198 protein-coding genes, 6 tRNA genes, 3 rRNA genes, 4 pseudogenes and 1 riboswitch (2 of these 212 cut by a window edge) are annotated in these 230686 nt (G+C 75.0%); of the genes and pseudogenes, 139 read left to right on the forward strand and 72 right to left on the reverse strand.

Features of this window, described 5'->3' with window-relative positions; translation table 11 throughout:
- The 5 genes from AS188_RS05640 to AS188_RS05660 all read left to right on the forward strand — a co-directional run.
- Nucleotides 1-2610: the 3' portion of a nitrate reductase subunit alpha gene (locus tag AS188_RS05640; protein ID WP_058858030.1), read on the forward strand. 1122 nt of this gene lie to the left of the window's left edge; the window shows 2610 of its 3732 coding nt (coding positions 1123-3732); the start codon falls outside the window, past its left edge; the stop codon is at nucleotides 2608-2610.
- The gene (gene narH / locus AS188_RS05645; RefSeq protein WP_058858031.1) at nucleotides 2610-4277 is read left to right on the forward strand and encodes a nitrate reductase subunit beta; all 1668 of its coding nucleotides are present in this window, start codon (nucleotides 2610-2612) and stop codon (nucleotides 4275-4277) included. Before AS188_RS05640 ends, narH begins: the two co-directional genes overlap by 1 nt.
- Entirely contained in the window at nucleotides 4274-4969 is a 696-nt protein-coding gene (gene narJ, locus AS188_RS05650; protein WP_058858032.1) for a nitrate reductase molybdenum cofactor assembly chaperone, read from the forward strand. The genes narH and narJ overlap by 4 nt, the downstream gene beginning before the upstream one ends.
- Nucleotides 4966-5805 carry a respiratory nitrate reductase subunit gamma gene (gene narI, locus AS188_RS05655; protein ID WP_058858033.1) on the forward strand — a complete coding sequence of 280 codons (840 nt, stop codon included), beginning with the start codon at nucleotides 4966-4968 and terminating at the stop codon, nucleotides 5803-5805. The genes narJ and narI overlap by 4 nt, the downstream gene beginning before the upstream one ends.
- 68 nt (nucleotides 5806-5873) lie before the next feature.
- Complete coding sequence (locus AS188_RS05660; protein ID WP_058858034.1) at nucleotides 5874-7109, forward strand: MFS transporter; 1236 nt, start codon at nucleotides 5874-5876, stop codon at nucleotides 7107-7109.
- A 156-nt stretch (nucleotides 7110-7265) separates the two neighbouring features.
- Here the strand turns inward: AS188_RS05660 and AS188_RS05665 are convergent, their stop codons facing one another.
- Together AS188_RS05665 and AS188_RS05670 are read right to left on the reverse strand one after the other, a co-directional pair.
- Nucleotides 7266-7751 (reverse strand): pyridoxamine 5'-phosphate oxidase family protein, encoded by a 486-nt coding sequence (locus AS188_RS05665; protein ID WP_058858035.1) that lies wholly within the window; start codon nucleotides 7749-7751, stop codon nucleotides 7266-7268.
- 46 nt (nucleotides 7752-7797) lie between these two features.
- Nucleotides 7798-9000, reverse strand: a complete 1203-nt coding sequence (locus AS188_RS05670) for a globin domain-containing protein (RefSeq protein WP_058858036.1) — start codon at nucleotides 8998-9000, stop codon at nucleotides 7798-7800.
- Between the two features lie 201 nt (nucleotides 9001-9201).
- Between AS188_RS05670 and moaC the strand changes: the two genes are divergently transcribed.
- The 6 genes from moaC (at nucleotide 9202) to AS188_RS05700 (ending at nucleotide 13416) form a co-directional block, all read left to right on the forward strand.
- A complete protein-coding gene (gene moaC / locus AS188_RS05675) occupies nucleotides 9202-9702 on the forward strand; it encodes a cyclic pyranopterin monophosphate synthase MoaC (RefSeq protein WP_058858037.1) in 501 nt (166 codons plus the stop codon).
- 2 nt (nucleotides 9703-9704) lie between these two features.
- Entirely contained in the window at nucleotides 9705-10247 is a 543-nt protein-coding gene (locus AS188_RS05680; RefSeq protein WP_058859755.1) for a MogA/MoaB family molybdenum cofactor biosynthesis protein, read from the forward strand.
- Nucleotides 10244-10696: a molybdenum cofactor biosynthesis protein MoaE gene (locus tag AS188_RS05685; RefSeq protein WP_058858038.1), complete on the forward strand. Its 453-nt coding sequence runs from the start codon at nucleotides 10244-10246 to the stop codon at nucleotides 10694-10696. Before AS188_RS05680 ends, AS188_RS05685 begins: the two co-directional genes overlap by 4 nt.
- A 5-nt stretch (nucleotides 10697-10701) precedes the next feature.
- The gene (moeB, locus tag AS188_RS05690) at nucleotides 10702-11874 is read left to right on the forward strand and encodes a molybdopterin-synthase adenylyltransferase MoeB (RefSeq protein WP_058858039.1); all 1173 of its coding nucleotides are present in this window, start codon (nucleotides 10702-10704) and stop codon (nucleotides 11872-11874) included.
- Between the two features lie 95 nt (nucleotides 11875-11969).
- Entirely contained in the window at nucleotides 11970-12428 is a 459-nt protein-coding gene (locus AS188_RS05695; protein WP_058858040.1) for an SRPBCC family protein, read from the forward strand.
- A gap of 58 nt (nucleotides 12429-12486) precedes the next feature.
- A complete protein-coding gene (locus AS188_RS05700; RefSeq protein ID WP_058858041.1) occupies nucleotides 12487-13416 on the forward strand; it encodes an NADP-dependent oxidoreductase in 930 nt (309 codons plus the stop codon).
- Nucleotides 13417-13441: 25 nt separating this feature from the next.
- On the opposite strand, the gene AS188_RS05705 is transcribed toward AS188_RS05700, so the two are convergent.
- Complete coding sequence (locus tag AS188_RS05705) at nucleotides 13442-14083, reverse strand: hypothetical protein (RefSeq protein WP_236945063.1); 642 nt, start codon at nucleotides 14081-14083, stop codon at nucleotides 13442-13444.
- Nucleotides 14084-14284: 201 nt separating this feature from the next.
- On the opposite strand from AS188_RS05705, the gene AS188_RS05710 reads away from it, so the two are divergent.
- A complete protein-coding gene (locus AS188_RS05710; RefSeq protein WP_083529278.1) occupies nucleotides 14285-15094 on the forward strand; it encodes an SDR family oxidoreductase in 810 nt (269 codons plus the stop codon).
- Nucleotides 15095-15107: 13 nt separating this feature from the next.
- On the opposite strand, the gene AS188_RS05715 is transcribed toward AS188_RS05710, so the two are convergent.
- Nucleotides 15108-15581, reverse strand: coding sequence for an OsmC family protein (locus AS188_RS05715; protein ID WP_058858042.1), 474 nt, complete (start codon nucleotides 15579-15581; stop codon nucleotides 15108-15110).
- 163 nt (nucleotides 15582-15744) lie between these two features.
- Between AS188_RS05715 and AS188_RS05720 the strand changes: the two genes are divergently transcribed.
- Both AS188_RS05720 and AS188_RS05725 read left to right on the forward strand, forming a co-directional pair.
- Nucleotides 15745-17037 (forward strand): glycosyltransferase 87 family protein, encoded by a 1293-nt coding sequence (locus AS188_RS05720; protein ID WP_058858043.1) that lies wholly within the window; start codon nucleotides 15745-15747, stop codon nucleotides 17035-17037.
- Nucleotides 17030-18256, forward strand: a complete 1227-nt coding sequence (locus AS188_RS05725) for an MFS transporter (RefSeq protein WP_058858044.1) — start codon at nucleotides 17030-17032, stop codon at nucleotides 18254-18256. Before AS188_RS05720 ends, AS188_RS05725 begins: the two co-directional genes overlap by 8 nt.
- A gap of 6 nt (nucleotides 18257-18262) precedes the next feature.
- On the opposite strand, the gene AS188_RS05730 is transcribed toward AS188_RS05725, so the two are convergent.
- The 5 genes from AS188_RS05730 to AS188_RS05750 all read right to left on the reverse strand — a co-directional run bounded on the left by AS188_RS05730 (nucleotide 18263) and on the right by AS188_RS05750 (nucleotide 21876).
- A complete protein-coding gene (locus AS188_RS05730; RefSeq protein WP_058858045.1) occupies nucleotides 18263-19015 on the reverse strand; it encodes a PIG-L deacetylase family protein in 753 nt (250 codons plus the stop codon).
- A gap of 7 nt (nucleotides 19016-19022) precedes the next feature.
- Nucleotides 19023-19577 carry a signal peptidase I gene (locus AS188_RS17095; RefSeq protein WP_169797986.1) on the reverse strand — a complete coding sequence of 185 codons (555 nt, stop codon included), beginning with the start codon at nucleotides 19575-19577 and terminating at the stop codon, nucleotides 19023-19025.
- Nucleotides 19574-20593, reverse strand: a complete 1020-nt coding sequence (locus AS188_RS17100) for a hypothetical protein (RefSeq protein WP_058858047.1) — start codon at nucleotides 20591-20593, stop codon at nucleotides 19574-19576. Before AS188_RS17100 ends, AS188_RS17095 begins: the two co-directional genes overlap by 4 nt.
- An 18-nt stretch (nucleotides 20594-20611) precedes the next feature.
- Nucleotides 20612-21196, reverse strand: coding sequence for a hypothetical protein (locus AS188_RS05745; protein ID WP_058858048.1), 585 nt, complete (start codon nucleotides 21194-21196; stop codon nucleotides 20612-20614).
- A 98-nt stretch (nucleotides 21197-21294) separates the two neighbouring features.
- A complete protein-coding gene (locus AS188_RS05750) occupies nucleotides 21295-21876 on the reverse strand; it encodes an alternate-type signal peptide domain-containing protein (RefSeq protein ID WP_058858049.1) in 582 nt (193 codons plus the stop codon).
- Between the two features lie 434 nt (nucleotides 21877-22310).
- Here AS188_RS05750 and fdhD point away from each other — a divergent pair, with 434 nt between their 5' ends.
- From fdhD to AS188_RS05770, 4 genes are read left to right on the forward strand one after another with little or no spacing between them, the layout of a single operon-like run.
- Nucleotides 22311-23153, forward strand: a complete 843-nt coding sequence (gene fdhD, locus AS188_RS05755; RefSeq protein ID WP_058858050.1) for a formate dehydrogenase accessory sulfurtransferase FdhD — start codon at nucleotides 22311-22313, stop codon at nucleotides 23151-23153.
- Between the two features lie 44 nt (nucleotides 23154-23197).
- Nucleotides 23198-23932 carry a glutamine amidotransferase gene (locus AS188_RS05760; RefSeq protein ID WP_058858051.1) on the forward strand — a complete coding sequence of 245 codons (735 nt, stop codon included), beginning with the start codon at nucleotides 23198-23200 and terminating at the stop codon, nucleotides 23930-23932.
- Between the two features lie 45 nt (nucleotides 23933-23977).
- Nucleotides 23978-25072 (forward strand): CPBP family intramembrane glutamic endopeptidase, encoded by a 1095-nt coding sequence (locus AS188_RS05765; protein ID WP_058858052.1) that lies wholly within the window; start codon nucleotides 23978-23980, stop codon nucleotides 25070-25072.
- Nucleotides 25073-25082: 10 nt separating this feature from the next.
- Nucleotides 25083-26396 carry a M18 family aminopeptidase gene (locus AS188_RS05770; RefSeq protein ID WP_058858053.1) on the forward strand — a complete coding sequence of 438 codons (1314 nt, stop codon included), beginning with the start codon at nucleotides 25083-25085 and terminating at the stop codon, nucleotides 26394-26396.
- 67 nt (nucleotides 26397-26463) lie between these two features.
- Here AS188_RS05770 and AS188_RS05775 read toward each other — a convergent pair whose 3' ends face one another.
- Nucleotides 26464-27915 carry a glyceraldehyde-3-phosphate dehydrogenase gene (locus tag AS188_RS05775; RefSeq protein WP_058858054.1) on the reverse strand — a complete coding sequence of 484 codons (1452 nt, stop codon included), beginning with the start codon at nucleotides 27913-27915 and terminating at the stop codon, nucleotides 26464-26466.
- 230 nt (nucleotides 27916-28145) lie between these two features.
- On the opposite strand from AS188_RS05775, the gene AS188_RS05780 reads away from it, so the two are divergent.
- The 6 genes from AS188_RS05780 (at nucleotide 28146) to AS188_RS05805 (ending at nucleotide 33526) form a co-directional block, all read left to right on the forward strand.
- Entirely contained in the window at nucleotides 28146-29114 is a 969-nt protein-coding gene (locus AS188_RS05780; protein ID WP_147050849.1) for an IS481 family transposase, read from the forward strand.
- 96 nt (nucleotides 29115-29210) lie between these two features.
- The gene (locus tag AS188_RS05785; RefSeq protein ID WP_058859757.1) at nucleotides 29211-30140 is read left to right on the forward strand and encodes a carbohydrate kinase family protein; all 930 of its coding nucleotides are present in this window, start codon (nucleotides 29211-29213) and stop codon (nucleotides 30138-30140) included.
- Between the two features lie 51 nt (nucleotides 30141-30191).
- Nucleotides 30192-30710: a YbhB/YbcL family Raf kinase inhibitor-like protein gene (locus AS188_RS05790; RefSeq protein WP_058858056.1), complete on the forward strand. Its 519-nt coding sequence runs from the start codon at nucleotides 30192-30194 to the stop codon at nucleotides 30708-30710.
- 10 nt (nucleotides 30711-30720) lie between these two features.
- Complete coding sequence (locus AS188_RS05795; protein ID WP_236945064.1) at nucleotides 30721-31599, forward strand: HAD family hydrolase; 879 nt, start codon at nucleotides 30721-30723, stop codon at nucleotides 31597-31599.
- A 10-nt stretch (nucleotides 31600-31609) separates the two neighbouring features.
- A complete protein-coding gene (locus AS188_RS05800; protein WP_058858057.1) occupies nucleotides 31610-32434 on the forward strand; it encodes a glycerophosphodiester phosphodiesterase family protein in 825 nt (274 codons plus the stop codon).
- A gap of 39 nt (nucleotides 32435-32473) precedes the next feature.
- Nucleotides 32474-33526, forward strand: a complete 1053-nt coding sequence (locus AS188_RS05805) for an enoyl-CoA hydratase/isomerase family protein (RefSeq protein WP_058858058.1) — start codon at nucleotides 32474-32476, stop codon at nucleotides 33524-33526.
- Between the two features lie 7 nt (nucleotides 33527-33533).
- On the opposite strand, the gene AS188_RS05810 is transcribed toward AS188_RS05805, so the two are convergent.
- Complete coding sequence (locus AS188_RS05810; RefSeq protein ID WP_058858059.1) at nucleotides 33534-34034, reverse strand: hypothetical protein; 501 nt, start codon at nucleotides 34032-34034, stop codon at nucleotides 33534-33536.
- A 175-nt stretch (nucleotides 34035-34209) separates the two neighbouring features.
- Between AS188_RS05810 and AS188_RS05815 the strand changes: the two genes are divergently transcribed.
- Together AS188_RS05815 and AS188_RS05820 are read left to right on the forward strand one after the other, a co-directional pair.
- Nucleotides 34210-35562: a phosphoribosyltransferase gene (locus tag AS188_RS05815; RefSeq protein ID WP_058859759.1), complete on the forward strand. Its 1353-nt coding sequence runs from the start codon at nucleotides 34210-34212 to the stop codon at nucleotides 35560-35562.
- Between the two features lie 32 nt (nucleotides 35563-35594).
- On the forward strand, nucleotides 35595-36881 hold the full coding sequence (locus AS188_RS05820; protein WP_236945065.1) for an erythromycin esterase family protein: 1287 nt from the start codon (nucleotides 35595-35597) through the stop codon (nucleotides 36879-36881).
- A 9-nt stretch (nucleotides 36882-36890) separates the two neighbouring features.
- On the opposite strand, the gene AS188_RS05825 is transcribed toward AS188_RS05820, so the two are convergent.
- On the reverse strand, nucleotides 36891-37415 hold the full coding sequence (locus AS188_RS05825; RefSeq protein ID WP_058858061.1) for a hypothetical protein: 525 nt from the start codon (nucleotides 37413-37415) through the stop codon (nucleotides 36891-36893).
- A 355-nt stretch (nucleotides 37416-37770) separates the two neighbouring features.
- On the opposite strand from AS188_RS05825, the gene AS188_RS05830 reads away from it, so the two are divergent.
- The 4 genes from AS188_RS05830 to AS188_RS05845 all read left to right on the forward strand — a co-directional run bounded on the left by AS188_RS05830 (nucleotide 37771) and on the right by AS188_RS05845 (nucleotide 39853).
- Nucleotides 37771-38394: an Hsp20/alpha crystallin family protein gene (locus AS188_RS05830; protein ID WP_083529280.1), complete on the forward strand. Its 624-nt coding sequence runs from the start codon at nucleotides 37771-37773 to the stop codon at nucleotides 38392-38394.
- A complete protein-coding gene (locus tag AS188_RS05835; RefSeq protein WP_058858062.1) occupies nucleotides 38391-38825 on the forward strand; it encodes a universal stress protein in 435 nt (144 codons plus the stop codon). The genes AS188_RS05830 and AS188_RS05835 overlap by 4 nt, the downstream gene beginning before the upstream one ends.
- Before the next feature lie 85 nt (nucleotides 38826-38910).
- Nucleotides 38911-39348, forward strand: coding sequence for a universal stress protein (locus tag AS188_RS05840; RefSeq protein ID WP_058858063.1), 438 nt, complete (start codon nucleotides 38911-38913; stop codon nucleotides 39346-39348).
- A gap of 79 nt (nucleotides 39349-39427) precedes the next feature.
- Nucleotides 39428-39853: a universal stress protein gene (locus tag AS188_RS05845; RefSeq protein WP_058858064.1), complete on the forward strand. Its 426-nt coding sequence runs from the start codon at nucleotides 39428-39430 to the stop codon at nucleotides 39851-39853.
- Nucleotides 39854-39918: 65 nt separating this feature from the next.
- Here the strand turns inward: AS188_RS05845 and AS188_RS05850 are convergent, their stop codons facing one another.
- The 5 genes from AS188_RS05850 to AS188_RS05870 form a co-directional block, all read right to left on the reverse strand.
- Nucleotides 39919-41808 carry a heavy metal translocating P-type ATPase gene (locus AS188_RS05850; RefSeq protein ID WP_083529281.1) on the reverse strand — a complete coding sequence of 630 codons (1890 nt, stop codon included), beginning with the start codon at nucleotides 41806-41808 and terminating at the stop codon, nucleotides 39919-39921.
- Complete coding sequence (ppsA, locus tag AS188_RS05855; RefSeq protein ID WP_236945066.1) at nucleotides 41805-44183, reverse strand: phosphoenolpyruvate synthase; 2379 nt, start codon at nucleotides 44181-44183, stop codon at nucleotides 41805-41807. The genes AS188_RS05850 and ppsA overlap by 4 nt, the downstream gene beginning before the upstream one ends.
- 40 nt (nucleotides 44184-44223) lie before the next feature.
- The gene (locus AS188_RS05860) at nucleotides 44224-44649 is read right to left on the reverse strand and encodes a four-helix bundle copper-binding protein (RefSeq protein WP_058858066.1); all 426 of its coding nucleotides are present in this window, start codon (nucleotides 44647-44649) and stop codon (nucleotides 44224-44226) included.
- A gap of 36 nt (nucleotides 44650-44685) precedes the next feature.
- Entirely contained in the window at nucleotides 44686-45138 is a 453-nt protein-coding gene (locus tag AS188_RS05865; RefSeq protein WP_058858067.1) for a hypothetical protein, read from the reverse strand.
- A 219-nt stretch (nucleotides 45139-45357) separates the two neighbouring features.
- Nucleotides 45358-46713 (reverse strand): uracil-xanthine permease family protein, encoded by a 1356-nt coding sequence (locus AS188_RS05870; protein WP_058858068.1) that lies wholly within the window; start codon nucleotides 46711-46713, stop codon nucleotides 45358-45360.
- A 167-nt stretch (nucleotides 46714-46880) separates the two neighbouring features.
- Between AS188_RS05870 and AS188_RS05875 the strand changes: the two genes are divergently transcribed.
- Nucleotides 46881-47942: an iron-containing redox enzyme family protein gene (locus AS188_RS05875; RefSeq protein ID WP_058858069.1), complete on the forward strand. Its 1062-nt coding sequence runs from the start codon at nucleotides 46881-46883 to the stop codon at nucleotides 47940-47942.
- On the forward strand, nucleotides 47939-48166 hold the full coding sequence (locus AS188_RS05880; RefSeq protein WP_058858070.1) for a CDGSH iron-sulfur domain-containing protein: 228 nt from the start codon (nucleotides 47939-47941) through the stop codon (nucleotides 48164-48166). Before AS188_RS05875 ends, AS188_RS05880 begins: the two co-directional genes overlap by 4 nt.
- 93 nt (nucleotides 48167-48259) lie before the next feature.
- Here AS188_RS05880 and pgm read toward each other — a convergent pair whose 3' ends face one another.
- A complete protein-coding gene (gene pgm / locus AS188_RS05885; RefSeq protein ID WP_058858071.1) occupies nucleotides 48260-49894 on the reverse strand; it encodes a phosphoglucomutase (alpha-D-glucose-1,6-bisphosphate-dependent) in 1635 nt (544 codons plus the stop codon).
- A gap of 160 nt (nucleotides 49895-50054) precedes the next feature.
- Between pgm and AS188_RS05890 the strand changes: the two genes are divergently transcribed.
- The gene (locus tag AS188_RS05890) at nucleotides 50055-50234 is read left to right on the forward strand and encodes a hypothetical protein (protein ID WP_058858072.1); all 180 of its coding nucleotides are present in this window, start codon (nucleotides 50055-50057) and stop codon (nucleotides 50232-50234) included.
- Between the two features lie 13 nt (nucleotides 50235-50247).
- Here AS188_RS05890 and AS188_RS05895 read toward each other — a convergent pair whose 3' ends face one another.
- A complete protein-coding gene (locus AS188_RS05895) occupies nucleotides 50248-51783 on the reverse strand; it encodes an amidase (RefSeq protein WP_058858073.1) in 1536 nt (511 codons plus the stop codon).
- Between the two features lie 125 nt (nucleotides 51784-51908).
- On the opposite strand from AS188_RS05895, the gene AS188_RS05900 reads away from it, so the two are divergent.
- Nucleotides 51909-52307 carry a hypothetical protein gene (locus AS188_RS05900; RefSeq protein ID WP_058858074.1) on the forward strand — a complete coding sequence of 133 codons (399 nt, stop codon included), beginning with the start codon at nucleotides 51909-51911 and terminating at the stop codon, nucleotides 52305-52307.
- A gap of 40 nt (nucleotides 52308-52347) precedes the next feature.
- Here AS188_RS05900 and gabT read toward each other — a convergent pair whose 3' ends face one another.
- The 4 genes from gabT to AS188_RS05920 all read right to left on the reverse strand — a co-directional run bounded on the left by gabT (nucleotide 52348) and on the right by AS188_RS05920 (nucleotide 58737).
- Nucleotides 52348-53703: a 4-aminobutyrate--2-oxoglutarate transaminase gene (gene gabT / locus AS188_RS05905; protein ID WP_058858075.1), complete on the reverse strand. Its 1356-nt coding sequence runs from the start codon at nucleotides 53701-53703 to the stop codon at nucleotides 52348-52350.
- Between the two features lie 74 nt (nucleotides 53704-53777).
- Complete coding sequence (locus AS188_RS05910) at nucleotides 53778-55307, reverse strand: NAD-dependent succinate-semialdehyde dehydrogenase (protein WP_058858076.1); 1530 nt, start codon at nucleotides 55305-55307, stop codon at nucleotides 53778-53780.
- 219 nt (nucleotides 55308-55526) lie between these two features.
- On the reverse strand, nucleotides 55527-57134 hold the full coding sequence (locus AS188_RS05915; protein ID WP_083529282.1) for a PucR family transcriptional regulator: 1608 nt from the start codon (nucleotides 57132-57134) through the stop codon (nucleotides 55527-55529).
- A 109-nt stretch (nucleotides 57135-57243) separates the two neighbouring features.
- Nucleotides 57244-58737: an APC family permease gene (locus AS188_RS05920; RefSeq protein WP_058858077.1), complete on the reverse strand. Its 1494-nt coding sequence runs from the start codon at nucleotides 58735-58737 to the stop codon at nucleotides 57244-57246.
- A gap of 195 nt (nucleotides 58738-58932) precedes the next feature.
- Between AS188_RS05920 and AS188_RS05925 the strand changes: the two genes are divergently transcribed.
- From AS188_RS05925 to AS188_RS05940, 4 genes are all read left to right on the forward strand, one after another.
- Nucleotides 58933-60312, forward strand: coding sequence for an NAD-dependent succinate-semialdehyde dehydrogenase (locus tag AS188_RS05925; protein WP_058858078.1), 1380 nt, complete (start codon nucleotides 58933-58935; stop codon nucleotides 60310-60312).
- A 106-nt stretch (nucleotides 60313-60418) separates the two neighbouring features.
- Entirely contained in the window at nucleotides 60419-60754 is a 336-nt protein-coding gene (locus tag AS188_RS05930) for a rhodanese-like domain-containing protein (RefSeq protein WP_058858079.1), read from the forward strand.
- Nucleotides 60751-61701, forward strand: a complete 951-nt coding sequence (gene pheA, locus AS188_RS05935) for a prephenate dehydratase (RefSeq protein WP_186815351.1) — start codon at nucleotides 60751-60753, stop codon at nucleotides 61699-61701. Before AS188_RS05930 ends, pheA begins: the two co-directional genes overlap by 4 nt.
- A gap of 147 nt (nucleotides 61702-61848) precedes the next feature.
- The gene (locus tag AS188_RS05940; RefSeq protein ID WP_058858081.1) at nucleotides 61849-62193 is read left to right on the forward strand and encodes a hypothetical protein; all 345 of its coding nucleotides are present in this window, start codon (nucleotides 61849-61851) and stop codon (nucleotides 62191-62193) included.
- Between the two features lie 24 nt (nucleotides 62194-62217).
- On the opposite strand, the gene AS188_RS05945 is transcribed toward AS188_RS05940, so the two are convergent.
- Complete coding sequence (locus tag AS188_RS05945; RefSeq protein WP_058858082.1) at nucleotides 62218-63168, reverse strand: diacylglycerol/lipid kinase family protein; 951 nt, start codon at nucleotides 63166-63168, stop codon at nucleotides 62218-62220.
- Nucleotides 63169-63266: 98 nt separating this feature from the next.
- Here AS188_RS05945 and serS point away from each other — a divergent pair, with 98 nt between their 5' ends.
- The 6 genes and pseudogenes from serS to AS188_RS05975 all read left to right on the forward strand — a co-directional run bounded on the left by serS (nucleotide 63267) and on the right by AS188_RS05975 (nucleotide 69439).
- Complete coding sequence (gene serS, locus AS188_RS05950; protein WP_058858083.1) at nucleotides 63267-64571, forward strand: serine--tRNA ligase; 1305 nt, start codon at nucleotides 63267-63269, stop codon at nucleotides 64569-64571.
- Nucleotides 64572-64645: 74 nt separating this feature from the next.
- A complete protein-coding gene (locus AS188_RS05955) occupies nucleotides 64646-65653 on the forward strand; it encodes an HAD family hydrolase (protein ID WP_058858084.1) in 1008 nt (335 codons plus the stop codon).
- Between the two features lie 125 nt (nucleotides 65654-65778).
- Nucleotides 65779-66420 (forward strand): ABC transporter permease, encoded by a 642-nt coding sequence (locus tag AS188_RS05960; RefSeq protein ID WP_058858085.1) that lies wholly within the window; start codon nucleotides 65779-65781, stop codon nucleotides 66418-66420.
- Nucleotides 66413-67653: pseudogene (locus AS188_RS05965) on the forward strand (ABC transporter ATP-binding protein). The gene AS188_RS05960 and the pseudogene AS188_RS05965 overlap by 8 nt, the downstream one beginning before the upstream one ends.
- A complete protein-coding gene (locus tag AS188_RS05970) occupies nucleotides 67650-68462 on the forward strand; it encodes an ABC transporter permease (protein WP_083529283.1) in 813 nt (270 codons plus the stop codon). The pseudogene AS188_RS05965 and the gene AS188_RS05970 overlap by 4 nt, the downstream one beginning before the upstream one ends.
- Nucleotides 68459-69439, forward strand: a complete 981-nt coding sequence (locus tag AS188_RS05975; RefSeq protein ID WP_058858086.1) for a glycine betaine ABC transporter substrate-binding protein — start codon at nucleotides 68459-68461, stop codon at nucleotides 69437-69439. The genes AS188_RS05970 and AS188_RS05975 overlap by 4 nt, the downstream gene beginning before the upstream one ends.
- Here the strand turns inward: AS188_RS05975 and AS188_RS05980 are convergent.
- The 4 genes from AS188_RS05980 to AS188_RS05995 form a co-directional block, all read right to left on the reverse strand.
- Complete coding sequence (locus AS188_RS05980) at nucleotides 69397-70059, reverse strand: hypothetical protein (RefSeq protein WP_058858087.1); 663 nt, start codon at nucleotides 70057-70059, stop codon at nucleotides 69397-69399. The two genes, AS188_RS05975 and AS188_RS05980, sit on opposite strands and share 43 nt — an antisense overlap.
- Before the next feature lie 50 nt (nucleotides 70060-70109).
- Complete coding sequence (locus tag AS188_RS05985; RefSeq protein WP_143709835.1) at nucleotides 70110-70781, reverse strand: hypothetical protein; 672 nt, start codon at nucleotides 70779-70781, stop codon at nucleotides 70110-70112.
- On the reverse strand, nucleotides 70778-74410 hold the full coding sequence (locus AS188_RS05990; RefSeq protein WP_058858089.1) for a TM0106 family RecB-like putative nuclease: 3633 nt from the start codon (nucleotides 74408-74410) through the stop codon (nucleotides 70778-70780). Before AS188_RS05990 ends, AS188_RS05985 begins: the two co-directional genes overlap by 4 nt.
- 427 nt (nucleotides 74411-74837) lie before the next feature.
- The gene (locus AS188_RS05995; RefSeq protein WP_058858090.1) at nucleotides 74838-75365 is read right to left on the reverse strand and encodes an inorganic diphosphatase; all 528 of its coding nucleotides are present in this window, start codon (nucleotides 75363-75365) and stop codon (nucleotides 74838-74840) included.
- Between the two features lie 167 nt (nucleotides 75366-75532).
- Here AS188_RS05995 and AS188_RS06000 point away from each other — a divergent pair, with 167 nt between their 5' ends.
- From AS188_RS06000 to AS188_RS06100, 21 genes are all read left to right on the forward strand, one after another.
- Complete coding sequence (locus tag AS188_RS06000; protein WP_058858091.1) at nucleotides 75533-76990, forward strand: D-alanyl-D-alanine carboxypeptidase; 1458 nt, start codon at nucleotides 75533-75535, stop codon at nucleotides 76988-76990.
- Between the two features lie 221 nt (nucleotides 76991-77211).
- A complete protein-coding gene (locus AS188_RS06005) occupies nucleotides 77212-78408 on the forward strand; it encodes a zinc-dependent metalloprotease (protein ID WP_083529285.1) in 1197 nt (398 codons plus the stop codon).
- Nucleotides 78409-78555: 147 nt separating this feature from the next.
- The gene (locus AS188_RS06010) at nucleotides 78556-79035 is read left to right on the forward strand and encodes a transcriptional regulator (protein ID WP_058858092.1); all 480 of its coding nucleotides are present in this window, start codon (nucleotides 78556-78558) and stop codon (nucleotides 79033-79035) included.
- Nucleotides 79032-80171: a tRNA lysidine(34) synthetase TilS gene (tilS, locus tag AS188_RS06015; RefSeq protein WP_058858093.1), complete on the forward strand. Its 1140-nt coding sequence runs from the start codon at nucleotides 79032-79034 to the stop codon at nucleotides 80169-80171. Before AS188_RS06010 ends, tilS begins: the two co-directional genes overlap by 4 nt.
- Complete coding sequence (hpt, locus tag AS188_RS06020; RefSeq protein ID WP_058858094.1) at nucleotides 80161-80712, forward strand: hypoxanthine phosphoribosyltransferase; 552 nt, start codon at nucleotides 80161-80163, stop codon at nucleotides 80710-80712. The genes tilS and hpt overlap by 11 nt, the downstream gene beginning before the upstream one ends.
- A 203-nt stretch (nucleotides 80713-80915) precedes the next feature.
- Entirely contained in the window at nucleotides 80916-83036 is a 2121-nt protein-coding gene (gene ftsH / locus AS188_RS06025) for an ATP-dependent zinc metalloprotease FtsH (protein ID WP_058858095.1), read from the forward strand.
- A 114-nt stretch (nucleotides 83037-83150) separates the two neighbouring features.
- Entirely contained in the window at nucleotides 83151-84119 is a 969-nt protein-coding gene (locus AS188_RS06030) for an IS481 family transposase (protein WP_147050849.1), read from the forward strand.
- A 228-nt stretch (nucleotides 84120-84347) separates the two neighbouring features.
- Complete coding sequence (folE, locus tag AS188_RS06035) at nucleotides 84348-84881, forward strand: GTP cyclohydrolase I FolE (RefSeq protein ID WP_230781133.1); 534 nt, start codon at nucleotides 84348-84350, stop codon at nucleotides 84879-84881.
- A complete protein-coding gene (folP, locus tag AS188_RS06040) occupies nucleotides 84878-85792 on the forward strand; it encodes a dihydropteroate synthase (RefSeq protein WP_236945067.1) in 915 nt (304 codons plus the stop codon). The genes folE and folP overlap by 4 nt, the downstream gene beginning before the upstream one ends.
- Nucleotides 85789-86244: a dihydroneopterin aldolase gene (folB, locus tag AS188_RS06045; protein ID WP_083529287.1), complete on the forward strand. Its 456-nt coding sequence runs from the start codon at nucleotides 85789-85791 to the stop codon at nucleotides 86242-86244. The genes folP and folB overlap by 4 nt, the downstream gene beginning before the upstream one ends.
- Before the next feature lies 1 nt (nucleotide 86245).
- Nucleotides 86246-86773: a 2-amino-4-hydroxy-6-hydroxymethyldihydropteridine diphosphokinase gene (gene folK, locus AS188_RS06050; protein ID WP_058858097.1), complete on the forward strand. Its 528-nt coding sequence runs from the start codon at nucleotides 86246-86248 to the stop codon at nucleotides 86771-86773.
- 12 nt (nucleotides 86774-86785) lie between these two features.
- Complete coding sequence (locus AS188_RS06055; RefSeq protein ID WP_230780949.1) at nucleotides 86786-87349, forward strand: DUF3180 family protein; 564 nt, start codon at nucleotides 86786-86788, stop codon at nucleotides 87347-87349.
- Between the two features lie 94 nt (nucleotides 87350-87443).
- On the forward strand, nucleotides 87444-87938 hold the full coding sequence (locus AS188_RS06060; RefSeq protein WP_058859766.1) for a PH domain-containing protein: 495 nt from the start codon (nucleotides 87444-87446) through the stop codon (nucleotides 87936-87938).
- Complete coding sequence (locus AS188_RS06065) at nucleotides 87935-89461, forward strand: PH domain-containing protein (RefSeq protein WP_058858098.1); 1527 nt, start codon at nucleotides 87935-87937, stop codon at nucleotides 89459-89461. The genes AS188_RS06060 and AS188_RS06065 overlap by 4 nt, the downstream gene beginning before the upstream one ends.
- Nucleotides 89458-90411 (forward strand): Rossmann-like and DUF2520 domain-containing protein, encoded by a 954-nt coding sequence (locus tag AS188_RS06070; protein WP_058858099.1) that lies wholly within the window; start codon nucleotides 89458-89460, stop codon nucleotides 90409-90411. The genes AS188_RS06065 and AS188_RS06070 overlap by 4 nt, the downstream gene beginning before the upstream one ends.
- On the forward strand, nucleotides 90408-91262 hold the full coding sequence (panC, locus tag AS188_RS06075; protein ID WP_058858100.1) for a pantoate--beta-alanine ligase: 855 nt from the start codon (nucleotides 90408-90410) through the stop codon (nucleotides 91260-91262). Before AS188_RS06070 ends, panC begins: the two co-directional genes overlap by 4 nt.
- A 56-nt stretch (nucleotides 91263-91318) precedes the next feature.
- Nucleotides 91319-92902 (forward strand): lysine--tRNA ligase, encoded by a 1584-nt coding sequence (gene lysS / locus AS188_RS06080; RefSeq protein ID WP_373865630.1) that lies wholly within the window; start codon nucleotides 91319-91321, stop codon nucleotides 92900-92902.
- 50 nt (nucleotides 92903-92952) lie between these two features.
- Nucleotides 92953-93168 carry a hypothetical protein gene (locus AS188_RS06085; RefSeq protein ID WP_058858101.1) on the forward strand — a complete coding sequence of 72 codons (216 nt, stop codon included), beginning with the start codon at nucleotides 92953-92955 and terminating at the stop codon, nucleotides 93166-93168.
- 268 nt (nucleotides 93169-93436) lie between these two features.
- Nucleotides 93437-93781, forward strand: a complete 345-nt coding sequence (locus AS188_RS06090; RefSeq protein WP_058858102.1) for a histone-like nucleoid-structuring protein Lsr2 — start codon at nucleotides 93437-93439, stop codon at nucleotides 93779-93781.
- Nucleotides 93782-94129: 348 nt separating this feature from the next.
- Nucleotides 94130-96688 carry an ATP-dependent Clp protease ATP-binding subunit gene (locus tag AS188_RS06095; RefSeq protein WP_058858103.1) on the forward strand — a complete coding sequence of 853 codons (2559 nt, stop codon included), beginning with the start codon at nucleotides 94130-94132 and terminating at the stop codon, nucleotides 96686-96688.
- A gap of 166 nt (nucleotides 96689-96854) precedes the next feature.
- Nucleotides 96855-97385, forward strand: coding sequence for an amino-acid N-acetyltransferase (locus AS188_RS06100; protein WP_058858104.1), 531 nt, complete (start codon nucleotides 96855-96857; stop codon nucleotides 97383-97385).
- On the opposite strand, the gene AS188_RS06105 is transcribed toward AS188_RS06100, so the two are convergent.
- On the reverse strand, nucleotides 97369-98349 hold the full coding sequence (locus AS188_RS06105) for an HhH-GPD family protein (RefSeq protein ID WP_058858105.1): 981 nt from the start codon (nucleotides 98347-98349) through the stop codon (nucleotides 97369-97371). The genes AS188_RS06100 and AS188_RS06105 overlap by 17 nt on opposite strands.
- Before the next feature lie 24 nt (nucleotides 98350-98373).
- Here AS188_RS06105 and AS188_RS06110 point away from each other — a divergent pair, with 24 nt between their 5' ends.
- Nucleotides 98374-99093, forward strand: a complete 720-nt coding sequence (locus AS188_RS06110) for a hypothetical protein (protein ID WP_236945068.1) — start codon at nucleotides 98374-98376, stop codon at nucleotides 99091-99093.
- Between the two features lie 10 nt (nucleotides 99094-99103).
- Here the strand turns inward: AS188_RS06110 and disA are convergent, their stop codons facing one another.
- The 3 genes from disA to AS188_RS06125 form a co-directional block, all read right to left on the reverse strand.
- The gene (disA, locus tag AS188_RS06115) at nucleotides 99104-100180 is read right to left on the reverse strand and encodes a DNA integrity scanning diadenylate cyclase DisA (protein ID WP_058858106.1); all 1077 of its coding nucleotides are present in this window, start codon (nucleotides 100178-100180) and stop codon (nucleotides 99104-99106) included.
- Nucleotides 100181-100188: 8 nt separating this feature from the next.
- A complete protein-coding gene (gene radA, locus AS188_RS06120) occupies nucleotides 100189-101616 on the reverse strand; it encodes a DNA repair protein RadA (protein ID WP_058858107.1) in 1428 nt (475 codons plus the stop codon).
- Between the two features lie 65 nt (nucleotides 101617-101681).
- On the reverse strand, nucleotides 101682-102830 hold the full coding sequence (locus AS188_RS06125) for an FUSC family protein (RefSeq protein WP_058858108.1): 1149 nt from the start codon (nucleotides 102828-102830) through the stop codon (nucleotides 101682-101684).
- A 292-nt stretch (nucleotides 102831-103122) separates the two neighbouring features.
- Here AS188_RS06125 and pstS (AS188_RS06130) point away from each other — a divergent pair, with 292 nt between their 5' ends.
- The 4 genes from pstS (AS188_RS06130) (at nucleotide 103123) to pstB (ending at nucleotide 107326) form a co-directional block, all read left to right on the forward strand.
- Nucleotides 103123-104235 carry a phosphate ABC transporter substrate-binding protein PstS gene (gene pstS, locus AS188_RS06130; protein WP_058858109.1) on the forward strand — a complete coding sequence of 371 codons (1113 nt, stop codon included), beginning with the start codon at nucleotides 103123-103125 and terminating at the stop codon, nucleotides 104233-104235.
- A 171-nt stretch (nucleotides 104236-104406) separates the two neighbouring features.
- Nucleotides 104407-105363: a phosphate ABC transporter permease subunit PstC gene (gene pstC / locus AS188_RS06135; protein ID WP_058858110.1), complete on the forward strand. Its 957-nt coding sequence runs from the start codon at nucleotides 104407-104409 to the stop codon at nucleotides 105361-105363.
- Complete coding sequence (gene pstA, locus AS188_RS06140) at nucleotides 105363-106496, forward strand: phosphate ABC transporter permease PstA (RefSeq protein ID WP_058858111.1); 1134 nt, start codon at nucleotides 105363-105365, stop codon at nucleotides 106494-106496. The genes pstC and pstA overlap by 1 nt, the downstream gene beginning before the upstream one ends.
- A gap of 50 nt (nucleotides 106497-106546) precedes the next feature.
- Entirely contained in the window at nucleotides 106547-107326 is a 780-nt protein-coding gene (gene pstB, locus AS188_RS06145; protein ID WP_058858112.1) for a phosphate ABC transporter ATP-binding protein PstB, read from the forward strand.
- 140 nt (nucleotides 107327-107466) lie between these two features.
- Here the strand turns inward: pstB and AS188_RS06150 are convergent, their stop codons facing one another.
- The 4 genes from AS188_RS06150 to glsA all read right to left on the reverse strand — a co-directional run bounded on the left by AS188_RS06150 (nucleotide 107467) and on the right by glsA (nucleotide 111955).
- Nucleotides 107467-108483: an inorganic phosphate transporter gene (locus tag AS188_RS06150; RefSeq protein WP_058858113.1), complete on the reverse strand. Its 1017-nt coding sequence runs from the start codon at nucleotides 108481-108483 to the stop codon at nucleotides 107467-107469.
- 6 nt (nucleotides 108484-108489) lie between these two features.
- The gene (locus AS188_RS06155) at nucleotides 108490-109104 is read right to left on the reverse strand and encodes a DUF47 domain-containing protein (protein ID WP_058858114.1); all 615 of its coding nucleotides are present in this window, start codon (nucleotides 109102-109104) and stop codon (nucleotides 108490-108492) included.
- Between the two features lie 234 nt (nucleotides 109105-109338).
- Nucleotides 109339-109998, reverse strand: coding sequence for a hypothetical protein (locus AS188_RS06160; RefSeq protein WP_058858115.1), 660 nt, complete (start codon nucleotides 109996-109998; stop codon nucleotides 109339-109341).
- 49 nt (nucleotides 109999-110047) lie between these two features.
- Nucleotides 110048-111955: a glutaminase A gene (gene glsA, locus AS188_RS06165; RefSeq protein ID WP_083529289.1), complete on the reverse strand. Its 1908-nt coding sequence runs from the start codon at nucleotides 111953-111955 to the stop codon at nucleotides 110048-110050.
- A gap of 211 nt (nucleotides 111956-112166) precedes the next feature.
- On the opposite strand from glsA, the gene AS188_RS06170 reads away from it, so the two are divergent.
- Nucleotides 112167-112239, forward strand: a tRNA-Lys gene (locus AS188_RS06170).
- A gap of 74 nt (nucleotides 112240-112313) precedes the next feature.
- Here AS188_RS06170 and pstS (AS188_RS06175) read toward each other — a convergent pair.
- The 4 genes and pseudogenes from pstS (AS188_RS06175) to AS188_RS06185 form a co-directional block, all read right to left on the reverse strand.
- On the reverse strand, nucleotides 112314-113456 hold the full coding sequence (pstS, locus tag AS188_RS06175; protein ID WP_083529290.1) for a phosphate ABC transporter substrate-binding protein PstS: 1143 nt from the start codon (nucleotides 113454-113456) through the stop codon (nucleotides 112314-112316).
- 105 nt (nucleotides 113457-113561) lie between these two features.
- Nucleotides 113562-113786, reverse strand: a complete 225-nt coding sequence (locus AS188_RS06180) for a hypothetical protein (RefSeq protein WP_112255276.1) — start codon at nucleotides 113784-113786, stop codon at nucleotides 113562-113564.
- Between the two features lie 109 nt (nucleotides 113787-113895).
- Nucleotides 113896-114327 (reverse strand): annotated as a pseudogene (locus AS188_RS17390) (S8 family serine peptidase); the annotation flags it as partial.
- Between the two features lie 108 nt (nucleotides 114328-114435).
- Nucleotides 114436-115956 carry an MFS transporter gene (locus tag AS188_RS06185; RefSeq protein WP_058858117.1) on the reverse strand — a complete coding sequence of 507 codons (1521 nt, stop codon included), beginning with the start codon at nucleotides 115954-115956 and terminating at the stop codon, nucleotides 114436-114438.
- Between the two features lie 211 nt (nucleotides 115957-116167).
- Between AS188_RS06185 and AS188_RS06190 the strand changes: the two genes are divergently transcribed.
- The 3 genes from AS188_RS06190 (at nucleotide 116168) to AS188_RS06200 (ending at nucleotide 121959) form a co-directional block, all read left to right on the forward strand.
- A complete protein-coding gene (locus AS188_RS06190) occupies nucleotides 116168-117964 on the forward strand; it encodes an AMP-binding protein (RefSeq protein ID WP_058858118.1) in 1797 nt (598 codons plus the stop codon).
- 668 nt (nucleotides 117965-118632) lie between these two features.
- Nucleotides 118633-120822 carry a RecQ family ATP-dependent DNA helicase gene (locus AS188_RS06195; RefSeq protein WP_058858119.1) on the forward strand — a complete coding sequence of 730 codons (2190 nt, stop codon included), beginning with the start codon at nucleotides 118633-118635 and terminating at the stop codon, nucleotides 120820-120822.
- A 42-nt stretch (nucleotides 120823-120864) separates the two neighbouring features.
- Nucleotides 120865-121959 carry a glycosyltransferase family 2 protein gene (locus tag AS188_RS06200; protein WP_058858120.1) on the forward strand — a complete coding sequence of 365 codons (1095 nt, stop codon included), beginning with the start codon at nucleotides 120865-120867 and terminating at the stop codon, nucleotides 121957-121959.
- A 59-nt stretch (nucleotides 121960-122018) separates the two neighbouring features.
- On the opposite strand, the gene AS188_RS06205 is transcribed toward AS188_RS06200, so the two are convergent.
- Entirely contained in the window at nucleotides 122019-123521 is a 1503-nt protein-coding gene (locus tag AS188_RS06205) for a lipopolysaccharide biosynthesis protein (protein WP_058858121.1), read from the reverse strand.
- A 163-nt stretch (nucleotides 123522-123684) separates the two neighbouring features.
- Here AS188_RS06205 and AS188_RS06210 point away from each other — a divergent pair, with 163 nt between their 5' ends.
- From AS188_RS06210 to AS188_RS06235, 6 genes are all read left to right on the forward strand, one after another.
- Complete coding sequence (locus tag AS188_RS06210; protein ID WP_058858122.1) at nucleotides 123685-124803, forward strand: glycosyltransferase; 1119 nt, start codon at nucleotides 123685-123687, stop codon at nucleotides 124801-124803.
- Between the two features lie 44 nt (nucleotides 124804-124847).
- A tRNA-Ser gene (locus AS188_RS06215) sits at nucleotides 124848-124936 on the forward strand.
- A gap of 167 nt (nucleotides 124937-125103) precedes the next feature.
- Complete coding sequence (locus AS188_RS06220) at nucleotides 125104-126006, forward strand: ATP-grasp fold amidoligase family protein (protein ID WP_058858123.1); 903 nt, start codon at nucleotides 125104-125106, stop codon at nucleotides 126004-126006.
- A 163-nt stretch (nucleotides 126007-126169) separates the two neighbouring features.
- Nucleotides 126170-127471: an LGFP repeat-containing protein gene (locus tag AS188_RS06225; protein WP_147050527.1), complete on the forward strand. Its 1302-nt coding sequence runs from the start codon at nucleotides 126170-126172 to the stop codon at nucleotides 127469-127471.
- 137 nt (nucleotides 127472-127608) lie between these two features.
- Nucleotides 127609-128079: a spore germination protein GerW family protein gene (locus AS188_RS06230; RefSeq protein ID WP_143709834.1), complete on the forward strand. Its 471-nt coding sequence runs from the start codon at nucleotides 127609-127611 to the stop codon at nucleotides 128077-128079.
- Nucleotides 128080-128090: 11 nt separating this feature from the next.
- Nucleotides 128091-128507 carry a phage holin family protein gene (locus AS188_RS06235; protein WP_058858125.1) on the forward strand — a complete coding sequence of 139 codons (417 nt, stop codon included), beginning with the start codon at nucleotides 128091-128093 and terminating at the stop codon, nucleotides 128505-128507.
- Nucleotides 128508-128523: 16 nt separating this feature from the next.
- Here the strand turns inward: AS188_RS06235 and AS188_RS06240 are convergent, their stop codons facing one another.
- Complete coding sequence (locus tag AS188_RS06240; protein WP_058858126.1) at nucleotides 128524-130662, reverse strand: prolyl oligopeptidase family serine peptidase; 2139 nt, start codon at nucleotides 130660-130662, stop codon at nucleotides 128524-128526.
- A gap of 64 nt (nucleotides 130663-130726) precedes the next feature.
- On the opposite strand from AS188_RS06240, the gene AS188_RS06245 reads away from it, so the two are divergent.
- From AS188_RS06245 to AS188_RS06250, 3 genes are all read left to right on the forward strand, one after another.
- Nucleotides 130727-132730, forward strand: coding sequence for an FAD/NAD(P)-binding protein (locus AS188_RS06245; RefSeq protein WP_058858127.1), 2004 nt, complete (start codon nucleotides 130727-130729; stop codon nucleotides 132728-132730).
- Between the two features lie 282 nt (nucleotides 132731-133012).
- Nucleotides 133013-133135 (forward strand): hypothetical protein, encoded by a 123-nt coding sequence (locus AS188_RS17625; protein WP_257721094.1) that lies wholly within the window; start codon nucleotides 133013-133015, stop codon nucleotides 133133-133135.
- A 90-nt stretch (nucleotides 133136-133225) separates the two neighbouring features.
- Nucleotides 133226-133651: a PDDEXK family nuclease gene (locus tag AS188_RS06250; RefSeq protein WP_147050855.1), complete on the forward strand. Its 426-nt coding sequence runs from the start codon at nucleotides 133226-133228 to the stop codon at nucleotides 133649-133651.
- A 71-nt stretch (nucleotides 133652-133722) separates the two neighbouring features.
- On the opposite strand, the gene AS188_RS06255 is transcribed toward AS188_RS06250, so the two are convergent.
- Nucleotides 133723-133810: transfer RNA gene (locus AS188_RS06255), tRNA-Ser, on the reverse strand.
- An 89-nt stretch (nucleotides 133811-133899) separates the two neighbouring features.
- On the opposite strand from AS188_RS06255, the gene AS188_RS06260 reads away from it, so the two are divergent.
- From AS188_RS06260 to AS188_RS06275, 4 genes are all read left to right on the forward strand, one after another.
- A complete protein-coding gene (locus AS188_RS06260; protein ID WP_083529293.1) occupies nucleotides 133900-135330 on the forward strand; it encodes a cryptochrome/photolyase family protein in 1431 nt (476 codons plus the stop codon).
- Nucleotides 135331-135438: 108 nt separating this feature from the next.
- Nucleotides 135439-136422, forward strand: coding sequence for an NAD(P)H-quinone oxidoreductase (locus AS188_RS06265; protein ID WP_058858129.1), 984 nt, complete (start codon nucleotides 135439-135441; stop codon nucleotides 136420-136422).
- Nucleotides 136423-136569: 147 nt separating this feature from the next.
- Nucleotides 136570-137052, forward strand: a complete 483-nt coding sequence (locus tag AS188_RS06270; RefSeq protein WP_058858130.1) for a hypothetical protein — start codon at nucleotides 136570-136572, stop codon at nucleotides 137050-137052.
- Between the two features lie 16 nt (nucleotides 137053-137068).
- Nucleotides 137069-137380 carry a hypothetical protein gene (locus AS188_RS06275; protein ID WP_058858131.1) on the forward strand — a complete coding sequence of 104 codons (312 nt, stop codon included), beginning with the start codon at nucleotides 137069-137071 and terminating at the stop codon, nucleotides 137378-137380.
- A gap of 31 nt (nucleotides 137381-137411) precedes the next feature.
- Here AS188_RS06275 and AS188_RS06280 read toward each other — a convergent pair whose 3' ends face one another.
- Nucleotides 137412-138167 carry a glycosyltransferase family 2 protein gene (locus AS188_RS06280; protein ID WP_058858132.1) on the reverse strand — a complete coding sequence of 252 codons (756 nt, stop codon included), beginning with the start codon at nucleotides 138165-138167 and terminating at the stop codon, nucleotides 137412-137414.
- A 257-nt stretch (nucleotides 138168-138424) separates the two neighbouring features.
- On the opposite strand from AS188_RS06280, the pseudogene AS188_RS17820 reads away from it, so the two are divergent.
- A pseudogene (locus AS188_RS17820) lies at nucleotides 138425-138691 on the forward strand (sensor histidine kinase); the annotation flags it as partial.
- Between the two features lie 130 nt (nucleotides 138692-138821).
- Here AS188_RS17820 and AS188_RS06290 read toward each other — a convergent pair.
- Nucleotides 138822-138897, reverse strand: a tRNA-Thr gene (locus AS188_RS06290).
- 226 nt (nucleotides 138898-139123) lie between these two features.
- On the opposite strand from AS188_RS06290, the gene AS188_RS06295 reads away from it, so the two are divergent.
- A complete protein-coding gene (locus tag AS188_RS06295) occupies nucleotides 139124-139909 on the forward strand; it encodes an HAD-IA family hydrolase (protein ID WP_373865627.1) in 786 nt (261 codons plus the stop codon).
- On the opposite strand, the gene AS188_RS06300 is transcribed toward AS188_RS06295, so the two are convergent.
- Genes AS188_RS06300 through tmk form a run of 3 tightly spaced genes read right to left on the reverse strand, consistent with a single transcriptional unit; the run spans nucleotide 139861 to nucleotide 143329 of the window.
- Nucleotides 139861-141465 (reverse strand): alpha/beta hydrolase, encoded by a 1605-nt coding sequence (locus AS188_RS06300; RefSeq protein WP_058858134.1) that lies wholly within the window; start codon nucleotides 141463-141465, stop codon nucleotides 139861-139863. The genes AS188_RS06295 and AS188_RS06300 overlap by 49 nt on opposite strands.
- Nucleotides 141466-141500: 35 nt before the next feature.
- Entirely contained in the window at nucleotides 141501-142640 is a 1140-nt protein-coding gene (locus tag AS188_RS06305; protein WP_058858135.1) for a DNA polymerase III subunit delta', read from the reverse strand.
- A complete protein-coding gene (tmk, locus tag AS188_RS06310; protein ID WP_236945069.1) occupies nucleotides 142637-143329 on the reverse strand; it encodes a dTMP kinase in 693 nt (230 codons plus the stop codon). The genes AS188_RS06305 and tmk overlap by 4 nt, the downstream gene beginning before the upstream one ends.
- Before the next feature lie 90 nt (nucleotides 143330-143419).
- Between tmk and AS188_RS06315 the strand changes: the two genes are divergently transcribed.
- On the forward strand, nucleotides 143420-144601 hold the full coding sequence (locus AS188_RS06315; RefSeq protein WP_058858137.1) for a trans-sulfuration enzyme family protein: 1182 nt from the start codon (nucleotides 143420-143422) through the stop codon (nucleotides 144599-144601).
- Nucleotides 144602-144610: 9 nt separating this feature from the next.
- Entirely contained in the window at nucleotides 144611-144922 is a 312-nt protein-coding gene (locus AS188_RS06320) for a DUF2516 family protein (protein ID WP_083529294.1), read from the forward strand.
- A gap of 30 nt (nucleotides 144923-144952) precedes the next feature.
- Here AS188_RS06320 and AS188_RS06325 read toward each other — a convergent pair whose 3' ends face one another.
- A complete protein-coding gene (locus tag AS188_RS06325) occupies nucleotides 144953-145720 on the reverse strand; it encodes a class I SAM-dependent methyltransferase (protein ID WP_058858138.1) in 768 nt (255 codons plus the stop codon).
- 185 nt (nucleotides 145721-145905) lie between these two features.
- Here AS188_RS06325 and AS188_RS06330 point away from each other — a divergent pair, with 185 nt between their 5' ends.
- On the forward strand, nucleotides 145906-146664 hold the full coding sequence (locus AS188_RS06330) for a phosphoglyceromutase (protein WP_058858139.1): 759 nt from the start codon (nucleotides 145906-145908) through the stop codon (nucleotides 146662-146664).
- A gap of 84 nt (nucleotides 146665-146748) precedes the next feature.
- Here AS188_RS06330 and phoU read toward each other — a convergent pair whose 3' ends face one another.
- Nucleotides 146749-147441, reverse strand: coding sequence for a phosphate signaling complex protein PhoU (gene phoU, locus AS188_RS06335; RefSeq protein WP_058858140.1), 693 nt, complete (start codon nucleotides 147439-147441; stop codon nucleotides 146749-146751).
- 213 nt (nucleotides 147442-147654) lie between these two features.
- Between phoU and AS188_RS06340 the strand changes: the two genes are divergently transcribed.
- Together AS188_RS06340 and AS188_RS06345 are read left to right on the forward strand one after the other, a co-directional pair.
- Complete coding sequence (locus AS188_RS06340; RefSeq protein WP_058858141.1) at nucleotides 147655-148881, forward strand: sensor histidine kinase; 1227 nt, start codon at nucleotides 147655-147657, stop codon at nucleotides 148879-148881.
- Nucleotides 148878-149558: a response regulator transcription factor gene (locus AS188_RS06345; protein WP_058858142.1), complete on the forward strand. Its 681-nt coding sequence runs from the start codon at nucleotides 148878-148880 to the stop codon at nucleotides 149556-149558. The genes AS188_RS06340 and AS188_RS06345 overlap by 4 nt, the downstream gene beginning before the upstream one ends.
- Nucleotides 149559-149651: 93 nt before the next feature.
- Here the strand turns inward: AS188_RS06345 and AS188_RS06350 are convergent, their stop codons facing one another.
- Nucleotides 149652-150200 carry a hypothetical protein gene (locus tag AS188_RS06350; protein ID WP_058858143.1) on the reverse strand — a complete coding sequence of 183 codons (549 nt, stop codon included), beginning with the start codon at nucleotides 150198-150200 and terminating at the stop codon, nucleotides 149652-149654.
- Between the two features lie 155 nt (nucleotides 150201-150355).
- Between AS188_RS06350 and AS188_RS06355 the strand changes: the two genes are divergently transcribed.
- The 6 genes from AS188_RS06355 to glgX are packed head-to-tail and all read left to right on the forward strand — an operon-like array spanning nucleotide 150356 to nucleotide 156798.
- On the forward strand, nucleotides 150356-150838 hold the full coding sequence (locus AS188_RS06355; RefSeq protein WP_058858144.1) for a CarD family transcriptional regulator: 483 nt from the start codon (nucleotides 150356-150358) through the stop codon (nucleotides 150836-150838).
- A gap of 14 nt (nucleotides 150839-150852) precedes the next feature.
- Nucleotides 150853-151629, forward strand: a complete 777-nt coding sequence (gene ispD, locus AS188_RS06360; RefSeq protein ID WP_058858145.1) for a 2-C-methyl-D-erythritol 4-phosphate cytidylyltransferase — start codon at nucleotides 150853-150855, stop codon at nucleotides 151627-151629.
- Entirely contained in the window at nucleotides 151626-152105 is a 480-nt protein-coding gene (gene ispF, locus AS188_RS06365; protein WP_058858146.1) for a 2-C-methyl-D-erythritol 2,4-cyclodiphosphate synthase, read from the forward strand. Before ispD ends, ispF begins: the two co-directional genes overlap by 4 nt.
- Before the next feature lie 49 nt (nucleotides 152106-152154).
- Complete coding sequence (cysS, locus tag AS188_RS06370; protein WP_147050511.1) at nucleotides 152155-153585, forward strand: cysteine--tRNA ligase; 1431 nt, start codon at nucleotides 152155-152157, stop codon at nucleotides 153583-153585.
- A 35-nt stretch (nucleotides 153586-153620) separates the two neighbouring features.
- Nucleotides 153621-154595: a 23S rRNA (guanosine(2251)-2'-O)-methyltransferase RlmB gene (rlmB, locus tag AS188_RS06375; protein WP_058858147.1), complete on the forward strand. Its 975-nt coding sequence runs from the start codon at nucleotides 153621-153623 to the stop codon at nucleotides 154593-154595.
- A complete protein-coding gene (gene glgX, locus AS188_RS06380) occupies nucleotides 154582-156798 on the forward strand; it encodes a glycogen debranching protein GlgX (RefSeq protein ID WP_058858148.1) in 2217 nt (738 codons plus the stop codon). The genes rlmB and glgX overlap by 14 nt, the downstream gene beginning before the upstream one ends.
- A gap of 57 nt (nucleotides 156799-156855) precedes the next feature.
- On the opposite strand, the gene glgP is transcribed toward glgX, so the two are convergent.
- A complete protein-coding gene (glgP, locus tag AS188_RS06385; RefSeq protein WP_058858149.1) occupies nucleotides 156856-159453 on the reverse strand; it encodes an alpha-glucan family phosphorylase in 2598 nt (865 codons plus the stop codon).
- Nucleotides 159454-159536: 83 nt separating this feature from the next.
- Between glgP and AS188_RS06390 the strand changes: the two genes are divergently transcribed.
- The 6 genes from AS188_RS06390 to rrf all read left to right on the forward strand — a co-directional run bounded on the left by AS188_RS06390 (nucleotide 159537) and on the right by rrf (nucleotide 174040).
- A complete protein-coding gene (locus tag AS188_RS06390) occupies nucleotides 159537-161987 on the forward strand; it encodes an alpha-1,4-glucan--maltose-1-phosphate maltosyltransferase (RefSeq protein WP_373865628.1) in 2451 nt (816 codons plus the stop codon).
- 109 nt (nucleotides 161988-162096) lie between these two features.
- Complete coding sequence (gene treS / locus AS188_RS06395; RefSeq protein WP_058858151.1) at nucleotides 162097-163866, forward strand: maltose alpha-D-glucosyltransferase; 1770 nt, start codon at nucleotides 162097-162099, stop codon at nucleotides 163864-163866.
- 40 nt (nucleotides 163867-163906) lie between these two features.
- Nucleotides 163907-167815 carry a 1,4-alpha-glucan branching protein GlgB gene (gene glgB, locus AS188_RS06400; protein WP_058858152.1) on the forward strand — a complete coding sequence of 1303 codons (3909 nt, stop codon included), beginning with the start codon at nucleotides 163907-163909 and terminating at the stop codon, nucleotides 167813-167815.
- A gap of 508 nt (nucleotides 167816-168323) precedes the next feature.
- Nucleotides 168324-169852 (forward strand): 16S ribosomal RNA (locus AS188_RS06405).
- A gap of 748 nt (nucleotides 169853-170600) precedes the next feature.
- Nucleotides 170601-173736, forward strand: a 23S ribosomal RNA gene (locus AS188_RS06410).
- A gap of 187 nt (nucleotides 173737-173923) precedes the next feature.
- Nucleotides 173924-174040 (forward strand): 5S ribosomal RNA (gene rrf, locus AS188_RS06415).
- Together the 16S, 23S and 5S rRNA genes form the textbook arrangement of a ribosomal RNA operon.
- Before the next feature lie 489 nt (nucleotides 174041-174529).
- Here the strand turns inward: rrf and AS188_RS06420 are convergent.
- From AS188_RS06420 to AS188_RS06430, 3 genes are all read right to left on the reverse strand, one after another.
- Nucleotides 174530-176203, reverse strand: a complete 1674-nt coding sequence (locus AS188_RS06420) for an FAD-binding oxidoreductase (RefSeq protein WP_058858153.1) — start codon at nucleotides 176201-176203, stop codon at nucleotides 174530-174532.
- Between the two features lie 189 nt (nucleotides 176204-176392).
- On the reverse strand, nucleotides 176393-177175 hold the full coding sequence (locus tag AS188_RS06425; RefSeq protein WP_058858154.1) for a lysophospholipid acyltransferase family protein: 783 nt from the start codon (nucleotides 177173-177175) through the stop codon (nucleotides 176393-176395).
- Nucleotides 177172-177960, reverse strand: coding sequence for an SDR family NAD(P)-dependent oxidoreductase (locus tag AS188_RS06430; protein ID WP_058858155.1), 789 nt, complete (start codon nucleotides 177958-177960; stop codon nucleotides 177172-177174). Before AS188_RS06430 ends, AS188_RS06425 begins: the two co-directional genes overlap by 4 nt.
- Nucleotides 177961-178077: 117 nt before the next feature.
- On the opposite strand from AS188_RS06430, the gene AS188_RS06435 reads away from it, so the two are divergent.
- Nucleotides 178078-180336 (forward strand): HAD-IB family hydrolase, encoded by a 2259-nt coding sequence (locus tag AS188_RS06435; protein ID WP_058858156.1) that lies wholly within the window; start codon nucleotides 178078-178080, stop codon nucleotides 180334-180336.
- Between the two features lie 74 nt (nucleotides 180337-180410).
- On the forward strand, nucleotides 180411-180953 hold the full coding sequence (locus AS188_RS06440; RefSeq protein WP_236945070.1) for a TetR/AcrR family transcriptional regulator: 543 nt from the start codon (nucleotides 180411-180413) through the stop codon (nucleotides 180951-180953).
- A gap of 13 nt (nucleotides 180954-180966) precedes the next feature.
- On the opposite strand, the gene AS188_RS06445 is transcribed toward AS188_RS06440, so the two are convergent.
- Entirely contained in the window at nucleotides 180967-182235 is a 1269-nt protein-coding gene (locus tag AS188_RS06445; RefSeq protein WP_058858158.1) for a DUF4032 domain-containing protein, read from the reverse strand.
- Between the two features lie 143 nt (nucleotides 182236-182378).
- Here AS188_RS06445 and AS188_RS17660 point away from each other — a divergent pair, with 143 nt between their 5' ends.
- The gene (locus AS188_RS17660; RefSeq protein WP_261340417.1) at nucleotides 182379-183203 is read left to right on the forward strand and encodes a MurR/RpiR family transcriptional regulator; all 825 of its coding nucleotides are present in this window, start codon (nucleotides 182379-182381) and stop codon (nucleotides 183201-183203) included.
- Nucleotides 183204-183215: 12 nt separating this feature from the next.
- On the opposite strand, the gene otsB is transcribed toward AS188_RS17660, so the two are convergent.
- Both otsB and AS188_RS06460 read right to left on the reverse strand, forming a co-directional pair.
- Nucleotides 183216-184040 (reverse strand): trehalose-phosphatase, encoded by an 825-nt coding sequence (gene otsB, locus AS188_RS06455; RefSeq protein ID WP_058858160.1) that lies wholly within the window; start codon nucleotides 184038-184040, stop codon nucleotides 183216-183218.
- Nucleotides 184037-185530: an alpha,alpha-trehalose-phosphate synthase (UDP-forming) gene (locus AS188_RS06460; RefSeq protein ID WP_058858161.1), complete on the reverse strand. Its 1494-nt coding sequence runs from the start codon at nucleotides 185528-185530 to the stop codon at nucleotides 184037-184039. Before AS188_RS06460 ends, otsB begins: the two co-directional genes overlap by 4 nt.
- 185 nt (nucleotides 185531-185715) lie before the next feature.
- Between AS188_RS06460 and AS188_RS06465 the strand changes: the two genes are divergently transcribed.
- From AS188_RS06465 to AS188_RS06485, 5 genes are all read left to right on the forward strand, one after another.
- On the forward strand, nucleotides 185716-186588 hold the full coding sequence (locus tag AS188_RS06465; RefSeq protein WP_058858162.1) for a DsbA family protein: 873 nt from the start codon (nucleotides 185716-185718) through the stop codon (nucleotides 186586-186588).
- 203 nt (nucleotides 186589-186791) lie between these two features.
- Nucleotides 186792-186865, forward strand: a tRNA-Thr gene (locus AS188_RS06470).
- A gap of 470 nt (nucleotides 186866-187335) precedes the next feature.
- Nucleotides 187336-187758: a hypothetical protein gene (locus AS188_RS06475; RefSeq protein ID WP_058858163.1), complete on the forward strand. Its 423-nt coding sequence runs from the start codon at nucleotides 187336-187338 to the stop codon at nucleotides 187756-187758.
- A 368-nt stretch (nucleotides 187759-188126) separates the two neighbouring features.
- Nucleotides 188127-188834: a DUF4352 domain-containing protein gene (locus AS188_RS06480; RefSeq protein WP_058858164.1), complete on the forward strand. Its 708-nt coding sequence runs from the start codon at nucleotides 188127-188129 to the stop codon at nucleotides 188832-188834.
- A gap of 22 nt (nucleotides 188835-188856) precedes the next feature.
- Complete coding sequence (locus AS188_RS06485) at nucleotides 188857-191091, forward strand: L,D-transpeptidase family protein (protein WP_058858165.1); 2235 nt, start codon at nucleotides 188857-188859, stop codon at nucleotides 191089-191091.
- Nucleotides 191092-191187: 96 nt separating this feature from the next.
- On the opposite strand, the gene AS188_RS06490 is transcribed toward AS188_RS06485, so the two are convergent.
- The 4 genes from AS188_RS06490 to AS188_RS06505 form a co-directional block, all read right to left on the reverse strand.
- The gene (locus AS188_RS06490; RefSeq protein ID WP_058858166.1) at nucleotides 191188-191790 is read right to left on the reverse strand and encodes a TIGR03085 family metal-binding protein; all 603 of its coding nucleotides are present in this window, start codon (nucleotides 191788-191790) and stop codon (nucleotides 191188-191190) included.
- 114 nt (nucleotides 191791-191904) lie between these two features.
- The gene (locus AS188_RS06495; RefSeq protein ID WP_058858167.1) at nucleotides 191905-192360 is read right to left on the reverse strand and encodes a DUF3817 domain-containing protein; all 456 of its coding nucleotides are present in this window, start codon (nucleotides 192358-192360) and stop codon (nucleotides 191905-191907) included.
- Nucleotides 192357-194321, reverse strand: coding sequence for an ABC transporter ATP-binding protein (locus tag AS188_RS06500; RefSeq protein WP_058858168.1), 1965 nt, complete (start codon nucleotides 194319-194321; stop codon nucleotides 192357-192359). Before AS188_RS06500 ends, AS188_RS06495 begins: the two co-directional genes overlap by 4 nt.
- Nucleotides 194321-196090: an ABC transporter ATP-binding protein gene (locus AS188_RS06505; protein ID WP_058858169.1), complete on the reverse strand. Its 1770-nt coding sequence runs from the start codon at nucleotides 196088-196090 to the stop codon at nucleotides 194321-194323. Before AS188_RS06505 ends, AS188_RS06500 begins: the two co-directional genes overlap by 1 nt.
- A gap of 244 nt (nucleotides 196091-196334) precedes the next feature.
- Here AS188_RS06505 and AS188_RS06510 point away from each other — a divergent pair, with 244 nt between their 5' ends.
- From AS188_RS06510 to AS188_RS06535, 6 genes are all read left to right on the forward strand, one after another.
- The gene (locus AS188_RS06510; RefSeq protein WP_058858170.1) at nucleotides 196335-197126 is read left to right on the forward strand and encodes a DeoR/GlpR family DNA-binding transcription regulator; all 792 of its coding nucleotides are present in this window, start codon (nucleotides 196335-196337) and stop codon (nucleotides 197124-197126) included.
- Nucleotides 197123-198097 carry a 1-phosphofructokinase family hexose kinase gene (locus AS188_RS06515; RefSeq protein WP_058858171.1) on the forward strand — a complete coding sequence of 325 codons (975 nt, stop codon included), beginning with the start codon at nucleotides 197123-197125 and terminating at the stop codon, nucleotides 198095-198097. The genes AS188_RS06510 and AS188_RS06515 overlap by 4 nt, the downstream gene beginning before the upstream one ends.
- 71 nt (nucleotides 198098-198168) lie before the next feature.
- Nucleotides 198169-200253, forward strand: coding sequence for a PTS fructose transporter subunit IIABC (locus tag AS188_RS06520; RefSeq protein WP_058858172.1), 2085 nt, complete (start codon nucleotides 198169-198171; stop codon nucleotides 200251-200253).
- A gap of 65 nt (nucleotides 200254-200318) precedes the next feature.
- Entirely contained in the window at nucleotides 200319-202019 is a 1701-nt protein-coding gene (ptsP, locus tag AS188_RS06525; protein WP_058858173.1) for a phosphoenolpyruvate--protein phosphotransferase, read from the forward strand.
- 65 nt (nucleotides 202020-202084) lie between these two features.
- Nucleotides 202085-202363, forward strand: coding sequence for an HPr family phosphocarrier protein (locus tag AS188_RS06530; RefSeq protein WP_058858174.1), 279 nt, complete (start codon nucleotides 202085-202087; stop codon nucleotides 202361-202363).
- A 132-nt stretch (nucleotides 202364-202495) separates the two neighbouring features.
- Entirely contained in the window at nucleotides 202496-203683 is a 1188-nt protein-coding gene (locus AS188_RS06535) for an ATP-grasp domain-containing protein (protein ID WP_058858175.1), read from the forward strand.
- 19 nt (nucleotides 203684-203702) lie between these two features.
- Here AS188_RS06535 and murJ read toward each other — a convergent pair whose 3' ends face one another.
- On the reverse strand, nucleotides 203703-205253 hold the full coding sequence (gene murJ / locus AS188_RS06540) for a murein biosynthesis integral membrane protein MurJ (protein WP_058858176.1): 1551 nt from the start codon (nucleotides 205251-205253) through the stop codon (nucleotides 203703-203705).
- Nucleotides 205254-205457: 204 nt separating this feature from the next.
- Here murJ and AS188_RS06545 point away from each other — a divergent pair, with 204 nt between their 5' ends.
- Together AS188_RS06545 and AS188_RS06550 are read left to right on the forward strand one after the other, a co-directional pair.
- On the forward strand, nucleotides 205458-206540 hold the full coding sequence (locus AS188_RS06545) for a lipid II:glycine glycyltransferase FemX (protein WP_058858177.1): 1083 nt from the start codon (nucleotides 205458-205460) through the stop codon (nucleotides 206538-206540).
- A gap of 74 nt (nucleotides 206541-206614) precedes the next feature.
- Nucleotides 206615-208576, forward strand: a complete 1962-nt coding sequence (locus AS188_RS06550; protein WP_058858178.1) for a threonine/serine exporter family protein — start codon at nucleotides 206615-206617, stop codon at nucleotides 208574-208576.
- Nucleotides 208577-208591: 15 nt separating this feature from the next.
- Here the strand turns inward: AS188_RS06550 and AS188_RS06555 are convergent, their stop codons facing one another.
- Both AS188_RS06555 and AS188_RS06560 read right to left on the reverse strand, forming a co-directional pair.
- Nucleotides 208592-209413, reverse strand: a complete 822-nt coding sequence (locus AS188_RS06555; protein ID WP_058858179.1) for a siderophore-interacting protein — start codon at nucleotides 209411-209413, stop codon at nucleotides 208592-208594.
- A gap of 27 nt (nucleotides 209414-209440) precedes the next feature.
- Entirely contained in the window at nucleotides 209441-210118 is a 678-nt protein-coding gene (locus AS188_RS06560; RefSeq protein ID WP_083529295.1) for a uracil-DNA glycosylase, read from the reverse strand.
- Nucleotides 210119-210209: 91 nt separating this feature from the next.
- Between AS188_RS06560 and AS188_RS06565 the strand changes: the two genes are divergently transcribed.
- The 7 genes from AS188_RS06565 (at nucleotide 210210) to AS188_RS06595 (ending at nucleotide 215960) form a co-directional block, all read left to right on the forward strand.
- A complete protein-coding gene (locus AS188_RS06565) occupies nucleotides 210210-210911 on the forward strand; it encodes an SDR family oxidoreductase (RefSeq protein ID WP_058858180.1) in 702 nt (233 codons plus the stop codon).
- Nucleotides 210908-211267 carry a DUF3263 domain-containing protein gene (locus AS188_RS17770; RefSeq protein WP_058858181.1) on the forward strand — a complete coding sequence of 120 codons (360 nt, stop codon included), beginning with the start codon at nucleotides 210908-210910 and terminating at the stop codon, nucleotides 211265-211267. Before AS188_RS06565 ends, AS188_RS17770 begins: the two co-directional genes overlap by 4 nt.
- A complete protein-coding gene (locus AS188_RS06575; protein WP_058858182.1) occupies nucleotides 211264-211494 on the forward strand; it encodes a hypothetical protein in 231 nt (76 codons plus the stop codon). The genes AS188_RS17770 and AS188_RS06575 overlap by 4 nt, the downstream gene beginning before the upstream one ends.
- A gap of 48 nt (nucleotides 211495-211542) precedes the next feature.
- Nucleotides 211543-212187 carry a GNAT family N-acetyltransferase gene (locus AS188_RS06580; RefSeq protein WP_058858183.1) on the forward strand — a complete coding sequence of 215 codons (645 nt, stop codon included), beginning with the start codon at nucleotides 211543-211545 and terminating at the stop codon, nucleotides 212185-212187.
- Between the two features lie 252 nt (nucleotides 212188-212439).
- Nucleotides 212440-214071 (forward strand): chaperonin GroEL, encoded by a 1632-nt coding sequence (gene groL, locus AS188_RS06585; RefSeq protein ID WP_058858184.1) that lies wholly within the window; start codon nucleotides 212440-212442, stop codon nucleotides 214069-214071.
- Between the two features lie 162 nt (nucleotides 214072-214233).
- The gene (locus tag AS188_RS06590) at nucleotides 214234-214941 is read left to right on the forward strand and encodes an MgtC/SapB family protein (protein WP_058858185.1); all 708 of its coding nucleotides are present in this window, start codon (nucleotides 214234-214236) and stop codon (nucleotides 214939-214941) included.
- A 44-nt stretch (nucleotides 214942-214985) separates the two neighbouring features.
- Nucleotides 214986-215960: an RNase H family protein gene (locus tag AS188_RS06595; protein ID WP_058858186.1), complete on the forward strand. Its 975-nt coding sequence runs from the start codon at nucleotides 214986-214988 to the stop codon at nucleotides 215958-215960.
- Between the two features lie 10 nt (nucleotides 215961-215970).
- Here the strand turns inward: AS188_RS06595 and AS188_RS06600 are convergent, their stop codons facing one another.
- The 3 genes from AS188_RS06600 to AS188_RS06610 form a co-directional block, all read right to left on the reverse strand.
- Complete coding sequence (locus tag AS188_RS06600) at nucleotides 215971-217437, reverse strand: sensor histidine kinase (protein WP_180814732.1); 1467 nt, start codon at nucleotides 217435-217437, stop codon at nucleotides 215971-215973.
- Between the two features lie 11 nt (nucleotides 217438-217448).
- Nucleotides 217449-218162 (reverse strand): response regulator transcription factor, encoded by a 714-nt coding sequence (locus AS188_RS06605; protein ID WP_058858187.1) that lies wholly within the window; start codon nucleotides 218160-218162, stop codon nucleotides 217449-217451.
- A gap of 79 nt (nucleotides 218163-218241) precedes the next feature.
- On the reverse strand, nucleotides 218242-218478 hold the full coding sequence (locus AS188_RS06610) for a hypothetical protein (protein ID WP_058858188.1): 237 nt from the start codon (nucleotides 218476-218478) through the stop codon (nucleotides 218242-218244).
- 194 nt (nucleotides 218479-218672) lie between these two features.
- Between AS188_RS06610 and AS188_RS06615 the strand changes: the two genes are divergently transcribed.
- From AS188_RS06615 to AS188_RS06625, 3 genes are all read left to right on the forward strand, one after another.
- Entirely contained in the window at nucleotides 218673-219056 is a 384-nt protein-coding gene (locus AS188_RS06615; protein ID WP_058858189.1) for a cold-shock protein, read from the forward strand.
- Between the two features lie 46 nt (nucleotides 219057-219102).
- A complete protein-coding gene (locus AS188_RS17410; RefSeq protein ID WP_058858190.1) occupies nucleotides 219103-220173 on the forward strand; it encodes a DUF3027 domain-containing protein in 1071 nt (356 codons plus the stop codon).
- Nucleotides 220174-220274: 101 nt separating this feature from the next.
- A complete protein-coding gene (locus AS188_RS06625) occupies nucleotides 220275-221447 on the forward strand; it encodes an MFS transporter (protein ID WP_236945071.1) in 1173 nt (390 codons plus the stop codon).
- On the opposite strand, the gene serC is transcribed toward AS188_RS06625, so the two are convergent.
- Nucleotides 221444-222577 carry a phosphoserine transaminase gene (gene serC / locus AS188_RS06630; RefSeq protein WP_058858191.1) on the reverse strand — a complete coding sequence of 378 codons (1134 nt, stop codon included), beginning with the start codon at nucleotides 222575-222577 and terminating at the stop codon, nucleotides 221444-221446. The two genes, AS188_RS06625 and serC, sit on opposite strands and share 4 nt — an antisense overlap.
- A gap of 237 nt (nucleotides 222578-222814) precedes the next feature.
- On the opposite strand from serC, the gene AS188_RS06635 reads away from it, so the two are divergent.
- The 4 genes from AS188_RS06635 to AS188_RS06650 all read left to right on the forward strand — a co-directional run bounded on the left by AS188_RS06635 (nucleotide 222815) and on the right by AS188_RS06650 (nucleotide 226356).
- On the forward strand, nucleotides 222815-223501 hold the full coding sequence (locus tag AS188_RS06635; RefSeq protein ID WP_058858192.1) for a metal-dependent transcriptional regulator: 687 nt from the start codon (nucleotides 222815-222817) through the stop codon (nucleotides 223499-223501).
- A gap of 414 nt (nucleotides 223502-223915) precedes the next feature.
- A riboswitch (cyclic di-AMP (ydaO/yuaA leader) is annotated at nucleotides 223916-224067 on the forward strand.
- A 7-nt stretch (nucleotides 224068-224074) separates the two neighbouring features.
- On the forward strand, nucleotides 224075-224731 hold the full coding sequence (locus tag AS188_RS06640) for a C40 family peptidase (protein WP_058858193.1): 657 nt from the start codon (nucleotides 224075-224077) through the stop codon (nucleotides 224729-224731).
- Nucleotides 224732-224991: 260 nt separating this feature from the next.
- Nucleotides 224992-225894 carry a C40 family peptidase gene (locus AS188_RS06645; RefSeq protein WP_058858194.1) on the forward strand — a complete coding sequence of 301 codons (903 nt, stop codon included), beginning with the start codon at nucleotides 224992-224994 and terminating at the stop codon, nucleotides 225892-225894.
- 192 nt (nucleotides 225895-226086) lie between these two features.
- Complete coding sequence (locus AS188_RS06650; protein WP_058858195.1) at nucleotides 226087-226356, forward strand: hypothetical protein; 270 nt, start codon at nucleotides 226087-226089, stop codon at nucleotides 226354-226356.
- 28 nt (nucleotides 226357-226384) lie between these two features.
- On the opposite strand, the gene AS188_RS17205 is transcribed toward AS188_RS06650, so the two are convergent.
- Nucleotides 226385-226840, reverse strand: coding sequence for an NUDIX hydrolase (locus tag AS188_RS17205; RefSeq protein ID WP_335339148.1), 456 nt, complete (start codon nucleotides 226838-226840; stop codon nucleotides 226385-226387).
- Between the two features lie 24 nt (nucleotides 226841-226864).
- Nucleotides 226865-227749: pseudogene (locus AS188_RS17210) on the reverse strand (DUF4031 domain-containing protein); the annotation flags it as partial.
- 62 nt (nucleotides 227750-227811) lie between these two features.
- On the opposite strand from AS188_RS17210, the gene AS188_RS06660 reads away from it, so the two are divergent.
- Nucleotides 227812-227887: transfer RNA gene (locus AS188_RS06660), tRNA-Arg, on the forward strand.
- 98 nt (nucleotides 227888-227985) lie between these two features.
- On the opposite strand, the gene AS188_RS06665 is transcribed toward AS188_RS06660, so the two are convergent.
- Nucleotides 227986-228693: a hypothetical protein gene (locus AS188_RS06665; RefSeq protein ID WP_186815341.1), complete on the reverse strand. Its 708-nt coding sequence runs from the start codon at nucleotides 228691-228693 to the stop codon at nucleotides 227986-227988.
- 225 nt (nucleotides 228694-228918) lie between these two features.
- Here AS188_RS06665 and AS188_RS06670 point away from each other — a divergent pair, with 225 nt between their 5' ends.
- Nucleotides 228919-229647 (forward strand): NHL repeat-containing protein, encoded by a 729-nt coding sequence (locus tag AS188_RS06670; protein ID WP_147050438.1) that lies wholly within the window; start codon nucleotides 228919-228921, stop codon nucleotides 229645-229647.
- A gap of 50 nt (nucleotides 229648-229697) precedes the next feature.
- Nucleotides 229698-230686: the 5' portion of a DNA helicase PcrA gene (gene pcrA, locus AS188_RS06675; RefSeq protein ID WP_058858198.1), read on the forward strand. Its footprint extends 1465 nt past the window's final position; 989 of the gene's 2454 nt are visible here — the first part of the coding sequence; its start codon is at nucleotides 229698-229700; its stop codon lies beyond the right edge, outside the window.

Raw genomic sequence — 230686 nt, forward strand, 5'->3', positions numbered from 1 at the left:
GACCTGGCCTCCGCGGACGGGACGGAGCCGCCCGCCGACGCCGCGTTCAAGACCGTGCTCCTCGACCGCGACGCCGGCACCGCCGTGGTGCCCAACGGGTCGATGGGCTTCCGCTACAACGCCCAGGACGAGGGGCAGTGGAACCTCGACCTGCAGGGCGTGCGCCCGGCGCTGTCCCTCGCCGACGCCTCCTCCTACGCAGGAGAGGCGAGCCCCGTGGACCTGCCCGCCTTCACCGACGCCACGGGCGAGGGCTCGGTGCTGCGCCGCGGCGTGCCGGTGGCCCGGGTCGCGGGCCGGACCGTCACCACGGTCTTCGACCTGATGCTCGCCCAGTACGGGGTGGGCCGGGCGGGCCTGCCGGGGACCTGGGCCACCGGGTACGACGACGTCACCGCCCCCTACACGCCGGCGTGGCAGGAGGAGATCACCTCGGTCCCGGCCCAGGCCGTGGCCCGCATCGCCCGGGAGTTCGCCGCCAACGCGGAGAAGTCGCAGGGCCGGTCGATGATCATCCTCGGTGCCGGCATCTGCCAGTGGTACCACGGGGACGTCACCTACCGGGCGATCCTCGCGATGCTGATGCTGTGCGGGTGCCAGGGCCGCAACGGCGGCGGCTGGGCGCACTACGTGGGCCAGGAGAAGGCCCGGCCGATCACCGGGTGGGCGGCGATGGCCGCGGCCACCGACTGGACCCGGCCCCCGCGGTTCATGATCGGCACCGCGTTCTGGTACATGCACACCGACCAGTTCCGCTCCGACGGCTACTCCTCGGACGCGGTACAGTCCCCGCTGGCGCAGGGCCACCTCAAGGGCATGCACACCGCCGACGTGATCGCGAAGTCCACCCGCATGGGGTGGATGCCGTTCTACCCGCAGTTCGACCGCAACTCCCTCGACGTCGCGGACGCCGCCGCCGAGGGGGTCGCCCGCGGCGAGGCCCCCGACGAGGCCGCCTGGGTCGCGCAGCAGCTCAAGCAGGAGCGGCTGCGCTTCGCCGTCGAGGACGTCGACGCCCCGCAGAACTGGCCGCGCACGCTGATCCTGTGGCGCTCGAACCTGCTCGGGTCCTCGGCCAAGGGCGAGGAGTACTTCCTCAAGCACCTGCTGGGCACCCACCACAACGTCATGGGCCAGGACCACGGGCAGGCCCGGCCCCGGGACGTCGCCTGGCACGAGCAGGCGCCCGAGGGCAAGCTCGACCTGCTGGTCTCGGCCGACTTCCGGATGACCAGCTCCACGCTGCTCTCCGACGTCGTGCTCCCCGCCGCGACCTGGTACGAGAAGCACGACCTGTCCTCCACCGACATGCACCCCTACGTGCACGCCTTCACCCCGGCGATCCCCCCGCCGTGGGAGGCGAAGACCGACTACGACCTGTTCCGGCTGCTCGCCGAGGAGTTCTCCCGCCAGGCCCGCACCCACCTGGGGGTGCGCAAGGACCTCGTGGCCACGGCCCTCACCCACGACACCCCGGGGGAGATCGCCCAGCCGGGCGGGCACGCCCCGGACTGGAAGGGCACCGACCTGCCGGCCGTGCCCGGGAAGAACCTGCCCAGCCTCGCGGTGGTCGAGCGCGACTACACGGCGATCGGGGAGAAGTTCGCCGCGGTGGGGCCCCTGGCCGAGCAGCTCGGCTTCACCACCAAGCACATCACCTACGACGTCTCCCACCAGGTGGACCAGCTCGCCCGCCTGCACGGGGTCTTCGACCGCGGGGCCGCCGCCGGCCGCCCCGCGGTGGACACCGACGCCCGCATGGCCGAGGCCATCCTGCTGTTCTCCGGCACGACCAACGGGGAGCTCGCCGTGCAGGGCTTCGAGACCCTCGAGAAGCGCACCGGCGTGGCGCTCGCCGACCTGGCCCGCGGCTCCGAGGAGAAGCGGATCACCTTCGCCGACACCCAGGCCGCCCCGGTGCCGGTGATCACCTCCCCGGAGTGGTCCGGCTCCGAGACCGGCGGGCGCCGCTACGCGCCGTTCACCATCAACATCGAACGGCTCAAGCCCTTCCACACCCTCACGGGGCGGATGCACTTCTTCCTCGACCACGACTGGATCCAGGACATGGGAGAGGCGCTGCCGATCTACCGACCGCCCCTGGACATGCACCGGCTCTTCGGGGAGCCCAAGCTCGGGGAGCGCGGTGACCTCTCGATCGCGGTGCGCTACCTGACCCCGCACAACAAGTGGTCGATCCACTCCGAGTACCAGGACAACCTGTTCATGCTCTCCCTGGCCCGCGGCGGCACGACCGTGTGGATGAGCCCCCAGGACGCGGGGCTCATCGAGGTCTCCGACAACGACTGGGTCGAGTGCGTGAACACCAACGGCGTCTACATCGGCCGGGCGATCGTCTCCCACCGCATGCCGGCCGGCGTCGTCTACGTCCACCACGCCCAGGAGCGGGTGGTCGACGTCCCCAAGTCCGAGGCCACCGGCCGCCGCGGCGGAATCCACAACTCCGTGACCCGCATCCTCGTCAAACCCACCCACATGGTCGGCGGCTACGCGCAGCTGTCCTGGGCCTTCAACTACCTCGGGCCCACCGGCAACCAGCGCGACATCGTCTCCGTGGTCCGCAAGCGCTCCCAGGAGGTCCAGTACTGATGCGAGTCATGGCCCAGGTCGCCATGGTGATGGCGCTCGACAAGTGCATCGGGTGCCACACCTGTTCGGTGACGTGCAAACAGGCGTGGACCAACCGCGCCGGCACCGAGTACGTGTGGTTCAACAACGTGGAGACCCGTCCCGGGCAGGGCTATCCCCGCCGGTACGAGGACCAGGAGAAGTGGAAGGGCGGCTGGGAGCTCAACCGCCGCGGCAACCTCAAGCTGAAGTCCGGTGGGCGGTGGGCGAAGCTGGCAGGATTGTTCGCCAGTCCCGTCCAGCCCGAGCTCAACGACTACTACGAGCCGTGGACCTACGACTACGAGAACCTCATCAACGCCCCCGCGGGCGAGGACTTCCCCGTGGCCCGGCCCAAGTCCCTGATCACCGGCGACGACATGAAGATCACCTGGTCGGCCAACTGGGACGACAACCTCGGCGGCGCCCCCGAGATGGGTCACCTCGACCCGGTGGTCGAGAAGGTCCGGCGGGAGTCCGAGGAGCGGATCCGGTTCGAGTTCGAGCAGACCTTCGCGTTCTACCTCCCGCGCATCTGCGAGCACTGCCTCAACCCCTCCTGCATGGCCTCCTGCCCCTCCGGGGCGATCTACAAGCGGGCCGAGGACGGGATCGTGCTCGTGGACCAGGACCGGTGCCGCGGCTGGCGCCAGTGCGTCACCGGCTGCCCGTACAAGAAGATGTACTACAACCACAAGTCCGGCAAGGCCGAGAAGTGCACCTTCTGCTACCCCCGCATCGAGGTGGGCATCCCCACCGTGTGCGCGGAGACGTGCGTGGGCCGGCTGCGCTACATCGGGATCCTGCTCTACGACGCCGACCGCGTCACCGAGGCCGCCGCGACCCCGGACGAGCGCGACCTCTACGAGGCGCAGCTGGACCTGATGCTCGACCCGCACGACCCGGAGGTGATCGCCGCGGCCCGGGCCGAGGGCATCCCCGAGGACTGGCTCGACGCCGCCCGCCGCTCCCCGGTCCACACCCTGGCCAAGGAGCTGCGGGTCGCCCTGCCCCTGCACCCCGAGTACCGCACGATGCCCATGGTCTGGTACGTCCCGCCGCTGTCCCCGGTCGTGGACCTGCTCAAGGACCAGGGCCACGACGGCGAGGACGCGGGCAACCTCTTCGGCGCCATCGAGTCCCTGCGCATCCCGGTGGAGTACCTCGCCGAGCTGTTCACCGCGGGGGACACGCAGGTCGTCACGGACGTGCTGCGCAAGCTCGCCGCGATGCGCTCCTACATGCGCGACATCGCCCTCGGCGACGAGCCCGACGAGGCGATCGCCACCGCCGTGGGCATGACCGGGGCCGGGATCCGGAAGATGTACCGGCTGATGGCGATCGCCAAGTACGACGAGCGCTACGTCATCCCCTCCGCCCACCTCGAGGAGGCCCACAACCTCGAGGAGATCGGCTGCTCCCTCGACGTCGACGGCGGGCCCGGGATGGGCCAGACCGGTGTGTTCGGGGAGGCCTCCGGCCGGCCCATGCCCGTGGCCGCCGAGAACTTCGCCGCCCTCCAGGCCCGTCAGCGCGGCGAGGACCCCACGGGCAACGAGGCCCTCGCCGGGCGGGTGAACCTGCTCAACTGGGACGGCCGCGGCCGGCCCACGGGCCTGTTCCCGCCCAAGGACGGGGGACAGGCATGAGCCTGCTCGAGAAGCTGCTGGGCCGGGCCGGGAAGGGCACCCTCGACCCGGGCGCCCACCACGACCCCGACCCCCGCCGCAGCGCCGTGCTGCGCCAGGCCGCCGCCGTCCTGCTCGGCTACCCGGACGGGCAGCTCCTCGAGCGGCTGCCCGTGCTGCGCGCGGCGCTGGCCGAGGTCGGCGCGGCCGACGGGGTCGCCGAGCTGCTCGACTGGTTCACCGCCCGCCCGCTCGAGCAGGTCCAGGCGGACTACGTCCAGGAGTTCGACCTCTCCCGGCGCCACAGCCTGCACCTGACCTACTGGACCGACGGGGACACCCGCCGCCGCGGCGAGGCGCTCGCCGCGTTCAAGCAGGTCTACCGCGTCCACGGCGCCGAGCTCGACGCCGCCGAGCTGCCCGACTACCTGCCCCTGGTGCTCGAGTTCACCGCCACCGTCTCGCCCGGGGACGGCTGGGAGCTGCTGCAGCGCTACCGGCCCTCCCTCGAGCTGCTGCGGCTGTCGCTGCGCGACGACGGTCTGCCCCACCACCGCGCCGTCGCCCTCGTGTGCTCGACCCTGCCCGGGGTCTCGCCCGAGGACCGCGAGGCCGTGATGCGCATGGCCGGCTACGGCCCGCCCACCGAGTCCGTGGGCCTCGACCCGTACGATCCCCGGCTGCTGCCGCTGACCGAGAGGAACCAGGGATGATCCCGCTCGCCCCCGCCCCCGAGGCCGTCGAGACCGGAGTGGGGGACGTCCTGCTGTGGGGCGTGCTGCCCTACGTGGTGCTGGCCGTGGTCGTCGGCGGGTCGATCTGGCGCTACAGGTACGACCAGTTCGGCTGGACCACCCGCTCCTCCCAGCTCTACGAGTCCCGCATCCTGCGCATCGCCTCGCCGCTGTTCCACTTCGGGATCCTCGCCGTGCTCGCCGGGCACATCATGGGCCTGCTCATCCCGGCGTCCTGGACGGCGGCGGTGGGCGTGACCGAGGGCATGTACCACTTCCTGGCCCTGAGCATCGGCACGGTCGCCGGGGTCGGGACCCTGCTGGGGATCGTCCTGCTGATCTGGCGCCGGCGCACGACCGGGCCCGTGTTCATGGCGACCACGAAGAACGACAAGTTCATGTACGTCATGCTCGTGGCCGCCCTGCTCACGGGCCTGGCCACCACCGCGATCTCCGTGTTCGACCACTCCGTGCCGGACTACCGCCAGACGGTCTCCCCGTGGTTCCGCTCCATCTGGATTCTCCAGCCGGACGTCGCGGCCATGGCCGGGGCCGGCCCCTCCTTCAAGCTGCACGTGCTGTGGGCGCTGGGGCTGTTCGCCGTGTGGCCCTTCACCCGGCTCGTCCACGCCTTCACGGCCCCGGTGCACTACCTCTTCCGGCCCTACATCGTCTACCGCAGCCGCGACGCCGGCTCCTCCGCCCACCTCGCCCCGGTGCGGCGCGGCTGGGAGCCGGTGGGCACCCGGGACCGCGCCCGCGGGACCACCCGGGCCCCCGAGCGGCGCGGGTCCCGCAGCGCGGGCCGCCGCTGAGCTCACCCCTCCCGAGCCCCGACCGCCCGGGTCCTGCCGCCCGGGCCCCGCCGACCCCGAGGAGCGCCATGTCCTCCGCCCCCGCCCCGACCACCCCGGGCCCGGACCTCGCCTCCGGGCAGCTGCGCAACCTCCTGCTGGCCACGATCGCCTCCGCCGTCGGCTTCTGGGCCTGGACGATCGTCGGCCCGCTGGGCAAGCGCTACGCCGAGCAGATGCAGCTCGACGCCACGCAGACCGCCGTGCTGGTGGCCATGCCGATCTTCGTCGGCTCGATCGCCCGCGTGCCGGTCGGTGCGCTCACCGACCGCTACGGCGGGCGGGTGATGTTCACCGTGGTCCTCGGCACCACGGCCCCGCTCGTGCTGCTGACCGGTCTGGTCGGGCGGATGGGCAGTTTCCCCCTGCTCGTCGCCGTCGCCTTCTTCCTGGGCATCGCCGGCACGGTCTTCGCCGTCGGCGTGCCCTTCTGCTCCGCGTGGTACGAGGCCCACCGCAAGGGCTTCGCCACGGGCGTGTTCGGGGCGGGGATGGTCGGCACGGCGGTCTCGGCGTTCTTCACCCCGCGCCTGGTCGGGGCCGTGGGCGCCCTCGGCGCCCACGTGGTGATCGCGGCGGTCGTGGCCGTCACGGCGGTGGTCTGCTGGCTGGCGCTGCGGGACTCGCCCGTGCACGCGGCCAAGACCCCGGAGCCGGTGCTGCCGAAGATCCGGCACGCGTTCACCCTGAAGGTCACCTGGCAGCTGTGCTTCCTCTACGGGGTGGTCTTCGGCGCGTTCGTGGCCTTCTCCAACTACCTGCCGACCTACCTCAACAACGTCTACGCGTGGGACGCCACCGCCGCCGGCAGCCGCACCGCGGGCTTCGCGCTCGCGGCCGTGGTGGCCCGGCCCGTGGGCGGGATCCTCGCGGACCGGGTGGGGCCGAAGCTGGTGACCCTCTCCTCGCTCGCGGGCACGGCGGTGCTCGCCGTGGTCGTGGCCCTCCAGCCGGGCCAGGAGCGGGTCTACGGCCCGGTCTTCCTGCTGATGGCCCTGTTCCTGGGGCTGGGCACCGGCGGGGTCTTCGGCTGGGTCGGGCGGGCCGCCCCCGCCAAGGACGTCGGGACGATCGGGGGGATCATCGCCGCCGCCGGCGGTCTCGGCGGGTACTTCCCGCCCCTGGTCATGGGGGCGACCTACGACGCCGAGCACAACTCCTACTTCGTGGGCCTGAGCCTGCTGGCCGGTTTCGCGGTCGTCTCGTTCCTGCTGGCCCTCACGGTGCGCAACGGCGGCCGCACGGACGAGCGCACCGTGCCCTGACCGCCCCCCACGAGCTCCCACCGGGAGCGCGAGGTCCCACGCCGCTCACCGCTGCGGCGTGGGACCTCGCGTCGTGCACGGGACCTCGCGACGAGGGCGAGGCAGGGGACGGGAGGAGGGGAGAGGGCGGGCGGGGACGACGACGGCGGGGCGCGCTCACTCCGGGGCGGCGCGGTGCGCGTCGCTGAGCGCCGTGCGCCACACCGAGGGGTCGGCCACGGGGAAGCGCCGGCCCGTCACGAGCCCGGGCACGATCCGCACGAACACGCCCTTGGGCCCGGCCTGCCACGGCAGCAGCGGCAGGTCCGCGGTGGCCTCGAGCTCCTCGGCGCGCCCGATCCGGCCCGCCCGGCCCTTGACGACCACGCTCCACGCGAGCCCGGTCCCGGCGTCGTAGCCGTCGGCCTCGAGCGCGACCGGCACGTCGGCCAGGGCCGCCGAGAGCTTGGTGCCCTCCGCCGTCCGGAACACGACCGTGCCGTGGTCCACGGCGTGGTTGACCGGGAAGATGTCCGGGTGGTCCTCGACCCACACCGCCAGCCGGGACACCCCGGCCGAGCGCAGCAGCTCCCAGCACGTGTTCTCCGCCAGCTGCTCCACCGCGCCCGCGGTCCCGCCGGTCGGCGTCGTCTCGTCGCTCATCGTCGCTCCTCTCCGGGCGCGCCCGGGGGCCGGGCCGCGCGCTGCACTACTCGAAGTCGGCCAGCCACAGGTCGGGGCCGAAGACCTCGTACTGGATGTCCCGGGGCGGGACGCCGCGGGCGATCAGGGAGCTGCGCACGGCCTGCATGAAGGGCAGCGGCCCGCACAGGTAGTACTGGGCGTCGGCGGGCAGCTCCACGGCGCCCACGTCCATGAACCCGGCGTGCTCGCCGGGGCCGGGCACGGCCGCGGGCCGCTCGAACCAGGACTCGAGCCGGGCCTCGGGCAGGCGGGCCAGGTCCGCCTCGATCTGGGCGCGCAGCGGGAAGTCCTCGGGCGCGGAGTCGGCGTGCAGGAACCGCACCGTGCGCTGGGCGCCGTCGCGCACCAGGTGGGAGAGCATCCCGGCCATGGGGGTCACCCCGATGCCGGCGCTGGCCAGCACGAGGGGCCGGTCCGAGTACTCCAGCACCACGTCCCCGCTGGGCACCGAGAGGGTCAGCTCGTCGCCGATCCCGACCTGCTCGTGCAGCAGGGTGGACATCTCCCCGGCCGGGGTGCCGTTGCCGCGGATCCGCTTCACGGCGAAGACCCGGTGGTGGCCGTCGTCGGCGCGGGTGAGGCTGTACTGGCGCGGCTGGTGCACGCCGTCGGGCATGCGCATGCGCAGGGTCACGTACTGGCCCGGCAGGGAGCGCTTGACCTCCCGCTCGTCGGTGCGCTCGACCACGAACGTCACGACGTCGGCGGTCTCGGGGATCTTCTCCACGACCCGCCACGTCCGCCAGATCGTCTCCGGGCTCAGCCGCACGGCGTCGTAGAGCCCGCGCTCCTTGGTGATCAGGGCGTTGGCCATCAGCCAGTACACCTCGTCCCAGGCCGCGGCGACCTCGGGGGTCACCGCCTCGCCCAGGACGTCGCCGATGGCCCACATGAGGTTGTCGTGGACGATCTGGTACTGGTCCGGCCGCAGCCCCAGGGACACGTGCTTGTGGGCGATGCGGGAGAGCAGGTGGTCCGGGACCTGGGTGGGGTTGTTCACCAGATGGCTCGCGTAGGCGGCCACGGAGCCGGCCAGGGCCTGCTGCTGGCGCCCGTCGGCCTGGTTGCCGCGGTTGAACAGCCCGTCCAGCAGCTCGGGGTGCTCCCCGAACATGTGTCCGTAGAAGCGGCGGGCGATCTCCTGGATGTTCTCACCGACGACCGGCAGGGTCGCCTTGACGACGGGGTACGAGGTGTCCGACAGCATCGCGTCTCCTTCCGGATCCCGTCGACGCCGACGGGAGGGTGTTCCGCCAAGCTAGCACCGCCCGCGAGCGCGGGACAGGGCGTGGGCCGGGACGGCGTCATCCGCCGCGCGGGACGGCGTGGCGCACCGCCGCGGGAGCGCGCGGCGATCCGGGTGGGCCAGAATGGGGACGAGCACCCCGCGGAAGGAGAGCGCACGAGCATGACCGAGCACCAGGAGGGCCTCACGCACGTGCGGGCGGACGGCTCCGCCCACATGGTGGACGTCTCCGCCAAGGCCGTCACCACCCGCGAGGCCACGGCCACGGCGGTGCTGAGCACCCGCCCCGACGTCGTCGGGCAGGTCTTCGCCGCCGACCTGCCGAAGGGGGACGCGCTGCCGGTGGCCCGCGTGGCCGGGATCATGGCGGCCAAGCGGACCCCCGACCTGGTGCCGCTGTGCCACCCGCTGCCGATCAGCAAGGTCGTGGTCGACTTCGAGCGGCTGGCCGAGGGGGTGCGGATCACCGCGACCGTGCGCACCCGCGGGGTCACCGGGGTCGAGATGGAGGCGCTGACCGCGGCGTCCGTGGCGGCGCTGACGCTCTATGACATGATCAAGGCCGTGGACAGGCACGCCTCGATCGACGGCGTGCGGGTCCTCGCGAAGTCCGGCGGCAAGTCCGGGGACTGGCGCGCCGAGGACGCCGGGGAGGGGCGGTGACGGTGCGCACCGCCGCCGTCGTGGTCGCCTCGACCCGGGCCGCCGCCGGCGTCTACGAGGACCGCAGCGGGCGGATCGCCGCCGACTGGTTCCGCTCCCACGGCTTCGCGGTCGAGGGCCCGTTCGTCGTGGCCGACGGCGCCGACGTGCGCGCCCGGCTGGAGGAGCTGCTGCTCGAGCGGGACCCGGACCGGCGCCCCAGTGTCGTCGTCACGAGCGGGGGCACGGGGCTCGCGCCCGACGACCTGACCCCCGAGGTCACCCGCCCCCTGCTGGACCGCGAGCTGCCCGGCATCATGGCGGCCCTGTGGGCGGAGGGCCGCCGGACCACGCCCCTGGCCGCGCTCAGCCGCGGGCACGCCGGGGTCAGCGGCTCCACCTTCGTGGTCAACCTCCCCGGCTCCACCGGCGGGGTGTGGGACGGGCTGAAGGTGCTCGAACCGCTGCTCGACCACGTCTGCGACCAGCTCGAGGGCCACCGCGACCGCGGCCACCCGGGCCCCGGCGCCCCGCACCCCGACCCGACGCAGGAGACCGACCGATGAGCACCCCCGGACCCGTCCAGGCCGAGACCGCCGTGGTCGCGGCCTTCGTCACCGACGCACCGCTGGACCACGGCCGGGCCGTCGCCGCCGTGCAGGACGAGCGCACCGGCGCGGTCGTGTCCTTCAGCGGGGTGATCCGCGACCACGACGGCGGGCGCGCCGTGCAGCGCCTCGACTACACGTGCCACCCCAGCGCCGGCGAGGCCATCGCGGCCGTCGCCCGCGCGGTCGCCGCCGACCACCCGGGGGTGCGGATCTGGGCCGCGCACCGGGTGGGGCGGCTGGGCATCGGCGACTCCGCGCTCGAGGCGGCCGTGGCCTCCGCCCACCGCAAGCTCGCGTTCGCCGCGTGCGACGCCCTCGTGGACCGGATCAAGACCGAGGTGCCCATCTGGAAGGAGCAGCTGTTCGCGGACGGCTCCACCGAGTGGGTCGGGCTGGACGGCTGAGGACCGTGGAGCTGCCCCCGCTCGTCGCCCCCGCCGCGGAGCTCACCGAGGAGGAGCTGCGCCGCTACGCCCGCCACCTCACCGTCCCGGAGATCGGGGAGGAGGGCCAGCGGCGGCTGAAGAACGCCCGCGTGCTGTGCGTGGGCGCCGGGGGGCTGGGCTCCCCGGCCCTGCTCTACCTCGCCGCCGCCGGCGTGGGGACCCTGGGGGTCGTCGACGACGACGTCGTGGACGTCTCCAACCTCCAGCGCCAGGTCGTCCACGGCCTGGGCGCCCTCGGTGCGCCCAAGACGTCCTCGGCGGCGGCCCGGGTCGCCGACCTCAACCCGCTGGTGCGCACGGTCGAGCACCGCGAGCGCCTGGACGCGCACAACGCCCCGCGGATCCTCGCCGGCTACGACCTGGTCGTGGACGGCAGCGACAACTTCGCGACCCGCTACCTCGTCTCGGACGCGTGCGAGCTGGCCGGGCTGCCGCACGTGTGGGGCTCGATCCTGCGCTTCGACGGGCAGTACTCGGTGTTCTGGGGCGCGCACGGGCCGACCTACCGCGACCTCTACCCGGTGCCGCCCGCCCCGGGGAGCGTGCCGGACTGCGCCGAGGCGGGGGTGCTCGGCGTGCTGCCGGGGCTGCTCGGCACGGCGATGGCCGTGGAGGCCGTCAAGCTCGTCACCGGCATCGGGGACACGATGCTCGGCCGCGTGGCCACCTACGACGCCCTCTCCGCCCGCTGGTGGGAGATCCCGCTCGCACCCACCCCCGGGCGGGCCCCCGTGACGGAGCTGCGCGACGACGACGGCGCCCCCGCGTGCGCGCTGCCCGGCCCCGGCGCGGAGGAGCCGCTGCCCACGGTGACGGCCCCGCAGCTGGCGGCGCTGCTGGCCGCCCGCGAGCGGGGGGAGGCGGACGTCGACGTGGTCGACGTGCGGGAGCCCTACGAGGCCCGGCTCGCGGCCGTCCCCGGGGCCCGGAGCGTGCCGCTCGCCCGGTTCGAGTCGGGGGAGGCCCTCGCCGAGCTGGACCCCGCCCGCCCCACGGTGCTGCACTGCAAGGCCGGGTCCCGCTCCGCGCGGGCGCTGCGGCTGCTGCGGGCGGCCGGGCACCGGGACGCCGTCCACCTCGAGGGCGGGGTCCTGGCGTGGATCGAGCAGGTCGACCCGTCCCAGCGGCCCTACTGAGCCGGCGGCTACGCCGGCAGCGGACAGCCCTGGCCACGGCCGGCCGGGCTCTGCCTACGGTGGCCCGGTACCGACCCGAACGGAAGGAAACCACCGTGTCCGAGCACAGCATCTCCGCCAGCCGCGTCATCGACGCCCCCGCCGACGCCATCTTCGAGGTCCTCACCCTGCCCTCCCGCCACCAGCAGATCGACGGGTCCGGCACCGTGGTCTCCGGCGACGACCAGCGCATCCAGCAGGTGGGCCAGGTCTTCGTGATGAACATGAACGGCGAGCACATGGGCGGGGACTACGTCATGGAGAACACCGTCTCCGGCTACGACGAGAACAAGCTGCTCGCGTGGCGGCCCAAGCCCCAGGGCGCCGAGCTCGAGGGCTGGGAGTGGATCTGGGAGCTGGAGCCGCAGGGCCCCGGGCAGACCCTCGTGACCGAGACCTACTCGTGGGAGCACGCCACCCCCGAGGCGAAGAAGGCCGTGTCCTTCCCGCTGTTCGAGGACCGTGCCCTCGAGCAGTCCCTCGAGCGCCTGGCCGCCGCGGTCTCCGAGAAGTGACCCGCCGCGGGCGCGGCGGACCCGGAATGCGGGCCCGCCGCGCCCGGTTGCCCAGGACATGAGGATCATCGGAGTCGAGCAGTTCGGAGGGCCCGAGGCCCTCGCCGTGCACGAGGTCCCGGAGCCCCACCCCGGCCCGGGGGAGGTGCGGATCCGGGTGCGCGCCGCCGCCGTGAGCCCCACCGACACCGTGCTGCGCGCCGGGGGCCAGCCCATGGACGGGCGCACCCCGCCGTTCGTGCCGGGCATGGACGCCGCCGGAGTGGTCGACGAGGTCGGGGAGGGCAGCCGCTGGCGCCCCGGGGAGTCGGTCATGGCGATCGCCCTGCCCCGCGGCGAGCACGGCGGTGCCTATGCGGAGTACCTGATCGCCCCGGACGACTCGGTCGCCCGCGTGCCCGAGGGCGCCGACCTCGCCGCCGCCTCGACCCTGCCCATGAACGGGCTCACGGCGCTGCAGGTCCTCGAGGTCCTCGACCTCGAGCCCGGGCAGGTGCTGGCCGTCACCGGTGCCGCCGGCACGCTGGGCAACTACGTCGTGGAGCTCGCCAAGCACGAGGGGCTGACCGTGGTCGCCGACGCCGCCGACAAGGACCTCGAGCTCGTGGAGAGCCTCGGCGCCGACCACGTCGTCGCCCGCGGGGACGACGTCGCCGCCCGCATCCGGGAGTTCTTCCCGGACGGCGTGGACGCGCTGGTCGACGCCGCTGTGCTCGACGAGAAGGCCGCCCCGGCGGTGCGCGACGGCGGCGGCTTCGCGACCGTGCGCTCGTGGGACGGCGACCCGGGCCGCGGCATCACCGTGCACCGGATCGCCGTCCCGCGGGAGTACCGCTCCGGGGACAAGCTCGACCGGCTGCGCCGCCTCGTCGAGGACGGCGTGCTGAGCCTGCGCGTGGCAGGGACCCTGCCCGCCGAGGAGGCCGCCGAGGCCCACCGCCTGCTCGAGGGCGGCGGCGTGCGCGGCCGGCTCGTCCTGACCTTCTGAGCCGCCGCCCCGGCGGGGCGGCGGCTCAGCCGGCGGCGGGGGACTGCCGCTCGGCCGCGACCCGGTCCACGCGGCGGTGGAAGCGCATCCCGGCCAGCCCGCCGAGGACCGCGCCGGCCAGGCTCACCAGCCCGCCGACCACCAGGGCGAGCACGGCCGCACCCGTGCCGGCGTCCGCGGACGGGCGCGGCAGGCCCACGCCGCCGGGCAGCTCGAGGCGGTCGCCCGTGGCCAGGGCGAGGACCGCGACCACGATCAGCGCCAGCACCGCCCACAGCCACACGGCCACGCCCTGCTTGGCGCCGTCGAAGCGGGCCATGCGCCCGGCGACGTAGCCGCCGCAGACGTAGGCGAGGAACAGGACCACGGCCGCGACCACGCCGCCGGCGCCCGTGAGGGTCTCGAGGTCCGCCCCGGCCGCGGCGCCGGCGGCGGCGGTCGCGGCGGAGAGCAGCACCGCCATCCCGGTCGCGGCCAGCCACCCGAAGAACGCGGCGCCGAGCTTCATGCCGCCGAACTGCTGCCGCTCGGCCGCCACGAGGTCGTGGCGCCGGGCCCTCGGGGTGGTGGCCCCCGCCCGCGGCTCGGCGGGGGCCGTCCGCTCCGCTCCGCGCTCCGACCAGGGCCCCTCAGGGGCCGTGGGTCCGGGTTCCTGCTGCCGTGCCATGACGTCCTCCTCGCCGGGGGTCCGCACCCGCTGGTGCTCACGATGGTCCTCCGATCGTCCCCGCCGCGCAACGGTGCGCCCCCGGGACCGTCCGCGCACCGGCCCTGGCCGCCCCGCCCGGACCGACCGTAGGCTGATGGTCCCGGGCCGCCCCGGTGGCCCGGCCGCGCACCGCACGCGAGCGACAGAGAGGGCACCACCATGGACTCCACCTCCGGCTTCACCCCGCGCACCGCCGTCGTCACCGGCTCGGACTCGGGCATCGGCCGCGCGACCGCCGTGGCCCTGGCAGCGGCCGGCCTGGACGTCGGCATCACCTGGCACCAGGACGAGGCCGGCGCCGAGCGCACCGCCGAGGAGGTGCGCTCCTGGGACCGGAAGGCGGTGCTCGCCCGGCTGGACGCCACCGACCTCGAGGGGGCGGCGGCGGTGGTCGACTTCCTCGCCGAGCAGCTCGGCGGGCTCGACGTGTTCGTGAACAACTCGGGGACCGGGGCGAACGTGCCCTTCCTCGAGACCTCCCTGGCCACGTGGCGCAAGGTGGTGGCCACCGACCTCGACGGCGCGTTCGTGTGCCTGCAGGCCGCCGCCCGGCACATGGTCGCCGCCGGGCGGGGCGGGCGGCTGATCGCGGTCACGAGCGTCCACGAGCACCTGCCCCGGGTGGGCTCGAGCGCCTACGACGCCGCCAAGCACGGCCTCGGCGGTCTCGTGAAGACCATCGCCCTGGAGCTGGGCGAGCACGGGATCACGGCCAACGCGGTGGCCCCCGGCGAGATCGCGACGCCCATGACCGGCCAGGAGGACGAGAACCCCCGCCGCACCTCCCGCCCCGGGGTGCCGCTGGGCCGGCCGGGCGACGCCCGGGAGGTCGCCGCGGTGATCGCGTTCCTCGCCTCCCCGGCGGCCTCCTACGTCACCGGGGCGTCCTGGGTGGTCGACGGCGGGATGGAGCAGATGGGGCCGCAGGCCGGCTCGCACCTGCCCGACGACCGGTGGCGCCGGGGCTGAGACCCCCGTCCGCTCACGGCTCCCGGCCCGCGGGGTCCTCCAGGGCGACGGCGACGTCGTGGCCCACGGGCGCGCCGTGCTCGACCGTGCGGGAGACGGTGCAGTGCTTGTCGTGGGCGAGGGCGATCAGCCGCTCGACGAGACCGGCGGCCTTGCGCCCGCCGTCGTCGTCGGGGAAGGCGAGGTCGAAGGACAGGTGCAGCCCGTCCAGACGCCGCGCGCCCTCCTCCACCACCTCGTGCCCGGTCGCCGCGACGCGGAACCGGGTGGGCTGCGCGCTGCGGGAGGTCGCGGTGTCCACGCCCACGGAGGAGCACCCGGCCAGGGCGGCCAGGAGCAGCTCCACGGGGGAGAGCAGGTCCTCGCCCTTCCCGAAGGCGATCTCGGCGCCCGCCGCGTTGCGGGCGGTGTAGCGGCCGGTGCCCGTGCGGGTCAGCTCGACGGCGCGCCGGGCGGGGTCCTGGGTCTGCTGCGCGGTGGGGTCCATGGACCCATGGTGCCAGCCGTGGCGGGCCGCGGCGGCGCGGGCGCTGGCCTAGAGTGGGACCGGTCCGGCCGGCCCTGCCCGCAGTCCCGCCGTGCGCGCGACCCACCCGCCCCGCCGACCCGGAGAGAGCCGTGGACCGCACCGACACCCCGCCCGAGATCCCGTGAGCGTCCCGGCCCCCTCCGCCGCCCGGGAGGTCCCCGCCGCTCGCCCGCTCGCCCCGGCGCTGCTGGCCTGGGTCCTGCTGGCGGGGGCCCTCGTGCGCACCGTGTGGCTGGCCCTCGACGGCAGCATCGACCTGGACGTCTACCGGCTGGGCGGGATGGCGGTCGTGGACCGCCACGGCTTCGCCGACGAGCTCTACGGGCCGGGCCTGGACCCGGGAAGCGACGGCGGGCTGCCGTTCACCTACCCGCCCTTCGCGGCCCTGCTCTTCGTGCCGCTGGCCTACCTGCCCGAGCCGCTCACCGAGCTCGCCCTCGTGCTCGCGAGCACCGGGGTCGCCGTCGTGCTCTCGGCGTCGCTGCTGCGCTACGCCGCCGCCCGGGGCCGGCCCCTGCCGCTGCAGGAGCTGCTGGGCCCGGCCACGGCCGTCGCGGCGGGCACGGCGGTGCTGCTGTGGTCCGGGCCGTGGATGCGCAACGCCGGGCTCGGGCAGATCAACGCGCTGCTGCTGGCGCTGATCGCCTACGACCTGCTGCGCACCCGCGACGACAGCCTCCTGGGCCGGGTGCCGCGCGGGACCTGGATCGGGCTGGCCGCCGGCATCAAGCTGACCCCCCTGGCCTTCGGCCTCGTGTTCCTGGTGCGGGGGCAGCTGCGCCCCCTCGTGGCCATGGGCTCCGCCTTCGCCGCGACGGTGCTGATCGGCTTCCTCGTCCTGCCGCGCGACGCGGTCGTGTTCTGGACGCAGGCCGTGGTCAGCGACGACCGGGTGGGCGGGACCGACTACGTCGACAACACGGCGCTGCAGGGGGTGCTCCTGCACCTGGGCGTGCCCGGCGGGGTCGAGCCGCTGCTGCGCTGGCCTCTGGTCCTGGTCCTGGTCGCCGGGGCGGCGCTGCTGATCCGGGTGCTGGCCGCCCGCGGGATGACGCTGTCGGTGCTGGCCGTGAACGCCCTCGTGATGCTCTACATGTCCCCGGTGACGTGGTCGCACCACCACGTGTGGTGGCCCGTGGTGCTGACCGCCGTGTGGGTCGAGGCGTGGCCGCGGCTGCTGCGCCCGGGGCTGGGGCGGGCCGCCCGCGGGGCCGCGCTCGCCCTGGCCGCCGTGGCCGTGGCCGGGCTCTACGTCGGGCCCATCCGCTGGGAGGCCTGGCTGGCCCCGGCCGGGGTGCCGGGGCCGGCGATCGACGTCGTCGCGGCCCTGCCCTACCTCGCCCTGCTCCTGCTCCTGGCCCTGTGGGCGGTCGCGGGCCTGCGGGCGGGTCCCCGGGAGGGCGCCCGTGGCTGAGGCCGTCCCGCCCGGGGCGTGGCCCGGCTACGACCGGGGCAGCCCCGGCTACCGTCGCGTCCTGCTGGCCCTGCTGTGCGCGGGGGTCGCGACCTTCGCCCAGCTCTACTCCGTCCAGGGCGTGCTGCCCCTGCTGGCCGCGGAGCTCGGCGTGGACGCCGCCCAGGCCTCCCTGGGGGTCTCCGCGGCGACGCTCGGGCTGGCCGCGGCCGTGCTGCCGTGGTCCGTGGTCTCGGACCGGTGGGGGCGGCTGCGGACCATGGTCGTGGCGGTGGCCGCCGCGACCGCCCTGGGGCTCGTCATGCCGCTGGCCCCCGGGTTCGAGGCCCTCGTGGTGCTGCGCTTCGCCGAGGGCGCGGCCCTCGGCGGGATCCCGGCGGTGGCCATGGCCTATCTCGCGGAGGAGGTCGCCGGCCGGCACACCGCGGTCGCCGCGGGCACCTACGTGGCGGGCACCACCATCGGCGGGCTGGCCGGGCGCATCGTCGCCGCCCCCGTGGGCGACGCCCTCGGCTGGCGGGCCGGCACGCTCACGGTGAGCGTGCTCGCCGCGGCGGCCGCGGTCGCGTTCGTGCTCCTGGCCCCGCGCCAGCGCGGCTTCGTGCGCCGCTCCGTGCGCCTGACCGGCGCGGACGGGCTGGCCGGGCGGGTGCGGGCGAACCTGGCCGACCCGGGGCTGGTCGTGCTCTGCGTGCTCGCGTTCCTGCTCATGGGCGGGTTCGTGGCGATCTACAACTACCTGGGCTTCCACCTCGGCGAGGAGCCCTTCGGCGTCTCGCAGACCCTGGTGAGCCTGCTGTTCCTGGCCTACCTCTCCGGAACGTGGTCCTCCGGGGCGGCCGGGCGGGCGGCCGCCGCGCGCGGGCGCCGCACGGTGCTGCTGGGCAGCGGGGCGCTCATGCTCGCGGGCCTGGCGGGCACGCTGGCGCCCTGGCTCCCGGTGGTCGTGGCGGGGCTGCTCGTGTTCACCGCGGGGTTCTTCGCCGCCCACGCGGTCGCCTCCGGGTGGGTGGCCGTGCGGGCGAGCACCGGGCGGGCGCAGGCCTCCTCGCTGTACACGCTCTTCTACTACGCGGGCTCCTCCGTGCTCGGCTGGGCCGTGGGCCTCGCCTACACCGGGGCCGGGTGGGCCGCCGCGGTCGGCGCGGTCGCAGGCCTCGTCGTCGTCGCCGCCGTGCTCGTGGCCCTCGTGCTGCGCGACCCGGCGCCCGGGCGCTGAGCCGGCTCAGCCGTCGCCGCCGCCCCAGCGCAGGGGGAACACCTCGAAGGTCGAGGCGAGCTCCACCCCGGCGCGCGCGCCGGCCGCACGGGCCCCTTCGCGCAGGAACGCGTCCGGGTCGAAGTCCGCCCAGCCCAGCCCCTCGAGGTAGGCGCGGTGGGCGCGCAGCGACTCCACGCCCGCCTCGAAGGTCGCGGTGACGTCCACCGCGTGCCGGGCCCCGGGCGAGGCGGCGGCCCACACGGCGCGCACGTCGGGCCACGGGGCGAGGCCGGCCTCGACCTGCTCCGGGAAGACCCACCGGTTGCCGGCGTCGCGCGCCGCGTCGAGGCTCGCCCGGCCCGCGGCGATGTGGTCGGCCTGGTTGAGGTTCACGGCCCCGTCCCAGGTGTCGCGGAAGTTGTTGGTGATCACCACGTCCGGGCGGTGCCGGCGCACGACCTCCGCGATCCGCCGGCGCAGGGCCACGCCGTACTCGAGCACGCCGTCGGGCAGGTGCAGGAACTCGACCTGCTCCACGCCCACGACCCGGCAGGACTCCCGCTGCTCCGCCTCCCGCAGGGGGCCGGCCCGCTGCGGGTCGATCCCGTCGATCCCGGCCTCCCCGCTGGTCACGAGGCAGTAGACGACCTCCTTGCCCTGGCCGGTCCAGCGGGCCACGGCCGCGGCGGCGCCGAACTCCATGTCGTCGGGGTGGGCGACGACGACCAGGGCGCGGTGCCAGTCCTCGGGCAGGGGTGTGAGCGGGGTCTCGGTCATGGGGCCATCATGGCCGCCCGGCCCGGGCCCGGGCAACGGTGCGCTCCCGCACGGCGGCGCCGAGCTGCCACAGGGCGTAGCCGCCCAGGGCGGCCGCGACGGCGACGGTGCCCGCGCGCTTCTGTCCGGGGTCCAGGGCCGTGGCCAGGTGGCCCGCCCACGGCACGTGGTAGCGCACGAGCCCCCGCAGCTGCACGTGGGTGATCTCGCCCTCGTCGGCGGCGTCGTTGGCGTCGCCGCGGGTCGTGAAGCTGCGCCGGCCCTCGCCGTCCTGGGCGATCGCGACGACCCGGTGGGTGACGAGCGTGGCGTCGTCGGGCCGGGGCATGAACGTCACGACGTCGCCGACCGCCAGGCGCTCGGCGTCCCCGGGGCCCTCGAGGGGCTCGACGACGACCTGGCTGCCGGTCGGCACGGCCGGTTCCATGGACCCGGAGACCACCGTCAGGGGCACCCAGCCGAGCGCGCGGGGCACCGCGACGGTCGCGAGCAGCAGGGCGGCGACCACGGCGAGCAGGCCCAGCAGCACCGTGCGGGCCGCGCCGTGCAGGACGCGGCTCACGCCGTGTCCCCCGGGCACGCGATCTTGTGGCTGTTGCCGGGGGAGTGCAGCGTCCACAGGGCGGGCGGGTCCGCCGCCGGGCCGGCCGCGGTCCGCGGCCGCACCGTGAACTCCCAGGGCGACTGCCTGCCCGGGCCGCGCTCGGCCGCCGGGATGTCGTCCACGGTCAGGAGGGCCTGCCGCACGCTCCCGTCGCCGAGGGTCCGCAGCGTCTCCCAGGTGCCGCCGGCGGCCTGCGGGCGCCGCAGCAGCTCCCACCCCAGGACCTCGTCCGGGCCCTGCCAGGTCCAGGTGACGAGGGCGTCCTTGCCGGCGGCGGTGCACCCGGCCGGGGTCGCGGGCTCCTCGGCCGGCGCCTCGGCGGGCTCCTGGCCGCCCGGCTCCTGGCCGCCCGGCTCCTGCCCGCCGGGGTCCTCCCCGGGCGGTTCCTGCCCGGCCGGGGGCTGCGCGGCGGGCAGGTCCACGGGGACCGCGGTCTCCCACGTGCGCTCGGCGCGCTGGGAGACCCCGTCGAGGGAGAGGGCCTCCAGGCGGGTCAGGACCCGCAGGGACCGCCCGTCCCAGGGCCGCAGCGTCTCCGCCGGGACCTCCGCGAGGGAGACCTCCAGGCACAGGCGGGCCGTCGCGTCCCGCGGCAGCGGGGCCGGCTCCCCGGCCACGGCCGTGACCGGGGAGCCGGCCCCGCGCGCGGTCCACGCCGCCGGTCCGGCGCAGCCGTCCTGCCAGGCGAAGGAGGCCCCGGCGAGCGCGAGGACCGTGCCGTCCGGGGCGAGCACGGAGACGTCCGCGGGGCGGGCGAGGACCCCGAAGCCCGAGGTGTTCGTCAGCACGGCGGCGCGGTCGCCGTCGGCGGCGACCTCGAGGCCGGCGCGGCCCGTGGTCGAGGCGGGCACGGCCACCTGCTCGGCGGTGCGCCACGCGGCCCGGGTCGCGGTGCCGGGGGTGGTGAGGACGACGCCGGCGAGCAGGACGAGGACGCCGAGGAGGTAGAGGACGGTGTGGCGCGGCTGGGTCACGGGGGTCTCCGGTAGGGGTCAGCGCTGGGCGAGGGAGAGCGTCAGCGGGCCGGGGGCGGCGGTGGCGCCCGCGGCGCCGGGGAGGTCGTAGCGGACGGTGACGTCGTAGGCGGCGCCGTCCCGGGCCGGGACCACGGCGCGACCCTCCGCGCCGGTGACCGTGGGGAGCGGGGAGCCGGGGTCCGCGGGGGTGATCTCGACGCGCGGGGCGGTCGCGCCGGCGGGGGCGCCGGCGTCGACCGCGAGGTCGGCGGCCAGCCGGGTGCCCTCGAGGACGGGGACGGCGCGGGTCCGGACGACGACGGTGCTGCCCGGTGCCGTCGGTCCCGGCACGGCGTCCGGGCCGGTGAGGTCCGTGGTCACGGCGACGACCGCGCCGGTGGCGTCGAGGTCCTCGTGGTGCAGGGTCACGGTGGTGTCCTCGAGGACGAGCTCGAGGCCGCCGGTGGTGATCGTGGCGACCTCCAGCGGCGCGGTCGCGGACCAGCGGGCGGCGGTGCCGTGGTCGGTGCCCAGCAGGGCGGCGAGCAGCCCGGCGAGCAGGGCCGCGGCCGCGGCGGTGCGCAGGGGCCGGGCGGGGCGGGTCGTGCGGGGGAGCGTCACGGGGGCCTCCGGGGGAGGGACGGCAGGACGGGGGAGGGGGCGTCCCGGTGCGGCGGTGCCGCACCGGGACGCTGCGGGGGCGGTCGGCCCCCGCGGGATCACTTCTGCTCGAGCTGCAGGGAGATGCCGTCGAAGGTGATCTTCTGGTTCTGGTACTGCGTGCCGGTCACGGAGTCGCCGATCCAGGTGAACGTGCCGGTCACCGTGACCGTCTTGCCGTCGTCGGCGGAGGTGACGTCGTAGGCGCTGTCGTCGTCGGTGTCCGCCAGACCGGTCACCTCGACGTCGTAGTCGAGGAGGCCCTGGCGCTCGGCGTAGTCGAGGTACTGCTTCGTGGCGCCCTCGTAGGCCAGCGACAGGTCGGCGTCGAGGTTCTTGCCGCGGGCGTCGACCACGGCGGTGGTCGTGAACTGCAGCGTGTCGCCGGGCACGATGCGGTCCGTGGCCGGGTCGAACGCCTCGTCACCGAGGGTCCAGGCGGGGCCGGAGACGTTCTCGAGGGAGAGGGAGCCGGTCGAGATGCCCGTGGAGCCCACGGCGGCGGCCTCGTCGGACCACTTGGCGAAGGTCCCGCCGCCGGCGGCGAGCAGGCCCGCGGCGACGACGCCGGCGAGCACGGCCCTGCCGGTGCGGCGGTTGCGGCCGGTGGTGGGGGCGGTGTGCTGGGGTGCGGTGGACATGGGTGTTCCTTTGCGAGAGAGGGTGGGAGGGGAGCGCGCTGGATCGGCGCGCCGGGCGGGCATCCGGTGCCGTGGCCCGCGGGAGCGGCGGGGCCCGCCGGCCCGGGGATCGATCGGGCCGGCGGACCGCCCGCTGCGGCGCTCGCGGGGTCCGCGGGCGCCGTGGGGAGGCGGTGGATCGCCCGGGACGCCACCGGCAACCCACCGGCGCCGTCCCCGACGAGTTCGAGACTAGACAAAAGTCCATGAATTCGAACAGAGCTGATCCGTCCCCAGTTCCCCCGACGTTACTGAGCGGTAATGTCCCCCGCTCGGCGGCGGTCCCCGATGCCGCCACGCAGGACGCGCCCCGCCGTCGTCCGTCGCCGCGCGGGCGACGGGCGGCCTAGGATCACGGGGAGGGCCCCGCCCCGGGGCACGGACGGGAGGAGACCATGACCCGCGCGTCCCGGCGCCACCGTGTGCACCGCTACACCGCCGACGGCGCCGTCTCGGCCCGCGCCGACACCGTGGCCGGCGAGGAGCCCCTCGAGATCCGGCTCGGCGGGCGTCCCTTCACCGTCACGATGCGCACCCCGGGCCACGACTTCGACCTCGTCGGGGGCTTCCTCGTCTCCGAGGGCGTGGTCTCGGCCGCGGAGCAGATCGTGCGCATGGACTACCGCGGCGGGGTCGACGCCGACGGGCGGCGCTCCTACAACGTGGTCGACGTCGTGCTCGCCCCCGGGGTCGTGCCGCCGGACACCTCCATGGAGCGCCACGTCTACACGTCGTCGTCGTGCGGGGTGTGCGGCACGGCCTCGATCGAGGCCGTCACGAAGGTCTCCGCGTTCGGTCCCGCCGGGGACGGGGTCCGCCTGCCGGTCGCCGGCCTGCTCGCCCTGCCGGAGCGCCTGCGCGCCGCCCAGCGGCTGTTCGACACCACCGGCGGCGTCCACGCCGCCGGGCTCTTCCGCTTCCCCGGGGACGACGACGGGCCCGAGCTGCTGTGCGTGCGCGAGGACGTCGGCCGGCACAACGCCGTGGACAAGGTCGTGGGCTGGGCGCTGCGCGAGGGCCTGCTGCCGCTGCGCGGGACCGTCCTGCAGGTCTCCGGCCGGGCCTCGTTCGAGCTCGTGCAGAAGGCGCACCTGGCCGGGATCCCCGCGCTCGCGGCGGTCTCGGCGCCCTCGGCGCTCGCGGTCGAGCTCGCGGAGCGGACCGGGACCACGCTGCTGGGCTTCAGCCGCGGCGCGTCCTTCAACGCCTACGCGGGCCGGGACCGCATCGCGGGCTGAGGGGCCGGCCCGGGCCCGCCCGGCCGCTGAATAGGATGAACGCCATGAAGCCCTTCCTGCTGCTCGCCACCCGGTCCGAGGACGACGTCGCGGACGAGGAGTACGAGACGATCTGCCGCTTCAGCGGCCTGCGGGAGGAGCAGCTGCACCGGGTCCGGCTGGAGGCCGGGCCCATGCCCCCGATCGACCTGCACCGCTACTCGGGGGTCATCATCGGGGGCTCCCCGTTCAACTCCTCGGACCCCCCGGAGCTGAAGTCCGAGGTCCAGCGCCGGGCCGAGGCGGAGATGCGGGACCTGCTCGACGAGGTCGTCGCCCGCGACTTCCCCTTCCTCGGCGCCTGCTACGGGGTGGGCACGCTGGGCACGCACCAGGGCGGGGTCGTCGACCGCACCCGCGGGGAGGAGATCGGCGTGATCGAGGTGAGCCTCACGGAGGAGGGGCGCCGCGACCCCCTGCTGCGGGAGCTGCCCGAGGTCTTCCACGGCTACGTGGGGCACAAGGAGGGCACCCGCCGGCTCGCCCCCTCGGCCGTCCTGCTGGCCACCGGCACCGACTGCCCCGTCCAGATGTTCCGGGTCGGGCGCAACCTCTACGCGACGCAGTTCCACCCGGAGCTGGACGGCCCCGCGCTGGTCAACCGGATCGAGGCGTACAAGGAGCACGGCTACTTCCCCGCCGGCGACGCCGAGCGCGTGAAGGACCGGATCCGCACGGGCCCGGCCGTCACCGAGCCGCGCCGGATCCTGGCCGCCTTCGCCGACCGCTACGCCCGCTGAGGCGCGCCCCGGCCGGGCGCCGGGCGCGGCCGATAGCGTAGGGGCATGACCACCCGCACCGTGCCCTGGGCGCCCGCCGGCGACGACGCCCGCCCGGGCCCGCCCGCCCGCCGACTGCCCTACCACCGGCTGGGCCACGCCGACCCGGCCCACCGCTGGTGGAAGCCCCTCGTGGAGCTGCTGGTCTTCGGCGCCGTCTACGTGCTGCTCAGCGCCGTGCTGGGCATCGTGTGGACCCTGTGGCTGATCGCCACCCGCGGCGAGGGCGCGCTCGACGAGCTGCTGGGGGACCTGGCGAGCCTGGACATCATGGACCCGGCGCTGCTGTTCATGACGCTGTTCTCCGTGGTGCTGATGATCCCGGCGATCGTCGTGGCCCGGCTGGTCACGGGCCCCCGCCCGCTGGGGCTGCTGCTGTCCGTGACGGGGCGGCTGCGCTGGGGCTTCCTGGTCCGCACGACCCTGCTCGCCCTGGCCGTCTACGCGGTGGGCCACGGCCTGCTCCTGGTCCTCGAGCTGGCCACCACGGGCTCGCTGCAGCCGGTCGCGCCGCCGGAGCCGCCCGCGCAGCTGTGGCTGATCGTGCCGATGATCGTGCTGCTCGTGCCCCTGCAGTGCGCGGCCGAGGAGCTCGTCTTCCGCGGCTACCTGCTGCAGACCGTCGGGCGCTGGGTGCGCTCCCCGGCCCTGGCGGTCCTGCTGCCGGTGCCGCTGTTCACCTTCGCCCACCTCTACGACGTCTGGGGGCTGCTCGCGGTCGCGGCCATGGCGGTCGTGGCCGGGTGGCTGAGCTGGCGCACCGGCGGGCTCGAGGCCGCGATCGGGCTGCACGTGGTGAACAACGTGCTCGCGTTCTCCCTCGCGGCCGCCGGCTGGGCCGACCCCATGCCCGAGGAGTCCACGTGGGTCTCCCTGGCCTCCGCGCTGCCGCTCTACCTCGTCTTCGCCTGGCTGGTCGTGCGCGACGCCCGCCGGCGGGGGATCGAGGTCACCCGCACGGTCCCCGCCGTCCCGGCCCCGGCGCCGCTCCCGCCCGCCGGCGGCGGTCCGGGCGGGTCCGGCGGATGGGTGTGCCCCGGCCCGCCGGCGTGCCCCGGGCACTGGGCCGCCCCGGCCCCCGCCCCGGGGCCGCGTCCGTAGACTGGCCGGCATGGCAGCGCACGAGACCTCCCCCGACCCCCGCTCCGTCGTGGCCGACCTCGGCCGCTACGTCACGGACTCCCCGAGCTCCTACCACGCGGCCCGGGCCGCGGCGGCCCGGCTCGAGGCGGCCGGCTTCACCCGCCTGCCGGAGGAGGAGCCGTGGCAGCACGTGCACGGGCGCCGCTACGTGCTGCGCGACGGGGCGCTGATCGCCTGGGTCGCCCCGCACGGGGTGCCCGCCGGCGCCGGCTTCCGGATCCTCGGGGCGCACACCGACTCGCCGGGCTTCAAGCTCAAGCCGCGCCCCGGCACGAGCGCCCACGGGTGGCACCAGGCGGGCGTGGAGGTCTACGGCGGGCCCCTGCTGAACTCCTGGCTCGACCGCGACCTGCGCCTGGCCGGGCGCCTCGTGGTGCGCGGCGAGGACGGGACGCCCACCGAGGTGCTGACCGCGACCGGGCCCGTGGCCCGCATCCCGCAGCTGGCGATCCACCTGGACCGGGAGGCGAACAAGGGGCTGACCCTCGACCGGCAGCAGCACCTCCAGCCCGTGTGGGGCGCGGGCGCGGAGGGCGCCGACGTCCTCGCGCTGCTGGCTGCGCACGCCGAGGGCGGCCCCGTGGACCCGGGGCGCGTCCTGGGCCACGACGTGGTGCTGGCCGACACCCAGGAGCCCGCGCTCCTGGGCGCCTCCGGCGAGCTGTTCGCCTCCGGCCGGCTCGACAACCTCTCCTCCGTCCACGCCGGGCTCACCGCCCTGGTCCGGGAGGCGGAGGCCCTCGAGAGCGGCCGGCGGATCGCGGTGCTCGCCGCGTTCGACCACGAGGAGATCGGCTCCGGCACCCGCTCCGGGGCCGCGGGCCCGTTCCTCGAGGACGTGCTCGTGCGCGTGGCCGAGGCCCTGGGCCGGACGTCGGCCGAGCACCGCCGGGCGCTGGCGGACTCGGTGTGCCTGTCCGCGGACGCCGGCCACCTGGTGCACCCCAACTACGCCGGCCACCACGACCCGGTGAACCGTCCCGAGCCGGGGGCCGGGCCGCTGCTGAAGCTCAACGCCGACCAGCGCTACGCCACGGACGCGGTGGGCGCCGCGATCTGGGCGGCCGCGTGCGAGCGCGCGGGCGTGGCCCACCAGCAGTTCGTCTCCAACAACCGGATCCCGTGCGGGTCCACGATCGGCCCGCTGACCGCCACCCGGCTGGGCATCCGCACGATCGACGCCGGGATCGGGCTGCTGTCGATGCACTCCGCCCGCGAGCTGTGCCACGTGGCCGACGCCGCCGCGCTCGGCGCCGTCGCCGGGGCGTTCTTCACCGGCTGAGGACCCCGCGCGCACGCAGCAGGGGCGCCCCCGCGCGGGGACGCCCCTGCTGCGCTGCGGGCCCGGGTCAGCGCGCGGCGGTCCCGGCGACCACCCGCTCGGCGGGGAACTGCGGCATGGCGATGTCGGCCATGCGCGCCAGCACGCGCACCACCTGGCAGGAGTAGCCGAACTCGTTGTCGTACCAGACGTAGAGCACGAGCGAGCTGCCGTTGACGATGGTCGCCAGCCCGTCCACGACGCCCGCGCGGCGCGAGCCCACGAAGTCGGTGGAGACGACCTCGGGGGAGTCGGTGTAGTCGATCTGCTTGCGCAGGGACGAGTTCAGCGAGATGTCGCGCAGGTACTGGTTGACGGCGTCCTTGGACTCCGGGGCGTTCTCCAGCTGCAGGTTCAGGATCGCCATGGACACGTCCGGGGTGGGGACGCGGATGGCGTTGCCGGTGAGCTTGCCGGCCATCTCGGGCAGGGCCTTGGCCACGGCCTTCGCCGCACCGGTCTCGGTGAGCACCATGTTCAGGGCGGCGGAGCGGCCGCGGCGGTCGCCCTTGTGCCAGTTGTCGATGAGGTTCTGGTCGTTGGTGTAGGAGTGCACCGTCTCGACGTGGCCCTGGGCGATGCCGTACTTGTCGTTGAGCACCTTCACGACCGGGGTGATCGCGTTGGTGGTGCACGAGGCGGCGGAGAGGATCCTGTCCTCGGGCACGATCACGTCGTCGTTGACGCCGCAGACGATGTTCTTCAGCTCGCCCTTGCCCGGGGCGGTGAGCAGGACCTTGGCCACGCCCTTGGACCCCAGGTGCTTGGACAGCCCGGCCTCGTCGCGCCACACGCCGGTGTTGTCCACGACGATCGCGTTGTCGATGCCGTAGGCGGTGTAGTCGATCTCGGAGGGGTCGTTCGCGTAGATGAACTGGATCGCCACCCCGTTGGCGGTGATGACGTTGTTCTCCTCGTCGACGTGGATCGTGCCGTCGAACTTCCCGTGCACGGAGTCGCGGCGCAGCAGGGAGGCGCGCTTGACGAGGTCGTTGCCCGGCTTCTTGCGCACGACGACGGCGCGCAGGTTCAGCCCGGTGCCGTCGTTGCGGTTGACGAGGATGCGGGCCAGCAGGCGGCCGATCCGGCCGAAGCCGTAGAGGACGACGTCCTGCGGCTCGGGGGTGTTCTGGTCCCTGCGCCCGACGACCGGGGCGAGCTCCTCGCGCAGGAACGCCTCGAGGTCCAGGTCGGACTCCTTGGACATGCGGTTGAGCTTGCCCAGGTCCACGGCGCACGTGCCGAGGTCCAGGCGGGAGAGGGTCTCCAGGAGGCGGGTCGTGTCCTCGAGGGGCAGCTCCTCGCCGTCGATGCGGCGGGCGAAGCGGTGCGCCTTGATGATCTGGGTGACGGACTTGTGGACGAGCGAGCGTCCGTAGACCGTCGGGACGACCTTGTTCTCGCGGTGCAGCCGGCCGACCAGGGGAACGACGGCCTCGGCAAGCGCCTCGCGCTCGGCCCAGCTCTCGGGGGTGCTCAAGAATGACCTACTTCCTCGGCCGGGGACCTCGTCGTGTCCGGCCGTGTCGTGCCGCGCGTCGTTGCGCGGTCTCGGGACGCGTGCGCCGCTGCGGGGTCTTCGCGGAGGGCACCGCCGCCCATTCTAGGTGTACCCGGTCAGGACGTTGGTAGCAGGAGGGTGTTGACGTGAGGAGAGCCTCCGGGTGGGGTGTGGCTTGTCTAAGGCCCACATCCACCACGGAGGCTCCCGTGTCCCACCGTAATGCCCGCACCACCGTCCACGGCAGGCTGCTCATCGTCTCCCGGCACCGTTCCGGGATGCCGAAGTCCCACATCGCCAAAGCCATGGGGATCTCGCGCAAGTGTGTGTCTCACTGGATCGCCCGCTACGACACCGAGGGCGAGACCGGTCTGCAGGACCGGTCCTCCCGCCCGCACACCACCCCGACCCGCACCTGCCCGAGCACGGAGCAGCGGGTCCTGGCGCTGCGCGCCAGGACCCGGCGGGGCCAGGACTGGATCGCAGGTGAGCTGGGCATCCCGGCACGCACGGTGGGGCGGATCCTGGCCCGCCACCAGGTCCCGTACCTGCGGGAGCTGGACCCGCTCACCGGTGCGGTGATCCGGTCCTCGAAGACCACCGCGGTGCGCTACGAACGCGAGCACCCCGGGGAGTTGGTGCACATGGACGTGAAGAAGCTCGGGCGGATCCCTGATGGTGGCGGCTGGCGTGCCTTGGGGCGTGCGAACGCGGTCAGAGATCGACGCCATGGGCCCGGCTTCGACTACGTGCACTCGGTGGTCGACGACCACTCGAGGCTGGCGTACTCGGAGATCCACGCCGATGAGAAGGGCGCCACCTGCGCGGAGTTCCTGGCCCGGGCGGCCGTCTACTTCGCCGGCCACGGGATCCCGAGGATCGAGCGGGTGATGACCGACAACGCCTTCGCCTACCGTCATTCCGCGGCCGTGCGGGAGGTGGTCGCGGCCCTGGGTGCCAAGCAGATCTTCATCCGCCCGCACTGCCCGTGGCAGAACGGCAAGGTGGAGCGCCTCAACCGCACCCTGGCCACCGAGTGGGCCTACCGGCAGGTCTTCATCAGCAACGACGAACGCACCGCCGCCCTTGCCCCCTGGATCGAGCACTACAACACTGAAAGACGCCACAGCGCACTCGGCGGACACCCACCGGTCAGCCGCCTGCGACCAACCTCATGACCGGGTACATCTAGGCGCACCGGGGCCCCCGGGGTGGCCTGCGTTACGCTCCCGCGCCGCCGGGTCCGCGCGGGGGCCGGGTGCTACCGTGTGGGCATGCTGACGGTGATCGGAGAGGCCCTCGTCGACGTGGTCTCGAAGCAGGGCCAGGAGCCCCGGGCGCACGCGGGCGGCAGCCCCATGAACGTGGCCGTCGGGCTGGCCCGGCTCGGCCACGAGGTGCAGTTCCTGGGCCGCTACGGCGGCGACGAGCACGGCACCCGCGTCCAGGCGCACCTGCGGGACAACGGGGTGCGCCTGCCCTTCGAGCCCGACACCCGGCCCACCTCCGTGGCCGAGGCCGTGATCGACGACGACGGCGCCGCCACCTACGACTTCCGGCTCGACTGGTCCCTCGAGCTGGACGACGACCGGCTCGAGCGGCTGCTGGCCGGCACCGAGCTGCTGCACGTCGGCTCGATCGGGGCGATGCTCGAGCCCGGCGCCTCGAGGGTCCGCCGGGCCGTGGAGCTCGCCCACGGCCGGGCCGTGGTCTCCTACGACCCGAACTGCCGGCCCTCGATCATCCCCGACTCCTCGGCCGCCCGGGCGCGGGCGGAGGAGCTGGTGGCCCTCGCCGACGTCGTGAAGGCCTCCGACGAGGACCTGCTGTGGCTCTACCCCCACCGCAGCGTCGAGGAGACCGCCGCGGCGTGGCTGCGGGCGGGAGCGCGCCTCGTCGTCGTCACCCGCGGCCCGATGGGGCCCTGGGCCCGGACCCGGGCCACCGGCCCGCGCGGGGTGGAGGTCCCGGCCGCCCGTGCCGAGGTCGTGGACACCGTGGGCGCCGGCGACTCCTTCATGGCCGCGACCCTGGGCTGGCTCGCCGACCACGGCTACACCGGGGCCACCGCCCGCGAGCGGATCGACGACCTCGACGCCGGGCAGGTCGAGGACCTGCTGCGCTTCGCGGCCGCGGCCGCGGCCGTCACCGTCTCGCGCGCCGGCGCGGACCTGCCCCGGCGCGAGGACCTGCCCCGCGGCTGACCCCGCGCCCGACGCACCCGACCGCACGTCCCCGACCGGAAGGAGAGCCCCGTGCTCGACCGCGAACCCTACGCCGACCTGCCCGACCTGCCGAGCTTCACGCTCACCTCGGAGGACCTCACCGACGGCGGGCCGCTCCACCCCGACCAGTGCTCCGGCATCATGGGCGCCGGCGGGCGGGACGTCTCCCCGCAGCTGAGCTGGTCCGGTGCCCCGGAGGGCACGAAGAGCTACGTGGTGACGATGTTCGACCCCGACGCCCCCACGCCCAGCGGCTTCTGGCACTGGTGCCTGTCCAACATCCCCGCCGACGTCACCTCCCTCGAGCGGGGCGCGGCCTCGAACCCGCCGGCGGGGGCGGTCAAGCACCGCAACGACGGCGGCACGGACGAGTACATCGGCGCCGCCCCGCCCCCCGGCCACGGCCCGCACCGCTACGTCGTGTGCGTGACCGCCGTCGGGGAGGAGACCATCGAGGTCGACGAGAGCGCCAGCCCGGCCGCCGTGAACTTCCAGCTGTTCAGCCACGGCATCGCCCGCGCCTGCCTGACGGGCGTGCACGAGAGGTGACGCGCCGACCGTGAGCCCGCCCCTGGAGGTCCCCCCGCCGGGGACCCCGATCCGGCTGATCGCCAGCGACCTCGACGGCACCGTCCTGGGCCGGGACTTCCGCTTCCGCCCCCGCACGGTCGAGGCGCTGCGCGCCGCCCAGGACGGCGGGCTGCACGTGGTCTTCGTGACGGGCCGGCCGATGCGCTGGCTGGACCCCCTGCGCGAGCAGCTCGCGCACGAGGGCGTGGTCATCTGCTCCAACGGCGCGGTCGTCTACGACCTCGCGGCCGACCGCGTCGTGGAGTCGAGCCTGTTCCCCGTGCACGAGGCCTTCGCGGTGATGGACGAGATCGCGGCCCGCCACCCCGGGTCGCTGTTCGCCGCCGAGACCCTCGAGGGCGTCTACACCGACCACGGGTGGGCCCGCACCGACCGGATGGAGAGCGGGGCCCCGCGGACGGGCCCGCTGCGCGAGCAGGTCCCGGCGGAGCCGGGGCTCGTGAAGTTCCTGGCCAAGCGGGACGGGGCGGAGCCCCACGCCTACGTGCGGGCGCTGACCGAGCTGGTGGGCGGGCGGCTGTCCGTGACCTCCTCCGTGGCCGGGAGCCCGCTCGTGGAGATGGGCCAGCGGGGGCTGACCAAGGCCCGCACGCTCACCCAGTACGCGGCCGAGCGCGGGATCGGCCCGCACGAGGTGCTCGCCTTCGGGGACATGCCCAACGACCTCGAGATGCTCACCTGGGCCGGGCACGGCTACGCCATGGCGGACGGCCACCCCGCGGTGGTCCGGGCGGTCGGGCGCACCGCCCCGCCCTTCGCCGAGGACGGCGTGGCCCGGGTGATCGAGGCGCTGCTGCGCGAGCAGGCGGGGGAGCGGCCTGCGGGACAGGTCTCTACGGCTGGGTAACAATGGGGTCGTGGACACCCCAGCACCCCGCCCCGCCGCGCCGGCGGCCCTCGCCCACCGCGGCTTCTCCCCGGAGGGCGCCGAGAACACCCTCGACGCCGTCCGCGCCGCCCGCGACCTGGGCTACGCGTGGATCGAGACCGACGTGAACACGACCGCCGACGGCGTCGTGCTCAGCTTCCACGACGAGACCCTCGACCGCGTCACCGGCACGCCCGGGGCCGTCTCGGCGCTGACCTGGGAGCAGGTCCGCCGCGCACGCGTCGCCGGCGGCCCGGCCATCCCCACCCTCGCGGAGCTGCTGCGCGCCTTCCCCGAGCTGCGGTTCAACATCGACGTCAAGGACGAGGCCTCGGTCGCGGCCCTGCCGCCGCTGCTGCACGAGCTCGGCGCCGCCGGGCGGGTGCGCGTGACCTCGTTCTCCGAGAGCCGCCGGCGGCGCACCCTGCGGGCCCTGCGCGCGCTCACCGGCGGCCCGGTGCCCACCTCCTCCGGCAAGGAGGGGATGCGGCTGCTGCTCGTGAGCTCGTGGCTGGGCGGGCCCGCGTGGCGGATCGCCCGCCGGCTGGCCGCCCGGTGGATCGAGCCCTTCGACACCGTCCAGATCCCCCGCCGCCACCGCGTGCGCGGGGGCCGGGAGATCGAGCTCGTCACCCCCCGCTTCCTCGCCTTCGCCCACCGCCACGGCATCGCGGTGCACGTGTGGACCGTCAACGACCCCGAGGAGATGGCCGAGCTGCTCGAGCTCGGCGTGGACGGGATCGTCACCGACCGCGCCGACCTGCTCGCGGACCTGCTCGCCCGCCGCGGGCAGTGGCCGCCCTCCGGCGTGTGAGCCGTGGCACCCGGGTCCGGGCCGTGGCAGGGTGGGCCCATGACCGACATCACCGCCCTGCCCGCGGACCCGGAGCCGTACGTGCTCGCCGAGGTCCGCGACGGGACCGGCCACCTCGTGCTGAACCGGCCCCGCCAGCTCAACGCGCTCACCGCGCAGATGTACCTCGACCTGCGCGCGGCCCTCGACGCGTGGCGCGACGACGACGCCGTGGACCACGTGCTGGTCACCTCCGCCTCCCCGAAGGCGTGGTGCGCCGGCGGGGACATCCGCCAGGTCCGCGAGGCCGTCACGAGCGGGCGGATCGGGGCGGCCACGCGGGTCTTCGCCGTCGAGTACGCCCTCGACTGCCTCATCGCCGACTACCCCAAGCCCTACGTGGCGCTGATGAACGGCATCTGCATGGGCGGGGGCATGGGCATCTCCGTGCACGGCTCCCACCGGGTGGTCGGCCCCTCGACCGTGCTGGCCATGCCCGAGACGCGGATCGGCTTCTTCACGGACATCGGCGCCTCCTGGTTCCTGCCCCGCGTCTCGCGCCCGGGACGCCGGGACGAGCCCGGCCTCGCCGTCGGCCGCTGGCTGGCCCTGGGCGGGCAGCGGATCACCGGGGCGGACGCCGTGGCCCTCGGCCTCGCCGACGTCCTGGTCGCCGACGAGGACTTCCCCGCGCTCGCGGACGCCGTGGTCGCCGAGGGGCCGGAGGCGGCCCTGGCGCGCTTCGCCCGCGACCCGGGACCCTCCGCGGTCGTGGAGCGGTGGGACGAGATCGAGCAGCGCTACGGCGCCGGCACCCTCGAGGAGATCGTCGCCGCGGCCCCCGAGGACCTCGAGGGCATGAGCCCGTCCTCCCTCGTGCGCACCTTCGAGCTGCTCGAGCGCGGCGCCGCCGAGCACGACGTCCGCTCGTGCCTGGGGCGGGAGCTGCGGCTGGCCGCGGACACGATCGCCCGCCCCGACTTCGCCGAGGGGGTGCGCGCGGTGCTCGTGGACAAGGACAACGCCCCGTCCTGGGAGCACGCCTCGGTCGCCGACGTCGACGTCGCCGCCGTGCGCGCCCTGCTCGACGAGAAGCTGCCGCTGCCCCTCTGAGCCCCGCTCACCCGTCCCGGGCGACCGGGGCGGGGCGCACGACGTGGCGGCGCCAGCCCAGCAGGAGCACGACGGCCAGGGCCGCGGTGACGACCACGAACCCGGCGAGGGTGTCCCGGGCGGCGAGGCTGCGGAGGATGCCGTAGACGAGGGTGAACAGCGCTCCCAGCTCGACGCCCTCCGCGAGGACCCGGTGGCGCCGCTCCACGGCCAGGCCCGCCGCGAGCAGCGCCACGGCCGCGACGGTCGCGGCGATGCCGACGTCCCGGTGGTGGGCCGCGGCCCGGTCCTCCCACGCCCGCCGCTGCTCCTCGTAGGCCTGCCACGCCGGCAGCTCCTCGGCCGTCAGGGCCCGGCGCTCCTGAACGAGGGCCAGACCCCCCGGCGGCTCCGGCTCGGGCGGACCGGGGTGGACCGTGCTGATGCCCGTGCCGACGAACAGCGCCAGCATCAGCCCCAGGCAGAACGTGTAGACCGCACGCACCACCCGGGTCTCCGTCGTCGTCATGGACCCGTTCCCTCCGTCGTCCGCCGCTGCCGCCCCCATCATCGCCCGGGCACCGGCCGGCGTCCACGGCCGTCACCTCCCGGGCGGGTCTTCCGCGCCCCCGCACCCCTGCCTACCCTGGGAGCACCTCGGACGGGCCCGGCAGGGAACGGGCCCGGGAAGGCGGGTGGGGACCATGACGATCTACGAGGACCGGGTCGACGCCGGACGTCAGCTGGCCCGGCGGCTGCTGCCGCTGCGGGGCCAGGACGTGGTCGTGCTGGGGCTGCCGCGCGGGGGCGTGCCCGTGGCCTTCCAGGTGGCCATGGCACTGGACGCGCCCCTGGACGTGATCGTGGTGCGCAAGCTCGGCGTCCCGTCCCAGCCCGAGCTGGCGATGGGGGCCATCGGCGAGGAGGGCGCCCGGGTGCTCGACGAGCGCACCGTGCGCTACTTCGGGCTGGGGGAGGAGCAGGTCGCCGCCGTGGAGGAGCGCGAGCGCGCGGTGCTGGAGGAGCGCACCACCCGCTTCCGCGAGGGCCGCGAGCGCGTGGACCTCACCGGGCGCACGGCCCTGGTCGTCGACGACGGCATCGCCACCGGTGCCACGGCCCGGGTGGCCTGCCGGATCGCCCGCCAGCTCGGGGCCGCCCGCGTGGTGCTGGCCGTGCCGGTCGCCCCGGAGGAGGCGGTGGCGCGGGTGGCCGAGGCGGACGAGGTCGTCTGCCTGGCGACCCCGCACTTCTTCACGGCCGTCGGCTACCACTACCGGGACTTCTCGCCGACGGACGACGACGAGGTCGTGGCCCTGCTCGACGCCGCCGCGCGCCGGCACCTGCCGCAGCTGCCGGGGCCCCCGGGGGACGGTGCGGGCGCCGGCACCGGACCCGTGGACCAGGACGTGCGCATCCCCGCCGGCGGGGCCGAGCTGGAGGGGCACCTCGTGCTGCCCCGCCCCGGGGCCGGGGTCGTGGTCTTCGCCCACGGCTCCGGCAGCAGCCGGCACAGCCCCCGCAACCGCTACGTCGCCGAGGTGCTGCAGGAGGCGGGGCTGGGCACCCTGCTCCTGGACCTGCTCACCCCGCGGGAGGAGGCCGACCGCGCCAACGTCTTCGACATCGGGCTGCTGGCGCAGCGCCTGGGCGCGGCCACCGCGTGGCTGCAGCAGCTGCCCGCCGCGGCCTCCTCGCCCGTGGGCTGGTTCGGGGCCAGCACGGGCGCGGGGGCGGCCCTGTGGGCGGCGGCCGAGCCGGGGGCCCGCGTGCGGGCGGTGGTCTCGCGCGGCGGGCGCCCGGACCTCGCGGGCCCGCGCCTGGGCGAAGTCCGCGCGCCGACGCTGCTCGTCGTCGGCGGGCAGGACCCGGAGGTGCTCGCCCTCAACCGGCGGGCCGCGCAGATGCTGCACTGCCCGCACCGGCTGGTCGTGGTGCCCGGGGCCACCCACCTGTTCGAGGAGCCCGGCACCCTCGCGCAGGCCGCCGAGCTGGCCCGCGACTGGTTCACCGACCACCTCGGCGCCTCCGGCGGCGAGGGCGGGGGCCCGCGGTGAGCCCGCGGCGCAGCCCGTCCCCGGGGACGGACGTGCTCGCGCAGATCCGCTCCCTGGCCGGTCCGCTGGTCGCCCCGGAGGACCTCGACCGGCTCGTGGAGCGCTGCGCCGGGGCGCGCTGGGTGTGCGTGGGGGAGGCCTCCCACGGCACGCACGAGTACTACCGGTGGCGGTCGCTGCTGAGCCGCCGGCTGATCGAGGAGCACGGCGTCGCCTGGATCGGCGTTGAGGGCGACTGGCCGGACTGCTGGCGGCTCGACCGGTGGGTGCGCGGGCTCGGCGACCAGGACCTGGACGCCCGCGGCGTGCTCGCCGGCTTCGAGCGGTGGCCCACCTGGATGTGGGCCAACGAGGAGGTCGCCGAGTTCCTGGACTGGCTGCGGGAGTTCAACGAGCGTCGGCCCGCGCCGCGGCAGGTGGGCTTCTACGGCCTCGACGTGTACTCGCTGTGGGACTCCCTGCGCGAGATCATCGCCTGGCTCGAGCAGCACGCCCCCGAGGCGCTGCCGGCGGCCCTGCAGGCCTGGCAGTGCTTCGTGCCCTTCCACGAGGACCCGCACGAGTACGCGTGGAGCACCCGGATCGTGCCGGAGAGCTGCGAGCCGGACGTCGTGGCGCTGCTGGCCGAGGTGCGCCGGCGGACCCTGGGCCGGACCGCGGAGGACCCCGGGGCCTTCACGGCGGCGCTCAACGCGATGGTCGCCGCCGACGCCGAGCGCTACTACCGCACGATGGTCCTCGGCGACCGCCGGTCCTGGAACGTGCGCGACCAGCACATGGCGGACGTCGCGGACCTGCTGGCCCGCCACCACGGCCCCGGGTCGACGGGGCTGGTGTGGGCGCACAACTCGCACGTGGGCGACGCCCGGGCCACCGACATGTTCGACGCGGGGCTGGTCAACGTGGGCCAGCTGCTGCGGGAGCGCCACGCCCCGGCCGAGGTGGTCCTCGTGGGCGCGGCCGGGTGGACCGGCACCGTGGTCGCGGCCGAGGCGTGGGGCGAGCCCGAGGAGGTCGTGGCCGTGCCGGAGGCCCGTGCCGGCAGCCACGAGGACCTGCTCCACCGGGCCCTCGGGGAGCCGGCCGCGATGGTCTTCGGCCGGGACCGGTCGGGACCGTGGCTGTCGGGGCGGTGGGGCCACCGGGCGGTCGGCGTCGTCTACCACCCGTGGCGCGAGGCCGGCAACTACGTCCCCACGCGCATGGGGGAGCGCTACGACGCGCTGCTGTGGTTCGAGGACACCCGGGCCCTGCGCCCGCTGCACCACGAGCTCCCGCCCGAGGAGCCGGAGCTGGGGACCGAGCCGACCGGCCTGTGACCCCGGGCGTCAGCCCGCCGGCGGCGCCGCCGCGGCCGTCTCCGCGGGCGGGCGCGGGCCCTCGTGGCGGTCCTGGAAGAAGCGGCGCCAGCCCAGGAACAGCACCACGGCCAGCCCCACGGACACGGCGGCGAAGGTCAGCCCCGTCTCGTCCGAGGCGAAGCTGCGCCCGACCGCGTAGACCAGGTTGAACAGCCCGCCGAGCATCACACCGTTGGTCAGCACCTGGTTGCGCCGTTCGAGGACCAGGCTCAGGGCCAGCAGCAGGACCGAGGCGGCCAGGGACACCACGGCGACGTCGCGGTTGTAGTCGTTGCGCTCCTCCTGCCACGAGCGCATCTGCTGCTCGTACTCCCGCTCCCGGGCGAGCTGCTCCTCGGTGGGTTCCTCGCCGGGGGTGAACTGCATCTCGACCGGGTACTCGGGCATCTCCGGTCCCGGGTGGAAGGTCTGGATCCCCAGCCCCACGAACAGGGCGATCAGCGCCCCCAGGAAGAAGGTGTAGACGATCTTCATCACTCGGTTGTCGTCCACGGCGCGCTCCGATCCTCGTGCCCCGGGGCCCGCCGCCGGCCGGCCGCGGCGCTCCGGGTGCCTCCATTGTGGGCCGCCTCCGCCCGCGCGGCCAGCACCGCCGCGGCCGGGACGCCCCGGGACCACGACCCGGTGCGCCCCGGCGGGCCGCGGCCCCGTCCGGCCCCCGGTGCGGGCCCGGACGGGGAGGGGCTCGTCATGTGCGCGCGAGCAGACCCGGACCCTTGGGCCCGGGCCCGCGACGGGCCTACCCTGGCGGTGCCGGGGCAGGGCTCCTGCCGCCGGCCGGCTCCCCGGGGAGCGGACGTGGCTCCCCGCCGGCCGCGACCGGCGCTCGGAGGAAGGAGGTCCGACCATGGCCGGACTGATGCGCAGGGACCCGTTCGAGGTGCTGGAGCCGTTCCGCCGGCTCCTGGAGGGCGGGGATCTGCAGGCGGCGACGCCGCGGGTCGAGGAGTTCCGGGAGGGCAGCACCGTGGTGATCCGCGCGGAGCTGCCCGGCATCGACCCCGAGGCGGACGTCGAACTGACCGTCGTGGACGACACGCTGCGGCTGCGCGCCGAGCGGCGCGAGCGCAGCGAGCACAGGACCAAGGACGGCTACCGCTCGGAGTTCCACTACGGCTCGTTCTCCCGCACGCTCCCGCTTCCCGCGGGGTGCAAGGAGGAGGACATCACCGCGACCTACACCGACGGCGTCCTCGAGGTCCGGGCCCCCGTGCGGGAGCAGGACGAGCGGCCGGCGACCCGGCGGATCCCCGTCCGGCGCACCGGCGGGGCCCTGGGCGCGGGCGGCACGAGCTCCGGCGGTGCGGAGACGGGCGGCACGGGTGCCGCAGGCACCGCGGCCGGCGGCACGGCGACCGGCACGGGCACGACCGGCGCGACGCCCGGCACGACGACGGCGGGCGGCACGGGTCCCGCCACCCCGGCCGGCGGGAGCACGGGCGGACCGGCGCCCGAGGGGAGCATCCCGTGACCGAGCCGGAGCGGCCGGGCGAGCGGGTCGTCGTCGGCCTCGACGGCTCGGAGTCCTCGAAGGAGGCGCTGCGCGAGGGCCTGCGCCTGGCCCAGGCCCTCGACCTGCCGCTGGAGGCGGTCATGTGCTGGGAGGATCCCCTCCTGTTCGAGAGCTACCGCGTGGTCGACCCCGAGGAGTTCCGGGTCGCGAGCGAGCAGCTGCTCGAGCGGACGCTGGCGGAGGTCCTCGGGCCCGAGCGCCCCGCCCGGCTGACGTCCCGGCTCCTGCGGGGCCGGCCCGCCGAGCAGCTGATCGAGTGCAGCGAGGGCGCGCGCATGCTCGTCGTGGGCAGCCGCGGGCGCGGCGGGGTCGCCGGGATGCTCCTGGGCTCCGTCGGCTCCGCGCTCGTGTCCCACGCCCGGTGCCCGGTGCTGGTCGTCCGGCACTGACCCGCCCCGCTCCCGTCCCTGCAGGGACGGGAGCGGGGTCCACGACCCACGGCGCCGTCGGCGGCGCGGACGGAGGAGGACCGCCATGACAGCACCCGGACCCGACGAGCAGGCCCCCGTGCTGGTGGGCATCGACGGCTCCGCCGGCTCCCGGGCGGCGCTGCGCGCCGCCGCGCGCATCGCGCAGGCCCTGGACGCCCCGCTCGAGGTGCTCATGCTCTGGGAGGGGCCGCCGCTCTACGAGGGCTGGGACGTCGTGGACCCCGACCGGCCCCCGGAGGGCAGCGTGCGGCTGCTGCGGGAGTCGCTGGCGGAGGTCTTCGGCGAGCGGCTGCCCGCCACGGTGCGGGCCCGGCTGGTGCACGGGCGCCCCGCCGAGCGGCTCGTCGCCGAGAGCGGGCGCGCCCAGCTGCTCGTCGTGGGCCGCCGCGGCCACAGCGGGCTGCGCAGCGCCGCCCCGGGCTCGGTGTCCACCGCCTGCGTGGGGCACGCCCGCTGCCCCGTGATGGTCGTCAAGCACTGACGTCCCGCGCGGCCGGGGACTACCCTGGGAGCACAGGGCGTGCCGGCCCGCGGGACGCCGCGACGAGGGGGTTTCAGCCATGACGGAACCGTCGGAGGACCGCGTCCTGGTCGGGATCGACGGCTCGGAGGCCTCGCAGGAGGCCCTGCGCCTCGCGGCCCGCCTCGCCCGGGCCCTGGGCGCGCCGCTCGAGGCCATCGCCTGCGCCGGGGACCCCACCGTCCTCGACGCCGACCTGCTCGTGGACGAGGAGGCGCTGCGCGCCAACCACGAGCGGATCCTCGCCCGGACGGTGGCGGCCGTGTTCGGCGACGACGTCCCACCGGGCCTGCGCACGACCGTGCTGGGCGGCCGCCCCGCCGGGCGGCTCATCGCCGAGAGCGAGCACGCCCAGCTGCTCGTGCTCGGACGCCACGGCCGCTCCGGGCTCGGGGCGCGCCTGGGCTCGGTCTCCAACGCGTGCGTGGCCTACGCGCACTGCCCCGTGGTGGTCGTCCGGCACTGACGTCCCGCCCGCGCCACCCGCGCGTTCCGGCGCGCGCCGGGGGGCCGGGACGCGGCGGGCGGCGCTCACGGCTCCCGGCGGGGCCCCCGCAGCGCGCGCAGGGCGTTGAGGATCGCCAGCAGGTCCACGACCTCCTGGCTCAGCGCCCCCAGGATCGCCGGCAGCACGCCCGTGGCCGCGACCAGCATCAGCGCCACCGACAGCGCGATGCCCAGCCAGATGCTCTGGAGGGCGACCTGCACGGTGCGCCGCCCGATGCGCACGGCCGTGGCGGTGCGCGAGAGGTCCTCAGTGAGGACCACCACGTCCGCGGACTCGCTCGCGGCGGTGGCCCCGCGCGCGCCCATCGCCACGCCGACGTCCGCCACGGCGAGCACGGGGGCGTCGTTGACGCCGTCGCCGACCATCAGCACGGGCCGGTCGGGGGCCTCCCGCACGGTGCGGACCTTGTCCTCGGGCAGGCACTCCGGCAGCACCTCGCGCAGCCCCAGGTCCGCGGCGACGTGCTCGACCGTGGCCCGGGCGTCGCCGCTGAGCACGAGCAGCCGCCGCACCCCCAGGGCGGTGAGCTCGGCCATCGTCGCGGCCGCGTCCGCGCGCACCCGGTCGCTCATCACCAGCGTGCCCGCGAACCGGCCGTCCACCGCGGCGTAGACGGCGAGCTCGCCCGGGCCCAGCGGCTGCTCCGGGGTGCCCGGGGCGCTGCGGGCCACGTGCGCGCGCTTGCCGACGACCACCTCGTGCCCGTCCACCCGCGCCGTCACGCCGTGGGTGGCCTCCTCGTGGGCGGTGCGCGCCGCGGGCAGCACGAGCCCCCGGGCGAGAGCGGCCTCCCGCACCGAGGTGGCCAGCACGTGCGAGGAGTACTGCTCGGCGGCGGCCACCAGCCGCAGCAGCCCGTCCTCGTCCCACGGCGGGGCCGGGTGCACGGCCCGCAGCTCGGGGCGGCCGTAGGTGATGGTGCCGGTCTTGTCGAAGGCGGCCGTGCGCACGCGCGCCAGCCGCTCCAGGGTCCCGGCGTCCTTCACGATCAGCCCGTTGCGGGCGGCCCGGCTCATCCCGCCCAGGAACGCCACGGGCGCCGCCAGCAGCAGGGGGCAGGGGGTCGCCACCACGAGCACCTCGGCCACGACCACGGGGTCCCCGTGCCACCACCACGCCAGCCCGGCCACCAGGAACGCGAAGGCCGTGAACGGCACCGCGTAGCGGTCGGCCAGGCGCACCACCGGGGCCCGGGAGGCGGCAGCCTCGCGGACCATCGCCACGATCGTCGCGTACTGGCTCTCCGCGGCGGTGGCGCTCGCGCGCAGCACCACGGCCCGCTGCTCGTTGAGCACCCCGGAGAGCACCTCGTCCCCGGCCCGGCGGGTCACCGGGAGGGACTCCCCGGTGATCGAGGACTCGTCGAAGTCGGCCTCCGCACTCACGAGCCGCCCGTCCACGGGCACGACCTCGGCCGGGCGCACCAGCAGCTCGTCGCCGGGACGGACCTCCTCGACCGCGACGTCCTCGACGGCGCCCCCGGGCCCGAGCCGGTGGGCGAGCACGGGGGCGCGCTCGAGCAGGGCGTTGAGCTCCTTGCGGGCCCGCTCGGCCGCGTAGTCCTCGAGGGCCTGCCCGCCCGTGAGCATGAGCACGACGACGAGGGCGGCCAGGTACTCGCCCACGACCACGGTGGCCGTGATCGCGGTGACGGCCAGCAGGTCCACGCCCCACCGGCCGGCCAGCAGGTCCCGCACCATGCCCCAGGACACGTGCAGCGCGACCCCCACGGCCCAGGCCGAGCCCGCCCACCGGGCGGCGGCCGGCTCGCCCGCGGCGAGCAGCCCGAGCACCGCGAGCCCCACCAGCAGCGTCGCGGCGACCAGCGGGTAGCGCCGCGGGACGCGCAGGAGGCGGCCGACGGGGCCCGGGGGCGCGGCGGTCCCGGGGCGGGTGCCGACGGGGACGCTCATGCGTCCATTGTGCTCCCGGGACCCGCGGCCAGACGCCGTCCGGTCTCGGCGATCCGCCGGGCCGTGCGCAGGAAGCTGTCGGGGTTCAGGGAGATCGAGTCGATCCCCTCGCGGACCAGGAACTCGGCGAAGTCCGGGTGGTCGCTGGGACCCTGCCCACAGATCCCGATCGGGATGCCCGCGGCGTGGGCCTTGCGGATCGCCTCGGCGATCATGCGGGTCACCGCCTCGTCCCGCTCGTCGAACAGGGCCCGCAGGGCCTCGGCGTCGCGGTCCACGCCCAGGACGAGCTGGGTGAGGTCGTTGGAGCCGATCGAGAAGCCGTCGAAGCGGGCGGCGAACTGCTCGGCGAGGACCACGTTGGAGGGGATCTCGCACATCATGTAGACCTTCAGCCCCTCCCGGCCGCGCTCGAGGCCGTGGGCGGCCATCTCCGCGAGCACCCGGTCCGCCTCGGCGGGGGTGCGGCAGAACGGGACCATGACCACCACGTTGCGGAAGCCGATGTGCTCCCGGACCCGCCGCAGCGCCCGGCACTCGAGGGCGAAGCCCTCCCGGTACCGGGGGTCGTAGTAGCGCGAGGCCCCGCGGAAGCCCAGCATCGGGTTCTCCTCGGCCTGCTCGAAGGCCGCCCCGCCCACCAGGTGCGCGTACTCGTTGGACTTGAAGTCGCTCAGCCGCACGACCACCGGCCGGGGGTGGTGCGGGGCGGCGAGCTTCGCCAGGCCCAGCGCCAGGGTCTGCACGAAGTACTCGCCCGGGTCCTCGAAGCCCTCCGTCAGCTCGGCGATCCGCCGGCGGTCGGCCTCGTCGGCGACCCGCTCGGGGCGGACCAGGGCCATGGGGTGGACCTGGACGATGCTGTTGACCACGAACTCCATCCGCGCCAGGCCCACGCCGTCGGCCGGCAGCCGCCACCAGCGCAGGGCGGCGTCGGGGCTGGCGACGTTGACCATGATCGCGGTGCGCGTGCGCGGCAGCGACCCGAGGTCGACCTCCTCGGCGCGGAAGGGCAGCGTCCCGGCGTAGACCCGCCCGCGCTCGCCCTCCGCGCACGAGACGGTCAGCTCCTGCCCGTCGGCCACGACGGCCGTGGCGTCCCCGGTGCCCACGACCGCCGGCAGCCCCAGCTCGCGGCTGACGATCGCCGCGTGGCTGGTGGGCCCGCCGTGGTCGGTGACCACGGCCGCGGCCCGGCGCATCACGGGCACCCAGTCGGGGTCGGTCGTGCCGGTGACGAGCACCGCCCCGGCCGGGAAGTCCTCGACGTCGGCGGGGGAGCGCACCACCCGCGCCGGCCCGGCCGCGATCACGTCGCCGATGGCCGCGCCCGAGGCGAGCACCGGCCCCGAGCCCTCCAGGTGGTGGACGGTGAAGCGGGTCCTGCCGCGGCGGGCCTGGACGGTCTCCGGGCGGGCCTGCAGCAGGAACAGCTCGCCGGTGGACCCGTCCTCGGCCCACTCCAGGTCCATGGGCCGGCCGTAGTGCTCCTCGACCTGCACCGCCCAGCGGGCCAGGCGCAGCACGTCGGCGTCGTCGAGCACGAACGCCCGGCGCTCCCGGTCGGTCGTGGCCACGAGCCGGGTCCGGGGCGCGGCGGCGGGGGCGTCGTCGTCGCGGACCATCTTCTGCAGCTTCGCGCCCCGGGTGCGCTCGACCACCGGCGCGGGGGCGGCCCCCAGCAGGGGCTTGAACACGACGTACTTGTCGGGGTCCACGGAGCCCTGCACCACGGTCTCCCCGAGGCCCCACGCGGCGCTGACCACGACCACGTCGGGGAAGCCCGTCTCGGTGTCGAGGGTGAACATCACCCCAAAGGCGCCGAGGTCCGCCCGGACCATCTCCTGGACCCCCACGGACAGGGCCACCGCCAGGTGGTCGAAGCCCTTGAGCTCGCGGTAGGTGATCGCCCGGTCGGTGAACAGGGACGCGTAGCAGCGCCGGCACGCCTCGAGCAGGGCCTCCTCGCCGACCACGTCCAGGAACGTCTCCTGCTGCCCGGCGAAGCTGGCGTCGGGGAGGTCCTCGGCCGTGGCGTTGCTGCGCACCGCCACGGCCGGGTCGGCCCGCCCGGTGCGGGCGCCCAGCGCCCGGTAGGCGGCGCGGATCCGCTCGGCCGTGTCCTCGGGGAAGGCCCCGCCCAGGAACAGCTCCCGCACGGCGGCCCCGGTCTCGCGCAGGCCGGCCCGCCCGGACCGGTGCGCCGCGAGCAGCTCCCCGAGCCGCGGGCCGATCCCGTTGGCGGCCACGTAGGCGCGGTAGGCGTCCGCGGAGGTCGCGAAGCCGCCGGGCACGCGCACCCCGCGCCCGCCGAGGGCCCGCAGCAGCTCGCCCAGGGAGGCGTTCTTCCCGCCCACCCGGGGGACGTCGGCCATGCCGAGCTCCTCGAGCGGGAGGACGTCGGGGCCGGACACCTCAGCCCCTCCGCGCGAGCAGCGCCGCGCAGGCCCGCTCGCACCGCCGGGCCGCCTCGGCGGCGACCGCGCAGTGCTCGTAGGTCTCGGCGTGGCGGCCGGAGGCCTCCGCGCAGGCCGCGCCCGCGCCCCGGCACGCCTCGAGCAGCGGCAGCAGCACGGCGTGCCCGTCCCCGGGCTGCGGGAAGCCGCGCCGGGCGAGCACCGCGGCCGTCGCGGCGGCCACGGCGGCGCAGTCCTGCTGGGTGCGCGCGCACTCCCGCAGCTGCGCCACGTCCGGCTCGTCGAGGCACGCGTCCGCGGCGACCAGGCCGACCTGCGCGGCCTCCAGGCACGCCTCCATGCACTCCGCCTCGGCCGAGCGCTCCCCGGTCGGCACCTCGGGCGCCGCCGGGTGCGCCGTGAGGGCGCGGTGGATGCTGTTCATGCCGGTGCTCCTCGGCTCGTGCGGGCCCCGCCCGCCTCAGCCCGCGAGCCGGGCCGCCGGTCCGGCGTCCCGGTCCTCGGGGGCGAGGGGCAGGTCGGGTCGGTAGGGGACCGTGCCGCGGGCCCGGCGGGCACCGGACGGGCCGGCCGGCCGTCCCGGCGCGGGGGTGCCCGCTCGCCGGGCGGCGAGACGGGTCACGGTGCCGTGCACCGGCAGCTCCTCCGGCAGCACGAACGCGACGGGCGGGGTCCCGCGCACGGCCTCCTCGTGCTCGGAGGTCCACCGGAGCAGGTCCACGGCGGCCGCGTCCACGTGGTGGGCCGCCGCGAGGTCGACGCTCACGCGGATCCCGGGGACGAGGCCGCGGGCCCGGCGCAGCAGCGGGGCCAGGGCCCGGTGGTTGAGCTCCGTCAGGCAGCCCGTGACGACCAGCCGGACGGTCCGGCCGTCGAGGTCCACCTGGACGAGGACGGAGAGCTTGTGGTGCATGGATCCCCCAAGGACGTGCGTCGCGCGCGGCGGGCAGCCCGGCCCGCCTCCGGCCTCCCACGGTAGGGAAGGAGACGTGCGTCACCAAGGCGCGGGCGCTCCCGGCGCCCACATTTCGTCAACCGACGGGTAACCCCGCCCGCCCCCGGACCCGGAGCCCGGACCCGGACCCGGAGCCCGGCCCGGCGCCGCCGGGGCCCTGCGCCGCCGCGCAGCGGCTCAGCCGAGGGGCGAGGGCAGCCGGGTGGTGTCGGGGGCCAGCGGATCGGTGCCCACGGTGCCGCGGCGGCGGGCCAGGCCCGCCATCACGTGGTAGACCACGAGGGTCGCGGCCGTGCCCAGGGCGATGCCGGCGAACTGCAGCCCGAAGGCCTCCCACGTGTAGTCGGCGATGCCGATGATCATCGCCACGGCGGCGGTGGTGAGGTTCACGGGGTTGGAGAAGTCCACGCGGTTCTGCACCCAGATCCGCACCCCGAGCATGCCGATCATGCCGTAGAGCACCGTGGCCGCCCCGCCCAGCACCCCGGCGGGCACGGTGGCCACCGCGGCCCCGACCACGGGGAAGACGCTGAGCAGGATCGCCACGAGGGCCGCCACCCAGTACGCGGCCGTGGAGTAGACGCGGGTCGCGGCCATCACCCCGATGTTCTCGGCGTAGGTGGTGGTGCCCGAGCCGCCGCCGGAGCCGGCGACGACCGTGGCGAGGCCGTCGGACATGATGGCCCGCCCGATCCAGGGGTCGAGGTCGTCGCCGGTCATCAGCGCCACGGACTTCACGTGCCCGATGTTCTCGGCGACCAGCACGAGCACCACCGGCACGAACAGCCCCAGCAGGGGCAGGTGGAACTCGGGGGCCTGGAACGGGGGCAGCCCGACCAGGCCCTGCTCCTGCCACACGGCCCCGAGCCCGGAGAAGTCGACCTCGCCGCGCAGCACCGCGGTGACGTAGCCGATGAGCACGCCGAGCAGGATGGACAGCCGCCCGGGCAGCCCGCGCAGGAGCACCGAGATCAGGACGATGGACCCGAGCGTGACGAGCGCGGTGACCGGCGCGGCCATGAAGTTGTCCTTGGCCGAGGGCGCGAGGTTGAAGCCGATCAGCGCCACGATGGTGCCGGTGACCAGCGGCGGCATGAGCCGCTGCAGCCAGCCGGTGCCGGCGGCCTGCACGAGCAGCCCGAGCAGGAACAGGGCCGCGCCGGCCATCACCACGCCCCCGAGCGCCCCGCCGGGGCCGAACTGCGCGGTCGAGGCGGTGATGGGGGCGATGAACGCGAAGGAGGACCCGAGGTAGGACGGCACCCGCCCGGCGGTGACCAGCAGGAACAGCATCGTCCCGAGACCGGAGAAGAACAGGGTCGTGGACGGCGGGAAGCCGGTGATCAGCGGGACGAGGAACGTGGCCCCGAACATGGCGACCACGTGCTGGGCGCCGATCGTCGCGGTCCGCGGCCAGGTGAGGCGCTCGCGGGGGCCGACGACCCGGCCGGGGGCGACCGTGCGGCCGTCACCGTGCAGGCGCCAGCGCAGGCCCAGGCGGGCGGCGGGGGGTCCGGGCTCGGGGGAGGTCATGCGGGTCTCCTCGACGGCGGTGGGGAGGCCCGGAGCCGGGCCTCCCCAACTGTACTCGGTCGTGCGCGGAGCCTCGTGTCGGGCGGTGCCCCTACACTCGGGAGAGCGATCGGTCAGCAAGGTTGCTGACGGAAGGGCGCGGGACGCGCCAGGACCAGGAGGACGCGATGCGCCGACCACAGCCGCGGGGACCGCTCGGTGAGCAGCTGCTCACGCTGCTCGCGGACCCACCGGAGGACGCCGGGGCCCGGGGGCGGGCGGAGGAGCTCGCGGCGGCGGCCGCGGCCGCGCTCGCCCGCGCCGGGGACCTCCTGGCGGACGACGACGTCCAGCTGTCCCTGTTCGTGCTGCACGCGCTGCACTACCTCGGGGTCGAGGGCGTCGACGAGCGCTGGGAGCTCGAGCCCGGGATCGTGCGGGCGCGGGAGGTCCTCGGCACCGCGCTCGAGGAGCACCTGCGGGCGCAGGTCCCCGGCCACGACGTGCCGGCCACCCCGCAGGCCGTCGCCGACGCCCTGTTCGCCCTGGCGGCCGACGACGACGGACCGGGCCTCGCCCGTTTCCTCTCCGGGCGCGCCGGTCCCGACCAGGCCCGGGAGTTCCTGCAGCTGAAGTCCCTCTACCAGCTGATGGAGGCGGACCCGCACACCTGGGCGATCCCGCGGCTGCGCGGCCGGGCCAAGGCCGCGCTCGTGGAGATCCAGGCCGACGAGTACGGCGGCGGGGACCCCCGGCGGATGCACTCGGGGATGTTCGCGGCGGGGATGCGCGAGGCCGGCCTCGACGACGCCTACGGGGCCGCGGCGGACCGGGTGCCGGCCGTGTGGCTGGCGGGGATCAACGCGGTCTCCGTGTTCGGGCTGCACCGGCGGCTGCGCGGGGCGATCGTGGGGCACCTGGCCATGTACGAGATCACGTCCTCGGACCCCTCCCGCTTCCTGGCCCGCGGCTTCCGCCGGCTGGGCCTGCCGGCCGCGGCCGCGTACTACGACGAGCACGTCGTCGCGGACGCCGCCCACGAGCAGATCGCGGCCCGGGACATGGCCGGCGGGCTCGTGGTGGCGGACCCGGCGGCGGCCGCGGACGTGTTCTTCGGCGCCCGCAGCGTGCTGCACCTCGACGCCCTCGCGGCCCGGCAGGCCCTCGGGTGCTGGGAGGCGGGGCGCTCGGCGCTGCGCCCGGTGCCCGGCGCGCCGGCCGGGGACCGCGTCGCGGAGCTCGTGCGGTGAGCGGGGCGCCCCGGGAGGATCCGGGCCGGGAGCCCGAGCCGGTGACGATCACGGTGTGCCCCGACGGCCCGCTGCTCGTGCGCGGGTCCTACGAGCTGCTCGACGGCGAGGACCGCCCGCTCGACCCCGGCCGGGCCACGGTGGCGCTGTGCCGGTGCGGGGCCTCGGCGATCAAGCCGTTCTGCGACGGCTCGCACAAGCGCGCCCGGTTCCGCGCCCGCTGAGCGCCCGGCCTCCGGGGGCCCGCGCGCCCCGACGGCCCGGCCGCGGACGGGGGCGGCTGCCGGAGGAGCCGTCCCCGTCCGCGGCCGGGGCGCTCAGGAGATGACCGCGTCGACCAGCGCCTTGGCCTCCTGCTGCACCTGTCGCAGGTGCTCCTCGCCCAGGAAGGACTCGGCGTAGATCTTGTAGACGTCCTCGGTGCCGGAGGGACGGGCCGCGAACCACGCGTTCTTCGTGGTGACCTTCAGCCCGCCGATCGCCGCGCCGTTGCCCGGGGCGTTGGTCAGCTTCGCGGTGATCCGTTCCCCGGCCAGCTCGTCCGTCTCGACCTGGGCGGGGGAGAGCTCCTTGAGCGCGGCCTTCTGCTCGCGCGTGGCGGGGGCGTCGATGCGCCGGTAGACCGGGTCGCCGAACTCGCGGGTGAGCTCCGCGTAGCGCTGGGACGGGGTCGAGCCGGTGCGGGCGGTGATCTCCGAGGCGAGCAGCGCCAGGATGATCCCGTCCTTGTCGGTGGACCACGCCGAGCCGTCGCGGCGCAGGAACGAGGCGCCGGCGGACTCCTCGCCGCCGAAGCCGATCGAGCCGTCGAGCAGCCCGGGCACGAACCACTTGAAGCCCACGGGCACCTCGACGAGGGGCCGGCCCAGGGAGGCGGCGACCCGGTCGATGATCGAGGAGGAGACGAGGGTCTTGCCGACCCCGGCCTCCGGGGACCACTCCGTGCGGTGGCGGAACAGGTAGTCGACGGCCACGGCCAGGTAGTGGTTGGGGTTCATCAGCCCGGCGTCGGGAGTGACGATCCCGTGCCGGTCGGTGTCGGCGTCGTTGCCCGTGGCGATGTCGTAGGCGTCCCGGCTGCCGATCAGCGAGGCCATCGCCGAGGGGGAGGAGCAGTCCATGCGGATCTTCTCGTCCCAGTCGAGGGTCATGAAGGCCCACTGCGGGTCGACCTCGGGGTTGACGACCGTCATGTTCAGCCCGAAGCGCTCGGCGATCGCCTGCCAGTAGGCGACCGAGGCGGAGCCCATGGGGTCCGCGCCGATGTGCAGCCCGGAGTCCCGGACCACGTCGAGGTCCACGACCTCGGGCAGGGTGCGCACGTACTCCTCCAGGAAGTCGTAGCTGCCCGTGCCGGCGGCGCGGCGGGCCTGCTCGAGGGGGACCCGGCGGACCCCGCGCATCCCGTTCCCGAGGAACTCGTTGGCCCGCTGCGCGATCCACTCGGTGGCGTCCGTGTCGGCCGGCCCGCCGTGGGGCGGGTTGTACTTGAAGCCGCCGTCGGAGGGCGGGTTGTGCGAGGGCGTGATCACGATGCCGTCGGCCATGCCCTCGGCGCGGGAGGCGTTGTGCGTGAGGATCGCGTGGGACAGCGCCGGGGTCGGCACGTAGCCGCCCCGGGCGTCCAGCAGCACGGTGACCTCGTTGGCCGCCAGCACCTCGAGGGCCGTGTCCTGCGCCGGGCCGGAGAGCGCATGGGTGTCCCGGCCCATGAACAGCGGGCCCGCGATGCCCTGGCCGGCGCGGTACTCGACGATCGCCTGGGTGATCGCGGCGATGTGCCGGTCGTTGAAGGACGCCTTCAGGGACGAGCCGCGGTGGCCGGAGGTCCCGAACGCCACCCGCTGGGCCGGGTCCGCCGGGTCCGGGACGACGTCCGCGTAGGCGTCGAGCAGGCGGCCGAGGTCGACGAGGTCACTGGGTTGGGCGAGGGTGCCCGCACGGTTGCTCATGGGCCCGACCCTACCGCCGGGTCCGGTGGCGCACCGAGGCTGCCACGCGATCGGGTCGCCAGGTTTCGCGCCCCGGGATCCCGGCGGAGGGGCTGGAGGAACGGCCGCCGGTGGGCCAGGATGAACCCACCACAGCAGCACCGGCACGAGGAGGCACGGGATGAGCGAGTCGACAGGGGAGAGCGCGGGCGGGGACGGCAAGGGCCCCGAGGGGACCCTGCCCGAGGAGGGCCGGGGGATCGGGCTGACGTCCGACGACGAGCCCTCGGGCTTCGAGCCCGAGGAGGACCCGGGCGCCGTGGAGGGCCCGGCCGACGACGGCGGTCCGGGACGCGGCTAGCCGGGCGGCGCGGTCAGCTGGCCGGTGCCCGGCGCCGCGGCGGTCCCGCCGCCGGGGCACCGGGCACCGGGCCGAGGTCCTCGAGCTGGGCGGCGACGCCGAGCAGGTCCGCCTCGGCGCTGGGCCGCCCGACGAGCTGCACGCCCATCGGCACGACCGCGCCGGTGCCCGGAGCGGGGGTCCACAGCGTCGGGACCGTCACCGCGGGCAGCCCCACCACATTGATCAGGGACGTCCAGGGCGTGTACCGGCACTGCCGGCGGTAGTCCTGGTCGGCGCCCGAGGGGTCCGCGAGGTCGTGGCCCTCCCAGTACCAGCCCAGCGGGCGCGGGGTCAGGGCCAGGGCCGGGGTGAGCACCATGTCCCACGCCCCGTAGGCCTGCACCACCTCCTGCTCGATCCGCCGCAGGACCGCCACCGCCCGGGCCAGCGCCACGGCCGAGCGGCCCAGGGCGCGCTCGCGGAAGGCCGCGGCCAGCCCGGTGAGCCGGCCGGCGGCCTCCTCGTCCAGGGGCGCGGTGCCCATCGCCGTCGTCCACACGTCGAAGAACGCGGCGCCGTAGCCGGGGTCGTAGGCCAGCTCGGCCTCCTCGACCTCGTGGCCGGCCGCCCGCAGCCGTGCGATGCCCGCCGCGAGGGCCGCGCGGGCCTCGGGCGCCACGGTGATCTCGTCCACGGCGTCGAAGGGCGAGGCCGTGGACACCCCGATCCGCAGCGGGCGCGTCCCCCAGGGCGGGTCGCCGCGGCGGGTGCGGCGCACGGCGGCCAGGAAGGAGCTCTCGGGAGCGGCGGCCACGGCCCGGCGCACCCGGTTGCCGTGGGCGGGCCCGGGGACCGGGGCGCACAGCACGTCGAGCAGCAGGGCGGCGTCCTCGGCGGTGCGGGCGATCGGGCCGTTGACCACGAGCTGGGCGGCGTCCGACTGCGCGTCCGCGGTGGGCACCCGCCCCCGGTTGGGCTTGAGGCCCACGAGCCCGCACGCCGCCGCCGGGATCCGGATCGAGCCGCCGCCGTCGGAGCCCGGCGCCACGGGCAGCATGCCGGCGGCGACGGCCGCCGCCTGCCCGCCGGAGGAGCCGCCGGCCCCGGTCGAGAGGTCCCAGGGATTGCGCGCGGGCGGGGCCACGAGGTTCTCCGAGTAGCAGTTCAGGCCGAACTCCGGCACCTGCGTCTTGCCGAGCAGCACGGCGCCGGACCCGCGCAGCACCCGTACGAGGTCGTCGTCCTCCGCCGCGACCGGCGCCCCGCCATCCGGCCCGGTCAGGGCCGCGGAGCCGTGGGTCGTGGGCATGCCCGCGACGTCGTGCAGGTCCTTCACCGCGAGCGGGAGTCCGTGCAGGGCCCCGCGCGGGGCGCCGGCCGGCAGCGCGTCCAGCGCCCGGGCCCGGTCGAGGGCGGCGTCCGCGGCGACGTGCACGAACGCCCCGAGCGCCCCGTCGTCCTCCCGCACGCGGGCCAGGAAGTGCTCGGCCGCCTCCACGGCGCTCACCTCCCGCCGTGCCAGGGCGTCGCGCAGCCCGACGGCGGTGAGGTCCTCGATCCCGGTCACGGCGGCTCCTGCTCCCTCGGCGCGGGCCCGGCGCGGTGGCCGTTGCGGCGCCGGCGGGCCCGGCGGCGCCGGACCCAGGCTATAGGCTGGGCCGCGTCCCGCCCGTGCTCCCCAGGAGGTCCGCCGTGCCCGTGCCCCGTCCCGCCCTGCGCCGAGGCGCTGCCGGCCTCGTGCTGGCCGCCCTCCTCACCGGCTGCGGAGGTCCCGGCGAGCAGGAGGGAACGGCCCCGACGTCGGCCGCCGCGCCGTCGTCGGCGTCCCCGTCGGGCCGTCAGGGGGAGCTGACCGAGCAGGAGGCCTGCGCGCGGGTGGCCGACACGGTCCGCGGCGCCCCGCAGGCCCTGCGCGAGGACCCGCTGGAGCTCTTCCAGGAGCTCGCGGCCCTGGCGGAGTCGGCCCCGGCCGAGCTGTCGGGGCAGATCACGGCGGTCCGGGACTCGGTCGACGCCTTCCGCAACGGCGAGGGCTCCCTGACCGGCGTGCTCGGCGAGCTGCGCGGGCTGCAGCAGCGCTGCTCGTCCTGACCCGTCCGGGCGCGGTGGCGCCCGGACGGGCCGGCCGCCGCTACTGCGCGGCGCGCCGGACGGCGTCCGCGAGCACCCGCAGGCCGTCGCGCAGGAGCTCCTCGCCGATCACCAGCGGCGGCAGCAGCCGCACGATGTTGCCGTAGGTGCCGCAGGTCAGGGTGATGACACCCTGCTCCAGGCACGCGGCGGCGACCGCCCGTGCGGCCTCCGGGTGCGGTTCGGTGCCGCCGGGGAGCACGAGCTCGAGGGCCATCATGGCCCCGCGGCCGCGCAGCTCGCCGACGATCCCGGTCTGCGCGGCGAGGGGCTCGAGCTCCTCGCGCACGATCTGCTCGATCCGGCGGGCCCGCCCGCGCAGGTCCCACTCCTCGATGGTCTCGAGCGCGCCGAGGGCCGCGGCGCAGGCGACGGGGTTGCCGCCGTAGGTGCCGCCGAGGCCGCCGGGGTGCACGGAGTCCATGATCTCGGCGCGGCCGACGACCCCGGACAGGGGCATGCCGCCGGCGACGCCCTTGGCCACGGTGATCAGGTCGGGCACGACGCCCTCGTGGTCCACGGCGAACCACTCGCCCGTGCGGGCCACGCCGGCCTGGACCTCATCGGCGACGAAGACCGCTCCGTGCTCCGTGCACCACGCCGAGAGCGCGGGCAGGAAGCCCTCGGCGGGGACGATGAAGCCGCCCTCGCCCTGGATCGGCTCGATCACCACGGCGGCCACGTTCTCGGCGCCGACCTGCTTCTCGACCTGCAGCAGGGCCCGGCGGGCGGCCTCGGCGCCGCTCATGCCCTCGGGGTCGCGGAAGGGGTAGGAGACGGGCACGCGGTAGACCTCGCCCGCGAAGGGCCCGAAGCCCTGCTTGTACGGCTGGACCTTGGCGGTCATCGCGAGGGTCATGTTCGTGCGGCCGTGGTAGGCGTGGTCGAAGACGACGACGGCCTGGCGGCGGGTGTGCGGCCGGGCGATCTTCACGGCGTTCTCCACCGCCTCGGAGCCGGAGTTGAACAGGGCCGTCCGCTTCGGGAAGTCGCCGGGGGTCAGCTCGGCGAGCTTCTCGGCCACGGCCACGTAGCCCTCGTAGGGGGTGACCATGAAGCAGGTGTGGGTGAAGTGCGCCACGGCCTCCTGGACCCGGGCGACCACGGCGGGGGCGGAGGCGCCCACCGAGGTCACGGCGATGCCGGAGCCGAGGTCGACCAGCTGGTTGCCGTCGACGTCGGCGACGATCCCGCCGTCGGCGTCGGCCGCCCAGGCGGGCACGGAGGAGGCGACGCCGGCGGCCACGGCCCGCTGCCGGCGGGCGGCGAGCTCCTGGGAGCGGGGGCCGGGCAGCGGCCCGGCGACACGGCGGACCTGCTCGAGCCGGTACTGGATCTCGGGGAGGGTCTCGGACATGGCACGACCTTTCGGGACGGGGCGCGGCCGCCGCGTTCTCGCGACGGCCGCGCCGGGAAGTGGATCAGTCGGGGCTAGGCGGGGCGCCCGGCGCCGGAGGGCGGGACCGCGCCCCAGGGGTTCTCCACGCCGATGTACTGGGTGGTGGTGTACTCGGCGATGCCCTCGGCCCCGCCCTCCCGGCCCAGCCCGGACTGCTTGACGCCGCCGAAGGGGGCGGCCGCGTTCGAGATGACCCCGACGTTGAGGCCCATCAGGCCGAACTCGATGCGGTCGCCGATGCGCAGGCCGCGGGAGATGTCCTCGGTGAACACGTAGGAGGCCAGCCCGTACTCGGTGGCGTTGGCCAGCTCGACGGCCTCGTCCTCGTCGGCGAAGGTGACCACCGGGGCCACGGGGCCGAAGATCTCCTCGGTCACCGCCCTCGCGTCGGCCGGGACGTCGGTGAGCAGGGTGGGCTGGTAGAAGTAGCCCGGGCCCTCGGCGCGCGCCCCGCCCACGACGACGCGCGCCCCGCGCTCGACGGCGTCGGCGACGAAGGCCTCCACGGAGTCGCGGGCCTTGGCCTCGACCAGCGGGCCGACGTCCACGCCCTCGTCGAGGCCGTTGCCCACGGTGAGCGCGGCCATCTTCTCGGCCAGCTTCGCGACGAACTCCTCGACCACGGACTCGTGGACGAGCAGGCGGTTGGCCGCGGTGCAGGCCTCGCCCATGTTGCGCATCTTCGCGGCCATCGCCCCGGCCACGGCCTTGTCGAGGTCTGCGTCCTCGAAGACGATCAGCGGGCCGTTGCCGCCGAGCTCCATGGAGGTGCGCAGCACGTTGTCGGTGGCGGCCTTCATCAGCTGCTTGCCCACCGGGGTGGAGCCGGTGAAGGAGACCTTCCGCAGCCGCGGGTCGGCCATGATCGGCTCCGACACCGACGAGGCCGACTTGGAGGACACCACGTTGAGGACCCCGTCCGGGATCCCGGCCTCGATCATGAGCTGGGCGAAGTACTGGGAGGTCAGCGGGGTCAGCCGGGCCGGCTTCAGGACCATGGTGCAGCCGGCGGCCACGGCCGGGGCGACCTTGCGGGTGGCCATCGCCAGCGGGAAGTTCCACGGGGTGATCAGCAGGCACGGGCCCACCGGCTTGTGGGTGACCAGCATCCGCAGGTTGCCCTCGGGGGTGTCCATGTAGCGGCCGTAGTCGCGCACGGCCTCCTCGGCGAACCAGCGCAGGAACTCGCCCCCGTACTTCACCTCGCCGAGCGCCTCGGCGAAGGGCTTGCCCATCTCCAGGGTCATCAGCAGCGCCAGGTCCTCGGCGCGCTCCTGGACGAGGTCGAAGGCCGCACGCAGGATCTCCGCCCGCTCCCGTGCCGGGGTGCGGGCCCAGGCCTCCTGGGCGTTCGCCGCGGCGTCCATGGCCGCGGCGGCGTCCTCGCGGGTGGCCGAGGCCATCTCGGCCAGCACCTCGCCCGTGGCGGGGTTCTCGACCTCGAAGGTGGACCCGTCGGAGGCCTCGCGCCACTGACCGTTGATCAGCAGGCCCTTCGGGGTGGCGGCGAGAACCGTCTCGACCCGGTCCCGCAGGGCGGTGGTCGTGTCCGTCGTGCTCATGTGTGTCAGCCTCTCTTCTCGACGCCGGGCGCCGGTGCCCGGGCGCGTCACAGGGGTGGTCTCGTGCGGGGACGGGCGCCGGCACGGTGCCCGTGCCCCCATCGTAGGTCCAGGGAGCGGGGTGCCGGTGCGGTCCTCTCCGCCGGGTCGACGAGCCCGGGGCGCGGCCGGACGGTCCGCGCGGACCGTCCGGTGACCTCAGGCTAGCCCCCGGCCCGCTCAGCGTTCTGCTGAATCATTGCGGGTTTCTTCAGCACGGTGCACAGGGCCGGTCGCTCCGTGGCCGGAGGCGGCCGCCGGCCGGCCGGGGCGCTCCGCCAGGTCGAGGGCGAGCCACAGCTCGGCCCGCAGCTGAGGGTCCTCGAGGGAGCGGCCCAGGGCCGTCTCCGCCTCGTGCAGGCGCTGCTGCAGGGTGTTGCGGTGGATGCCGAGCTCGTCCGCGGTCCGGGCCCGGTGGCCGTTGTGCGCCAGGTACGCGCGCAGCAGCGGGCGCAGCCGCTCCTCCCGCAGCGGGCGCAGCAGGGCCAGGGCCCACGCGCGGGCGGTGTCCGGGTCCAGGAGCGCGGTCACGCCGGCGGTCACGACGTCGTCCCACGCCGCGACCGGCTGCTGCGCGGTGGTTCGGGCCAGCGCCTCCCGGGCCTCCCGCTCGCCCGCCGCGGCCTCCGCCACGGCCACCGGCCCGCCGATCCCGGCCCGCAGCCCGGTCGCGGCGGCCACGGCCCGCAGCTCGGCCAGGCGCGCGGGGGCGTCCTCGACGAGCACGGCGGCGGTGAGCTCCCCGGCGGAGCGCTCGGCGGGGGAGCCCACCAGCACGGGGCGCCCGCTCCGGACCGGTCCCGTCCCGAGCCGGTGCGCGGCGTCCTCCAGCGGCCCGGCCCCGCCGCGCAGGAGGGCGACCCGCACCTGCGGCACGGACGACCACGTGGCGTCGCCGGCGACCGCGAGCAGGGCGTCGGCCGATCGGACCTCCCCGCCGAGCAGCAGGGCCAGCGCCCCCGCCCGGGCGCGGCGCCGGAAGAGGGCCTGCTCCGCGGTGCGCTCCGCGTGCAGGGACAGCAGGGCCACGGCCGTGGCGACCACGCCCGTGCGCAGGGGGTCGGCGGGGCCGGGCAGCACGACCACGAGGTAGCCGCGCGGCAGGTCGCCGACCCCCAGGGGGTGGACGAGCACGGTGCCGTCGGGCCCGGACTCGCTCAGGGATCCCCGCAGGCCCGCGGGCCGCAGCCGCGCCAGCAGCTCGGGGAGGCTCCGGCCCGAGGGCAGGGCGGGCGGTCCCGGCGCGGAGGCCTCGAGGACCTCGGCGTCCGGGCTGCAGACCCCCGTCCACCCGCCGAGCGCGCCCGCGAGCTCGCGCACCACCCGGGCCGGACCGCCGGCCCCCACGGCGGCGCGGGTGAGGGCCCGCTGCTGGGCGAGCATGGACTCCAGGGCGGTGCGCTCCTCGGCAGCCCGCATCTCCGCGGTCGCGCGGAGGATCCCCAGGAAAGGGGTCGCCTCGGGCACCCTGAACAGGGTCAGGCCGGAGGCCCGGCACGCGGCGGCGAGCTCCGGCGGCACGGCGGGGTGGGTCAGCCGCTCGCCGACGCCCAGCCCGAGGGCCACCACCCCGCGCGCGGCGAGCCGGTGGGCGTACCCGTCCCAGGACCGGTCGCCGTGGCCCGCGCGGATGCCGGTCAGCAGCACGACCTCCCCGCCCTCGAGGAACGGGGTGGGGTCGGGCAGCTCGCTGGTCACCACCCAGCTGACGGGCAGCGAGGTGTCCGCCTCGACGACCGGCTCGAGCCCGAGCCCGGGCAGGCGCAGCACCTGCTCCACCGTGATCACCGGGGTGCACCTCCTCCCGGGCGCGAGCGGGCGCGCACCCGGGGCCAGCCTAGGCGCCGCCGGGCGGAGCACCCGGCCCCGGGCGCGCGGCCGCGCTGCGGTGCCCGGCTCAGCCCCGGTCCCCGGTCCGGCCGCGGTCCCGGCCGCGCCGCCGCTCGACCTCGGCGACGAGCCGGTGCTCGGCGTCGGCGCCCGGGCGGATACCGGTGGGGATGCGCAGCAGGAACACGAGCCCGAGCAGCCACCACAGCCCGAAGATCGTCCAGGCCGGGGCGCTGAGGAACGCGGGCATCCCGGGCAGGTAGAGGCTGATCAGCCCCAGGCACAGCACCACGGAGAGCCCGCCCAGGACGAGGCCGCCGGGACCGCGCCCGCCGATCCGGAACGGCCGCTCCATCCCCGGCTCCCGCCGGCGCAGGAGCACGAAGACGACCGAGACCAGGGCGTAGGCGACCACGATCGAGGGCGAGCCGGAGTCCACGAGCCACCCCAGCATCTCGGCGCCGAAGAAGGGCGCCGCGAAGGAGATGGCCCCCACGAACAGCAGGGCGTTGACGGGGGTGCCGTACCGGGGGTGCAGCCGGCCGAACCAGGCCGGGACCATCCGGGAGTTCCCCAGGGCCCACAGCAGGCGGGACGCGCCCATGAGCAGGGAGTTCCAGGACGTGAGGATGCCCGCGAGCCCGCCCGCGATGAGCAGGTTGGCCACGGCCGTGCTGCCGAACATGGCGCCCATGGCATCGGCGACGGCGATGTCCGCGCCGGCGACGTCCGCGGCGGACATGGCCGAGGACGTGGTGAGCACGACCATGACGTACCACGCCGCGGCGAGCAGGACGGAGATCACGATCGTCCCGCCCAGCTGCCGGGCCGGCAGGTGCATCTCCTCGGAGACCTGCGGGATGACGTCGAAGCCGACGAACAGGAAGGGGACGGTGACGAGCACCAGGAAGAAGCCGGTGGTGCCGCTCGTGAAGAAGGGCTCCATGGTGGCGACCGAGCCGCGGGTGAACGCCCCGAAGAGCATCATCAGGCCCACGATCAGCAGGAAGAGGATCACGAAGATCTGCACCGTGGACGCGTGCTTGACGCCGCGGATGTTGATCGCGGTGATGAGCACGGCGGTCAGCGCCCCCACGAGGGCCCAGGTCAGGCTCACCTCGAAGCCGGCGACGGTCCACAGCGGGACCTGGCTCAGGCCGGGGAAGATGTACTGGACCGTGCGCGGGACCGCGACCGCCTCGAAGGCCACGATGGTGATGTAGCCGCCCGTGATGGCCCACGAGCCGACGAACGCCCACCGCGCGCCCATGCCCCGCAGCAGGTAGTTGTGCTCCCCGCCCGCGTAGGGCATGGCGGCGACCAGCTCGCCGTAGACGAGGCCGACGACGGCCATGATGAGCCCGCCGGTCACGAGGGCGAGGACGGCGCCCACGGTCCCGGCCTCGAGCAGCCAGTCGCCGGTGAGGATGACCCAGCCGAAGCCGATCATCGCGCCGAAGCCCAGGCCGATCGCGTCGAGCCGGCCGAGGACGCGCTTGAAGCCGTGGTCCTCGCGCCCGGGCGCCGCCGGCGGCACTCCTGCGGGGTCGATGGTGCTCATGGGCGGTTCCTCCCGTCCGGGGACGCCGTGGGGCGTCCGGTTCCTCGTGCCGGCGGGCGCTCCCTCGGCGCGTGCACCATAGGCGGGAAATGTTTCGATCGTGTGAGCGGGCGGACACGGTCCGGCATCACGCCCTCGACGAACACCGGCGGCAGCTCCTGTCCGCGCCCAGGACCGGCCCCTAGGGTCGGGACCATGACCTACGCAACCGTCAATCCCGCGACCGGCGAGACCGTCGAGGAGTTCCCCACCGCGACCGACGCCGAGGTCCGCGACGTGATCGAGCGCTCCCACCGCGCCCACCTCTCCTGGCGCCGGACCCCCCTCGAGGAGCGCGCCGGGGCCATGCACCGGCTCGCCGGGCTCTACCGCGAGCGCAAGCGGGAGCTCGCCGCGCTGATCACCGAGGAGATGGGCAAGCCGGTGCGCCAGGCCGTCGGCGAGGTGCTGCTCGTCGCCGACATCTACGACTTCTACGCCGAGCACGCGGCACGGTTCATGGCGGGGGAGCGGCTGGAGCCCTCGACCGGCGGCGACGCCGTGGTGGTGCTCGAGCCGATCGGCACGGTCCTGGGGATCATGCCGTGGAACTACCCCTACTACCAGGTGGCCCGGCTGGCCGCGCCCAACCTCATGCTGGGCAACACGGTGGTCCTCAAGCACGCCCCCTCCGTGCCGCGCTCCGCCCGCGTGCAGGAGCAGCTGTTCCGGGAGGCCGGCTTCCCCGAGGACGTCTACCGCAACGTCTTCGCCTCGGACGAGCAGATCGCCGAGATCGTCATCCCCGCCCCCACCGTCCGGGGCGTGTCCCTCACCGGCTCGGAGCGCGCCGGCTCCGCGGTCGCCGCGGTCGCGGGCCGGCACCTGAAGAAGGTCGTGCTGGAGCTGGGTGGGTCCGACCCCTTCGTGGTGCTCGATGCCGAGGACCTGGACGCCGTCGTGAAGCGCGCCGTGCAGGGCCGTCTCGGCAACACCGGGCAGGCGTGCACGGCCGCCAAGCGCTTCATCGTCCTGGAGGAGGCCTACGAGCCGTTCCTGGAGGCGTTCACCGCCGCGATGGGCGCCGTCGAGCCCGGGGACCCGCGGGAGAAGCAGACCGTGCTTGGCCCGCTGTCCTCAGTGGCCGCCCGCGACGGCGTGATGGCGCAGGTCGAGGACGCCGTGGCCAAGGGCGCGACCGTGCACACCGGCGGCCGGCGGCTCGACCGCCCCGGGGCGTGGATGGAGGCCACCGTCCTCAGCGGGGTGACCCCGCGGATGCGGGCCTGGGACGAGGAGATCTTCGGGCCGGTCGCGGTCGTGCACCGGGTCGCGGACGCCGACGAGGCCGTCGAGCTCGCCAACGGCTCGCCGTTCGGGCTGGGCGGGTCCGTGCACGGGGCCGACGTCGAGGCCGCGCGCCGGGTGGCCGAGCGGATCGAGTCCGGGATGGTCTTCGTCAACGAGCACACCGGCACCGCGCCCGACCTGCCCTTCGGCGGGATCAAGCGCTCCGGCGTGGGCCGCGAGCTGGGCCGCTGCGGGATCGAGGAGTTCGCCAACAAGAAGCTGATCCACACCCCGAAGCGCGGCTGAGCCCGGCCCCGCCGCCGGGGCGCCCCGCGCGGCGGGGGCGTCCCGGCGGCCCGTGGGGCGCACTAGGCTGGTGCAGGAACGACCGGCACGACGAGAGGACCGACCCGTGGACAACGTCGACAACCTGCCCAGCGCCTCGGTGGAGGAGATCCCCGAGGGCGCCGCGATCCTGGACGTGCGCGAGGACTTCGAGTGGGCGGCCGGGCACATCGAGGGGGCCCACCACATCCCCCTCGGGCAGCTGCCCGAGCGTTACGGCGAGGTGGACGCGGACCAGGACGTCTACGTGATCTGCCGCTCCGGCGGGCGCTCCCTGAAGGCCACCGCCTGGCTGCAGCAGTACGGCTTCGACCCGGTCAACGTGCTCGGCGGGATGGGCGCGTGGGCGGACGCGGACAAGCCCATGGTCTCGGAGTCGGGCGAGACGCCGACCGTCCGGTGAGGTACGCCTACCTGGGACCCGCCGGGACCTTCACCGAGGCCGCGCTGCTGGGGGTGGAGGGCGCGCGGGAGGCCGAGCGCGTGCCCGTGTCCTCGGTGCCCGTGGCCCTCGCCGCCGTGCGCGCCGGCGAGGTCGACGCCGCGATGGTGCCCATCGAGAACTCCGTCGAGGGCGGGGTGACGGCCACGCTCGACGCCGTGGCCACCGGCAGCGAGCTGCGGATCGTGCGCGAGGCCCTCGTGCCCGTGCGGTTCGTGCTCGTGGCGCCCCCTGGCGCCGCGCTCGCCGACGTGCGCACGGTCTCCACCCACTCCCACGCCTGGGCCCAGGTCCGCGGCTGGATGGACCGGCACCTGCCCGGGGCCGACTACGTCCCGGCCTCCTCGACGGCCGCGGCGGCCCTGGCGCTGCTGCCCGGGGCACAGGACGGGCCGCGGGCGGCCGGCTTCGACGCGGCCGTGTGCTCCCCGGTGGTCGTCGAGCAGCACCCCGAGCTGACGGTGCTCGCCGAGGACATCGGGGACAACCGGGGCGCGGTCACCCGCTTCATCCTGGTCGCCCGCCCGGACGCGCCCCTGCCGCGCCGCACGGGCGCGGACCGCACGACCCTGGTCATCCCGCTGTGGGAGGACCGGGCCGGCGCGCTGCTGGAGATCCTCGAGCAGTTCGCCACCCGGGGGGTCAACCTCTCGCGGATCGAGTCCCGGCCCACGGGCAACTACCTCGGCGAGTACTTCTTCAGCGTCGACGTCGACGGCCACGTCCACGACGCCCGGGTGGCCGACGCCCTCGTGGGACTGCGCCGCGTGTGCCCCAGCACCCGCTTCCTGGGCTCCTACCCGCGCGCCGACCACAAGGACACCGGGGTGGCCGGGCAGCACTCGGACGGGGCTTTCCGCGAGGCCCAGGCGTGGGTCGCCGCGCTGCAGGGGCAGCGGCCCGCGTAACCGGGCGTCGCAGCCCGCCCGCCGGCTTGTTGGCCATTGCGAACGCGGGCAGGATGGGCGGCACGGGCGCGCCCGCGCCCGTGCCCCTGCCACCGGTGTCGACCGACCCCCCGGGTCGGGACCGGGCCCGACCCCGGAGGTGCCGCCGTGTCCGCTCCCGCCGTCCGCCGTCCCGCCCTGGCCCTCGCGCCCGTCCTGCTCGCCTGCGGCGCGGTGCTCGCCCCGCCGGCCGCGGCCGCGCCGCCGGCGGCCCCGGCGGCGGTCGTGCGCGCCGAGGTCGCGCCGGCCCCCGGTGGGGACGCCGCCGCCCGCGGCGGCGCGGGGGACACCGAGCGGGCCCGCACGGAGCCCGCCTCCCGGGTCACCGGGCCCCTGCAGTCCCCGGTCGCCGACCGCGGCCGCGGCCCGCTGGCCGTGGTGGCGCTGGCGGTGGTCGCCCTCATGGGCGTGTTCGTCGTGGGGCTCAGCCGCCGGCCCGAGTCCGTCGAGTGAGCCCCGCCCGCGCGCGGCCCGCCCCTAGGAGGGGCGGTCGGCCTGCGACGGCGGCACCCGGACCTGGAGGGCCCCGGGGCGGATCTCCGACTCGAAGGCCGTGAGCACGCCCGTGCCGTCCCCGTCCACCTGGGACTCGATCGGCTCGTGGAACTCCACGCGCACCTTCCGCGCGGCGAAGAACTCGATCACGGGCAGGTCCCGGCGCTGCCGGAAGACCACCTTCGCGGCCATCAGCGCCCACTCCAGGGTGCTGCGCGGGGACATCACGACGACGTCGAGGACCCCGTCGTCGATCTTCGCCTGGGGCACGAGCACCATGCCGGCGGTGAGGATGCCGCAGTTGGCGGCCATCACGGAGCGCACCCGGCGGCTCTGCCACTGCCCGTCGTCGATGCGGAACCGCGCCCAGCGCGGCGGGGCGAAGAGGTGGCGCACCCCCGCCTCGCAGTAGGCGGCCCAGCCCACGAGCCGCTTGAGCTCGTCGCGGGTGTCGGTCATGATCTGCGCGTCGAAGCCCGCACCGCCCATCACGCAGAACGCGTGGTCGGCCACGCTGCCGTCGACGAGCTCGGTGCGGAAGGTCGCCATGTCGATCGCCCGCTCCTCGCCGAAGAGCGCGATGTCCACGGTGCGGTGGGGGTCGCCGAGGTCCGCCCCGAGGTTGCGGGCCAGCAGGTTGCCGGTGCCCAGGGGCAGCAGCCCCAGCGGGACGCCGGTGCCCATCAGCGTCTCGGCCACGGCGCGGACGGTGCCGTCGCCGCCGGCGGCGATCACGAGGTCCACCCCCTGCTCGAGCGCCTCGCGGGCCATCGAGAAGCCGGGGTCGTCCTCCTCCGTCTCGAGGAACACCGGGTCGGGGAACCCGCCCTTGCGGCACGCGATGACGATCGCGTCCCGTGCGGCGTCGGCCTCCTCCTTGATCGGGTTGACGACGACGGCGACCCGCTGCGGGGCGGGGGGCGTGAGGTCCACGGACGGCTCCTCGGGTTTCGGGGTGGGAAGCCCGCACGGGTGCGGCGGCAGGCCCAGCGTAACCCGGCCCGCCGGGAGGACTTCGGTACGCTGTCGGGGTGATCGACATCAACCAGCTCCGTGAGAACCCCGACGTCTTCCGCGACTCCCAGCGCGCCCGCGGCGCCGACGCCTCCCTGATCGACCGGATCCTGGAGGCGGATGTCGAGCGCCGGGCCCTGATCACCGCCGCCGAGGGGCTGCGCGCCGAGCAGAACGCGTTCGGCAAGCAGGTCGCGCGGGCCCAGGGGGAGCAGAAGCAGGCCCTGCTCGCGCAGGTCAAGGACCTCGCCGGGCGCGTCAAGGAGGCGCAGGCCGCGGCCGAGGCCGCAGGGGCCCGGCTGGAGGAGCTGGTCTCCGTCGTGGAGAACCTCGTGCTGCCGGGGGTGCCCGTGGGCGGGGAGGACGACTACACCGTGCTGCGCACCGTCGGGCAGCCCCGCGACTTCGCCGCGGAGGGCTTCGAGCCCCGCGACCACCTCGCGATCGGGGAGGCGGTCGACGGCATCGACATGGAGCGCGGGGCCAAGGTCTCCGGCGCCCGGTTCTACTTCCTCAAGCGCGACGTCGCCCGGCTCGAGACGGCTCTGCTGCTCATGGCCCAGGACCTGGCCCTCGACGACGGCTTCGTGCCGATGACCACGCCGAACCTCGTGCGCCCCGAGGTGATGAGCGGCACGGGCTTCGACGTCGCCCACTCGGAGGAGATCTACCACGTGGGCAAGGACGAGCTCTACCTCGTCGGCACCTCCGAGGTGCCCCTGGCCGGCTACCACGCCGACGAGATCCTCGACCTCGCCGAGGGCCCGCTGCGCTACGCCGGGTGGTCCTCCTGCTACCGGCGAGAGGCAGGCTCCGGCGGCCGGGACACCCGCGGGATCATCCGCGTCCACCAGTTCAACAAGCTGGAGATGTTCGTCTACTGCGCCCAGGAGGACGCCGAGGCCGAGCACGCCCGGATGCTGGCCCGGGAGGAGGAGATGCTCGCCCGATGCGAGCTGGCCTACCGCGTCATCGACACCGCGGCCGGGGACCTCGGCGCCTCGGCGGCCCGCAAGTACGACTGCGAGGCCTGGGTGCCGACCCAGGGCCGCTACCGCGAGCTGACCTCGACCTCGAACTGCACCACCTACCAGGCGCGCCGGCTCAACGTCCGGGAGCGGATGCCCGCGACCACCGGTCCCGACGGCCGGCCCCGCAAGGGCGGGACCCGCGCGGTGGCCACGCTCAACGGCACCCTCGCCACGACCCGCTGGCTCGTGGCGATCCTCGAGACCCACCAGCAGCCCGACGGCTCGGTCCGGATCCCGGAGGCCCTGCGTCCCTACCTGCGGGGCCAGGAGACGATCCCCGTCCGGCGCTGAGCCGTCGCCGCGCGTTCGTCGCACGTTCACCGATCGCGGACATCCTGGCCACCCTGTCGGTGTGATGTGGCACCATGTCCCGCATGACTCAGGAAAAGACCGCTGGCACCGAGGACCAGCACGAACTCGTCGGCATCAACTCCACCGTCCCGCTGCGGGTGGAGCACTCGGAGGACCTCACCGAGCACGCCGGCGGCACCGCCGCGCCCACCGGGCACCGCTCCGCCGCCGACATCCACGTCCCCCTCCGGATCCACCCCGTGCGCACCAACGGGTGGCGCAAGGAGACCGGGGTCAGCTACCTCGTGGCCCTCGACGTCGACGGCACCCTCGTCGACCACGACGGCCACATGTCCCCGGCCGTGCGCGAGGCCGCCCGGGCGGTGCGCGCCGCCGGCCACCACGTCGTCGTCTCGACCGGCCGCTCGAAGGGCGCCACCCTGCCCGTGGTCGAGCTCATCGGCCAGGAGAGCGGCTACGCCGTGTGCTCCAACGGCGGCATGACCCTCGAGCTGGACCCCGCGCTGCCCGAGTACCACCGGGTCCTCGAGTGCGTGTCCTTCGACCCCGGCCAGGCCCTCGAGGCCCTCGAGCGGCGCCTGCCCACCGCGAAGTTCGCCCTCGAGACCGAGGACGGCTCCTTCTACTCCACGGAACGGTTCCAGGACTCCTCGTTCGGCATCGAGGCCGTCGGCGTGGACCTGCACGAGCTCGCCGGGATGAAGGCCGTGCGCATGGTCGTCTACAGCACCGAGCACACCCCCGAGGAGTTCGCCCTCGCCATCGACGAGGCCGGCCTGCACGGGGTGACCTACTCCGTGGGCTGGAGCGCCTGGCTCGACATCGCCGCCAACGGCGTGAGCAAGGCCAGCGCCCTCGAGCAGGTCCGGCGCCGCCTCGGCGTGGACCCCGCCCACACGATCGCGATCGGCGACGGCCGCAACGACATCGAGATGCTCGACTGGGCCGCCCGCGGCGTGGCCATGGGCCAAGCCCCGGACGAGGTCGTGGCCGTGTGCCACGAGGTCACCCACAGCGTCTACGACGACGGCGCCGCCACCGTCCTGCGCACCCTGCTCTGAGCACGCCCGGGCCCACGGTCCGCTCCGGGACCGGCGCGGCAGAGCCGGGAAGCGCACCCGTGGCGGTGTAACGTGGACCACCACGCCGGTGGGCGAGCTGCCGGTCCCGAGACGAGGAGCGGACCGTGCTCGAGTACGTCGCCGACCGCTGGGAGCAGATCCTCTTCGCGAGCTGGCAGCACTTCTCCCTGGTGCTCCAGTGCCTGGTCCTGGCGACCGTCCTCGCCGTGGCGGCCGCGGCCCTGTGCTACCGCTCCCGGCGGCTGACGAGCGTGGCCAACAACGTCTCCGCCGTGGGCCTGACCATCCCCTCCTTCGCGCTGATCGGCCTGCTGATCGCCCCGCTGGGCTTCGGGGTGACCCCCGCGGTCGTGGTCGTCACGTTCTTCGCCGCCCTGCCGGTCCTGCGCAACGCCCTCGTCGGGCTCGCCGGGATCCCGCACGAGACGGTCGAGGCCGCCCGCGGGCTGGGCATGAGCCGCGCGGCGACCTTCCTGCGCGTCGAGCTGCCCATGGCCTGGCCGGTGATCCAGGCGGGGATGCGCGTGTCCGCGCAGATGGTCATGGGCGTGGCCGCCATCGCCGCCTACGTCCTCGGTCCCGGCCTGGGCGGGTTCATCTTCTCCGGTCTCTCCCGCCTCGGCGGCGCCAACTCCCTCGCGTCGGTCGTCACCGGCGTCGTCGCCGTCGTCGTCGTCGCACTCCTCCTGGACGGGCTGCTCGTGCTGCTCGGCCGGCTCACCACATCGCGAGGTATCCGTGTCTGATCCCGTTCCCGCCACCGGCCGCGACTCCTCCGTCACCGGGGCCCGCATCCTCCTGGAGAACGTCTCCAAGCGCTACCCCGGGCAGGCCCGGGCCGCCGTCGACGGCCTGACCCTCGAGATCCCCGCGGGCAGCACCGTCATGCTCGTCGGGCCCTCGGGCTGCGGCAAGACCACCACGCTGAAGATGATCAACCGCCTGATCGAGCCCACCGAGGGGCGGATCGTCATCGACGGCCGCGACGTGACCGACATGAACGGCGACGAGCTGCGCCGCGGCATCGGCTACGTCATCCAGGCCGGCGGGCTGTTCCCGCACATGAGCGTGGCCACCAACATCGGCATGGTCCCGAAGATGCTCGGCTGGGACAGGAAGCGCGTCGCCGCCCGCGTGGACGAGCTCCTCGAGCTCGTCTCCCTCGACCCGGCCGTCTACCGCGACCGCTACCCCGGGAGCTCTCCGGCGGGCAGCAGCAGCGCGTCGGCGTGGCCCGGGCCCTCGCCGCGGACCCGCCCGTGCTGCTCATGGACGAGCCCTTCGGCGCCGTGGACCCGATCACCCGCCAGCGGCTGCAGGACGAGCTGATCAACATCCAGCACGAGCTGCAGAAGACCATCGTGTGCGTCACCCACGACTTCGACGAGGCCGTCAAGCTCGGCGACTGGATCGCGGTCTTCGACGAGGGCGCCCGGGTCGTGCAGTACGACGCCCCCGAGCGGATCCTCGCCGAGCCGGCCGACGAGTTCGTCGAGGACTTCATCGGCTCGGGCGCGGGGCTCAAGCAGCTGACCCTCACCCGCGTCCGGGAGGTCGACCTCGTCCCGGCGGCCACCGCCCGCCCCGGCGAGGACGTCCGGGCCGTGCTGCGCCGGGCCGACGAGACCGGCACCCGCGACGTCGTCGTCGTCGACGACCGGGGCCGGCCGCTGTCCTGGCCCTCCCGCCGGCAGCTGGAGCGCGTCGGGACCGTCCCGCGGGAGCGCAACGAGCGCCTGCCCCTCGTCGGCACGAACTCCACGCTCAACGACGCCCTGGACACGATGCTCGTCTCCAGCACGGGGGCCGCGCTCGTGGTCGGGGCGCGGGACCGCTTCGAGGGCGTCATCTACGTCGAGACCGTCATGGCGGCGATCACCGAGGCCCGCCGCTCCGTGGCCGCGGAGGACGCGCCCCTCGGGCACAACACGGGGGAGCTGCCCGCCGTGGACGCGACCCCGGGGGGTGGGGGCCGGTGAGCACCCGCACCGAGGGCCCCGCCGCCGCGGAGCAGGACCCCGCCGGCACCCCGGCCGGGGGCCGGGTCCCGGCGGACCCGGACCGGCGCACCTGGAAGGGCCTGCTCCTGCAGCCGCTGGCGATCCTCGTCGCGCTGGGCCTGCTCGTGCTGTGGCTGTCCACCGCGGAGCTGACGGAGACGGAGGCCGTGACCCTCAGCCCCGCGTCGCTGTGGGGGCTGACCGTGGAGCACCTGCAGCTGACGGCCGTGGCCACGGTCGTGGTCCTGCTCATCGCGATCCCGGCCGGGATCCTCCTGACCCGCCGGCCGCTGCGCTTCCTCACCGGCCCCGTGATCGCGCTGGCCAACGTCGGGCAGGCCGCCCCGGCGGTGGGCCTGATCGTCCTGTTCGCCTTCTGGTCCGGCTTCGGCTTCCGGGCGGCCGTGGTCGCCCTGATCGTCTACGCGCTGCTGCCCGTCCTGAAGAACACCATGGTCGGGCTCGACGGCGTGGACCGCAGCCTCGTCGAGGCCGGGCGCGGCATGGGCATGAGCGCCGCCTCGGTCCTGCTGCGCGTCGAGCTGCCGCTGGCCGTGCCCGTCATGCTGGCCGGGGTGCGCACCGCGCTGATCCTGGTGGTCGGCACCGCCACCCTGGCCACCTTCGTCAACGGCGGCGGGCTCGGGCTGCTGATCACCACCGGGGTCAACCTCAACCTCGTGCGGGTGCTGGTCGCCGGCTCCATCCTCGTGGCGCTGCTGGCGCTGAGCATCGACTGGATCGGCCGCGTCGTCGAGCACGTCGCGCGCCCGAAGGGACTGCGATGAGAACCCCCCGCGCCGCCGCCGGCGCCCTGCTGGTCTCCGCCGCCGGCCTGCTCCTGAGCGGGTGCGGGCTCGAGCCCTCGACCGCGTACATCCCGGCCGCCGAGCCCGGCTCCATCCCGGTCGTCGAGGGTGACGGGGACACCGAGGTCCGCGTGACCTCGAAGAACTTCACGGAGCAGCTGATCCTCGGCAAGATCGCGGTGCTCGCCGTCGAGGCCGCGGGCTTCGAGACCGAGGACATCACCAACGTCCCCGGCTCCCAGCCCGTGCGCGAGCTCATGCTCGCCGGGGACGCCGACCTGACGTTCGAGTACACCGGCACCGCCTGGCTGACCTACCTCGGGAAGGAGACCGGCATCCCGGACCAGCAGGAGCAGTGGCGGGCCGTGCGCGAGGCGGACCTCGGCAACGGGCTGACGTGGGGCGAGCCCGCCGCCCTGAACAACACCTACGCCATGGCCGTGCGCTCCGAGTACGCGCAGGCCAACGGCCTCGAGACGGTCTCGGACATCGCGCGGCTGCCGGTGGCCGAGCGCACCTTCTGCGTCGAGTCGGAGTTCAACTCCCGCAGCGACGGTCTCACCCCGCTGCTCGCCCACTACGGCCTGGACCGGGGCAGCGAGGTCCCCGAGGAGAACATCGGCATCTACGACACCGGGGCCATCTACTCCGCCACCGACGCCGGCGAGTGCAACTTCGGCGAGGTCTTCTCCACGGACGGGCGCATCCCGGCCCTGGACCTGACCGTCCTCGAGGACGACCGCCAGTTCTTCCCCGCCTACAACGCCGCACCCGTCTACAACTCGCAGCTGCTCGCCGAGCACCCCGAGCTCGAGGAGGTCATGGAGCCGATCGCGGCGGCGCTCACCGACGACGTCATGCAGGAGCTCAACCGGCAGGTGGACGTCGAGGGGCGCGACCCGGCCGACGTCGCCTACGAGTGGATGGTGGCCGAGGGGTTCCTGGTCGAGCCCTGAGCCGTCCCGCCGGGGCCCTCGCCCGCCAGGCACAGCTCCAGCAGCAGGGCGGCCGCGGGGCGGGCGTCCTGCTCCTCCTGCCACAGGGACCGGGCCACGGCCTTCGACACCGCCTGCGGGGTGATCCCCAGCTCCGCCGCCACGACCTTCTGCTGCCCGCGCGCCCCGGGGACCAGCAGGTCCACGACCCGCCACTCCGCCGCGGAGCGCTCCACGACCAGGCGTCCCAGCAGCCGCAGCACCGCCTCGGCCCGGGCCGCGGCCGCGGCGTCCTCGGCGGCGACGCACACGGGCACCCGCCCGCCGGCGCGGGCGGCCCCGGCGGCCCGGCGGGCGTGGTCGACGCCCGGGCCGCCGGCCCGCAGCCCGCTGCGGCCCTGGGGGTCGGTCGCCGGCTCCAGGTGGACCGGGCCCACCCCGAGGCCCACGCGCGCCCCCTCCCGCAGCCCGGCCAGGGCGGCGGCCACGGCGGTGCCCGCGTCCTCGACCAGGCCCTGGACCACGTGCTCGCGCACCCGCTGGAAGGGTGCGGCGGCGTCCAGGCCGGCGAGCCGGCGCAGCAGGAGCGGGACCGGGTCGGCGGGCCCGCGGCGGTGCTGCTCCAGGGTCACGACGTACACCCTCCCAGTATCGGGCACACCGCGGCCCCGTCCCGGCGGCGGGGCCGGGCTCACTCCCAGAACCGCGGCTCGATGTCCGTCCCGCGCGCGATCAGCTCGTCCTCGAGCGGCTCGCGGCAGATCAGCGGCAGGCGCAGGCACCCGATCCGGTCGTCGGGGCCGAAATAGGCGCTGAGCCGGTCGAAGCCCAGGCGGAACAGGGCCAGCTCCTTGCACAGCTCGGCGACCTCCAGGACGTCGGCGTCCGCGCCGAGCACCCAGAAGGAGTCCGGGTCGGTGAGCTGCAGCAGCCCCACGGGCGAGCCGGCGTCGTCGTTCTCGGTGCCCGCCCATCCCGGCACGCGCAGCCACCCGCCCGGGGGCGCCGCGCCCAGGGCCGGGGCGAGGGGGTCGTACTCCCAGGCCCGGGCCCGCTGCAGCCACACCGGGGGAGCGGGCAGGTAGAGCGGGTCCTCGAGGTCGGCCGGCCAGCGGGCAGTCGCGAACACCCCGGCGTCCACCCGGTCCCAGAACTGCGCGGCGGTCAGGTCCGTGCCCACGCTGTTGAGGGCCGCCCCCGGCTCCCCGGCGGACATCCCGTGCCAGTGCGTGGGGCGGGTCTCCGTGCCCCCGGCGCGCAGCAGGGCGTCGAGCTCCTCGAGGTGGGCCGGCTCGCCCAGCACCACGGTGCGGGCCTCGAAGTGCAGGACGTAGGGCACCCGCGCGCCCCGCCGGGTGCTCACGGCGTCCCCGCGGGCTCCCCGCGCCGGCACAGCCGGGCGAACCGGCCCAGGACGCGCAGCCCCTCCGGGGTGGCCGGCAGGTGGTCGGTCAGTCCGGGGGAGCGCACGAGCACGGCGCACCACTGGCCCCGGGAGACGGCCACGTTGATCCGGTTGGGCATCAGCAGGAAGTCGGCCCCGCGCCCGCTCGCGGCGCTCGAGGCGGCCATGGTGACGATGACGACCGGCGCCTCCTGGCCCTGGAAGCGGTCCACGGTCCCCACGCGCACGCCCGTGCCGTCCGGCGCCCGCAGCGCGGCGTCCTCGAGGGCCCGGGCCACGAGCTCCACCTGGGCGTTGTAGGCGGCCACGACGAGCACGTCCTCGGGGCCCAGCGGCACGGGCGGCTCGTCGGGGCCCGGGTGCCAGGGGGTGCCCACGAACCCGCGGGCGAGCGCCACCACGCGCTCGGCCTCCTCGGGGGAGGCGGTGGTGTTGCCCGCGTGGGGCACGTAGCAGGTGCGCAGCCCGGGGGCCACGCCGGTGAGGGCGCGGCGGGAGGCGGCGGGGGCGGAGCCGAGCCGGCCCGCGTAGGAGAGCTCGGAGACGGGCTCGCACAGCCGCGGGTGCATCCGCCAGGTGCGGTCCAGGAAGTACCCGTGCTCGGCGGGCAGGGTCGGGGCCCCGCGGGAGAGCCAGCCCAGGGCGGACTCGTCCACGGGCAGCGGGTGGGTGCCCTGGGAGACCTGCGGCAGCTGCTGCGGGTCGCCCAGCAGCAGCAGCCGGGGCGCGGCGCGGGCGACCGCGAGCGTGTTGGCGAGGGAGAACTGCCCGGCCTCGTCGACGACGAGCAGGTCCAGGGCGTCGTCGTCGAGGTTCTTCGCGCTGGAGAAGTCCCAGGCGGTCCCGCCCACCACGGCACCGCCCTCGTCGAGGAACCGGGCGAGGTCCTTGCCCGCCACCCGCTCCCAGGGCACCTCCCGCTCGGCGGTCTCGCCCGCGGCGGGCTTCTTCGCGACCCGCTGCCCGGGGACCCCGCCGCGGCCGACGACGCCGGTCAGCAGGTTCTCGACGACCGCGTGGGACTGGGCCACGACCCCGATCCGCCAGCCCGCCGCCACGAGGCGGCCGATGACGTGGGCGCCCAGGAAGCTCTTGCCGGAGCCGGGCGGGCCCTGCACGGCCAGGCAGCCGCGCTCGAGCCCCCGCAGGGCGGTGACCACGGCCGTGATCGTGCCGTCGGCCCCGGGGCCCGGCACGGGCAGGGGGCCGCCGGCCGGGCGCGGGGCCCGGCGCAGCAGCAGGTCCACGCCGGGGTGGCCGGGCAGCTGCGGCAGGGCGTCGGCGGTGCGGGCCGCCAGCGCCTGCAGCGACTCCTCGAGGGAGGCGGTGGCGACGGGCGTGGCCGGGGTCAGGGCCAGCGGCAGCTGGGCCCACGGCTCGGGGGCGGGGGCCCCGCGGGGCCGGCGCAGCCGCTCCCGCACCACGACCACCGCGCCGCCGTCCGTGTGCTCCTCGACCTCCTCGACCCGGCCCGTCCACTCCCCGGCGCGCCCGCTCGCCCGGGCCGCGGCGTCCTCGGCCAGGTGCGCGGGCACCGGCGGGCCGTACAGCAGGAACAGCCCGTCCGTGCCGGGGCGCACGGTGGAGCCCTCGCCGAAGCGGCCCGACAGGCGCAGCAGCCGGGTCGGCGCGGCCCGGGGGCGGTCGGGGTCCGCGGCCCAGTCCCGGAGCACCTCGCCGCGGGAGACCACGAAGACGTCGCGGGTCTCCTCCCAGTCCTCGACCGGGGCCTCGAGCCGGTCGAAGTGCGACCACCAGTACTGCTTGCGCTCCCGGCGGTGGTAGCCGGTGGCCGAGGCGACCATCGCCACGGCGGTGCGCCCGGCCTCGCCCAGCGCCCCGGTGCACCCGGGGTCGTCGAGGGCCTCCCGCAGCCGCCGCTCGGGCTCGGGCAGCTCCTCCCCGGGCACGTCCCCGGGGGGCACGAGGACCTCCTGGACCGGGCGCCCGGCGTGGTCGGCGGGGTCCGGGGAGATCCCCGCGAGCCCGAGCAGCCAGTCGCGCAGGCGCAGGGTCGAGAGGCAGTCGTAGGCGTTGTAGTCGGCGATCCCGGCCAGGATCCGCCGGGCCTCGTCCTCGCGCCCGGCGTCACGGGCCGCGCACCAGTCGGCGTGGGCGACCACGGAGGCCCCGGCGTCGACGACGTCGCCGGTGCGCAGCCGCTCGCCCATGTAGAGCGGCTCGAGCTGCTTGATCGAGTAGGAGCTCGCCGAGACCCGCAGGCTCGCCCGCACGGTGTCGTAGAGGTCCACGAGCACGCCCTCGCGCAGCAGCTCGTCCACGGCGTCCTCACCCACGGCGTGGGCCAGGGACAGCCGGCGCAGCGCCGCCTTCTCGTAGTCGGCGTAGTGGTAGACGTGCATCCCGGGATGCTCGGCGCGGCGCCGGGCGAGGTAGTGGAGGAACTCCCGCAGGGCCTCGCGCTCGCCGTCGCGGTCGTGGGCCCAGAAGGCGCGGAAGACCGGCTCCGCGTCGGGGGAGGGGGGTTGCTCGACGACGCCGAAGAGGTACTCCAGGCCCCAGGACGACGGGTCGTGCGGGTCCTGCCACAGCGGGTCGCCCTCGAAGTCGAAGAACACGTCCCCGGGGTCGGGGGCCGGCAGCCGCCGGACCGGCTCGCGGGAGACCACCCGCCACGCGACCCGCCGGCGCGTCCCGTCCCGGTCGTACTCCACGGCGCCGTCCTCGCGGCCCCGGCCCGTCTGCATCGCGGCCTGGTCCCGCAGCCGCCGCAGCGCGGCGGGCAGGCGGCTCCCGGGCGGATCGGGCAGGACGGCCAGCTCGTCGATCGTGCGCACGCCGTGCTGGTCCCGCAGGGTGCGCCGGGCGCGCCCGGACATCCCCGCCGTCAGCAGCAGGTCGCGGTGCCCGGCGACGGCCCGCGCGCAGTGCTCGCAGCGCCCGCAGCGGCCCACGGCGTCGTCGTGCCAGTCCACGGGCCCGTCCTGGGCGCGGTGCGCGGCCGCGGCCGCGGCGAAGCGCTCGCGGTGCTCGCGGTGGACGGCGAGGAACTCGGCCACGGGGAAGGAGGCCTCGGTGCGGTCGCCCAGCACGAGCACGACCTCGGGGGCCACGGGCACCCCGGCGCGCTCGAGCTGGTCGGCGTAGGCGGCCAGCTGCAGCAGCGCGGTGACCTTGGCGTGGCGGGCGAGCTTGGTGTCGTGCACGGCGTAGGAGCCGTCGGGGCGGCGCACGAGGAAGTCCGCCCGGCCGTGGAAGGCGCCGTCGAAGAAGGAGGCCTGGAAGACCACGTCCGCGCCCGCGCGCAGCGCCGCGAGGGTCTCCTCGTGCTTGGCCACCAGCGCGGCGCGCTCGAGGGTCCGGGCAGGCCGGACCTCGTGCACGCCGCGACCGGTGGCCGGGTCCCAGCGGCCGTGGGCGGCCAGGTGCTCCTCGAGCACGCGCAGCTCGTGGGCGTCGCCGAGGGCGGCCGTGCGGGCGAGCATCGGGTCGCGCTCCTCGGCCCGGCGCGGGGCGCGGCCGAGCTTCTCGTCGAGCACGCTCAGCGACGCGAAGGGGCACTGGGCGGCGCGGACCAGGTCGCTCGCGGAGAAGACGAGGTCGGCCTCGGGGCCCAGCAGGAACATGCGCTTCCTTCCGACGGCGCCGGGTCGGTCCCGGGCTGCGCGTCCATCGAACCACAGGGGCCGGACGCCGCAAGGAGCCGGGAGGGCGGCGGGCGGGGATCGGCCGGCAGGCGCGGGGCCTGCCGGCCGACTCCCGCGGCCCGGGACCCGGGCGGCGGGACCGACCGGGAGAGGTCGGGGGACGCGGCACGGGTGGGGGGACCCCCGCCGCCGCCGGGCACCGCGCGGGTGCGCACCGGCTGACCTCGATCCCGGTCAGCGGTCCCGGGACGCCGATGGGGGGATGCGTCCCCGGGGACCGCCGGGCCGGCGGCGCCGACCCGCTCCGACTCTATCCATTCACATGCATTTGCAACAGGGATGAGATGCGGGGAGGGGCCGGGGACCCTCCGGTCCCCGGCCCCTCCCCGTGCGGGCGCGATGGCGCTCAGTCGGTGGAGGACGCCTTCTCCTGCGCCTCGGCGGCGGAGTCGTAGGCGGACTGCTCGAAGCGCTCGACGGCCTCGGTGACCAGCCGCTCGGCGGTCTCCTTGCCCTCCCAGCCCTCGCCCTTGACCCACTTGTTGGGCTCGAGGTCCTTGTAGCGCTCGAAGAAGTGCTGGATCTCCTTCTGCTTGAACTCGTCGATGTCGTCCAGGCCCTGGATGTGGTCGTAGCGCTTGTCCGTGGACACGCACAGGATCTTCGCGTCGCCGCCGGCCTCGTCGTTCATGTTGAACACGGCGATCGGGCGGGCCTCGACCAGCACGCCGGGGACGATGTCGAAGTCCAGCAGGACCAGGGCGTCCAGCGGGTCGCCGTCCTCGCCCAGGGTGTCCTCGAAGTAGCCGTAGTGGGCCGGGTACTGCATCGACGTGAACAGGACGCGGTCCAGGCGCAGCCGGCCGGTCTCGTGGTCGATCTCGTACTTCACGCGCGAGCCCTTGGGGATCTCGATGGTGACGTCCAACTCCATGGTGGTTCTCCTCGTGCAGGGAGTCCTCGTCCGGCGAGGACCCGGTGACAGCGGCCGGGCACGGCCGCACCACCCCGTCGGGGCGGTGGCAATCCGTCCCCACGATAGCGGCGCCCGCGCGGGCGGCGGTAACCGCACGCGCCCGGCCGCGGGCGCACAATGGGCCCGTGGCCCCCGACCCCCGCCCCCGCCCCCGCGCCCGCACGCCCCGGGTGCTCGCCGCGCTGCTCGCGCTCGCGTGCGCCGCCACCGCCGCCTGGCTGCACCCGCACCTGGCCCCGGCCGGTGCGGAGGTGCCCGCCGCGCGCACCGTGCCGGCGGGCCCGCCCGAGCCCGCCGGCGCCACCCGCCCCGACCCCGGTGCGCCGCGGCCGGCCGCCGCCGACGTCACCGCCGCCGTCGAGCACGCCCTCACCGGGGTGCCCGCCGCGCGGCGCTCCGTGCTCGTGGCCGACGCCCTCACCGGCGAGCCCCTCGCCACCCGGGACCCGGACGCCGCGCTCGTGCCCGCGTCCAACCAGAAGCTCGTCACGCTGCTGTCGCTGCTCACCCACGCCGGTCCCGGCGAGCGCCTGCGCACCCGGGTGCTCGCCGGGGACGCCCCGGGCACGGTCGTGCTCACGGGCGGCGGCGACGTCCTGCTCGGCGCCGGGTCCTCGGACCCGGAGGCCGTCGCGGGCCGGGCGGGGCTGCGCACCCTCGCCGAGCGCACCGCCGCCGCGCTCGCCGGGCGCGGGACCACCGGCCCCGTGACCGTCCGGTGGGACGCCTCCCTCTTCCCGGGGCCGGCCCTCAACCCCGCCTGGGCCGACGGCGACGTCGCCGCCGGGCGGATCGGGCCGACGACGGCGCTGGCCCTCGCCGGGGACACCCTCGGCGAGGGGGCCGGTGCCGCCGCCGGGGACCCGGCCGGGGCGCAGGCCCCTCCCGCGGCGCAGGACCCCGCCGCGCGGGCCGCCGCGGTCCTGGCCGCCGAGCTGGACCGGCTGCTGCCGGGCGGTGCCGCCGTGGCGCCCGGACCGGGGCCGGCCCCGCCCGGCGCCGCCGAGCTCGCCGCGGTCGAGTCGGCCGCCCTGGCCGAGCAGGCGGAGCTGATGGTCCGCGAGTCGCGCAACGACCTCGCCGAGGCCCTGGGCCGGGTCGCCGCGGTCGCGGCCGGCCTGCCCGGCAGCATCGAGGGTGCGCGCACCGCCGCCGAGCGGGCCCTGGCAGCCCACGGGATCCCCGCCGAGGGGGCCGTGCTCTCCGACGCCTCGGGGATGTCGCTGCAGGACCGGCTCCCGGCCCGCACCCTCGAGCACCTCGTGCGCGTGCTCGTCACCGACACCGGCGGCCGGCTCGCCCCGGGCGCCCGCGCCCTGCCCGTGGCCGGGGCCACCGGGACCCTCGCGGCGCGCTTCGACGACCCCGGCGAGCAGGCCGGCCGCGGCGCCGCCCGGGCCAAGACCGGCACGCTGTTCACCGTGGTCTCCCTCTCGGGGCACGTCAGCACCCGCGACGGGCGGCTGCTCACCTTCGCCGTGCTCCTGGACGGGGTCACCGACCCGGCCGCGGCCCGCGACGCCGTCGACCGCGCCGTGGCGGCGCTCGCGGACCTGTGCGCCGCCCCGTGCACGGCCCCCTAGACCGCACGCCACCGGCCGCACCCGCCCCGTCCCGCCGCACCCGCCCCGTCCCGTCCCGCACTTCCCCGCGGGAACCCGCTGCCGCGCCGGGTCCCCGCCGCGGCAGCGGCGTGGGACCGCGCGGGAGGGGACAGGGCGCGCGGGCGGGGGAGGGACGTGCGGGCGGTGCAACAGTCCGGCGGCCGAGGGGGTTCCCCGGGCCGGTGTGGTTGCATGAGGGCATGAGCGCTCCAGACCGCAGCCCGGACCCCGCCACCGGCCCCGCGACGGGAGCCGCGGGGACCTCCGCCGCGGACGGCGCGGCACCGGCGATCGTGCGCTGGGACCTCGCGGCGGAGACCGCCGCGCGGATCACCCCGGCCGGCCCCCGGCTCCCGGCCCGGGCGATGCGCTCCGCCGTCGCCTCCCTGCGCCGCCACGCCGAGGACTCCGTGGACCACGTCCACCGCATCTCCGGGCTGGACGCCGCCCGCGACCTGCGCGACTCCACGGTGCTGGTCGTGGACCGCGCCGGCTGGGCCAAGGCCAACGCCCAGTCCTTCGAGGTCCTCATGGAACCGGCCGCCCAGGCGCTGCGCCGCCGCCGCCCCGAGCAGTTCGGGGCCGCCGCCACCGCGCTCGGCGGGACCGCCACGGCCGTGGAGATGGCCGGGGTGCTGGGCTTCCTCTCCGCGAAGGTGCTCGGGCAGTACGACCCCTACGCCGGGCTCGTCTCCGCGGAGGCCGCGGCCCGGCACCCGGGCGGGCGGCTGATGCTCGTGGCCCCGAACATCCTCACGGTGGAGCGCGAGCTCAACGTGGAGCCCGAGGACTTCCGGCTGTGGGTGTGCCTGCACGAGCAGACCCACCGGGTGCAGTTCGCAGCGGCGCCCTGGCTCCGCACCCACATGCTCGAGCAGATCCGCCTGCTCTCCGACTCCGTGCTGGGCCAGCCCGAGGCCCTGGGGGAGCGGCTGGGCGAGGCCGTCCGCTCCCTCACGGCCCGCCGCCCCGCCGACGGCCCGGCCGAGCCCTCGCTGGGGCTGGTGGGGCTGCTCATGGGCCGGCGGGAGAAGGAGGTCCTCTCCCACCTCACCGCGGTGATGAGCCTGCTCGAGGGCCACGCCAACTTCGTGATGGACGGCGTCGACGCCTCGGTGGTGCCCTCCGTGCGCACCATCCGCCGCCGCTTCGAGCGGCGCTCCGAGCTGCAGGGGGCCCTCGACCGGTTCGTGCGCCGCCTGCTCGGGATGGACGCCAAGATGCGCCAGTACAGCGACGGCCAGCGCTTCGTGACGGCCGTCGTCGCGGCGAGCGGGCTCGCGGGGTTCAACCGGATCTGGGAGCGCGTCGAGCACCTGCCCTCCGAGGCCGAGATCCACGACCCGCAGCGGTGGATCGACCGCGTGCTGACTCCGGGGGCGCACCCCTCCTCTTGATCGCGACCTGGGAGTGTGCTAGGAATCCGCGACCCCGGTCTGACATGCAAATACATTGATTTGCGACCGCCTGGAAGGGGGGCGCCACCGCCGGTCACGGCGCGCAACGCGGTAGGTGACAGAAGATTTCTGTGCCAAGATCTTTACGTGAGCACAGAGAACATCGAACAGCAGGTCCGGCTGTACGGCCAGCCGCTCTCGGAGCGGTTCGGCGCGATCGTCCAGGCCTACGGCATCACCCAGCGGCGGCTCGCCGAGGTCCTCGGCCTGTCCGCCCCCATGCTGTCGCAGCTCAACAGCGGCCGGCGGATCAAGATCGGCAACCCGGCCGTCTACGAGCGCCTCGTCATGCTCGAGCAGCGCATCGGCACCCCGGACGTCGAGGAGGTCCTCGCGCAGGTCGAGGCCTCCCAGCCCGTGCTGTCGACCACGCAGATCCAGGCGGGCATCCACAGCGAGACCAACGCCGTGGCCGCCCTCGCGACCGTCGTCCCGCAGCGTGAGCTCGAGGTCGCCGTGGACCTGCTGGGGGAGGGTGCTCCCACGCTCGCCAAGGTCGTGGGCCTGGCCGTGCGCGAGGCGGAGCACCGCCAGGCCGTGAGCGCCCGCGAGGGCGCCCGCGGGTGACGCAGTTCGGCCGCCGCGGCCGGCTGTCCCCGGACGTCGCCGCGGCACGGCGGCTCGTGCTCGACGCCGTCCGTGCGCACCCGGGGGCCGGCGGCGACCCGCTCGTGCTGGTCGCCTGCAGCGGCGGCCCCGACTCGCTGGCCCTGGCCGCGGCCGCGGCCCACTTCGCCCGCCGGGGCGTGCTGCGCGTGGGCGGGGTCGTCGTCGACCACGGGCTCCAGGAGGGCTCCGCCGAGGTCGCCGCCCGCACGGCGGAGACGCTGCGCGGGCTCGGGCTCGACCCCGTGCACATCACCGCCGTGACCGTCCGCCGCGGGACGGAGGGCCCCGAGATGGCCGCCCGCACGGCCCGCTACGCCGGGATCGCCGAGGTCGTGCGCCGCACCGGCGCCGCCGCGGTGCTGCTCGGGCACACCCTCGACGACCAGGCGGAGTCCGTGCTGCTGGGCCTGGCCCGCGGCTCCGGCACCCGGTCGCTGGCCGGCATGCCGCCGGTGCGCGAGCTCGACGGCGTCACCTACCTGCGGCCCTTCCTCGAGCTGACCCGCGAGCAGACGCTGGCCGTGTGCGCGGCCGAGCAGCTCGAGCCCTGGCACGACCCCACCAACGGCGACACCACGCTCACGCGCTCCCGGATCCGCCACCGAGTCCTGCCCGTCCTCGAGGCGGAGCTGGGGCCGGGGATCGCCCGTGCCCTGGCGCGCTCCGCCGCGATCCTGGGCCCCGACGCCCGCTTCCTCGACGAGGCCGGGGGCGAGCTGCTGGCCCGCGCCCGCGCCGCCGCGCCCCCGGCGCCCGGGCCGGGTGGACAGGAGCCGGGCGGTGCCCTCCGGCTCGACCTGGAGGTGCTGCAGGAGGCCCCCGAGGCCCTGCGCCGGCGGGCCCTGGCCGCGGCGGTCGTGGCCGCCGGCGGGCAGTCCCCGTCCCACGAGCGCCTCGGCGCCCTCGACGCGCTGGCCCGCGGCCGGGGCGCGGCGGGGCCGGTCCAGATGGCGGGTAAGGTGTCCGTGTGGCGCAGGCGCCCGCAGCCCGGCACCCGCGGGCCCGGGCACCTGGAGCTCGCCGGGGCGCGTCCCGGCGGGGCCGCCGCACCGGAATCCGGACCCGCATCGCACGAGGAGCGCCGTGAAGGCTGAGGACGTCCAGGGGGATCTCACCGAGGTCCTGTTCACCAGGGAAGAGATCGAGGCGAAGATCGCCGAGCTCGCGGCGGCCGTGGACGCCGACTACCGGGGCCGCGACGTCCTGCTGGTCGGCGTGCTCAAGGGCGCCGTGATGGTCATGGCCGATCTGTGCCGCGCCCTCAAGGGCCAGTACCCCATGGACTGGATGGCGGTGTCCTCCTACGGCTCCGGCACCAAGTCCTCCGGGGTGGTGCGGATCCTCAAGGACCTCGACACCGACCTCTCCGGGCGGGACGTGCTCATCGTCGAGGACATCATCGACTCCGGCCTCACCCTCTCCTGGCTGCGCGCCAACCTGCAGTCCCGCCGCGCCGCCTCGGTGGAGATCTGCGCGCTGCTGCGCAAGCCCGAGGCCGCGAAGACCGCGATCGACGTCCGCTACGTGGGCTGGGACATCCCCAACGAGTTCGTGGTCGGCTACGGCCTCGACTACGCCGAGAAGTACCGCAACCTCGACTGCATCGCCACCCTGGCCCCGCACGTCTACGAGTGAGCGCGCGGGCGCACCGCCCGCCGTCCCCGCCCGTGCCCCGGGCCGGGGCGGCGGGCGCTGTCCGCTGACAGGGAACTCCCCGGCCCTTCCCGGCCCCCGCCGGTGGGCGGGCTGTACATTGTAGGTCTGCGTCCCCTGGACCGGCCCCGGGCGGGCCCGGTCCCGAGGGGGCCGGACCCACCATCCACGGGAGGATCAACGGCTTGGCCACGGCGAAAAAACCCAACAACTTCTTCAGGGGACCCTGGTTCTGGGTGCTGCTGGCCGTCCTGGTGCTCTTCCCCCTCGTGGGCACCCTCACCACCGGCTCCTCGGGGCGGGTGGACACCAACGTGGGCCTGCAGCTGCTCGCCGACGGCAAGGTCTCCGAGGCAAAGATCTACGACGGCCAGCAGAAGGTCGAGCTGCAGCTCGAGGAGGACCTGACCGTCGAGGGCCGCGACCTCGGGCGCAGCGTCGAGTTCTACTACGTCACCCCGCGCGCCGACGACGTCGTCGAGGCCATGGACGCCGCCGACCTCGAGGGCTTCACCGACCAGCCCGTGGAGTCCAACTGGTTCACGAGCCTGCTCGGGTTCCTGCTGCCGTTCCTGATCATCCTGGCGATCTTCTGGTTCGTCTTCTCCCGCATGCAGGGCGGCGGCTCGCAGGTCATGCGCTTCGGCCGCTCCCGGGCGAAGATGTTCGACAAGGACAACCCCACCGTCACCTTCGCCGACGTCGCCGGCGCCGACGAGGCCGTCCAGGAGCTCGACGAGATCAAGCAGTTCCTGGTCGAGCGCGACCGCTTCACCGCCCTCGGGGCGAAGGTGCCCAAGGGCGTGCTGCTCTACGGCCCGCCCGGCACCGGCAAGACGCTGCTGGCCCGTGCCGTGGCCGGGGAGGCGGGCGTGCCGTTCTTCTCGATCTCCGGCTCCGACTTCGTGGAGATGTTCGTGGGCGTGGGCGCCTCCCGCGTGCGCGACCTCTTCCAGCAGGCCAAGGAGAACGCCCCCGCGATCATCTTCGTCGACGAGATCGACGCCGTCGGCCGCCAGCGCGGCGCCGGCATGGGCGGCGGCAACGACGAGCGCGAGCAGACCCTCAACCAGCTGCTCGTGGAGATGGACGGCTTCGACGCCACGACCAACGTCATCCTCATCGCCGCGACCAACCGCCCCGACGTCCTGGACCCGGCGCTGCTGCGCCCGGGCCGCTTCGACCGCCAGATCGGCGTGGAGGCCCCGGACATGAAGGGCCGCCTGCAGATCCTGCGCGTGCACGCCCAGGGCAAGCCGCTGGCGGACAACGTGGACCTCGCCGGCGTGGCCAAGCGCACCCCCGGCTTCACCGGCGCGGAGCTGGCCAACGTCATGAACGAGGCGGCGCTGCTCACCGCCCGCTCGCACGCCCAGCTGATCGACGACCGGGCCGTGGACGAGGCCATCGACCGCGTCATCGCCGGCCCGCAGAAGCGCAGCCGCATCATGAAGGAGCTCGAGCGCAAGGTCACCGCCTACCACGAGGGCGGGCACGCGCTCGTGGCCGCGGCCCTGCGCAACACCGACCCGGTCACGAAGATCACGATCCTCCCGCGCGGGCGGGCCCTGGGCTACACCATGGTGATGCCCCTGGACGACAAGTACTCGACCACCCGCAACGAGCTGCTGGACCAGATGGCCTACGCCATGGGCGGGCGCGCCGCCGAGGAGATCGTCTTCCGCGACCCCTCCACCGGCGCCTCCAACGACATCCAGAAGGCCACCGACACCGCCCGCAAGATGGTCACCCAGTACGGGATGAGCGCCCGCGTGGGCTCCATCAAGCTCGGCGGGGACAGCTCCGAGCCGTTCCTGGGCCGCGACGCCGCGGGCGGCGGGCGGGAGTACTCCGAGCGCACCGCCGCGATCGTGGACGAGGAGGTCCGGGCGCTGCTGGAGCAGGCCCACGACGAGGCCCACCAGATCCTCATGGACAACCGCGGGGTCCTCGACCGGCTGGCCCTCGAGCTGCTCGAGAAGGAGACGCTCAACGAGGCCCAGATCGCCGAGCTGTTCCGCGACGTGCGCAAGCGCGACCTGCGCCCGGTGTGGCTGTCCAAGGACACCCGGCCCGTCTCCGACGTCCCGCCCGTGGTCACCCCCGCGGAGCGGGAGGAGGCCCGGCGCCTCCACGTCCAGGACCCCTCGACCCTGGCCCCGCAGGACCAGGCCGCCGCCGCGAAGCCGGAGCACCCCCTCGAGGTCCCCGAGCGCGGGCACTCGACGCCTCCCGGCGAGGACGGCGGGGCCGCCCGGGGCTCCGGTGCCGCGGGGGAGGACGGTCCCGGGCACGGGCGCGCCTGAGCGCCGCCTAGGTGTACCCGGTCAGGACGTTGGTAGCAGGAGGGTGTTGACGTGAGGAGAGCCTCCGGGTGGGGTGTGGCTTGTCTAAGGCCCACATCCACCACGGAGGCTCCCGTGTCCCACCGTAATGCCCGCACCACCGTCCACGGCAGGCTGCTCATCGTCTCCCGGCACCGTTCCGGGATGCCGAAGTCCCACATCGCCAAAGCCATGGGGATCTCGCGCAAGTGTGTGTCTCACTGGATCGCCCGCTACGACACCGAGGGCGAGACCGGTCTGCAGGACCGGTCCTCCCGCCCGCACACCACCCCGACCCGCACCTGCCCGAGCACGGAGCAGCGGGTCCTGGCGCTGCGCGCCAGGACCCGGCGGGGCCAGGACTGGATCGCAGGTGAGCTGGGCATCCCGGCACGCACGGTGGGGCGGATCCTGGCCCGCCACCAGGTCCCGTACCTGCGGGAGCTGGACCCGCTCACCGGTGCGGTGATCCGGTCCTCGAAGACCACCGCGGTGCGCTACGAACGCGAGCACCCCGGGGAGTTGGTGCACATGGACGTGAAGAAGCTCGGGCGGATCCCTGATGGTGGCGGCTGGCGTGCCTTGGGGCGTGCGAACGCGGTCAGAGATCGACGCCATGGGCCCGGCTTCGACTACGTGCACTCGGTGGTCGACGACCACTCGAGGCTGGCGTACTCGGAGATCCACGCCGATGAGAAGGGCGCCACCTGCGCGGAGTTCCTGGCCCGGGCGGCCGTCTACTTCGCCGGCCACGGGATCCCGAGGATCGAGCGGGTGATGACCGACAACGCCTTCGCCTACCGTCATTCCGCGGCCGTGCGGGAGGTGGTCGCGGCCCTGGGTGCCAAGCAGATCTTCATCCGCCCGCACTGCCCGTGGCAGAACGGCAAGGTGGAGCGCCTCAACCGCACCCTGGCCACCGAGTGGGCCTACCGGCAGGTCTTCATCAGCAACGACGAACGCACCGCCGCCCTTGCCCCCTGGATCGAGCACTACAACACTGAAAGACGCCACAGCGCACTCGGCGGACACCCACCGGTCAGCCGCCTGCGACCAACCTCATGACCGGGTACACCTAGGATGGGGCGCGAGGCCGGGCGCGCCCGCCGACCAGCACTGCCCGGCGAGACCGCACAGCACCAGGAGGAGGGCGCGTTGCCCCACGAGGCCCGCACCGACGGAACCACCCCGCACGACCCGCGGCAGGAGGCCTTCGAGCCGCCCTACCCCGACACGGACCCCGCCCTCGAGGCGGGGGCGGGCGCGGTCGACCAGGAGCGGGTCGCCGCCGCGGTGCGGGAGCTGCTGCTGGCCATCGGGGAGGACCCCGACCGGGAGGGCCTGCAGGGCACGCCGGGCCGGGTGGCCCGGGCCTGGGCCGAGATGTTCGCCGGCCTGCACCAGGACCCGGGCGAGGTGCTCGGGACGACCTTCGACATCGGCCACTCCGAGATGGTCCTCGTCAAGGACATCCCCTTCTACTCCACCTGCGAGCACCACCTGGTGCCCTTCCACGGCCACGCCCACGTGGGCTACATCCCCGGCCACGACGGCGCGGTCACGGGCCTGAGCAAGCTCGCCCGCCTCGTGGACCTCTACGCCCGCCGCCCGCAGGTCCAGGAGCGGCTGACCACCCAGATCGTCGACGCCATCGTGGAGCACCTGGCCCCGGCGGGGGTGATCGTCGTCGTGGAGTGCGAGCACCTGTGCATGTCGATGCGCGGGGTCCGCAAGCCGGGGGCGAAGACCGTCACCTCCGCCGTGCGCGGCCAGCTGCGCGAGACCGCCACCCGGGCCGAGGCCATGAGCCTCATCCTGGGCCGGTGACGGCCGTGACGGCCGTGACAGGCCCGGGCACCGCCGGCTGGGGCTCCTTCGAGGCCCTGCCCCGGGACCGGACCCTCGTGATGGGCATCCTCAACGTCACCCCCGACTCCTTCAGCGACGGCGGGGCCCACGCCGGCCACCGGGCCGCGGTCGCCCACGGGCTGCGGCTGATGGCGGAGGGCGCCGACCTCGTGGACGTCGGCGGGGAGTCCACCCGCCCCGGCTCCGAGCGGATCGGCCCGGCCGAGGAGCAGCGCCGGATCCTGCCCGTCGTGGCCGAGCTCGCGGCCGCGGGCGCCGTCCTCAGCGTCGACACCTTCCACCCGGAGACCGCCGAGGCCGTCCTGGACGCCGGCGCGCACGTGATCAACGACGTCTCCGGGCTGAGCACCTCCGCGGAGATGATCGCCCTCGTGGCGGAGCGGCAGGTCCCGTACGTCCTGATGCACGCCCGCGGCACGCCCGGGACCATGGACTCCCTGGCCGTCTACGACGACGTCGCCGGGGAGGTCCTCGGCGAGCTCGGGCAGCTGCGGGCCCGGGTGCTCGAGGCCGGACTGCCGCCCGAGCTGCTGATCCTCGACCCCGGCCTGGGCTTCGCCAAGCGCGGGACGCAGAACTGGGCGGTGCTGCGGGCCCTGCCGCGGCTGCTCGCCACCGGCCACAGGGTCCTCGTGGCCGGGTCCCGCAAGCGCTTCCTGGGCGGGCTGCTCGAGGACGCCGGCGGGCCCCGGCCGGCGGGCGGTCGCGACGCCGCGACCGCCGCGCTCAGCGCCCTGGCCGCCCGCGAGGGGGCCTGGGCCGTGCGCGTGCACGACGTGCGCTCGAGTGCCGACGCCGTGGCCGTGGCCCACGCCTGGGCCGGGGTGGAGCCGCCCGTGCTGCGCCCGGGTGCGGGGGCGGACGCGTGAGCCGGCTGCCGCGGGAGGACCACGGCACGGCGCGCGGCGGGGACCGGGCCGGGCGCCAGCTCGCCCCGCCCGCCGCCGCCCGCCCGGCGGAGCGCCGCGACCGGATCAATCTGATGGGCGTCGGCGCGGTCGGCTACCACGGGGTGCTCGAGCAGGAGAAGCGCAGCGGCCAGCCCTTCTTCGTGGACGTCGTGATGTACCTGGACCTCGCCCCCGCGGGCACCGCCGACGACGTCGCCCGCACCGCCCACTACGGCGAGGTCGCCGAGCAGGTCCGGGACATCGTGACGGGCCCCAGCGTGGACCTGCTCGAGACCCTCGCCGAGCGGATCGCCGCACAGCTGCTCGGGGCCTTCCCCCTCGACGCGGTGGAGATCACCGTGCACAAGCCCAAGGCGCCCATCGAGGTCACCTTCTCCGACGTGTCCGTGACGATCTACCGGGAGCGCTGAGATGGGCGTGCGGGCCGTCCTCGCGCTGGGCGCGAACCTCGGGGACCGGGAGGGGACCCTGCGCCGGGCCGCCCTGGAGCTGGCCGCCCACCCCGGGATCCGCCTCGTGCGGGCCTCGCCCGTGGTCGCCACCGCGCCCGTGGGCGGACCGCCCGGCCAGGACGAGTTCCGCAACGCGGTCGTCGAGGTCGAGACCGACCTCGCGCCCCTCGAGCTGCTGCGCGCCTGCCAGGCGGTCGAGGACCGCCACCACCGCACCCGCGAGGTGCGCTGGGGGCCCCGCACCCTCGACGTCGACGTCGTCGACTACGACGCGCGCCGCCTCGACAGCCCCGAGCTGACCCTCCCGCACCCCCGTGCCGCCGGGCGCGCGTTCGTGCTCGTGCCCTGGGCGCTCATGGACCCGGAGGCGGTCCTCGACGGGCGCCCGGTCGCCGAGCTCGCCCGTGCCGCCCCCGACCGGGACGGCGTCGGCCCCGGCACCGAACCCCTGCTGCCCGCGGACCCGCCCGGGCCGCCGGGGCACTGAGGGGGTCCGGCCGTGCACGTGCTCACCGTTCCCGCCCTGCTGATGTGCGCCGCCGCCGCCGGTGCGGTCGGCTGGAGCGCCAACCGGGTCTCCACCGGCGCCGGCGGGCCCCTGCTCGTCCTGCCGTGGGCCTCGCTGGCCGCCTGCGCGGCCGTCGCCGTGGTCCTGCTCGTCCTCGGCCTGCGGGTCAGGCGCTACCAGGAGGGCCGGCGCCCGGAGCGCTTCGAGCCGGTCGTCGCCGCCCGCACCGCCGCCGGCGCCCAGGCCGTCGCGTGGGCCGGGGCGGTGCTGGCCGGCTGGCACGCGACCATCGCCCTCGAGCAGCTGACCCTGGTCGGGCTGCGCTCGGAACAGGGCCCCCTGTGGGCGAGCCTGGCCCACACCGGCGCCGGGCTCGTGCTCGTCGTCGTCGGCTGGGTCGTGGAGGGCTTCTGCAAGCTCCCGCCCGACGACCCCGACGCCGAGGAGGCCGCCGAGTACGGTAGGGGGCGGGACAAGGAGCTGCCCGAGGGAGAAGGTGGTTATGCCCGTGGAATCCCCCCGCGACCCCGCGAAGGACCCGGCGGCGCCGGCTGAGCCGGCGCCCCCCGGCCCGCCGCCGGGACGCACGGCCGGGGCCCCGGCGGGAGCGGACCCCGCGCCGCAGGAGCACGCGCCGGGAGACCGGGGGATCGACCCCGAGGGGATCGTGTGGACCCGGGTCTCGCCGCGCCACACCACCCTCGTGCTCGTCTCCGGGCTGGCCGCGACGCTGTTCTGGACGGCCGCCGTCGGCTGGCCGGCCGTGCTCGTGGCCACGGGCACGTGGTCGGCGCCCCTGCCCCTGCTGGCCCTGCCCCCCGCGGCGGTGCTGCTGATCGGGGCCGTCTCCCTGGCCCTGGCCCCGCGCCGGGTGCGCGCCATCGGCTACGCCGAGCGCGGGGAGGACCTGCTGGTGCGCCGCGGTCTGCTCTACCAGCGCGTCACCGTCATCCCCTACGGGCGCATGCAGTACGTGGACGTCTCGGTCTCCCCGCTGCAGCGGGCCCTCGGCCTGGCCACGGTCAGGCTGCACACCGCCGCCGTGGGCAGCCACGCCGAGATCCCCGGGGTCGAGCACGCCGAGGCCGCCCGGCTGCGCGAGCGGCTCACCGCCCGCGGCGAGGCCCTCCTGGCGGGCCTGTGAGCGGCGCCCCCGCCCCCGCGGCCGGGCCCGCCGCGGGGCACCCCGGCGAGGAGGCGGCCTGGCGCCGCGTCCACCCGCTCACCCCCGTGGTCCGGGGCTGGCTCGCGGTGCTCGTGCTCGGCGGCGCCTTCGTCAACATCGTCCTCGACGACCTCGTCGGGGGCTACCTCGGGGCGCCGGGACCGCGGCCGCCGGAGGACCTCGACCTGTCCCGGCTGGGCACGGGCTTCTGGCTCGCCGCGGCCGGGGGCGCGGCCCTGCTGCTCGGGGTCGCCGCCGGTGTCGTGCTCGTCTCGTGGTGGTTCACCCGCTTCCAGGTCGGGACCGAGCACGTGCGGGTGCGCTCCGGGGTCCTGTTCCGCCGCGAGCGCCAGGCCCGTCTGGACCGGGTCCAGGCCATCGACATCCACCGCCCCTTCGTGCCCCGGCTGCTGGGGCTGGCCGAGCTGAAGTTCGAGGTCGCCGACGCGGGGGAGTCCGCCGTCTCCCTCGCCTACCTCACCCACGCCCAGGCCCGGGCCCTGCGCGCCGAGCTGCTCGGGCGCCTGCCCCGCCCCGCGGCCCCGGGCGGGCGGCGCCCGGCCCCGTGGGCGCACCCGCCCGCCGCCCCGGCCGGGGAGGAGCACGAGCACCCGGTGCTCGCCGTCCCCGCGGGCCGGCTGATCGGCTCCGTGCTCGCCTCGGGCACCGCCCTCGTGCTCGTCGCGCTGCTCGCGGCGGCCCCCGTGGCCCTGCTCGCCGACCCCGTGGCCGGTCCCGGGCTGCTCGCCGCGTGGATCCCCGGGCTGCTGAGCTTCGGGGCCGTCGCCTACCGGCGGGTCGAGCAGGGCTGGCGCTTCCGGCTGCTGCGCCTGCCCGAGGGCCTGCGCGTGCGCCACGGCCTGCTCGGGGTCCGCTCCCAGACCGTGCCCGTGGGCCGGATCCAGGCCGTGGGCGTGGACCGTCCCCTGCTGTGGCGGCCCTTCGGCTGGTACCGCGTGCGCGTGAACGTGGCCGGCTACGGGCCCGGCGCCGGCGACGAGGAGGCGCTGCGCTCGACCCTGCTGCCCGTGGGCACGCGCGCGGAGGTCCACGCCGTGCTGCGCCTGGCCCTGCCGGCCGTTCCTCCGGCGGGCCTCGCGGCGCTCGTGGACGAGGGGCTGCACGGATCCGGCGGGCAGGGCCGCTTCACGACCTCCCCGCGCCGGGCCCGGTGGCTGGACCCGCTGACCCACCGGCGCACGGGCTTCGCCGCGGACGAGGCCGTGCTGGTCGTGCGCGGCGGGCGCATGGCCCGCCGCGCCGCCGTGGTGCCGCACGAGAAGACCCAGTCGGTGGCCGTGCAGCAGGGCCCGCTCGAGCGCGCCCTCGCCCTCGCCGACGTGCACCTGCACTCGGTGCCGGGCCCGGTCTCCGTCGTCGTGCCCCACCTCGACGCCGCCGCCGCCCGGGGGCTCGCGGCCGCGCAGGCGGTGCACGCGACCGGCGCCCGTAGACTGGCCGACGCCCCGCGACCGCCCCGACCCCCGCAGGAGGGACCATGAGCGACCCGACCCACCGCCCGGGACGGCTCGGCATCGGGGTCGTCGGCGCGGGCAAGGTCGGCGCGGTGCTCGGCGCCGCGCTGCGCGCCGCCGGCCACGCCGTGGTCGGGGCCAGCGCCGTGTCCGAGGCCAGCCGCGAGCGGGCCGCGGCCCTGCTGCCGGACGTGCCGGTGCTCGAGGTGCCGGACGTGGTCCGCCGCGCCGAGCTCGTGCTGCTGGCCGTGCCCGACGACGAGCTGCCCGGGCTCGTGCAGGGGCTGGCCGACGCGGGACTGTGGCAGGCGGGCCAGCTCGTCGTGCACACCGCCGGGCGCTGGGGCACCGACGTGCTCGAGCCCGCCCGCCGGGCCGGGGCGATCCCGCTGGCGATCCACCCGGCCATGACTTTCACGGGGCTCAGCCTCGACCTGGCCCGCCTGAACGACTGCTCGTTCGGGGTGACGGCCCCCGCCCCCGTGCTGCCCATCGCCCAGGCCCTGGTCGTCGAGATGGGCGCCGAGCCGGTCGTGGTGGCCGAGGCCGACCGCGGGCTCTACCACGCGGCCCTCGCCCACGCCGCCAACCACGCGATGACCCTCACCGGCCAGTCCGCCCAGGTGCTGCGCGAGATCGGGGTGGCCCGCCCGGAGCGGGTCCTGGGTCCCCTGCTGCGCGCGAGCCTCGACAACGCCCTCGCCGCCGGGGAGCGGGCCCTGACCGGCCCGGTCGCCCGCGGCGACGCCGGCACCGTGGCCGCCCACCGGCGCGCCCTCGACGAGTACGCGCGCGGGCACGCCGGCGACGACGTGCTGCTGGCCTACCTCGACCTCGCCCGCGTCACCGCGCGCCGGGCCCTGGACCGCGGCCTGCTCGAGCGCTCCCGCTACGACGCCGTGCTGGCCGCCCTCGAGCTCACCGGCGCCCCCGGCGGGCCCGACCCCCGCCCCGCCGACGGAGAGGACACCCCGTGAGCCCCGCCCCCCGCGTCTGCCACGACCCCGCCGAGTTCCGCACCGCCCTCGCCGAGCGACTGGCGGCGGCGGGCGCGGGCCCCGCCTCGCTGGGGCTGGTGCCCACGATGGGCGCGCTGCACGAGGGCCACGGCCACCTGGTGCGCCGGGCCAGGGCGGAGAACGACGTGGTCGCCGTCTCGATCTTCGTCAACCCGCTGCAGTTCGGCCCCGGCGAGGACTACGAGCGCTACCCGCGCACCCTCGAGGCCGACCTCGAGCTGCTCGCCCGGCACGGGGCCGACCTCGTGCTCGCCCCCGGGCTCGAGCAGATGTACCCGGGCGGGGAGCCGCTCGTGCGGGTCACCGCCGGGCGGCTGGGCACGGTCCTCGACGGCGCCAGCCGGCCCGGGCACTTCGACGGCGCCCTCACCGTGGTCAACCGGCTGCTCAACCTCACCGCCCCCCGCGGCGGGGGAGCCTTCCGCGCCTACTTCGGGGAGAAGGACGCCCAGCAGCTGCTGCTCGTGCGGCGGATGGTCGCGGACTTCGCCCTGCCCGTCGAGGTCCGCCCCGTGCCGATCGTGCGGGACGCCGACGGGCTCGCCCTGTCCTCCCGCAACCGCTACCTCGACGACGACGGGCGCCGCGCCGCCCTCGTGCTCCCGCGCACGCTGGCCGCCCTCGCCGCGGGGGAGGTGGACCTGCCCGCCGCCCGCGCCCGGATCGACGCCGAGGACGGGGTGCGGCTGGACTACCTCGTCGTCGTCGACCCCGCGACCCTCGAGCCGGCCGAACCGGGCCCCGGCACCCTCGCCCTGGTCGCCGCCCGCGTCGGCACGACCCGGCTGATCGACAACCGCGCGCTCTGACCCCCGCTCCCGGCCGGGGCGCGGGGGCCGCGGGCCCCGCGCTATCCTGGTCGACTGTGACCGACGCGCAGAACAGCACCCCGACCGCCGAGACGACCGCCGAGCCGACCCCGGGGACCGCCTCCCCCCGGCCCGCCGAGGACCGCGCCCGGGAGGCGGCCGAGCAGGCGGAGCTGACCGAGCAGATGCAGTTCCGCCTCGCCAAGCGCGCCCGCCTGCTCGAGGAGGGGCGGGAGGCGTACCCGGTGGGCGTCCCCCGCACCCACACCCTCGCCCAGGTCCGCGAGACCTGGGGGGACCTGGAGGCCGGCGAGGAGACCGGGCAGTTCACGGCCGTCGCCGGGCGCGTGGTGTTCGTGCGCAACACCGGCAAGCTGTGCTTCGCGACCCTCCAGGAGGGCGACGGCACCCGCCTGCAGGTCATGCTCTCCCTGGCCAAGGTGGGGGAGGAGGCCCTGGCCGACTGGAAGGCCCTCGTGGACCTCGGCGACTTCGTGGCCGTGCACGGCGAGGTCGTCTGCTCCCGGCGCGGGGAGCTGTCCGTGATGGCGGACTCCTGGACCATGGCCGCCAAGGCGCTGCGCCCGCTGCCGACCCTCCACCACGGGCTCAGCGAGGAGACCCGCGTCCGGCAGCGCTACCTCGACCTCATCGTCCGCCAGGAGGCGCGCGACGTGGTGGTCAAGCGCGCGCGGATCATCCAGACGGTGCGCTCGACCCTCGTGGCGCAGGGCTACGTGGAGATCGAGACGCCCATGCTCCAGCTCGTCCACGGCGGAGCCACCGCCCGTCCCTTCGAGACCCACCTCAACGCGTTCGACCAGGACATGACCCTGCGCATCGCGACCGAGCTCTACCTCAAGCGGGCCGTGGTCGGCGGGATCGAGCGGGTCTTCGAGATCGGGCGGGTCTTCCGCAACGAGGGCGTCGACTCCTCGCACAGCCCCGAGTTCACGACCCTGGAGGCCTACGAGGCCTACGCCGACCAGTTCACGATGGCCGAGCGGATCAAGCAGATCATCCTCGCGTGCGCCGACGCCCTGGGCGTGGACACGATCGAGACCGGGCGCGGGACCATCGACCTGCGCGGGGAGTGGCGGTGGCTGTCCGTGTACCCGGCGCTGTCGGAGGCCGTGGGGCAGGAGATCACCCCGGCGACCCCCGAGGACGTGCTGCGGCGGATCGCCGAGGAGCACGGGGTCGCCGTGGGCCCGCTGTGGGACGCCGAGAAGCTCGTGCTCGAGCTCTTCGGCGAGATCGTGGAGCCCACCCTGATCCAGCCGACCTTCGTGTGCGACTACCCGCCCTCGGCGCAGCCGCTGGCGCGCCAGCACCGCTCCGAGCACGGGCTGATCGAGGCCTGGGACCTCATCATCGGCGGCATGGAGCGCGGCACGGCCTTCTCCGAGCTGATCGACCCCGTGGTCCAGCGCGAGCGGCTCACGGAGCAGTCCCGGCTCGCCGCGGCCGGCGACGCCGAGGCGATGCAGCTCGACGAGGACTTCCTGCGGGCCCTCGAGCACGGCGCCCCGCCCATGGGCGGGCTCGGGCTGGGCCTGGACCGGCTCATCATGCTCTTCACCGACCTCGGGATCCGCGAGACCATCCTCTTCCCCCTCATGAAGCCCGAGCAGGACTGAGCGCCCGCCCGTCCAGCCGCCCCCCAGCACCACGAGGGAGAATCACGTCCATGGAATACGTCGCCGTCCTGCTGCCGTCGATCTGCCTCGGCATCATCTTCTGGCTCATCCTGCGCTGGATCATGCGCGGGGACCGCACCGAGCGCGCCGTGCAGGCCCGTTCGCAGGAGGACGCCGCGCAGTGGTACGAGCAGCTCAAGGCCCGCGACGGCGAGGACCTGCCCTTCGGCCGGCCCGACCGGCCGCGGCGCCGTCCCCGCGGCTGAGCGCCTTTCCGTCATTCCCATTCTTTTTCACGGTCGGCATTTCCGCCCGGAAATGACCGTCCCGCGTCTCGGTGACGATTTCCCGTCGAATATGTAGGATGAAACCGGCGACACCGGCAACGGTGTTCGCGGCGCCGCGTCGGAAATGCCCGGGGAGCCTTCCCGGTCCGTGCCGGAACGGCGACGGGGGATTTCCGCACCATTCCCGGCGGCCGTGAGGGAGCGCCGGGACGACGAAGCGCCGAAAGGCTGAAGGGAAGACGCACCGATGGCACAGACCGTGAAGATCATCCTCGAGGACGACCTCGACGGGGGCCCGGCCGAGGAGACCGTCCGCTTCGGCCTCGACGGCGGCCAGTACGAGATCGACCTCTCCGAGGAGAACGCCGCCCGGCTGCGCGAGGCCATGCGCCCGTTCATCGCCAAGGCCCGCCGCGCGCAGGCCAAGCAGGGGGGCAAGCAGGCCCGCACCGGCGCCGCCCGCCCGGCCGGGCGCGGCAACCCGGACACCGCCGCCATCCGCCAGTGGGCCCGCGAGAAGGGCTACGAGGTCTCCGACCGCGGCCGGATCCACCAGGACATCCAGAAGGCGTACTACGAGGAGAACTCCTGAGCGCCGAACAATTCCGGGCGGCCGCCCGCTGAATTGCCGCCCCGGGGCGGGACCGGTCCTCCGGTCCCGCCCCGGGGCATTTCCCGGATATCCCGCGGCGTTCCCCGTGGGCCTTTTCGGGGACAGCTCGGGGGTATTTCCCGGGCGGCCGGAGAATTCCTTTCCGGGCCGGTGCGGGAAACGCGGGCGCCCGGTCGCGGCGGTCGGCGGCGGGACGCGGGGACGGCCCCGGCACGGGGCCGCCGCGCACCGGGACCGGCGGGACGTCTCGCCGGTGGCGAACAGCCCCCCGCGGGCCCGCCCCGGTGCGTAGCATCGGGTGCAGATCATCGACGGAGGAGTATCCACATGTTCGAGCGTTTCACCGACCGCGCCCGCCGGGTCGTGGTGCTGGCCCAGGAAGAGGCCAGGATGCTCAACCACAACTACATCGGCACCGAGCATCTGCTGCTGGGGCTGATCCACGAGGGCGAAGGCGTCGCCGCGAAGGCGCTGGACTCCATGGGGATCACCCTCACCGGCGCCCGCGAGCAGGTCCAGGACATCATCGGGCCGGGCCAGCAGGCCCCGTCCGGGCACATCCCGTTCACCCCGCGGGCCAAGAAGGTCCTCGAGCTGTCCCTGCGCGAGGCGCTGCAGCTGGGCCACAACTACATCGGCACCGAGCACATCCTGCTCGGCATCATCCGCGCCGGCGAGGGCGTCGCCGCCCAGGTGCTCACCAAGCTGGGCGCCGAGCCGCAGAAGGTGCGCTCCACCGTGCTGGAGCTGATCTCCGGCTACCAGGGCGGCGGCACCCCCGAGAAGGAGGGCGCCGGCGTGCGCTCGGCCGGGCAGTCCGAGGGCGTGCCCGCGGGCTCGGCCGTGCTCGACCAGTTCGGGCGCAACCTCACCGCCGCGGCCCGCGAGGGCAAGCTGGACCCGGTCATCGGGCGCTTCCGCGAGATGGAGCGCGTGATGCAGGTCCTGTCCCGGCGCACCAAGAACAACCCCGTGCTCATCGGCGAGCCCGGCGTCGGCAAGACCGCGGTCGTCGAGGGCCTGGCCCAGGCGATCGTGCGCGGCGACGTGCCGGAGACGCTCAAGGACAAGCACCTCTACACCCTCGACCTCGGCTCCCTGGTGGCGGGCTCCCGCTACCGCGGCGACTTCGAGGAGCGGCTGAAGAAGGTGCTCAAGGAGATCCGCACCCGCGGCGACATCATCCTGTTCATCGACGAGATCCACACCCTCGTCGGGGCCGGTGCCGCCGAGGGCGCGATCGACGCCGCCTCGATCCTCAAGCCCATGCTCGCCCGCGGCGAGCTGCAGACGATCGGCGCGACGACCCTCGACGAGTACCGCAAGCACATCGAGAAGGACGCCGCGCTCGAGCGCCGCTTCCAGCCGATCCAGGTCGACGAGCCCTCCGAGGCCCACGCCGTGGAGATCCTCAAGGGCCTGCGCGACAAGTACGAGGCCCACCACCGGGTCTCGATCTCCGACGAGGCCCTCGAGTCCGCGGTGCACCTCGCGGCCCGCTACGTCTCCGACCGGTTCCTCCCGGACAAGGCCATCGACCTGATCGACGAGGCCGGCGCCCGCCTGCGCATCAAGCGGATGACCGCCCCGCCGGAGATCAAGGAGCTCGACGACCGGATCACCGAGGTCAAGCGGCAGAAGGAGGCCGCGATCGACGGGCAGGACTACGAGCTCGCGGCGTCCCTGCGCGACACCGAGCAGAAGCTGATCACCGAGCGCGAGGACAAGGACCGCGCGTGGCGCGAGGGCGGCGACGAGCTGGCCGAGGTCACCCCCGAGGTCATCTCCGACGTCCTCTCCGCCTCCACCGGCGTGCCGGTCTACAAGCTCACGGAGGAGGAGTCCGGCCGCCTGCTGCACATGGAGGACGAGCTGCACAAGCGGATCATCGGCCAGGACGACGCCATCAAGGCGCTCTCCCGCTCGATCCGGCGCACCCGTGCGGGCCTGAAGGACCCCCGCCGCCCCGGCGGGTCGTTCATCTTCGCCGGCCCCACCGGCGTGGGCAAGACCGAGCTGGCCAAGGCGCTCGCCGAGTTCCTGTTCGGGGACGAGGACGCGCTGATCACGCTGGACATGTCCGAGTACCAGGAGAAGCACACCGTCTCCCGGCTCTTCGGCGCCCCTCCCGGCTACGTCGGCTACGAGGAGGGCGGCCAGCTCACCGAGAAGGTGCGCCGCAAGCCGTTCTCCGTGGTGCTCTTCGACGAGGTCGAGAAGGCCCACCAGGACCTGTTCAACTCGCTGCTGCAGATCCTCGAGGACGGCCGCCTCACGGACTCCCAGGGCCGCGTGGTGGACTTCAAGAACACCGTGATCATCATGACCACGAACCTCGGCACGAAGGACATCTCCCGGGCGGTGCCCGTGGGCTTCCAGACCGGGATCGACGACGCCTCGAACTACGAGCGGATGCAGGCGAAGGTGCAGGAGGAGCTCAAGGAGCACTTCCGCCCCGAGTTCCTCAACCGCGTGGACGAGATCATCGTCTTCCCGCAGCTGACCCAGGAGCAGATCGTCCAGATCGTCGACATGTTCGTCGGCCGCCTCCAGGAGCGGCTGCGCGACCAGGGCATGTCGATCTCGGTCTCGGACGCCGCGAAGGTGCTGCTCGCGCAGAAGGGCTACGACCCCTCGATGGGCGCCCGCCCGCTGCGCCGCACCATGCAGCGCGAGATCGAGGACCCGCTGTCGGAGAAGATCCTCTTCGGGGAGATCAGCTCCGGGGAGAAGATCAGCGTGGACGTCGAGGGCGAGGGCGAGCAGCGCGCCTTCGTCTTCACCTCGACCCCGATGGCCGACCTCACCGACGACGGCCTGGACGAGACCATGACCGGTTTCGAGCAGGCGGAGCTGGGCCGGGGGGACGGTCAGTCCCCGGCCTGACCCGGCCGCCGGCGGAGCCGCCGAGGGCCCGTGCGCACCCGTGCGCACGGGCCCTCGGCCGTGTCCGGGGAGCGGGTCCGGACCCCTGCGGCGTCCCCCGAAGTGGGGGTCGTCGCAGGTCGTCATCGCGTCCGGACCTGCGGGTTCACGAGCGTACACTCGGGACGTGACCGACCTCCGCCTGCGCCCCGCCCGCACCTCCGACGTCCCCGGGATCAAGGAGCTGGTGGCGCCGCTGGCCCTTGCCGGGGTGCTGATCAACAAGGACACGGTCGCCTACTACGAGGGCATCCAGGAGTTCCTCGTCGTCGAGGCCGTCGACGACGACGGCCGGGTCCACCTCGTCGGCTGCGGGGCGCTGCACGTGATGTGGCAGGACCTGGCCGAGGTCCGCACCCTCGCGACCTCCGCGGCGTGGCGCGGCCGGGGGGTGGGGGCCACCGTCCTGGCGGGGCTGGTCGAGCGGGCCCGCGCGGTGGGGGTCTCCCGCGTGTTCTGCCTGACCTTCGAGGTCGAGTTCTTCGGCCGGCACGGCTTCGAGGTGATGGCCAATCAGGAGCAGATCGACCCCGACGTCTTCGCCGAGCTGCTGCGCTCCCACGACGAGGGCGTGGCGGAGTACCTCGACCTCGCCCGGGTGAAGCCCAACACCCTGGGCAACACCCGGATGCTGCTCCAGCTCAGCCCGGAAGACTGACCCCGCGCGCGTCCTCGGCCGCGAGCCCGTCCGCCAGCAGCCCCTCGAGGGCGCGGTGGCGCTGCTCCGGCGGGGCGTCCAGGCCGTTCAGGCGCTCGAGGGCCCGCAGCCCCTCCGCCGGGAGGTGGACGAGGTCCGCCGGGTCCACCGGGCCCAGCAGGTGCCGGGCCGGGACCGGCTCGGTGCCCGCCCGCAGCACCGCCAGCAGCGCCCCGCGCACCTGGCGGTCCGTGCCGTGCCAGGCCTGTCCCCGCGGGGTCTCCTCCGGGGCGGGGCGCCCCGCCGCGACCCACGCGCAGGTCCCGAACAGCGGGCAGGCGGCGCACCGCGGGGTGCGGGCCGTGCACACGAGCGCCCCGAGCTCCATGACGGCCTGGTTCCAGGCCACCGCGAGGTCGTCGTCGGCGGGCATGAGCTCGTCGGCCAGGCGCGCCTCCGCGGCCGTCAGGGAGCGGGAGGGCAGGCCCCGCCCGGAGACCGCCCGGGCGTGGACGCGGCGGATGTTGGTGTCCACGACCGTGCGGCGGTCGCCGAAGGCGAAGACGGCCACGGCGGCGGCCGTGTAGGTCCCGACCCCGGGCAGCGCGAGCAGCGCCGCGTGGTCGGCGGGCACCTGTCCACCGTGGCGGGCGACGATCTCCGTGGCGGCGGCGTGCAGCCGCAGCGCCCGGCGGGGGTAGCCGAGCCGGCCCCACGCCCGCACGGCCTCCCCGGCGGGCTCCGCCGCCAGGTCCTCGGGCCGGGGCCAGCGCTGCAGCCACGACCGCCACACCGGCAGCACCCGCGCCACCGGGGTCTGCTGGAGCATGAACTCGCTGACCAGCACGCCCCACGGCCCGCAGCGGGGGTCGCGCCAGGGCAGGTCGCGGGCGGCGCTGCCGTACCACCGGACCACGGCCTCGTGCAGGCCCGGCAGGTCGGGGTGCGGCGGGGCGGGGGAGGGCGTCGGGGCAACGGAGCTCATCCTCCCCACTGTAGCCTTGGGGGCATGGCGCAGAAGGGTTCCGGCAGCAGGTCCGGGGGAGGCAGCGGGCGCGGCCCGGGCGGCGGCGCCCCGCGGGTGTCCGCGGAGGTCTACCGCCGCCGCCGGATCGTCGCCGCGGCCGCCGCGGTCCTGCTCGTGGTCCTCGTGGCGGTCGGCGTCGTCTCGGCCGTGGCCGCGCTCGTGGGCCCCGGGGAGCCGGCGGAGGAGGCCGCCCCGGAGGCCGTCGCGTCGGCCGGGCCGACGTCGACCGAGCCGTTCGCCGACTTCACCCCGCGGCCGGAGAAGTCCTCCTCCGCCTCCCCGGGAGCCTCGGCGAGCCCCTCCGCGGCCCCGGCCGAGGAGTGCGGGGCCGAGCTCGCGGTGCGGGCCTCCACCGACCGCGAGAGCTACCCGCAGGACCTCGAGCCGCAGCTCGAGCTGACCCTGGAGAACACGGGGGAGGACCCCTGCCACGTCGACGCGGGCACCGCCCGGATGGCGTTCGTGGTCCGCTCGGGGGAGGACACGGTCTTCGACAGCCGGCACTGCCAGGTCGGCGGCGAGGAGCAGCGGGTCACCCTCGAGCCGGGCCGGGAGCAGGTCGCCCGCCTGACCTGGGACCGGGTGCGCACCCTCGAGGGCTGCGCGGCGGGCGGGGAGCCGGCGCTGCCGGGCCACTACCGCCTGGAGGTCTCCCTGGGGGAGCGCACGGGCGAGCCCGCGGCGTTCGTGCTCGAGGAGTGAGCCGCAGGGCTCACATGAAGCGCTCGAGCAGGCTCGTCTCGGCCATCCGGGACAGCGACTCGCGCACCGTGCGGGCCCGCTGCTCGCCGATGCCCTCCACGGCCTTGAGGTCCTCGAGGTTCGCGGCCATCAGCGACTGCAGGCCGTCGAACTGGCGCACGAGCCGGTTGGCCACGGCCCGCGGCATGGACTTGATCCCCTCCAGCAGGCGGTAGCCGTGCGGGTGCAGCTCGGTCTCGAGGCTGCCCGGGGTCTCGACGAGCCCCACGCACCCGGCGATGCGCTGCAGGTCGATCAGCTCGGTGGGCGTCAGCTGCGCGAGGCGCCCGAGGGCCTCCTCGACGTGGCCCGCCGGGACGTCCTCCGGGAGGTAGTCGCGCAGCACGACGTCGGGGCCCGGTCCGGTGCCGGCGGTGAGCTCCTCGAGCTGCAGGGCGATCAGCCGCCCGTCCACGCCGAGCTCGAGCACGTACCAGCCGATCTCGGCGGAGATCCGCCGGACCATCTCCATGCGCTGCAGCGTCAGCGCCACGTCCCGCACCGTGACCGAGGCCTCGATCTCCAGGGAGGAGAGGTTGCCGAGGACCTGCTCCATGCGGTTGCTGTAGTGCTCCAGGGTCTGCAGGGCCTGGTTGGCGCGGGCCATGATCGACTGGGAGCCCTCGACGGCGTAGCGGGTCTCGCCCACGTAGATGGTGATGACGCTCATCGACTGGCTCACCGAGATCACCGGCAGGCCCGTCTCCTTCGCGGTGCGCTCGGCGGAACGGTGGCGGGTGCCCGACTCGGTCGTGCCGATCGAGGCGTCGGGGACGAGCTGGACGCCGGCCTTGAGGATGCGGGTGGCGTCCTTGTCGCAGACGATGGCGCCGTCCATCTTGGCGAGCTCGCGCAGCTTCGGCGCGGAGAAGTCGGTGTCGATGTCGAAGCCGCCGGAGCAGATCGCCTCCACGGAGCGGTCGAAGCCCAGGACGACCAGTCCGCCGGTGCGCCCGCGCAGGATCCGCTCGAGGCCCGCGCGCAGCTCCGTGCCCGGGGCCAGCCGTGCCAGGGTTCTGCGCAGTGCGTCCTCAGGGGTCTTCGCCACGGTCCTCATCATACGGCCGCGGCGGTCTCCCGCTTCTGCCGCGGGCCCGCCCCGGCACCGGGGAAGAGCAGCTCCATGGCGTCGGAGATCGTGGTGACCTCCCGCACCGAGAACCCCTCGGGGACGGGGCCGGGGCCGGTCGGGCTCGCGGGCACGACCGCGTGGGTGAAGCCCAGGCGCGCGACCTCCTGGATGCGCCGGCCGATCCCCGGCACGGGGCGCACCTCCCCGGCCAGGCCCACCTCCCCGAAGCACACGAGCCGCTGGGGGAGGGGCCGGTCCTGCGCGGCGGAGGCCAGGGCCATGGCCACGGCCAGGTCGGTGGAGGGCTCGGTCAGGCGCACCCCGCCCACGGTGGAGACGTAGCAGTCGAGGTTCGCGAGCCCCACCCCCGCCCGCCGCTGCAGCACGGCCAGCAGCATGGCGACCCGGGAGGACTCCAGGCCCGCGGTGGCCCGGCGCGGCTGGGCGGTCGAGGAGCGGTCCAGCAGGGCCTGCACCTCCGCCAGCAGCGGGCGGCGGCCCTCGAGGGTCACGGTCAGGCACGTGCCCGAGACCGGCAGGGCCGTGCGGGAGACGAACAGCCCGGAGGGGTCCTCGACGCTCGCGATCCCCGTCTCCGTGAGGTCGAAGCAGCCGACCTCGTCCGTGGGGCCGTAGCGGTTCTTCACCGCCCGCAGGAGCCGGATCCGCGAGTGCTTCTCGCCCTCGAACTGGCAGACCACGTCCACGAGGTGCTCGAGCAGCCGCGGCCCGGCGATCGAGCCGTCCTTGGTCACGTGGCCCACGAGCAGGGTGGTCATGTTCCGCTGCTTGGCGGCGGCGATGAGGGAGGCGGTGACCTCCCGGACCTGCGTGACCCCGCCGGCGGAGCCCTCGACCTCCGCACTGGCCAGGGTCTGCACCGAGTCCACCACGAGCAGGCGCGGGCCGATGCGCTCGATCTGGCCCAGGGCGGTCGCGAGGTCCGTCTCGGCCGTCAGGTACAGCGTGGGTGCCACGGCCCCGATCCGGTCCGCCCGCAGCTTCACCTGGGCGGCGGACTCCTCGCCGGTGACGTAGAGGACGTCGCGGGAGGCGTCCCCCGGGCCCTCGGCGAAGCGGGCGGCGACGTCGAGCAGCAGCGTGGACTTCCCGACCCCCGGCTCCCCGGCCATCAGCACCACCGCGCCGGGGACGAGCCCGCCGCCCAGGACGCGGTCCAGCTCCGGCACGCCGGTGGGCACCGAGGTGGCCACGGTCGCGTCGACCTGGGCGATCGGGCGGGCCGGCTCGGCGATGGAGCGGGCCGCCGTGGTGCGCGCCCGGTGCTCGCCGACCTCCTCGACGGTGCCCCAGGCCTGGCACTCCCCGCAGCGGCCCACCCACTTGGCCGTGGCCCAGCCGCACTCGGTGCAGCGGTAGGACGGGGTGTTGCGGCGGGTCCGTGTGCTCATGGCGCCAGGCTACCGACCCGGGCGGACACGCTGAGCGGGCAGGTGCCGCGGCCCCGCCGGCGGCCTCAGCCGCGGTCCCAGCCCTCGAGGCGGGGCAGCTGGGCGCGGGCCTCGTCGTGGGTCATGCCCGCGGCCTCGAGCAGGTCCACGACCATCGGGCGCGTGTCCAGGACCAGGGTCTCGCCCTCCATGGTGCGCACGCCCATCCGGCCCGGGTGCAGCCGCCCGGCGACGTCCGCGAGCTCCGTGCGCGCCCGGCGCAGGTAGCTCTCCCGCGAGCCGGGGGAGGCCGAGGTGAGCGCGTGGCCCAGCGTCGTCACGGCGTCGCCGAGGTCCTCGAGGGCCCCGGTCAGGGACGCGACGGCCTCGTCGGAGAGGGTCACGTGGTTGAGCACGGACGCGGTGCGGCGGGCGAGCACGCGGGCGTTGCGCACGGCCAGGTCCAGGTAGTGGATGGAGTGCTCGAGGTGCTCCACCTCGGTGCGCCGGCCCCGGTACAGCGGCGAGGCGCGCACGATCTCCAGGGACGCCTGGAGCCCGGTGGTCACGGAGTCGATCAGCGGCTGGGTCTGGCGGGCGCGCACGAGGGCGTGCCACGCGGCCCGCGCGTCGTAGTCGGAGACGGCCCGGGCGGTCTCGCGCAGCACCCCCGCGAACTCCTCGACGAGGCGGCGCAGGTCCTCCCGGGGCTGCCGCCGCGGGTCGGCGGGCACGAAGTAGGCCATCGCGAGCGCGCACAGCCCGCCGACGACCGCGTCGGTCGAGCGGGCGAAGACCCCGTCGGCGGACGGCGGCAGGAGCACCACGAGCACCGACTGCAGGCCCATCTGGGTGGTGAACAGCGTGCCGTTGTCCAGGAAGCGGGCGAGCAGGATCGAGGTCATGAGCACCACGGCGGCCTGCCACACGCCGGTGCCCAGCACGTGGATCAGGGCGTCGCCCACGGCGATGCCGAGGGTGCAGCCGATCGAGACCTCCAGCACCCGGCGGTAGCGCAGCCCGCCCTTGGCGAAGCCCAGGGCGACCAGCGCGGCCGTGGCCGCGAAGATCGGCCCCGAGTGGCCCAGCAGGTGCTCGGCGATCACGTAGGCGCCCACGCTCGCGACCGTCATCTGGAAGGTCTGCAGCAGCCCGGAGCGCACCCGGGCCAGGCCCACCCGGGTGCGGGTGCGCACGGCGCGGGAGATCGCCCGCACGGGCCGGCTCGGCTGCATGCGGCCATCCTAGCCACGCGCCCCGGGACCGCCCCGCCGGCCGCGACGCGCCCGTGCCGGGAGGCGCAGGAGGGACACGAGAGGATCACCACACGGAAGGACACGCGGGAGTTCACCCGGCGTTCACCTTCCCGGGCCACTCTGGCCACCTGAGCTCCCTAGCGTCTCTCCCCGAGGGGTCCGCCGGGAAGCCGCAGCGGACCTCGCACCACGGACCGGCTCTCTCCCGGACCGTGCCGGACAACTGCCCCGCGGCGCGGGGCACCACTGTGATCTGAAGGGGCTAGCACCAGTGAAGGTTTCCCACCTCGGCCGTTCCGCCGCCGTCCTCGCCATCGGCACCCTCGCCCTGACCGCGTGCGGGTCCGACAACGCCACGGGCGGGGGCTCGGGCACCGAGACCTCGGCCTCGGGCGCCGGCGTCTCCGGCACCCTGACCGGCATCGGCGCCTCCTCCCAGCAGGCGGCCATGACCGCCTGGCAGAACGGCTTCCAGGAGGCCAACCCCGAGGCCCAGGTCCAGTACTCCCCGGACGGCTCCGGCGCCGGCCGCGAGGCCTTCACCGCCGGCGGCGCCGACTTCGCCGGCACCGACGCCTACCTCGACGAGGAGGAGTACGAGGCGTCCAAGGAGGTCTGCGGGCCCGACGGCGGCTTCCACATCCCCGCCTACATCTCCCCGATCGCGGTCGCCTTCAACCTCCCCGGCGTGGACACCGTGAACATGGACGGGCCGACGATCGCGAAGGTCTTCACCGGCGAGATCACGACCTGGAACGACCCGGCGATCGCCGAGCAGAACCCGGAGACGGAGCTGCCCGACACGCCGATCACCGTGGTCCACCGCAACGACGAGTCCGGCACCACCGAGAACTTCCAGGAGTACCTGGCCGCGGCCGCCCCCGAGGTGTGGACCGAGGAGGTCTCCGGCAACTGGCCCTCGCAGTGGGCCGCCGAGAACAACAAGGGCACCGCCGGTGTCGTGCAGTCCACCAACGCCACCGAGGGCGCGATCACCTACGCCGACGCCTCTGCGGTGGGCGAGCTCGGCACCGTGGCCGTGGGCGTGGGCGAGGAGTACGTCGAGTACTCCGCCGAGGCCGCCGCGAAGGCCGTGGAGTCCTCCACCCCCGTCGAGGGCCGCGCCGAGCACGACATGGCGATGGACCTCGAGCGCGACACCACCGAGTCCGGGGCCTACCCGATCGTGCTGGTGTCCTACCACCTGTACTGCTCGCAGTACGATTCCCAGGAGACCGCCGACCTGGCCAAGGCCTTCGGCGAGTACGTGATCAGCGAGGACGGCCAGCAGACGGCCGCCGACGCGGCCGGCTCCGCGCCGATGTCCGAGAACCTCCGCACCCAGGCGCAGGAGGCCCTCGAGAGCATCACCGTCGCCGGCTGACGCCGTTCCGACGATCCCGTCCGGCGCGGGACCGGGCCCCAGGGCCCGTTCCCGCGCCGGACGGGACATTTCTGTGTGAGGGGCCTCCTCCGTGAGGCACGTCACCGGACCAGGCGCCGGGAGCGATCCCACCCGGTGCAGCACGTTCCAGGCCACGAAGGGGCGCACGACATGTCCACCACCGTCACCACCGAGCAGCCCACCGCGCTCGCCCAGGGGAGCCCTGGCGGCGGCCGCGCCGGCGACTCGGTCTTCGCCGGGCTCAGCCTCGGCGCCGGCATCCTGATCCTCGCCTCCCTGGCAGCCGTCGCGCTGTTCCTCTTCCTGGAGGCCCTGCCCACGTTCCAGGCCCCCGCCGAGGAGATCTCGGGCGGGGCCGGCTTCTGGTCCTACATCTGGCCGATGATCATCGGCACGGTCATCGCCGCCGTCATCGCCCTCGTGATCGCCACCCCGATCGGGGTGCTCGTGGCGCTGTACATCTCCCACTACGCGCCCGCCCGGATCGCGAAGCCGGTCGGCTACGTCATCGACCTGCTCGCCGCGATCCCCTCGGTGATCTACGGGGCGTGGGGCACCACGGTGCTCGCGGGCGCGCTCGTGCCGTTCTACGACTGGCTGGCCGAGAACCTGGGGTTCATCCCCCTCTTCGCGGGCCCGGCCTCCCAGACCGGCAAGACGATGCTGACGGTGGGCGTCGTGCTGGCCATCATGATCCTGCCGATCATCACCGCGATGTCCCGCGAGATCTTCGTCCAGACCCCGAAGCTCCACGAGGAGGCCGCCCTGGCCCTGGGCGCCACCCGGTGGGAGATGATCCGGATGACCGTGCTGCCCTTCGCCCGGCCCGGCATCATCTCCTCGGTCATGCTGGCCCTGGGCCGCGCCCTCGGCGAGACCATGGCCGTGGCCCTCGTCCTGTCGGGCGGGCCGCTGACCGCCTCGCTGATCCAGTCGGGCAACCAGACCATCGCGGCGGAGATCGCCCTGAACTTCCCCGAGGCCTACGGCCTGCGCCTCTCGGAGCTCATCGCCGCCGGCCTCGTCCTGTTCCTGATCACCCTGGTCGTGAACATGGCGGCCCGCGCCATCATCGCCCGCTACAAGGAATTCTCGGGAGCCAACTGATGTCGACCCCACCCCTGCACCAGCAGACCTCGTCGCCGGGCGCCGCCGGCCGCCGCGCGAAGCTCACGCGGAACCAGCGGCCGGCCTGGCTCGTGCCCGCCATCGCCGTCGCCGCCGTCGTCGTGGGCGCGGCCCTGGCCGCGCTCGTGGGCTTCTCCACGGCCCTGTGGGCGGTCTTCGCCGCCGTGCTCTTCCTCGTCGCCGCGCCCCTGGCCGTCACGGCCGTGGAGGGCCGGCGCAAGGGCGCCGACTCCCTGACCACGTACCTGGTCCACACCGCGTTCGTGCTGGCCGTCATCCCGCTGGTCTCCGTCATCTGGACCGTGCTGGCCAACGGCGTCCCGGGCCTGACCTCCAACCTGCTGCTGACCTCCATGAACGGGGTCACGGGCGCGACCGACAACGCCGCGGCGGCGGGGGAGACCCCGGTGCTCGGCGGGGCCTACCACGCGATCGTGGGCACCGTCTCGATCACCTTCTGGGCCACGCTGATGTCGGTGCCCATCGGGCTGCTCACCGCGATCTACCTCGTGGAGTACTCCCAGGGCGGCTGGCTGGGGCGGGCGATCACGTTCTTCGTGGACGTGATGACCGGCATCCCCTCGATCGTGGCGGGCCTGTTCGCGGCCGCCCTGTTCGGCCTGATCCTCGGCCCCTCGACCCGCTTCGGGTTCGTGGCCGCCGTGGCGCTGACCGTGCTCATGATCCCCACGGTCGTGAAGAACACCGAGGAGATGCTCAAGATCGTCCCCAACGAGCTGCGCGAGGCCTCCTACGCCCTCGGGGTGCGCAAGTGGCGGACCATCACCAAGGTCGTCATCCCCACGGCGATCTCCGGCATCGCCTCGGGCGTGACCCTGGCGATCGCCCGCGTGATCGGCGAGACCGCCCCGCTGCTCGTGACCGCCGGCTTCGCCACGGCCATCAACTGGAACTCGTTCTCCGGCTGGATGACCACGCTGCCGACGTTCATCTACTACCAGATCATGACCCCGACCTCCCCGACCAACCCCGATCCCTCCGCCCAGCGGGCGTGGGCCGCGGCACTGATCCTGATCCTGATCGTCATGCTGCTGAACCTGGTCGCACGGCTGGTCGCCCGGGCCTTCGCGCCCAGGACCGCCGGGCGCTGACCCGGCCGGCCCCCGTACGCACCGTCGCGAGAAAGAAGCAAGGAACCCACATGTCCAAGCGAATCGACGTCGAGCACCTCAACGTCCACTACGGCACCTTCCTGGCGGTCGAGGACGTCAGCATGGGGATCGACGCCCGGTCGGTGACCGCGTTCATCGGTCCCTCCGGCTGCGGCAAGTCCACCTTCCTGCGCACGCTCAACCGCATGCACGAGGTCATCCCCGGAGCCCGCGCCGAGGGCAGGGTCCTGCTCGACGGCGAGGACCTCTACGGCCCCGGCGTGGACCCCGTGGTCGTGCGCTCCATGGTCGGCATGGTCTTCCAGCGGCCCAACCCGTTCCCCACGATGTCCATCCGGGACAACGTGCTGGCCGGGGTCAAGCTCAACAGCAAGCGGATCTCCCGCGGGGAGGCCGACGACCTGGTCGAGAGCTCCCTGCGCGGGGCCAACCTGTGGAACGAGGTCAAGGACCGCCTCGACCGTCCCGGCTCCGGACTCTCCGGCGGCCAGCAGCAGCGCCTGTGCATCGCCCGGGCGATCGCGGTCAAGCCCGACGTGATCCTCATGGACGAGCCGTGCTCGGCCCTGGACCCGATCTCCACGCTGGCGATCGAGGACCTGATCAGCGAGCTCAAGCAGGACTACACGGTCGTGATCGTCACGCACAACATGCAGCAGGCCTCCCGCGTGTCCGACCGCACGGCCTTCTTCAACATCGCCGGCACCGGCAAGCCCGGCAAGCTCATCGAGTACGGGCCCACCTCGGAGATCTTCGCCAACCCGCAGGAGAAGCAGACCGAGGACTACGTCTCCGGCCGCTTCGGCTGAGCCCGGCGCGCCCGCACGACGACGGCCCCCGCCGCACCCCTCAGGGGAGCGGCGGGCGCCGTCGTCGTCCCCGCGGGGCGCGGCCCCGCAGGCGGCCCGCCCGCGGGGCGCGGCCGCGGACGGCCGGCGGAGGGGACGGGTCAGAGGAGGGGGGAGAGGGCGAGCAGGAGGACCGCCCCGACGAGCCCGCACACGGGGACCGTCAGCGCCCACACGACCAGGACCCGGGTGAGCACGCGGGCGTTGACGGTGCGGAAGCGCTGCTGCATCCCGGCGCCCAGGACCGCGGCCGCCGTGGTCTGGGAGGTCGACAGGGACACCGGGACCACGGTGCCGCCCAGGAACAGCAGGGAGCCGGCCACGCCCTGGGCCACGGCCCCGCGGAACGGGTCGATGGTGATCATCCGCGACGAGAGGGTGTAGGCGATCCGCCAGCCGCCGAAGAGGGTGCCCGTGGCCAGCCCCGCCGCGACGAGCAGGACCAGCCACGGCGCGGTCCCGCCCTCGATCGGGGAGGGCAGCCCGGCGCACACGAGCAGCGTCGCGAAGACCCACTCGGCGCGGCGGCCGTGCATGATGCCGTGGCCGAAGGAGACGGCGGCCGCGCCGGTGGCGAGCACGAGGCGGGAGCGGAACGCGGTCGTGTTGACGTCCGCGTGGCGGTGCATCCGCAGCAGCGGCACGGCGAGCAGCCACGCCAGTCCGCAGGCCAGTGCGGGGGCCACGACCAGCGGGACGAGGACCTGGACGAGGGCGGTCGGGGTCAGGGGGCTCGTGGCGACCAGGCCCACGGCGTGCCCGCCCAGCAGCGCGCCGATCAGGCCGCCGAACAGGGCCGTGGTCGAGGAGGAGGGCAGGCCCCACCACCACGTGAGCAGGTTCCAGGCCACCGTGGTGGCCAGCGCGCACACCACGGCCGCGGAGCCGACCACGTCCTGGGGCACCGGTGCGCCCACGATCGCCCAGTCCGAGAGCAGGTAGGCGGCCGTGCCCACGCCGGCCACGTTGACCAGGGCGCTGAGCACGACCCCGACCTTCGGGGTCAGGGCGCGGGCGCGCACGGGAAGGGCCACCGCGTTCGGGGCGTCGTGGAAGCCGTTGACCACCGTGTAGGCCAGGGCCAGGACGAGGCCCAGGACGGTGAGGAGGATCAGCACGGCGGGTCAGGACTCCGCCACGACGATGCGCCCCACCTCGGTGGCGACCTGCCCCAGGGCCCGGGCGGCGCCCACGAACCGCTCCACGGCGCGCTCCCGGCGCAGCGCCTGGTGGGCGTTGTGGTGCTCCAGCAGGTGCGCCAGGTGCAGGTGGTGGATGCGCTCGGCCTGCTTGCCGAGCCGGAGCATCTCGTACCAGTAGTCGTCGAGGCCCTCGAAGCTGCCGAGGTCGCGCATGGCGCGGGTGGTCAGCTCGGACATCCGCACGATCACCCCGAGCTGGTCGGTGGCGTAGGAGGGCGGGCGGGTGAGCCCGTAGGCCACGTGCGCCTCGGCCACGGCCAGCAGCTCCTCGGCGGCCCGGTTGAGCCACTCGCCCAGGATGTAGACGTCCTGGCGGGGGAGGGGGATCGCGAAGGTCGAGCGCACGGTGGTCATCACCGAGAAGAACAGGTCGGTCGAGCGGGTCTCGCACGCGCGGATGCCGTCGAGCACCCCCACCGCGTGCTCGGGGCTGCCCAGGAGCTCCGAGAGCAGCCGCACCGCCTCCGTCACCTGCTCGGACATCTCGGCCAGCAGGTCCAGGACCTGCTCGTCCTCCGGGAAGATGCGAAGGGCCATCGGGATACCGTCCTGGGCGTCGTGCCGGGGCGCGCGGGGGCGACCGGCCGGGAGGGGAGGGGCGGTGCCGGACCGGGAACGCCTCTCGGCGGAAGGCCGCTCGCAGCGGCTCAGTGTTGGAGCCCGGGGTTACCGCGGCCCGGCACCTGCGTCCATGGTAGTCGACGGCTCCGGAGGGCCAAGCCGGGAGGGCGTGGTCCCGCCCACGCCCGCGGGGCGCCCGGTCCGGGCCGCTCAGTCGAGGTGGCCGTGGCGCCAGGCCCGCGCGGCCGCCTCGAGCTCCTCGGCCGTGCGCTCCAGGCGCTGGGTGAGGGCCACGGTGCCCGGGCCCGCGGCCCGGGCGGCATCCGGGCGCCCGGGGACGACGACGGGCAGCTGCCCGGTGTCGGCGAGGCGGATCCGCCCCAGGGCCATCACCCGGCAGAAGGCGGCGAAGCGCTCGAGGGCGACGTCGAACTCGCCGTTGAAGGCCCCCGAGAGGATCGTGTCGGCCATCTCCGTGACCTCCTCCGCCCCGGGCGGCTCGGCCACCCCGGCCACCACGTGGGAGACCTGCGCCGTGCCGCGCCCGGCCGCGAAGTACCGGCCCATCCGCACGGGGTCCTTGCGCACGGACGCGCGCAGGGCGTAGAGCCGCCACAGCGCCCCGGGCAGGGAGACCGCGGGGGCCTCGGCCCACATCTCGGCGATGCCCTCGAGGCCCTGCTCGTCGGTGAGCTCGATCAGCCGGCGGGAGATCTCCGGGTCGTCGCTGGCCCGGCCCCGGGAGACCAGGGCGTGGGCCGCGAGGTGGGCGGCCTCGGAGACGCGCGCCGGGTCCGGGCCGCCCTCGTAGGCGTCGAACTTCTCCGGGGAGAACTTCACCGGCTTGTGGTGGCGGGGCACGTCGCTCATGTCCACCAGGGTACGGCCGGGGCCCCGGGGCGGCCACGGCCGCCCCGGCTCACCAGTCGGTGGCGGAGGCGTGCACGGCGGCGTCCCGCCACTGCTGGTCGGCGCGCTCGTAGCCGTCCCGGGCCAGGGCCTGCCACAGCCTCAGGGCCAGCGGCGGGTCCTCCTGCTCCAGGGCGGCGAGCGCGTCCGGGCCCAGCACGCGGGCGGTGACGTCGGTGATCGCGCTCAGCGTCACCCGCTGCCGGCCGGAGCCCAGGGCGAGCTCCCCGAAGCTCGTGCCGGGGCCGAGGATCTGCAGCTCCACCCGCTCGCCGGCGGGGGTGCGCAGGGACATCGACACGTCCCCGCTGACCACGAGGTGGATGCCCGCGAACCGCTGGCCCGCCCGCAGGATGTTCTCCCCGGCCGACCACGTGCGCTCGGCGGTGCGCGCGCGCACGGCGGCGGCGTCCTCGGGGGAGAGCCGGGAGAGCAGCTCGGACTCCGCCGGATTCACCCGGGCGGGCGTGCACTCCGGGCCGCCGTGCTCCTCGAGCAGCCGGTCCTCGACCCACTTGATCGCCGCGGCCCGGCTCGGGAAGATCTCGAGCGGGGGGTGGCCCTCGAAGGTGCCCACGAGGTCCTCGTCGGTGGCCACGACCACCACGGTCCGCCCCGCCTCGTGCAGCTCGGCGCGGGTGCGGGCGAGCAGCGGCAGGGCGTAGTCGGCGATCACGTCGACCCGGCGCAGGTCGACCACCACGTAGGAGGCCTCCACCGCGACCTCCCGCACCCGCCGCACGGCCGCCTCCGTGCCCGCGAACAGCAGGTCGCCCTGCAGCTCGACCACGACCGCGTCCTTGCCGTGGGCCTCCAGCACCGCCTCCGCCTCGGCGTTGCGGCGCACCAGCGAGGGGGACTGGTCGATCGGGTAGTCGGCGCGCACGGTCGAGCGGGAGACCCGGGCGGTGTGGGTGAAGTGCAGGTCGAGGTCCTGGGACAGGCGCTCGCAGGCCAGCACGCCGCGCACGCTGTTGCCGTGCCGGTCCAGGGGCGGGGAGAACGTGGCCACCGCGAGCTCGCCCGGCAGCACCGCCACGATGCCGCCGCCGACCCCGGACTTGGCGGGCAGCCCGACCCGGACCATCCACTCCCCGGCGTCGTCGTACATCCCGCACGAGCTCATCACGGACAGCACGCGCGAGACCGTGCTCGGGTCGAAGACCTCCTCGCCCGTCAGCGGGTTCGTGCCGGCGTTGGCGAGGGTCGCGCCCATGAGGGCCAGGTCCCGGCACGTGACGAGGATCGAGCACTGGGCGAAGTAGTCCTCCAGGGCCTGCATCGGGTCGCCCTCGATGATCCCCGCCGCGGCCAGCAGGTAGCCCAGGGCCCGGTTGCGGTCCCCGGCGGCGGACTCCTGCTCGAGGACCTCGGGGCTGATCGACAGGTCCCGGCCCGCGCACCGGGAGTAGGCCGCTCGGATCCGGTCCCGGCGCAGCTCCCGCTCGCTGTCGGGCACGAGCCACGTCGAGGCGATCGCCCCCGCGTTGATCATGGGGTTCGCGGGCCGGCCCGTGCCCGGCTGCAGGGAGATCTCGTTGTAGGCGTCGCCGCTGGGCTCGACGTCGATCCGGTCGTGCACGGCCTCGACGCCGAGGTCCTCGAGGGCCAGCGCGTAGGTGAACGCCTTGGAGATCGACTGGATGCTGAACTCGTCGCCGGTGCTTCCCGCCTCGTAGACGTGGCCGTCCGCGGTGGCGATGACCACGCCGAAGCGCTCCGGGTCCGCCTGGGCGAGCGCGGGGATCGAGGTGCTGGGCTCGCCGCCGCGCGCGTCGCGCAGCTGCGCCACGACCTGCTCGAGGTACTCGGTGATCGCGGAGGGGCCGAACAGGCGCTGCTCCTCGCCGGCGCGGTCCTCGGCGGGTGCCCCGCCGTCGCGGGGGCGGGTGCTGTCCTCGGTGCGGTGGTCCGGCACGGTGGTTCCTCCGAAGGGGCTTCCGGTCGGTCCCGCCGGGGCTCCGGCGGGACGGCGGCCCGCCGTCGAGGGGCGGGGCGGACGACGCCGGTCCCACTCTAGGCCAACCGGCCGGGCGCCCGCCCGGGGCGGGCGCCCGGACCTGCTGGGCGCCCGGGGCCGTGCGGTACAGTGGTGCCCGCTCCGCGGCGGTCCGCCCGTCCCGGGGCGCGGGCCTCTAGCTCAGCTGGTAGAGCAGTGGACTTTTAATCCATGGGTCGTGGGTTCGAGCCCCACGGGGCCCACCGCGTGCGGCGACGGCCGCGGACCGGCGAGGTCCGCGGCCGTCGCCGTGCCCGCTCCCGGGCGGCCCCGGGGCTCAGCGCACCCGGATCGAGTCGATCGCCGCGTGCGCCTCGGCCCTGAGGTTCTCCGGCAGCGGCGCGCTCTTGACGGCCTCGGAGGAGGCCTGCTGGCCCTCCTCGCTCACCACGTAGTGGCCGAAGGCCTGGGCGAGCTCCACGAGGGCCGGGTCCTCGTAGCTGGTGCAGTAGATGTGGTACGACGCCAGGACCACGGGGTAGGCGCCCGGGACGTCCGGCTCCCGGTCGATGTCCAGGGCGATGTCGTGCTCGGCGGTGCCCTCCACGCGGGTGGCCGCGCCCACGGCCCTCCCGGCGGCCTCGCCCGAGACGGCCACGTACTCGTCGCCGACCTTCACCCGGGCCTTGCCCAGGGACTCGTCGACGAGGGAGTCGTCGGCGTAGGTGACCGCGCCCCGGGTCTCCCCGGTGAGGCTGACCACGCCCGCGTTGCCCTGCGCGCGCTCCGTGGGCAGCTCCGCGGGCCAGCTGCCGTCCTCCTCGTCCGGCCAGGCCTCCGGTGCGACGGCGTGGAGGTAGTCCGTGAAGTTCTCGGTGGTCCCGGAGTCGTCCGCGCGGGCGATCGGGGTGATGGGCAGGTCCGGCAGGTCGGCCTCCGGGTTCTGCCGGGCGATCGCCGGGTCGTCCCACCGGTCGATCCCGCCGCGGAAGATCTGCGCGATCGTCGTCGCGTCGAGGTTCAGCTCCTGGATCCCGGGCAGGTTGAAGGCGACGCTGATCGGGGAGATGTAGACGGGGATGTTGAGCGCCCCCTCCGGGCCGCAGAACTGCCGCACCTCCTCCTGCTCCTCGGCGTCCAGGTAGGCGTCGGAGCCGGCGAAGTCGGTGCCCCCGCCCACGAGCGCGCTGCGGCCCGCGCCGGAGCCGGCGGAGAGGTACTGCACGCGCGCGTCCGGGTGCTTGGACTCGAAGCCGCTGCGCCAGGTGAGCATGGCCGCGTTCTGCGCGGAGGAGCCCACGCCCGTGAGGATCCCGGAGAGGTCGGAGCCGCCCTGCTCGGCCGCCCGGCGCTGCTCCTCGCCCAGCGGGTAGTCGGACCCGCAGCCGGTGAGGGCCAGCAGGGCCGCGGCCGGCACGGCGGCGGCACGGAGGGCGCGGGTGCGCAGGAGGCGCCGGGGCGCGCGCTGGGGCTCGGTCACGGGTGGAACTCCTCGGGGACGGGGGAGACGGGCCGGGTCGGTCGCCCAGCCTACCCGGCGGGCGGCCGGCCCTCGACGGCGGGGAGCCGCCGGCGGCCCGGCCGGTCACTGGACCGGCGCGTCCGGGGGCGGCAGCCGGTGCTCCCGCTGCTCCTCGACGCCGGCCACGCCCTCGACCCCGCGCACCGCCGGCAGGCGCGCGGCGGGCAGCTCGCCCGTGCCGAGCCCCGGCACGGCCCGGACCTGCTCGACGTGCATGCCCTCCGCGCGCAGGTGCGTGCCCACCGACTCCATCGCCGTGCGGTGGGCGTCGTCGACCACGACCGTCACGCGCACCGTGGCGCGCCCCGCAAAGGCCCCGTCCTCCGGCCGCCGCCGTGCCGGCCGCGGCCACGAGCAGCGTCCCCCGGTCCAGGGTCCGCAGCCCCGCGGCGGTGTAGGTGGGGGAGACCTCCCGGACGTCGGAGCCCAGGGACAGGGAGACGATGTCGCAGCGGTTGGCCGGCGCCCACTCGATGCCGGCGAGGACCTGGGCGTCGGCGCCCGAGCCGTCGTCGGCGAGGACCTTGCCCGCGAACAGCACGGCGCCGGGGGCGGTCCCGTAGCGGGGGCCCTCGGCGGGGGCGGCCGGGACGGCGCCGGTCCCGGCGCAGTGCGTCCCGTGCCCGTGGCCGTCCTGGGCGCTCTCCCCGGGCACGAACGAGCGCGCCGTGACCTCCCGTCCCGCGACGTCCGGGTGCCCGAGGTCCGGCCCGGTGTCCAGCACCGCGACGCGCACGCCGGCGCCGGTGAACGGCGAGCGCACCGCCTGCACGGCCTGCAGCCTGCAGGTCGAGGCGTGGGCGTCGCGGAACACCGGCGGCAGCGGCACGGGCGGGGACGGCCCGGACGGGGGCGTGCCGGGCGGGGACTGCCCCGGCGGCCCGGGCGGGGCGGCCCGGCCCAGGAGCCGGCGCCGGAGGCGGGCCCACCGGGGTGTTCAGTGCGCCGCGGGCTGGCGGCGCAGCAGCAGGCGCACGAGGACGGCGGTCGCGGCCAGCAGCCCCGCCCCGATCGCGGCGGAGGCGTGGACCCCGGTCTCGAAGGCCCCGACGGCGGAGGTCAGCAGCTGCCCGGCGGCCGCCGCGTCCAGGTCCCCGGCCACGCCGACCGCCCCGCCGAGGGTCTCGGCGGCCACCGCCGCCTGCTCCGGGGACAGCCCCGGCGGCGGGGCGAAGGCGCGGGCGTAGCCGGCCGTCACGGCGGTGCCCAGCACGGCGACCCCGAGGGCGGCCCCCAGCTCGTAGGCGGTCTCCGAGATCGCGGAGGCCGCCCCCGCCCGCTCCGGCTCGACCTCGGCGAGCACCAGGTCCCCGGCGAGGGTCTGGGCCGCGCCCGAGCCGATGCCCGTCACCACGAGCGCGGTGACCAGCACCGTGCCGTCGGAGAGGTCGCCCAGGGCCACCATGAGGAAGCCCGCGGTCATCACGGCCAGCCCGGCCGGGACCACGACCGCCGGGGGCACCCGGCGGGCCACCCGCACGGCGACGAGCCCGGAGAGGATCGTGGCCGCGGCGCCGGGCACCAGGGCCAGTCCGGCCCGCAGCGGGGGCAGGCCCTCGACGAGCTGCAGGTGCTGGGAGACGAAGAAGAGGAAGCCGATGAACACGGTGCTCGCCACGAGGTTGTTGACCAGCCCGCCGGTGAAGACGCGGCGGCGGAAGAGCCGGACGTCGAGCATGGGCACTGGCCGGCGCAACTGGCGGCGCACGAACGCGGTGCCCGCGAGCAGCGCGGCGGCCCCGGCCGCCGCCGCGGCCGGGGAGGCCCCCGCCGCGCCGGTGGACTTCAGGGCCCAGACGGCGCCCAGCATCGCGGCCAGCACGAGCGCGGCGCTGACGAGGTCCACCGGCCCGGGCCGCGGGTCGCGCGACTCCGGCACGAGCACGGGCCCCAGCACGAGCAGGGGCACGAGCACCGGCACGGCCACGAGGAACACGGACCCCCAGCGGAAATGCTCGAGCAGGACCCCGCCCACCACGGGGCCGAGCACGCCCCCGGCGGAGAAGCCGGTGGCCCAGACGGCGATCGCGGTCCGCCGCTGCACGGTGTCCCGGAACAGGTTGCGGATCAGGGACAGGGTCGCCGGCATGAGCATCGCCCCGAAGACGCCCAGCACGGCCCGGGCGGCCACGAGCGCCGGCCCCGAGGGCGCGAAGGCCGCGAGGGCGGAGACCGCGGCGAAGCCGGTGCTGCCCACGAGCAGCAGCCGGCGCCGGCCCACCCGGTCCCCGAGCGCGCCCATGGGCACGAGCAGCCCGGCCAGCACGAGCGGGTAGGCGTCGACCATCCACAGCAGCTGCCGGCCGGTGGGGCGCAGCTCGAGGGAGATCTGCGGCAGGGCGAAGTGCAGCACCGTGTTGTCCACGGAGATCAGCAGCACCGGCAGCATCAGCACGACCAGCGCGCCCCACTCGCGGGCTCCGGCCCGGGCGGGGGCGTCGGGGGCTGGGGGCGTCATGGGGCGGGGCCTCCTGGACTCACGGGGTGCGGGCTCCCATCCTCCCAGAGCCGTCCGGCGGTGCCGGTCGGCACCGCGCACCGGGCCGCCGGGGCGGGACAGGACCCCGCACCGGGCCGCACCGGGTCGCCGGGTCCGGCGGGGGCCGCGCACTAGACTGCACCGGAAGGCCGGGCCGGCCGGGCCCGGCGGGAGCGAGGAAGAGGTCCCCATGGTGGAGGCGCACCCCACGAGCACGGCGTCCGGCGCGGAGCAGGACGTCTCCCGGCAGTACGAGGCGGTCCGCGACCGCCTCGTCGAGCTGCGGGAGGACTACGAGCGGGCCTGCGAGGAGTTCCGCTGGCCCCGGATGGAGCGGTTCAACTTCGCCCTGGACTGGTTCGACCACGTGGCGGCGGACCCGCGGCGCGGGGCCCGCGACGCCCTGTGGATCGTCGACCAGGACGGCACGGAGACCCGCCGCACGTTCCGCGAGCTCTCGGCGGCCTCCGACCGCACGGCCTCGTGGCTGCGCGGGCTCGGCGTGGGACGCGGGGACCGGATCCTGCTGATGCTCGGCAACCGGCTGGAGCTGTGGGAGACGCAGCTGGCGGGGATGAAGCTGGGCGCCCCGGTGATCCCCACCGCGGTGATGATGCCCCCGGCGGACCTCGAGGACCGCGTGCGGCGCGGCCGGGTCTCGTGGGTCGTCACCGACGCCGCCAACGCCGGGAAGTTCGCCTCCGTGCCGGGGGACTACGGGCTCGTCGTCGTCGGGGACGAGGCGGAGCTCGCGGCCGTGCCCGGGGGGCTGGGCCGGCCCGTGCACGCCTACGCCGAGGCGGCGCAGGCCCCCGGGGAGTTCGTCCCCGACGGGCCCACGAGCGCGCACGACCCGCTGCTGCTGTACTTCACCTCGGGCACGACCTCCCAGGCCAAGCTCGTGGAGCACACCCACTACTCCTACTCCTACGGGCACCTGTCCACGGTGTACTGGATGGGCCTGCGCCCCGGGGACGTGCACCTGAACATCGCCTCCCCGGGCTGGGGCAAGCACTCGTGGTCGAACTTCTTCGCCCCGTGGATCGCCGAGGCCACCGTCTTCGTGCACAACCAGGAGCGCTTCGACGCCGCCGGGCTGATGGCGCAGATGGACCGGGCCGGGGTCACCAGCTTCTGCGCCCCGCCCACCGTGTGGCGGATGCTCATCCAGGCCGACCTCGGGCAGGTGCGCCGCCCGCCGTCCTCCGCCGTCTCGGCGGGCGAGCCCCTGAACCCGGAGGTCATCCGGCGGGTGCAGGAGGCGTGGGGGGTGACGATCCGCGACGGCTACGGCCAGACGGAGACCACGCTGCAGATCGCCAACACCCCCGGTCAGCCGGTCGTCCCGGGGGCGATGGGCCGGCCGCTGCCGGGCTTCGTCGTCGAGCTCTTCGACCCGCAGACCGGGCGGCGGGCCGACGAGGGGGAGATCTGCCTGCGGGTCGACGACGACCCGCCGGGGATCATGGCCGGCTACATCGACGAGCCGGAGCGCACCGCGGAGGTCGTCAAGGACGGCTGGTACCACACCCGGGACATCGCCCGCCGGGACGAGCAGGGCGTCTACACCTACGTGGGGCGCACCGACGACGTCTTCAAGGCCTCCGACTACCGGATCTCGCCGTTCGAGCTGGAGTCCGTGCTCATCGAGCACCCGGCCGTGGCCGAGGCCGCGGTGGTCCCCGCCCCGGACCCGGTGCGCCACGCCGTGCCGAAGGCCTACCTCGTGCTCGCCGGCGGGGCCGAGCCCACCCGGGAGCTCGCGGGCGAGATCCTGCGCTTCGCCCGGGAGCACCTGGCCCCCTACAAGCGCGTGCGCAGGGTCGAGTTCACGGACCTGCCCAAGACGATCTCCGGGAAGATCCGGCGCGTCGTGCTGCGCGAGCGGGAGGAGGCCGCCGGGCGGGACGCCCCCGCGCCCGGCCGCCCGGACGCGGGGCTCGGCGTGGAGTGGACCGAGGCGGACTTCCCCGGCCTGCGCGGCTGAGCCGCGGGACGAGTGCCGCGCCGGGACCCGTGACCGCGGGTCCCGGCGCCTGCAATGTGACGTAACCCACGCGAGCACCGCTTCCCGGGTGTGGGCCGTTCGGGGGACGGGGTGGCGCGGGGCTCGTCCCCACTTCCTGCGACAGGAGCGGCCGGACATTACCCGGCGGTAAGCCGGGTGCCTTGGCAAACCCGTCATTGACCAGTGCAAACCCATGATTCCGGGTCTTTGTCGGCCGTTCGGCGGGCCGCACCGGGGACCGTGACAGGACCGGGGAACCCTGCCACGATGATCGTGATCGGCCGCCCCACGGGGAGGACCGAACGGCCCGCCGGGGGGCGGGCCGGACCGCGGTCCGTCGGGGGACGGACCGCCCGCACGAGGCATCGGGGGGTGCCGGTGCGGACCGGTCCGCCGGGAGGCGGACCACCGGGAGCGCCGCTGGGGAGCGGTGGTTCCCGCACAGGCGAGTCTCTGCTCGCCACCGGCCGCAAGGCCGGCCGGTGCGCCCGCTGCGGGGGCCGTCCGAGGAGGACGGGCAGCGGGCGCACCGCTCTGTCCGGGCTCCCCGCTCCACCTGCCGCCCGGCCCGTCCCGCGGGCGGTCCGCCCGGCACCGGGCGGCAGAGGACCGCCGACGACGTCGGGGGGCTCTGCGAGACTGGACCCATGACGAGCTCCTCCTCCCCGACCACGCTCCCGGCCGTCCCCGCGACCCCGGACCCGCGCCTGCACGAGGACGCGCTGGAGCTGCTGCGCGCCCTCACCGGCCGGGACGACGCCGCGTTCCACCCCGGCCAGTTCGAGGCCGTCGAGGCCCTGGTCGGCCACGGGCGCCGCGCCCTGGTGGTCCAGCGCACCGGGTGGGGCAAGTCCGCCGTCTACTTCCTCTCCGCGCTGCTGCTGCGCGCCCGGGGCCGCGGGCCGACGCTCATCGTCTCCCCGCTGCTGGCGCTGATGCGCGACCAGGTCGCCGCGGCCGAGCGCGCGGGCGTGCGGGCGGCCGCCATCAACTCCGCCAACGCCACCGAGTGGGGCGAGATCGCCGCACGGCTGGAGGCCGACGAGCTCGACGTCCTGCTCGTCTCCCCGGAACGGCTCAACAACCCGGTCTTCCGCGAGCAGCAGCTGCCGCGGCTCGTCGCCCGCCTCGGGCTGCTCGTGGTCGACGAGGCCCACTGCATCTCCGACTGGGGCCACGACTTCCGTCCCGACTACCGCCGCATCCGCGACCTCATCGCCCGCCTGCCCGCCCGGGTGCCCGTGCTGGCCACCACGGCCACCGCCAACGAGCGCGTCGTGGCCGACGTCGAGGAGCAGCTGGGGGTGCGCCTGGACGGCAGCGGCACGGGCGAGGTCTTCACCCTGCGCGGCCCGCTCTCGCGCGCCTCCCTGCGCCTGGGGGTGCTGCGCCTGCCGACCGCCACCGCCCGGCTCGGCTGGCTGCTCGAGCACCTCGGGTCCCTGCCCGGCAGCGGGATCGTCTACACCCTGACCATCAGCGCCGCCGAGGACACCGCCCAGGCGCTGGCCGCGGCCGGGATCCCCGTGCGGGCCTACACCGGGCGCACCGACCAGGCCGAGCGCGAGGAGCTCGAGGCGGCCCTGAAGAACAACGAGGTCAAGGCCCTGGTCGCGACCTCCGCGCTGGGCATGGGCTTCGACAAGCCCGACCTCGGCTTCGTGGTGCACCTGGGGGCGCCCTCCTCGCCCGTGGCCTACTACCAGCAGGTGGGCCGCGCCGGGCGCGCCACCGACAGCGCCGACGTCCTGCTCCTGCCCGGGGCCGAGGACCGCCAGATCTGGGAGTACTTCGCGACCGCGTCCATGCCCACCGAGCACAAGGCCGAGGCCGTGCTGGCCGAGCTGGGCGCCGCCGGCGGGCCGCTGTCCGTGGCCGTGCTCGAGTCGCGGGTCGACCTGCGCCGCAGCCCCCTCGAGCTGCTGCTGAAGGTCCTCGCCGTGGAGGGCGCCGTGGAGCGGGTCCAGGGCGGGTGGCAGGCCACCGGCGCGCCCTGGCGCTACGACGCCGAGCGCTACGGGCGGATCGGCGCCGCCCGCACCGCCGAGCAGGACGCGATGCTCGAGTACGAGACCACCGACCGGTGCCGCATGCAGTTCCTCGCCCGCCAGCTCGACGACACCACCGCCGAGCCCTGCGGGCGCTGCGACACCTGCGCCGGCGCCTGGTACCCCACCGCCGTGGACGAGACCGCGACCCGCTCGGCCGGGGCCGCCCTCACCCGCGTGGGCACGGTCGTGGAGCCCCGCGCCCAGTGGCCGACCGGGATGCCCCGGCTCGGGGTCGAGGTCAAGGGCCGGATCCCCGAGGGCGAGCGCGCCGAGGAGGGCCGGGCCCTCGCCCGCCTGACCGACCTCGGGTGGGGCAACCGGCTGCGGGAGCTCTTCCGCCCCGGGGGAGAGGGCGCGGTCGCCGACGGCCCCGTGGACCAGGCCCTGGGCCGCGCCTGCGTGCAGGTGCTCGCCGAGTGGCAGTGGCCGGCCCGGCCCGCCGCCGTCGTCTCCGTCCCGTCCCGGTCGCGGCCGCAGCTGGTGCGCTCCCTCGCCGAGGGCATGGCCGCCGTCGGGCACCTGCCCTACCTCGGTGCGCTCGAGGTCCCGGAGGGCCACCCCTCGGGCGGGCACGGCGGCAACAGCGCCTACCGGCTCGCGGCCGTGTGGGAGAAGTTCCGGGTGCCCCCGGAGCTGGCCGCCGCCCTCGAGGAGCTGCGGGGTGCACCCGTGCTGCTCGTCGACGACCTCGTCGACAGCCGCTGGACCCTGGCCGTCGCCGCCCGGGAGCTGCGCCGGGCCGGGGCCGGGCCGGTGCTGCCCTTCGTGCTCGCCGCCCAGGGCTGAGCCCCGGCGGGCGCCCCGGCGCCGTCTTGTACGCTGTCCAGCGTGCCGAACCCCGCCGCGCCGCTCGTCGACGTCATCATCCCCGTCCACACCCCCGCCCGGCCCGTGGACCGCGCGGTCGCGTCCGCGCTCGCCGGCGGCCTGCCGGCCGGTCCGGGCGGGGTGCAGGTCACGGTGGTGTGCCACAACGTCGACCCCGCGCTGATCCGCGAGCGCCTCGACCCCGCCGACCGCGACCGCGTGGAGCTGGTCGCCTTCCGCGACGACACCCGCAACCCGGCCGGCGCCCGCAACCTCGGGATCGAGCGCACCCGCGCCCCGTGGCTGTCCTTCCTCGACAGCGACGACACCCTGGACCCGGGCGCCCTCGCCCGCTGGCTGGAGATCGGCCGGCGGCGCGGCTCGGCGGCCGTGCTGGCCCGGGTCTCCCGGGAGGGCGGGGCGGTCGTGCGCACGCCGGTCACCCGCCCCTGGCGCACCCGCGACCTCGACGCGGTCGCCGACCGGCTGGCCTACCGCACCCGCGTCTCGGGGCTGTTCCGCACCGAGGCGATCCGCCGGCTCGGGCTGCGCTTCCCCGTGGCGTACGCCACCGGCGAGGACCAGTCCTTCTCCCTGCGGCTGCACGCCGAGGCGGGGCGGATCGACTACGCCCGGGGCCGGCCGGGCTACCACCTGCGCGACGACGCGACCGACCGGATCACCGACGCCGCGTCCCCGCTGGCCGAGGTCCTGCAGGCCTTCACGGACCTCGCCGCCTCGCCGTGGCTGCGCTCCCGGCCCCTGGCCCTGCGGCGCGGCTACGCCGTCAAGGTGCTGCGCCTGCACGTCTTCGACGAGGTCACCGCCCGCACCCGCCGCGGCTCCTGGGGCGCCGAGGACGCCGCCGCGGCCCGTGACGCGGTGCGGATCCTGCTCGCCGAGGCCCCCGGCGCCGAGCGGGCCCTGTGCCGGGCCGATCGGGACCTCGTGGACCTGCTGGCGCGCGGCGAGACCGACCGGGCCGCGGTGACCCGCGCCGCCGAGGCCCGCCGCCGCTTCGGGACCCCGGCGACGCTCGTGCCGCGGGAGCTCTCCCGGGTGCTGCACCGGGACGGGTCGCTGCGGTTCATGGCGGCCGCCGCGCTCATGGGCTGAGGCCGCGCCCGCCGGGGCCGGACCGGACCGGACCGGCGGGTCGCTCCGGGAGCGGGTGGTCAGGACCGGCGTCCGGGCAGGCGCCCGGCGGCGGTGCGCAGCACCGGACGCAGGTCCCGTGCGTTGAGCAGCCCCCACGCGGCGAGGAACGCCAGCGTGACCCCGGCCGTGGGCAGGAGGCGGAACTGCTCGCCCAGCACCTCGAGCCCGCCGAGCACCATCGCGTAGCCCAGCACGATCCGCAGCACGACCCCTCCCCACGGCATCCGGTCCAGGCGCCAGACCACCAGCAGCGGCAGGGCCGCGCTGCACACCGAGCCCACGAGGTAGCCCAGCGCGGCGGCGGTGATCCCCAGCCGCGGACCGAGCACGAGCATCGTGGCCAGGCCCAGCACCAGGCCTGTGCCGTTGGCGGCGGCGAGCACCTTGATGCCCCAGGACTCCGTGCCGTTGAGCCGGGAGTTGGCCGCGTTGAAGCTCGTGGCCGAGACGGCGAAGAACAGGATCACGAGCAGGTGCTCGGCCCCGACGAACTCCCGGCCGAAGACCACGAGCAGCACCGGCTCCGCCCAGAGGATGCCCACGCCGAAGACCGGCAGGAACACCGTGACCATCGTGCGGAGGATGGTGTCCACCTGCCGGGTCAGGCCTGCGGTGTCCCCGGCGGCGAACATCCGCGCCACGCTGGGGGACAGCGCGATGAGCATCGCCGAGGAGAGCATGCTCGCCGGGGTCGCCAGGGAGACGGCCGCCGAGTACAGGCCCAGGGCCGCGTCCGTGTCCACGGTCTTGCCGATGATCACGGACAGCTGCATCAGCCCGCTCGCGGCCACCAGGTGCGCCGAGCCCCAGCCGGTGAAGACCAGGATCTCCCGGCGCAGGGCCGGGTCGGGCCGGCCCGCCGGGCCGCGGGGCCACGACGGCAGCGCGAAGCAGAGGTAGCCGGTGGCCAGGGGCAGCAGCAGCGCCCAGTGCCAGCCGCCCAGGAGCACGAGCACCAGCAGGGTCAGCGTGACGAAGGAGCTCAGCGCGTCCCACAGCGTGGAGGTCACGAACTGGTTGTTGCCGGTGCGCACCCCGCGGGCGAAGTAGTAGCCGGACATCGCCAGCACGAGCAGCCCCGCCGAGAGGGCGTGGGCCCACGAGAGGCCGAGCAGGAACGCGCCCAGCAGCACGGCGGAGGCGCCGAGCGCTCCCGCCCCGGCGGCGGCGCTGCGGGCCGTGAACGCGGCCACCGCCGCCTGCCCGTCCCGGTCCTGGCGGCCGCGGGCCATCGCGACGAACTTCGAGGCCGCGGAGCCGGTGGCCTGGGGCCACAGCAGGATGAGGAACATCGCCAGGGAGATCACCACGTTGACCTCGCCGAGGGCCTCCTGGCCCATCAGCCGCCCCACGAGGACGCTGTAGCCGAACCGGGACAGGCCCTGGACGAAGACCCCCAGCACGGTCAGGGCGAAGGCCGAGCCGAGCGGGTTGTCGGTGTTCTCGTGGTTGGGGGCAGGGAAGAGGGCCGCCCGCAGGCGCGAGAGCATCCCCGCCGGGACGGGATCCGGAGTCGTCATCGTCGCCCGAGTCTACTCGCGGGTCCGTGCCCGCCCGGTGCACCGCACCCGCGCCCGGCAGGGGAGCCGGCCGCCGCTAGGCTGGGCCCATGACCGCCGCACCGCCGCCCCTGCCCGTCGCAGCCCCCGCCCGCCCCCGCGGCGCGGACCGGGGCTGAGGCCCGTGCGCGTCCTCGTCGTCAGCACCTGGTTCCCCTCGGCGGAGGCGCCGGGGGAGACCCCGTTCGTGGTGCGCCACGTGCGCGCGATCGCCCGCGACCACGACGTGCGGGTGGTGCACCTGCGGCTGCTGCGCCCGGGACCGGTGGTCCGCGAGCAGTGGGAGGGGCTGCCCGTGGTGCGCCTGCCGTTCGCACCGTCCCGCCCGGCCACGCTCCTGCGCGCCTACCGCGAGCTGTGGCGGGCGCTGCGCGGGGCGGACGTGCTGCACTCCATGGCGTTCTCCACCGCCCTGGTCCTCGCCCCGTTCACCGGCCGGCGCCCCTGGGTGCACACCGAGCACTGGGCGGGGGTCACCGCCCCCGAGCGGATCAACGGCCTGTGGGTGCGCCTGGCCGCGCTGCGCCACGTGCTGCGGCTGCCCGACCTGCTGACCGGGGTCAGCGAGACCATGTGCGCGAGCCTGCGCCGGTTCACGCGCCCGGAGCGGGTGGTGCTGTGGGGCAACGTCGTCGACCACGACCCCGAGGTGGTGCCCCCGCCGCGCGGGCCGGTCCTCGAGCTGGTCGCCGTGGGCCGGCTGACGGCCACCAAGGACCCGCTGCTGGCCCTCGAGGCCGTGGACTGGATCCGGCGCCGGGGCCGGGACGTGCACCTCGTGTGGTGCGGGGGCGGGCCGCTGGCCCTGGAGGTCGAGCGGAGGGCCGCCGAGCTCGGCCTCGGGGACGCGGTCGAGCTGACCGGCGACGTCCCGCCCGCCGAGGTGCGGCGCCGCCTCGCCGCGGCGGACGTCTTCCTGCTGCCCAGCCGCATCGAGACCTTCTGCGTGGCCGCCGCCGAGGCCCTGGCCGCCGGCCGGCCGGCCGTCATGGGCGACCGCGGCGGGCAGACCGAGTTCATCGACGAGCGCAGCGGCCGACTCGTCGGCGAGCGCACCGGCGAGGCCTTCGGCCGGGCGGTGCTCGCGTGCCTGGAGCCCGGCGGCACCGCCGCCCCGGAGGAGCTGGCCGCCGGGATCCGCGGCCGCTACGGGGCCGAGGCGGTGGCCGCGGAGGTCGACCGGCTCTACCGCGACCTCGTGGCCGCACAGCGCTCTTTGACCCGCGGACCGTCCAGCCATTAAGCTGGCCGGTGTTGTCCGGATGCCTGCGCACCGGGCGCCACCCAGGAGACGTGCCAGAGCGGCCGAATGGACTTCACTGCTAATGAAGGGTCCGGGTTAAACCGGACCGGGGGTTCAAATCCCCCCGTCTCCGCGGTCGTGATGTCCCAGGACATCGGAAGCACCCCGGACCTGCGGTCCGGGGTGCTTCTCCGTGTCCGGGTCCCGGGGCCGTGCCCGCGGGGACGGCGCGGGAACCGGGCGGGACTTCAGTAGCCTGGACCCGGAGAGCACCCCACCCAGGAAGCAGGTACGGACGACGTGGCCGCCAAGAGAGCACCGGAATTCACCAAGAACCCGTGGATCACCCGGGACGGGCGGGGGCCGGCGCTGGCACGCCGCGCCGTGAGCCTCATCCCCCTGGCGCTGCGCCGCCAGGCCTTCTACCTCTACCGCCACCACCGCTTCTTCCGGTGGCGGCCCCGGACCTTCACCGAGAAGATCCAGTGGCGGCTCCTCCACGACCGCCGCGAGCTCTTCGCCGTGGGCGGGGACAAGATCGCCATGAAGGACCACGTCGCGGCCATGGGCCTCGACCTGGAGGTGCCCCGCACCCTGTGGCACGGGGAGGACCTGCGCGCGGTCGCCGACCACGACTGGGGCTGCGACTGGGTGCTCAAGCCCGTCACCGGCTCGGGCTACTCGGCCTTCGGCTCCGGCAGCCTGCGCGGCAGCGGCCTCGACCTCGACGCGGTCGAGCACTGGCGCGCCGACGACGCCCACCGCATCTACGGCGAGTGGCACTACAGCCGCTCCCGGCCGGGCTACCTGCTCGAGGAGAGGATCCCGACCCGGGACGGTGCCTCCCCGAACGACTACCGGTTCTTCGTCTTCGACGGCCGCGTCCACGTCGTCCAGATCGACACCCCGCGGGTGGCGAAGGTCCAGCGCCGGTTCTACGACCGGGACTGGACGCCCCTGGACGTCCGCCAGGCCGGTGCCGACCTCGCCGACCCGGTGGACCCGCCCGCGACCCTGGGGCGGATGGTCGAGCTCGCCGAGCGCATCGGCGCCGAGTGGGACTTCGTGCGCGTGGACCTCTACGACGCCGACGGCACGATCTGGTTCGGGGAGCTCACCCCCGCCCCCACCGGAGGGCTGGCGCCCTACGACCCGCCGGAGTTCGACCGGCAGCTCGGCGAGCTCTGGCGGCTGCCCGCCTGAGCGTCCGGTCCGGGCGGGACGGGCCGGAAAAGGCCGCTCCGCTGGCAAGTCGACAGGTCGGCGGAACACGACACGCGGACGTCGGTGCCGGCGGCACGTCGTGCGCACGGCGACGCACTACCGTCAGCTCCGCACACGTCCCGTCGACGCCCCGGAGGCCTCCATGCCCCGCACCACAGCCGTCCGCCTCGGATCTCTTCTCACTGCGGCACTTCTGACGGCCATCGGAGCCGGGGTCCTGGCCGGTCCGGCGCATGCAGTGTCGCCGGTCTCAGCGCCGGAGCGGGCTGTCGTCATGGTGCCGTCCGCTCCGGCCGTCGGCGGGGCCATCCGGGCGAAGTGGCTCAGCCTGGGCGGCAGCGGCGGGTTCCTCGGTCATCCCACGAGCCATGAGCGGCGACTGCGGGACGGCGGGGCGTCGCAGTCCTTCCAGGGCGGACAGATCCACTGGTCCCCGGGCAACGGCGCGCATGTCACCAAGGGCGGAATCCGGAAGACATGGGCGGTACTCGGGTGGGAGAACGGGTTCCTCGGCTATCCCACGAGCGATGAGCGCCGGCTGCGCAGCGGTGGGGCGTCGCAGTCCTTCCAGGGCGGACAGATCCACTGGTCCGCGGCCTCGGGCGCTCACGCCACCCGCGGGGCGATCCAGCGCAAGTGGGCCTCGGCGGGGTGGGAGAACGGAAGCCTACGGTATCCCACCAGCCATGAGCGTCGACTGCGTGACGGTGGGGCGTCGCAGTCCTTCCAGGGCGGGCAGATCCACTGGTCCCCGGGCAATGGTGCCCACATCACCAGGGGTGCGATCCAGCGGACCTGGGCGGCCTCGGGCTGGCAGGACGGCCGCTACGGATACCCGGTCGGAGACGAGTACCGGACCCCGACGGGTGCGGCCCAGCGTTTCGAGGGCGGCACCATCACGTGGACCGACCCGGCCAAGCGGGTGCACAGCGGATACGGCGACGACGTCATCAGCATCACGAAGCCGGACGGCCCGGGAAGCATGGCCGTGGTGGAGGCGACGCACGACGGAAGCAGCAACTTCATCGTCTGGGGCCAGGACGCCGGCTACGCGGACACCGATCTGCTGGTCAACGACATCGGCACGTACTCGGGCAGCATGCTGCTGGACGAGGACGACTGGGGGGCGCCCACGGTGCGACTTCGGATCACCGCGGACGGCGCCTGGACCATCTCAGTCCGGTCGGTGAACTCCCTGCCCTCCTACGGTGCCGACCGCACCGTCTCGGGGCGCGGCAGCTCGGTGTTCCGCTACTCGGGTCGCTCCACGACCCGCCAGATCAACCACACCGGCAACAGCAACTTCATCGTCTGGTCCTATCCGAACAATGGGTACGCAGACCTTCTCGTCAACGACATCGGCACCTACTCCGGACGTGTGGCCTACCCCGGTCCTGCCGTCATCGAGGTCGAAGCGGATGGGTCGTGGTCTATCAGGCCCTGAGCTCCTCCCCAGCCCGCGCGGGGACGGTGCGGTCCAGGAACCGATGGGGTCCCGTCATCCTGGCCGCACCCCGTGACCGGGCCCGCCGGTCTCCCTAGACTGGCGGCACCGCAGCCGACCGCGCCGAGGGGGACCCCATGACCGACGACGACGCCCGTCCCGCCGCCCCGCCGACCGCCGCCCCGGGACCGGGCCCGGCGCAGACGGTCCCGCCGGCCCCCGCGCCCGGCCGCGCCGGACCCCCGGGCGCGGGTCCCTCGGGGATCCCCGACCGCACCGTGCTGGAGCGCTCCGTCGACGCGCTGACGGTGCGCCGGGTCTTCGGCGAGGCCTACGAGCTGGGCGCCGCCACGGTGATCCCGGTGGCCCGTGTGCGCGGCGCGGGCGGCGGCGGTGGCGGCTACGGGCAGGAGGAGCACGGCTCCGGCGGCGGGCAGGGCCTCGGCTACGGGGTCCGCGCCGAGCCGGCCGGTGCCTTCGTGGTCACCGGCGACCGGGTGAGCTGGCAGCCGGCCGTCGACGCCGAGCGGATCGCGCTGACCTCGGTCCTGGCGTTCTTCGCGACCGCCGCCGCGGTCGGGCTGGCCGTGCTCGGCCGGCGCCGCTGAGGGGCGCGGCGGTGCCGTTCCTGGTGCGGGTGCTGGTCAACGCGGCCGCCCTGTGGGCGGCCGCGTGGCTGCTGCCCGGCATGACGATCGAGGCCGACCCCTCCGTGGTCGCGGCCGTGGGCAGCCCCACCACGGCCGCGGTGCTCGCCCACCTGTTCCTGGGCCTCGTCTTCGGAGTGGTCAACGCGGTCGTGCGGCCCGTGCTGCAGCTGCTGTCCCTGCCGATCACGTGCCTGACGCTCGGGCTGTTCGCGATCGTCGTCAACGCCCTGATGCTGTGGCTGACCGCCTGGCTGAGCTCGTTCACCCCGCTGCGGCTGGGCATCGACGAGTTCTTCTGGACGGCGGTGCTGGCCACGCTGATCGTCGGGGTGGTCTCGCTGCTGCTCGGCTGGGCCGTGCCCGAGCGGCGGGCGCGAACCCGCTGACCCCCCCCCGGGCGGGTCAGTCCCGGTGCAGCATCCGCCACAGGAACTCGTGGGAGAGCGCGTGCAGCCGCGCGGCCTGCTTGTTGTCCCCGGCGCCGGCGTGCCCGCCGTTGGTGGCCTCGTAGAACCACACGTCCTCGTGGCCGAGCCCCTGCAGGCGGGCGGCGGCCTTGCGCGCCTGGACGGGACCGACCCGGTCGTCGCTCGTGGCCGTCCAGAACAGCACGGGCGGGTAGTCCTCCCCGGCGCGCATCAGGTGGTACGGGGAGAAGGTGCGCAGGAACTCCCACTGCGCCGGGTCCTCGGGGTCGCCGTACTCGGCGATCCAGGAGGCACCGGCGGACAGCTGCGTGTAGCGGCGCATGTCCAGCAGGGGCACCCCGCAGGAGACGGCCCCGAACAGGTGGGGCCAGCGGGTGAGCATGTTGCCCACGAGCAGCCCGCCGTTGGAGCCGCCCGAGCAGGCCAGCCGCTCCCGGGAGCAGACCCCGCGGGCCTGGAGGTCGGCGGCCACGGCGGCGAAGTCCTCGTAGGCACGGTGGCGCCGCTCCCGCAGCGCCGCCCGGTGCCAGGAGGGGCCGTACTCCCCGCCGCCGCGGATGTTGGCGAGCACGTAGACCCCCGAGCGACCCTCGTCGTCGGTGCGGGCCAGCCAGGAGCGCCCGAGGGAGCCCGAGTAGGAGGGGGTGCGGGAGACCTCGAAGCCGCCGTAGCCCGAGAGCAGCGTGGGGTTGCGCCCGTCGGCGACCAGCCCGGCCGGGCCCACCTGGAAGTAGGGCACGCGGGTGCCGTCGGCCGAGACGGCGAAGTGCTGCTCGACGACCAGCCCGGAGGCATCGAAGAAGGACGGGGCGCGCTTGACGACCCGCGGCGCGGTGCCGGGGTCCGTGCCGGTGGCCAGCGTCCCGCGCGCGACGGTCGTGGGCGTGAGGAAGCCCGTGGCCACGAGCCAGTGGTCGTTGCCGGCCTCGGGGTCCTCGTCGTCGACCGCCCAGGCGTCGACGCTGTGCAGCGCGGGCGCCCCGGGCAGCTCCGCGGTGGTCCACGTCCCGGGCTCGGCCACGAGCACCACGGAGGAGACGTCGCGCAGCAGCTCGAGCAGCAGCCGGTCGGCCGTCCAGGACCACGACTGCAGGGACGTGTGCGCGTCCGGGACGAAGACGGGCACCACGGTGCGGTCCCCGGCCAGGAACGCCTCGAGGTCCGCGGCCAGCAGCGACCCCGCCAGGTGGCGCGTCCCGCCCAGCTCGAAGTCCTCCTGCGGGCGCAGCAGCAGCCACTGCCGGTGCAGGTCCACGGTGACGGTCTCGGGCACGTCCACGTGCACGAGGCCGCCGTCGCGCACCAGATGGGTGCGGGAGGAGAAGAAGTCGACGACGTCCACGGCGACGTCGCGCACGAAGCCGGGGGTGTGGTCGCGCACGAGCACCGCCTGCACGTGGTCCTCGGGCACCTCGAAGACCTGCCGGGCCTCGGCGAGGTCCTGGCCGCGGCGCAGCACGCGCACCGTGCGGGGGTAGGAGGAGGTGGTCAGGCTCCCCGGGCCGAAGTCGGTGCCCACGTGCACGGTGTCCGCGTCCACCCAGGTCACCGAGGACTTGGCGGTGGGGACGTCGAAGCCGCCGGGCACGAACTCGCGGCGCTCGAGGTCGAACTCCCGCACCCGCTTCGCGTCCCCGCCGTCGGGGGACAGGCTCACGAGCGCCCGCCGGTGCACCCCGCCGGTGTACTGCGGGCGCAGCAGGCGCGCCCCGCCCCACACCCAGTCCACGCCCTCGGCCGCGGCGAGGGCGTCGACGTCCAGCAGCACCTCCCACTGCGGGTCCTCGCCGGTCCACGACTCCCACCCGGTGCGGCGGAACAGGCCGCGCGGGTGCTCGGCGTCGCGCCAGAAGTTGTAGTAGTGCTCCCCGTGCTTGGCGACCATGGGGATCCGGTCGGCCGAGTCCATCACCGCCAGCACGTCCGCCTCGAGCCGCTCCAGGGCCGGGCCCTCGAGCAGGGACAGGGTCCGGGCGTTCTGCCGGGCCACCCACGCCAGCGGGGCGGGCCCGTCGATCTCCTCGAGCCACAGGTGCTCGTCGTGGGGCTGCCCGGCGGGCGGGGAGCCGGCCGGGGCGGTGCTGCGGGCGTCGGTGCCGGTGCTCTCGCTCATGCGGCCATCGTAGGCGGGGTCCGCCGTGCGCCGGCCCGGGGCGCGGGTCGATACGCTGGGCGGCATGAGTGCAGCGGGCGGAGCGGGTGCGGAGCGGCGGGTCGTGGTCATCGGGGCGGGGCCGCGCGGGCTCTCGGCCGTGGAGCGGTTCGCGGCGCGCTCGGCGGCCACGGGCACCCGGGTGCGGCTCGACGTCGTCGACCCCTTCCCTCCGGGACCCGGGCACGTGTGGCGCACGGACCAGTCCCCGCTGTACCTGATGAACACCCCGTCCCTGTTCCCCACCGTGGTCCCCGACGACGGCGTGCTGCCGGTCGACCCGCTGCCGCCGCTGCGGGGGATGAGCTTCGAGCGGTGGCGGCTCGCGGTCGTGGCCGGGGAGATCACGATCGACGCCGACGACGCCGCGCACCTGACCCGCATGACGCCGAGGTCGTACCCCTCCCGGCGCATGTACGGGGTCTACCTCGAGTGGGTGCTGCGCACGCTGCGCGAGGTGCTGCCCCCGACCGCCGAGCTGCACGCCCACCGCGCGGAGGCCGTCGGCGTGCACGTGCGCGCGCAGGCCCGGCACCGCTACGACGTCGAGATCAGCGGCGGGCAGAACCTCCCCGCCGACGCCGTGGTGCTCGCCCTGGGCCACCTCGACGCCGACCTGCGCCCGGACCAGAAGGAGCTCGTGGACGGGGCCGCCGAGTTCGGCCTGGACTACCGGCCGCCGGCCGTGCCCGCCGACGTGCACTGGGACGCGCTGCCCGCGGGGGAGACGGTCCTGGTGCGCGGGATGGGGCTGAACTTCTGCGACGTCCTGGCCCAGGTCACCGAGGGCCGCGGCGGGATCTACACCCAGGAGGGGGAGCGGATGCGCTACCACCCCTCCGGCCGGGAGCCCGTGATCGTGGCCGGCTCCCGCCGCGGCGTGCCCTACCGCGCCAAGGGCGAGTTCGGGGGCTACTACGCCGACGGGGCCCGGCCCCACCACTTCACCCTGGAGGCGGTGCGCGCGCTGGCCGCGCGCACCCGGGGGAAGCTGTCCTTCGACGCCGACCTGTGGCCGCTGATCCGCAAGGACGCCGTGCGCCACTACTACGCGGTGCTCGCCCGCACGGCCCCCGAGGCCTTCGAGACCGACCCGCAGCGGTTCCTGCAGGAGCTCGACGCCGTGCTCGCCTCCGGCGACGACCATCCCGAGGGCCCGTGGGCGAGCCGCGCCGAGGCGCTCGTGGCCACCGCCGTGGTGCCCGGGCGCAACATCAGCGCCGCCCGCCTCGCCCGGCCGTTCGAGGGGGTCAGCTTCGACTCCCACGATGCCTTCGCCGCCGCCGTGGTCCACCACCTCGACCGCGACGTCCACGGGGCGCTCGCCGCGGAGGACGACCCGGTGCGCATGGCCATCGCCTCCCTCAACGCCTCCCGCACGGTGCTCAAGGCCGTGCTCGCCGACATCGGCATCGACGACGCCTCCTGGCACGACGAGCTGCGGCGCAGCTTCGAGCCGTTCGTGGAGGGCCTCGCCTCCGGTCCGCCCGTGCTGCGCATCCAGCAGCTCGCCGCGCTGGCCCGCGCCGGGGTGGTGCGCTTCCTGGGCCCGGACCCGCAGTTCCGCGTGGACGAGGAGGCCGGCTGCTTCGTGGGCACCTCGCCGTGGGTGCAGGACGAGCCCGTCCACGCCCGCCACCTCGTGGAGGCGATGTCCCCGCCCAACGACGTGCGGCGCAACATCTCCCCGCTGCTGACGTCGATGCACCGGGAGGGCCTCGTGCGGGTCCGCGCCCTGGACACCGTGGACGGTGTGGCCACCGTGCCCTCCACCGGCCTCGACGTCACGGCGGCCCCCTACCGGGCCGTGCGGGTCGACGGCGGCGCCGAGCCCGGGGTCTTCGTGCTCGGGCTGCAGCTGTCGGCCGTGCAGTGGGGCGTGGCGATCGCCGCCGAGGCCGGGGCCTCCGCCGAGCTGGGCGCGCGCACCCTGGCCGACGCCGACCGGGTCGCCGAGGCCGTGCTCGCACCCCGCCCCGTCCGCTCGGGCCCCCTCCCCGCCCGTCCGGGCGCCCTCCCCACCCGATGAGTGACCCCGTTCGCGCCGGCGAGTGACCCCTCCCCGCCGGCGAGTGACCCCGTTCGCGTCGGGTGACCACGGAAGATCGGGGTCACCCGACGCGAACGGGGTCACTCGGTGCCGAGGCGGGCCGGGGGCCGGGGCGGGCCGGGGGCCGGGGCGGGCCGGGGCGCCGGGGGCGGTGCGGATCCGCACTGCACCGTGGAGCCGCACCCGGCCCGTCGTGGCCGCCGGTGCACAGGGTGGCCGCCCCTGCCCCTGGAGCGGGCGGCGTCCGTCCACGGTGGCGGGATGACACCGCTCCCGCACCGGCTGCTGACCCTCCAGGACCTCGACGATCTCGGTCCCGTCGTCGGCTCTCTCCGCCGTGCCGTCCGGGAGGGCGTGCTCGTGCGGGTCGTGCCCGGTGTCTAGGCCCCCGGGCCGTGGTGGCACTCCCTCGGGCGCCCGGGGCAGGCCCGCCAGCGCCACGTCGCGGCACGTCTGACGGCGCTCGTCCCTCCCGTGTTCTGCCGGACGCTCGCGGGGCAGCGGGGCGTGCGCCGCGCCCGCTTCGTGCTCAGCGTGGCCGATCCGCGCGCCGAGTCGGCGGGGGAGACCCTCACCGGGCTGGTGATCCTGCGGGCCGGGCTGCCGCTGCCGGAGCTCCAGCACGAGATCCGCACGGTCCGGGGGACGTTCCGCCCCGACTTCGCGTGGCCGGCGGCGCGGGTGCTCCTGGAGTTCGACGGCGCGGTCAAGTACTCGGGCCGGTACGGCGCCGCGCCGGAGGTCGTGGTGGCCGAGCGGCAGCGGGAGAAGGAGCTCACGAACCTCGGCTGGCGCGTCCTGCGCACCGACTGGACCACGGTCACCCGCCGGCCCAGAGGCGCTGGCCGGCCTGCTGCGCCGGGAACTGTCCGGCCGCCACCCGCTGTGGGGCGCGAGTGACCCCGGTCGCGTCGGGTGACCACGGTCTCTCGTGGTCACCCGACGCGACCGGGGTCACTCGGCGGCGGGGGCGGAAGGTAAGGGATTTGAACCCTTGGCACGGGGTCACCGCGCACCGGTTTTCAAGACCGGCTCCTTAGGCCGCTCGGACAACCTTCCCCGCGCCCGGCCGGGACCGGCCCGCCGAACGCTCGCCCATTCTTCCACGCGCGCTGGAGGCCGCCAAAGCGCGGGGCTAGGGTGGGCGCGTGGACGCAGCGGAGGGCCCGGGACGGGCGGTGACGGTCGTGTGGTTCCGGGACGACCTGCGGATCACCGACCACCCCGCCCTCGACGCCGCCGTCCGGCGCGGGCGGGTGCTGGCCCTGTACGTCCTGGACGAGGACTCCGCCGACGTCCTGCCCCTCGGCACGGCGGCCCGGTGGTGGCTCGACGGGTCCCTGCGCTCGCTGCGGGCGTCCCTGGCGGAGCTGGGGATCCCGCTGGTCTCGCGGCGCGGCCCGGCCGGGGAGGTCGTGCCCGAGGTGCTCCGGCGCACCGGGGCGGGCGGCATCACCTGGAACCGCCGCTACGGCGGGCCCGAGCGGGCCGTCGACGCAGCGGTCAAGCAGTGGTGCGCCGGCCACGACGTCGAGGCGCACTCCTTCGCCGCGGCCCTGCTGCACGAGCCGTGGGAGGTGCGCACCGGCACGGGCAGGCCCTACAGGGTCTTCACCCCCTTCTGGAAGGCCCTGCGCGCCCGGCCCGTGCGCCAGCCCCTGCCCGCGCCGCCTGCCGGGCGCGGCGCACCGCCCGCGCTCGCGGCCGCGGCCGGCGACGAGGACCCGCAGGCGTGGGCCCTGCGGGCGGACCGGCGGCGGGCGGAGGACCTGGGCGCGTCGTGGACCACCGGGGAGGCCGCGGCCTGGGAGCGGCTGGACGACTTCCTGGACCGCGTCGAGGACTACGCCGAGGGCCACGACCGTCCCGACCGGGACGCCACGAGCAGGCTCTCCCCGCACCTGCGCTGGGGCGAGCTGAGCCCGCACGCCGTCTGGGACGCCACCGTGCGGCACCGGGCCGACCAGGGCGGCAGCCCGGGGCTGGAGAAGTTCCTCACCGAGCTCGGCTGGCGGGAGTTCAACTGGCACCTCCTGCACGAGCACCCGGACCTGCACCGCCGGCACCTGCGCCCGCGCTTCGACGCCTTCCCGTGGCGCTCCGGCGAGGAGGCGGCCGCGGACCTGAGCGCCTGGCGGGAGGGCCGCACCGGCGTCCCCCTCGTCGACGCGGGCATGCGCCAGCTCGCGGGCACCGGGTGGATGCACAACCGGGTGCGGATGGTCACCGCCTCCTTCCTCGTCAAGAACCTGATGGTCGACTGGCGGGCCGGGGTCGGGGTGTTCCACGACGCGCTCGTGGACGCCGACGCCGCGAACAACGCCGCCAACTGGCAGTGGGTCGCCGGCTCGGGGGCCGACGCCAGCCCCTTCTTCCGGATCTTCAACCCCGTCACCCAGGCCCGCCGCTTCGACCCGGAGGCCCGCTACGTCCGCCGCTGGGTGCCCGAGCTCGCCGCCGAGGGCATCGACCCGCACGAGCCCGGGCTGCTGGGCCCGTCGGCCGGCTACCCCGAGCCGCTCGTCGACCTGCGGGCGAGCCGGCAGCGCGCCCTCGACGCCTGGGCGGCCACCGCCTGAGCACCGCCGTCGTCCCGTCCCGTCGGCGACCCGGCGGCGGGAGAGGACACAATGGCCGTACCGGACACCACGGGCGGCCCGGCGCCGCCCCCGAGAGGAAGGCCCACCATGCGCGCAGTGCTCGAGACGACCCCCGGAGGCCCCGAGGTCCTGACCGTCACCGAGGTCCCCGCCCCCGGGCTGACGCCCGACGGCGTGCGGATCCGGGTGCGGGCGGCCGGCATCAACCGCGCCGACGTCATGCAGCGGCTCGGGCGCTACCCCGTGCCGCCGGGCGCCTCGAAGATCTTCGGGCTCGAGGTCTCGGGCACCGTCGCCGAGCTCGGGCCCGAGGTCCCCGAGGACGCCGGGCTGGCCGTGGGCGACGAGGTCGTGGCCCTGCTCGACTCCGGCGGCTACGCCGAGGAGGTCGTCGCCCCCGCCGCCCAGGTCCTGCCCGTCCCCGACGGCGTGGACCTCGAGGCCGCGGCCGGGCTGCCCGAGGTGTGCGCGACCGTGTTCTCCAACGTCTTCATGGCCGCCGCCGCCCGCGAGGGCGAGGTCGTGCTCATCCACGGCGGGACGGGAGGGATCGGCACCAACGCCATCCAGATGTGCCGGGCGCTCGGGCTGCGCGTGCTCACCACGGTCGGCAGCCCCGAGAAGGCCGCGGCCGCCCGCGAGCTCGGCGCGGAGACGATCGACTACCGCGCCGAGGACTTCGTCGAGCGCGTCCGCGAGCTCACCGACGGCCACGGCGCCGACATCGTCCTCGACGTCGTCGGCGCGATGTACCTCGAGCGCAACCTCGACGCCCTCGCCGTCAACGGTCGGCTCGTGGTCATCGGCCTGCAGGGCGGGCGCAAGGGCGAGCTGGACCTCGGCAAGCTCATGGCCAAGCGCGCCGCCGTCATCGGCACCACGCTGCGCTCGCGCCCGGCGGGGGAGAAGGCCCGCATCATGGCTGCGGTCGGCGAGCACGTGTGGCCGCAGGTGGCGGACGGGCGGATCGCGCCGGTGGTCAACCGCACCTTCCCCCTCGAGGAGGTCGCGCAGGCCCACGAGTACTTCGACTCCGGCGCCCACATCGGCAAGGTGCTGCTCGTGCCGTGAACCGGTCGCCCCGGGGCGGCGTGCCCGGACCTGCCGACCGGGCCTCCCGGTCGCGGGGCAACGGCCGGGGGAGCGACCGCGGGCGGACGGCAGGCCCGTGCGCCCGCGTAGGATGAGACGTCCGCTCGAGAAAGGATGGACCCGCCCGTGGGATTCCTGCGCGACTACCGCGCCGCCCGCCGCGACGAGGCCGAGCTCGGCACGGGGGTGTGGCGCCGCGCCCACGACCGGTTCCGCCGCGGCCTCGACCGCTTCCACCAGATCCTCGAGTCGCTGCCCGACCGGGAGGTCGTGCGGGCGGTCGCGCCCACGGCCAACGCCCTGGCCGACCTGCTGCCCGAGGTGCGGGAGGTGTGCGCAGCAGCCCACCGCCGGGCACCCAGCCACAGCCAGGACATCCCGGCCTCGGCCGGCGGCCACCTCAACGACGTCCACCGCGAGCTCTCCCGCGCCGGCAACGCGATGGCCCAGGCCGCGGAGGCGCTGACCATGGCCCGCTTCGTGCGCGACGACGACGCCCACCGCCTCGACGCGGTGGCCCGCCGCGCCGAGGCCGTGCGCGGGCACGTGGACCGGGCCCGCGCACTGCTGGCCGACGCGGGCCGCGGGGTGGACCCGACAGGGTACTGATGGTTTGATGGGCGCCATGACCGTACCCGGACACCGCACCCCCGACGACCACGGCTCGCCCCTGGGCCGCCCCGGCCCCGCGCCGCTGCACGGCCCGCCCGGCTACGACCTCCCGGCGGACCGGCGCCGCGCCTGGGAGCGGTCCGGCGGGCACTCCTCGGGCTTCCGGATGCTCCCCTTCCCGGGGTGGTCCACGCGCACCCGGCGCGGCACGCAGGTCACCGTCGGCGGCTGCTGCCTGCCCCTGCCGATCGGCTGCCTGGCGACCACCGTGCTCACCGCGGCCGCGGTCGTGGTCGCGACCGGCGCCCGGCGGCGCACGGGCTGAGCACCGCCCTCCCGGTGGGTCCGGCGGCGGCTCAGGCGGCCGCGCCCACCACGGGACGGGCTGCCACGGCGTGCACGTCCTCCGGCGCCCGGCCGTGCTCCGGTCCCTCGGCGGCGGGCGTGCGCACCACCGGCTTCTGCTCAGCCGGTTCGGGCGCGGCGGGTCCGTGCTCAGCCGGTTGGAGCTCAGCCGGTTCGGGCGCGACCGGTTCGAGCACCGCGGCCTCGTGGCCGGCCGCCCCCTGGGCGGCCGGTGCGTCGTCCGCCTGCAGGCCCGGGCCGGAGACCGGTGCGCCCAGGCGCCAGCCGAGCGTCTCGAGGTCCAGGGCCAGGCGGCCGTGGCCGGTGACCGGGCCCTCGTCCCAGTAGCGGCCGAAGGTGGCGCGGACCTCCTCGAGGGCCTGGCGGCGCACGACCGCGGCCGCGCCCTCCCCGGGCGCCCGGCGGACGGGCACGGCACCGACGTTGCGGTCGCGCAGGGAGGTCACCGCCTCCTCCAGGAACTGCACGGGCAGCTCGGCGTCCGCGTCCAGGACGAGGACGAGGTCCTCGGGGGCCATGCGCACGGCGTCGAGGACCTGGTTGAGGGCCCCGGCCTCGTGCGCGGCGTTGTCGACGGTCAGCAGCACCTCCGTGCCGGCGTCGAGGGCGGGCGCGACGGCGGCGTCCGCGGCGTCGCCGCACACGACGACGATCCGCTCCAGCGGGCGGCTCTGCCGCCGCAGGGCGGCGAGCGTGCGGCCGATCCTGGCTCCGGCCCGGAGCGCGGGGACCACGGCGATGATCATGACGAACTCCTCCCCACTGCCGCCCCGCTCCCGCCCTGGGGCGGGGGAGGAGCACGGGACCGGCCCCCCGACCGGTCCGAGCCGCCTGCCGCTCCCTCCGGACCGGTGCCCGGACGAGGGCGGGAGCGCTGCTGCTGGGGCCAACTGTAGACCCGCCCTCCGACAGTTCCCATCGGCACATCCGGGGACAGGCCGCCCGCGGCGGGGTGGCGCTGCGGGTCGAGGCGCCGCTGCGGCTGCGGGCCGTGTGCGACCCCGTGCGCCTGGGACAGGTCCTGGACAACCTGCTCTCCAACGCCGTCAACTACTCCCCGGAGGGCGGGCCCGTGACGGTGCGGGTGGAGCGGGACGGGGACACGGCCCGGCTGCGGGTCGCGGACCGGGGGATGGGCCTGCCCGCCGAGGACGCCGAGCGGGTCCTCGAGCGCTTCGGGCGCAGCCGCAACGCCCGGATGAGCGCGATCCCCGGCCTCGGACTGGGCCTCGCGGTGGCGCGCACGATCGTCGAGGACCACGGCGGCACCATCCGCTGCGACAGCGTCCTGGGGGAGGGCACGGTGTTCACCGTGGAGCTGCCCGTGCGCGGGCCCCTGGGCGGGCAGGACCCCGGCACGACGGAGGCCCCGGTCTGTGCGGACCGGGGCCTCGAGGCGGTGGAGCCCCCTGCCGGAATCGAACCGGCGACCTTTTCATTACGAGTGAAACGCTCTACCGACTGAGCTAAGGAGGCGTGCACCGGCCGCCGGGGCGGCCTCAGTGCGAGTGAAACTGTAGCAGAGGACGCCGTGGCGCCCCCAATCCGGCCGGGCCCGCCGCAGGAGGCCGGGCCCGGGATGTTCCCGCGCTGTTCACCGCGGCGTCGGCCGGGCCGCCTTCCGCCCGCCGGCGCCCCGGCCGACCATGGAGGCACGACGACGGGGCGACCGGCCCCGCCGGACCCGCACCGGGAGGACGACGTGGGCATACCGGCCGAGACCGCACGAGGGCTGCGCCTGGCCTTCCTGGACATGTCGGGGACGATGTTCCACGACAGCGGCACCATGGAGCGCGCCTTCGCCCGCACCGTCGCCGACCTCGGGGTGGACCCGGACTCGGAGCGCTTCCGCGCGATGCTCGCCCACGTGCGGACCACGCTGGGGCAGTCGCGCACCGGTGTGCTCGAGCACCTGTTCGCGGAGGACCCGCAGCGCGCCGCGCGGGCCGTGCGCGGCTTCCGCCACCACCTGGACGAGCTGCTCGCCGCCGAGCCCGTGCGGCCGGTCGAGGGCGCCGAGGAGGCGGTGCACGCCCTGCGCGCGGCCGGGCTGCGGGTGTGCCTGGCCACCGGCTACGACCGGCACACCCAGAACACCCTCCTCGAGCAGCTGGGCTGGATGGGCCTGGCCGACCTGAGCCTGTGCCCCTCGGACGCGGGCCGCGGGCGGCCGTGGCCGGACATGGTCCTCACGGCCGTGCTCGCGCTCGACCTCGGCGACGTGCGGGAGGTGCTGGTCGTGGGGGACACCGCCGCCGACGTCCAGGCCGGGCTGCGGGCGGGCTCCGCCGCCGTGGCCGGCGTGCTGACGGGGGCCCACGACGAGGCGTCGCTGCGCGCCGCCGGCGCCCACGTCGTCGTCGGCTCCGTCCGGGACGTGCCCGCGCTGCTGGTCCCCGCCCGGGCGGCGGTCGCGGCGCGGGCGGCCCCCGGCCCGGCTCAGGAGCAGGTGGTCCCCTCCGCGGGCAGCTCGCCCTCGAGCAGGTAGGCGTCCACGGCCTCGCGCACGCACGCGCTGCCCGAGGTGTAGGCCGTGTGGCCCCAGCCGTCGTAGGTCAGCAGCCGGGCGTTGTCCAGCTGCTCCACGAGGGCCTGCGACCACGCGTAGGGCGTCGCGGGGTCGTGGACGGTGCCCACGACGAGCAGCGGGTCGCTGCCCTCGGCGTCGACCGCGCGCGGCTCCCCCTCGGCCTCCAGAGGCCAGCCCTGGCAGGCGGCCTCGCCGTAGCCCAGGTACGGGCCGAAGGTCGGGGAGCGCCGGGTGAGCTCCTCCTGGTGGGCGGCCAGCTGCTCGTCGGTGAGCGGGGAGTCGGGCTGGTCGAGGCAGCTGATCGCGGTGAACGCCACGGTCGTGTTGGTCGTGTACTCCCCCTCCGGGGAGCGCCCGTGCGTCGAGTCGGACAGCTGCAGCAGGGCCGTGGGGTCCCCCGCGAAGGCACTGCCCAGCGCCTCGTCGAGCCCCTCGTAGGTCGAGGGCGAGTACAGCGGCGCGAGGATGCCCTCCACGACGGAGGTGGCGGTGACCCGGCGCCCGTCGGCGGCGGTGAGCCCGCCCTCGGCCGCCGTGGCGATCAGCTCCTGGATCCGCTCGAGGGCCTGCTCCTCGGTGCCCTCGACGGCGCAGCCGCGGATCTCCTCCTGGCAGTGCCGGACCCAGTGCCGCAGCGTCCGCTCGAAGGACTCGGCCTGGTCGGCGATCGCCTCCGCGTTGCTCAGCGTCGGGTCCACGCCGCCGTCGAGCACCATCCGCCCCGCGCGCTCGGGGAACAGTTCGGCGTACACCGCCCCCAGGTGGGTGCCGTAGGAGAAGCCGAGGTAGTCCGTGCGCTCCTGGCCGAGCACGGCGCGCAGCACGTCCATGTCCCGGGCGGCGCTCTCCGTGCCGAGATGCCCGACGAGCTCCCCGGCCTCCTCGGTGCAGGCCCGCCCGAGCCGCTCGTACTGGTCCCGGATCTCGTCCACGGACTGGGTCTCCGGGTCGAAGGCCGGCTCCTGGCGCCAGGCGTCGAGCTCGGCGTCGTCGAGGCACTGCACCCCGGCGGAGCGGCCGACACCGCGCGGGTCGAAGCCCACGACGTCGTAGGCCTCCCGCACGTCGGCGGAGACCAGGCCCTCCGCACTGAGCATCGCGTCCACCCCCGAGACCCCGGGCCCGCCCGGGTTCAGCAGGAGGGCGCCACGGGACTCGCCGCCGGCGGCCAGGCGGGCCATGACCACCTCGGTGGTGGGCCCGGCGGGCTCGTCCCAGTCCACGGGCACCTCGACCGCCGCGCAGCGCAGGTCCCGGTCCGCCCCGCCGGTCTCCGCCTCGAACGCGCACGGCTCCCACCGCACGGTCTGCGCGTAGAACCCGCGCAGGTCCTCCGGCACGCCCTCGACCACCGCGCCGGTGGCCCCGCCCGAGGGGGCGTCGGCGGCCGGGTCCGCACCTGGGCCGGCGCACGCGCCCAGCAGCAGGACGGCGGCCGCCGCGGCGGCGGCCCGCCCGAGGGGAGGCCGCCCGGGGGTGCGGGCGGCGCGGCGGGGGAGGGCGGGGCGGCTCATGGGTCTCCTCAGGGGGGTCGGAGGGGGCGTAGGGCTCAGAGGAGGGAGACGGCCATCGCCTCGAAGGCCAGCTGGGCGCTGACGTTCGTGCGGATCCGCTCGCGGGTCCGGCTGATGGCATCGATCCGGTGCAGGGTCCGCTCCGGCGTGGTGTTGGCGGCGTGGTCGGCCAGCTCCTGGCCCAGGTGCTCGTTGACGAGCCCGGAACCGGTGCGCAGCTGCAGCGTGAGGACGTCGCGGTAGAACGTGGTGAGGTCGATGAGGAAGCGGTCCAGGGTGTCGGTCTGGATCCGCCGCGAGCGCCGCTTCTGGTCGGCCTCCAGCCGGTTGAGCGCCCCGCGGATCGCAGGGGGCACCCGTCCGGACTCGGGGGCGCCCAGCGCCACGAGCAGCTGCTTGCGCTCCTCCTCGTTGCGCGCCTCGGCGTCCGCCCGCGACTCCTCCACGGCGATCCGGTGCAGCCGGTCGGCCGCCCGCACGGCGTCCGGGACCCCTCCCAGCGCCAGGGGGAGGGAGACGACCTCCTGGCGGCGGGTGCGGGCGTCGTCGTAGAGGGCCAGGCGGGTGGCGATGCCCACGTGGGACTGGGCCAGCCGGGCGCTCTCCTCGGCCCGGCGGCGGTCCACCCCGTGGCGGCGGACCAGCAGCTCGGCGACGTCCGCGACGGCGGGGACCTTCAGGGTCGCGGGCCGGCACCGGGAGCGGATGGTCACGAGCACGTCCATGGGGCTCGGGGCGCACAGCAGCCACACCGTGCCCGGCGGCGGCTCCTCGACGGCCTTGAGCATCACGTTGGAGGTCCGCTCCGCCATGCGGTCCGCGTCCTCGACCACGATCACCCGGCGCCGGCCCACCGAGGGCTTGTCCTGGGCGCGCACCACGAGCTCGCGGGCCTCCTCGATGGTGATCTGCGGGTTCTCGGTGACGAAGTGGGTCAGGTCCGCGTGGGAGCTCGCGAGCACGGTGCGGCACGCCCGGCAGTGCCCGCAGCCGCGCTCCCGGGGGTCCTCGCGCTCGCACAGCAGGGCGGCGGCGAAGGCCAGGGCCGCGTTGGAGCGGCCGGATCCGGGCGGGCCGGTGAACAGCCACGCGTGGTGCGGCCGTTCCTCCCGCGCCGCCCGCTGCAGCTGCCCGACCACGGCCTCCTGCCCGATCAGCTGGTCCCACACGCTCACGCGCCCACCTCCGCGGCGGCCAGGCGCTCGTGCACGGCAGCGGCGACCGCCCCGGCGAGCTCGGCCTCGGGCCGGCCGGCGTCGAGCACCAGATAGCGCCCCGGGGACCGTGCGGCGAGGTCGAGGAACGCCCGGCGGACGGCGTCGTGGAACGCGTCCGGCTCCGTCTCGAGCCGGTCCCCGGCCCCGCCGTCGCGGTCCTCGCGGCGGGCGCGGCCGGTGCCGGCGGGGACGTCGAGCAGGACGGTGAGGTCGGGGACGAGGCCCGCGGCGGCCCACTCGTTGAGCTCGCGCACCCGGTCGGTGCCCAGCCCGCGCCCGGCGCCCTGGTAGGCGGCCGAGGAGTCCGCGAACCGGTCGCAGACCACGACGCGGCCGGCGGCCAGGGCGGGGCGGATCAGCTGCTCGGCGTGGGCGGCGCGGGCGGCGGCGAACAGCAGCGCCTCCGCGCGGGGGTCCACGGGGGCGTGGGCGGGGTCGAGGACGAGCTCGCGGATCCGTTCGCCCAGCGGGGTCCCGCCGGGCTCGCGGGTGCGCACGACCTCGTGGCCCTCGGCGCGCAGCGTCGCGGCCAGCCGCCGGGCCTGGGTGGACTTGCCCGCCCCGTCCCCGCCCTCGAGCACGACGAAGAGCCCGGGTCCTGCCGGGGCAGGCGCGGGCACGGGAGCGGGGTCCGCCGAGGAGGTCACGGGCCCAGCCTATCGACCCGGGCCGACGCCCGGGGCCCGGCAGCGGCGGCCGGGGACGGGGCGGGCGCCGGCGGCCGATACCCTGGGCCCATGACTGCGCGTCCCGACGACCTCGCCACCGCCCTGCCGCTGCACGGCGGACCCGACCTGCGCCCCGACACCGTGGTGGTGGCCGGGGGGCGGCCCGCCCCCGAGCACGACGCCCCGGTGGGGCCCTCGATCGTGCTGACCTCGACCTACCGGGGCGCCGGGGAGATCACGGCCGCGGACCGGGCCTACGGGCGCTTCGGCAACCCCACCTGGGAGGACCTCGAGGACGTGCTGGCCCGGCTCGAGGGCGCCCGCCTGCCGGGGCTGCTCTACGCCTCGGGGCTGGCCGCGGTCGCCTCGGTGCTGGCCCTGGTGCCCGCCGGAGGCCGGCTCGTGCTGCCGCGGCACAGCTACCAGGGGTCCCTGGCCCTGGCCGCGGACCTCGAGGCGCGCGGGCTGCTGCGGGTCGCGACCGTGGACGTCACCGACACGGACGCCGTGGTGGCCGCCCTCGACGGGGCGGACCTGCTGTGGCTGGAGAGCCCCACCAACCCGATGCTCGAGGTCGCCGACCTGCCGGCGCTGCTCGCGGCCGCCCGCGAGCGGGGCGTGCGCACGTGCGTGGACAACACCTTCGCGACGCCCCTCGCCCAGCGCCCCCTCGAGCTCGGCGCCGACGTCGTGGTGCACTCGGTGACGAAGTACCTGGCCGGCCACTCCGACGTCGTGCTCGGCGCGGCGGTGACCTCCGACCCGGGGCTGCGGGAGCGGCTGCACGGCCACCGCTCCCTGCACGGGGCGGTCCCGGGCCCCTTCGAGGCCTGGCTGGCGCTGCGCGGGGTGCGCACCCTCGCCGTGCGCGTCGAGCGCTCCGCGGCCACCGCCGGGGAGCTCGCCCGCCGGCTGCAGGACCACCCGGCGGTGCGGGAGGTCCGCTACCCGGGCCTGCCGGGGGACCCCGGCCACGCCCGGGCCGCCGCCCAGATGGCGAACTTCGGCTCGGTGCTCGCGATCGTCCTCGACGGCGACGCCGCCGGCGCGGAGGCGGTCGTGGACGCCCTGCGCCTGTGGACCCCGGCGACCTCGCTGGGCGGTGTCGAGTCCCTCGTCGAGCGGCGTCGGCGCCACCACGAGGAGCGGCACAGCGTCCCCGAGACCCTCCTGCGCCTGTCGGTGGGGATCGAGAACGTGGAGGACCTGTGGGCGGACCTCGACCGCGCCCTCTCCGGGGCGGACCGGTAGGCTGGCCCCGTGGAGCATGCCTGGGTCTTCTTACTCGTCCGCTGGATCGACCTCGTCCTGGCGGCGGTCGTCGCGGGGCTCGCCGTGTGGGCCCTGATCGACTGCCTCACCCGGTCGCCGGTCCAGTTCCAGCGCGCCTTCAAGCGCACCAAGGGCTTCTGGCTCGCCCTGACCGCCGGCGCCGCCGTGTTCTCGGTCCTGGGCGTGCTCGGCGGCGGGTCGCTGCTCATCGCCCTGATCGCCGCGACGATCGCCGGGGTCTACCTCGCCGACGTCCGCCCGGCCGTGTCCCTGGAGTCCAGGGGGCCCGGCAGCTGGTGAGCCCGTCCCGGGTCCCGCGCCCCGGACGCCTCAGGGGGCCACGGCCGCCCACCGGACGGTGACCTCGCCCAGCCGCCAGCGCACCGGGCCGTCGAGCAGCGGCCAGCCCTGCTCGCGCACCGCGCGGCAGGTCGCCACCCACCGCTGCCGCGCGCCGAAGGCCGCCAGCGGCGCCGCCGCGGACCACGCCGCGTCCAGGGCCGTCAGCCAGGCGTGCACCCGCTCGCCGGGGACGTTGCGGTGGATCAGGACCTTCGGCAGCCGCGGCGCCACGTCCGAGGGCCGCTCCACGGACCCGAAGCGGAACGAGAGGCTCAGCGAGCGCGGGCCCTCGGCGCCCACGGCCACCCAGGCGGCCCGCCGGCCGATCTCGTCGCAGGTCCCGTCCACGAGCACCCCGCCCGGGGCCAGCCGGGGGCGGAGCAGGTCCCACGCCCCGGCGACCTCCTCGACGGGGTACTGGCGCAGCACGTTGAAGGCCCGCACGACCACGGGGGCGCGCCCGCCGGTCGGCAGCTCGAAGCCCCCGACCCGGAAGTCCAGGCCCGGTCCGGCCAGCGGCCGGGCCGCGGCCACGCGCGCCGGGTCGATCTCGATGCCCAGGACCTCGGCGTCCGGGCGCACCGTGCGCAGCCGGTCGCGCAGCTCCACGGCGGTGGTGGGGGAGGCCCCGAAGCCCAGGTCCACCACCAGCGGGTCCGCGGCCGCGCGCAGCACGGGGGCCAGGGGCCCGGTGAGCCAGCGGTTGGCCCGGCGCAGCCGGTTGGGGTTCGTGGTCCCGCGCGTGACCGCGCCCACGGGCCGGGGCGGGGCGGCGGCGCGGGCGGTCCGGGCGGGGCGGGGCGGAGGGACCGGCCGGGGCGGAGGGGAGCGGGGGCGGTGGTCGCGGGCACGAGGGAGAATCCTAGCCGACCCGCCGCACGCCCCCGACATCCCGGGGGTCCGTGCCGTGCCCGCGGGCGCGCGGGTGGAAGAATGGGCCCATGACCAACGCATCCGCACCGTACAAGCTCGTCCTGCTGCGCCACGGCCAGTCCGACTGGAACGAGAAGAACCTGTTCACCGGCTGGGTCGACGTCGACCTCACCGAGAAGGGCCGTGCCGAGGCCGTCCGTGGCGGGGAGCTGCTCGTCGAGAAGGGCCTGGCCCCGGACGTGCTGCACACCTCGCTGCTGCGCCGGGCGATCACCACCGCTCACCTGGCCCTCGACCGGGCCGACCGGCACTGGATCCCCGTCAAGCGCTCGTGGCGGCTCAACGAGCGCCACTACGGCGCCCTCCAGGGCAAGGACAAGACCCAGGTGCGCGAGGAGTACGGCGACGAGCAGTTCATGGTCTGGCGCCGCTCCTACGACGTCCCGCCGCCCGCGCTCGAGGACTCCTCCGAGTTCTCGCAGGCCGGCGACCCGCGCTACGCCGGGGTCGAGGACGCCCCGCGCACCGAGTGCCTCAAGGACGTGCTCGAGCGCTTCCTGCCCTGGTGGGAGGAGGAGATCGTGCCCGATCTGGAGGCCGGGCGCACGGTGCTGGTCGCCGCGCACGGCAACTCGCTGCGCGCGCTGGTCAAGCACCTCGACGGGATCTCCGACGAGGACATCGCGGGGCTGAACATCCCCACCGGCATCCCGCTGTACTACGAGCTCGACGAGGACCTGCGTCCCGTGGTCGCCGGCGGCACCTACCTCGACCCCGAGGCCGCGGCCAGCTCGATCCAGGCGGTGGCGAACCAGGGCAAGAAGTAGCCCCGACGGCCGGAGGGCCGGGTTCCCCCACGGGGAACCGGCCCTCCGGCCGTGCCGGCCCCCGGGAGGAGGGCCCGGGGCGGCTCAGGCGTCGGTGCCGATGTGGCCGTGGCCGGTGGGCCGGTCGGCGGAGGCCGGCACCCAGTCGCCGGTCACGAGGTAGGCGACCTTGCGCGTGACCGACACGCCGTGGTCGCCGATGCGCTCGAGGTAGCGGGAGCACAGGGTGACGTCCACGGCCGTGGGCACGGAGGAGTCCCAGTCCGGGGCGGCCAGCGCCTCGAAGACGGACTGGTGCAGGGTGTTGATCTCGCCCTTGAGCGCGTAGATGTCGTCGGCCAGGGACAGGTCGCGGGTCTGCAGCACGGAGATCACGCGCTCGACGATCTGCAGGTCCAGGTCGATCATCCGGGTGAAGGTCGGCACGAGGGACTCGGGGATCACCTGCTGCGGGTAGCGCAGCCGCACCAGCTGGGCGAGGTGCCGGGCGAGATCGCCCATCCGCTCGAGCGAGGCGCTCATCCGCAGGGCGCCCACGATCATCCGCAGGTCGGAGGCCACGGGGCTCTGCAGGGCGAGGATGTCGATGGACCGCTCGTCGAGGTCGTTCTGGAGGAAGTCGATGCGCGCGTCGTTGGAGATGACCTCCTCGGCGAGCTGGATGTCGGCGTCGAAGAGGGCCTCCTTCGACTTCGCGAGGGCCTCGCGCACGAGGGTCGCGATCTGGATGAGCTCCTCTCCGACCTGGTGGAGTTCTGCCTGGAAAACCTTGCGCACGGATGCGTCCTTTCGAGATGCGGCGACGTCCTCGGCGCCTGCGACGGGGCCGTCGCGGGAGCGGGAGGGGACCGGGCGGCGGCGGGCACACCCGCCGTCACGGTTCCACCCCGGGATGAACCTGCGCTCATCTTAGGATGAACGTTCGCTGAACCCCCAGCACGTGACGTCCCGGGCGGCCCCCGGGCGCGGGGCTGCGCCTAAGCTGGGTCCGTGACTCCCACCGCCATCGCCGTCGTCGCGGGCCTGATCGGCTTCGCCCTCGGGATCAGCGGCCTGGTCGCCCTGCAGGTCAGCGCCCGGAGCCGCCGCGACCGCGCCGACGTCCAGGAACCCGCCCTGCCCGACGGCGCCGCCGACGTCCTGTCCGTGACCGGGCGGGCCTACGTCGTCGTCGACGGCGTCGACGGCGTGGTCCGGGCCTCCCCGGCCGCCTACGCCCTGGGCCTGGTCCGGGGCCACACGGTGGTCCACGAGCAGATGCTGGAGATGGTCGGGCGCGCCCGGCGCAACGGGGTGATCGAGGAGCGGCGGATCGAGCTGGCCCGGGGGCCCTTCGGCTCCGGCGGCGTCGTCCTGGACGTGCGGGTCGCCCCGATCGCCGAGGAGTACATCCTGCTGCTCGCCGACGACCAGACCGAGATCGTCCGGGCCCAGTCGGTGCGCAACGACTTCGTCGCCAACGTCTCCCACGAGCTCAAGACCCCCGTCGGGGCGATCGGGCTGCTCGCGGAGGCGATCGAGGACGCCGCCGACGACGAGGACGCGGTGCGCCGCTTCGCCTCCCGCCTGCACAAGGAGTCGGTGCGCCTGAGCGCACTGGTCCAGGACATCATCGAGCTCTCCCGCCTGCAGGGCGCGGACGTGGTCACCGAGGGCCGGCCCGTGGACCTCAACCGCGTCGTCGCGGAGGCGGTGGACCGCAACCGCACCCCGGCGGAGAACCGCCGGATCGAGATCGTCGTGGGCGGGCGGGTGGAGCGGCCCGTGTTCGGGGACCCCGACCTGCTCGTGACGGCCCTGCGCAACCTCGTGGACAACGCGGTGCGCTACTCGCCCGAGGGCACCCGCGTGGGCGTGGGCCTGCGGGAGCGGGACGGGATGGCGCAGGTCTCCGTCACCGACCAGGGCCCCGGCATCCCCCTCGACGAGCAGGACCGCATCTTCGAGCGCTTCTACCGGGTGGACACCGCCCGGTCCCGCCAGACCGGGGGCACCGGCCTCGGCCTGAGCATCGTCAAGCACGTGATGTCCCAGCACGGCGGGGAGGTGGGCGTGTGGTCGCAGCCCGGCCGCGGCTCCACCTTCACGCTGCGCATCCCCCAGCTCGAGGACGCCGGTGCCGCCACGGGCGGCGCCGGCGCCGCGGGCGCCGACCCAGCGACCCCGCGCTCCCTCGCCCCCGCGGCGGGGAGCGGGAAGACGGAGGACCGACAGTGACCCGCATCCTGATCGTCGAGGACGAGGAGTCCCTCAGCGACCCCCTGGCCTACCTGCTCGGGAAGGAGGGGTTCGAGGTGCAGGTCGTGGACAACGGCCTGGACGCCGTGTCCGAGTTCGACCGCGCCGGCGCCGACCTGCTGCTGCTGGACCTCATGCTCCCCGGGCAGTCGGGCACCGAGGTGTGCCGGCAGGTCCGGCAGCGCTCGTCCGTGCCGATCATCATGCTCACCGCCAAGGACGCGGAGATCGACAAGGTCGTGGGCCTCGAGCTCGGCGCCGACGACTACGTGACCAAGCCCTACTCCTCCCGCGAGCTCGTCGCCCGGATCCGGGCGGTGCTGCGCCGCCAGGGGGAGCCGGAGGAGCTGGTCTCCGGGACCGTGCAGGCCGGGCCCGTGCGGATGGACGTCGAGCGCCACGTGGTCACGGTGCAGGGCCGGCCGGTGGCGATGCCGCTCAAGGAGTTCGAGCTGCTGGAGATGCTGCTGCGCAACGCCGGGCGGGTGCTCACCCGCGGCCAGCTGATCGACCGGGTCTGGGGCTCGGACTACGTCGGCGACACCAAGACCCTCGACGTGCACGTCAAGCGGCTGCGCGCGAAGATCGAGCCCGACCCCTCCTCCCCGCGGCACCTGGTGACGGTCCGCGGGCTGGGCTACAAGTTCGAGCCCTGAGCCGTCCCGCCCCGGGACGCGCGAGGGCCCGGGACCCCGCGGGGTCCCGGGCCCTTCGGCGCGCCGGGCGGAGCGTGCTCCCTGGGGGTGGGGTCAGTGCCCGCCCTCCTGGCCCACCATCTCGTCGAGGGGCTTCGGCGTGTTGGAGGGATTGGCCGGGGTGGTCGGGGCGCCGCCCGGGACGAACTCGGCGTAGCGGGGGTAGGTGTGGTCCAGCACGGGCACCTGGTCGGTGTGGGTCGCGCCGTCCGTGCGGAACTCCGTCTCGACCATCAGCCCCGGCTCGGCGCCGGCGCGCTCGACGAGCACCGGCTCGGCCTCCTCGAGGGACACGGTCCCGTTGGCGGGGACCGTGATCTCGGCGGTGGCCCCGTCCACGTCCATCGTCAGGGTCGCCTCCTGGTCGCCGTCGTTGACGACGGTGCCCAGCACCCGGCCCTGCTCGTCGGCGCCGGTGGCCACGATGAGCAGGTTCGTCAGCTTGAGGTCGCCGACCTCCTGCACGATCCCGTCCGCGGCCGAGTACTGCATGGTCGTGGCCGCCGGGTTGATGTACCCGCACCCGGAGGCGGTCAGCAGGGCGGCCAGGGCGGCGGCGCTGAGGCCTGCGCGCTTCAGGGACTTGCGGGCGGGGGTCTTCACGGCGCGTACTCCTCGGAGCTCAGGACGATGTCCCTCCCAGCTTATCCGTTTGCCGACGGATCGTCCGCATCGCCGTGCCCCGCGGCCGGTCCCGGCGCGGGCCGGGCGAATCCTACGCCGTGTTAGAATGGGAGTTCTGAAAGGGGTATTTCCATATGGTTTTTGAGGTTGGCGAGACGGTCGTTTACCCGCACCACGGCGCGGCGACCATCGAGGAGATCAAGACCCGCACCGTCAAGGGCGAAGAGAAGATGTATCTCAAGCTCAAGGTGACCCAGGGCGATCTCGTCATCGAGGTCCCCGCGGAGAACGTCGACCTGGTGGGCGTGCGCGACGTCGTCGACGAGGACGGGCTGAAGAAGGTCATCTCGGTCCTGCAGGCCAAGGACACCGAGGAGGCCAGCAACTGGTCCCGCCGCTACAAGGCCAACCTCGAGAAGCTGGCCTCCGGCGACGTCCTGAAGGTGGCCGAGGTCGTGCGCGACCTGTGGCGCCGCGACCGCGACCGCGGCCTGTCGGCCGGTGAGAAGCGGATGCTCACGAAGGCCCGCCAGATCCTCACGAGCGAGCTCGCGCTGGCGAAGAAGATCGACGAGGAAGAGGCCGAGAAGCGCCTCGACGACATCCTGGCCGCCTGAGGCCCCGTCCCCGCGTGAGCGCAGACGCACCCACGACGACGGCGGACCCGCCCACCCCGGGCGGGTTCGCCGCCGTCGTCGTCGCGGCCGGGTCCGGGACCCGGCTCGGCCACGGCATGCCCAAGGCCCTCGTCCCCCTCGGTGGGCGGCCGCTGCTGGCCCACGCCCTGGAGGGCGTGCGCGCCGCCGGCGTGGCGGGGCGCACGGTCGTCACGGTCCCGGCCGGGGACACCGAGCTCTCCGCGCTCGCCCGCGCCTGCGGGGCCGAGCCCGTCGAGGGCGGGGCCACCCGGGCGGAGTCGGTGCGCCGGGCCCTGGCCGTCCTGGCGGGCGAGCGGCCCGCCGGGGTGCTCGTCCACGACGCCGCGCGCTGCCTCACCCCGCCGGCGGTGCTGCGCGCCGTGGCCGACCGGGTGCGCGCCGGGGCGCGCGCCGTCGTGCCCGTGGTGCCGGTCGTGGACACCGTCCGGCGGGTCGACGACGACGGCCGGTCGCTGGGCACCGTCGACCGCTCCGCGCTGCGGGCGGTGCAGACCCCGCAGGGCTTCGACGCCGCGCTGCTGCGCGCGGTCCACGCCGCGGCGGAGGCCGCCGGGACCGACCCCGCGGCGATCACCGACGACGCCTCCCTCGTGGAGGCCCACGCCCCGGGCACCCCCGTGGAGACCGTCCCCGGCCACGAGCACGCCTTCAAGGTGACCCGGCCGCTGGACCTGCTGCTCGCGCAGGCCCTCCTGGAGCAGGCCCGGGACCGTGCCCGACCCGACCCCCGAGGAGCCCTGCGCCCGTGATCCTGCCCCGCACCGGCGTCGCCGTCGACGTCCACGCCTTCGGCCCCGAGGGCACGCCCCTGTGGCTGGCCGGCCTCGAGTGGCCCGGGGAGACCGGCCTGGCCGGGCACTCCGACGGCGACGTCGTGGCCCACGCCGCGGCCGACGCCCTGTTCTCCGCCGCCGGCACGGGCGACCTCGGCTCCGTCTTCGGCGTGGACCGCCCCGACATGGCCGGCGCCTCCGGGGTGCGGGTCCTCGGCGAGGCCGCGGCCCTCGTGCGCGCGGCCGGGTTCGAGATCGGCAACGTGGCCGTCCAGCTGGTCGGCCAGCGCCCCCGCTTCGCGCCCCGCCGGGCCGAGGCCGAGGCCGTGCTCTCCGCGGCCGCCGGCGCGCCGGTGACGGTCAGCGCCACGACCTCCGACCACCTCGGCTTCCCGGGCCGGGAGGAGGGCCTGGCGGCGGTCGCGACCGCCCTCGTGGTGGCCCGCGGCTGAGGCGCGGCCCGCCCCGGGCGGGCGCGGGCCCGCCGTTATGATGGGCCGTGTGACTCTGCGCTTCTACGACACCGCGACCGCCACCGTGCGGGACTTCCAGCCCGTCCACCCCGGTGAGGCCCGGCTGTACTACTGCGGCGCCACCGTGCAGGGGATGCCGCACATCGGCCACGTGCGCTCGGCGCTGGTCTTCGACCTGCTCGCCCGCTGGCTGGCCTTCCGCGGCCTGCGGGTGACCACGGTGCGCAACGTCACCGACATCGACGACAAGATCCTCGCCAACGCGGCCGCGTCCTTCGCCCCCGACTACGCCGGGGACCACCCGTGCGAGCCGTGGTGGGCGCTGGCCTACCGCTTCGAGCAGGTCTTCACCGCCGCCTACGACGCGATCGGCATCGCCCGCCCCACCTACGAGCCGCGCGCCACCGGGCACGTGCCCGAGATGCACGCGCTGATCCAGCACCTCGTCGACGCCGGCCACGCCTACCCGGCCCCCGACGGCTCCGGGGACGTCTACTTCGACGTCCGCTCGTGGGAGCGCTACGGGGAGCTGACCCACCAGTCCGTCGAGGACATGCAGGCCGCCCCGGACGCCGACCCCCGCGGCAAGCGCGACCCCCGCGACTTCGCCCTGTGGAAGGGCCACAAGGAGGGCGAGCCCGCGACCGCCCGCTGGGACTCTCCCTGGGGGCCCGGCCGCCCCGGCTGGCACCTGGAGTGCTCGGCGATGGCCGCGAAGTACCTGGGCGAGCATTTCGACATCCACGGCGGCGGGCTCGACCTGCGCTTCCCGCACCACGAGAACGAGCTGGCCCAGTCCGCCGCGGCGGGGCAGCGCTTCGCGGGCCTGTGGCTGCACAACGGCATGGTCACCTACGCCGGGGAGAAGATGTCCAAGTCCGTGGGCAACACCGTCTCCCCGGCCGAGATGCTCGCCGAGGCCCGCCCGCTGGCGGTGCGCTACTACCTCGGCCAGGCCCACTACCGCTCGGTCCTCGACTACCGCCCGGGGTCGCTGGCCGAGGCCACGGCCGCCGTCGAGCGCGTCGAGGCGTTCCTGCGCGCCGCCCGGACGTCGGGGATCGACCTCGCCCGGTCGCCCGAGGACGTTCCCCCGGGCTTCGCGGACGCGATGGACGACGACCTCAACGTCCCGCAGGCGCTGGCCGTGCTGCACGAGAGCGTGCGCGCCGGCAACTCCGCCCTCGCCGCGGGCGAGGACGCCGCCGGCCCCGCCCGGGCCGTGGCGGCGATGGCCGAGGTCCTGGGCCTGTCCGGGCTGATGGACCTGGGCGGGGGCGGCTCCGGCGCCGCCGAGCACGCCGCCCTGGACGTGCTCGTGCGCTCCCTGCTCGCCCAGCGGGAGCAGGCCCGCGCCGCGAAGGACTGGGGGCGGGCCGACGCGATCCGCGACGAGCTGGCCGCCGCCGGCGTCGTCGTGCGCGACGGCGCCGAGGGCTCCTCCTGGGCCCTGGCCTGACCGACCGACCGACCGCCGACCGAACAGAGGTACCCATGTCAGCCCCCAGGCGCCCCGGCGCGATCCGCAAGAAGAAGAAGGGCCCGCTCGTCGGCACGGGCGGGCACGGCCGCAAGGCCCTCGAGGGCAAGGGCCCCACGCCGAAGGCCGAGGACCGCCCCTACCACAAGGCGCACAAGCAGAAGAAGGCCGCCGAGCGCCGCCAGCAGCCCGCCGGCGCCCGGTCCCGCAACCCCCGCGGGAAGGTGCACGAGGACCTCGTGACCGGGCGCAACTCGGTGCTCGAGGCGCTGCGGGCCGAGATCCCCGCCAAGGCGCTCTACGCCGCGGCCCGCCTCGACGTCGACGACCGGGTCCGCGAGATCCTGCAGACCTGCGCCGAGCGGGGGATCCCCGTGCTGGAGGCCTCGAAGGCGGAGCTCGACCGGCTCACCCTCGACGCCGTGCACCAGGGGGTGGCCCTGCAGGTGCCGCCCTACGAGTACCGGGACGCGGTCGAGACCGGCCGCACCCTGCTCGCGCAGTGGCAGAAGCGCCACGTCCGGCGCCCCCCGCTGCTCGTGGCCCTCGACGGGATCACCGACCCCCGCAACCTCGGGGCCATCATCCGCAGCGTCTCGGCGTTCTCGGGCAGCGCCGTGGTCGTGCCCGAGCGACGCTCCGTGGGCGTGACCGCGACCGCGTGGAAGACCAGCGCCGGTGCGGCCGCCCGGGTGCCCGTGACGCGTGCCGCCAACCTCAACCGGGCCCTCGAGGAGCTCAAGGCCATGGGCTACTTCGTGGTCGGCCTCGACGGGGACGGCGACGTCGACCTGCCCGGGCTCGAGCTGGCCACCGAGCCGCTGGTCGTCGTCGTCGGCTCGGAGGGCAAGGGCCTGTCCCGCCTCGTCGCCGAGAACTGCGACCAGATCGTCTCGATCCCCATCGACTCCGCGATGGAGTCGCTCAACGCGTCGATGGCCGTCGGGATCGCGCTCTACGAGGTGTCGCGGCGCCGTGCCGGCTCCTGAGCCCCGGGACGAGGGCGCCGGCCGCGACGCGTCCCGTCCCCACCCGTTGGGGATCCACCCCTCGGCGGCGCGGGACGGCAGCGCCAACGTGGCCGTCTACGCCCCCGGGGTCCAGGACCTCGACCTGGTCTACCGGCTCCCAGGCGGGCCCTGGCGGCGCCGGCGGCTGCCCGGGCGCACCGGGGCGGTCCACCACGGGACCGTGCCCCCGCCCGAGCCCCAGCGGCTCTCCGCGGCCGGCTGGGGGTGGCTGCGCCACCGCGACGAGTCCCCGGCGCTGCCCGCGGGCACCGAGTACGGCTTCGTGCCCGCCGACTCGCCCGTGGCCACCGGGCCCCGGGCGCCCGGGCCCGCCGACCGGCAGGTCCTCCTCGACCCCTACGGCACGGGCCTGACCCGCCTCGCCCCGCCGCCCGGGGTCGAGGATCCGGGCCCCGACGCCTACGGCGGCCGCTACGTCTCGGTGATCACCCACCAGGACTTCGACTGGGACGGGGACCGGCCCCCGGAGCGGCCCTGGCGGGACACGGTCGTCTACGAGGCCCACGTGAAGGGCCTGACCGCCCGCCACCCCGGCATCCCCCCGGAGCTGCGCGGCACCTACGCCGGACTGGCCCACCCCGTGATGGTCGAGCACCTCACCTCCCTCGGGATCACGGCCGTGGAGCTGCTGCCCGTGCACGCCCACCTCGACGAGCCCCACCTGACCGCCCTGGGCCTGAGCAACTACTGGGGGTACAACACGCTGGGCTTCTTCGCCCCGCACGCCGGCTACGCGACCGGGGCCGCCCTGGCCCGGGGGCCGCAGGGCGTGCTCGAGGAGTTCAAGGCCATGGTGCGCGACCTGCACCGCGCCGGGCTCGAGGTCTACCTCGACGTCGTCTACAACCACACCGCCGAGGCCGGCCAGGACGAGCCCGCCTACTGCTGGCGCGGCCTGGGCGACACCGCCTACTACCGCCACGGCGACGACGGCCGCTACGTGGACGTCACCGGCTGCGGCAACTCCGTGAACTTCGGCAACCCGCGCGTGGTGCAGATGGCCCTGGACTCGCTGCGGTACTGGGTGCAGCAGTGCCACGTGGACGGCTTCCGCTTCGACCTCGCCCCCGAGCTCGCCCGCGACGAGCGCCACCGGTTCACCCGCAACCACCCGTTCCTCGTGGCGGTCGGCGCGGACCCGGCACTGCACGGGGTCAAGCTGATCGCCGAGCCCTGGGACGTGGGCATGGGCGGCTGGCAGACCGGGCACTTCCCGGAGGGCTGGGCCGACTGGAACGACCGGTTCCGGGACACGGTGCGCGATTTCTGGCTCACCGGCCCCCGGTCGATGAGCGTGGGCGGGGACGGGGGCAACGCCGCCCGGCTCGCGGGCGCGCTCGCCGGCTCGGCCGAGATGTTCGCCGCCTCCGGGCGCACCGCCCTGGCCTCCCTGAACTTCGTCACCGCCCACGACGGCTTCACCCTCGCCGACCTCGTGGCCTACGACAACAAGCACAACCAGGCCAACCTCGAGCGCAACCGGGACGGCACCAACGACAACCACTCGTGGAACCACGGGGCGGAGGGGCCCGCCCGGGACGCGCGGATCCGCGCCGACCGGGCACAGACGGCGCGCAACCTCATGGCCACGCTGCTGTTCTCGCAGGGGGTGCCCATGATCACCGCCGGCGACGAGATCGGCCGCACCCAGGGCGGGAACAACAACGCCTACTGCCAGGACAACGAGATCTCCTGGGTCGACTGGCGCCTGACCCCCGCGGCGCGGGCGATGCTCACGGCCACGAAGGCGCTGATCACGGTGCGCCGGGAGTTCCTGGCCGGGCAGCCGGCGCACTTCCCGACCCGCCCGGACGAGGTGCTCATGCACTGGTTCGGCCCCGACGGCGAGCCCATGACCGCCGCCGACTGGCAGCGCCCGGGGGCGCGCACCATCCAGGTGCTCATCGGCTCCCGGGGCGGGCGGATCACGGGGCTGATGGTCGTCAACGGGGCGAGCGCGGACATGTCCGTGACCTTCCCGTCCCTCACGGGGCTCGTCGCGCCCGACGCGGACGGGGAGACCCGTGCGCAGGTCGGCGGCGTCTTCTCGCTCGTGCACAGCACGGCCTCGGTGCTCTACGGCCGCTACGGCACGCGCTTCGCCTCCGGGCGGGCCCAGGGCGTCCCGGCGAGCTCCGTGAGCCTGTTCCGGCTGCTGTGAGACCTCCGCCGGCCCGGCCCCCGTTCGGGGACCGGGCCGGCGGACGACGGCGGGGCCTCAGGCGTTGGCGACCAGCCCCAGCTCCGCCCGGTCGGCGACCGCCGGGTGGTGGGGCAGCAGCCGCACGGTGTAGCCGAAGGGCCCCGAGCGGTCGATGGTCACGGATCCCGTGAAGCGGTGCCTGCCCCCGCCCAGGTCCTCGGCGGGGACCAGGCACGCGTGCCGGCGCTCGTGGATGTGGTCGGAGTCGGAGACCCGGCCGTAGCCGATCTCCGCCTGCACGTCCTCGGGGCCCAGGGCGCCGAGGCTGACGTAGGCGTGGACGGTGAGCTCGTCGCCGATCTGCGGCTCCAGCTCCACGCCCTCGGCGTCGACGTGCTCGACCGTCACGTGCGGCCACGCCTCGCGCACCCGGCGCACCCACCGGGAGGTCGCGCGGGCGGCGGCGTGGTCGTCGGCGGCGGCCTCCCGGCCGGAGCGGGCGGCGGGGAGGTAGAGCTCCCGGACGTAGTCCTCGAGCATCCGCTTGGCCGAGACCCGCGGGCCGAGGGTGGCCAGGGTGTGCTTGACCATGGCCAGCCACTGGTGCGGCACGCCGTCGTCGGCGGGGTCCGAGCCCTCGGCCGTCTCCCCGTAGAAGCGCGGGGCCACATGGTTCTCGATCAGCTCGTAGAGGGCCGCGGCCTCGATGTCGTCGCGCTCGTCGGGGTCCGCGCCGTCGTCGGCGGTGGGGATGGCCCAGCCGTTCTGCCCGTCGTACATCTCGTCCCACCACCCGTCGAGCACGGAGAGGTTCAGCCCGCCGTTGAGGGCGGCCTTCATCCCGGAGGTCCCGCACGCCTCGAGGGGGCGCAGGGGGTTGTTGAGCCACACGTCGCAGCCCGGGAACAGGGTCCGGGCCATCGCGATGTCGTAGTTGGGCAGGAACACGATGCGGTGGCGCACCTCGGGGTCGTCGGTGAAGCGCACCAGGTCCTGGATCAGCCGCTTGCCCTGCTCGTCGGCGGGGTGGGACTTGCCGGCCACGACCAGCTGGACCGGCCGGTGCCGGTCCAGCAGCAGGCGCTTGAGCCGCTGCGGGTCGCGCAGCATCAGCGTCAGGCGCTTGTAGGTGGGCACGCGCCGGGCGAAGCCGATGGTCAGCACGTCGGGGTCGAGCACCGCGTCGGTCCAGGCGAGCTCGGCGTCGGCCGCGCCGCGGGCCTTCCACGAGGCCCGCAGCCGGGTCCGCACGTCCGCCACGAGCTCCTCGCGCAGGCGCCGGCGCACGGCCCACAGCCGGGCGTCGTCCACGGCGTAGATCTGCCGCCAGCGCGCCGCCCGGTCGAGGTCGGACCCGTGCGGGTCCAGGGCGAGCTCGGCGATGCGCGGGTCGATCCACGTGGTGACGTGCACGCCGTTGGTGATCGAGCCGATCGGCACCTCGTCCGTGTCGAAGCCCGGCCACAGCCCCTGGAACATCTGCCGGGAGACGGTCCCGTGGAGCTTGGCCACGCCGTTGGCCCGCTGGGCCAGGCGCAGGCCCATGACCGCCATGTTGAACTTGCCCGGGTCCCCGCCGGGGTAGTCCTCGGCGCCCAGGGCGAGGATCTCCCGGGTGGGCACGGAGGGGGCGAGGCCGGCCTCGAAGAAGTGCTCGATCTGCGCCCGCTCGAACCGGTCGATGCCCGCGGGGACGGGGGTGTGCGTGGTGAAGACCGTGCTGCACCGCACCGCGGTCAGCGCCTCCTCCCACGTGAGCACGCCCGCGCCGCGGGCCGGGTCCATCAGCTCGGCGACGCGCTCGATGCCGGCGAAGCCGGCGTGGCCCTCGTTGCAGTGGTAGACGTCGGGCTCGGGGGCGCCGGTGAGCCGGCAGAAGGCGCGCAGCGCCCGCACCCCGCCCATCCCGAGCAGCAGCTCCTGCTGGAGCCGGTGGTCCCCGCCGCCGCCGTAGAGCCGGTCGGTGACGCTGCGGGCGTGGTCGTCGTTGTCCGGGATGTCGGAGTCGAGCAGCAGCAGCGGCACCCGGCCCACGTCGGCCCGCCACACGTGGGCGGAGAGGCAGCGGCCGTCCGGCAGCGGCACGCCCACCCGCACCGGCGTACCGTCCTCCTCGCGCAGCAGCGTCAGGGGCATCCCGTCCGGGTCCAGCACCGGGTAGGTCTCCTGCTGCCAGGCGTCGCGCGAGAGCGACTGCTTGAAGTAGCCGTGCTGGTAGAACAGGCCCACGCCGACCACCGGGACCCCGAGGTCCGAGGCGCTCTTGAGGTGGTCCCCGGCGAGGATGCCGAGGCCGCCGGAGTACTGGGGCAGCACCGAGGTGATGCCGTACTCGGCGGAGAAGTAGGCGATCGAGCGCGGCGCGTCCGCCGGCTGCGTCAGCTGGTACCAGCGGTCCTCGGTGAGGTAGCGGTCCAGGTCCGCGTCGAGCTCCTCGATCCGGCGCACGGTGGGGGCGTCGGCGGCGATCTGCTGGATCTCCTCGCGGGTCAGCGACCCCAGCAGCCGGACCGGGTCGCCGTGGACCGCCTCCCAGGCCTGGGGGTTGAGCTCGGCGAAGAGCTCCTCGGTGGGCCGGTCCCAGGACCAGCGCAGGTTCCTGGCCAGGCGGCTCAGCGGGGCGATGGACTCCGGCAGCACGGTGCGCACGGTGAATCTACGAATGGCCTTCACGCGGTCAGACTACCCGCGGGCACGCCGCGCGGTGACGGTCAGCGCGCTTAACGATCACCGGCTTTGTCGCTAACGTGGTGCGCGTGAGCCAAGCGAACCCCACGCCCCCGTCCGAGCCCTCGTCGACCCCGGGCGCCGAGGCGCCCCCGACCGCCGCCGGCCCCGCTCCCGGGACCCCGGCGGCCCCCGCCCCCGAGCCGGCCCCCGCCGCGGAGCCGGCCCCCGCCGCGGAGCCGAAGAAGCCGGCCGCCCGGCGCAGCACCGCCGGCACGCGCACGACGCGCACCACGACCTCGAAGGCGGCCCCGAAGACCGCCGAGAAGGCGGGCACGAAGTCGGCGGGCACCAGGGCCGCCGGGACGAAGGCGGCGGGGACGAAGTCCCCGGGCACGCGCAGCGCCACCACCAAGGCCGCCGCGAAGACCGGCACGGGCACGGGCGCCGCCCGGACGACTGCCACGAAGCCCGCGACGCGCAAGGCACCGGCCCGGCGGCGCAAGACCGCGTTCTCGCGCGAGCACCTCGTCTACGGGCGCATCCCGATCGTGGACGTCAGCCCGGTCGTGGAGGACGGGCGCTTCCCGGCCAAGGCGGTCCCCGGCCAGTCCGTGCGGGTGGGCGCCACCGTCTTCCGCGAGGGCCACGACGCCCTGGGCGTCACCGCGGTGCTCTTCGACCCGCAGGGCGCCGAGGCCGAGCGCGTCCCGATGCGCCTGGTCGCCCCCGGCACGGACCGCTACGAGGCCTGGCTGACCCCCGGGTCCGAGGGTGCGTGGACCTTCGCCGTCGAGGGCTGGGGCGACCTGTTCGAGACCTGGCGCCACGCCGCCGAGATCAAGGTCGGCGCCGACCAGGACGTCGAGCTGATGATGGACGAGGGCATCCGCCTCCTCGAGGCCGCCGCGGCGGAGGAGGGCCGTGAGGCGGCCGAGGCCGAGCTCTTCCGCGGCGCCGCCCGCACCCTCGGCACCCGCGAGCTGCCCGCCGGGCACCGCCTCGAGGCCGTCCTCTCGCCCGAGGTGCTGGCCGCCGTGGCCGAGCACCCCGTGCGCGACCTCGTCACCGAGAGCCGCCGCTACCCGCTCAAGGTCGAGCGCACCGCCGCCGGCCGGGGCTCCTGGTACGAGTTCTTCCCCCGCTCCGAGGGCGCCGTCCTCGACGCGGAGACCGGCACCTGGACCTCCGGCACCTTCCGCACGGCCGCCGAGCGGCTCCCGGCCGTGGCCGACATGGGCTTCGACGTCGTCTACCTGCCCCCGATCCACCCGATCGGGCGGGCCCACCGCAAGGGCCCGAACAACACGCTCGTCGCCGGGGCGCAGGACCCCGGCTCCCCGTGGGCGATCGGCGGCCCCGAGGGCGGGCACGACGCCGTCCACCCCGACCTGGGCACCTTCGAGGACTTCGACGCGTTCGTGGCCCGTGCCCAGGACCTCGGGCTCGAGGTGGCCCTCGACCTGGCGCTGCAGGCCTCCCCGGACCACCCCTGGGTCAGCGAGCACCCCGAGTGGTTCACCACCCGGGCCGACGGCTCCATCGCCTACGCCGAGAACCCGCCGAAAAAGTACCAGGACATCTACCCGCTGAACTTCGACAACGACCCCGAGGGCCTCTCCCTCGAGGTGCTGCGGATCGTGGAGCTGTGGATCTCCCACGGCGTGCGGATCTTCCGCGTGGACAACCCCCACACGAAGCCCCTGTGGTTCTGGGAGTGGCTGATCGGCGCGGTCGAGGCCAAGCACCCGGGCATCGTGTTCCTCGCCGAGGCGTTCACCCGCCCGGCCATGATGCAGGGGCTCGCGCGCGTCGGCTTCCAGCAGTCCTACTCCTACTTCACCTGGCGCAACACCAAGCAGGAGATCGAGGAGTACTTCCACGAGATCAGCCGGGTGACCTCGGCGGTCTACCGCCCGAACTTCTTCGTCAACACCCCCGACATCCTCACCGAGTACCTGCAGTTCGGCGGCCCGGCGGCCTTCAAGGTCCGCGCCGCGCTCGCCGCCACCGGTTCTCCGCTGTGGGGCGTCTACGCGGGCTACGAGCTCTTCGAGCACGTCGCCCGGCCCGGGGCGGAGGAGTACATCGACAACGAGAAGTACCAGTACCGGCCCCGGGACTTCGCGGGCGCGGAGGCGCGCGGGCAGTCGCTGGCCCCGTACCTGCGCCGGCTCAACGAGATCCGCCGCCGGCACGCCTCGCTGGGGGACCTGCAGAACCTCACGGTGCAGTCCACCTCCGACGACGCGCTGGTCGCCTACTCGAAGACCAAGACCGTGCGCCACGGCGGCAGCACCGTCAAGGACACCGTCGTCGTGGTCGTCAACGTCGACCCGCACGCCGTGCGCGAGGGCACCGTGTGGCTCGACCTGGAGTCGCTGGACCTGGACGACGCCGACTTCAACACGGACGGCAGCTTCTGGGTCGACGATCTGCTGACGGGCGACTCCTGGAAGTGGGGCACGCACAACTACGTGCGCCTGGACCCGCACCACGAGCCGGTCCACATCCTCCACGTGCGGCGCAACGTCAAGTAGGGGGCCCACCGCCTCCCCGTCGGGGCCTCCCCGGGCCGCTGCGGCCCGGGGAGGCCCCGACGGCACCCCGACCGACCTCCCCGACCTGTCCGAAAGGCGGCACCCCCGCATGAGCACCTCGCCGTTCTCGCTCAACGCCCCCGGCATCTCGCACGACCCCGACTGGTTCCGCAAGGCGGTGTTCTACGAGGTGCTCGTCCGGGCGTTCTCCGACGCCAACGGCGACGGCTCCGGGGACTTCTCCGGGCTGATCGAAAAGCTCGACTACCTGCAGTGGTTGGGCATCGACTGCCTGTGGATCCCGCCCTTCTACGAGTCGCCCCTGCGCGACGGCGGCTACGACATCTCGGACTACTACTCCGTCCTCGACGAGTTCGGCACGATCAGCGACTTCAAGCGGCTCGTGGCGGAGGCCCACGCCCGCGGCCTGCGCGTGATCACGGACCTGCCCCTGAACCACACCAGCGACCAGCACCCGTGGTTCCAGGCCTCGCGGGAGGACCCCGAGGGCCCGTACGGGGACTTCTACGTGTGGTCGGACACCGACGAGAAGTACCAGGACGCCCGGATCATCTTCGTGGACACCGAGGAGTCGAACTGGACCTTCGACCCGATCCGCCGGCAGTTCTTCTGGCACCGCTTCTTCTCCCACCAGCCCGACCTCAACTTCGAGAACCCGGCCGTGGTCGAGGCCGTGTTCGACGTCGTGAAGTTCTGGCTGGACATGGGCATCGACGGCTTCCGGGCCGACGCCATCCCCTACCTGATCGAGGAGGAGGGCACCAACTGCGAGAACCTTCCCGGCACCCACGACTTCCTCGTGAAGCTGCGGGCCATGGTGGACGCGGAGTACCCGGGGCGGGTCATCATCGCCGAGGCCAACCAGATGCCCCACGAGGTCGTGGAGTACTACGGCACCGAGGACGCCCCCGAGTGCCACATGTGTTTCCACTTCCCGATCATGCCCCGGATCTTCTACGCGCTGCGGGACCAGAAGGCGACCCCGATCATCGAGACGATGCGCGAGACCCCCGACATCCCGCGCGGCACCCAGTGGGGCACGTTCCTGCGCAACCACGACGAGCTGACCCTGGAGATGGTCACCACCGAGGAGCGCCAGGCGATGCTCGGCTGGTACGCCCCCGACTCCCGCATGCGCGCCAACGTGGGCATCCGCCGCCGGCTGGCCCCGCTGCTGGACAACTCGCGGGCCGAGCTCGAGCTGATCCACGCGCTGCTGCTGTCCCTGCCGGGCAGCCCGTTCCTGTACTACGGGGACGAGATCGGGATGGGCGACAACATCTGGCTCGACGACCGCGACGCCTCCCGCACGCCCATGCAGTGGACCCCGGACCGCAACGCGGGGTTCTCCAAGGCGGACCCGGGCAAGCTCTACCTGCCGGTCGTCCAGTCGCTCGTCTACCACTACAACCAGGTCAACGTGGAGGCGCAGCTGGCGTCGTCGTCGTCCCTGCTGCACTGGATGCGCCAGATGCTCGCGGTGCGCAAGGCGCACCCGGCCTTCGGCACGGGCTCCTACGTGGAGGTGGAGACCGACCACGACTCCGTGCTCGCGTTCCTGCGGGTGCTGCCCGACGACGAGACCGAGGACGGCCGCGGGGAGACCCTGCTGTGCCTGTTCAACCTGGCCCACACCCCGGCGTGCGCCCGCGTGCGCCTGCCCCGGTTCGCGGGCCGGGGGCTGCGGGAGCTCTTCGGCGGGGACCTCTTCGGCGAGGTGGACGAGGCCGGGGAGTACCGCATCACCCTGGGCAGCCAGGACTTCTTCTGGCTGCGGATGCGGGCCGCCCCGCGCGACGACGGCACCCACCCGCAGACCACCGCGCTGCCCATCATCACCACGACTCCCAGCGCCTGAGCACCGGCACGGCCCGCCCGCGACGGAAGGACCCGACACCATGAGCGACCAGCACACCGACGAGCTCCTCGACCTCCTGCGCCGCTGGCTGCCACGGCAGCGGTGGTTCCCCTTCGCCGAGGCCCAGGACGCCGCCCTGCGGGTCGTCGCCCAGCTGCGCCTGCCCGGAGCCCCGGAGGGGGCCGAGGCACGGATCCTGCTGGTGGCCGCGGCGCACGGGGAGCGCACCGAGCTGCTCCAGGTGCCCCTGACCTTCCGGCACGAGCCGCTGCCGGGCGCCGACCGGTTCCTGGTCGGCGAGCTGACGGCGGCGCACGACGAGGAGGCCGGCGGGCCCGCCGACGCGACGGCGGCCGCAGGCGGCCTGCGGGCGCTGCGCGAGCGGGCCGCCCGTGCCGGCCGGGCGGTGGCCGAGCGCACGGGGCTGCCCGTGCCCGGGGCCGAGGAGGCGCCCGCCGGGCCGTGGGTGCACGACGGCGTCGGGGACCCTGCGTTCGTGGGCCCGGCCCTGGAGCTGCTGCGCCACGGGGGTCAGGCCGGCGGGGGACCGCTGGGCCCGACGGTCACCGGGGCGCACGGCGGGGCCGTGCGCGTGGGCTGGCCGGTCGAGGACGCCGGGCAGGTCCGGGTGATCGCGAGCGAGCAGTCGAACTCCTCGGTGATCCTCACCCCGCCGGCGGGCGCGGCCGACGCCGTGCCCGTCATCGTGAAGTTCTTCCGCGTGGTGGGGGAGGGGGCCAACCCCGACGTCGAGGTCGGCCGGGAGCTCACCGAGCTCGGCTGTCCCGCGGTCCCGCGCACCGTCGGCTGGCTCGACGCCCGCTGGCGCTCCGGGATCGCCGCGCACGAGGGCCAGCTCGCGGTCGCCACGGAGTTCCTGGCCGGCTCCGCCGACGCGTGGGCGCAGGCGGTGGCCGCCGCGGAGCGAGGGGAGGACTTCACCGAGGAGGCCGACCGGCTCGGGCGCGCCACCGCCCGCGTCCACCACGACCTCGCGCGCGCCTTCGGCTCCGAGGCCCCCGACGACGACGAGCGCGCCCGGCTGCTGGGCGGGCTGGCCGACCGGATCCGCTGGGCCCGGGCCGAGACCGGCACGCTGTTCCAGGACCGTGCCGCCGAGCTCGACGCCGTGCTCGCCGAGCTCGACCGGGCCCAGGACCTGCCGGAGCTGCAGCGCATCCACGGGGACTACCACCTGGGCCAGGTCCTGCGCAGCGCCGAGGGCGAGTTCAAGATCCTCGACTTCGAGGGCGAGCCGCTGCGCCCGATCGAGGAGCGCACGCGCCCCGACGTGCCCCTGCGCGACGTCGTGGGCATGCTGCGCTCCTTCGACTACGCGGCCGCGTTCGCCGCGCGCGCCGGCGCCCGGGACGCCGAGGCGTGGGGACGGGAGGTCGCGGAGGCCTTCCGGGCCGGCTACGAGCGGGTCGCCGGCCGCCGCGTGGACACCGGCTCGCCGCTGTTCCTGGCCCTGTGGCTGGACAAGGCCCTCTACGAGGTCGTCTACGAGCAGCGCAACCGTCCCGACTGGGTGGAGGTCCCCGCCGCGGCGGTGCGTCGTTCACTGAACGGGCTCCGGTCGCGTAGCGTGAGCCCTGAGCACGCGGCCGCTCCGGCGGCCCCCGACGACGACAGCTCCCGGACCGGTGGCCGAGCGCCGCGGCCGGGAGCGGAAACCGAGGACGCAGTGACCGCCAGCAGCCCGAAGGACCGCTCCGCCGCCGCGACCGGAGGCACGGGGGCGACCCCCGCCGCGGGGCCCGCCGGACCGGTGCCCGTGCCCGAGCACGTGCTGGCCGCCGTCTCCGAGGGACGCCACCACGACCCCCACTCCGTGCTCGGCGCCCACCCCAACCCGGACGGCACCGTCACGGTGCGCACCCTCCGCCGGTTCGCGACCCGCGTGGCCGTGGTCACCGAGGACGGCAGCCACGAGCTCGAGCACGAGTGGGGCGGGATCTTCACCGGGGTCGTGCCCGCGCGCGAGCCCGGCCGCATTCCCGACTACCGCCTCGACGTCACCTACCGGGACCTCGAGCCGCAGCGCTCCGACGACCCCTACCGCTTCGCGCCCACCCTCGGCGAGCTCGACCTGCACCTGATCGGGGAGGGCCGCCACGAGACGCTGTGGACCGTGCTCGGCGCCCACGTCCGGGCCTACCCCTCGGTGCTGGGCGACGTCACGGGCGTGAGCTTCGCCGTGTGGGCCCCCAACGCCCAGGCCGTGCGGGTGATCGGCGACTTCAACGGCTGGGACGGGACCGAGCACGCGATGCGCTCCCTCGGCTCCTCGGGGGTGTGGGAGATCTTCGTGCCCGGCATCGGCTCGGGCGCCACCTACAAGTTCCGCATCCTGGGCCGGGACGGCGGCTGGCGGGAGAAGGCCGACCCGATGGCCTTCGGCACCGAGGTCCCGCCCTCGACGGCCTCCCGCGTCTTCGCGTCGGACTACGAGTTCCAGGACGACGAGTGGATGGCCCGCCGCGCCGCGTCGGACCCCCACAACGCCCCCATGAGCGTCTACGAGCTGCACATCGGCTCGTGGCGGATGGGCCTGGGCTACAAGGAGCTGGCCAAGGAGCTCGTCGAGTACCTCACCTGGCAGGGCTTCACCCACGTGGAGTTCATGCCGGTGGCCGAGCACCCCTTCGGCGGCTCGTGGGGCTACCAGGTGACCTCGTACTACGCCCCGTCCTCCCGCTTCGGCAGCCCGGACGAGTTCCGCTACCTCGTCGACCAGCTCCACCAGGCCGGCATCGGCGTGATCGTGGACTGGGTCCCGGGGCACTTCCCGAAGGACGAGTGGGCCCTCGCCCGCTTCGACGGCGAGCCGCTCTACGAGCACGCCGACCCCCGCCGGGGCGAGCACAAGGACTGGGGCACCCTCATCCCCGACTACGGGCGCAACGAGGTCCGCAACTTCCTCGTGGCCAACGCCTCCTACTGGCTCGAGGAGTTCCACGTCGACGGGCTGCGCGTGGACGCCGTCGCCTCGATGCTCTACCTCGACTACTCCCGCAACGAGGGCGAGTGGGAGCCCAACGTCTTCGGCGGGCGCGAGAACCTCGAGGCCATCGCCTTCCTCAAGGAGGCGAACGCCACCGCGTACCGGCGCACCCCGGGCATCGTCATGATCGCCGAGGAGTCGACCTCCTACCCCGGCGTCACCCGTCCCACGGACGCGGACGGCCTCGGCTTCGGGCTCAAGTGGAACATGGGCTGGATGCACGACACCCTCGAGTACATGGCCGAGGACCCGGTCAACCGGCACTACCACCACAACAAGCTCACGTTCTCGATGGTCTACGCCTTCTCGGAGAACTTCATGCTGCCGATCTCCCACGACGAGGTCGTCTACGGCAAGGGCTCGCTGCTGCGCAAGATGCCCGGCGACCGGTGGCAGCAGCTCGCGAACGTGCGCGCCTACCTCGCCTACATGTGGGCCCACCCCGGCAAGCAGCTGATCTTCATGGGCACCGAGTACGCCCAGGAGTCGGAGTGGTCCCAGGAGCACGGCCTGGACTGGTGGCTGTCCGAGACCCCGCCGCACAAGGGCGTCCAGGAGCTGGTCCGGTCCCTCAACGGTCTCTACCGTGCGACCCCCGCGCTCTACGAGCGGGACAACGACCCCGCCGGCTTCGAGTGGATCGACGCCGGGGACGCCGGGCGCAACACGCTGTCCTTCACCCGGTGGGACGAGCAGGGCAACCCGCTGGTGTGCGTGGCCAACTTCGCCGGCAACCCGCACGAGGGCTTCCGCCTCGGCCTGCCGTGGGCGGGGGAGTGGACCGAGGTCCTCAACACCGACGCCGAGCACTTCGGCGGCTCCGGCGTCGGCAACCTCGGCAAGGTCGTCGCCGAGGAGGGGGCGCACAACGGCAAGCCCGCCTCCGCCGTGCTGACCGTCCCGCCGCTGGCGGTGCTCTACCTCAAGCCCGCCGGCGCCTGAGCCGCACCCGCCCCGTGCACCGAGGGCCCCGATCCGGCGGATCGGGGCCCTCGGCCGTTGCCGGACCGGGGCCGCCGCACCCGTTTTGCACGACCGGCCCGGAGCGGGTAAGTTCATCCGAGTCGCCGCGGCGAGGGTCCCGAGAGGGGAACCGACCCGGGCGGCACGGCACTCCAGCGCGGTACCGGACGAGCAGCTCGCGAAGTTGCGAAGAACCGGGAGCGTGCTAGAGTTCCAGCTCGTGAACTTCGCCGGACGGCGGACGGAAGCCCTGCGGACGACCAGTGGTCGACCCGGGATTGACCGGCCGGAACGGACGGCGTAAGGTTGCAGAGCACTCCGGAAGGCAAGGCATCGCGACGATGCGCCGAACCGGTCTGTTGTTTGAGAACTCAATAGTGTGCCATGTTTGTTGATACCGGATGTTTTTTGTCTGGTTGATGGATCGCTGTGCCCTGCCTCCGTGGGGTGTGGTGGTCTTGTCGGCCGGGGTTTTGTTTTCTGTTTTTTGACGGAGAGTTTGATCCTGGCTCAGGACGAACGCTGGCGGCGTGCTTAACACATGCAAGTCGAACGCTGAAGCTCCAGCTTGCTGGGGTGGATGAGTGGCGAACGGGTGAGTAATACGTGAGTAACCTGCCCTTGACTCTGGGATAAGCCTGGGAAACCGGGTCTAATACTGGATACGACGTCCTACCGCATGGTGGGGGGTGGAAAGGGTTTTACTGGTTTTGGATGGGCTCACGGCCTATCAGCTTGTTGGTGGGGTAATGGCCTACCAAGGCGACGACGGGTAGCCGGCCTGAGAGGGTGACCGGCCACACTGGGACTGAGACACGGCCCAGACTCCTACGGGAGGCAGCAGTGGGGAATATTGCACAATGGGCGCAAGCCTGATGCAGCGACGCCGCGTGAGGGATGACGGCCTTCGGGTTGTAAACCTCTTTCAGCAGGGAAGAAGCCACAAGTGACGGTACCTGCAGAAGAAGCGCCGGCTAACTACGTGCCAGCAGCCGCGGTAATACGTAGGGCGCAAGCGTTGTCCGGAATTATTGGGCGTAAAGAGCTCGTAGGCGGTTTGTCGCGTCTGCTGTGAAAGCCCGGGGCTCAACCCCGGGTCTGCAGTGGGTACGGGCAGACTAGAGTGCAGTAGGGGAGACTGGAATTCCTGGTGTAGCGGTGAAATGCGCAGATATCAGGAGGAACACCGATGGCGAAGGCAGGTCTCTGGGCTGTTACTGACGCTGAGGAGCGAAAGCATGGGGAGCGAACAGGATTAGATACCCTGGTAGTCCATGCCGTAAACGTTGGGCACTAGGTGTGGGGGACATTCCACGTTCTCCGCGCCGTAGCTAACGCATTAAGTGCCCCGCCTGGGGAGTACGGCCGCAAGGCTAAAACTCAAAGGAATTGACGGGGGCCCGCACAAGCGGCGGAGCATGCGGATTAATTCGATGCAACGCGAAGAACCTTACCAAGGCTTGACATCCACCGGACCGCACTGGAGACAGTGCTTCCCTTCGGGGCTGGTGGACAGGTGGTGCATGGTTGTCGTCAGCTCGTGTCGTGAGATGTTGGGTTAAGTCCCGCAACGAGCGCAACCCTCGTTCTATGTTGCCAGCACGTGATGGTGGGGACTCATAGGAGACTGCCGGGGTCAACTCGGAGGAAGGTGGGGATGACGTCAAATCATCATGCCCCTTATGTCTTGGGCTTCACGCATGCTACAATGGCCGGTACAAAGGGTTGCGATACTGTGAGGTGGAGCTAATCCCAAAAAGCCGGTCTCAGTTCGGATTGAGGTCTGCAACTCGACCTCATGAAGTCGGAGTCGCTAGTAATCGCAGATCAGCAACGCTGCGGTGAATACGTTCCCGGGCCTTGTACACACCGCCCGTCAAGTCACGAAAGTTGGTAACACCCGAAGCCGGTGGCCTAACCCCTTGTGGGAGGGAGCCGTCGAAGGTGGGACCGGCGATTGGGACTAAGTCGTAACAAGGTAGCCGTACCGGAAGGTGCGGCTGGATCACCTCCTTTCTAAGGAGCCGTTGACCGCCGTGTGGTGGTCGCCCCCGCCTGAGTGCCCGTTCGTGGTGCTGGTGGGGTGAGCTCATGGGTGGAATATCAACGAACGAGTGGCCGCACACCACGGCCGCCGTCTCCTGCTGTCCCCGTTGCGGGGTGGTCGGTGCTGGTGGTGGTGGGGTGCTGGTGGTGCGGGTCTGTTCAGTACCTGCTCCTGGGGGTTCCTTGACGGGGGCCTGTGGGGGTGGTGGAACGCGGGTCCGGTGCTGCTGGTGCTGGTGTGGTCCTTGGCGCACTGTTGGGTCCTGAGACAACAGGCCCCTCTGTTGTCGCTGTCCTGCTGTGGGTCGGTCGCGGGTTCGTCCTGTGGTCGGCGTGGTGGGGTGGTGGTGCGGGGGGTGTGGTGTTTCGGTTGTTCCCGGCGCCCTGCGTCGGATGCTTGTCCCGGGTCTGGTCCCGTTCTCCGTGGTGGAGGGCGGGGGTGGGTTCCTGGGGGTGGCGTCCGGGTGGTGTGGGGTGTGTGGGTTGTTGTTTGAGAACTGTATAGTGGACGCGAGCATCTTGAAGACGCCGCACCGTGCTCGCCCCGTTCGCGGGGTGGGTTCCTGCCTGTCGGGTGGGGTGGTGCGGGACGTTTTCGTGATTTGTGATCGCCGCCGGCTGCCGGCCGTGGTGCCCTCGTGCTGTCCTTCCCGTTGTGTCGGGGTGGGTGGTGTGGTGGTGCCCGGTGTGTGGCCGGTCGGTGTGTTCTGTGATCATGTGGCAAGTTTTCAAGGGCGTACGGTGGATGCCTTGGCATCAGGAGCCGATGAAGGACGCGGTAATCTGCGATATGCCTCGGGGAGCTGATAAACGAGCTGTGATCCGAGGGTCTCCGAATGGGGAAACCCCGCCGCGTGTTATGCGTGGTGACCCGTACCTGAATTCATAGGGTGCGTGGAGGGAACGTGGGGAAGTGAAACATCTCAGTACCCACAGGAAGAGAAAACAACAGTGATTCCGTCAGTAGTGGCGAGCGAACGCGGAAGAGGCTAAACCGGTGGTGTGTGATACCCGGCAGGGGTTGCATCATCGGGGTTGTGGGGCGTGTTTGTCCTGGGTCTGCCGGCCCGGGCGTGTGAGTGCAGGGCGATAGTCGAACCGGTGTGAGTGCCGGGCCGTAGAGGGTGGAAGTCCCGTAGACGAAATCGTTGCTGCCGCATGGAGCGCGTGCCCAAGTAGCACGGGGCCCGAGAAATCCCGTGTGAATCTGCCAGGACCACCTGGTAAGCCTAAATACTCCCTGATGACCGATAGCGGACCAGTACCGTGAGGGAAAGGTGAAAAGTACCCCGGGAGGGGAGTGAAATAGTACCTGAAACCGTGCGCCTACAATCCGTCGGAGCCTTACGGGGTGACGGCGTGCCTTTTGAAGAATGAGCCTGCGAGTTAGTGTTACGTCGCGAGGTTAACCCGTGAGGGGTATCCGTAGCGAAAGCGAGTCCGAACAGGGCGTGTGAGTGGCGTGATCTAGACCCGAAGCGAAGTGATCTACCCATGGCCAGGTTGAAGCGCGTGTAAGAGCGCGTGGAGGACCGAACCCACTTCAGTTGAAAATGGAGGGGATGAGCTGTGGGTAGGGGTGAAAGGCCAATCAAACTTCGTGATAGCTGGTTCTCCCCGAAATGCATTTAGGTGCAGCGTTGCGTGTTTCTTGCCGGAGGTAGAGCTACTGGATGGCCGATGGGCCCTACAAGGTTACTGACGTCAGCCAAACTCCGAATGCCGGTAAGTGAGAGCGCAGCAGTGAGACTGTGGGGGATAAGCTTCATAGTCGAGAGGGAAACAGCCCAGACCACCAACTAAGGCCCCTAAGCGTGTGCTAAGTGGGAAAGGATGTGGAGTTGCTCAGACAACCAGGAGGTTGGCTTAGAAGCAGCCACCCTTGAAAGAGTGCGTAATAGCTCACTGGTCAAGTGATTCCGCGCCGACAATGTAGCGGGGCTCAAGTACACCGCCGAAGTTGTGGCATTGCACCAATGATACCCAACCGGTCCTCTTCGGGGGTCCGGTTCAGGTGGTGCGATGGGTAGGGGAGCGTCGTGTGGGCAGTGAAGCTGCGGGGTGACCCAGTGGTGGAGCCCACACGAGTGAGAATGCAGGCATGAGTAGCGAAAGACGGGTGAGAAACCCGTCCGCCGAATGATCAAGGGTTCCAGGGTCAAGCTAATCTGCCCTGGGTCAGTCGGGACCTAAGGCGAGGCCGACAGGCGTAGTCGATGGACAACGGGTTGATATTCCCGTACCGGCGAAGAACCGCCCCTATCGAACCGGGGACACTAACCACCCGAACCGGGCCACGCGGTGACCATTGGTCATCGCCGGCGCCGGGGAGCGTGGGACCTGAACCGGGGAGGTAAGCGTATTAACAGGTGTGACGCAGGAAGGCAGCCGAGCCGGGCGATGGTAGACCCGGTCCAAGCGTGTAGGGCGATCCGTTGGCAAATCCGCGGATCACGGGCCTGAGACGTGACGGGACCCCCATTCGTGGGGGGATTCGGTGATCCTATGCTGCCGAGAAAAGCATCGACGCGAGGTTCCAGCCGCCCGTACCCCAAACCGACACAGGTGATCAGGTAGAGAATACCAAGGCGATCGAGAGAATCATGGTTAAGGAACTCGGCAAAATGCCCCCGTAACTTCGGGAGAAGGGGGGCCCGGACCGTGAACGGAACATGCTTCCGGGAGCGGGTAAGGGCCGCAGAGACCAGGGGGAAGCGACTGTTTATCAAAAACACAGGTCCGTGCGAAGTCGCAAGACGATGTATACGGACTGACTCCTGCCCGGTGCTGGAAGGTTAAGAGGACCCGTTAGCCTCACGGCGAAGCGGAGAATTTAAGCCCCAGTAAACGGCGGTGGTAACTATAACCATCCTAAGGTAGCGAAATTCCTTGTCGGGTAAGTTCCGACCTGCACGAATGGAGTAACGACTTCCCCGCTGTCTCAACCATGAACTCGGCGAAATTGCAGTACGAGTAAAGATGCTCGTTACGCGCAGCAGGACGGAAAGACCCCGAGACCTTTACTATAGTTTGGTATTGGTGTTCGGTGTGGCTTGTGTAGGATAGGTGGGAGACTGTGAAGCGGGCACGCCAGTGCTCGTGGAGTCATCGTTGAAATACCACTCTGGTCACTCTGGACATCTAACTTCGGCCCGTGATCCGGGTCAGGGACAGTGCCTGATGGGTAGTTTAACTGGGGCGGTTGCCTCCTAAAGAGTAACGGAGGCGCCCAAAGGTTCCCTCAGCCTGGTTGGCAATCAGGTGTCGAGTGTAAGTGCACAAGGGAGCTTGACTGTGAGAGCGACAGCTCGAGCAGGGACGAAAGTCGGGACTAGTGATCCGGCGGTACATTGTGGAATGGCCGTCGCTCAACGGATAAAAGGTACCTCGGGGATAACAGGCTGATCTTGCCCAAGAGTCCATATCGACGGCATGGTTTGGCACCTCGATGTCGGCTCGTCGCATCCTGGGGCTGGAGTTGGTCCCAAGGGTTGGGCTGTTCGCCCATTAAAGCGGTACGCGAGCTGGGTTCAGAACGTCGTGAGACAGTTCGGTCCCTATCCGCTGCGCGCGCAGGAAATTTGAGAAGACCTGTCCTTAGTACGAGAGGACCGGGACGGACGAACCTCTGGTATGGCAGTTGTACCGCCAGGTGCACCGCTGCTTCGCTACGTTCGGAAGAGATAACCGCTGAAAGCATCTAAGCGGGAAGCTCGCTTCGAGATGAGATTTCCACGCACCCTCGTGGTGCGAGAGGCCCCCAGCGAGACCACTGGGTTGATAGGCCGGAGGTGGAAGCACGAACCAACGACGTGCGCAGCCGACCGGTACTAATAGGCCGACAACTTACCCACAACCCCCACCCCTGGTGGGGCACAGAACACCGCGTCCACTATACGGCTCCCAACCAACAACCCCCGTCCCCGACCCCGTGGTCGGGCAACGGTACGGGAACCACAACTGAATACTCACGAGCAGTCGTGACACGACTTCCCACCCACCCCGGGCACCCCCCCGCGGGCCGGGCCGCGGAGAACGAGTTACGGCGGTCATAGCGTGGGGGAAACGCCCGGTCCCATCCCGAACCCGGAAGCTAAGACCCACAGCGCCGATGGTACTGCACCCGGAAGGGTGTGGGAGAGTAGGACACCGCCGGACCACACCAGAAGGGTCGAGCCCCCGCACCACACGGTGCGGGGGCTCCCCGCATTCAACCAGCACCGATCCACACCCCCGCACAGCCCCCGCACCCCACGGTCCGGGGGCTTCCTGCCACCCCCGGACACCGGATTGGGCACCGCCCCGGACACCGCACCGAATACCGGATTGGGCCCCGGTTTGGACACCGCCCCCGGGCACCGGACGCCGTGCCGGCAGCACCTCGCAGGGGACACCGGTGCGAGGCCCAGGAGCCCGTTCCCGGCACCGGCAGAGCGGCTGGTCGCCTTCCCTCGGGCGTCTCCCGTGCCTGTCCCAGCGCTCGTGGCATGGTGGGCCGGCGGGGCAACGAAACGGAAGGCGGCGGTCCGGTCGTCCGCGGGGCTGAGGGGCGCCCTCGTGCACCGGGGTTGAAGGGCGCCGTCGCGCACCGCAGCAGAAGGGCTCCTCCGCACACCGCGGAGGAGCCCTTCCGCTGCGACGAGGACGTCAGTCGACGATCTTGCCCGGGTTCAGGTTCGCGCCGGGGTCGGCCACCGCGAACAGGTCCCGGAGCAGCTGCACGCCCTCGGGGGAGACGTCCTGCGCCATCCACGGGCTGTGCTCCGTGCCGACACCGTGGTGGTGGGACAGGGTGCCGCCGGCGTCGACGAAGGCCTGCTGGACGGCGCCCTTGATCACGGCGTACTCCGCGTGCGGGTCCTCGCCGATCCCGTAGCCGAAGGTGAAGTACAGGCAGGCCCCGGAGTGGTAGGAGTGCGACATGTGGGACATGATCCACCCCTGCTTGCCCTGCGAACGGAACGCCCTCTCCGCGGCCTCGTAGACCGCCTGGTGCACGGTGGCGAGCTTGGACCACGGCGCGGCCGTCTCGGAGACGTCGCCGATGGTGTTCTGCTCGAGCAGGAAGTCGCGCAGGTACGGGGTGTCGAACTTCTTCTGGTCGTAGAGCGCGCCGGGACCCGAGCCCAGCACCAGGGCGCCCTCGTGCTTCACGAGACCGGCGACCGCCTTCTTGTGCCGCTCGACCTCCGCCTTGGCCCCCTCGAAGCAGACGTAGCCGATGCACATGGCGTCGGTGTCCCAGCCCCGGCGGCGCATGACCTCCCACAGCAGGTCCTGGCCCTTGGCGGTGAGCTTCTTCTTCAGCCCGGTGGGCGCCTTCTGCGTGGACAGCGAGAACGCCGTCTCGTGCGCGTCGGAGACGCGGGCGAACGTGGTCGGCACGCCGGAGCGGGCGATCGCGTGCATCGCGGACAGGGCGCGCTGCCACGTGGGGAACATGTAGGCGATGACCTCGCGGTGCTCGGCGACGCGGTGCACCTGCACGTCGAGCTCGGTGATCACCCCGAGCCGGCCCTCCGAGCCGAGGAACATCTCGCGCAGGCTGGGTCCGGTCGAGGTCGAGGGCAGCGGGCGCAGCACCACGGTGCCGCCGGGGCGCACGACGCGCATGCCGCGGACGATGTCGGCGATGTCGCCGTACTTGTCCGACTGCATCCCCGAGGAGCGCGTCGCGGCCCAGCCGCCGAGCGTCGAGTGGGTGAAGGAGTCGGGGAAGTGCCCGAGGGTCCAGCCGCGGGCGTTGAGCTGCGCCTCCATGTCGGGGCCCAGCACGCCGGCCTGGATCGTGGCCAGGCCCGCGGTCTCGTCGACCGCCAGCACCTGGTTCATGCGGCCGAGGTCCAGTGAGACGATCGTTCGTTCTTCGTGGGGGGAGGGCTGGAGGCTGCGGGAGATGCTGGTGCCGCCGCCGAAGGGGATGACCACGAGGTCGCGCTCCACGGCGACGGCCAGGACGGCCGCGACCTCCTGCTCGTCGGCCGGGTAGACGACGACGTCGGGCACGCGCGCGAACTCTCCGGCCCGGGTCAGCAGGAGCTCTGTGACGGACTTGCCGGCCCAGTGCACGACGCGCAGCTCGTCGTCGACGCTCATGTGCTCCGCCCCGCTGACGGCCCGCAGCGCCTCGAGCACCTCGGCCCCCGCACGGGACCCGGGGACGGTGACGGTCGAGAAGGGGATGGTGTCCCGCTCCCGGGGGCGCAGGTCGACGCCCAGTGCCTTCTTGACGAATGGGGCGAAGGCGGGCTTGTTGGCGTACTCGAAGTGCACGTCCTCCTCGCCCCACCCCCACCACTTCATGTGCTTCACGTGTGCCATCTGCGCGGTCGTCTCCTGGTTCTCGGGGGGTCCGGTGCCGGCCGCAGGGGCGCGGCCGGACGGAGTTGCTCGGAAAAGGGCCCGGCGGTCCGGTGCTCCGGGGTTCGGTGCGCCGGCCGTCTCAGGACCCCGGCGGTCGCGGCGCCGGAGGCCGTCCGGACCCCGTGGCGGTGCGGGAGCGAGGTCCGCTCACCGGTCGAGGACCGGCCGGTGCCGTGCGTAGAGCTCCCGCACGGCGGTCTCGATGCGCTCGTTGAACGCGGCGGTCGGCTCCTTGGGCCGGGCCTGCAGCGGCTCGCCGACCGCCACGACGACGGGCGGGCGGCCCCGGCGCGGCCAGCGGGCCCCGCGGGGCATGGCCTCGTAGGCGCCGATGAGCGCGACGGGCAGCACGGGCACGCCCACGGCCTTGGCCAGGCCGGCGGCGCCGATCTTGAAGGAGCCCATCTTCCCGGTGCGCGAGCGGGTGCCCTCGGGGAAGATCAGCAGCGGGACACCGGCGCGCAGCAGCTGCTTGGACAGGCCCCGGTTGGCGCCCCCGCCGGTGCGGTCGACGGGGAAGGCGTTGAAGACCAGTTCCGTGAACAGCCGTTTGTGCGGGGCCGTGAAGAAGTAGTCGGCGGCCACGCCCGTGGCGAGGTCCCGGCGCACGCGCGGCGGCACGGAGCCCAGCACGAGGGGGGCGTCGAGGTGGCTCGAGTGGTTGGCCACCACGATGCACGGGCCCTCGAGGCGCTCCGCGGCCGGGTCGGTGACGACCGTGCGGCGCACGGTGCGGTAGGCGATCCCGCGCAGGAACACCGTGCGGGCGATCCGGCGGGCGAGCCGCCGCCCCGGGGAGCGGAAGCGGGAGACCTCCAGCCCGGCGGAGGCGGCCGGCGGGGCGGTCGGGGCGGGCCCGTCCGCCGCCCCGGCCGCGCCCTCGATGGAGCGCTGGACGGGGGCGGGCTCGCGCTCCTCGCGGCGCGTCACGACCCGGTCGCCCGTTCCTTCTGGCGGGCGGCGGAGAGGGCCCCGGACAGGCGCCGCACGGCCCCGCCCGGCAGGTGGCGCATCGTGAAGGCCACCGCGCGGTAGCGGCGCGTGGGGATCGAGACGACCTTGCCGCGGGCGACGTCCTCGAGGGCCTCCTCGGCGACGCGCCGGGCGTCGAGCCACAGGAAGGAGGGGATCGACGAGCCCGAGATGCCCGCGCGCTCGTGGAACTCGGTGCGGACCCATCCGGGCAGCACGGCGGTGACGTGCACCCCGGTCCCGGCCAGCTCGACGGCCAGGGACTCGGTGAACGCTGTGGTGTAGGCCTTGATCGCGGAGTACGAGCCCATGCGCACGAGCCCGGCCACGGAGGAGATGTTGACGATCCAGCCGGAGCCGCGGGCGGTCATGGCCCGGGCCGCGGCGGACGAGAGCACGAGCACGGCCCGGCACATCACCTCGAAGCCGCGGTCGTGGGCGGAGGTGTCCGGGTCGGTGAAGCGGGTCTTCACGGAGAAGCCGGCGTTGTTCACGAGCACGTCCACCGGCCGGTCGGGATCGGCGACCCGGGCGGCCACGCGGTCGACGTCGCCGCGCTCGGCGAGGTCCGCGGTCAGCACCTCGACCTCCACGCCGTGGTCGGCGCGCAGGCGGGCGGCCGTGCGCTCCAGCCGGTCGCCGTCGCGGGCGACCAGCACGAGCGCGTGGCCGCGGCGGGCCAGGGCCTCGGCGAACGCGGCGCCGATGCCGGACGTTCCCCCCGTCACGAGAGCGGTAAGCATGAGATCTAGGCTACAGTACGGTAGCCGTAGCGCAGGCGGACGCGCCCCGGACCCCGGGCGCCCGCCCCGGCCCCCCGCACGGCCCGCAGGCCGGCACCCCACCCCGGAGGAGCACCGTTGACCGAGACCCCCACCACGCGCGTCCTGCTGACGGGAGCCACGGGCTTCCTCGGGCAGGCCGTGCTCGAACGGCTGCTCTCCGCGCACGAGGGGGTCCACGTCACCGCCGTCGTGCGCCCGAAGGGCTCCGTGACGGGGGAGCAGCGGCTGCGGCAGCTGCTGCGCAAGCCGGTGTTCCGCCCGTGGCGGGAGGCCCTCGGCGAGGAGGAGGCCCGCCGGGTCTTCGCCGAGCGCACCGCCGTGGTCGAGGGCGATCTCTCCGCCCTGGCGGGGATCGAGCAGCCGTTCGACGTCGTGATCCACTCGGCCTCCACCGTCTCCTTCGACCCGCCCATCGACGAGGCCTTCACCACCAACGTCGGCGGCGCCACCGGTCTCTACGACGCGCTGCTGGCCTCGGGGCAGGACCCGCACGTCGTGCACGTCTCCACCTGCTACGTCGGCGGGATCGCCAAGGGGCTGCGCCCCGAGGCGCCCGTGGACCACGACGTCGACTGGGCCGCCGAGTTCGAGGCAGCCCTCGCCGCCCACCGGGAGGCCGAGATGGCCTCCCGGACCCCCGAGCGGCTGCAGGCGCTCATCGACGAGGCCACCGCCGGGCACGGCAAGGAGGGCCCCAAGTCGGTGGCCCGTGCCGCGGAGGCCGCCCGGCAGGAGTGGGTGCGCACCCGGCTCGTCGAGTACGGGCGCACCCGCGCCCAGTCCCTGGGCTGGACCGACGTCTACACCTTCACCAAGGCCCTCGGCGAGCGCGTCGCGGAGCAGAAGTGGGCCGGTGCCGGGCACCGGCTGTCGGTGGTGCGCCCGTCCATCATCGAGTCGGCGCTGCGCCACCCCTACCCGGGGTGGATCGACGGCTACAAGGTCGCCGACCCGCTGATCATGGCCTACGCCAAGGGCGCGCTGCCGGAGTTCCCGGGGCTGCCGGACTCGGTGCTCGACGTGATCCCGGTCGACCTCGTGGTCAACGCGATCGTGGCGCTGGCCGTGGGCGGGCACCGCGGCCCGGAGGGGGAGGTCACGGAGCCCGGCGTGCAGGCGCCCGAGCCCGGCTACTACCAGGTGTGCTCCGGGGCCTCGAACCCGCTGCCGTTCCACCAGATGTACGAGAACGTGCACACCTTCTTCACGGCCCACCCGCTCGAGGACGCCGACGGCGCCCCCATCCGGGTGCCGGAGTGGCACTTCCCCGCGAACAACGCCGTGGAGCGCTCGCTCGCGCTCAAGGAGCGGCTCTCGGCGGTGGGCGGGAAGCTCACCACGGTCCTGCCCGCGACCTCGCGCACCCGGGAGTGGGCGAGCTCGCTGCACCGCATGCAGTCGGGCCTGGGCTCCCTGCGCACCTACGTGGACCTCTACCAGTCCTACACGCGCACGGAGATGATCTTCGACGACGCCCGCACCCGCCAGCTCAACGACTCCCTGCCGGCGGGCACGCCCGAGGACCGGACCGTCGACGTGCGCGCGATCGACTGGACCGACTACTGGCAGAACGTGCACCTGCCGGCCCTGACCGAGATGACGAAGGCCTACGGGCGGCTCAGGGCGGCCTCCCGCCGCCGCGGCGCCCCGAAGCGGGCGCTGCGCGAGGGCACGGACGTGCTGGCGGTCTTCGACCTCGAGGGCACCGTGCTCGACTCCACGGTCGTCCGCCAGTACCTGCAGCTGCGCCGGCACACGCTGGGTCCGGCCCGGTGGCCGGCGGAGCTGGCGGAGCTCGTGGCGAGCGCCCCGACGTACGTGAAGGCCGAGCGGCGCGACCGCGGGGAGTTCATCCGCGCCTTCATGCGCCGCTACGAGGGCGTGCCGGCCGCGACCGTGCGCGAGCTCGTGGCGGGACCGCTGGGGGAGGACATGCGCCGGCTGCTGCGGCCCGGGGCCCTCGCCCGGATCCAGGAGCACCGGGCGGCCGGGCACCGCACGGTGCTGGTCACCGGCTCGTTCGACCTGCTCGTGGAGCCGCTGGCGGAGCTGTTCGACGAGGTCGTGGCCGGGCGGATGGACGAGCGGGACGGGGTGATGACCGGCTACCTCGCCGTGCCCCCGCTCGTGGACGAGGCCCGGGCGCAGTGGCTGGCGAAGTACGCCGAGCGCGGCGGCTACGACCTCTCCCGCTCCTACGGCTACGGGGATTCCCACGCCGATGCGAGCTGGCTCTCCGCCGTCGGGCACCCGTACGCGGTCAACCCCGACCTGGCCCTGTACCGGCTGGCGCGCCGGAACCACTGGACGGTCGAGGACTGGAAGCGGGCCTGAGCCCGTCCGGTGGCGGGCCACGGCGGACGGGGGCGGCGGTGACGGAGGACGGGCAGCGGCCCGACCCGAGGACGGTGTCGACCGACCAGAAGATCACCGCGGCGGCGCTGGCCCTCCTGCGGAAGGGCGGGCCCCAGCGGGTGAGCATCGAGGCGGTCTCCGCGGCCTCGGGCGTGGCCAAGACCTCGATCTACCGCCGCTACGCGAACAGCCTCGAGCTGCTCGAGGGGGTCCTCGAGCACGCCGCGGCGGTGCACGCCCCCGAACAGCCCGACGCGGCGGGGGACTGGGGGCAGGCCCTGGAGCGGACCCTGCGGCTGCTGCTGCGGGACATGGGCACGGGGGTCGCGGTCGCGCTGCTGAGCGAGCCCGCCTCGGAGACCTCCCGGATCCTGCGGGCCCACGTGGTGCGCCCGCAGGTGGAGCGGCTGCGGGCGCTGCTCGCGGCGGAGGTCGCCGCCGGGCGCCTCGCCGCGGACCTGGACGTGGAGGTGGTGCTGGACTTCGTGCTGGGCTCGGCCTACTCCCACCTCGCCCGGTACGGGGAGATGGGCCCGGACTGGCCCGGGCGGGTGCACCGCACCCTGACCGGGGTGCTGCGGGCTCACCGGCCCTGACGCCGGGCCGGGCTCAGAAGATCTCCCGCTCGTCGGGGCGGGTGGCCAGCTGGGAGGCGACGTAGTCGCGCACGGCCGCGGGCGTGGGCACGTCCTTGCCGGCCCGCTCGGAGAGGAACCAGCGGTGCTCGAGGACCTCGTGGACGATCTCCGGGGGCTCGAGCTTGCGCCGCATCGTGGCGGGCACGGCCGCCATGATCGGGGCGAAGACCTCCCGCATCCACAGCTGCGCGACGAGCTCCTCGTCGAGGCCCGGGTAGAGGTCCTGGCCGAGCTGGGCGATGTCCGTGAGCAGGCGCCGGGCCTGGTTCTCGTGGGCGGTCAGGCCCGTGAGCCGCTGCAGGCGCCGGGTGTGGTGGCCGGGCTCGACGACCTGCGGGCGCAGCCGGATCCGCCCGTCGTCGGTCTCCAGGGAGGCCTCCTCCACGTCGAAGCCCAGCCGGTTCAGCCGCCGCACGCGCTCGACGACCCGCCAGCGCTCGTCCATGCTGAAGGACTCCTCGACGGTCAGCTCCCGCCACAGGAACTCGTAGGTGGCCACGAGCCGGTCGGAGACCTCGAAGGGGTCGACGACGTCGGCCAGCTCGTGGCCCTCCTCGGCGGCCCCCGCGAGCAGGTCCATGATCTCCCCGGCCACGTTGGTCCGGGCGAGCTCGACGTCGTAGGCGCGCTGGCCCGGGGACAGGGACGGGTGCAGCTCGCCGGTCTCGGCGTCCACGAGATAGGCGGCGAAGGCCCCGGCGTCGCGCCGGAACAGGGTGTTCGACAGCGAGACGTCGCCCCAGTAGAACCCGGACAGGTGCAGCTGGACGATCAGGGAGGCCAGGGCGTCGACGAGCCGCTCGACCGTCTCGGCGCGCGGGCCGGCGGAGAACAGCGCCCGGTAGGGCAGGGAGAAGCTCAGGTGGTCGGTCACCAGGGCGGCCGGCAGCTCCTCGCCCTCGGGGGTGTAGCGGTGGGTGACCACGCTGTCGGGCACCACGGCGGGGATGCCCATCCGCTGCAGCCGGCGCAGGATCCCGTACTCGTGCTGGGCGTAGTGGGCGGTGGTCTCCTTGACCGCCACGACCTTCGGGCCCGCGTGGGCGAAGCGCACGACGTGGCGGGAGATCCCGCGCGGGAAGGCGACCAGGACCTCCTCCGGCCACTGCTCCAGGGGCTTCTCCCACGGCAGCTCCAGCAGCACCGGGTCGGGGAAGGCCGTCTGGATCGAGACCCGGGCCCCGGGCGGGCGGTCCCCCGCCGGGGGCCCGGGGGAGCGGGGGTCGGGGATGCCCTTCATACCGCGCCATGCTACCAACCGGCCCGTCGCGCGGTCCCGGCGGGCCCGCTCTCCTAGAGTGGCGGGGTACGGACCTCCCCGGCGCCGGGCGCCGGGCCACGGCAGGAGCACAGCATGGCGACCCAGCACGGCCCGCGGGGGCGGTGAGCGTGTCCATCGAGCAGCGCATCCACGACCGCTACGCGGAGCTCTCCCCGCAGGAGCAGCGGGCCGCCGACGTGCTCCTGGCCCACCTCGAGGACCTGGCCCTCTACAGCTCCGCGGAGCTGGCCGCGATGAGCGGGGTCTCCCGGGCCACCCTCTCCCGGCTCTACCGCCACCTGGGCTACGAGTCGTTCACCGAGGTCCGGGAGGTCGCCCGCGGCCTGCGCCAGCAGGGCGTGCCCCTGGGGCCCGACGCCGACCCCCGCCGCTCCCGCCACCTCGACCAGGAGCTGCGCAACCTCCGGCGGGCCCTGGACCCCTCCGGCGAGCAGCTGGAGCGGGCCGTGGCGGTGCTGGCCGCGGCCCGCAGGGTCCTGGTCGTGGGCCTGCGCAACAGCCACCCCGTGGCCCTGCACCTGCGCCAGCAGCTCCAGCACGCCCGCCCGGAGGTGCGCCTGGCGCCCGTGCCGGGGCAGACGCTGGGGGAGGAGCTGCTGGACGTGGGCCCGGGCGACGCGGTCGTGCTCGTGGGCTTCCGCCGCCGCCCCCGCGGCTTCGGGGCGCTCGCGGAGGCGTGCGCGGGCACCGGGGCCCAGCTCGTGCTCGTCGCCGACGGCACGGCCCGCCGCTACGCGGGGGCGGCCGACCTGTGGCTGGAGTGCCCGCTGGACAGCGCCGGGCCCTTCGACTCCTACGCGGCGGCGATGAGCCTCGTGGCGGTCCTCGCCGACGGCGTGCTCGCGGCCGCCGGCGAGGAGGGGCGCCGGCGGGTGGTGCGCGCCGCCGAGCTCTACGAGAGCCTGGCCGAGCTCGACCTGCGCTGACGGGCGCGCGCCTCAGCGCCCGGCGCGCAGGCCGGCGAGCCGGGTCAGGGCGGCGGCCAGCTCCTGCGGGCCGGCCACCCGGTGGGCGGCGACGCTCGGCCCGGAGCCGACCTTGATCCCGACGTCGTGCGGGCCCAGCTCCCGCATGGCGTTCTCGTCGGTGACGTCGTCGCCGGCGAAGAGCGTGACGTCCGCGCCCGTGGCCTGCATGAACGCCGTGATCCCCTCGCCCTTGGTGGCCGAGTGGACCGAGGACTCCACGACGTGCTGGCCCGGGGTGATCCGCAGCCCGTCGAGCTGCTCGAAGGCCTCGACCATCTCCTGCTCCGCCTGCGCGCACCGGGACTGGTCGTCCATGGTGCGGGTGTGGAAGGCCGCCCCGGTGGGCTTGAGCTCCAGCAGCGAGCCCGGCCAGCGGGCGACCTGCTGCTGCACGAGCGCGGTCGCCGCGGCCAGCAGCTCCTGCTGCTCGGGGCTCAGCCGCAGCTCCATGTCCTCGGCCGCGTCCCCCAGGGCGTCCAGGTGCATCTCGGCGCCGTGGGAGCCCGAGAGCAGCATCCGCCCGGACGGGTCCACGACCGAGCGCAGGAACGCCATGGGACGCCCGGAGATGACCGCCACGTACGTGTCCTGCTCCTGCAGCAGGGCCTCCATCGCCGACTGCGCCTCGGGCAGGGCCCGGCTCTCGCCCGGGTCGGCGGTGAACGGGGCCAGGGTGCCGTCGAAGTCGAGGGCCACGAGCAGGGTCCCCGCCGCCGCGGCCCGCTCCAGGGCCCGGTCCAGGGACTCCTGCGCGCCGGCTCCCGCCCGCAGGGCGTCGTCGTCCGTGCGGCTCATCGCTCCTCCTCCTGCCCGGCCGCCGGACGGGCCTCGGCCCGCGCCCGGGCGAGGTCGCGCAGGAAGGCCTCCGACCAGCCGGTGACGTCGTGGCCCATCACGTGGCGGCGCATCGCCCGCATCCGCTTCTTCGCCTCCGCGGGCGGCATCTCCTTGGCCCGCACCATCGTGGCCTTCAGGCCGTCGATGTCGTGCGGGTTGACCAGCAGGGCCTGCTTGAGCTGCTCGGCCGCGCCGGTGAACTCCGAGAGCACGAGCACCCCCGAGCCGTCGGCGCGGGCCGCGACGTACTCCTTGGCCACGAGGTTCATCCCGTCGCGCAGCGAGGTGACGAGCATGACGTCGGTGGCGAGGTAGAGGGCGACCATCTCCTCGAAGGGGTACCCGTGGTGCAGGTAGCGCACCGCGGTGTGGGAGATCGTGTCGAACTGGCCGTTGATGTGCCCCACGAGCCCCTCCACCTGCTCGCGCAGGTGGACGTAGGACTCCACGCGCTCCCGCGAGGGGTTGGCGACCTGCACGAGCACCGACGGACCCACCGTGAGCGAGCCGTCCTCGAGCAGCTCCCCGTAGGCCTTGATCCGGTGCAGGATGCCCTTGGTGTAGTCCAGCCGGTCCACGCCGAGGAACACCGTCTCCGGGTCGCCGAGCTCGTGCCGGATCTCCTCGGCCCGCCGGCGCACCTCCGGGCGGGACGCGAGCTCCTCGATGGCCCCCGAGTCGATGGAGATCGGGTAGGACCGGGCGTGGACGGTCCACTCGTCCGCGCCGTCGCGGAACCGTGCCTGGCCCTGCTTGAAGGGCACGTCGAGGAACCGGCGCACGCACCGCTGGAAGTTCTGCGCGTCCCCGGGGCGCTGGAAGCCGATCAGGTCCGCCCCCGCCAGCCCCTCGAGCACCGCCCGCCGCCAGGGCAGCTGCCCGAAGATCTCCAGCGGCGGGAACGGGATGTGGTTGAAGAACCCGATCGTGAGGTCCGGGCGCAGCTCCCGCAGCAGGCGCGGGACGAGCTGGAGCTGGTAGTCCTGCACCCACACGGTCGCGCCCTGCGCCGCGACCTCCGCGGTGCGCTCCGCGAACCGCCGGTTGACCGTGCGGTAGGAGTTCCACCAGGTGCGGTGGAACTCCGGCGGGGCGATGACGTCGTGGTAGAGCGGCCACAGGGTCGCGTTGGAGAAGCCCTCGTAGTAGTCGGCGACCTCCTGCTCGGACAGCGGCACCGGGGCGAGGTGGAAGACGTCGTGGTCGAAGCGCTCCAGCACCTCGTCGGGGGCGCCGTGCCAGCCCACCCACGCACCGGCGTTGCGGGCCATGACGGGGGAGAGGGCGGCCACCAGACCGCCGGGGGAGCGGCGCCAGGACGCCTCGCCGGCCTCCACCGTCCGCTCGACCGGCAACCGGTTGGAGACGACGACGAAGTCGTAGCCTCCCTCCTGCCCCGGTGCGGCGGCGGGTGCTGGGCTCTGGTCGGGGTGCGGGGCCGAGGTCATGCGCGCGGGTCCTTCCGGTGGGCGTCGTCGTCCTGCGCCCATCCTAATTCGTCAGCACCCTCACGGTCTGCCCGTGGCCGCACACGGCCGCCGGGGCCGGCCCTGCTCCCGGCGGCCGCCCAGGAACTCTCCGATACCCTGGGCACCGAACACCCGCCCCCCGTGCACCTCCCCGAGAAGGACCCATGGCATCCAGCAGCTCGAACCCCCAGCACGAGTCCCGTGAGGCCGCCCGCGAGCGGGCGCGCCGGATCGCGGACCAGCACGCCCGGCAGGAGAAGCGCTCGCGACGGCTGCTGCAGATCGGCATCCTCGCGCTCGTGGTGGTGATCCTCGCCGTGATCGGCGTGGTCGTCGCCCAGAACCGGGCCCAGCAGATCCCCGAGGCCGGCCCCGTCCCCGCGAGCGCCAACGAGTGGGGCGGCACGGTCCTCACCGCGGACGGGATCGTGAAGGACTCCTCGGAGGTCGACCAGCGCGACCTGCGCGAGGTGCCCGAGGCCCCGGAGACCCCCGACGAGTCCGCGGTGCCGCCGGGGATCGTCGACCCCGCCGAGGCCGAGGAGTCGGACGGGCCCGTGGAGGTCGTGATCTTCCAGGACTTCGAGTGCGTGCACTGCGCGGACTTCGAGGCCGAGAACGGTGACGCCATCGCCGAGGCCGTCGCCGAGGGCGACGCCACGGTCGAGTACCGCAACCTGAACTACCTCGACCGGGCCACCCCCACGAAGTACTCCTCCCGGGCCGCGGCCGCCGCCTACGAGGTCGCCAACCAGGTCTCCACCGAGCAGTACCTCGCCTTCGTCGAGGAGATGTTCTCCCACCAGGGCACCGGCGGGCTCGAGGACGAGCAGATCGCGGAGATCGCGGCGAAGCACGGCGCGGACGTCGAGGGCGCGCTCGAGGACAACGCCTGGCGCCCGATGGTCAACGTGGTCTCCCAGGAGTCCCTGGCCAACGGCATCGCCGGCACCCCCACCGTCTTCGTCGACGGCGAGCGCCTGGGCGACCAGCCGTTCCAGGAGGCCCTGGACGAGGCCGTGGAGGCCAAGAAGTAGGGCCCGCCCCCGGCCCGCCGGTCGGCGCCGCACCCCGGGCCGGGGTGCGGCGCCGCTGCGCGTGCGGCCCCGCCCGCCGGGCACGCTGCGGACCCCGGTCCCGGACGCCCGCGGCGACGGGGATTTCGGGGCGGCCCGGGCGGTCCGATATTCTGGGCAACCGTGCGTCCGGCCGCCCCGACGGCGCCGTCCGACCGCAGCCCGCCTCCTTAGCTCAGCTGGCCAGAGCACCTGTCTTGTAAACAGGGGGTCACCGGTTCGAATCCGGTAGGGGGCTCCGCTTTCCGCCCGCGGTGCCGGCGAACGCCCGGTGCCGCGGGCGTCTTCGCGGGAGCGAAGCTCCGTCACCGCGTGTGTCGGGCGCACCGCGTTTCTTCCCCGCGCACTGCGCTTCCCGGCGGTCGGTGCGCTCGGCGACCCGAAGACTGCTGATCGACCGGCGGAGATCCCGGAGGAGGGGGCCGAAGCGCCCCCGAGCCCTGCAAACAGTGGGATCCCGGCGTGTGCCGGAAGCGGCATGTTCGCGGTGTCCGGCCGCGCCGGCGAGGGTCGGGCACGACGTGCCGCGGGCCGACCGCGACGAGACGGAACCGTGACAGCATTCGCCCCGGTCGAAGGGTTGAACCCCTTTTCCGGACGCTCCTACCGTGTTCTTACCTGGTTCACAGGGGAGACCTGTTGCGGAGGTCTCCGAACATCCCATCGCATGGCGGCCATCGTCATGCCTTTCCACTGGAGCAGTCAGTCATGAGCACTCTGCGGAAAACCCTCGCCAGCACGGCCGTCGCAGCACTCCTCCTCGGAGGCGCGGCTGCGACCCCGGCGGTCGCGGGAGGCAATGATAACCACAAGGACGAGAACGGTCATTCCAGGAACCACGACCGGGACCGGGACCACCGCGACCGGGATCGCCATCACGACAAGGACCGCGACCGGCACGACCGGCACGACCGGGACCGGGACCGCGATCACCACAAGCGCTACGACCGCGACCGGTACGACCGCCACGACCACGACCACGACCGGTACGACAAGCACGACCACGGCGACCACTGGTGGTACTGCAAGGACCACAAGGAGTGGCACTACTACGACGACGACAAGGGCGGGTGGCAGAAGAAGCACCACGACGACGAGCACCATCACGGCAAGGACCATCACAAGCACTAGGGCCCCGGCCCTCGTGCCCGCCCGCTGAACGGGCGGGTCCGGTCGTGCGAGGAAGCGCCCCGTCCCGCCGGGACGGGGCGCTCCCGTGCCCGGGCCCGTGGTCGTCCGCCGCCCCGGACGCCGCCGCCGGCCGGCCGGAGCCCGCGTTCGCGCCGCGGCGCGCCGTCCTGGGGGCGCCGTGGTGGGGCCTCGCGGGTCCGGCCCCGGGGCGGCGGACGACGGCCCGCCCGCACCGGCCCGGCCGCCACACTCGGTCATCTGATCGCGAAAGCAAACACCGCGTGTAGCGTGGCCCACAGGACGGCCGCCATCCCGGGCGCGCCCTCCGCCGTGGTCCCGGCCCCCGTGGGACCACCCGAGGAGCCCCCATGACCCCTGACGTCCCCCGCCCGCCCCGTGCGTGCCCGCACCGCACCCGGCTCGCCGGGACGCTCCTGCTGGCCCTGGTCCTGGCCGGGTGCGCCGGCGAGGCCGGCGAGGACCCGACCGCGGCCACCACCGGCCCCGCGGCCACCACCGGCCCCGCCGGCTCCACCGGTGCCCCGGACCCGGCCGGTTCCCCGAGCCCCGCCGCGACGACCCCGGGCGCCGCGCCGGGGGAGACCGCCCCGCCGTCGGCGAGCGGCACCCCCGCCGACGCTCCGTCCGGCAACGACGTCGCCCCCTACGACGAGACCGCCACCCGGGACGCGGGGGCCCGCCTCGGCACGTCCGCCGCGGTCGCGGAGGGCCTCGAGGCCCGGGTCGACGGGCCCCGGCACGCCACGACCGGGCAGCGGTCGGTCCGCGCGGCCCCCGGCACCCCGGTGCAGGTCTTCACCCTCACGCTGACCAACACCGGCGACGAGCCCGTCGACGCCGTCCCGTGGTCCTTCCCCGTGGCCCTGGACGACGGCGAGCCGGCCACCCCGGCCTTCGACGAGGACCTCGGCGCCCGCATGGAGACCTTCCCGACCCTCGAGCCGGGCGGGAGCGCCTCGCTCGAGGTCGCCTTCAGCGCCGGCCGGGAGGCCGAGCTGGCCGTGCGGGTCTTCGACAACACCACCCCCGACCACTACGTCGAGTTCACCGACTGACCCCAGCGAGGGACCCCCCGACATGAGAACTCCTGCCCTGCGACTGCCCGCCGCGCTCGCGGCCTGCCTCGCCGTCGTCGTCGCCGGCACCCCCGGGGCCGTCGCCGCCCCCGACCCCACCGCCGCCCCCGACCCCACCGCCGCCCCCGGCCCCACCGCCGGTCCCGGCACGGCCGGCAGCACGGCCGCCGCGCCCGCCCTGCGCGACGACGAGGTCGTGCTCGCCGAGCTCGAGCCCGCGGGGGAGGACGGCGCGGCGCGGCTCGACGTCCTCGCCAACGACGCCCTGGCCGACCCCGCCGGGTCGCGGCTGCTGCTGCCGGACCCCGGGGCCCCGGACGAGGAGCCGGGGCGGCAGCGGGCCACCGGCCTCGGGCTGCTGCGCGTCGTCGGCCCGGACACCGACCCCGCCGACCTGCCGGCGGGCTGGGAGCGCCCCGCGCACCCCGTGCTGGCGCTCGAGCCCACCGGCGCGCACGGCCCCGCGCCGGAGCGCCTGGAGGTCGACTACGTCGTCGTCGACGCCGCCGGGACCCGTGCCCGGGCGGTGCTCACCCTGGTCGGCGACCCGGCGGCCCCGGAGCCCACCGGGACCGCACCGACCGCCCCCGACGAGCAGCCCACGACCGGCCCCGCCGAGGAGCCGGCGGAGCGGCCCGGCGCAGAGGGGACCCCGGCGGAGGGCGACGGGGACCGGGAGGACACGGTGCCCGGGGCAACGGCTCCCGGCGCCGCCGGGGGGCCCGGTACGGCGGACCGGCCGTCCGCCGCCGCGGCGGACGAGAACGCCGGCGTCCCGGCCGCCGTGCGGCAGGCCCTCGAGGCGGCCGCCCAGCGCGCGGGCGCCCGCACCGGAGCACCCACCGGGCCGATGCAGGAGCGGGAGGGCGGCTGGGAGTGGCCGCACGAGCGCGGCACGGTCCTGTACGCCGAGGCCCACGGGGCGCACTTCCTGCAGCTGCGCGGGGCGATCGGGCACAAGTGGCTGCGCTCCGGGGCGGTCGCCGGCCTCGGCTGGCCGCTCGAGGACGAGGTCTGCGGCCTGCCCGGCGGCGGCTGCCGCCAGGGCTTCTCCCGCGGGCGCACCGTCCACTGGAGCCCCGCCACCGGCGCGCACTGGGTGCAGGCCGACGGGGCCATCGGCTACCGCTGGGCCCGCGCGGGCGGCCCGGGCGGCAGCTACGGTCACCCGGTGACCGACGAGCGGTGCGGGCTCACGGGCGGCGGCTGCTACCAGGTCTTCGCGGAGGGCCACACCGTCTACTGGCGTCCCGGCACGGGGGCGCGGGCGGTGAAGACCGACGGCGCGATCGGGCACAAGTGGGTCCGGGCCGGGCGCGAGAACGGGACCTACGGCTACCCGGTGACCGACGAGACCTGCGGGCTGCCCGGGGGCGGCTGCCGCCAGGTCTTCGCGAAGGGCCGCACCGTCTACTGGAGCCCCGCCACCGGCGCCCGGGCCGTGCAGACGAACGGGGCCATCGGCCACAAGTGGATCCTCTCGGGCCGCGAGCGCGGGACCTTCGGCTACCCGGTCACCGACGAGACCGGCACCGGGACCGTCGTCCAGACGTTCCAGCGCGGGCTGATCACCTGGAGCCGCTCCGGCGGCACCCGCGCCCACCTGTTCCGCGGGGAGTGCCACCACCTCAACACCGGCCGCTCCGTGCAGCCCACGCGCAACGCGGCCCGGGTCTCCCTGACCATCGCGGAGGGCTACGGGCGCTCGCAGGCCACGTTCGTCAACTGCGTGCGGATCGCCGGCAGCTACGTCGAGGAGTGGCGCACCTCCGCCCACGTCGGCGCCAGCGGGTTCAAGCGCCCGGGCGTGCCCTCGGGGCACACCCAGTACCTGTACTCGCCGCAGGGCTCCTACTCGGTCACGGAGTCCTTCGGGGTCTACGACCCGGGCACCGCGCTGCCCTACCGCCAGCTCAACCCGAACTCCCGCTGGGGCGGGCGGCCGGGCACCCTGTACAACACGTACTTCGAGTCCGCCGGCTACACGTGGCCGGACGAGAACATGTGGTACTTCGCCCAGTCCGGCGACTACCGCCTGGGCGTGGTGATCAACTACAACCGGCCGCCGGACTCGCCGATCGTCCAGGGCAACGGGTTCGCGATCTTCCTGCACGCGAACAAGGTCCCCACGGCCGGCTGCATCTCGCTGCACGAGCACGAGGTGGCCCGGTACATGCGCACCGCCCGCCCCGGCGACCGGATCATCATGGGGGTGCGCGCCGACCTGTTCCGCTGAGCCGGTCCCGCCGGGCTCCCCGCAGGGAGGCCGGGACGGAGGCAGGGGCCCGCGCACCGCGCGGGCCCCTGCCTCCGTCGTCGTGCGCGGGCGGGTCTACTCGACCGACTCCTCGACCCGGGCCCGGTCGCGGCGCCCGAAGGCCCACAGCAGCAGCTCGCTCGGGGCACCGCGCAGCACGCGGACCGTGCCGGTGCGGCCGCGGCCGCCGCGCACGGCGCCGAAGCCGGGGGCGATGAGCACGAGGGCGTCCTCGTCGTCCTTGAGCAGCACCTTCGCCAGCAGCCGCAGCGACCCCCAGAGGTCCTGCTCCTCGTCGTGGAGCAGCGGCCGGTCGTGCCACTCGGGCTGGGCGCGGCGGACGTCCTCGTGGTGGACGAAGAACTCCACGGTGTTCATCCGCCGGTCCAGGGGGCCGAGCCGGGCGGGGGAGTACAGCGGGGGCCGCTCCACCTTCTGGACCAGCCGGTCCCACGGGAGCCCGGTCAGGGACTCCTCGGTGCGGCGGGCCCGCTCGCCCAGCACGGGCAGCTGCGGCAGGGCCCGGCCCGCGAGGACGTCGGGGCGGCCGTCGCGCAGCACCAGGTGCACGGCGAGGTCGCGGGTGGTCCACCCCTCGCACAGGGTCGGGGCGTCGGGGCCGGTGCGGCGCAGCAGCGCGGCCAGGTGGCGTCGCTCGACGTGGGCGAAATTGGTCACGGGGCTCCTCCTCGGGGCGCCCGCCGGCGGTCGGCGGGGCCGTCCGCCGTCCACGCTATCGCGGCCCCGCCCGGCCGGGAACCGGACCCGCCACGGCCCGGCCCGCGGCTGGGCTCAGCCGCGGGGGACGGGCGGGCCCAGCTGGAGCAGCACGGCGGTGGCCACGGCGACGGCGGCGACGCCGGCCGCGGCGGCGAGCGCCGGGCTGCGCAGCGCCCAGGCGCCCAGCCGCTCGAGGGGCCCGGCGGGGGAGGCTCCGCCGGGGGCCAGCCGCCAGCCGCCCTCGAGCAGCCCGGCGCGCGCGGCCCAGCGCTCGAAGGGGACCGTGGCCCACGGCACCACGGAGGAGGCCAGGCCCAGCAGCCCCGCGCCGGCGGACCAGCGGTGGTCGACCCACACGAAGCAGGTCACCACGCAGTAGGCGAGGAACACGATGCCGTGCAGGGTCCCGAAGACCGGGACGAAGGCCTCCGAGACGCCCGTGTACTTCAGGACCATGCCGAGGATCAGCAGGGTCCAGGTGACGGCCTCGGCGGAGGCGGCGCGGCCGTAGAGCTGGCGGGGCGTCATGGGGCAGGTTCTCCTGGGGTGGTGGGGAGCGCGGGACCGGCGGGGGCGGCCGGGGCGTCGTCGCCGGCGACCGGGGCGCGGAACTGGCTGCGGTACAGCTCGGCGTAGGCCCCGCCGGCGGCGAGCAGCCGCTCGTGCGGGCCCTGCTCCACGATCCGGCCGTCCTCCATCACCAGGATGATATCGGCGTCGCGGATCGTGGAGAGCCGGTGGGCGATCACGAACGAGGTGCGGTCGGTGCGCAGGGCCGCCATCGCCTCCTGCACGAGCAGCTCCGTGCGGGTGTCCACCGAGGAGGTGGCCTCGTCGAGCACCAGCAGCGAGGGGTCGGCCAGGAACGCGCGGGCGATCGTGATCAGCTGCCGCTCGCCGGCCGAGACGTTGTCCCCCTCCTCGTCGATCACGGTGTCGTAGCCCGCGGGCAGGGCGCGCACGAACCGGTCCACGTAGGCCGCCCGCGCCGCGGCCAGCACCTCCTCGTCCGTGGCGTCGAGGCGCCCGTAGCGGATGTTCTCCCGGATCGTGCCGCCGAACAGCCACGCGTCCTGCAGCACCATCCCCACCGCGGCGCGCAGCTCGGCGCGGGAGAGCTCGGTGATGTCGGTGCCGTCGAGGGTGATCCGGCCCCCGTCCAGTTCGTAGAAGCGCAGCAGCAGGTTCACGAGGGTGGTCTTGCCGGCCCCGGTCGGACCCACGACGGCCACGGTGCGCCCGGGGCGGGCCTCGAGGTCGAGGTCCTGGATCAGGGGCTCGTCCGGGGCGTAGGAGAAGGACACCCGCTCGAAGCGCACGTGCCCGCGGGGCCGGTGCGGCAGCCGGGCCCGCGGGGTGTCCGGGCGCTGCTCGGGGGCGTCCAGCAGCTCGAAGGCCCGCTCGGCGGAGGCGACCCCGGACTGCAGGGCGTTGGCCATGCCGGCCAGCTGCGACAGCGGCTGGGCGAACTCCCGGGAGTACTGGATGAACGCCGTGACCGCCCCGAGGGTCAGCTGGCCCGAGGCCACCCGCAGCCCGCCCAGCACCGCGATCGCGACGTAGGAGAGGTAGGAGACGAACTGCATCACCGGCAGGATCGTCCCCGAGACGAACTGCGCCCCGGAGGCGGCCCGGTGGAGGGCCTCGTTGCGCTCGTCGAAGACCTGCGCCATCTGCTCCTCCCGGCCGAAGGCCTTGACCAGCTCGTGGCCGGAGAAGGACTCCTCGATGTGGCCGTTGAGGGCGCCGGTGGCCCGCCACTGCTCCGTGAACAGCCGCTGGGCCCGGGCGCCGATCAGCCCGGCGCCCAGCGCGGACAGGGGCAGGGCCAGCAGCGCCACGAGGGCCAGCTGCCAGGAGACGACGAACATCATCACCACGATCCCGGCCACCGTCAGCACCGACTGGACCAGCTGGGTGAAGGACTGCTGCAGGGCGGTCTGGACGTTGTCGATGTCGTTGGTCACCCGGGACAGGACGTCACCGCGCTGGCGGCCGTCGAACCATCCCAGCGGCAGCCGGTGGAGCTTGTCCTCCACCGCGGCGCGCAGGTCGTGGACGACGCGCATCACCACGCGGTTGAGCAGCCAGCCCTGGGCCCACTGCAGCACCGAGGCCACGAGGTAGAGCACGAGCACCAGCGCGATCAGCCGCCCCAGGGCCGCGAAGTCGATGCCCCGTCCCGGCACGAGCTCCATCGCCGAGACCATGGCCGCGAGGTTGTCCTCGCCCTGGGCGCGCAGCCGCTCGACGACCTCGGCGCGGTCGGCGCCGGCAGGCACCGACCGCGCCACGACCCCGCGGAAGATCACGTCCATGGCCCGGCCCAGGACCAGCGGCGCCCACACGGTCAGCGCCACGGAGACCGCCCCGAAGACGACCACGACGGCCAGGCGCGGCCAGTGCGGGCGCAGCAGCCCGAGCAGGCGCCCGGCCGAGGGCCAGAAGCGCCGGGCCCGGCGCGGCGGGGCCGCCTCGTGCCGGGACATCAGCGGCTCCCCTCGGCGGACAGGGGAGCGGCCGGCTCGGCGGCGTCCTCGGCCCCGGCCTGGGAGCGCACGATCTCCCGGTAGGTGCCCGACCGGGCCAGCAGCTGCTCGTGGGTGCCCCGGGCCGTGATCCGCCCGCCCTCCAGGACGAGGATCCGGTCGGCGTCGCGCACGGTGGAGACCCGCTGGGCGACGACGACCACGGTGGCCCCGCGCACGACCGGGCGCAGGGCGGCGCGCAGGCGGGCGTCGGTGGCGGTGTCCAGGGCCGAGAAGGAGTCGTCGAAGAGGTAGACCGCCGGGCGGGCCACGAGCACCCGCGCGATCGCCAGCCGCTGCCGCTGCCCGCCGGAGACGTTGGTGCCGCCCTGGGCGATCGGGGCCTCGAGCCCGCCCGGCATGCGCCGGACGAAGTCCTCGGCCTGGGCGGTGCGCAGCGCCGCCCACAGCTGCTCGTCCGTGGCCTCCGGCCGGCCCAGCCGCAGGTTGGAGGCCACCGTGCCCGAGAACAGGTAGGCCCGCTGGGGAACCCACCCCACGCGGGCGCTCAGCTCGGCGCGCCCGTACCGCGGCAGCGGGACGCCGTCCAGGAGCACCGTCCCGGCCGTGGGGTCGAGCAGCCGGGGGAGCAGCCGCAGCAGGGTGGACTTGCCCGAGCCCGTGGCCCCGACCACGGCGGTCGTGGTGCCGGGCCCGGCGCACAGGTCGAGGTCCTCGAGCACGGGGGCCTGCGCTCCCGGGTAGGAGAAGCCCACCCCGCGCAGCTCCACGGCGCCGCGGGCCGGGCCCGGGGCCACCGGCTCCTCCGGCTCGCGCAGCTCCGGCACGGTGTCCAGGACCTCGCCGACGCGCTCCGCGCAGACCAGCGCGCGCGGGACCATCATCAGCATGAAGGTGCCCATCATCACGGCGGTGAGGATCTGCAGCAGGTACTGCAGGAACGCCGTGAGCGAGCCGACCTGGATCTGGCCCGCGTCCACGCGCTGGCCGCCGAACCACAGCACCGCGGCCGTGGCCAGGTGCAGGATCATGCTGATCAGGGGGAACATCAGCACGAACAGGGAGCCGATCCGCACGGAGACGTCCGTCAGCTGCGCGTTGGCCCCGGCGAAGCGGCGGCGCTCGTGGTCCTCGCGCACGAAGGCCCGCACCACGCGCACCCCCACGATCTGCTCCCGGAGCACACCGTTGACGCGGTCGATCCGGGCCTGCATGAGCCGGAACAGCGGCATCAGGCGGGTCGCGAGGGCACCCACCACCACGGCGAGCAGCGGCACCGAGACCCACACGAGCCACGACAGCCCCGGGTCCTCGCGCAGGGCCATGACGATCCCGCCGACGCTCATGATGGGGGCGGCGACCATGAAGTTCAGGCCCGTGAGCACGAGCAGCTGGATCTGCTGGACGTCGTTGGTGCCGCGGGTGATCAGCGACGGCGCCCCGAAGCGCCCGACCTCGCGGGCCCCGAAGGAGCCGACGCGGCGCTGGACGGCCCGCCGCAGGTCCCGGCCCGTGCCCATGGCCGCGCGCGCCCCGCAGTACACGGCGGCGACGGCGGCGAGCACCTGCACGAGGGCGACGACGAGCATCACCTGCCCCACCCGCAGCACCAGGTCCGTGTCGCCGCGGGTCACGCCCTCGTCGATGATCCGGGCGTTGAGACCGGGCAGCAGCAGCGCGGCGACCGTCGCGGCGAGCTGCAGGACGACGACGGCCAGCACCCAGCGCCGGTAGCGGCCGGTGTACTGCCGGAGGAGGCGGACAAGCATCGGGGCGGCGCTCCTGCTCGCGGGACGGGACCGGCCCGCACGGCGGGCCGGGACGGGCACGGTTTCCCGGGCCCAGGCTACGCCCGCCCCCGGACGCCGGCCCCCGGGGCCCGCGGCTCCCGCACCGCTCCGCGACGTCCCGTGAAGTGGATCACCGAAACCCCTGGTAAACCCACACGAAGTCACATAAACTCAACGGAACACAGGAGCGGAGGGCCGGTTCCCGGCCGAGGAGGTGCAGGACATGTTCGCGACGGAGCGCCAGGCGGAGATCGCCGAGCTCGTGGCCACGAGCCGACGGGTCAACGGTGCCGAGCTCGCCCGGCGCTTCGACGTCACCATGGAGACGGTCCGCCGCGACCTCGCCGCCCTCGAGGCGGCCGGACGGCTGCGGCGGGTCCACGGCGGGGCCGTGCCCGTGGAGCAGACGACCGTCGACGAGAAGGCCATCCACTCCCGCCAGCACCTGAACACCCCCGAGAAGCGTCGCATCGCCGAGGCGGCCTTCTCCCTCCTGCGCACCAGCGGGGCCGGGGCCGTGGTGCTCGACGCCGGCAGCACGGTCGAGGCGCTCGCCGACCTCATCGTGCGCTCCGACTCCACGCTGCCGGACGGCCAGGAGCAGCTGATCATCACCCACGCCCTGCACATCGCCGCGAAGCTCGCCGACGCCACCGGCATCGGCCTCGAGCTCGTGGGCGGGCGGGTGCGCAAGCTGACCTGGGCCGCCGCCGGCGGCCGGGCGGCGGAGCACTACTCGCGGCTGCGCCCCGACGTCGCCTTCATCGGCTGCAACGGCCTGCACCCCGAGTTCGGGCTGAGCACCCCCGACCCCATCGAGGCGGTCGTGAAGTCGGCGATCGTCCAGACCTCCCGCCGCGTCGTGCTGCTGTGCGACGCGGCCAAGTTCGGGCAGGAGACCCTCATGCGCTTCGCCTCCCTCGAGGAGATCGACACCCTCGTCACCGACCGGGCCCCCGGCCCCGAGCTCGCCGCGGCCCTCGAGGCCGCCGACGTCGAGGTGGTGCTCGCGTGATCCTCACCGTCACCCTCAATCCCTCCCTGGACCGCACGGTCGAGCTCGGCGCCGCGCTGCGCCGCGGCGCCGTCCAGCGCGCCACGGGCGCCCGGCAGGACGCCGGGGGCAAGGGCGTCAACATCTCCCGCGCCCTGCGCGCCAGCGGCTCGCCCACCCTCGCGGTGCTCCCCGCGGACCCCGGGGACCCCCTGCTGGCCGAGCTCGACGCCGCCGGCGTCCCGCACGAGAGCGTCCCGGCCGGGGCCCCGGTGCGCTCCAACGTCACCATCACCGAGCCCGACGGCACCACGACGAAGCTCAACGCCCCCGGGACGCCCCTGACCGCGCAGCGGCTGGAGGAGCTGGCCGCACTGCTCGTGCGCCACGGGGCCGGGGCCTCCTGGATCGTGCTCGCCGGCTCCCTGCCCCCGGGCGCGGAGCCCGGCACCTACGCGCAGCTGGTCCGCCGGGTGCGCACCGCCCTGGGCGAGCGCGCCCCCCGGATCGCCGTGGACACCTCCGGCCGCGCCCTGGCCGGCGCGACGGCCGAGGACGACGCCCTGCCCGACCTGATCAAGCCCAACGGCGAGGAGCTGGCCGAGCTCGTGGGCCGCGGCGACGGCGAGGCCCTCGAGGCCGACCCCGCGCTGGCCGCGGCCGTGGCCGCGGCACTGGTCGGCCGGGGCCTGGGCGCCGTGCTGACCACGCTGGGCGCCGGCGGCGCCGTGCTGACCACCGCGGCGGGCTCCTGGCACGCGGTGCACGCCCCCGTCGCGGTCCGCTCGACCGTCGGCGCGGGCGACAGCTCGCTCGCCGGCTACCTGCTGGCCCACGAGCGGGGGGACGACCCCGCCGGGTGCCTGCGCCAGGCCGTCGCCTCCGGCACGGCGGCCGCGGCACTGCCCGGCACACGGGTCCCCGCGCTGTCCGGGACCACGCCGGAGGCCGTCGCCGTGCGGGAGCTCGCCCCGCAGGACGCCGCCGGCTGACCCGCACCACCTGCTTCCCCGACCACCACGAACCACCCGGGCCCCAGGGCCCGCCGCTCAAGGAGGACACCGTGTCCGAGCTCATCACGCCCGACCTGGTCCAGCTGGACCAGGACCTCGGGGAGGACAAGGCGACCGTCATCGGTCAGCTCGCCGCGCTGGTCCAGCGCGCCGGGCGCGCGGAGCAGCTCGACGGGCTGCTCGCCGACGCCATCGCCCGCGAGGACAAGACCGCCACCGGCATCCCGGGCGGCATCGCGATCCCGCACTGCCGCTCGACCGCCGTCACGGCCCCGACCCTGGCCATGGCCCGCCTGGACCCGAAGGTCGACTTCGGCGCGAAGGACGGCCCCGCCGACCTGGTCTTCTTCATCGCGGCCCCCGAGGGCGCGGACCAGACCCACCTGAAGCTGCTGGCCAAGCTCGCCCGCTCGCTCATGAAGAAGGACTTCACCGCGTCCCTGCGCGCGGCCCGCAGCGAGCAGGAGGTCGTGCGCCTCGTCGACGGCGCGCTCGGGCTCGGTCCCGCCGAGGAGGGCCCCGCCGGGGCGACCTCGGCCGCGGCGACCCCGGCGGCCGTGGCCGCGGGCGGGGACGCGGCCGGTGCCGCGGCCCCCGAGCAGGCCCCCGCCGCGGCGGGGCAGCGGCGCCGGGTCGTGGCCGTCACCGCCTGCCCGACCGGGATCGCCCACACCTACATGGCCGCCGACGGGCTCAGCAACGCCGCCCAGGAGCTCGGGGTCGACCTGCAGGTCGAGACCCAGGGCTCGGCGGGCTTCACCAAGCTGGACCCGGCCGCGATCGCCGCGGCCGACGCGGTGATCTTCGCGACCGACGTGGACGTGCGCGACCGGGGCCGCTTCGCCGGCAAGCCCTACGTCGCCTCCCCGGTCAAGCGGGGCATCGACGAGCCCGACGTCATGATCCGCGAGGCCCTCGCCCGGGCCGAGGACCCGGACGCCCCCCGCGTCCAGGGCGGCGGGGCCGGGGCCGAGGACGCCGCGGCCTCCGGCCAGGAGGGCTGGGGCACCCGCATCCGCAAGGCCGTAATGACGGGCGTGAGCTACATGATCCCGTTCGTCGCCGCGGGCGGCCTGCTCATGGCCTTCGGCTTCATGGTCGCCGGGGCTGACATCGCCAACATCGCCGACGACGTCCTGGGCACCTCGACGCTGTGGAACCTGGGGGAGTTCACCCTGCCCCAGTACCTCGGCGCCGTGCTGTTCAAGACGGGCAACCTCGCCATGAGCCTCCTCGTGGCGGCCCTCGCCGGCTACATCGCCTACGGCCTCGCCGACCGGCCCGGCATCGCCCCCGGCTTCGCCGCCGGGCTCGTGGCCAACTTCATGGGCGCGGGCTTCCTGGGCGGCATCGTCGGCGGCCTGCTGGCCGGCCTGGCCGCCTACTGGCTGGCCAAGCCGCAGCTGCCCCGCTGGGTGGGCTCGCTCATGCCCGTGGTGATCATCCCGCTGCTGGCCAGCATCTTCGCCGGCGGTCTGCTGCTGCTCGTCCTGGGCGGGCCGATCGCCACGTTCATGGCCTGGCTCACCGAGCAGCTCAGCGGCATGACCGGTGCCGGGGCCCTGGCCCTGGGCGCGATCCTCGGCTTCATGATGGGCTTCGACCTCGGCGGGCCGATCAACAAGGTCGCCTACACCTTCGCCGCCGCGGGCCTGGGCGCGGCCACGGCCGCCAACACCGCCCCGCAGGAGATCATGGCCGCGGTCATCGCCGCCGGCATGGTGCCCCCGCTGGGCCTGGCCCTCGCCTCGCTCGTCGCCAAGCGCTACTTCAGCACGGTGGAGCAGGAGAACGGCAAGGCCGCCTGGCTGCTGGGCCTGTCCTTCATCTCCGAGGGCGCGATCCCGTTCGCCGCGGCGGACCCGTTGCGCGTGCTGCCCGCGACCATGGCCGGCGGCGCGGCCGCCGGTGCCGTGGCCATGGGTGCGGCCGTGACCTCCCCCGCCCCGCACGGCGGCGTGTGGATCCTGCCCATCATCGGCAACCCGCTCATGTTCCTCGCCGCCGTGCTCGTGGGTACGGTGGTCACAGCCGGCGTCGTCGTCGCCCTCAAGCACGTGGGCGGCGTCCAGCGCAAGGTGGCCGACACCGAGCGCGACGTCGCGGCCGCCGCGCCCGCGGCGGCGACCGCCTGACCCGCGCCGCCCCGGCCGCCCCCGTGGCGGCCACCCACCGACCGTTCCCCGGGAAGAAGGACAACATGCGAACACTGACAGGCGTGGGGGTGTGCGCGGGCCGCGTCATCGGCGAGCTCGTGAGCATGCCGGCTCCCGTGGCCGAGCCCGCGGCCGGACTGGCCCTGCGCGACGAGGCCCCCGAGGACGCGGTGGCCCGCCTCCAGGAGGCGGCCGCGGAGGTCAAGGCGGAGCTCAAGCGCCGGGCCGAGGCCGCCACGGAGAAGGACGCCGCGGACGTGCTCAAGTCCACGGCGCTGATGGCCGGGGACCGGGCGCTGCTGAAGAACGCCGGGAAGCTGATCACGGACCGCGGCCTCGCCCCCGAGCGGGCCCTGTGGGAGGCGGCGAGCGCCTACGCGGAGCAGATGCGCGCCCTCGGCGGGTACATGGCCGAGCGCGCGGCGGACATCGAGGACGTGCGCGCCCGGCTCGTGGCCCGCCTCCGGGGGCTGCCCATGCCGGGGATCCCGGAGCGGGAGACGCCCTTCGTGCTCACCGCCGAGGACCTCGCCCCCGCGGACACGGCCACGCTGGACCCGGCCAAGGTCCTGGCCCTGGTGACCTCCGCGGGCGGGCCCCAGTCCCACACCGCCATCCTCGCCCGCAACCTGGGGCTGCCCGCGATCGTGGCCGCCCGGGGCGTCGAGGAGCTGGCCGACGGCACCGAGGTCTTCGTCGACGGCGCCACGGGCGAGGTGCGCACCGAGCCCGGCGCGGAGGAGCGGGAGCTCGTCGCGTCCTGGGAGCGGGCCGCCGCGGCGCGCAGCGACTTCGACGGCCGGGGCGTGCTCGCCGACGGCACCGAGGTCCCGCTCTACGCCAACGTGGGCACGGCCGAGGACGCGCGCACCGCGGCCGCGGCCGGCGCCCAGGGCGTCGGGCTGCTGCGCACGGAGTTCTGCTTCCTGGGCCGCGGGGAGGAGCCCTCGGTGGAGGAGCAGGTCGAGCAGTACACCGCGATCTTCGCCGCCTTCGAGGAGAAGAAGGTCGTGGTCCGCACCCTCGACGCGGGGGCGGACAAGCCGCTGCCGTTCCTCACGGACACCGCCGAGCCCAACCCCGCGCTGGGCGTGCGCGGCTACCGCACCGACCGCTCCGTGCCCGGGGTGCTCGCCCGCCAGCTCGAGGCGATCGCGCGCGCCGACGAGGCCACGGCCGCGGAGGTGTGGGTCATGGCGCCCATGATCTCCGCGGCCGAGGAGGCCCGCGACTTCGCGGCGATGGCCGCGACGGCGGGCCTGCGGGTGCCCGGGGTGATGGTCGAGACCCCGTCCGCGGCCGTGACGGCCGACCAGATCCTGCGCCACGTCGAGTTCGTCTCCCTGGGCACCAACGACCTCACCCAGTACACGATGGCCGCCGACCGGATGCTGGGCTCGCTCGCCGAGCTCAACAACCCCTGGCAGCCCGCGGTGCTGCGGATGGTCCGCCTCACGGTCGAGGGCGCCCGCCGCGCCGAGGCCGAGGGCGCCGGCCGCCGCAACGTCGGCGTGTGCGGCGAGGCCGCGGCCGACCCGGCGCTGGCCGTGGTGCTCGTGGGCCTCGGGGTGCACACCCTGTCCATGAGCCCCCGGGCGCTCTCGCCCGTCGCGGCGGTCCTGCGCTCGGTGGACCTGGCCACGGCCCGCTCCCTCGCGGAGCTCGCGGTCGAGCAGGCCACGGCCGCCGAGGCGGCCGCCGCCGTGCGCGCCGAGCTGCCCGTCCTCGCCGAGCTGGGCCTCTGAGGCCCCGCCCGCACTCCCGTTCCCCCCACCAACCCAGCACCACCCCAACCCGAAGGAGCACCACCATGGCAGAACGCACCGCCACCATCGCCTCCAAGGTGGGCCTGCACGCCCGCCCCGCCGCCATCTTCGCCGAGGCCGCCGGGGAGTACGACCTGGAGATCACCATCGCCGCCGACGGCGAGCCGGCCGACGAGGCGATGGACGCCTCGAGCGTCCTGTCGCTGATGTCCCTCGGGGCCGAGCAGGGGGACAAGGTCGTCCTCCGGGCCGAGGGCGCAGGGGCCGACGAGGCGCTGGACGCGCTCGTGCGCATCCTCGAGACCGACCACGACGCCGAGTAGCACCCCCGGCCCGTCCACGGCGCCCGCCCACCTCCCGGTGGGCGGGCGCCGTCGCGTGGGCCCCGTCCCACGGAGCCCTCACGAGCACGGGATACGGTGGGAGCCGTGCCCAGCCCGACGACCGGAGGACCGATGACGCCCGCACCGAGACCGACCGCGCCGACCAGCACGGACCGGCGGCCCCCGGCCCCCGGGCGGGTGCTCGTGGTGGGCACGGCCCGCGACCGGGGCGCCCTGGCCGCGGTGCGGGCGCTGCGCCGCGGCGGGTGGTCGGTCGGCGTGGGCACCCCCGAGCCCGGCATGCTCGGCGCCTCCCGCGCCGCCCGGGCCCGGCACGAGGTCCCGCGGCCCCGCGGGGACGGGGGAGCGTTCGTCGACGGCGTGCGCCGGGCCGTGGCCGAGGGCGGCTACGACCTCGTCTTCGGCGCCGGCGACGACTGGATGGCGGCCGTCTCGGCCTACCGCCGGCACCTGCCGGCGCGCACGGCCCACCCCGACCCGCCCGTGGTCGCCGCCGCCCTCGACAAGATGGGCCTGGCCGCCCGGGCCGCCCGCGCCGGGCTCGCCGCCCCGCGCACGGTGCCCGCCACGGACGAGGACCTCGCGGCGTGGCAGGGCCCCGCCGTCGTCAAGTGCCGCGCCCACTGGGCCCCGGGGCAGACCCGCCCGCACCGGATCGAGGCGAGGCTGCACCGCGACGCGGACTCCGCCCGGCGCCAGGTGCGGCTGATCCGCGCCGCCGGGGCGGAGGCGGTGCTGCAGGAGCCCGTCCGGGGCCGGCTCGGCGCGCTGATCGGGGTCTTCCGCGACGGGCGCCTGCACGGGCGGGTCCAGCAGAGCACGCCCCGGCTGTGGCCCACCCCCAACGGGGCCTCCGCCCGGGCGCGGACCGTGCCGGTGGACGAGCAGCTCGCCGCGCGCGCGGAGGTGCTGCTGCGGGAGCTGGGCTGGTGGGGGCTCGTGGAGCTGCAGTTCCTCACCGGCGACGACGGCGTCCCGCACCTGATCGACCTCAACGGCCGGTTCTACGGCTCCCTGTCCCTGGCCGAGGCCGCCCGCCCGGGGCTGACCGACGCGTGGGCGCGCCTCGTGCTCGGCCGCCCGGTGCCGCCGCTGCCGGACGCCCGCCCCGGGGTGCGCTACACCTGGCTGTCGGGGGACCTGCGGCGGGCGCGGGCCGAGCGCCGCGGCGGGCTGGCGGCCGACGTCGCCGAGAGCCTGCGCTGGAGCCTCGGCGCCCAGCACAGCGTCTGGGACCTCCGCGACCCCGGACCCGCCTGGCACCTGCTGACCTGGCGCCTGGCCCGCCGCCGCGGCTGAGGCCGGGAGCGGGCGGGGCTCAGCGCCGCCGCAGCACGGTCCGGGTTGCGTCGCGCGCCAGGCCCAGCTCCGGGGCGCGCAGCAGCGCCAGCCCCAGCACGTGCACGGCGCCCACCACCAGGACCACCGCCGGCACCAGCAGCAGCTCCGGGGCGCCCGCGAGCGCCGCGTGCACGGCCGCGCCGGCGGCGCCCGAGACCGCCCCCAGGGCCAGGGCCCGCAGCAGCAGCGCGAGCGCCGGCCGCGCGTCGAGGCCGCCGTGGCGGCGGTGCAGCAGCCACGCGTTGAGCGCCGCGGCGAGCACCAGGGAGGCGCTCGTGGCCGCGGCGATCCCCGCCACCCCCAGCACGGGGGCGAGCACCAGGTCGCCGGCCACGTTGACGACCATGGCCAGCACCGCCACGACCACGGGTCCCCGGGAGTCGCCCAGGGCGTAGGAGGCCCGGACCACCACCTGCCGGATCCCCAGGGCCAGCAGCGCGGGGGCGTACCAGGCGACCGCCGTGGCGGTCGCGGCGGTGTCCTCGGCGTCGAACGCGCCGTGGCCGAAGGCCGTGGCCACCAGCGGGCCCGCCAGCACCGTGAACAGCACGCACAGCGGGGTCAGGGCCGTGACGACCACGGCCAGTCCCCGGCCCACGAGCCGGCGCAGCTCGGGCGGGTCCCCGGCCGCGGCGGACAGCGCCGGGTAGAGGGGAACCAGCAGCGAGGCGATCACGAGCGTCTCGGGCAGGTCCACCAGCCGCCACCCGTAGGTCAGGGCCGTGATGGAGCCCTCGGCCAGGGTCGAGCCCACCGCCCGGTCCACGAGGGTGTTGACGTTGACCACCGCGTTGCCGACGAGCATCGGCGGGACGAGCCGGACGATCTCCCGGAAGCCGGGATCGGCCAGGTCCCACCGGGGCCGCACGCGGGTGCCCAGCGCCCGCAGCGGGGGCAGCTGCAGCAGCAGCCGCGCCGCCGAGCCCGCCACGTAGCCGGCCGGCAGCGCGGCGATGCCCCAGTGCGGGCCGAGCAGGCCCGCGGCGGCGATCATCACGAGGTTGAACGGCACCCCCTGGACCGAGGACCAGGCGAAGCGGCCGTGGGCCTGGGCGAGGGAGGCCAGCAGGTCGGTGGCGGCCACGAGCACGGTCGCCACGAGCACGATGCGGGTCAGGGCCGCGGCCGTGGCGGCCTGCTCGCCCGCGAAGCCCGGGGCCAGCACGGCGGTCAGGGGCGCCGCCAGCAGCCCCGCCACGACGGCGGCGGCCCCGAGGGCGACGAGGGTGAGGGTCAGGGCCACGTCGAAGCCGCGGTGGCCGCGGCAGCCCGTGCCCGCGTCCCGCTCGCGGGCGGCCTCGCGGGAGACGACGGGGGTCACCGACCGGGCCATGGCCCACGCGGCCAGGCCCAGGACCACGTTGAGCACCCCCTGGGCCACGAGCCAGGCGTCGAGGGCGGCGCCCGCCCCGAAGACGGCGCCGATCACCACGTCGCGGGCGAAGCCCAGCACCGTGGACACGGCGGTCAGCCCGGTCACCAGCACCGCGGCGCGCGCGATGCTCCACCGGCCGCCCGATGCACCCACGGTTCCCGCCACCTTCCCAGCTCCCGGGGTCCTCCGGGCTCGGCGCCGGTCCCGTCCCGGTCCGCCGGGAGGGTCCCGGACCCCCCGGGCGGACCGCCCGAACAGGATACACACGGGCCCGCCGGGCTCCCGCCCCCCGCGCGGTTAGACTGACCGGGGCCCCGCCCGACCCCCCCTCGACCACCCCGAACGATTGAGAGAGCCTTGCGAGAGTTCACCGCGCGCTTCGCCACCGACCAGGAGATCGCCGCCTGGGACGACCACGTCACGGCCAACCCCAACGGCGGGAACATGCTGCAGTCCGCGTCCTTCGCGGAGGTCAAGGCGGAGCACGGCTGGCGCCCCCTGCACCTCGTGCACGAGCCCGCCGACGGCGGGCAGGCCTCCTACAACCTCGTCCTGGAGAAGAAGGTCCCCGCCCTGGGCCGGCTCTGGTACATGATCAAGGGCCCCGACGTCGCCGCCGTCGAGGACGTCCCCGGGATCGCCGAGGCCACCGCGCGGTTCGTGGCGGAGCAGGGCCTGGACGTCTTCGCGCTCAAGATCGAGCCGGACGTGCCCGCCTCCGAGCACGCCCGCGCGGTGCTCGCCCGCGCGGGGCTGCGGAAGTCCTTCGACATCCAGCCCAACGACTCCACGGCGGTCCTGGCCACGGACGCCGACGAGGAGACCGTGCTGAAGTCCCTGCACTCGCGCGGGCGCAACGCCGTGCGGCGGGCCTTGCGCGAGGGCTGCACGGTCGAGCGGGTGGAGCTGACCGAGGAGAACATGCGCCGGATGTACGCGCTCATGGACACGGTCGGGCAGGGGGAGGCGAACATCAACCTGCGCTCCTACGACTACTACGCGAAGTTCTGGACGGCCTTCGAGCGCGCCGGACAGGGCCGGATGTACTTCACCTACGAGGACGGCGAGCCCTCCGTGGGCGCCTACGTCGTGGCCTACGGCCGCAAGGGCACCTACAAGGACGGCGGCTCCAAGCCCCGGCGCCGCCAGTACGGCGACTCCCACCTCGTGCAGTGGACGGCCGTCACGGACCTGATGCGCGAGCACGGGATCGTGGAGTACGACCTGTGCGGCACCCCGCCCAGCGACCGGCTCAAGGACAAGGACCACCCCTACTACGGGCTGGGGCTGTTCAAGACGAGCTTCACCAAGTCCGTGGTCGACTTCGTGGGCGTCCACGACCTGGTGCTGCGCCCGGCCCGCTACGCCGCCTGGACCCGGTTCGCGGAGAAGGTCCAGCGCCAGCTGTGGGTGCGCCGCACCGGCCAGCCCTTCTACTGAGACCCCCGACGACCCCGCCCGCCGGGTCCCCGGCCGCACCCGGCTCTCCCGCGCCCCGGAAGGAGGACCACCGCGTGACGACCGACCCGCGCACCCCCCTGCGCCCGTTCGCCGCCTACCCCTCGTCGGGCGCGGGGGAGGAGCCCGAGCCCTACGCCGTCGAGCCCTTCGGCCCCGGCGGGGACACGGCCCTCACCGGCTTCGCCCGCCCCGGCGAGCGCGGCGGCACCGTCCCCGCCCCGGTCCGGCCCACCGAGGCCCAGGCGCTGCAGGCCCGCCGCCGGGCGGAGACCACGACCCTCGACGTCGTCCCCCTCGCGCCGCAGGCGCTGCCCGTGCTCAGCGCGGAGCAGATCCGGGCCCACGGCGGGCCGGCCGGCGCCCCCGGGACGGCGCAGCCGCTCTCGGCGGCGAGCACCGCCCCCCAGGCCGCCCCGCCCCGGCGCCGCCGCCGGAGCGTGGCCGGGCCCGTCTCGCGGCCCGAGACCACCACGATCGGGCCGGTCCCGGAGCCGGGCAAGAGCGCCGACCGGATGCAGCGCGGGGCCTACCCCGCCACCCGCGCGCACCCGGCCCGGCCGGGCGGGCGGGCCCGGCTGCGCTCGATCCTGCAGGGGGAGTCCGCGCCCACCGCGCCCATGCGCGCCGTGGAGCGGCTGAGCGTCTCGCCCTTCGCCCACCTGCGCCGCTTCGGGGAGTCCACCACGGACCGCGAGGCCCGGCGCACGCTGAACTTCGCCCTGCGCCTGGCGGAGACGATGTTCCACTACGGCGCCGACGCCCTCGACGTCGAGAACGCGATCGTCGCCGTGTGCGCCACCTACGGGGTCGAGAACCTCGAGGTGGACATCACCAACCAGTCCGTGACGATCAACTACATCGCCGACGACGGCGCCGACCGCGACGACCGGGCCCCCCGCACGCGCGAGGACGTGCTCAACGACCCGGAGACCTACACCCACACCGTGATGCGCGTGGTGCGCTCCTGGACGGACAACTACGCCGGGCTGGGGGAGACCCACCAGCTCGTCGCGCAGATCGCCGACGGCGAGACCCCCCGCGCGGAGGCCGAGCGACGGCTGGCCGAGATCAACGCCAAGCCCAAGCCCTACCCGCGGTGGATGGTCTCCACCGCGACCGTCGCCGCGATCATGGCGCTGATCGTCGGGATCGGCGGCGGCCTCACGGGCGCCGCCGTGGCCGGGGCGGCGTGGATCCTCGCCCAGGCCGTGGCGACCCGGCTGGCGGTCTGGCGCATCCCCGAGTTCTTCTCCCAGGCCGCCCAGTCCGGGATCGTCACGGTGGTGGCGCTGCTGCTGTCCGGGGCCGGGGTGGACCTGTCCCCGGCCCTGGTCATCGCGGGCGGGATCATCCTCATGCTGCCCACCACCCGCATGGTCTCCACGATGCAGGACGCGATCAACGGCTTCCCCGTCACGGCCGCCGGCCGCCTGCTGTCCACGGCGATGGCGTTCCTGGGCCTCGTCGTGGGCATCGCCGGCGGCGTCTCGCTGGCCGGCTACCTGGGGATGCCGCCGGTGGACGTCGCGCAGAACGCGTTCTCGGCCGTCCACCCCGTGGTCAACACGGTGTTCATGCTCCTGGCCACCGGCCTGCTCGCGGTGACCATGCAGGCCAAGCCGCAGCACGTGCTCTCCTCCGTGCTCGCGGGCCTGGCCGGCCTGCTCGTCTACCACTCCGGGACCTGGCTGGGGCTGGGCGTGCGGCTGGACACGGCGGTCGCCGCCGTCACGACCGGGTGCGTGGCGACCGTGCTGGCGGCCTGGCACCGGGTCCCGCAGCTGGTCGTGGCGATCCCCGCGCTGACGTTCCTGCTGCCCGGCCTGTCGATCTTCCGCGGCCTGTACACCGTCACCGTGGAGACCGAGTCCTACGGTCCCGGCATCGTGGGCCTGGTCAACGCGATGGCCACCATCGTGGCCCTGGCCTCGGGCGTGGTGCTCGGCAAGTACCTCATGCGCCCCTTCGTGGGCCACCTCAACGGCACCGGCGCGCGGCGCAACCGCCGCCGCTGAGGCGGCCGGCGGGCCCTAGAGGATCCGGCCGACCGGCAGCTTCTTCTCGGCCTGGAAGACGTCCTCGGTGCGCCCGCGCGCCCAGTACCCGGACAGCGAGACCTGCGAGCGGTCCAGCCCGCGGACCTCGAGCAGCTCCCGGCGCAGGGCCTTCATGGCCTCCCGCTCCCCGTGGGCGAAGGCCTGCACGCCCGCGGTGTCCTCCGGCCACCCGGCCGCGTGCACCGCCTCGGGCAGGGAGCCGCCCTCCTCGCGGAGCACCCAGCGCACGGCGACCCCGGCCGGGCCCGTCACGGGCAGCACGTCGGCGCGCGAGCCGACCTCCAGGACCGCCTCGCCCCGGGCGGTGGCGGGCAGGAACTCCAGCACGGCCAGCGCGGCGGGGAGCGCGGCGTCGTCCGCGGCGACCAGCGTCCACCGCGCCTGCGGGTCGGGGACCCACGTCCCGCCGGGGCCCAGGGCGATGATCCGCTGCCCCGGCTCGGCGCGGGCCGCCCACGGCCCGGCGTGGCCGGTGTCCCCGTGCAGGACGAAGTCCATCCACAGCTCGGCGCGCTCGGGGATCCAGCGGCGGATCGTCAGGTGCCGGGTCACGGGCCGGTGCTCGGGCGGCAGCGACTCCTTGAGCGCCCAGTAGTCGGGGTCGGGGCCGTGGTCGACGGCGGGGTCGAGGAAGACGAGCTTGACGTACTTCTCCGGGGGCACCACGTCCTCGTAGCGCTCCGGCTCGTCGACGCCCAGGACCACCCGGACCATCGAGGGGGACAGCTGCCGGCGCTCCCGGACGGTGAGGTTGAGCTGGGGACGGCGCGGCCGGGCCGGGGGAGGAGTCGTCATGGCGCCCAGCCTAGCCAGCCGCGCGGCTCACAGCCGCCAGTCCACCGGCTCCGCCCCCTGCTCCTGCAGCAGCGCGTTGGCACGGGAGAAGGGCCGCGAGCCGAAGAACCCCCGCGAGGCGGACAGCGGCGAGGGGTGGGCGGACTCGACCCGCGGGCAGTCCCCGAGCCACGTGCCGGTCGACCGGGCGTCGTTGCCCCACAGCACGGCCACGAGCGGACCCCCGCGCTCCGCGAGCACCTTCACGGCCCGCTCGGTGACCTCCTCCCAGCCCTTGCCCCGGTGGGAGGCCGGGGCCCCGGCCCGCACGGTGAGCACCCGGTTGAGCAGCATCACGCCCTGGCGGGACCAGGCGGAGAGGTCCCCGTGCTCGGGCGGGACGACCCCCACGTCGTCGTGCAGCTCCCGGTAGATGTTGCGCAGGGACTTCGGCAGCGGCCGCACGTGCGGCTGCACGGAGAAGGACAGCCCCATCGCGTGGCCCGGGGTGGGGTAGGGGTCCTGGCCCACCACGAGGACCCGGACACCGGCCAGCGGCTCCTGGAAGGCCCGCAGCACGGCGGGCCCCTCGGGCAGGGTGCGGTGCCCGGCGGCGTGCTCCTCCCGCAGGAACCGGCCCATCCGCCGGATCGCGGGCTCGACCGGGGCGAGGGCCTCGGCCCAGTCCTCGGCCATGATCTGCTCCAGCGGCTGCGGCTCGCCCACGGGTCCTCCTCAGGCTCGGCGTGCGGACGGGCACCACTCTAGGCCCCGCCCGGCGCGGGCCCGGGCGGAGGGCACTGGTTAGAGTGGGACCATGAGCGCATCCGATCCCCGTCCCGTCGCGGTGGTCACCGGAGCCACCCGCGGCATCGGCCGCGCGTGCGCGGCCGACCTCGCCCGCGACCACGACGTCGTGGCCCTCGGCCGCGACCCGCAGCTGCTGGCCGAGCTGGCGGCCCTGCCGCACGTGCGCGCCCGCGCCGTGGAGCTGACCGACCTCGAGGCCCTGCCGCAGGCGCTGGCCGGGCTGGACCGCGTCGACGTGCTCGTCCACTCGGCGGCCGTCGCAGGGCGCACGACCGTCGAGGCCGCGACCCCCGCGCAGTGGCGGGAGCAGCTCGAGCTCAACGTCGTCGCCCCCGCCGAGCTCACCCGGCAGCTGCTGCCGGGCCTGCGGGCGGCGCGCGGGACGGTCGTGTTCGTCAACTCGGGCTCCGGGCTCACCGCCCGCGCCGGCGACGCCGTCTACGCCGCCTCCAAGCACGCCCTGCGCGCCCTGGCCGACTCCCTGCGCCAGGAGGTCGCCGCCGACGGGGTGCGCGTCTCCTCCGTGCACCCCGGCCCCGTGGACACGCAGATGCAGCAGGAGATCCAGGCCGGGCTCGGCAACCCCTACGAGCCCGAGCGCTACCTGCGCCCGGAGTCGGTGGCCGCCGCGGTGCGCGCCGTCGTGGACGCCGGCGAGGACGCGCAGCTGACCACGGTCTCGGTCCGCCCCCGGTCCGAGCAGCGGTGAGCGGGCAGCGGCCAGGGCCCGCGGGTCCGGGGGAGGCCCCGGACCCGCACGAGCACGCCGGCCCGGAGGAGCCTCCCGGCGCGGAGGAGCACCCCGCCGCGGACGGGCGCCCGGACGAGGAGCAGGGCGCCGGCGGGGCGGAGGGCCTGGACGAGCTCGACCGGCAGATCCTCGCCCTGGAGAACCTGCAGTGGAAGTACCAGGGCGCCAAGGAGATGGAGATCCGGCGCCGGCTGAACCTCTCGCCCACCCGCTACTACCAGCGGCTCAACGTGCTGCTCGACAGCCGGGCCGCGCTCGCCCACGACCCCATGCTCGTGACGCGGCTGCGCCGGCAGCGGGGGGACGCCGGATGAGCGTGCCCGCCCGCGACGAGTTCGACGACGTCCCCGAGGGCGGTCCGCGCCAGGGCGCGCACCGCGCGGAGCCGGCCGCCGCCCGGGTCGGGGCCGGGGAGCTCACCGCGATCGTGCTCGCCGGGGCCCTGACCCTCGGGGTCGGCGCGTGGGCGGCCGGGCCCGGACTCGGCGCCGCCGGGCCCGGCGTGCCCCGTCCCGCCGCCACCGGCCCCGCCGCGCCCTGACCCCGGGCCGCGGCAGCCGCCCCACCCGCCCCACGAGAGGACCGACCTGTGCGAATCGACGGCGAGAGAGTGCGCCTGCGGGACTGGACCGAGGCGGACCTGGCCGCCTACGAGGCCTGGATCGTGCCCCCGGAGGACGGCGGCGAGCACGCGTGGCAGCGCACCGACGGGCCCTTCTACCCCAACTTCACCGCCGAGTCCGCGCAGCGCTGGCTGACGGTGCTGCGCGGGCACGTCGAACAGGCCGACTGGCCGGACCCGCGCGAGACCATGGTCGTGGCCGACGCCCGCGACGACCGGTTCATCGGGCAGGTCTCCTGGTACTGGACCGAGAAGCCCACGGAGGACCCCGGCACCGGCACCCACCTGCTGCCGCTGCGCTCGCTGGGGATCACGATCTACTCCCCGGAGCACTGGCGCGGCGGCTGGGGCACCGAGGCCCTGCGGCTGTGGATCGACCACCTCTTCGCCCGCTCGGACTCCCACCGGCTCGACCTCGAGACGTGGACCGGCAACGAGGGCATGTGCCGGGTCGCGCGCAAGCTCGGCCTCACCGAGGAGGCCCGCTTCCGCCGCGCCCGCAAGGTCGCCGGGCAGTTCCACGACCGGCTCTTCTTCGGCGTCCTCCGGGAGGAGTGGCAGGGGCCGGGCGGGGCCGGCGCGGCGTCGTCGCCCTCCCCGGGCGACACCTGAGCCCGGAGGGCTCAATGGGGTTTGCACTCTCCCCGGACGAGTGCCAAGATTGCGATTAGCACTCAGTCGCGTGGACTGCCAGCGGACCCGGTCCCCGGGCCGGACCCGGCGTCACGGGCGCGCGAGTGGGAACTCAGCCACCACGGTGAGGTGGCGTGCGGCCCCGGGAAGAGACCGGTGCCGCACGCGCCGTCCGTCGCGGGCACCGTGGAGGCCGACCGTTTGTCTACCGTCCAGGAGGGACGAAGTTCCATGGCAAAGATGATTGCTTTCGACGAAGAGGCCCGCCGCGGTCTCGAGCGCGGCCTGAACACCCTCGCCGACGCCGTCAAGGTCACCCTCGGCCCGCGCGGCCGCAACGTCGTGCTCGAGAAGGCCTGGGGCGCCCCGACGATCACCAACGACGGCGTGTCCATCGCCAAGGAGATCGAGCTCGAGGACCCCTACGAGAAGATCGGCGCCGAGCTCGTCAAGGAGGTCGCCAAGAAGACCGACGACGTCGCCGGTGACGGCACCACCACCGCGACCGTCCTGGCCCAGGCGCTCGTCAAGGAGGGCCTGCGCAACGTCGCCGCGGGCGCCGACCCCCTGAGCCTCAAGCGCGGGATCGAGAAGGCCGTCGAGGCCGTCACCGAGGAGCTGCTCACCTCCGCCAAGGAGGTCGAGACCGAGGACCAGATCGCCGCCACCGCGTCCATCTCCGCCGGCGACGCCGAGATCGGCCGCCTCATCGCCCAGGCGATGGAGAAGGTCGGCAAGGAGGGCGTGATCACGGTCGAGGAGTCCAACACCTTCGGGCTGGAGCTCGAGCTGACCGAGGGCATGCGCTTCGACAAGGGCTACCTCTCCGGCTACTTCGTCACCGACGCGGACCGCCAGGAGGCCGTCCTCGAGGACCCCTACGTCCTCGTCGTGAACTCCAAGATCTCCGCCGTCAAGGACCTGGTCCCCGTCCTGGAGAAGGTCATGCAGGCCGGCAAGCCGCTGCTGATCATCGCCGAGGACGTCGAGGGCGAGGCCCTGGCCCTGCTGGTGCTCAACAAGATGCGCGGCTCCATCAAGTCCGTGGCCGTCAAGGCCCCGGGCTTCGGCGACCGCCGCAAGGCCCAGCTGGCCGACATCGCGATCCTCACCGGCGGCCAGGTCATCACCGAGGAGGTCGGCCTCTCCCTCGAGACCGCCACCCTCGACCTGCTCGGCCAGGCCCGCAAGGTCGTCGTGACCAAGGACGAGACCACCATCGTCGACGGCGCCGGCACCGCCGAGGAGATCGAGGGCCGCGTGGCCCAGATCCGCGCCGAGATCGCCAACTCCGACTCGGACTACGACCGCGAGAAGCTGCAGGAGCGCCTGGCCAAGCTGGCCGGCGGCGTGGCCGTGCTCAAGGCCGGTGCCGCGACCGAGGTCGAGCTCAAGGAGCGCAAGCACCGCATCGAGGACGCCGTGCGCAACGCGAAGGCGGCCGTCGAGGAGGGCATCGTCGCCGGCGGCGGCGTGGCCCTGATCCAGGCCGGCCAGAAGGCCTTCGAGAAGCTGCAGCTCACCGGCGACGAGGCCACCGGCGCCAACATCGTCAAGGTCGCCATCGACGCCCCGCTGAAGCAGATCGCCCTCAACGCGGGCCTCGAGGCCGGCGTCGTGGTCGACAAGGTCCGCGGGCTGGCCCAGGGCCACGGCCTCAACGCCGCCACGGGCGAGTACGAGGACCTCATGGCCGCCGGCGTCGCCGACCCGGTCAAGGTCACCCGTTCAGCCCTGCAGAACGCGGCGTCCATCGCCGGGCTGTTCCTGACCACCGAGGCCGTCGTCGCCGACAAGCCGGAGCCCGCGGGCGCCGGTGCCGGCGGCGAGGACGCCATGGGCGGCATGGGCGGCATGATGTGATCGACGGATCCCCGTCGGGCGCCTGAGGCGCCACCGGCACGGGCCGGGCACCCCCTTCTCGCGAGGGGGCGCCCGGCCCGTCGTCGTCCCCGCCCGCTCCGGACGTTCCGCGGGCGCCCGCCGTGGTGTTCAATCGAGGGACCACCCGCCGGAGGAGGTGCCGTGGACGCCGTCGACTGGGGCCCGGTCCCGCTGCAGATCACCCTCGTGGCCGCGGCCTTCGGGCTCACGGCGCTCATCGGCCTCGAGCGGCGGCTGCGGCGCAAGAGCGCCGGGCTACGCACCCACGCCCTGGTCGGCACCGGCTCGGCCGTGTTCACCCTGGTCTCCGCCTACGGCTTCGCGCCCCTGCCCGGGATCGACGCCGGGCCCGACCCCTCCCGCGTGGCCGCGCAGGTCGTCACGGGCATCGGCTTCCTGGGCGCGGGGGTGATCTTCACCAACCGGGACGTCGTCCACGGCCTGACCACCGCCGCCAGCGTGTGGCTCTCGGCCGCCGTGGGGATGGCCTGCGGCGCCGGGCTGGTCCCCCTCGCGGCCGCCGCGACCGCCCTGCACCTCGTCTCGGCGCTCCTGCTGACCCCGCTGTCCCGGCGGCTGCCGCGCCTGCTCGGGCCCCGGGCGCTGCGGCTGCGCTACGAGGACGGGCGCGGGGTGCTGCGCGACGTGCTCGAGGCGGTCCGGGAGATGGAGCTCACCGCCTCCGTGGTCTCGACCCGCAGCACCGGCAGCCCCGAGGACCCCGAGGTCGAGGTCCTGCTGCGCCTCGAGGGCCGCACGGACCTCGGCACGGCCGCCGAGCAGCTCTCCCGGGTCCCCGGCGTCCGCCACGTCGCCCAGGAGCACGTGGACCAGGACGACGCCTGGTGAGGCCCCGTCCTGCCGGGTCCGGGCCCCGTGGAAGGATGGGGACCATGACCATCACTGCTGCCGCCGACGGCTCCGCCCTGGGCAACCCCGGGCCCGCGGGCTGGGCCTGGTACATCGACGAGAACACCTGGCGCGCGGGCGGCTGGCCCCACGGGACGAACAACATGGGCGAGCTCAAGGCCGTCCTCGACCTGCTGGAGTCCACCGCACACCGCGCCGACGAGCCGCTGCGGGTGCTGTGCGACAGCCAGTACGTCATCAACTCGATCACGAAGTGGATGCCCGGCTGGAAGAAGAAGGGCTGGACCAAGAAGGACGGCAAGCCGGTCCTCAACGTGGAGCTCATGAAGGCCCTCGACGCCGCGATGCAGGGCCGGGACGTGCGCTTCGAGTGGGTCAAGGGCCACGCCGGGCACGCGCTCAACGAGGCCGCCGACCAGCGCGCCCGCGCGGTGGCCACGGCCTTCCAGTCCGGCCGGCCGGCCCCCGAGGGCCCCGGCTTCGCCGGGGCCGCGCCCGTGGGCGCCGCCCCTGAACCGGCCGCCCCGGCGTCCGCCCCCGCCCCGTCGGGGGCCGCACCGGGGGCCGACGACGACGAGCACCACGACCCCGACCTGCTGGCCGAGCTGGCCGCCCACGAGGCGGAGCTGGCCCGGGGCCGCAGCGCGGTGGACACCGTGCAGGAGCTGGAGCGGGAGCTGCTGCGCCGCGACGTGCGCGCGGACCCCGGCCGGCTGGGGGCGCTGCTGCACGAGGAGTTCACCGAGATCGGGGCCTCCGGCGACTGGTGCTCCCGGGCGCAGGTCCTCGACCGGGCCGCCCGGGAGCCGGGTCTCGGCCCGGTGGACGCCCACGTGCTCTCGGCCGTCGAGCTGGGCCCGGCGGCCGTGCACGTCGTCCACCGGCTCACCGCCGGGGACCGCACGAGCCTGCGCGGGTCGCTGTGGGTGCGGGAGGACTCGCGCACCGAGCTCGGGCCCTGGCAGCTGCGCTTCGCCCAGGCGACCTGGGAGTCCTGACCAGGCCGGCTCAGATCTCCGGGGCGTCGTCGGCGGGCTCGACCGCCGGGATCCGCACCGTCATGGTCGCCCCGCCGCCGGGGGTCTCGCCCAGGCGCACGGTGCCGTCGTGCTGCTGGACGATCGCGGCGACGATCGACAGCCCCAGGCCGGTGCCGCCGGTCTCGCGGGTGCGGGAGGAGTCGGCGCGGTAGAAGCGCTCGAACACCCGCTCGGCGTCCGCGCCGTGGATGCCCGGGCCGTGGTCGCGCACCTGCAGCACCGCCGAGGAGGTGCCGTCCACCGACGGCTCCGTGCCGACCGCGAGCTCCACGGGGCTGCCCTCGGGGGTGTAGCGCAGGGCGTTGGTGACGAGGTTGGCCACGACCTGGCGCAGCCGCGACTCGTCCCCGTGCACCCACGCCGAGGACGGGGCCGGCCCCTCGAGACCCACGACCGCCACGGGCCGCTGCGGCGCCGAGGCGCGGGCGTCCCCGGCGGCGTCGAAGGCCAGGTGCAGCAGGTCCACGTCGGTGTTCTCACCGGGGCGCCGCTCGTCGAGGCGGGCGAGCATCAGCAGGTCCTCGACGAGCTGGGTCATCCGCTTGGCCTCCGACTCGATCCTCGACATCGCGCCGCCCACGGCCTCCGGGTCCTGCAGGGCGCCGTGCCGGTAGAGCTCCGAGTAGCCGCGGATCGTCACCAGCGGGGTGCGCAGCTCGTGGGAGGCGTCGGCCACGAAGCGGCGCAGCTTGGCCTCCGAGCGGGTGCGGGCGTCGAAGGCGTCCTCGATGTGGCCGAGCATCGCGTTGAGGGAGGCCGAGAGCTGGCCGATCTCCGTCTGGGGGTGGTGGCCCTCCACGCGCTGGGAGAGGTCGCCCTCGGCGATGCGCGCCGCGGTCTGCTCGACCTGCCGCAGCGGCGCGAATGCCCGGGTGACGAGCACCCAGCCCACGGCCAGGGCCGCGAACAGCGTCGCGGTGCCGAAGCTGAGGGTGAGCAGGGTGACGGCGCTGATCAGCGTGTTGGTGGGGCCGAGGGGCTCGGCGACGGCCACGACCACGTCGAGCTCCCGCGGCTTGGCCACGAGCACCCGCCAGGTCCGCTCCGGGGCGTCCACCGAGCCGACGGTCGTCGGCTCGAAGGGGTGCTCCTGGACGTAGTCGAGGTCCACGCCCGAGAGGTCCGGGCGGTGGTCGATCTCGCCGTCGCCGGTGGTCTCGGCGGCCAGCAGCAGCCCGCCGTCGGCGTCGAGCAGGTACCCGGCGTGGGGCACCTGGCCGACCGGCTCGCCCTGCAGCCCGGCGATCAGCACCGTGGACACGGAGCTGATGGAGCCCTCGAGCTCGCGGTCGATGGTGTCCACCAGGGTGGTGCGCAGCACCGAGATCGCCACGAAGCTGGTGACCAGCACCGACAGCGCCAGCAGCAGGCCCGTGAGGACCATCAGCTGCGAGCGCAGCGACGCCGAGCGCCACCGGGCGGAGAGGCCCTCCACGCGCGCCCGGATCAGTGGTTCCGCTGGGCGGAGCGCAGCAGGTAGCCCACGCCGCGCTTGGTGTGGATCAGCGGCGGCAGCTCCGGGTCGTTGTCGATCTTGCGGCGCAGGTAGGAGATGTAGGACTCCACGATCGAGGCGTCGCCGTTGAAGTCGTACTCCCACACGTGGTCGAGGATCTGCGCCTTGGACAGCACCCGGTTGGGGTTGAGCATCAGGTAGCGCAGGAGCTTGAACTCGGTGGGGGACAGGTCGATCTCGCGGTCGCCGCGGAAGACCTCGTGGGCGTCGTCGTCGAGGACGAGGTCGTCCACGCGCAGGCGCGAGTCGTCCTCCTCGGCCGGCTGGGTGCGGCGCAGGACGGCGCGGATGCGGGCCACGACCTCGTCGAGGCTGAACGGCTTCGTGACGTAGTCGTCGCCGCCGACCGTCAGGCCGGTGACCTTGTCCTCGGTCTCGTCCTTGGCGGTGAGGAACAGCACGGGGAAGTGCCGCCCCGCGGCGCGCAGCCGGCGGGTGACGGTGAAGCCGTCCAGGTCGGGGAGCATGACGTCGAGCACCGCGAGGTCCGGGTGCTCCGTCTCCGCCTTCGCGAGGGCGTCACGGCCGTTGGCGGCGGTGACCACCTCGAAGCCGGCGAAGCGCAGGGACGTGGCCAGCAGCTCCAGGATGTTGGGCTCGTCGTCGACGACGAGCAGTTTCGCTTCGGGGGTCTCGTTCTTCACGCCCCCATTTTCTCCGAGCAGGCTGAAAACCCGCTGAACGGGCCGCGGGCGGCGCCGGTGTGCCCGCCCGGGACCGGCCTCAGGCGCGGCGCCGGTGGCGCAGCGCGCGCACCAGGGAGGCGCACAGGAGCAGGAACGCCACCGGGAACGCGAACCAGGGGATGACGGTCAGCCCGTCCCAGGGGTCGGCGCCGGCGGCCTCGAGCACCAGCAGCAGCGCCAGGCACAGTGCGCAGACCAGCCCGAGCACGACCGCGCCCAGGGCGAGGACGTCGGGGCGGGCGGTGGTCGCGGGGCGGTCCTCGGGAGCAGGCATGCCCTCCAGGATACCGGGGGCGCCGCCCGACCGGCTCCCGGCGGTCCCCGGCACGGTCCGCGGCCGCCGGGAGCGCGGGCGCACCGCGGCGGGCCCGGCGGGCTAGGATGAGAGGTTCCACGGGTGGTGCGGCGGAACCGCCGGGCCACCCTTCCCGCGACGGCGCGAGAGCGCGACGATAACGAGGAGACAGCGTGCCCACCGGCAAGGTCAAGTGGTTCGATTCCAACAAGGGCTTCGGCTTCCTGGCGACCGACGACGGCCAGGAGGTCTTCCTGCCCTCCTCCGCGCTGCCGGCCGGGGTGAGCACGGTGAAGCCGGGCACCCGGATGGAGTTCGGCGTGGCCCAGGGCCGGCGGGGCGCGCAGGCGCTGTCCGTGCGCCTGCTGGAGCGCACGCCGTCGGTGGCCCGCAACGTGCGCAAGCCCGCCGAGGAGATGGCCGTCATCACCGAGGACCTCATCAAGCTGCTGGACGGGATGTCCAACGGCCTGCGCCGCGGCCGCTACCCGGACTCCGCCCACGGCCGCAAGATCGCCACGATCCTGCGCACCGTGGCCGACAACCTGGACGTCTGAGCCGCACCCCGCCGAGACCGTCCGCCCACCCCCAGGGAGAGAAGCCGTGAGCCAGGAGACCGAGCAGCACAGCGCCGCACCGGAGGACGCCGTCGGGGACGCCCCCGCCGGGCAGACCCGACCGGGGGGCGCCCCCGCCGGGGAGACCGCCCCGGCGGGCGCCGACCGCGCCGGGGCGGCCCCCGGGGCCGGTGCGCCGCCGGCCGCCGAGCCCCCCGCCCCGGGGCTTCCGGAGACCCCGGAGGCCCCGCGGGCCGGTGCGCCGGCGGCCGCCGAGCCCGCCGCCCCGGAGGCCCCGGAGACCGGTGCGCCGGCGGCCCCGGAGACCGGTGCGCCGGCGGCCCCGGAGACCGGTGCGCCGGCGGCCGCCGAGCCCGCCGCCCCGGAGGCCCCGGAGACCGGTGCGCCGGCGGCCGTCCAGCCCGCCGCCGGGGACGGGGCCCCCGTGCCGGAGGGCGCCTCCGCGGCGGAGGGCGCAGCCGGCACGAGCGACCCCGACCGCTCCGGTGCCCCCGGGACCGCGGACGCCCCCGGGACCGCGGAGGCCCCGGCGACCGCGGACGCCCTCGCGACCGCGGAGGCCCCGGCGGCCCGGCCGCCCCGGCGCCGCCGGGCCCCGCGCCCGGACCCGCTGCTCGTCGAGGCGCGCACGACCGCCCGCGAGGCCGTGGCGGGGATCGCCGACGACGACCAGGTCGGTGAGGGTCACGGCGTGCGCGTCGAGGAGGACCGCCTCGTGACGCACCTGTTCGAGTGCACCCTGCCGGGCTACCGCGGCTGGAACTGGTACGCGACCCTCGCCCGCGCCCCGCGCAGCCGCACGGTGACGGTCTGCGAGCTCGGCCTGCTCCCGGGCCGGGACGCGCTCCTGGCCCCCGAGTGGGTCCCCTGGTCCGAGCGGGTCAGCCCCGAGGAGAAGGCGCGGGCGGCGCAGGAGGACGACGCCGGGGACGAGCTCGACGACGCCACGGCGGAGCCCCCGGCGGGCCCGGCCGCCGACCCCGCGGCGGAGACCGCCGCCGCCTCGGCCACGGACGAGCCCGACGCCGGGCCGCCGCCCGCCCCGCAGGGCACCGCCGGCGCGGACGCGCACCCGCCCGCCGGCGAGCCGTCCTGACCGAGCCGGCCCCCGCCGGCGGACCCGCCCGCGAGCCGGCGGGCGGGGTCTTCCGCTCCTTCCGCTTCCGCAACTACCGGACGTGGTTCCTCGGCGCCCTCGTGTCCAACATCGGCACGTGGATGCAGCGCACCGCCCAGTCCTGGCTCGTCTTCGACGGGCTGACCGACCACGACGCCTCGGCCATCGGCGTGGTCACAGCCCTGCAGTTCCTCCCGCAGCTGCTCCTGGCCCCGTGGGCCGGCGTGCTCGCCGACCGGCTCGACCGCCGTCGGCTGCTGCTGTGCACGCAGACGGCCATGGCCGCGCTCGCGGCCGCCCTCGGGGTGCTCGTGCTCTCGGGCGCGGTGACCCTCGAGATCGTCTACGTCTTCGCCCTCGCCCTCGGCGTCGCGACGACCGTCGACGCCCCCGTCCGGCAGACCTTCGTCTCCGAGCTGGTCGACGACGAGCACCTCTCCAACGCGGTCGCGCTGAACTCGACGTCGTTCAACTCGGCGCGGCTGGTCGGCCCGGCCGTGGCCGGCGTGCTCGTGGCCGCCGTGGGCACCGGCTGGGTGTTCCTGCTCAACACCGTGACCTTCGGGGCGATGCTCGCCGCGATCCTGGTCATCCGCGTCGACGAGCTGCGCCCCATGCCCCGCAGCGGCCGGGGCCGGGGCCAGATCCGGGAGGGCCTGGCCTATGTGGCCGGGCGCCCCGACATCGTGGCCGTGCTCGTGGCGATCTTCCTCCTCGGCACCTTCGGGATGAACTTCGCCGTCTTCCTCGCGGCCATGGCCGGACCGGAGTTCGGCCGCGGCTCCGAGGTGTTCGGGGCGCTCAACTCGGTGCTGGCGCTCGGGACGGTCGCGGGGGCGCTCCTGTCGGCGCGGCGCCGGCGGGCGCGGCTGCGCTACGTCTTCGGCGGCAGCGCGGCCTTCGGGCTCGCCTGCCTGGGTGCTGCGACGGCCCCGACCCTGCCCCTGTTCGCACTGTGGCTGGTGCCGTGCGGGCTGGCGTCGCTGACGGTCATGACCACCGCCAACGCCTACGTGCAGTCGACCACCTCGCCGGTGATGCGCGGGCGCGTGATGAGCCTCTACATGGCGATCTTCATGGGCGGCACCCCGCTCGGGGCCCCGCTGGTCGGGTGGCTGACCGACGCCCTGGGCCCGCGCTGGGGGATGGGCGCGGCCGTGGCGGCCGGGGCCGGCGGCGCGGCCGTGGGCCTGCTCTTCCTGCTCCGGCTGCGGTCCGGCCGTACGGGCGCCGGGCCGGGCGCGCCGGCCTAGGAACCGGCGCCGAGCTGCCCGACCACGTGGTCGACGCACGCCAGCAGCGCCGAGACGTCGTCCGGCTCGATCGCCACGAACGTCGCGATCCGCAGCTGGTTGCGCCCGAGCTTGCGGTAGGGGTCGACGTCGACCACCCCGTGGGCGCGCAGCACGGCGGCCACGGCCGCGGCGTCCACGGACGCGTCGAGGTCCACGGTCGTCACGACCGTGGAGCGCTCCTCCGGGTGCGCCACGAACGGCGTCGCGAAGGCCGAGTCCTCCGCCCAGGCGTAGACCCGGCCGGAGGACTCCGCGGTGCGCGCCGCCGCCCAGTCCATCCCCCCGCGGTCGTTGAGCCAGCGCAGCTGCTCGTCGAGCATCACCAGGGTCGCCAGGGCCGGGGTGTTGTAGGTCTGGTCCTTGCGCGAGTTCTCCAGGGCCGTGCCCAGGCGCAGGAAGTCCGGGATCCACCGGTCCGAGGCGTCGATCCGCTCGATCCGCTCGACCGCGGCGGGGGAGAAGGTCCCCAGCCACAGCCCGCCGTCGGAACCGAGGTTCTTCTGCGGGGAGAAGTAGTAGACGTCCGTCTCGGCCAGGTCCACGGCCGTGCCGCCCGCGGCCGAGGTCGCGTCCACGAGCACCAGGGCGTCATCGGCCGCCCCCTCGGGGCGCACCACCGGGGCGGCCACGCCCGTGGAGGTCTCGTTCTGCGGCCACGCGTGGACGTCCACGCCCTCCTCGGCGCGGGGCCGGGAGCGGGTGCCCGGGGCCGCCTCCAGGACGGTCGAGCCCGCCAGGAACGGCGCCCGGCCGGTGGCCTGGGCGAACTTCGCCCCGAACTCCCCGAACACCAGGTGCTGGGCCCTGCGCTCCACGAGCCCGAACGCGGCCGCGTCCCAGAACGCGGTCGCCCCGCCCAGACCCAGGAGCACCTCGTAGCCCTCCGGCAGGCGCAGGAACTGCGCCAGTCCCTCCCGCACGGACCCGACCAGCGCCCGCACGGGGGCCTGGCGGTGCGAGGTGCCCAGCAGGCGCTCGCCGGCCCGCCGGACGGCCTCGACCTGCTCGGGGCGGACCTTCGAGGGACCGGCCCCGAACCGCCCGTCGGCCGGGAGCAGGTGCTGGGGGATCGTGACGGTGGCGGGCAAGGAGGACTCCCTCGGGTGCGTGCGGCGGGGACGGCGTGCCGGCTCCGGCCGGCGGGAGGGCCGGCGGGCCGGGGTCACCGGACCATTCTGCCCCACCCGTCACGCCCCGGGCCCCGGGCGAGGGCCACCGGGGCCGGGACGGGACGGGAGCCGCGGCCGCGGAGACTAAGCTCGTGCTGGACAACCGGCCCGGGCAGGATCCCCGGTGCGGCCGGCCGGCGGAAGGACAACCACCCCATGAGCGACCTGATCGACACGACCGAGATGTACCTGCGGACCGTCCTCGAGCTCGAGGAGGAGGGGATCCGCCCGATGCGCGCGCGCATCGTGGAGCGCCTCGGCCACTCCGGCCCCACGGTCTCCCAGACGGTCGCCCGGATGGAGCGCGACGGCCTGCTCACGGTCTCCCCCGACCGCTCCCTCATGCTCACCGGCCCCGGCCGCGAGCGCGCCGTGCAGGTGATGCGCAAGCACCGGCTCGCCGAGCGGCTGCTGGCCGACGTCATCGGCCTCGACCTGGCACAGGTGCACGACGAGGCCTGCCGGTGGGAGCACGTGATGAGCGAGCAGGTCGAGCGCCGCATCGTGGACCTGCTCGAGGGTCCGCGGTTCTCCCCCTACGGCACGCCGATCCCCGGGCTCGCGGGGCTGGGGATCGAGGACGCCCCGGCCCCCGGGCCCGAGCGGACGCTGCTCGACGCCGCCCGCCAGGACCCCGGGGCCCTGCACACGGTGGCGCTGCTGCCGGAGGTCGTGCAGGCGGACGCCGAGCTGCTGCGGCTGCTCAGCGACACGGGCCTGCTCACCGGGGCGCGCGTGACGGTCCGCGAGGAGTCCGGCCGCGTCCTCGTCGAGGTGCCGGCCACCGGCCGCGCCGCCGAGCTGGACCCCCGCACCGCCCAGGCCATCCGCGTCACCGCCTGAGCGGCCCGGCCCCGCCGTCCGCCCCGCCCGGCCGGCGGCCCCGTCCGCGCCCCGGCCGGCAGGTCCTCGACCGGGGCCCGGGAGGGCTCCGACGGCACGGTGTGTGGACTTTCACAAGCGACCATCGTCCGGATCACGTCCGGGGTGCCACCGGCAGCGCGCAGCCGCAGGTCGGGCCCGGGATTCCGGGCCGCGGAGCCGCACTGCACCGGACGGACGTCCAGCCGGCCGAGACGCTCCGGCGGCACGGAACGCCCCGATCCGGACGCCCGAGGTTGCCAATCCGTGATCCGTCGTGATCAAAACGTGACACTTCCGTAATAGGTCATGTACTGTTCAACGCGTGCCGATCACTGGTCGGATCGGCGCCCCACGGAGCACATCGCCGAATTCTGCCGGTGCCCGGGGTCCGAAACACAGAAACTGCTTGGCAGAAGCGGGGGAACCACTTTCCGGTCCCGGTCCGTCCGGGTCCTTGGGGTTAAGCCGCAGGGGCGTCCGCGCCCCGCGACCGGGTGTCTCCCACCCGAACCCGACAGCTCACCTCGTAGGCAAAGGGAGGAACACACACCCATGGCTTTCTTCAAGCAGAACTCTGCCCGCCACCGTGCCGCCACCGCGTCGCACGCCGTGCGCAACACCACCATCGCCGCCGCCGCCGGCGCGGCCGTCCTGGGCTCCGTGGCCCCGGCCCAGGCCTACGCCGAGGTGCCCGCCGCCTCGAGCGGCGCCGGTGCCGTCTACGCCACCCCGGCCTCCTCGTCGCTGGCCGCGCAGACCTCCTACATCTACGAGGCCCCTGCCGCGACCCCGGCTCCCGCCCCGGCCCCCGCCGCGCCGTCCGCAGGCCTGGCCGTGCAGTCGAACGACACCGTCGAGATCGCCTCCACCGCCTCCTCCGGCGGCATCGTGGGCACCGCGATGCAGGGCCTCGGCTCCGGCTACGTCTACGGCGGCACCGCCTTCGGCGCCTGGGACTGCTCCGGCTTCACCCAGTGGGTCTTCGCCCAGCAGGGCGTCGACCTGCCCCGCACCACCTGGTCGCAGTTCGCCGCCTCCACCCCGGTCGCCTCCCCGCAGCCCGGTGACCTGGTCTCCCAGAACGGCGGCGCCCACGTCGGCATCTACATCGGCGGCGGCAAGATGATCTCCGCCCTCAACCCGACGCAGGGCACCCAGATCCACTCCGTCAACGCCATGCCGGTCGACGGGTACTACCGCGTCGGCTGACCCGGCCCGCCGCCCGGGACGGTCCTGACCGTCCCGGACGGCGCCCGTCCGCCCCGGCGGACCCCGGACCGTGCCCCTCCTCCGGTCCACCCCGTCCGCTCTCCCGGACACCCCCTCCGCTCGCCCGCCACGGGCGGCCTCCGCGATCCCGGACCGCCGCCCGCGCCACGCCGCAGCACCCCGCGCCGCATCCGCGGGGTGCCCTGCCGTGCGCCCGGCCGGTGCGGGCCCACCCCCGGCAGAAAGCTCCCGCACCGATCATGTCCCGCTCCGCGCACTCCGCCCCCGACACCACCTCCTTCTTCTCCGGCAAGGCCCGCACCGTGGCCGCCGCCGCCGCGTTCTCCGGTCTGGCCCTGGCCACGACGGTCTCCGTGCAGGCCGCCCCCGCCCAGGACTCCGGCGCCGAGGCCCCGCTCTCCGCCGTCGCCGCCGCGACCCCCGCGCCGGGCACCACGGTCTCGCTCGAGCCGGTCGCCCACGTGACCGAGGAGAGGACCGCGAAGAAGGCCGAGCCGAAGAAGACCGAGAAGGCCGAAACGAAGAAGGCGGAGCCCCAGGCGCCCGCTGCGCAGCCCGCGGCCCCGGCGATCGCCGCGGCTCCGGCACCGGTCGCCGTGCCCGTGGCCGCCCCGAAGCCGACCCCCGCCCCGCAGCCGGTGGCCGCCCCCGCCCCGAAGCCGGCGCCCGCCCCGAAGCCGGCGCCCGCCCCGAAGCCGGCGCCCGCCCCGCAGCCGGTGGCCGCCCCCGCCCCGAAGCCGGCGGCCGAGCCCGTCCGCCAGGCCGCCCCGGCGCCCGCCGCCGAGCGCACCGTGACCACCCAGTCGAGCTCCTCCGGCAAGGGCGCGACCATCGCCTCCGCCGCCCGCGGCCAGCTCGGCGTCGGCCAGGACTGCACCGCCCTGGTCACCAACGCCCTGCGCGCCGCCGGGATCAACCACCACGGCTGGCCGGCCTCCTACCTGAGCCTCGGCACCCAGGTCTCCGCCGGCCAGGCCCAGCCGGGCGACCTCGTCTACTACGCCGACGGCGGCATGGGCGCGGCCCACATCGCGGTCTACATCGGCGGCGGCAAGGCCGTGCACGGCGGCTGGAACGGCGGGACGACCGTCATCGACAGCGTCAACGTCGGCTCCGGTCCCGTGTTCGTCCGGGTGCGCTGACCCGGTTCACCCCCGCGAGCACGACGTGCGCGGTCCCGGCCGAGAGGGCCGGGGCCGCGCACGTCGTCGTTGCGGCCGCTGCCCGGCTTCGTCCGCAGCGGGGGAGCGTGCCGTCCCCGCGCGGCCGCCGGCCGGGCCCGCACGGGCCGGCATCCCGGGAGGCGGCCGGCGGGAGCCCCGTAGAATGGGACCATGCCCACCGACTACCAGCGCAGCGCCCGCACCAGCCTCGACCGCGAGTACGCCTACATGGCGTGGGGGATGATGGCCGGCGCCGTGCCCGGGGTCGTGGCCGGGCTGGTCGTGGCCGCGTTCGTGGGCCACGCCGCCATGTGGGTCTCCGTGCTCGGCGGCGTGGGTATCGTCCTCGGCCTCGTCGCCGGGATCCTCCTGCACCGGGCGCGCCACGGCCGCGGCGCCCAGGACCGGGCGGCGTCCCCGGAGCACCGTCCGCGCAGCTGACCCGGTGCGGTCGCGCGCCGCCCGGTGCTCAGCCGTGGGCGGGCGCGGCACCGCCCGGCGCGGCACGCCGGCGCAGCGCCGGCACCACGTGCTCCGCCAGCAGCGGCGCCAGGTCCTCCGGCAGCGCCGCCCCGAGCGGCAGCCGCCGCAGCTCCGCGATCTCCGCGAGCGGGCGCGGGCGCTGCGCCAGGGCCGCCGTGAAGACGGTGCAGCGCACCCACGTCGCGGCCTCGTTGGCCGCCGGGGCCTCGAACTCGCCCAGCGGCACCAGCTCCTCCGGGCGCACCCGCAGGCCGACCTCCTCGTGGGCCTCGCGCACCGCCGCCTGCACCGGGGTCTCGCCGGGCTCGAGCTTGCCGCCCACCAGCATGAAGCGGTCCGTGCCGCGCTTGCGCACCGTCAGCAGGGCGCCGTCGTCGTCGAGGAAGCACACCGCGGTGATCACGAGCACCGCGGACCCCTCGGGAACCCCGCCCCCGGGCACCGGCTCCGGGACGTCGCGCAGCCGGGCGGTCTCGGCGGCCAGGTTGCGGGCCGCCGCGGCGGCCCAGCGCCGTCGCGCCGCCGCGGTGCGGTACAGCGGCCCGCCGGCGAGCAGGCCCTCCAGCACCCGCAGCCGGCCCGCGGCGAAGTCCGCCGCCGGCACGTGGGCGTACTCCTCGCGCACCGCCGCCGCGTAGGCCGCGTACTCCTGCGGGCTGCCGCCGAGCACCGCCAGGTCGGCGTCGAGCAGCAGGGCCCCCGCCGTGTCCCCGGGCTGCGCCCGGTGCCCCTCCGTCAGCAGGACCAGCCGCCGGGCCTCGGCCACCACCGCGTCGGGGAAGCCCGCGGCCGTCAGGCGCGCCCGGGCCAGCTCCGCGGACTCGCGCTCGTCCGCCCCGGCCCGCCCGCGGTGGACGGCGTCGTGGAACCAGGCCGCCAGCACGAGGGCGTCCTCCGTCCAGGGGGTGGGCAGGGGCGAGGCCTCCGGGACGAGCCGCTCGAGGGCCTCGAGCACCGCGAGCAGGTGGGCGGGGCCGTGGTAGCGCCGGTGCGGCTCGCCCCAGCGCGCCAGCAGCTCGGCGCCGAGGTCCGCGTGCCCGGGGAAGCGGGCGTCCCAGCGGCGGCGCAGCGTGCGCTCCAGCTTCTCCGGCCGGGAGCGGGCCGGCACCCGCAGCCCGCTGCGCAGCAGCACCCGCGTCAGCTCCCGGCCGGTGACGGGAACGGCCCCGGCCGCGACGGCGTCGTCGTAGAGGCCCGCCCGCACGTCGTAGTGGTCCCGGTCGAAGGCGCGCCCCGGCACGCCCAGGCGGGAGGCGAACGCGTGCAGCTCGTCGTAGGAGGTGTCCGAGACCAGGTGCGAGAACCGGGTGCCGTGGGCGGGCCACAGCGGCGGGTCGATGTAGACGGGCATGCGACCGATCCTAGTGGCGGCGGTTCGCGGGCCCCGGGGCGAGACCCTAGACTGATCGGGTCGCCCTCGTAGCTCAGGGGATAGAGCACGGCTCTCCTAAAGCCGGTGTCGTTGGTTCGAATCCAATCGAGGGCACCACCGCGCACGGACGCCCCGGACCGCCACGGTCCGGGGCGTCCGTGCGCCCGGGCACCGCCCGGGTCGGGTGCGGTCCGTGCGCTCGGCGGCCCGCGCGCTCAGCGGCCGGTCCGGGGTCCCGGCTCCTGGCCCCGGGGACGGGACAGAGCCCCGTCCCCGGCGTGGTCCCCGCCCGCGGCGCGGGCCGCCGCGCGGCGGCGCAGCCCCTCGGCGGCGGTCAGGGCCGTCACGGCGAGCAGCAGCACGAGCAGCACCCACCGTGCGAGCACGAGCAGGGAGGCCGTGGTCACCGCGGCGCCGTCCCCGGGGTCCGCGAGCGCGGCGTCGATCGCCGAGTTGCCGGCCAGGGAGACGCCCGCGAAGGCCAGCACGACCGCCGACCGGGTCCAGCGCCGGGCACGGGAGGCCGTGTTGAGGGCCACGAACAGCAGCCACGCGAGGCCCACGAACAGCGGGGCGAGCAGCCCGGAGCTGCGGTGGATGCCCTCGTAGGCGGCGCGGCCCTCCTCGCCCAGGGACGCGGCCAGGGCCCGGGCGTGCTCCTGGTCGAACCCGCCCAGGGTCCACTCGGCCAGGGGCGTGCCGCCGGCCGCGGCCGCCGCGAACCCCGGCAGGATCCAGGCGTGGACCCACAGCCACAGCGCCGCGGCCACGGCCATGGTCGCACCCACCACCAGGCCGGGGCTGGACCGGGGCGGGGCCGGGCGCGCGGGGGCCTGCTCCCTCGCCCGCTCCCGCCCACCGCCGGGGGCCCGGCCCGCCGAGTCCCCGTGCTTCCTGGCCTTCTGCGCTCTCGTCAGTCCCATGCGGCCATTATCGGTCCCGTTCCCGCCGCGGTCCCCGGTCCGGCCGGGCGGTGCGCCCCGTCCCGTCCCCGGACGGCGGCCCGGCCCGGACCGGGCCTGTGGGCTCGGGCCGTGCAGGCCGGCCCGGGGGTAGGCTGGGGCCACCCGGTACGGTCGGCGCACCGGCCGGGGCGGTCCGGCCGAGGGCGGCCGGGTCCCGCCGAGGACGACACGGAGGTGCCCGTCATGGAACTGTCCATCGGACTCCCGGACGGCCTGCTGATGCGGCTGACCGAGGGCAACGTGCTCACGCTGTTCGAGAAGGACCACGAGACGGTCCGGCGGAGCGTGGACTGCTCCGTCCTCGGCGGCGAACCCATGGCGGACATGGTGTGGTCGCACAAGCTCTCGGCCGTGATCGTCGCGGTGCCCACGCTGCACCGGCTGTTCCGGTGGGACCCGTACACCGACGTGCTCTACGAGTTCGCCGGCACGGGGGAGCCCGGGCGGCGGGACGGCAAGGCGGCGCAGGCCAAGTTCGACACCCCGGTGTCCATCACCGAGGACGGCAACGGGACCCTGTGGCTGATCGACCGGGGGTCCTCGTCCCTGCGGTGCGTCGAGATCGACACCGACAAGCCCGACGGCGCCCCGCAGGTGTGCACGGTCGTCGGCCGGCGCGGCGCGGGCTTCGCCGACGGTCCCGCCGAGACGGCCCAGCTGGACCACCCCGAGGACCTGCAGATCCTCTACGACGGATCGATCGTCGTCGCCGACACCGGCAACCACGCCATCCGCCACCTCGACCCCGCCTTCCGCGAGCTCGACACCGTCTACGGCGGCCCGGACCGGACCCCGGGTCTCGACGACGACGACGTCGAGCTCTGCCGGCCCCGGCGGGTCACGGTCGCCGACTCGGAGCTGTGGGTCGAGGACGACAACGGCCGGCACCGCCTGGAGCTGCACTTCGTCTGAGCCGCCGGCCCGCGGAGGTGTCCCCGACCCTCGGTAGACTGTCGGGCACGATGGACTACCTCTTCGACAATCCCCTCCTGCCCTCCGCGCCCCCGGCCCCTCCGGCCGCCCCGCGGCCCGCCGCCGCCCCGGAGGCGCTCGTGGAGGGGCTCAACGAGCCCCAGCGGGCGGCCGTGGAGCACGCCGGCGGACCCCTGCTGATCGTCGCGGGCGCCGGCTCCGGCAAGACCCGCGTGCTGACCCACCGGATCGCCCACCTCCTGGCCACCGGCCGGGCCCACCAGGGGCAGATCCTCGCGATCACGTTCACGAACAAGGCCGCGGCGGAGATGCGCGAGCGCGTCGTCGAGCTCGTGGGGGACTCGGCGCGGTCGATGTCGATCTCCACCTTCCACTCCTTCTGCGTGCGCGTGCTCCGGCGCGAGGCGGCGAGCGTGGGCCTGAAGTCGACGTTCTCCATCTACGACGCCGTCGACTCGCTGCGGCTGATCACGCTCGTGGCCCGCCAGCACGACCTCGACCCGAAGCGCTTCGCGCCCAAGAGCATCCAGCACCGCATCTCCGCGCTGAAGAACGAGCTGGTCGACGACGAGACGTTCCTGGCCCGCACCTCGGAGACGGACCCGTTCGAGAGCGCCGTCGCCCAGGTCTACCGCGGCTACACCGAGCGGCTGCGCGCGGCCAACGCGATGGACTTCGACGACCTCATCAGCCAGACCGTGCACATGTTCCGGGCCTTCCCGCAGGTCGCCGAGTACTACCGGCGCAAGTACCGGCACGTGCTCATCGACGAGTACCAGGACACCAACCACGCCCAGTACGCCCTGGTGCGCGAGCTCGTGGGCACCGCCGCCCCCGAGGGGCAGGGCGGGCCCGCCGCGGTGCCCCCCGCCGAGCTGACGGTGGTGGGCGACTCCGACCAGTCGATCTACGCGTTCCGCGGCGCGGACATCCGCAACATCGTCGACTTCGAGCAGGACTACCCCGAGGCGCGCACCATCCTGCTCGAGCAGAACTACCGCTCGACCCAGAACATCCT

This window comes from Kocuria flava (assembly GCF_001482365.1).
Taxonomy (GTDB): domain Bacteria; phylum Actinomycetota; class Actinomycetes; order Actinomycetales; family Micrococcaceae; genus Kocuria; species Kocuria flava.

Bases quoted from the DNA above. Each gene is read 5' to 3' on its own strand.
- AS188_RS06595 (WP_058858186.1), top strand. From the start codon at position 214,986: ATGACCATCACTGCTGCCGCCGACGGCTCCGCCCTGGGCAACCCCGGG.
- AS188_RS06555 (WP_058858179.1), bottom strand. From the start codon at position 209,413: ATGACGACTCCTCCCCCGGCCCGGCCGCGCCGTCCCCAGCTCAACCTC.
- AS188_RS06205 (WP_058858121.1), bottom strand. From the start codon at position 123,521: ATGACGACTCCGGATCCCGTCCCGGCGGGGATGCTCTCGCGCCTGCGG.
- AS188_RS05975 (WP_058858086.1), top strand. From the start codon at position 68,459: ATGAGAACCCCCCGCGCCGCCGCCGGCGCCCTGCTGGTCTCCGCCGCC.
- narH (WP_058858031.1), top strand. From the start codon at position 2,610: ATGCGAGTCATGGCCCAGGTCGCCATGGTGATGGCGCTCGACAAGTGC.
- otsB (WP_058858160.1), bottom strand. From the start codon at position 184,040: ATGAGCCGCACGGACGACGACGCCCTGCGGGCGGGAGCCGGCGCGCAG.
- AS188_RS05845 (WP_058858064.1), top strand. From the start codon at position 39,428: ATGACGGAACCGTCGGAGGACCGCGTCCTGGTCGGGATCGACGGCTCG.
- AS188_RS06190 (WP_058858118.1), top strand. From the start codon at position 116,168: ATGGTGGAGGCGCACCCCACGAGCACGGCGTCCGGCGCGGAGCAGGAC.
- AS188_RS06460 (WP_058858161.1), bottom strand. From the start codon at position 185,530: ATGACCTCGGCCCCGCACCCCGACCAGAGCCCAGCACCCGCCGCCGCA.
- AS188_RS05890 (WP_058858072.1), top strand. From the start codon at position 50,055: ATGAGCGAGTCGACAGGGGAGAGCGCGGGCGGGGACGGCAAGGGCCCC.
- AS188_RS05765 (WP_058858052.1), top strand. From the start codon at position 23,978: ATGACCACCCGCACCGTGCCCTGGGCGCCCGCCGGCGACGACGCCCGC.
- AS188_RS05805 (WP_058858058.1), top strand. From the start codon at position 32,474: ATGACCGACATCACCGCCCTGCCCGCGGACCCGGAGCCGTACGTGCTC.
- AS188_RS06465 (WP_058858162.1), top strand. From the start codon at position 185,716: ATGGCATCCAGCAGCTCGAACCCCCAGCACGAGTCCCGTGAGGCCGCC.
- AS188_RS06005 (WP_083529285.1), top strand. From the start codon at position 77,212: ATGAGCGCTCCAGACCGCAGCCCGGACCCCGCCACCGGCCCCGCGACG.
- AS188_RS06420 (WP_058858153.1), bottom strand. From the start codon at position 176,203: ATGGCACACGTGAAGCACATGAAGTGGTGGGGGTGGGGCGAGGAGGAC.
- pstA (WP_058858111.1), top strand. From the start codon at position 105,363: ATGTCGACCCCACCCCTGCACCAGCAGACCTCGTCGCCGGGCGCCGCC.
- AS188_RS05955 (WP_058858084.1), top strand. From the start codon at position 64,646: ATGTCCCGCATGACTCAGGAAAAGACCGCTGGCACCGAGGACCAGCAC.
- groL (WP_058858184.1), top strand. From the start codon at position 212,440: ATGGCAAAGATGATTGCTTTCGACGAAGAGGCCCGCCGCGGTCTCGAG.
- moaC (WP_058858037.1), top strand. From the start codon at position 9,202: ATGACCGAGCACCAGGAGGGCCTCACGCACGTGCGGGCGGACGGCTCC.
- AS188_RS06510 (WP_058858170.1), top strand. From the start codon at position 196,335: ATGTTCGCGACGGAGCGCCAGGCGGAGATCGCCGAGCTCGTGGCCACG.
- AS188_RS05665 (WP_058858035.1), bottom strand. From the start codon at position 7,751: ATGAGCGACGAGACGACGCCGACCGGCGGGACCGCGGGCGCGGTGGAG.
- AS188_RS05785 (WP_058859757.1), top strand. From the start codon at position 29,211: ATGCTGACGGTGATCGGAGAGGCCCTCGTCGACGTGGTCTCGAAGCAG.
- AS188_RS06610 (WP_058858188.1), bottom strand. From the start codon at position 218,478: ATGCCTGCTCCCGAGGACCGCCCCGCGACCACCGCCCGCCCCGACGTC.
- AS188_RS06110 (WP_236945068.1), top strand. From the start codon at position 98,374: ATGGCGCAGAAGGGTTCCGGCAGCAGGTCCGGGGGAGGCAGCGGGCGC.
- AS188_RS06445 (WP_058858158.1), bottom strand. From the start codon at position 182,235: ATGAAGGGCATCCCCGACCCCCGCTCCCCCGGGCCCCCGGCGGGGGAC.
- ppsA (WP_236945066.1), bottom strand. From the start codon at position 44,183: ATGGCCGACGTCCCCCGGGTGGGCGGGAAGAACGCCTCCCTGGGCGAG.
- AS188_RS06090 (WP_058858102.1), top strand. From the start codon at position 93,437: ATGGCACAGACCGTGAAGATCATCCTCGAGGACGACCTCGACGGGGGC.
- AS188_RS05920 (WP_058858077.1), bottom strand. From the start codon at position 58,737: ATGAGCACCATCGACCCCGCAGGAGTGCCGCCGGCGGCGCCCGGGCGC.
- AS188_RS06500 (WP_058858168.1), bottom strand. From the start codon at position 194,321: ATGTCCCGGCACGAGGCGGCCCCGCCGCGCCGGGCCCGGCGCTTCTGG.
- AS188_RS06225 (WP_147050527.1), top strand. From the start codon at position 126,170: ATGCCCCGCACCACAGCCGTCCGCCTCGGATCTCTTCTCACTGCGGCA.
- AS188_RS06245 (WP_058858127.1), top strand. From the start codon at position 130,727: ATGAGTGCAGCGGGCGGAGCGGGTGCGGAGCGGCGGGTCGTGGTCATC.
- narJ (WP_058858032.1), top strand. From the start codon at position 4,274: ATGAGCCTGCTCGAGAAGCTGCTGGGCCGGGCCGGGAAGGGCACCCTC.
- AS188_RS06280 (WP_058858132.1), bottom strand. From the start codon at position 138,167: ATGATCATCGCCGTGGTCCCCGCGCTCCGGGCCGGAGCCAGGATCGGC.
- ptsP (WP_058858173.1), top strand. From the start codon at position 200,319: ATGCGAACACTGACAGGCGTGGGGGTGTGCGCGGGCCGCGTCATCGGC.
- AS188_RS05810 (WP_058858059.1), bottom strand. From the start codon at position 34,034: ATGACGACGACGGAGACCCGGGTGGTGCGTGCGGTCTACACGTTCTGC.
- AS188_RS05910 (WP_058858076.1), bottom strand. From the start codon at position 55,307: ATGAGCACGACGGACACGACCACCGCCCTGCGGGACCGGGTCGAGACG.
- AS188_RS06315 (WP_058858137.1), top strand. From the start codon at position 143,420: ATGACTGCGCGTCCCGACGACCTCGCCACCGCCCTGCCGCTGCACGGC.
- AS188_RS05715 (WP_058858042.1), bottom strand. From the start codon at position 15,581: ATGGACCCCACCGCGCAGCAGACCCAGGACCCCGCCCGGCGCGCCGTC.
- AS188_RS06125 (WP_058858108.1), bottom strand. From the start codon at position 102,830: ATGCAGCCGAGCCGGCCCGTGCGGGCGATCTCCCGCGCCGTGCGCACC.
- AS188_RS05750 (WP_058858049.1), bottom strand. From the start codon at position 21,876: ATGTCCACCGCACCCCAGCACACCGCCCCCACCACCGGCCGCAACCGC.
- AS188_RS06355 (WP_058858144.1), top strand. From the start codon at position 150,356: ATGGTTTTTGAGGTTGGCGAGACGGTCGTTTACCCGCACCACGGCGCG.
- AS188_RS06535 (WP_058858175.1), top strand. From the start codon at position 202,496: ATGACGCCCGCACCGAGACCGACCGCGCCGACCAGCACGGACCGGCGG.
- AS188_RS06505 (WP_058858169.1), bottom strand. From the start codon at position 196,090: ATGCTTGTCCGCCTCCTCCGGCAGTACACCGGCCGCTACCGGCGCTGG.
- folK (WP_058858097.1), top strand. From the start codon at position 86,246: ATGGGCGTGCGGGCCGTCCTCGCGCTGGGCGCGAACCTCGGGGACCGG.
- AS188_RS06475 (WP_058858163.1), top strand. From the start codon at position 187,336: ATGAGCACTCTGCGGAAAACCCTCGCCAGCACGGCCGTCGCAGCACTC.
- AS188_RS06105 (WP_058858105.1), bottom strand. From the start codon at position 98,349: ATGAGCTCCGTTGCCCCGACGCCCTCCCCCGCCCCGCCGCACCCCGAC.
- rlmB (WP_058858147.1), top strand. From the start codon at position 153,621: ATGTCAGCCCCCAGGCGCCCCGGCGCGATCCGCAAGAAGAAGAAGGGC.
- AS188_RS06240 (WP_058858126.1), bottom strand. From the start codon at position 130,662: ATGAGCGAGAGCACCGGCACCGACGCCCGCAGCACCGCCCCGGCCGGC.
- AS188_RS06575 (WP_058858182.1), top strand. From the start codon at position 211,264: ATGAGCGTGCCCGCCCGCGACGAGTTCGACGACGTCCCCGAGGGCGGT.
- AS188_RS05865 (WP_058858067.1), bottom strand. From the start codon at position 45,138: ATGCACCACAAGCTCTCCGTCCTCGTCCAGGTGGACCTCGACGGCCGG.
- AS188_RS05700 (WP_058858041.1), top strand. From the start codon at position 12,487: ATGAGGATCATCGGAGTCGAGCAGTTCGGAGGGCCCGAGGCCCTCGCC.
- AS188_RS06565 (WP_058858180.1), top strand. From the start codon at position 210,210: ATGAGCGCATCCGATCCCCGTCCCGTCGCGGTGGTCACCGGAGCCACC.
- AS188_RS05875 (WP_058858069.1), top strand. From the start codon at position 46,881: ATGCGCCGACCACAGCCGCGGGGACCGCTCGGTGAGCAGCTGCTCACG.
- AS188_RS05710 (WP_083529278.1), top strand. From the start codon at position 14,285: ATGGACTCCACCTCCGGCTTCACCCCGCGCACCGCCGTCGTCACCGGC.
- AS188_RS05925 (WP_058858078.1), top strand. From the start codon at position 58,933: ATGACCTACGCAACCGTCAATCCCGCGACCGGCGAGACCGTCGAGGAG.
- pgm (WP_058858071.1), bottom strand. From the start codon at position 49,894: ATGAGCAACCGTGCGGGCACCCTCGCCCAACCCAGTGACCTCGTCGAC.
- AS188_RS05850 (WP_083529281.1), bottom strand. From the start codon at position 41,808: ATGAGCGTCCCCGTCGGCACCCGCCCCGGGACCGCCGCGCCCCCGGGC.
- glgB (WP_058858152.1), top strand. From the start codon at position 163,907: ATGAGCGACCAGCACACCGACGAGCTCCTCGACCTCCTGCGCCGCTGG.
- AS188_RS06640 (WP_058858193.1), top strand. From the start codon at position 224,075: ATGGCTTTCTTCAAGCAGAACTCTGCCCGCCACCGTGCCGCCACCGCG.
- AS188_RS06665 (WP_186815341.1), bottom strand. From the start codon at position 228,693: ATGGGACTGACGAGAGCGCAGAAGGCCAGGAAGCACGGGGACTCGGCG.
- gabT (WP_058858075.1), bottom strand. From the start codon at position 53,703: ATGTCCGAGACCCTCCCCGAGATCCAGTACCGGCTCGAGCAGGTCCGC.
- AS188_RS06230 (WP_143709834.1), top strand. From the start codon at position 127,609: ATGACCGACGACGACGCCCGTCCCGCCGCCCCGCCGACCGCCGCCCCG.
- narI (WP_058858033.1), top strand. From the start codon at position 4,966: ATGATCCCGCTCGCCCCCGCCCCCGAGGCCGTCGAGACCGGAGTGGGG.
- AS188_RS06330 (WP_058858139.1), top strand. From the start codon at position 145,906: ATGACCAACGCATCCGCACCGTACAAGCTCGTCCTGCTGCGCCACGGC.
- AS188_RS06635 (WP_058858192.1), top strand. From the start codon at position 222,815: ATGAGCGACCTGATCGACACGACCGAGATGTACCTGCGGACCGTCCTC.
- radA (WP_058858107.1), bottom strand. From the start codon at position 101,616: ATGAGCACACGGACCCGCCGCAACACCCCGTCCTACCGCTGCACCGAG.
- AS188_RS06670 (WP_147050438.1), top strand. From the start codon at position 228,919: ATGGAACTGTCCATCGGACTCCCGGACGGCCTGCTGATGCGGCTGACC.
- AS188_RS05990 (WP_058858089.1), bottom strand. From the start codon at position 74,410: ATGTTCCTGCTGGGCCCCGAGGCCGACCTCGTCTTCTCCGCGAGCGAC.
- AS188_RS06275 (WP_058858131.1), top strand. From the start codon at position 137,069: ATGACCGTACCCGGACACCGCACCCCCGACGACCACGGCTCGCCCCTG.
- AS188_RS06430 (WP_058858155.1), bottom strand. From the start codon at position 177,960: ATGCTTACCGCTCTCGTGACGGGGGGAACGTCCGGCATCGGCGCCGCG.
- AS188_RS05770 (WP_058858053.1), top strand. From the start codon at position 25,083: ATGGCAGCGCACGAGACCTCCCCCGACCCCCGCTCCGTCGTGGCCGAC.
- AS188_RS05860 (WP_058858066.1), bottom strand. From the start codon at position 44,649: ATGAACAGCATCCACCGCGCCCTCACGGCGCACCCGGCGGCGCCCGAG.
- AS188_RS06650 (WP_058858195.1), top strand. From the start codon at position 226,087: ATGCCCACCGACTACCAGCGCAGCGCCCGCACCAGCCTCGACCGCGAG.
- AS188_RS17625 (WP_257721094.1), top strand. From the start codon at position 133,013: ATGACACCGCTCCCGCACCGGCTGCTGACCCTCCAGGACCTCGACGAT.
- pstB (WP_058858112.1), top strand. From the start codon at position 106,547: ATGTCCAAGCGAATCGACGTCGAGCACCTCAACGTCCACTACGGCACC.
- AS188_RS05830 (WP_083529280.1), top strand. From the start codon at position 37,771: ATGGCCGGACTGATGCGCAGGGACCCGTTCGAGGTGCTGGAGCCGTTC.
- pstC (WP_058858110.1), top strand. From the start codon at position 104,407: ATGTCCACCACCGTCACCACCGAGCAGCCCACCGCGCTCGCCCAGGGG.
- AS188_RS05815 (WP_058859759.1), top strand. From the start codon at position 34,210: ATGACGATCTACGAGGACCGGGTCGACGCCGGACGTCAGCTGGCCCGG.
- AS188_RS06070 (WP_058858099.1), top strand. From the start codon at position 89,458: ATGAGCGACCCGACCCACCGCCCGGGACGGCTCGGCATCGGGGTCGTC.
- AS188_RS05705 (WP_236945063.1), bottom strand. From the start codon at position 14,083: ATGGCACGGCAGCAGGAACCCGGACCCACGGCCCCTGAGGGGCCCTGG.
- AS188_RS06085 (WP_058858101.1), top strand. From the start codon at position 92,953: ATGGAATACGTCGCCGTCCTGCTGCCGTCGATCTGCCTCGGCATCATC.
- AS188_RS05995 (WP_058858090.1), bottom strand. From the start codon at position 75,365: ATGGAGTTGGACGTCACCATCGAGATCCCCAAGGGCTCGCGCGTGAAG.
- treS (WP_058858151.1), top strand. From the start codon at position 162,097: ATGAGCACCTCGCCGTTCTCGCTCAACGCCCCCGGCATCTCGCACGAC.
- AS188_RS06495 (WP_058858167.1), bottom strand. From the start codon at position 192,360: ATGACGCCCCGCCAGCTCTACGGCCGCGCCGCCTCCGCCGAGGCCGTC.
- AS188_RS05760 (WP_058858051.1), top strand. From the start codon at position 23,198: ATGAAGCCCTTCCTGCTGCTCGCCACCCGGTCCGAGGACGACGTCGCG.
- AS188_RS05685 (WP_058858038.1), top strand. From the start codon at position 10,244: ATGAGCACCCCCGGACCCGTCCAGGCCGAGACCGCCGTGGTCGCGGCC.
- AS188_RS06485 (WP_058858165.1), top strand. From the start codon at position 188,857: ATGAGAACTCCTGCCCTGCGACTGCCCGCCGCGCTCGCGGCCTGCCTC.
- AS188_RS05840 (WP_058858063.1), top strand. From the start codon at position 38,911: ATGACAGCACCCGGACCCGACGAGCAGGCCCCCGTGCTGGTGGGCATC.
- AS188_RS06185 (WP_058858117.1), bottom strand. From the start codon at position 115,956: ATGACGCCCCCAGCCCCCGACGCCCCCGCCCGGGCCGGAGCCCGCGAG.
- AS188_RS06300 (WP_058858134.1), bottom strand. From the start codon at position 141,465: ATGAGCCGCCCCGCCCTCCCCCGCCGCGCCGCCCGCACCCCCGGGCGG.
- fdhD (WP_058858050.1), top strand. From the start codon at position 22,311: ATGACCCGCGCGTCCCGGCGCCACCGTGTGCACCGCTACACCGCCGAC.
- AS188_RS06480 (WP_058858164.1), top strand. From the start codon at position 188,127: ATGACCCCTGACGTCCCCCGCCCGCCCCGTGCGTGCCCGCACCGCACC.
- AS188_RS06645 (WP_058858194.1), top strand. From the start codon at position 224,992: ATGTCCCGCTCCGCGCACTCCGCCCCCGACACCACCTCCTTCTTCTCC.
- AS188_RS05730 (WP_058858045.1), bottom strand. From the start codon at position 19,015: ATGACCGAGACCCCGCTCACACCCCTGCCCGAGGACTGGCACCGCGCC.
- AS188_RS05660 (WP_058858034.1), top strand. From the start codon at position 5,874: ATGTCCTCCGCCCCCGCCCCGACCACCCCGGGCCCGGACCTCGCCTCC.
- AS188_RS06265 (WP_058858129.1), top strand. From the start codon at position 135,439: ATGCGCGCAGTGCTCGAGACGACCCCCGGAGGCCCCGAGGTCCTGACC.
- AS188_RS06195 (WP_058858119.1), top strand. From the start codon at position 118,633: ATGACGAGCTCCTCCTCCCCGACCACGCTCCCGGCCGTCCCCGCGACC.
- AS188_RS05870 (WP_058858068.1), bottom strand. From the start codon at position 46,713: ATGACCTCCCCCGAGCCCGGACCCCCCGCCGCCCGCCTGGGCCTGCGC.
- AS188_RS06160 (WP_058858115.1), bottom strand. From the start codon at position 109,998: ATGAGCGACGTGCCCCGCCACCACAAGCCGGTGAAGTTCTCCCCGGAG.
- AS188_RS05670 (WP_058858036.1), bottom strand. From the start codon at position 9,000: ATGCTGTCGGACACCTCGTACCCCGTCGTCAAGGCGACCCTGCCGGTC.
- AS188_RS06530 (WP_058858174.1), top strand. From the start codon at position 202,085: ATGGCAGAACGCACCGCCACCATCGCCTCCAAGGTGGGCCTGCACGCC.
- AS188_RS06155 (WP_058858114.1), bottom strand. From the start codon at position 109,104: ATGGCCCTTCGCATCTTCCCGGAGGACGAGCAGGTCCTGGACCTGCTG.
- AS188_RS06095 (WP_058858103.1), top strand. From the start codon at position 94,130: ATGTTCGAGCGTTTCACCGACCGCGCCCGCCGGGTCGTGGTGCTGGCC.